This window comes from Paenarthrobacter sp. CCNWLY172 (assembly GCF_037402035.1).
Lineage (GTDB): Bacteria > Actinomycetota > Actinomycetes > Actinomycetales > Micrococcaceae > Arthrobacter.
The window spans coordinates 17,897-229,665 of the sequence record NZ_JBBEGB010000009.1 but is presented as its reverse complement, the minus strand read 5'-3'; the positions used below and the strand labels follow the sequence as shown (position 1 = coordinate 229,665).

The window sequence follows — 211,769 nt, the reverse complement described above, 5'->3', positions numbered from 1 at the left end:
ACACCGCCGGACAACCATTAAGGCAAGAGCCCCGACCACAGGTCGGGGCTCTTCCCCTTTAACCACCCAACCCCTAACCACCCACACACCCCAGCACCGCATCCACCACATGGCTCCGCTGCTTGTCCCGTCGAAATACCAGGTACTCCGTTATCGGGGGTATCGAATCAACGAAGTCAAGCAGCACCAACCGGGGATCGTCGTTGAATTCATCCTCTGCGATGACCCCAACGCCCAGGCCGGCGATCACTGCCGCGTGAACTGCCTCCCGGCTATCGGTCTCGAGTACTTCCGCTGGTTGCAGCTGGGCTGCGGAGAGCGCTGTTTCGATGGACCTACGGGTGACGGAACCGATCTCCCTGATGATCAGCGGGTGGTCTACGAGGTCCCGGAGCCGGATCACCTTGCTGCCGGCCAACAGGTGGTCCTGCCGAACAAAGGCCACAAGGTCCTGCGTACCGAGGCGGCGCGCCATCAAGTCCGGATGTGGCGTTTCATCGGCGATGATGCCGACATCAACAGTCCCGGCCAGGACTCTTCTGCGTACCTCAGCGGAGTTTCCGCTGACGAGTTGGATACTGACTCCCGGGTTCAGCCGACGGAAGGTGCTGAGCACGCCCACGGCGTTGATGGGAGCGTCGGTGCCGAAGCGGAGCTCTCCTTGCATGGCGTTGCGAGCCCTGGCCAGGACGGTCTCGGCTTCGAGCTCGGCGGCGAACAACCTGGCTGTGACTGCCAGGAGCTCTCTTCCCAAAGGCGTCAGCTCCACGGACCGTCCAGCCCGCTGCAGGAGCTGGACCTCATGGAGCCGTTCCAAAAGGCGGACCTGCTCGGACAGGGTTGGTTGGCTCACTTTCGCCGCTGCAGCCGCAGCGACGTAACTGCCGTGGGTAGCTACGAGGTGGAACGCCCGCAGGTGCGTGAGATTCATAGGCATGGCCTAAGTCTCCTATAGGCGCGAGTGGCGTCCCCTATGTGTCGCCTCAGAAGCCACGTACCGTCATTGCTGTGAAGAATGATCCCCACGTCCTGGTAGTAGGAATCGACGGTGTCCGTTACGACCGCCTCCTGTCCGCGGTGACACCCGCCCTGGACCAGATTGCCCGGAACGGCTTCCTGCTCCCCGTCAGCGTGCACGGGAAGAATGCCACTATTTCCGGGCCAGTGTGGGCCACGGTGGCCACCGGGGTTTATGCGGACCGGCACAAGGTCACCGGGAACAGTGACCATCCACCGGAGCTCGATGCCTACCAGGACTTCACCGCGGTGCTGCGTGGGGCCCGGCCGGAATTGCACACGATGGTTGCCGCGAGCTGGTTTCCTGTGGCGGCACCCACAGCGTGCGGGCCTCTCTTCTCTTCCCGTGGTTGGGTGCCGGAGGAGGACCCTGAAGAAGCGAACGACGCGGGCAGCTGGGCCGCTGCCGACAACGCCGTCGCAGATTATGCAGCCGGACGGTTGGAACACGAGGACCTTGCGGCATCCTTTGTGTACTTTGGCGAGGCTGACGTCGAAGCCCATAACAACGGCACGGGTATCGGCTACCTTTCAGCCATTCAACGCTGCGACTCCCGCGTCAATAGCCTGTTGGAAGCTATTGAGTCGAGGCCTCGTCGTGGTGACGAACACTGGACCGTCATAGTGGTGACTGACCACGGACACGTCGATGCCGGTGGTCACGGGGGAGAGACCGAGGACGAGCGTACAGCCTGGATCGCTGCCTGCGGCGCAAGCGTGCCCCGGAACGTCATGGCCGTGGACCATGCCGACATCTTCGCCCAAGTACTGGCAACCTTTGGTGTTGCAACAGGGGACACTGAAGGGCTCGCCTTCGGTGCCAGGACTGACCCGCAGGAGCGACCCGCAACAACGGCAGCTTCCCGTTGACCCTTACGGTGACAGCGGCAGTTCTCCTGGCGGCGGTCCTCCACAGCGCGTGGAATGCGTTGGCCAAGGCGATTCCGGACCGGCTTGCCTCGTCCACCATGATTGCCTTGGCCTATCTCGTGTCCGGCCTGGTGGGGGCAGCGGTTTTCGGAGTTCCCCCACAGCAGTCGTGGCCCTATGTCGTGGCGTCGGCGGCCTTGCAGACCTGCTATCTCATCCTGCTGACCACGTCCTACAAGCACGGCGAATTCTCCCAGGTTTATCCGCTGGCCCGCGGCCTTGCCGTCCTGTTGGTCACGGGGGTCGCCACCACTTTCCTGGCAGAGAAACTGAGTTTCTGGCAACTGGCGGGGGTCGCGGTCGTCGCTGGTTCCTTGCTGAGCCTGGCCCTCACAAAACACAGTGCAACGGCCCGCGCCGGCAGGAACCGTCAGGGCACCTTCTTTGCTGTGCTCACGGGGGCAGCCATCGCGGCTTATACCGTGGTGGACGGTGTGGGAGTCCGGGTTTCCGGGCAACCGATGGCCTATGTCTCGTGGCTCTTCCTGCTGCAGGGCATGGTGATTCCCTTGATCTGCTGGCGCATGGCCGCCGAACGCCGTTCTTTCCCACGACGAGTGGCGCGGTACTGGAAGCCGGGATTCATCGGAGGGCTGGTGTCCATGCTGGCCTACGGAATTGTGGTCTGGGCACAGAGCCTGGCGCCGCTCGCCTTGGTGTCGGCGCTGCGCGAGACCAGTGTCCTGTTGGCTGGCGTCATCGGCGCGGTGTTCTTCAACGAAAAGTTCAGCCGGCTCCGCTTGGTCTTGACGGCCATCGCGGTGGCCGGCATCGCCGCCATCCAGCTCGGCTAGCCAGAGAAGAACTCCGACAACTCCGAGATCAGCTTCTCCGGAGCCTTGATGGGACCGTCGTGTCCCGAGCCAGGGAGGATGCTGTAGCTGGATCCGGAGAGGACGTCATGGATTTGGCCGCACGCAACACCGAAGTAGGCGGGGCTCTTTTCGCCCACGACGATCAGCGTCTCCAGTGGAAGGGCAAGGAAGGGCTCGGCCGGCATGTCGGCAGCGATGACGGCCTTAATTTCCCGGACACCGCAGGTCATCAGTTCGCGCATCTGCTTGCCCAAAGGCGTACCGGCGGCCAGCTTGTTGGCCAGGGTCAGCATGGACAATGGCATGCGTGCGAAGGCGCCGCCGGTCTCCACGCCCTTGATCAGGACGGCGAGGGCGCGGTCATAGTCTCCCGCCGCCGTCGCGCGTTCATAATCCGGCGTCCAGTCGGCCTTGACGCTGTGGTTGACCGACACGGCAGGATCGTAGACGGCAAGCCGCTCCACGGGCAGGGTCCGCGCAGCGTGCAGCGCTACTGCGCCGCCAAAGCTGTGCCCAAAGACATCGGTGCTGGAGGTGTGTTTCATGACGGCGTCCAGGTCCCGGATGTCCGCCTCAAGCGTGTAATCCTCAGCCTGCGGGGATGAATCGCCGCGTCCACGTCGGTTGAAAGTATGAACGGGCCGTCCCAGGGCTTCGCTGAGTTTCTGCGCAAAACGCGAGTAATCGGCAGCCGTCACCATTGAGGCAGGAACGACGACGACGCCGGAGCCCGCCGCTTCCAGCCCACCGCCCGTGGTGAGTACTTCGAGGTGTCCGCCGTCGTGGGTCATGATGATGTCGCGCGTCATGACTTGAGCCTAACCGAGCCACCTGAATGCAGGCAGCATGCCGCCCCATATGTGGAAAAGCAGTCAGTGTGGAGAAGCAGTCAGCGTTTGAAGTAGTCCGAGATATCCGAGACGAGTTCGTTCACTGCGGCAGGAATGGACCCATGGAATCCCTTGGGCGAAACCTCCAACGTGCTGCCGGGAACGGCCCTGTTCAGCCGAGCAGCGGTGACCTTGTAGAACTGGGGGCTCTTCTTGCCCACCATGAAGTGCGTGCTGGGAGGCAGGACGGAGAAGTCGCGCGGAGAATCAGCGGCTTCGAAGGCAGCCTTGAGTTCACCAACACCTGAGGGCATGAGCTCGCGGAAAAGCTTGTTCACTTTGGTCCGCGAAACCACAGCCATGAGTCCCGCCAGAATCGGCTCGGGTACCCGGGCAAGGGCAGTTCCGGGGTGCATGCCCCTTTTCATCCGGGCCATCGCGCGGTTGAGGTCGCCTTTGTCCACCGAATCCGCGAAGCCGGCCAGCCAATCTGTGTCCATGCTGCCGTCGATGTTCACCGCGGCGTCGTAGACAGCGAGCTTGTCCGGCTCGTGGTGCGTGCCCGCAAAGGCCTGGGCTGCATTCAAGGCCACGGACCCACCCAGGCTGTGGCCAAAGATGTTCCGGGCACCGGTGGCATCCATGATGGTGCGGACATCGGCGATCTCCGTAGCCATGGAGTAGCAGTGCGGCTGCTCGGTGGATTTGCCCCGGCCCCGGCGGTCGTACACGTCCACAGCCCAGCCATCACCGAGGCCCTTGGCCAAAGCGACGGAAAAGGGCCGATAAATGAGTGCCGTGAGGAACGCGCCACCGATGAGGACCACCCGGCGCTCCCCGGGCGCGTCTTCGGTGCCGTAACTGTACAAGGCGAGCCGTCCGCCGTCGTGCGTCTGAATATCGCGTTCCCTCACCGGAACATCCTAGGTGGCATTGGGAAGTTCGCCGTGGAACCGGGTCCCGGAGAGGAACCGCGCTATGCGGGCGGCGAGCCGCTTGCCCGGCCGTAACGGCCCTTCGTGGAACTGCAGCGGCACCACAGCAAAGTCGATCACCGGCACGGCCCCGGCAAGGGTGCGGCCGGTCTCTGCGAAATACGACGGACTCCAACCGCCGCTGAGCATCAACGTGGGCGTAGAGAGTTCCATGAAGTCGTGAAGGTGGGCATCGGCGTCCAGGACTGCGCGCATTTCGGTGACTGCCGTGGGCAGCAAGGAGCGCATCTCCAAGCCCAGGCGGGTCCGGGCCGACAGGACACTGAGCGTGCGCAGCGCACCCATGGGCAGATAGGAAATCGGCCCGGCAGTCCCCAGGCCCTGCACCAGATGCGCCCACGCGTGATCCAGCTGACCGGCAGTGACCGCTTCTTCAAGCTCGGGCCGCCACCGGCTGCTGAGATTGCCTGACAGCGACACTGCAGCGTCGTAAGTGACCAGTTTGTTGATCCTGGCCCGCCTCGCGGCTTGCAGCGCCACGAAGCCGCCATAACTGTGCGCCACAACGTCAGAGGAGCCGGTCTTCTCCATCACCACGAGGAGGTCCGCGATCTCGGTTTCCACCGAATAGCCCGACGGCTGCGGCGCAGACCGCCCCCGGCCGCGCCGGTTATAGCTGTGAACCGGGCGCCCCAGCATGACGCTGAGCGTCCGCGCGAACGGCCAGTACAGCGAGTCCGTCACCAAAGTGCCATGAACAAGCACGACGCCGGCCGGTTCAGCGGATTCCTTTGAGCCGGGAATTGACGCTGCTGACGCGGGCCGGAAGGTGTGCACCTCGAGCTGCCCGCCGCCGTCGACCGTTTCAACTGTCCATGTCTCCACAGCTCCGAGTCTATGCGTTTGCTTGATCCTGGGGCCCGGAAGTGAAGGTCCGCAATGACCGGTAAACTTAAGGACTGTGACTTCCGCAAACACCCCAGCCCTGAACACCTCCGCAGAGCCCATCGATGCCAGCGAGCAGATGCGCATCCGTATGGAAAAGCGCGCCAAGCTGATCGAGCGAGGCACGGAGGCTTATCCCGTGGGTGTTGAACGGACCCATTCCCTCGGCGAGATCCGCGAGAAGTACGCACACTTGGAAGCAGATGAAACCACCGGCGACACCGTTGGTGTCACCGGGCGTGTCGTGTTCGTGCGCAACACCGGCAAGCTGTGCTTCGCCACCCTCCAGGAGGGCGGCGTGGACGGCAAGGGCGTCCGGCTGCAGGCCATGCTGAGCCTTGCCAACGTCGGCGAGGAAGCGCTCGCTGAATGGAAGGCCCTGGTTGACCTGGGCGACCACGTGTTCATCAAGGGCGAGGTCATCTCCTCCCGCCGCGGTGAGTTGTCCGTCATGGCCGACTCCTGGTCCATGGCGTCAAAGGCGCTGCGCCCCCTCCCGGTACTGCACGCAGAACTGAACGAGGAAACCCGCGTACGCCAGCGCTACGTGGACCTCATGGTCCGCGATGAAGCCCGTGAGATGGTCTACAAGCGCGCAGCAATCACCCGCTCGGTGCGCGACACCCTGGACCGCCATGGCTACGTGGAGGTGGAAACCCCCATCCTGCAGCTGGTCCACGGCGGCGCTACCGCGCGCCCGTTTGAAACGCACATGAATGCGTTCGACCAGAAGATGACACTGCGTATCGCTACCGAGCTCTTCCTCAAGCGCGCCGTTGTGGGTGGCATCGATCGCGTTTACGACATGGGCCGTGTTTTCCGCAATGAAGGCGTGGACTCCACGCACAGCCCCGAATTCACCACCCTGGAATGCTACGAAGCCTGGGCGGACCAGTTCGTTATGGCCGAGCGCATGAAGGAAATCATCCTTAATGTGGCTGACGTTGTAGGGACGCGCACCATCCAGACGGATGCCGGCGAAATCAACCTCGACGGCGAATGGGCCTGGGTTTCGGTTTACCCGGGTATTTCCGAAGCCGTGGGTGTGGAAATTACTCCGGACACCACGGTGGAGGAACTGCTGGCAATTGCGGCCAAGCACGAAGTCAAGGTGGACCCCAAGTGGGACGCCGAGAAGATTGTGGTTGAGCTGTTTGGCGAGATCGTGGAACCCACCCTGCTGAACCCGACCTTTGTTTATGACTACCCGCCGTCGGCACAGCCGCTGGCCCGACCACACCGTGAAGACGGGCGCCTCATCGAGGCCTGGGACCTGATCATCGGCGGCATGGAGCGCGGCACGGCCTTTTCCGAACTCATTGACCCCGTCATCCAGCGCGAACGCCTGACGGAGCAGTCCCGCCGCTCCGCCGCCGGTGATGAGGAAGCCATGCAACTGGACGAGGACTTCCTCCGTGCCCTCGAATACGGCGCGCCGCCCATGGGCGGCATCGGGCTCGGCATTGACCGTTTGGTCATGCTCTTCACCGGGGCCGGCATTCGCGAAACCATTCTGTTCCCCTTGCTGAAGCCTGAAGGACACTGACCATGGAGTACATCGCAGTTCTTGCGCCGTCCATAGTTGTAGGTTTGATCTTCTGGTTTGCCATGAAGTCGATCTTCAATGCAGACAAATCCGAGCGTCAGGCAGAAGCCCGCGCCCAGGCCGAAGCGAATTCAAAAAATGCCGGCCCGGCGCCCGAAGGTCCAGCCGCTAAATAGGCTCCTAAATGGGTTCCACTTTCACGTGAATCCATTTGTGCTTTGACGTGTGTGCTTGCCGTGAACGATAATCGAGAAAGGAACCCGGGGAATTTCTGATTATCCATCCCTCCAAAAGAGAGGCAACTCATGGCACAGAAAGTAAAAATCATCCTCGTCGATGACCTGGATGAAGGGGCTGCGGACGAAACTGTCCGCTTCGGCCTGGACGGTGTGAGCTACGAAATGGACCTGTCCACAGCAAACGCAGCGTCGCTGCGGAAGGCCCTGGAACCGTTTGTCGCGAAGGCCCGGAAGACCTCTTCCGGCCGCGGGACGCGGGGTCGCGCTACTCCGGCCCGCAACCAGGATTCCGCACAGATCCGTCAGTGGGCCCGGGATAACGGTTACACGGTCAACAGCCGCGGACGTATTCAGGCTGAAATTCAGGAAGCCTACCAAAAGGCCAATTCCTGATTCACCACTTCAATGCCCCGGCAGTCACTGCCGGGGCATTGGTTGCTTAAGGAGCTGGGTTTCTTGGGTTCCGCCGGGGCCCGTCGGCGGAATAATCCGTGAATCTGCCCGTGCTGGACGGCCCGTTTACCGGTGCTATTGGGGGAGTGGCAAACCGTCCCGATTACTCCTCTGTGGAATACTCCCGGGGTGGCCCGGCGGCAGGTTGCCCGGGCCGGCTGGCAGGATGTCACCGTCGCCTGCCCCGGTCAAGGGGAAGTGCCCGTTTTATTCCTCCACGGCGTCATGTTTCCCCTGTGGCGAACACGCCCCAAAAGTGTTGCTCCGGCACGTAGCATCAAAGTACGTCGTAGCTAGGAGTGTGGCGAAATGTTTGAGAGATTTACGGACCGTGCCCGTCGCGTGGTCGTCCTTGCCCAAGAAGAGGCACGGATGCTCAACCACAATTACATCGGTACCGAGCACATCCTCTTGGGTCTGATCCACGAGGGTGAAGGCGTTGCTGCCAAGGCGCTCGAGTCCCTGAGCATTTCGCTCGATGGCGTTCGCGAGCAAGTACAGGAGATCATCGGCCAGGGCCAGCAAGCCCCGTCCGGTCACATCCCCTTTACGCCGCGCGCCAAGAAGGTGCTTGAGCTTTCCCTTCGTGAAGCACTGCAGCTCGGCCACAACTACATCGGTACTGAGCACATCCTGCTCGGCCTCATTCGCGAAGGCGAAGGCGTGGCCGCACAGGTGCTGGTGAAGCTTGGCGCAGACCTGAACCGGGTCCGCCAGCAAGTCATCCAGCTGCTCTCCGGGTACCAGGGCAAGGAGACCGCAGGCAGCGGCTCCGGCCAGGGTCAGCCGGAAGGTACCCCTGCCGGCTCGGTGGTGCTTGACCAGTTCGGACGCAACCTCACCCAGGCTGCCCGCGAAAACAAGCTCGATCCTGTGATCGGCCGCGAGCAGGAGATGGAACGCGTCATGCAGGTCCTCTCCCGCCGTACCAAGAACAACCCGGTGCTGATCGGTGAGCCCGGCGTTGGTAAGACTGCCGTCGTCGAAGGCCTCGCCCAGGCGATTGTCCGCGGCGATGTCCCGGAGACCATCAAGGACAAGCAGCTGTATACGCTTGACCTCGGATCCCTGGTTGCCGGCTCCCGTTACCGCGGTGACTTCGAAGAGCGCCTGAAGAAGGTCCTCAAGGAAATCCGCACCCGCGGCGACATCATCCTCTTCATTGACGAGATCCACACCCTCGTCGGTGCAGGTGCTGCCGAAGGCGCCATTGATGCTGCGTCCATCCTGAAGCCGATGCTCGCCCGTGGGGAACTCCAGACCATCGGGGCCACCACTCTTGACGAGTACCGCAAGCACATCGAAAAGGACGCCGCGCTTGAGCGCCGCTTCCAGCCGATCCAGGTCAAGGAACCCTCGGTTGCGCACGCGATCGAGATCCTCAAGGGACTGCGCGATCGTTACGAGGCACACCACCGCGTGACGATTACCGACGGCGCCCTCGCCTCGGCTGCGCAACTGGCCGAACGCTACATCTCGGACCGCTTCCTGCCGGACAAGGCGATCGACCTCATCGATGAAGCCGGCGCACGCCTGCGCATCCGCCGCATGACCGCTCCGCCGGAGCTCAAGGCCATGGACGAGCGCATTGCCGACGTGAAGATGGAGAAGGAATCTGCCATCGACGCCCAGGACTTTGAGGGTGCTGCCTCGCTGCGCGACAAGGAGCAGAAGCTCATTGCCGAACGCGCGGAGAAGGAGCGCACCTGGAAGTCCGGCGGCATGGACGACATCTCCGAGGTTGACGAGGACCTGATCGCTGAAGTTCTCGCGAACTCCACAGGTATCCCGGTCTTCAAGCTCACCGAGGAAGAATCTTCCCGCCTGCTCAAGATGGAAGACGAACTGCACAAGCGCGTCGTCGGCCAGGACGAAGCCATCAAGGCACTGTCCCAGGCCATCCGCCGCACCCGTGCAGGCCTGAAGGACCCCAAGCGTCCCGGTGGCTCGTTCATCTTTGCCGGCCCCACGGGCGTCGGTAAGACCGAGCTTGCCAAGGCACTTGCCGAGTTCCTGTTCGGTGAAGAGGACGCCCTCATCACGCTGGACATGTCCGAGTACTCCGAGAAGCACACGGTTTCGCGTCTCTTCGGTGCACCTCCGGGCTACGTCGGCTACGAAGAAGGCGGCCAGCTGACGGAGAAGGTCCGTCGTCGTCCGTTCTCCGTGGTTCTGTTCGATGAAGTGGAGAAGGCCCACGCCGATCTCTTCAACTCGCTGCTGCAGATTTTGGAAGACGGCCGCCTGACCGACTCCCAGGGCCGCGTGGTGGACTTCAAGAACACCGTGATCATCATGACCACCAACCTTGGTACCCGCGATATTTCCAAGAGCGTGGCTACGGGCTTCCAGTCCGGCACGGACACCCAGACCGGCTACAACCGGATGCGGGCCCGGGTTACCGAAGAGCTCAAGCAGCACTTCCGCCCCGAGTTCCTCAACCGCGTTGACGACGTCGTGGTATTCCCGCAGCTGACGCAGGACGAGATCATCGAGATTGTGGACCTGTTCGTGAACCGTCTGGAGCGCCGCCTCAAGGACAAGGACATGGGCATCGAACTCACCCCCGCTGCCAAGGTTCTCCTGGCCACGCGTGGTTACGATCCCGCCATGGGTGCCCGGCCGTTGCGCCGCACCATCCAGCGCGAGATCGAGGACCAGCTGTCCGAGAAGATCCTGTTCGGCGAGATCCACTCCGGTGACATCGTCGTGGTGGACGTTGACGGCGAAGGTGACGACGCCAAGTTCACGTTCGAAGGCAACGCCAAACCGCGTATTCCGGAGATCGCTCCGACCGCGTAAGGCCAACGCTTTATCCCGGAAGCCCCACCCGCTCCGCAAGGAGCAGGTGGGGCTTCTGCGTTGGGCGGCCCGGAGTTTTTGTCCAGGCAGAGACTTTAAGGTGGCTTCTGGAGGGCGTTATCTGTACAAAACTTCACGAACCGGATCGGGGATCAAATGCGAGTACTTATGGTGGCTCCGGGGACGCGCGGGGATGTGGCGCCCATGGCCGGTCTGGGAGGTCGCCTGCAAGGGCTGGGGTACGAGGTTGCCGTTGCCGCGAACCCTCCCTATGCCCCTCTGGTTGTTGAGTCGGGATGCGAGTTCAGGCCGCTGCCGGGGAACCTGACGGAACTCATCAAGCAGCCGGCCCCGGGTGCGAAAGCCTCAGCTGACAGCGTGTTGACGTTCTGGCGGAAGCTTGGCGAGTACATGGACAACGCAGCCAAGGGAACCCTGGCTGCCGCCGAGGCCGGGGCCGATGTCATCATGGCCAACTCGGTGGCACCCTATGCCTATGACATTGCCGAGGCTTTCGGCGTCCCGGCCATAGGCGCACACTTGCAGCCGACCGAACCGAGTGCGGCCTACCCGCCTGTGCTGATGAATTCGGCTCGAAGCCTGGGTGCGCTGGGGAACAGGATCATTGGCGAGCGGGCAGCAGCGGGGCCGGCCCCCTACGATGCTCCCAGCGCCCGCTTGCGCAAGCAGCTCGGCCTGCGCAAGGAGAGTCGAGCAGCGGGCGAACGTCGTCGGAGGAAGGCTCGGGCGACCATTCTTCATGGCATCAGTCCTACCGTCCTGCCGCGTCCGGCCGATTGGCACGCGGGATTGGTGATGGCCGGATATTGGTGGCCCCCGGAACACAGCGGCTGGGAGCCATCCGCCGACCTTGTGGACTTTCTCGCCGACGGTCCAGCGCCCGTCTTCGTTGGTTTCGGCAGCAGTGCACACATTGACCCCGGCTTCATCCTCGAGGCCACGCGTCGTGCCGGAGTTCGGGCTGTTGTGCAGGGTGCCGAGGGGGTGTTGGGCGATGATGCCATGGGTGTTGGAAGTGTCCCGCACAAATGGCTGTTCCCCCGCATGGCTGCCGTTGTCCACCATTCCGGCGCTGGAACCACTGCCGCCGGCTTGCGCGCCGGCGTGCCGTCGGTAGGTGTTCCCGTGTATACGGACCAGCCACTCTGGGCCTCGCGGATCGCGGCGCTGGGCGCCGGTCCCCAACCGCTTCCGTACAAGAAGCTGTCCCCGGAGCGCCTTGGTGACGCGATCGCGGAAGCCGTAAGAACGCCGTCGTATGCGCAGCAAGCGCAGGTCCTGGCGGCCGCCATAGGCAAGGAAGACGGGACTGTGCCCGTGGTCGAGACCTTGCGGAAACTTCCCTCCAAGTAGCAGCAGGGCGCGTTGGGAGCACGCATGACGGGCCGCGCTGGGAATCAAGGCGGAACGGGATATGTGAAAGTACTGTTTCACTGTGAGTGAACCACCCTGTGATCGGGGGCACAATGCATGTTGAATCGGATCATGGACTCTGCAGACACTCTGACTCCGGGCGAGCAGCCCGAAACTCCCTTCCACCATATGGACCACTACCTCGCCATCCCGCGGATCAACGGCCTCACCCTCAGCCCCGATGGCAAGCGTTTGGTCACCACCGTGTCAACGCTGAACGGGAAGGGAACCGAGTTCGCTTCGGCCCTCTGGGAGATCGACCCCACCGGCGGGAAGCGCGCACGCCGAATCACCCGCAGTTCCAAGGGTGAGGCCGGGGCGGCGTTCGCGGCATCCGGCGACCTCTACTTCACCTCGGCGCGCCCGGACCCGGACAGTCCGGACGCTGACCCCGTAAACGCCCTGTGGCTCCTCCCCGCCGACGGTGGAGAAGCCCGCGTGGTGCATTCGCGCCCAGGCGGCATCGGTTCCGTCATGACCGCGAAGGACGTAGACGCCACGTTCGTCATCGCAGAGGTCCTGGCAGGATCCGCCGACGAGGATAACGACGAGGAGCGCCGAAAGGCCCGCAAAGACAACAAGGTTTCGGCCATCCTGCACAGCGGCTACCCGGTCCGCTATTGGGACGCCGACCTCGGCCCCGCAGAGCCGCGGATCTTTGCCGTTGAGCAGGGTGACGAGCAGGAACCCGGCAAGCCGTCAACGGTGGACGCCTCGGCGCCGCTCAAGCTCCGCAACCTGACAGCCGGCGTCGGCGGCTCGCTGCGTGAGTCAAAAACAGTGGTGAGCCCGGACGGGAAGACCATTTACACCAGCATGTCCAAGGCGCTCGCCAAGGCCGACAGCCGCGAGGTGCTGGCCGCCATCGACGTCGCCACCGGGAACGTCAAGGTGCTGCTGGACCACGAGGGCATGAGCTATTTCCCTGGACCCGTCAGTCCGGACAACGGCACGCTCGTTGTGGAAAGCGAAAGCGACACCACACCCACGCAGGCGCCCCAGGTGAAGCTGCACCTGCTCAACGTCGCCGGCGGCGAAACCACGGACCTCGAGCCGCTGGCACACCACTGGGATCGCTGGGCCACTGTCCTCGCCTGGCTTCCGGATGGCAGCGCCGTCCTGGCCAAAGCGGACGACGACGGCGCGTCGCCGGTTTTCCGGATCAACGTCGCTGACGGTGAAGTCACCCGGGTGACGCAGGACGCTTCCGCCTATTCCGACGTCGTGCTTTCTCCCGACGGGGCCGCGGCGTATGCCCTGCGGAGCTCGTACGAATTCCCGGCCGAAGCTGTTCGGATAAACCTCGCCACCGGAGAAGTGACCAGGCTGCAGGCACCCGCTGAGCGGCCTGTGTACAAGGGTCGCCTGGAGCGCGTTGAAACGACAGCGGACGACGGTTCACGAGTCCCCGCCTACCTCGCCCTCCCTGAAGGGGCATCGGCCGGGAAGCCTGCGCCGCTCCTGCTGTGGATCCACGGCGGCCCGCTGGGTTCGTGGAACGCCTGGACGTGGCGCTGGAACCCCTGGCTGCTCGTCGCCAAGGGCTACGCCGTGCTGCTGCCCGATCCGGCGCTCTCCACAGGCTACGGCCAGGAATTCATCCAGCGTGGCTGGGGCGAGTGGGGCAAGAAGCCCTTCACGGACCTCATGGCCATCACCGACGCGGTGGTGGGGCGCCCGGACATTGATGAGTCGCGGACAGCTGCGATGGGGGGATCGTTCGGCGGCTACATGGCCAACTGGGTGGCCGGCCAAACCGACCGGTTCAAGGCGATTGTTACCCACGCGAGTTTGTGGGCGCTGGACCAGTTCGGTCCCACCACGGATGCCGCCCAGTACTGGCTGAAGGAAATGACCGTGGAAATGGCCATGGAGAACTCTCCGCACCTGAACGTGGGAAACATCAAGACACCCATGCTGGTGATCCATGGCGACAAGGACTACCGGGTTCCGATCGGCGAGGGACTGCGTCTCTGGTACGAACTCCTGTCCTCTTCGCAATTGCCCGCCGACGACAACGGCCAGAGCCCACACCGCTTCCTCTACTTCCCTGACGAAAACCACTGGGTGCTCCAGCCGCAGCACGCGAAGATCTGGTACGGAGTGGTGGAGCACTTCCTGGCCAAGCAGGTGCTGGGCGAGGACGTTGCTTTGCCGGAGGAGCTGGGGGTCTAGGCGATTCGTTCGGCCCAGCCCCGCATTCAGTCATGCGCGGGGCTGGGGCGTCCGGCACCTGTTTGCCTCGCTAGGATGGGGGAGTGAATTCGACCTTCAGCCTCCGCCCTGCCCGCACCAGTGATGTGGCTGCGATCAAGAGGCTGGTGGCGCCCTTGGCCGAGGAGCGGATCCTCATGGCCAAGGAGACTGTGGCTTATTACGAGAGCCTGCAGGAATTCCGGATCGCCGAGTCTGAGGACGGGGAAGTCATTGGCTGCGGCGCTCTCCATGTGATGTGGGAGGACCTGGCCGAGATCCGCACTCTTGCGGCTGCCGATTCCTGGCGGGGGCGGGGCGTGGGGCACGTCCTGGTGGAGAATCTCCTTGAGGAAGCGCGCGCCCTTGGCGTGAGCCGTGTATTCTGCCTGACGTTCGAAGTGGACTTCTTTAAGCGCCACGGATTTGAAGTCATGGCTGACCAGTCGGCCGTCGATCCCCAGGTGTACTCCGAGCTGCTGCGCTCACATGACGAAGGCGTGGCGGAGTTCCTGGACCTGGCCCGGGTGAAGCCGAACACCTTGGGCAATACCCGCATGATCAAGCAGCTCTAGGCCTGCCAATCCTTACTTCCGCGTCGAGATCCTGAAGAAAAAAGACGCGTCTTTCAAGAGTGCCCGATTATGAGTGATTTAATACTCTTTTCTTATCTAAAATTGATGGATAAACTGATCAAGGCTTGCTGGGGAAGCTTCCACCACATCGGTCAATTGAGAGAAGATCATGCAGTCCCACGCGTCCCTTTCAGATGTTTCAGAACTCCAACTCAGCGTGCGCGGTCCAGTGTTCACGCCTGCCGATCCCGGCTTCGCCGCTGAAGTAGCGGCCTTCAATTTATCCACACAGCACCAGCCCGATCTCGCCTTCGGAGCCCTCGACGCAGAGGATGTCTCGGCGGCGATACGCTGGGCAGCGGAACGCGGCGTGCCCGTGTCTGTCCAGTCAACCGGGCACGGCGCCACGAACGCGATCGAGGGTGGCCTGCTGATCAGCACCCGACGAATGCTCGAGCTCAGTATTGATCCCCTGGAGAAGACAGCCCGCGTGGGTGCGGGCGTCCGCTGGAAGGCCGTGGTGGATCTCGCCGGGACCTTCGGCCTCATGGGGCTCTGCGGTTCAACCACTGATGTAGGCGTGGTGGGTTACACGCTGGGTGGTGGGCTGCCGATCCTGGGCCGCAAATACGGATTCGCTTCCGACCACGTGATTGCGTTTGAAATAGTCACGGCAGACGGAACCCTGCGCAGGGTAACCAAGGACGAGGATTCGGAGTTGTTCTTCCTCCTGCGCGGCGGCAAGGGCAACTTGGGAATCGTCACGGCCATGGAGTTCCACCTCTTCCCCGGCTCGGACCTCTACGCCGGCGGAATCTACTTTGATGGTGAGCAAGCTCCTGAAGTATTGCAGGCGTTCAGGGAATGGGCGCCTGCCCTGCCGGTAGAGGCCTCGGCGTCACTGGCCTTCCTGCGGCTGCCGGACATGGAAATGGTGCCGGAACCTCTGCGCGGAAAGTTCGTGATCCACCTCCGTTATGCCTACCAAGGTGACCTGGCGGCGGCGGCAGAACTCCTGGAGCCGATGCGCCGGAGTGCACCGTTCATGATGGATGCCACCGGCCCCCTTGACGCTACTGCCTTCGACTCCATCCACCAGGACCCGGACCAACCGGTTCCCGTGATGGAACACGGGTTCCTCTTGGACAGGCTGGATGCGCCTGAAACCGAAACACTTCTGCGGCACTTTGGCCCCGGCGTCGAAAGTCCCGTGCTGTTGGCCGAGCTCCGGTTGCTCGGCGGTGCTTTGGCGAAGAGCGCAGACGGCGATGACATTGTGGGTGGCCGCGATGCTGCGTTCAGCTTCTTCATGGGTGCCATTGCCGTCCCGCCGGTGGTTGCGATGTTGCCCGCGGTTTTCAATGCTGTCCATGAAGACCTTCGGCCCGCCGCCAATGCCGGAACCTTCGTGAACCTGCACGGCCACTTTGTGGATGCCGAAGACAGGGAGCGGCCTTGGCGGGCAACTGCATTGGAACGGCTCCGCAAGGCAAAGGCTGAGTTGGACCCGCAAAACATGTTCAGCTTCGGGCATGTAGTGGGGCTCCCGGTCATTGACCAGACAGTGCTGCTTGAAGACGTTGTGACTGCCGGCGGCGACGCCGTGCTGAACAACTAGGGGCTGAGGGCGATGAACAACCGCGTCACATTCCCCGACTTCTCCGCCTTCCAGATCGACATTCCGCACGGATCATGGCCGCACGAAGCGTCATGGTCCGGGGACAGGCACTCCGACCCGGATCTGTACTCTGCCTTCTGGCCCGAGTTTCACGCCAGGCAGGAATCCGAGGCGGTGACGGCACCGCAGGCTGAGGAATAGCAGGCACAGAACCGGCCCGCGGAGGCGGGCAGGGCGGAAGGGGCAGTTCGGCAGTGGCCAGGGCCTCGCGCTGAAAAGCCCCGAGCGGGATAACTCCGCACCAAGGGCGCCCAAGGCCTACCGTGGGCCGGGCCGCCGGTAGTAGGGTCAGAGCACCAGCCGCAGCACGCCCAGGAGCATCCCATGAAAAAGCTCATAAATGATCCACGCGCAGTGGTGGACGAGTCCGTCGAAGGGTTCGGCATGGCCCATGCCGACATTGTGGACGTCCATCCCGAGCCCAAGTACGTCATCCGAAAGGGTGCTCCAGTGGAGGGCAAGGTTGCCTTGGTCTCCGGTGGAGGGAGCGGTCACGAGCCCCTGCACGCAGGTTTCGTGGGGCTCGGTATGCTCGATGCCGCTGTGCCCGGCGCCGTCTTCACCTCGCCAACCCCTGACCAGATCATTCCAGCCACGGTCGCCGTCGACTCAGGAGCCGGCGTCGTTCATATCGTGAAGAACTACACCGGCGACGTCCTGAACTTTGAAACCGCCGCCGAGATGGCGCAGGCCGAAGGCGTGCACGTGCGTTCGGTCCTGGTGAACGACGACGTCGCGGTGGAAGATTCGCTGTACACGGCAGGCCGGCGCGGGGTAGGCGGTACGGTCCTGGTGGAAAAGATCGCAGGGGCATCAGCTCAGCGTGGTGACGATCTTGACACCGTCACGGCCATCGCCGAACGGGTGGTGGCCAACGTTCGGACGATGGGTGTGGCACTGTCCGGCTGCACAGTGCCACACGCAGGCACGCCGAGCTTCGAGCTGGAAGACAACGAGATCGAGATCGGTATAGGCATTCACGGCGAACCGGGCCGGCACAAGATCGCCATGGAAAGCGCTGACGCGATCACGGACCGCCTGCTGGAGCCTGTGCTGGAGGATCTTGCCCTGGCATCCGGGGACAAGGTGCTGCTGTTCGTGAACGGCATGGGTGGAACCCCGCAAAGCGAGCTCTACATCGTCTACCGGCGTGCCGCCCAGGTCCTGGCCGAACGTGGTGCCACCGTGGAGCGTTCGCTGGTGGGCAACTACGTGACCTCCCTGGAGATGCAGGGCTGTTCGGTCTCGGTCCTGCGCCTTGATGACGAGATGACCCGGCTCTGGGATGCCCCTGTCCACACTGCAGCACTGCGCTGGGGAGCCTGAATATGGGGTTGACTGTTGACTGGGCCACGGACTGGTTGAAACTTTCCGCCAAGGCCATGGAAGAGCACCGCGTGGAACTGATCGAACTGGACCGGGCGATCGGCGACTCGGACCACGGCGAAAACATGGACCGCGGGTTCCAGGCCGTCCTCCAGAAACTCGACGAGGCGCCATCCCCAACTCCCGGAGCCGCGCTCAAAGCCGCCGCGATGGCCCTCATGTCCAAGGTGGGTGGCGCTGCCGGACCGTTATACGGGACGGCCTATCTGCGGGCAGCTACCTCGCTGGGCGATGCCGCCGAGATCGACGCTGAAACCCTGGCGGCCGCTCTCACCGCCGCACGTGATGGCGTGGTGGCGCGCGGCAAAGCCGAGCTTGGGGACAAGACCATGATCGACGCGTGGACACCCGCCGTGGAAGCGGCCCAAAAAGCAGCAGCGGGCGGCGCGGATCCGGTGGGCGTCCTGGAGGCAGCTGCCGAAGCAGCTGAGACCGGGGCGATGGCAACGGATCCGTTGGTGGCGCGTAAAGGGCGGGCCAGCTATTTGGGGGAGCGCAGCGCAGGGCACCGCGACCCCGGGGCGGCCTCAACGGCGCTGCTCCTCCGTGCGGCCGCCGCGGCTGCTGCCGGTTCCACGGCTGAGACAGGGGCCGACGCCGTATGACGGTTGGGATCGTGGTGGTTTCACACAGCAGCAAGATAGCCGAGGGAGCGGTGGAGCTCGCCGCGCAGATGGCGCCCGACGTCGAATTGGTCGCCGCCGGGGGCACTGACGACGATCGGATCGGAACCAGCCTGGAGAAGGTGCTGGCCGCCGTCGAGCAGTCCCTGGTTGATTCCGGTGGTGACGGCGTGGTGGTACTGACCGACCTGGGCTCGGCGGTGATGACGGCCGAGTCGGCCATGGAGTTTGCCAGCGACCCTGATGCCGTGCTCCTCGCGGATGCGCCGTTGGTTGAGGGGCTGGTGGCGGCCGCCGTCGCGGCCCAAGGAGGTTCCGGCGTCGCGGATGTCCGCAAGGCCGCGGAAGCCGCGGGGTACCGGCCTGCGGAGCCTGTGGAGCCTGCTGAAGCGGCCGGCGCCATTGCGCCGGACGCCAGCGGCGACTTCGAGCTCATCAACCCTTTGGGCATGCACGCCCGGCCTGCCGCGAAGATCGCAGGTGGCCTGTCCGGGTTGGACGCCGAGGTGACCGTGAACGGCGTCGATGGCATGTCCATCATGGCGCTCATGGCGCTCGCCGCCGGCCAGGGTTCCACGCTTCGTGTCGAAGCCCGCGGCAAGGACGCGCAGAGAGCTGTTGACTATGTTCGCCGGTTGGTGGAGGAGGGGTTCGGGGAGCTCTAGTTCGGACGGATTTGCTGACAAATATTGCTAAGTATGCTGATTAGTGATGTTGTAGAGGTACAGGTTCACTACAAGGAAGAGGTGCGAATCATGGGTGCTGACGACAAGATGGAGAACGCTGGCGAGAAGCTTGGTGGCAAGGCCAAGGAAGCTGCCGGAAAGCTGACGGACAACGAGCGTCTTGAAGCGGAAGGCAAGGGCGACCAGACGAAGGCCGACCTCAAGGGTGCCGGCGAGAAGCTGAAGGACGCCTTCAAGAAAGACTAGGTATCCGGACAGGGCCGCTGCGGTTGCAGCGGCCCTGCCTTGTTTTGTGAGGCGATTGTTGTGGCGTCGTCCGCTGGCGCCAAACTTGATGGAGGATCTACGTGAACATACTGGTGAAAATTTTCGGCCTGGCAATCGGTCTTGGCGCCGGTGCGCTGGCCAACAAGACGCTGGAGGGCCTCTGGGAGAAGCAGACCGGCAAACCTGCCCCGAAGGACAGCACAGACCTCAATGATTCACTTCCGGGCGTGCTGGTCTTCGCGGTTGTCTCGGCCGCCGTCGCCGCCGTGGTTCACGTCCTCACCCAGCGGGGCACCAAGAGCGCCCTGGTCCGCATGAAGAAATCGGCTGACGAGGTCTAACACCATGGCTATTGCTAAGTTCCCAAGTGTCGTCATCGATTGTCCCGACGCGGCTGTCTTGGCTGCCTTCTATGGCGAGCTTTTCGGCTGGGACGTCGAGGACAAGGGCGACTGGTTCGATATCCGCCCAAGCGACGGCAGTAACTGCATCTCCTTCCAGCAGGTGGAGGTGTACCAAGCGCCGGTGTGGCCCGGGCAGACCATTCCGCAGCAAATGCATTTGGACATGGTGGTGGAAGACCTGGACAAGGGCGAAGAAGTTGCGCTCTCGCTGGGAGCCACCAAGGCCGACCATCAGCCCGGTGAGACGTTCCGGGTATTCCTTGATCCGGCCGGGCACCCGTTTTGTCTCTGTCTTAGCTAGGGCTTGGCCGCCGCAGGGCCTGAACCCTGTGGCGGCTCCCGGTCCTTAGCCCTGCTGTGCCGCCCATTCCTCGACGCGGCGGTTGCTCTCTTCCTCGGAGAGGTCCTCGACCCGCGTCATGATGGACCAACGGACGCCGAACGGATCGCGGATGCTCGAGTAGCGGTCACCTGAGACGAAGGTGGTCAACGGCTCCCGGATGGCGGCGCCGGCTTGCTCCGCTTTGTGGACCAGGCTGTCCGCGTCGGAGCAGTAGAGGCCCAGGGAGTAGCAGTCATCTTCGCCGGACGGTGCTTGGACCAAGTGATATTCGGGGTTGGGCTCACCCAGCTGGAGGCGGCCGTTGCCGAAGTCGAGTTCGGCGTGGACAACCACCCCGCCCATCTCAGTTTCGCCCACCACGCGGGCCCCGAACACATCACGGTAGAAAGCAATGGCTTCCTTGGCGTTCGGCACCGAGAGGAACGGCGTGAGGCTGGTGAGACCGTTGGGAATGCCGTGGGTGGTGTGCTCCCCGTGGGCGGCCGTGGTTGATTCTGTGCTTGTAGTATCTGTCATGGATACGACGCTACGTGCCTCCGGGTGCCAGGCGCTTGGAGATTCGCGACAGGTTCACGCCGACCCGGGAAGGGCTTATGGAGGGTTACTTCAAAGGCATCCTGTACCCCGCGCGACTACCCACCTTCAACCGCGTTCCCGCGCCGGCATCGGTAGCCGGGCTGGTGCAGTGGTTCTGGATCCCCGAGTGGGACATCGAACCCGGGCGGACCTCCCGGCAACACCTCATCGCCTACCCTGCGTCCAACCTGGTGGTGCAGCCTGCGGATGTCATCTTTTCCGGACCTACCACCCGTGCCGCACACCGCGACCTGACCGGCTCTGGCTGGGCCGTGGGTGCGCTGCTCCGCCCGGCGGCCGTGCCGTTGTTTACCGACGACCCCGGCGCCTTGCGGGACAGGGAACTGGCTCTGGAAATGATGGAGCTGCACACTGCGGTTTCGGCCGCGATGGCCCCGCCTCGCAGCGCCATGCAGCCCCGCAGTGCCACAACGCGCGACGACGGCACTCACCGCAAGCGGGCAGTAGAGGCCTTTGTTGCGTGGCTGGTTTCACTCGACGCAGTGCTCTCGGAGGAAGCCCTGCTCGCGAACCGGATGATGGATGTGATCGCTTCCGACCCAGAGGTGCTTTTGCTCGAGGACGCTGCCGCCCGGCTGGCGGTTTCACCGCGAACGCTGCAGAGGTTGGCCAGGAAGTACATAGGACTCAGCCCCGCAGCACTCATACGTCGCCGGAGGCTTCAGGATGCCGCCGAGCGTACCCGGTCCGATCCAACAGCGGACCTTGCGGCGATCGCCGTCGAACTCGGCTATGCCGATCATGCGCATCTGACGAACGACTTCCAGAAGTACTTGGGCTTTACCCCGAGTACGTACCGGAGGTCAGCTGGGGAGTTTTGAGTGCCGGCGCCGAAGGCTCGGTTGCTGCGTCGGTGTCCTCTTGCATCGTGTCCTCCCCGCGGAAAGCTGCCAGCATTGCCTCGCGGTCGAATTGACCTTCCCATTTGGACACCACGAACGTGGCGACGCAGTTGCCCAGCAAGTTGACCACAACCCGCATGGAGTCCATCAAACGGTCCGCTCCAAGCAGGAGTGCAACTCCTGCCACCGGGAAGATTCCCAGCGCCCCGGCCGTCGCGGAGAGGGCGAGGAAGGCGGAACCGGGAACGCCGGCCATGCCCTTGGAGGTGAGCATCAGGATGCCGAGCGCTGCCAGTTGCTGACCCAGATCCAGGTTGTGGCCAAAGGCCTGGGCAAGGAAAAGAAGGGAGATGGAAAGGTAAAGCGCGGCTCCGTCCAGATTGAAGGAGTATCCCGTGGGCACCACCAGGCCTGTGGTTGCCCGGGAACAACCGGCGTTGGTCAGCTTGGTCATGATGCGGGGGAGGACGGATTCAGTGGAGGCCGTGCCCAGGGCAAGCATAAATTCTTCGCGGGAGTACTTGATGAACTGCCACAGGGGAACGCGCGGGTAGACCCAGGCCACCACAAACAGGAGGCCAATGAAGACCAGCGCTGAGCCGTAGCATGCAGCAACCAAGAGGGCGTAGGTGCTCAACGAGCTCAGTCCATACTGGCCGATGATGAAGGCCATGGCGCCGAAGGCTCCAATGGGGGCGACCCGCATGACCCACGCCATGATTTTGAAGAAAAGCTCCAGTGTCGTTTCCATGAGGTCGATCACGGGCTTGCACTTCTCGCGGCCCACCACCACGATGGCTGCGCCAAAGAAGATGGCGAAGCACAGGACCTGGAGCAGCGAGTTGGACGCGAAGGCTCCTATGACGCTGGTGGGGATGATGCCCAGCAGGAACTGACCCGCATCTTTGGGTGGAGCGGTGGTGGTCTTGGCGTTCACTGCATCCTCGGACAAGGACGCCGGGTCAATGTTCAGGCCTGCGCCCGGCTGCACAAGATTGGCAACCACCAGCCCAAATGCCAGGGCGAAGAGTGTGGCGCCGGTGAAATAGATCAATGCCTTAACACCTACGCGGCCTACGGACTTGACGTCCCCCACGGCAGAGATCCCCGTGACGATGACCAGGAAAATCAGTGGAGCGATGATCATTTTAATGAGCTGAATGAAGCCGTCGCCCAGTGGGCGAAGGGCAGCCCCTATGTTTGGCCATAGGTACCCTATGGCGATGCCCAGCACCACGGCCACCAGAATCTGGAAGAACAAGGATTTGTACAGTGGCTTCTTCGCTGCTGGAGTCACGGAAGCCGTGGGTGTGGGACTTTTCAAGGGGGGTGCCTGTCTGTGCGGGGGCCGCGCTGCGGTCGCGGCTGGGATCACACAAGACGCTATGAGGGCCTTGTTTCCGAATTGCTAATTCCTGAAGCCTGTTGTGTTTAATATCGGAACAAGATTTTCACGATGTGGAAAGTCTAGGTCTGCCTTAGCCCGTCTTCATCCAAGCTCACCGCGGCCGAAATGACGCGGCCGCATTGCTCGCCGTACGGATAATCGCCCTTGGGCGTGAAGGTCAATGTTCGCGTGGGCAGCGCTGTGCCGGAGGGAGAGGTGCCGCTGACACTCGCTTCAAGGGGGCTTTCGCTGAGGGTCGGAAGCTCGATGGAACCCAGAAGAGTCCCGTCAGGAGATGACGTCGCCGAGCACACGCCGTCCGGCGTGCAGCCTTGGTCCACGGCTACGGCACCAGGGTGCAGGTCCAGGTCCTTTTCGGTGCAGGTACCATCCTGGCAGGCCTTGAGCCGCAGCGTCCCCACCTGGTCTGCGTAACCCGCTGCAACACTCAGGGACACCCCTGCAATGTGCCCAATGGCCGGGCAGGCTACGGCTTCGGGATAGCAGCCCGGAAGCAACGCCGCCGTTCCGGCAAGGGTCAACGCCACTCCGATTTTGCCCATGCTTCAGGGTAGGACCGCGTGGGGCCGACGTCTCCAGTGCGTCCCAAAGAGGCACCTGCATTGTTACGGCTCACCCGGTCCCGTTGCCGAACCGATACCGCGCCTGCCAAACGCTAGGCCGGAAGCCGCAGCCCGCCGTCGTGCATCTCTGCCAAGCCGTCCACCAACAGGCCATCCAGTGCGCGCTCAAGTTGCTCCGGCGCCGAGTTGAGCCGGCGCAACGCAGCGAGGGGGATCCCGATGCCCGACGGCGCGAATCCGAGATCCGCCGGCGCCTGCTCGAACATCTGGCGCGGGACGGGGGTGGCGGCCTCGCGGAGGACGGCCATCACGGCACCGCGGACCTGGCGGTCGGTGCCGTGCCAGGACTGGCCCTTGGGCGTGTACGACGGCGGCGGCTCACCCGCGGCGAGCCAGGCGCAGCTTGAGCGGACAGGACAGTCCGCGCACTTGGGGCTGCGGGCCGTGCACACCATGGCTCCCAGTTCCATGACGGACGCGTTCCAGCGCACGGACAGTTCCTGTTCGACGGGAAGGAGGGCCTCAGCCAACCGCATTTCGCCTGCGGTCAGCGCCGGCGCAGGAAGTGCGTTCCCGGAAATAAGGCGTGCGTGGACCCGCCTGATGTTGGTGTCCACCACGGTTTCGCGTCGACCAAAAGCGAAGGCGGCGACGGCGGCAGCCGTGTAACTCCCCACGCCAGGCAAACCCAAAAGTTCTGCGTACGTGTCAGGAACGTTGCCGCCGTGCTGCTCACGGATGGCGACGGCGGCCGCGTGCAGTCGCAGGGCGCGGCGTGGGTATCCGAGTCGGCCCCAATGGCGGACGGCTTCGCCCGACGGCTCGTCGGCAAGGTGGCCCGGGGTAGGCCAGCGGTCCATCCAGTCCCGCCACACGGGCAGAACCCGAACCACAGGAGTCTGCTGGAGCATGACTTCGCTGACCAGGATTCCCCATGCGCTGCAGTCCGGCTCGCGCCACGGAAGATCCCGGGCGGCATCGGCAAACCACTGATCCAAGGCGCTGTGGAGCGCGGTGAGTTGGTGGGCATCGGGAAGTGTCATACTGCCCTCAACTGTAGTGGATTCCCGGCTCATGGCCGACGTCACACAGTCCCGGATTAGGGCCCTGCGGCGTGTAGGTTAGGGCCCCGAGGGACACGAGCCTAGCCTAGAACCATGGCCACCAACGGTAAGCAGCAGTCGACCGCGCGCTCTTCAGCGCCGGCGAAGGGTGCTGCCCGTGGCTCATCCCGGAGCGGGACAACAGGCCGCGGTACCCCGACGAAAAAGCGGCGACCAAGCCCTGCCGTGTACCGCCGTCGTCGTCAGGTTGTTTTTGGCGCCCTGCTGCTGGTGATCGCCTTGCTGGTGGGAGGCGCGGTGGCCCTTACGGGTGCGCTCGCCGGAAAGAATGAGCCCCAGGCCGTCAGCACCCCGGAAGCCTCGCAGGCGCCGACGCAGGGAAGTGCGCCGTCAGGGACACCGTCGCCGTCTGCTTCGCCGACGCCTGTGTGCGACTTCAACCTCATGACTGTCGCGGCCAAGACCGACAAGCCAGCCTACGGTGCGGAAGAAAAGCCGCTGCTCACCATGACCATCACCAACGGAGGCAACGCTCCGTGCGAGGTCAACGTGGGAACCTCCCAAATGGAGTATCTGGTGATGAGCGGCGCGGACCGCATCTTCTCGTCCAAGGACTGCCAGACCGGCGGCGAAGACCTCATCAAAACCATCCAGCCCGGCAAGAGCGAAACCGCGAACTTCCCGTGGCAGCGCAACAGGACACTGGAAGGCTGTGGCGCGATCAACGCGAAGCCGGGTGGCGGCGGCGCGTACTACACCTTCGAGGCGCGGCTGGGAAACAAAGCAAGCCCCAAGGCTGTCTTCCAGCTGAACTAAGTTCCGGCTGAGCCGGCGTTCGACGGCGGCAGGCGGCTTAGAGGAACCGGTCCAGCAGGCTGGCCTCGGCCATGCGGCTCAGGCCCTCGCGCACTGTGCGGGCGCGCTGATCGCCGATGCCGTCCACGGTCATCAGGTCATCAATGGTGGCTGCCATCAGGTTCTGGAGCCCGCCGAAGTAGTCCACCAAGCGGTCGGCCACGGCCTTAGGCACTGACTTGAGGCCCGAAAGGAGCCGGTAGCCGCGCGGCTGGACCACTGCGTCCAACTGCTCAACACCGCCGGCGAAACCGATGATGTGCGCGATGCGGCTGAGATCGATCAGCTCGGTGGGGCCCAGGTTCAGGAGTGCCTGGACGGCTTCCTCGATCTCCTCAGGCGTGGCGTCGGGATCCGAGTAGTCGCGGATGATGACGTCGCTGCCCGGCCCGCGGCCCATGGTCAGTTCCTCCACCTGGAGGGATAGGAGACGGCCGTCTTCGCCCAGTTCCAGGACGTACTGGGCGATTTCCTCCGAGATGCGACGGACCATTTCCTGCCGCTGCAAGGTGACGGCAACGTCCCTGACAGTGACCAGGGCCTCGATTTCCAGGGCGGAGAGGGAACTGGTGACCTGGTCCAGCCTGGCACTGTACCGTTCCAGCGTTGCCAGGGCCTGGTTGGCGCGGGCGAGGACCTTTTCGGAACCCTCCAGCACGTGGCGCAAACCGTTCACGTACAGCGCGATGATCTGCATCGACTGGCTGACGGAGATCACGGGAACGCCGGTCTGGATGGCCACGCGCTCAGCGGTGCGGTGCCTGGTGCCCGATTCCTGGGTTTCAATGCTTGAATCCGGGACCAGTTGGACTGCGGCGCGGACAATGTTGCTGGCGTCCTTGTCGCAGATAATGGCGCCGTCCATTTTGGCCAGCTCACGCAGGCGCGTGGGGGAGAAATCGATGCCGATATCGAACCCGCCGGAACAGATGGAGTCGATGGTGCGGTCGTAGCCCAAGACAATCAGGGCTCCGGTCCGTCCGCGGAGGATGCGTTCCAGGCCATCTCGCAACGGGGTTCCGGGTGCGACTCTGGCCAGGGTCGCCTTAAGCGACTCTTCCGGGCTCCGGGCCATAGGTTTTCCCTTCGAAGGTGCAAGCCTCGGCTCACAGACAAGCTGAATCCGGCGTCAGTGGGCACTCACAAAAAATGCCCCAATGACGACAAGCACAATGATAGGGCTTCCGGGGACCGTTAACCGCACCAGCAAGCCCCAAAGTGGGTCATTTCGTGATGTTCGGCGGTGCCCGCAAAGTGGTTTGGCGGCTGATTGGCGGAAACCCTATTTCCCCCAACCAGCCGCCTGCCAGCTAGTGCTGGCCCCGCCCAAGCCCGGTCAGCAAAGCGCCACCGGCCTCGCGCCACAAGCCGTTGCTTCCTGCTGCAGCAGCGTTTTCCTCCAGGTATTTAATCCAATCGTGGTACTCGGTAATGTCCCGTCCCTCTGCCGCGGCCACAGCGTCGCAGGCAAAACCCACCGCTCTGCTGCCATCGTCCAGCGTGATGCACCCCAGCAACATGGGTTCGGGCAGCTCGGCCAGGAAGGACCCGAGCGCAGCCTCTGAGAGCAGCCATCTCTCAGCAACCAGCCCGGCTCCGCGCGCCGAACGAACCACTCCGGGCTTGGGCGGAGTGGTCTCCAAAGCCACCATCCGGTACTGCGCCGCGGTGGTCACCGGGCCGTCCCAGAAGGCTCCACGCCCTTCGAGCTCCGCCGCCAGCGGCTGCCCCTTCCGATGCGCCCCCACCACTACGAGGGGAACGACGACGGCTCCCGCAGCAACGGGCCACGGGACCTTGGGAGCCGAGGACTGGGCGGCTGCGGGCCCTGCCGCGGCACCCGCGGCGAACAGTTCCGGCAGCTCCGGGGTGAGCTCGATCCGACGCGCGATATCCGCAGCCACCCCGTCCTCGAAGGTCCGGGCAACCACCGTCAGGCCGAACTGGGAGGTACTGCCTGTTTCAACGCCGTCTGTTTCGGTGACGGTGCCCGCCGGTACGGCAACAGCGCTGAGATCGAAGAGGTTGCAGAAATTGGTATAGGTGCCCATTCGGGAGTTGACCCCCACCGGATCGGCCGACACCTCTGCCAACGTCGGATGGAACGGTGCCGTGGGGACAACCAAGGCGTCGAATCCGTCCAGGCGCTCCATGGCTTGGCGCTTGAGTTGCTCCAACGCCGCGGTGTCCGCGACGTACCGGTGTGCGGGAACCTGGCCTGCGGCGCTGATGATGCCGGCGACTGTGGGGTCCAGTGCTGCGGGCACGCCGCCGGACTGGCCTGCCCCGTCCGAAGCACCTACCCCGCCCAACGTCGCCGAATCAATGAAGCTGCCGACGGCGGCGTAGCGTTCGGCAACCAATCCGCCGTCGTACAGCAGCCGGGCTGCCTGGAGGAAGACGTCCAGGTCGATGGGTTCCGCTACCACTCCTGTGGACCGCAGCCGCTCAACCTGCGCCTGGAATTCCGACGCCCACGCTGCCGGGAGCGCCGGTAGAGCAGCGGGATAGGCCACCCGAGGGGTGGACGGTGCCGCAACTTTCACGTCGGTGGGCCAAGTGCGGCCCTGCCCGGCCATGATGCCCATGGCGAGCTCGGCAGTGGCGAGATCGCGGGCGAAGATCGTGGCGGTATCCCACGAACGGCATGCCGGGACCACACCTTCGGTGGACACAACGCCCAAGGTCGGTTTGATCCCCACGATTCCCTGCAGCGCGGCGGGAATCCTGCCCGAACCCGCGGTGTCCGTGCCGATGGCAAGGTCCACAAGGCCCAACGCCACCGCCACAGCAGATCCCGAACTGGAGCCTCCCGAGATCCTCGCGGGACGCCTCGAATCACGGACAGCACCATACGGGCTGCGGGTACCCACCAGGCCCGTGGCGAACTGGTCCAGATTGGTGGCCCCGAGCACCAGAGCGCCCGCAGCGCGCAGCCGGGCGACCGGCACCGCATCCCGGGCGGGTACGTCACCAAAGCCGGGGCAGGCCGCCGTCGTGGTTATACCGGCAACATCCACGTTGTTCTTCACGGCGAGCAGGAGACCGGCAAGCGGCAGGTCCCCACCGGCCGCCACGGCGGCATCAATTCCGGCCGCCTCCGCGAGCAGTTCGTCCCGCCCGCGCAGGTGGATCCAGATTTCGGGACGGTCGACGGCGTCAATCGCCTCGAGCGCCGAAAGTACCCGAGCAACTGTGGTTCCGGTGGGACTGGTCATGATGCGCTTCCCTCCAAGACGAGTGCGGGTGCCCGGACCTCCACTGGTTCCAGGACCACCAGCGCCTCACCAGCCACCACTTGAGCACCGGCAGCGGGCAGGACCTGTTGGACCAGGCCATCCACCGGAGCCTGGATGACCGTCTCCATCTTCATCGCCTCAAGGGAAACCAGCGATTGGCCGGCCACCACCAGGTCTCCGGGTTCCACGTCCACTTTCCAGACGCTTGCCGCGAACGGCGACGTCACCAAGGTGCCGCCGTCGGGAACAACAACGTCGTCGGCCGGCGGGGCCAGCGAAACGGCCTGCTCGGCACGATCGAACTCGCCGGCGTCTTCCCAGGCCTGGCGCTCCACGGCGAAAGCCGCCGACTGGGTCTCGCGGAATTCCGCGATGGAGACGCTGTTGCGTTCCAGGAATTCCTCATGTTCTGCAAGTGAGAACGTGCCGTCCTGGATCTCCACACCACGGCCACGGCCAGCAGCCATGTCGGCGCGGAGGTCCAACAGTTCCTCGGGACTGACCGGGTACCAGGAAATACGGTCGAAGAACCGGAGCAGCCAAGGCGAACCCGGCTCAAACGGCGCCGAATCCGCGTAGCGCGACCAAACCTGGGTGGTACGTCCCACGAACTGGTATCCACCGGGACCTTCCATGCCGTAAATGCACATGTAGGCTCCGCCGATGCCCACGGCGTTCTCCGGCGTCCAAGTGCGGGCAGGGTTGTACTTGGTGGTCACCAGCCTGTGCCGCGGATCCAACGGTGTTGCCACCGGTGCTCCTAGGTACACATCACCCAGTCCCAGGACGAGGTACTCCGCGTTGAACACCGTATCGAAGACATCGTTGACGGAGTCCAAACCGTTGATGCGCCGGATGAACTCGATGTTCCACGGGCACCACGGGGCGTCGTCGCGGACACCGGCCATGTAGCGCTCGATTGCCTCACGGGTAGCGGGATCGTCCCAGGACAAGGGCAGGCGAACGCTGCGGCTGGGCACCACCAGCTCCGAGCTTGCAGGGAGTGCGGCCTCTATTTCCTGCACCAGGCCCAACAGCTTTGACGTGGGAAGGACGGAGGGATCGGCTTTGATCTGCAGGGAACGGATACCAGGCGTCAGATCCACGATGCCCCGGGCTCCGAGACGCTCGAGTTCCTGGTGCAGGGCGTGGACACGGGCGCGGAGGCCAAGATCCAGCACCATGTCTCCGTACTCCACCAAAAGGTTGTCGTCACCGGAGCGGCGGTAGGTGACAGCAGGCCGTCCGTCGCCTTCGGGCACCCGGCCCAGCACGCCGTCGTCGCCGTCTCCGCGGAGCAACTCGGCCGTGCCTGATGCCATGCCTGATGCGGCGCCGGAAGCCGTGCCGGTGCCCGTGGTGAAACCGGTGCTACCTGGCAGAATCAGCTGCCTCGCAGCACCGAGTTCTTTGACGGAAGGCGCCTCAACCGAGCGGATGGGCACAAAGCGGACCTTATCGCCTGGACGGAGTTGGCCCAGCTTCCAGCGCTCGCCGGTTACTACGGTGACGGGGCAGACGAAACCGCCCAGGCTGGGACCATCAGGGCCCAGGAGAATGGGGGTGTCGCCGGTGAAGTCCAAGGCACCTACCGAATAGGCGGTGTCGTGGATGTTGGAGGGGTGAAGTCCGGCCTCTCCGCCGTCATTGCGTGCCCAGCGCGGTTTGGGGCCGACCAGGCGGACGCCGGTTCGGGCGGAGTTGAAGTGGACCTCGTATTCGGCGGCGTACAGCTCCTCGATGTCTTCGCGTTGGAAGAATTCCGGTGCACCGTGTGGCCCCTCCACTACCTTCAGCTCCCATTCCGTGGTGAGGGCCGGGCGGCTCTCCACGGGAACCGGGCCGGGAACGGTCTCGGGGAGGTGCCCGGTGACGGTGCGGAGCACATCGCCGGCCCGCAGGACGCGGCCGCCATGGCCGCCGAACTGGCCCAAAGTGAAGGTTGATGCGCTGCCCAGATACCGGGGAACATCAAGCCCACCTTCGAACAGGATGTATCCCCTCAGCCCGGATCCGTCGGCTGATCCGACGTCCAGGAGGCCGTTCTCCGGGACAGTGATGGGCTCCCACGCAGCGGCTGGCTTGCCGTCGACTGTTACCGTGACGTCCGCGCCGGTGACGCACACCGTGGTGGCGTGAGTGAAACGGAGCGCAGGGCCGGCCATGGTGAATTCCAGGCCAGGTGCGCCCTCCGGATTGCCCAGCGCGGTGTTGCCCAGCCGGAACGACAAATCATCCATGGGTCCACTCGGCGGCACTCCGATCTGCCAGAGCCCGGTCCTGCCCGGCCAATCCTGCACGCTGGTCTGGAGGCCCGGCCGTTCAACGGTGATCCGCGGTTCCGGATCGCCCACGGTGTTCAGGGTTCCGGTGGAATGCTGCGCGGCACGGACCACATCCATCCCGGCCACGGCACGCAGCATGCCCAGGTTGGTCTCGATGCCATCAATGCGGGTTTCCGCCAACGCGGCAGCCAGGGCGTCGAAGGCAGCGTCGCGGGTTGAACCGGACGTGATGACCTTGCCCAGCAGGGGATCGTAACTGGTGGAGACTTCGCTGCCGGTCTCCACCCAGGCGTCAATGCGCACGACGTCGGAGGCCGGGTACTGCGCGTTGGTGACCGTTCCGGCGCTGGGCTGGAAGTTGCGGGCCGGGTCTTCTGCGTAGATACGGGCTTCCACGGCATGACCTGCAACGGGCACACTGTCCGGCACGCCATCAAGCACCGGCTCATTCCGGGCAAGGTTCAGCATCCACTCCACCAAGTCCACGCCGGTGATGGCTTCGGTGACGGGGTGCTCTACTTGCAGCCGCGCGTTGACTTCCAGAAAAGATGCCTCCTGGCGGACGGGGTCGTAGACGAACTCCACTGTCCCCGCAGAGCGGTAGCCCACGGAGGCGCAGAGCGCGCGGGAGCTTCGGTGCAGTTCCTCCCGCAAAGCCTCGGGGAGATCAGGTGCGGGTGCCTCCTCAAGTACTTTCTGGTGTCGGCGCTGCAGCGAGCAGTCACGGTCTCCAAGGCTCACCACGCGGCCCGCACCGTCGCCGAACACCTGGACTTCCACGTGGCGGGCGTGTTCGATGTAGCGTTCAGCGAAGACGCCCGCCGTTCCAAAGCTGGAGCTGGCCAGACGCGCAACCCGGGAATAGTTGTCGCGGAGTTCGGCTTCGTCGCGGCAGACGGCCATGCCGATGCCACCGCCACCCCCGGTTGCCTTGAGCATGAGTGGGTAGCCGATGATCTCCGCTGCTGCGACGGCTTCGTCCAGGTCCTCCAAGAGGCCGGATCCCGCGATCATGGGAACGCCGGCGCGTTGGGCGGCATCACGGGCGGTGTGCTTGGTGCCGAAGATCCGGAGCTGTTCCGGGGTGGGCCCCACAAAGACCAAACCGGCTGCCTCCACGGCTTCGGCGAAGGCCGCGTCCTCGGACAGGAATCCGTAGCCGGGATGAATGGCGCCGGCCCCGGTGGCAGCCGCCGCCTTGAGGATGGCGTCAACCTTAAGATACGACTCCTTGGCGGGTGCAGGTCCCAGCAGGACTGCCTCGTCAGCGAGCTTCACATGCTTGGCGCCGCGGTCAGCTTCGGAGAAGACGGCCACCGTGCGCAGCCCGGCCTTGCGGGCGGATTCGATGATCCGGCAGGCGATCTCGCCACGGTTGGCAATGAGCAGGGTGTCGAAGCGGTTCATGAGCGGTCCTCCGGACGTGTGACGATCATGCGCACCGGCGTGGGGTTGAAGCCGTTGCAGGGGTTATTGATTTGGGGGCAGTTGGACACCAGCACCAGTGTGTCCACCTCGGCGCGGAGGGCCACACGCTTTCCGGGTGCGGACAGCCCGTCCACGATGCCCAGGGCGCCGTCGGGATCCACCGGCACGTTCATGAACCAGTTGATGTTGGACACGAGGTCCTTCTTGCCGAGGTCCCACTTGGCACCTTCAATGAGGAAGTTCTCCACGCACGCATGCTGTTCATGGGTGTGTTGGCCGTAGCGGAGTGTGTTGGATTCCTGGGAGCAGGCGCCGCCGATGGTGTCGTGGACGCCAACCTCGTCCGCCACCACCGTCATGAGTTCCTGGCCGCTGTCGGCGCGGAGAACTGAGCCAGTGGTGAGGAAGATCGAGCCCTGGCCCGCGATGGTCACGGCGGCGGAGTAACGCGTACTCGTGTCCTGGGCCGCGTAGAGAATGCAGTCAACGGCTTGGTTGCCGTCGAGGTCCACAATGGTGAGCACGTCGCCGGCAGCAATCACGGCGGACCACGGACCACGGGCTTCCACCAGCTCGTCCACTACGACCCGGCCAGCGACCAGTGCGGGGCTCATTTCTGCGATGGCGTTCATGCGGAGGTCCTTGCGTTGTAGTCGAGTTCGGTGTTGTGGAGGGCCAGACGTCCCTCTGGGCCCAGGTCTACGTTGAGGGTTCCGCTTTTGAGGGCTTCAAGGTCCTGCGGAGCCTGCCAGGCCACGATGTCCACGGCGCTTCCCGTGAATTCCGGACGCGGGTCCAGCGGGTGGGCGGTATTGGCCAGTACCAGCACTGCATCCATGTGGAGGAGAAGTTCGACGGCGGCTCCGGCACCGGCGCTGCCGGCGAACGTGATGCTGCCGTCCCGCTCCACGGTGACGCCCTTGAAGAACGACACCGACGGAGGGAGTTCTTTCTGGCTGATGCCATGCTTCATGCCGCCCAGGGTCAGCAATTCACGCCCGGCCGGCGACAGGCTGTGAGCTGATCCGGCACCGTACTTGGCGGTGTTTCCGGCCAGATGGGTGGTGCCAGTGAGGGCATCATGCTGACCTGAGGAATCGGCCACCACGGTGGCCATGAGACGGCCGGCGTCGGAGAGAAGCGGGTGGCCTGTGGTCATGTAGGCCTGCCAGGGGACTTTGACCGTATCCGCGACGTTGAGCCGCTCGTGCTGGGCACCACTCCGGATGAGGACAGCGTGAACGCAGGCATCGCCGTTGGGGTCTGTGATCCTGAGGCGCGTCCCGCGGGCCAGTTCCAGATGGGTGTAGCGGCCGAAGGAAAGTGTCTCCGCCCACGTCAGGGAGTCCTTTGCCTCCGCCGGGAGGCCCTCGATCAAACGTGTCGGGGCCGTAGCCGGCGGGACATGGATCATGGTCTCGGCCGTGCGCCCGTGCTGGGCCCGTGCGTGCAGTTTGGCGCCGGCAGTTGTGGCTGTGCCGTTTTCAGAGGTGTGTGTTTCAAGAGTCTGGGTCATGGCAGTCATTTCTGTACTGGTGCTGGTTCTGGACGGTCTGGTGCTGGCGGGGTCAGGCGGCGTTGGTGGATTCCGCGGCGATTGCGGCCTTGTTCTCCCGAACCCGGATGTTCCTGCGGACCCAGAGGCCCAGGAGCAGGACGGCGCCCACCATGATGGGAGCGGAGAAGAGCAGGATCCCGTGTTCGCCGGAGGGGTCGTAAACCTCGGGGCGGGGCCAGGAGAGGTTGATGACCATCAGGGCGCCGTAGAGCACGGCCAGGATGTTGACTGGCAAGCCCCACCGGCCCAGTGAGAAGAGTCCGGCCGGCATGGTCTGGCCCACCCGGTCCCAGTCGCCACGGAAGCGGCTGAGCAGTTGCGGGACAGTGACCATCAGGTACGCCAGGTACACCATCACGATGCACACGCTGCAGAGGGTGGTGAAGAGCGCGGAGTTGCCGATGTTGGTGGCGAGGATGCCCACAGCCAGGGCGCCGATCGCGATGGAAGGCCACATGGGGGTCCCGCGCTTGGGGTGGACCTTCGAGAGCCGGGCCGAGGCTGGCAGCTTGCCGTCGCGGGCCATGGAGAACACCAGGCGTGAACCGGCCGTTTGGATGGCCAGGGTGCAGACAAAGATGGCGATTGCCACGTCCACCAGCAGCACCTTGCCCCAGAACGTACCCAACACGGCTGTCAGCACGTAGGGGAGTCCCTCGGTGGCGAGCCTGCCGTCGTCGAGGCTTGGCGCTGCCATCAGTGCCGCGATAATCATGAGTCCGCCGCCAACGCCTGAGATGATCAGCGCCGAGAGGATGGTGCGCGGTGCGGTCTTGCGGGGGTTCTTGGTTTCCTCCGAGAGTTCGCCGGCGGAGTTGAAGCCGACCATCACATACGCGGCCATCAAACCGGAGACCAGGAAGGCACCCACGGCACCAAGGTCCGAGGTAGTGACCACACTGACGTCGGCTACCACACCCGGGCCACGCTGCGCCGCTGAGAACAGGGCAAGGATTACTGCGGCGACGCCCACAATCTCACAGGTGACGCCGATGGAGTTCACATGGGACATGAGCTTCACGCCAAGGCAGTTGATCACGGTGGTGATCACCAGGAGGACGGCACCGAGGATTACTGCATTGGCTGCGCCCGTGGGAGATGTCAGTGTGGGGTCGCCTCCCACCAGCTGGAATCCGACCCACAGCTGGGGGAGTACCACTTGGAGCGCAATGGCTGCTGCGGCAGCAGTGATGACCTGGGCGATGGACATGAACCAGCCGGCGAACCAGCCCACCACTTCGCCGCCCATACGGCGCGACCACTGGTAGACAGCACCGGACAACGGGTATCTGGCGGCGAGCTCAGCGAAGTTCAGGGCTACCAGAAGTTGGCCGACCAAGACCACGGGCCACGTCCAAAAGAAGGCCGGGCCGGCAAAGGAGTAGCCGAAGGCGAAGAGCTGGAAGATGGTGGTGAGGATGGAGACGAACGAAAAACCTGCGGCGAACGACGCGTAGCGGCCCAGCTTGCGGTGCAGCGTGGGCTCGTAGCCAAGTGCTGTCAGGTCTGCATCGTCGGTGCGGTGGGTCGCCGTCGAAAGGGTTGAAGTCATCGGGTTTCTCCGTGTCTGGAACGGGATGTGGAACCAGCCCGGAGAGGTTTTGACTGCCTGTCCGGAATATCGGTCACTTGATAGTTTTCCAGCGGGGTGTCCCCATGGCGTTTCGGCAATGTAAAGCCTTGGTTACCGCTCGTTTCAAGTGTGTAAAGGAAATCTCACCACCCCGGCAGTACGCCGTGAACAGGCTCTTTGGTGTTGCGGCGATGCAAGAATGAGGTGTGACTACAACCGGACCGGGACGCCCCCGCAAGCAGCAAGCTGTACGCCCGGGAGCCACTGCACGCGACGAAATCCTGGATGCCGCAGCCGAACTCTTTACCAGCCAAGGATTCGCCAATACGTCCACACGGGCCATCGCCGACGCCGTCGGAATCCGGCAATCGTCGCTGTATCACCACTTCTCCACCAAGGACGAGATCCTGGGCGAACTACTCGGAGGGACAGTGTCCACCAGCCTGGCGTTCGCCCGCGCTGTGAAAGACGGTTCCGAAGAAACCGGGCAGGAGTTGGATCCCGCGGCACGACTGCACGCAGTGGTCCTGTTCGACGGCTTGCAGCTCTGCACTTCCCGTTGGAACCTCGGGGTGCTCTACCACCTGCCGGAGGCCAGGGCGGAAGTTTTCCAACCATTCATGGCAGCACGGCAGGAACTCCGGACCATTTACGGAGACTTGGGACGGGAGCTGACGGCGCTCTCCGACGCAGACCCGGGCCTGGGCGACACCGCCTTTCGGCTGGTCGAGTCACTGATCAACCTCCGCGCGGACGGGCTGATCGCAACGGACTCGGCGTCCACTACGGCCGATACGGTGATGATCCTGGCCGGCCTCAGGCAAAAGATTCAGGCGGTGAGGGATGCCAGCAGCGAACTCATCAGCCGGTATGGCGAGGCAAACCGTCGTGGAGAAGCCTCTGCGCCGGCGCTCGCAGCGGAAAGTGCCTAGTAATCCACCTGGCGCTTGAGTTTGTTACCCAGCCATAGCATCGCCAGGCTCACCACCAGGAAGCCAACGGAGATGGCGAGTGCGAACACCACCACACCGCCCCAACCGCCGGCTCGGGCCGGGTCGATGAACCAGTAGGGGTACCAGTTCACCAGGGCGCCACGGACCAGGCTGTAGACCAGGTAGCCAACGGGGTAGAGCAGCCAGTACCAAACGTGTTTGAGCTGCAGAGTTGCCCGGGGCGGTTGGAAGAGCCAATCAGCCACCATCACCACGGGGATCAAGTAATGGACCACAAAGTTGACCCACGGCAACAGCGAGCCGAGGTCCTCGCCGGCCAGCAAAGCACCAAAAACCAGGCCCACCACGGCCATGGCGATGGTGGCAGTGCCGCGAGTGACATCGTCAGCTTCTGTAGGCCGCTTCCGGATCAGCACCCGGTATCCGCTGATCAGCAGCACCAGTGCGGCGAAGATGTTGGACAGGTTGGTGAAATAGCTGAAGAAGTTCCAGAGGTCATAGCCCATGCCCAAATGGACCGTCAGCTGGGTTCCCACCGCCACCAACGTCAAAAGCCCAAAGAAAAAGCGTCCCCCAATAAGCACATTCCGTTTGGTCATGCTTCCCATCCTTGCCGACCGTATGCCCCGAACGGCCCCGACACCCCGGAATGGCTACGTGATCAGCAATTCCAGTGCCTCGGCAAGATGGCCAACCTCCCGCACCGAGAAGCCGTCCGGAATCACACCGGCACCCGCAGGGCTGGCCGGAACAATAGCGTGCGTGAACCCGAGCCGGTGTGCTTCCTGGATGCGCTGGTTGATACCGGGAACAGGGCGGACTTCACCAGCCAGGCCCACCTCGCCGAAGGCAATCAGACGCTGGGGGAGAGCCTTCCGGGCCTTGGCCGACGCTACGGCCAGGGCAACAGCGAGGTCCGTCGCCGGTTCCGTGAGCTTCACACCGCCCACCGTTGCCACGTAGGAATCGTCCTTGTGCAGCATGCAGCCAGCGCGCTGCTGCAGGACCGCCAGAAGCATGGCAACGCGTGAGCTCTCCAGGCCGCTGGTGGCACGGCGTGGTTGCGAATTGGCGCTCTCGGCAAGAAGGGATTGAACCTCTGCCAGCAGCGGCCTGCGACCCTCCATGGTCACCGTAATACAGGTGCCTGAAACGGGCTCACGGGTCCGCGAAACGAACAGCCCGCTGGGATCAGCCAATCCCTCGATGCCGGCCTCGTTCAGGTCAAAGCAGCCGACGTCGTCCGTGGCGCCATAGCGGTTCTTCACAGCCCGGAGCAGGCGCAGGCGCGAATGGCGCTCGCCTTCGAATTGGCACACGACGTCCACCAGGTGTTCCAGCAGCCGCGGCCCGGCGATGGTCCCTTCCTTGGTCACATGCCCCACCAAGAGCGTGGTCATGTTGCGCCGCTTGGCTGCGGCAATGATCGACGCAGCAACTTCACGCACCTGCGAAACTCCGCCGGCGCTGCCCTCCACGTCGGCACTGCTCAAGGTCTGCACGGAGTCCACGATCAGCAGCTTGGGCTCAAGCTTCTCCACCTGTCCCAGTGCCTGCCCAAGATCAGTTTCGGCAGAAAGATAAAGGGTGTGCGCTACAGCGTCGATCCGCTCCGCGCGGAGCTTGACCTGCGCCGCAGACTCTTCTCCGGTGATGTAGAGGACGTCCTGGCCGGTGCGCGCGAACTTCGCCGCGACGTCCAACAGCAGCGTGGACTTCCCGACGCCGGGTTCCCCAGCGAGCAGAATGACGGCACCCGGCACGAGCCCTCCTCCGAGGACACGGTCCAGCTCATCCACGCCCGTGGGCAGGAAGGCTGCGGTGGTGCCATCCACCTCAGCGATACGGCGGGCCGGCGCCAAAACTGTAGCGGCCGCCGTCGTGCGCGCTACCGTGGCGCCGTACTCCTCAACGGTTCCCCACGCCTGGCACTCGCCGCAGCGGCCCACCCATTTGATGGCGGTCCAGCCGCATTCGGCACACTTGTAGGCGGGTGTTTTTGATGCGCGGGACGTCTTGGAAGCCATGGGTTCAAGCGTAGTGGCGGGGACTGACAGTATTAGCCGCGCCGGCCGCCGTGACGGGCCGCGTCCACAAACACCGCAATGCCCGTCACCCCAAGCGCAAGCCCAAGGGAAGCGACCACGTCCGTGAGCCAGTGGTAGCCAAGGTAGATCCGGCTGCAGGCAACCAACAGCGTCAAGAGAGCGGCACCGCAGAAGGCGAGGACCGCCGTCGCACGTGAGCCGGAACGCGAGACGAGCAGGTAAGTGAGGACAAGCGCGAAGATCCCGGCGCCGAGCGTGTGGCCGGAGGGGAATGACAGTGCGTCGTCGGGGCCCAGGAGAACATCGGACGACGGCGGACCGGAGCGCCCCACATCCTGTTTCACTACCGCGGACAGGATGGCGGCAAACGCCATGGCGCCCAACAGGACAGCCGGCCGCCAGAGTTCCTTCTTCCATACCGTCCATACTGCGGCCACCGCCACACCAATGATGGTGATCCACAAGGGTGAGGTCACGGTGGTGACTGCCGTAAGGAGGGCGGTGAGCAAGGGGTTGCGCGAATCAACCATGAAGCTGTGGACCGCGCCGTCTACAGTGGCGAGCCCGGTCTCGGACAGCACGGCGGCGAACATGAGCCAGAAGATGGCGTCCCCGGCCACCAGCAAAATGCCTGCCCACAGGAACAAGGGCCGCTGCCGGAGCTTGAGCGCCGGTGCAGCCCGGAAGTGCACGGAATTGGCAGGGGTCATCGGTTCATTCTTCCTCGGCGGAGGCTACAGTGCCGGAAGCACCGCGCGGGCTTCTTCCGGTTCCATGCCGCTCGCTTCCAGCAGGTCCACCATGAGGGGACGGAACAGCATGACCACGGTTTCGCCTTCGAGCCTTTGGACATCCAGCATCTTGGGGTGCAAGCGCGCGGCGATATCCGAGAGGTCGTTCCGGGCGCGGCGCAGATGAACCCGCCGCGTCCCTTCGCTTTGCTCCGACAATCCGATGGTCATCTCGTCGATCGCGGCGGCGGTTTCCTGCAGGACTTCGGAGATACTGTCGATCGCTTCATCGGACAGCGCGGCATGGTTGATGGCGCTGGTGAGCCGCCGCGCAAACACCCGGCTGTTGCGCAGAGCCAGATCGATGTACTCCAGGGAGTGCTCCAGGCCGGCCAGTTCGTCGCGGTGCCGCCGGTGCGCGGGAGCCAGGGTTGCCACTTCGCCCGAGGCGCGAAGCGTCTGCCGCATCCGGTCCACCAAAGGCTGGCAGTTGCGGCCGCGGATCAGGGCATGCCAGGCGATGGTGGAATCGCTTTCGGTCAGGGCCTTGCCGCATTCGCGCAGCACTTCGGCGAGTTCATGCAGGATCTTCTGGACATCCTTGCGGGGCTCCCGCCGCGGGTCTTTCGGTACCAGGATGGTCACCAGCAGCGCAAAAACGCCACCGATTACAGCGTCCAGACTGCGCGTAAAGGGCCCACCGGCCGGTGCCGGCAGCAGCACCACCAGCAAGGACTGCAGGCCCAGTTGAGTGGTGAAAATGGTTCCACTGTCCAGGAACCTGGCAAGGAGGATGGAGAAAAGAAGCACGACGGCGGCCTGCCAGATCCCGGCGCCCAGCCAGTGGAGCAGCAGGTCACCAACAACGATGCCCAGGGTGCAGCCGAGGCCCACCTCGATCACCCGGCGCAGGCGTGGATCACGGGAAAAGCCAAGGGCAATCAACGAGGAAGTAGCCGCGAACAGTGGGCCTTGGTGGCCCAGCACATATTCGGCGAAAGCGTAGGCACCCACGGCGCACACGGTCATCTGGATGGCCGGCGTCAACGAATTCCGGCTGCGGACCAAACCCGTCCGGACTCTGGCACGCAGGAACCTCTTGCTTGCAGAAAATCCTTTCGCGGCAGCCATGTCGTCCAGTCTATTTGCCCGGCCCGGGTTCCGACGAAGGCGCAAACCGCATCCCGGTGCCGCTCAAGGTGGCGCGCGCCACATAACCCAATGGTCCGCCGTCGTTCACCTTCTGTTCACCTTTCACTGCAGATCCCGTTACCTGCGCTCCTTACCTTCAGTAAAGGAACAAAAGGTCCTCAGCTCGCGCACGCCGAAATCTCCGTTCGGCCCGCATCGAAGAATCCCTGGAAGGGGCACATCCAAGTGAAGGCAACTCACTTCGGCCGCAACGCGGCAATCGCGGTCATCGCAGCCGGCGCTCTCGCGCTCACTGCTTGCGGTTCAGACAACGCAACGAACACGCCTGCTGGTACCCAGTCGGCAGCGTCCGGCCCCAAGGTCACCGGCACCCTGACCGGCATTGGCGCTTCCTCCACCGGCGCAGCCATGGACGCATGGAAGGCCGGCTTCTCTGCCGCCAACTCCGGTGCCACTGTGCAGTACTCCCCGGACGGTTCCGGCGCAGGCCGCAAGGCCATCATCGACGGCTCGGCACAGTTCGCCGGCTCGGACGCGTACCTGAAGGACGAGGAGCTTGAGAGCTCCAAGGCCAAGTGCGGCCCCGACGGCGCCATCAACATCCCGGTGTACATCTCCCCGATCGCTGTTGCCTTCAACATTCCGGACGTCAAGGAACTGAAGCTCGACGCCGCCACGGTTGCCAAGATCTTCCGCGGCGAAATCGCCAACTGGAACGATCCCGCCATCGCCGCCCTCAACGAAGGCGTCACGCTGCCGGACCTCAAGGTCACCCCCGTCAACCGCTCTGACGACTCCGGCACCACCACCAACTTCACCGACTACCTCGCAGCTGCTGCTCCCGAGGTTTGGACGGACAAGGCTGCCGGCATCTGGCCCGCAACCCTGGCCGGCGAAAACGCCAAGGGCACCTCCGGCGTCGTCAAGACCGTCACCGACACCCCGGGTGCCGTGACCTACGCTGATGACTCCGCCGTTTCCGGCAAGCTGGGCACCGCCTCCATCAAGGTGGGCGAGGAATTCGTCAAGATCTCCGCCGAAGCTGCTGCCAAGGCTGTCGAAGCCGGCAAGCCCGTTGACGGCCGCGCCGCAAACGACGTCGCCATCAAGCTGGACCGCAAGACCACCGAATCGGGCGCCTACCCCGTAGTCCTCGTTTCGTACCACGTAGTTTGCACCACCTACGAGACCAAGGAAGTTGCTGACCTGGTCAAGGCCTTCGAAAGCTACGTCGTTTCCGACGAAGGACAGAAGACCGCTGCTGACGCCGCCAAGTCCGCGCCGCTGTCCAAGACGCTGCAGGAAAAGGCCACGGCCGCTATCGAAACCATCAAGGCCAAGTCCTAAGGTTTCCCGGCGGGTTTGCTGACCCGGCTGAACACTGAAGTTCCCTGTCCCGCGCGACGTGGCCGCAGAGCCGCTGGCGCGGGACAGGGAACTTAGCCATGTAAGACCAGTTCACTCCAGACTGAAGGAACGTGAAGTGACCACCAACTCCCTGACAACCTCCCAGGGCGCAGGACGCGCCGGGGACAAGGTTTTCTCCGGGGCCGCCATGGCCGCAGGGTGCCTGATTCTCGCGGTTCTCTTCGGAGTCGCGTTGTTCCTCGTGGTGCAGGCAATCCCCGCGCTCACCGCCCCTGCTGAAGACATCCAGGGCGGGAACGGCTTCTTCGCCTACATCGCCCCAATCGTGGTGGGCACCCTCATTGCCGCGATCATCGCACTCGTCATCGCCACCCCCGTGGCCATTGGTGTGGCACTGTTCATCTCGCACTACGCCCCCCGCCGGCTCGCATCGGGCCTCGGCTACGTAGTGGACCTGCTCGCTGCCATCCCCTCCGTTGTCTACGGCGCCTGGGGTGCTGCCTTCCTGGCCAAGGAAATCTCCCCGGCCTACGACTGGCTGGCCACCTACCTCGGATGGATCCCCATCTTCGAAGGCCCGGCCTCCGCTACCGGCAAGACCATCCTGACCGCCGGCATTGTCCTGTCCGTCATGGTCCTGCCCATCATCACCTCCCTGTCCCGTGAAATCTTCCTGCAGACCCCCAAGCTGCACGAGGAAGCAGCGCTTGCGCTGGGAGCCACCCGCTGGGAAATGATCAAGATGGCTGTTCTGCCCTTCGGCCGCCCTGGCATTATCAGCGCCATCATGCTGGGCCTCGGCCGGGCCCTCGGCGAGACCATGGCCGTTGCCCTGGTGCTCTCCTCCGGTGTCCTGACGGCCAGCCTCATCCAGTCCGGCAACCAGACCATCGCTGCGGAAATTGCCTTGAACTTCCCAGAAGCCAGCGGCCTCAAGGTCAACACGTTGATCGCGGCCGGCCTGGTGCTGTTCGTCATCACCCTGGGCGTGAACATGATCGCCCGCTGGATCATCACCCGGCACAAAGAATTCTCGGGAGCCAACTAAATGTCCGCCACAGTAGTACGCAAGCGCTCAGCGCTCACCAAGGGCCAGCTGCCCAAGTTCGCGCCCTACATTGTCTTGGCCGTCGCACTCGTTGTGGGCGCGGCCATCATGGCGCTCATCGGCTTCAACGCCTTGGGCTGGGGCATCATCTCCGCCATTCTGTTCGCCGTGGGCCTGGTCTCATGGAGCGGCGCCGTTGAAGGTGCCCGCAAAGCCAAGGACAAGCTCGCCACGTGCTTGGTGGTCGGCGCCTTCCTGATTGCGCTGCTGCCGCTGATCTCGGTCATCGTCACGGTGCTGGTCAACGGCATCCCCGGGCTCATTACCCCCGGCTTCCTGGGCACGTCCATGAATGGCGTAACCGGCGCCTTCGACAACAAGGCAGTAGAGGAGGGCGCGCCGGTCCTCGGCGGCATCTACCACGCACTGCTGGGCACCCTCCAGATCACGCTCCTTGCCACAGTGATCTCCGTTCCCGTGGGTCTCCTCACCTCCATCTACCTGGTGGAATACGGCAACGACCGTCCGCTGGCCCGCGCCATCACGTTCTTCGTGGATGTCATGACCGGCATCCCCTCGATCGTGGCCGGCCTCTTCGCGGCAGCGTTCTTCTTCGCCATTGTTGGCCCCGGCACCAAGACCGGTGCGGTAGCCGCCGTCGCGCTTTCCGTCCTGATGATCCCTGTTGTGGTTCGCTCCAGCGAGGAAATGCTGAAGATCGTCCCGAACGAGCTCCGCGAGGCTTCCTATGCGCTGGGCGTCCGTAAGTGGCGCACCATCACCAAAGTGGTCATCCCGACGGCGATCTCCGGCATCGCGTCCGGCGTTACCTTGGCGATCGCCCGCGTTATCGGTGAAACCGCACCCATCCTGGTGACCGCAGGTTTCGCCACCACCATCAACAACAACGTGTTCGGTGGCTGGATGGCCTCGCTGCCCACGTTCATTTACACGCAGATCCTCAACCCGACGTCGCCGTCCAACCCTGAACCTTCAGATCAGAGGGCCTGGGGCGCCGCGTTGGTGCTGATCATCCTGGTGATGCTCCTGAACCTCGGAGCCCGCCTCATCGCCCGTCTGTTCGCTCCCAAGACGGGGCGGTAGGCTGCCCTTCTGCGGCCTCATCCAAAACTTCCACACCCCCAAGGAACAAAGGAACACCATGTCCAAGCGCATCGACGTCAAAGACCTCAATGTCTACTACGGCAACTTCCTGGCCGTCGAGGACGTCAACATCAACATCCAGGCCAAATCCGTTACAGCCTTCATCGGCCCGTCCGGCTGCGGCAAGTCCACCTTCCTCCGCACGCTGAACCGCATGCACGAGGTCCTTCCCGGCGCCCGCGTCGAGGGCGAGGTCCTCCTGGACGGCGACAACCTCTACGGCCCCGGCGTGGACCCCGTAACCGTCCGCACCCAGGTGGGCATGGTCTTCCAGCGCCCCAACCCGTTCCCCACGATGTCCATCCGCGACAACGTGCTGGCCGGCGTGAAGCTGAACAACAAGAAGATCTCCAAGGGCGCTGCAGATGCCCTGGTGGAGAAGTCCTTGGTGGGCGCCAACCTGTGGAACGAGGTCAAGGACCGCCTGGACAAGCCCGGCTCCGGCCTTTCCGGTGGTCAGCAGCAGCGTCTGTGCATCGCCCGCGCCATCGCGGTTGAGCCCCAGGTGATCCTCATGGATGAGCCCTGCTCCGCCCTTGACCCCATCTCCACCTTGGCCGTTGAGGACCTCATCAACGAGCTCAAGGACCAGTACACCGTGGTGATCGTGACCCACAACATGCAGCAGGCGGCGCGTGTGTCGGACAAGACCGCGTTCTTCAACATCGCAGGCACCGGCAAGCCCGGCAAACTGATCGAGTTCGCCGACACCACCAGCATCTTCAACAACCCTGGCCAGAAGGCCACGGAAGACTACGTCTCCGGCCGCTTCGGATAAGGGTTCTTGCAGGTTCCGGCTTCTTGGGGGGAGTCGGCACAGAACGACGGCGACCGTCGCCTTGGGGGTACGGTCGCCGTCGTTTTTTCTTACCCAACTAAGTAACAGCAAACGTCGCAATGAGCGCTCATTGCGACGTTTGCTGTTACTTAGTTGGGTTTACAGGTCCGCGAGGGGCGAGAACGCCAGCTCCAGGACGAAGGCAGCTGCGGCTGTGACCAGCGGCGTGGCCACCCAGAACAGCAGGATCCTCCGCACCAAGCGCCTGTTGACGGTGTGGAAGCGCTGATTGACCCCCGCACCCAGCACGGACGCCGTCAGTGTATGGGTGGTGGAGAGCGGCAGGTGGAAGGCGATGGCGCCGATGAACAGCATCACGGAAGTCAGTGTTTGCGAAACAAACCCTCGCAGCGGATCCACCCTGATGAGCTTGTGGCCAAGAGTGTGGGAGATCCGCCAGCCGCCGAACATGGTGCCCGCGGTAAGCATGATGGCTGTAACCAACAGGATCCAGAGTGGCACATCGTTGCCGCCGGACAATCCCGCAGCCACCATGGCCAGCAGAATGACCGCAGCTGTGCGCTGGCCGTCCTGGAGCCCGTGGCCGAAAGCCACGGCGGCGGCGGAGATGGCCTGCGCCCGGCGGAACCGCCGGTTGACCACGTTCGGCTGCGTGTAGCGGGCAGCCCATGTCACCGGCCACACCAGCAGGTACGCCGCCACGAACGCGATGACAGGCGACAAGACCAACGGCAGCGCCACTTGGGTGAGCAGGACGTTGTCCATTCCCCCTACCGCGTTGCCGCCCACCAGGACGCTCGCTGCACCTGCGCCAATCAGGCCGCCCACCAGTGAGTTGGTGGAGGACAACGGGATGCCGCGCCACCACGCGTACACACCCCATAGGATGGCTGCCGTAAGGGCCGAAGCGAGGATGGTCAGGCCGCTGGTGCCGCTCGGCAGTGTGATCCAGGACTGGGTGAAGGCCAGGATGAAGGTGCCGCTGAGCATGGCGCCCACAAAGTTGAAGATGGCGGCCAGGAGCACCGCAATTGAGGGAGTAAGTGCGCGGGTCCGCGTGGAAAGCGCGACGGCGTTGGAGACGTCGCGGAAGCCGTTCAGGAATGCGAAACCGGAAGCCAGGCCAACTACCAGGACCAGGATGGCGATGGTCACGTCATGATTCCTTGACGATGATGCTGCCTACTTGGGTGGCGACCTTCCGCATGTCCTTGGTAACTTCCACCAACTGGTTGGCGATGTCCCGGTGCCGCGCGTATTGCGTGGATTTCATGTCCTTGAGCATCTCGGCCACCCAGATCCGGTGGGTCCGTTCTGCGCGCTTGGCCAGCCGGAGGATCTCGATCCAGTAGTCCTCAAGCTCGTCCAGGTCTTCGAGTTTCCGCATGGCGTCCACGGTGAGCTCGGCCTGCCGGCTGATGATCTCCAGTTGGTCGGCGGCCCGTTTGGGAAGTCGGTCCAGCTTGTAGATGGCTACAAGGTCACCGGCGGCGTCGAGTTTCTCCATGGCCTCGGTGAGGTGGCGGGACAGCGTGTACATGTCCTCGCGGGGGAGCGGGTTCACAAAGCTGGTGCGCATGTGGGTCAGCAGGGCGAAGTGCAGGTCCAAGGACTTGGACTCGTGCTCGTGCAGTTCTTCGGCGAGGCGCTCGTGCTCGCTGGCGGGGGCTCCAAGAATTTCGGAGAGCGTCCCGGTGCCGGCCACGATCACACTGGCCATCTGCGCGAGGAGGACGAGCCCGGCAGGTTCCTGGGGGAAAAGGCGCAGCTTCATATCGCTTTCCGGGCTGGGGACGGATGGGCGTGGGCAGCTTGACTTGACGCCGCCCATTTCGATCCCAACTTTACCGGTCCGTTGGGTGCGTCCGCTCAGTACACGGGACGCCCCGGGGAGAAGTCCCCATCGCTTCGCCTCCCGCACTGTGAAAGACTGGGCAAGCTCCGGATTAATCCACTCAATGGGGGAATTATGCGACTCAATAATGTTGTGAAAGTCACCAGCCTCGCGGCAGCTGGAATGCTCGCGCTCAGTGCCTGCGGCACCACCACGGCGGGCTCGACGACGGGTGGTTCCGAATCGTCGTCGTCCTCGTCTCCTTCTTCGTCCACCTCGGCGTCAACGTCGGCCTCGCCGTCCGCTTCCTCCTCCGAAGGAGCCGGGACTTCGTCCGGTGCTTACACCGCGGCGGCCTGGGCGCTTCCCATTTCAGATGCAGGTGACAAGCTCGGCACTCTCAAGGGCGATAGCTTCAGTGTGGACATCTATCAGGTGGCCACCGACGCGGCTTCCAAGGACAGCATGTTCGTGGACAAGGAAACCAAGGAGAACCTGCTGAAGAAGGGGGCGCCGGTGGTTTACCTGAACTACGTAGTCACCAACACCTCGTCGGCGGATATTCCCCTGAGCCACTCCCTGGTTACCCCTTCGGCCAAGTACACGGACTGGAAGTACCTCGGCGGGATGCCTTCGGACTCCAGCAGCGATGGCTATAAGAAACATGGGCTGAGCAGCTCCGGCGTGAAGCTGAAGGAAAAGGACCCGTTCATCCTGAAGCCCGGAGAGTCGTTCAATATTGCGGAGAACTTCGCCTACACGGCCGGTAAGGAAACGGAGATCAAGGCGACCTTGACGCCTCAGGACGCTTCCGGCGACCTCGATCACGACAAAAAGGAAACGGCGGACACCACGGTCACGCTGAAGTAATTCCGACGGTATTTGCCCGGGTCCGCCTCAACGCGGACCCGGGCATTCTGCATCCGGGCATAAAAATGGTGCCGAACCGGATACGCCTCTCGGCGGTAGGCCGCTCGAAGCGGCTATAAGTTGAAGCCCGGGGGTTTCGCGGTTCGACACTAGTTTTAGTTTTCACCGTCCGGCGGGCTAAGTCAACATTGACAGTCCGGGGCCGACGTGGGTACGTTTCGCCCTGTTTGCTGGCTAGTCCAGCTCGCCCAGGCGCCATGCATTGGCGGCGTGCTCAAGGTCCTCGGCCGTTTTGACGAGCTGGTGCGAGTTGCGGGTCAGCTTGCTCGCATGGCTTTCATTGCTGTGCTCTGCGCCGTCGGCAAGAGTGGCTTGGCCGAGTGCCACCACGCGGCAGAAAGCGGCGGAACGTTCCAGCGCGACGTCGAACTCGCCGTCGAAAGCGCCGGACAAAATGGCGTCAGCCATGGTCTTCATTTCATCGGCTCCGGGCGGCTCCGCAGCGCCGGCCACCACGTTGGAAACCTGCGCGGTATCGCGTCCGGCCCGGAAGTAGACGGAGATCTTCTCGGGGTTCTGGATTGTGGCGGCGCGGAGGGCATAGAGCCGCCACAGGGCGCCGGGGAGGCTTCGGGCGGGGCTTTCGGCCCACATCTCGGCTATGGCTTCCAAGCCTTGCTCATCGGCCAGTTTCACCAAGCGGCGGGTGACTTTGGGGTCGTCGCTGTCGCGGCCACGCCTGACCAAGGCCTGCGCAGCAAGGTGGGCGGCCTCGGAAACCCGCGCGGGGTCTGCCCCGCCGGCGAACGGTTCGAAATCGATCGGGGCAAAAGGCTTGGGCTTGTGGTGCCTGTTTGCTCCGCCGTACGCGCGTGGTCCTGGCTGTTCGCTCATGAGTTCACCGTACTCCTGTGCTCTGGCGGGGTCGAGTAACGGTTGCCGGGGCTGCGCCGTTGCCGGGGGCGTGCCTTCACCACCTAGTTTGGCGCCGCCCCGTGCCCGACACGCCGCTGCCGCCGCGCGCCGTCGTCGAGCGTTCGCCCAAAGAAGGTGACGACGGCGCACGTCACCTTGAGTTCCTCGTCTGCCGTGACGTTGGGGTACAGTATTCATGGCTGTTTCTACAGCTGGAGGGGCCTTTAGCTCAGTTGGTAGAGCATCGGACTTTTAATCCGTGGGTCGTGGGTTCGATCCCCACAGGGCCCACCCTCCAAGACAGGCCGGAGACCTTAAGTCTCCGGCCTGTTTTTTATTTCCCGGTCACGTCCCACACTCTGGTTCCTTAAGTTATGCTATTCGATGGATTAACTATTCACGTGAGGGGGGCTCGGCGTGGGAATCTTTGATGCGGCGGTGGAGATTGCGTTCGACGATGGCGCCGCCGACGCTCTGATCAGCGCTGCTGATTCCGCGGATCAGACCCTGCGCTCCGAAGGTAGCTTCCTGGGTGTCGCCACGGGTTATGCGATGGAGGACTTTAAGGGCGGCTATGCGACCTTGTTCAACCACGCTTTGGCTGTCCGGGCCGATGACCGGGGCCGGCTTGCCGGTGTCCTCGCGGCGTTGGCGGAGGACGTCAGGCAAGCAAAGCTCAAGGCACGGGAAGAGAAGTCCCGGCTGAAGGAACTTGCTGCCTGGCAGCAACGCGCCGACTTCCGTGAACAACACTTTCAGACTTTCCAGAGCGTGGCGAGCGATCCGATGCCAGCGGAATGGCCGGTCGCTGCTCCGACGATTTCAGCGGTGTTCTCGGCGAGGGCCCGGGTCCGGTTAGCCGGTGGATCGGGGGGCGCTACCAGCTCGGCTGATCCTGGAAAGCTGCGCGAATTTGTGTCCCAATCCCGCGCCTTTACCAACATCCTGGACGCGGAGCTGGGGAGAATCCGGAACGCGTGGAGCGGTTTCACCTCAGCGTGTTCGTGGGTGAATAGCGGCAGTGTCACGTTTGTGTCGGGGTTCGAGGAACTGCTGACTGAGAACGCCGCTGACGCGACGTGGCTTGAGCAGATCGCCGCGGCATTCGAAGCAGCCGGCAGCGGGCCCATGGCCGACACCATGCTCAATAGCGCTCTCATAATGTACGCACCACCGGGGCAAGTCGGTTTGAACGATTTCGGGGCCCTGAACGCCGCACAACTGAAAGCCTGGCTCGCCGTACCTGGCAACAAGGACCGACTTCAGGGGCTGCTCGAACAACCAGGGCTGGACTCCGTCGTGATAGCCGAGTGGTGGGGCGGTCTCGGCCACACGATCGTCGACGGGGCAATTGAACCCGGCGAGGCCCAGTTGCTCCTGATCGAGGCCATCCCCGGAGTCATCGGGAACCTGAACGGAATCACCGCGACCGCCCGGAACCTCGCCAACCGCAAGCGCTTCTTCACCGAGCAGGACCGCATCAACGCTGAACTGGCCAGGACGCCTCACCTACTGCCCGCCAGCCAAGGCATGTCCATGACCAACCCGGCTTGGACACGGCTGCAAACGCAGCAGAAAGCGCTGGATGGCATCCGTGGGGCTCTTGTCAACGCCGGAGTGTCGGGCGATGGTGTCCTGCTCGGATTCGACCTCACCCACGGCTCTCCCAAGGCACAGGTCTCCGCGGGTAATCCCGACACGGCTGACAACGTTACCTACGCTGTGTCGGGTATGAACATTACACCGCAAAGCGGCTTCAATGACTGGGCAACAAACGCCGCGAACCTCAAGTTGCGGCAAAGCCTGAACGACGCGGGCGAGTCCTTCGCGGTGGTGGCGTGGATCAACTACGAGCCGCCCACGGTTCCGACGGTGAACAGCGGTGATGCCGCTCGTGCCGGTGCCGAACGGTTCGTCACAGACCTTCAGGCGTTCAACGCCGTCAGAGAGAGCTTGGGCAACAGGACCCCGGAGACCCTGCACGTCTTGGCCCATTCCTACGGCACCACCGTGACGTCCAACGCCCTTGCCGCCGCGGCATTGAATGTCGCCTCCTTCACGATGCTCGGCTCCGCCGGCATCGAAAAAGAGATCCGAAACACCGGAGACCTCCACGTGCCCGCGGGGCACGTCTACGCCTCCGAAGCCAGCGGTGACGGGCTGGCTGACCTGGGTCGCTTCCAACGCCAAGATCCGCGGCTGGAATCCTTCGGTGCGAAAGTGTTCTCCTCAGAAGAAGCGACGATCGACGGGACCCAGTACCAAGGCACTACCGAACACAACACCTTGGTACACAGGACAGCCAGTGACGGCTACGGCTACCTGGATAAAGAAACCACGGCTCTGTATGAAGCTGCCCTCACAACAACCGGCAACGGAGACCGTATCCTGCCAAACGGACGGCCTGTTTCGCCTCCCCTTGGATTTGCTGGCCGTTGAACAACACAGGAAGAGTGAACTACATGCCCCATAAACCCAAGTCCCGGATAAAGGCCAGCCGCATACTCGCCGGACTGTTCTGCGCGGCCCTTGCGCTGAGCGCCTGCACACCCACCACGGAGATCCCCATGACCGGCTCAAGCGACCCCAGCGACCCCGCAACCGTCAAAGCCCAGGTAGAAGAGCTCAAACAAGCCCTCGCGGATCTCCACGCGTTCAAAACCGAAACCCAGAAAGCCATCGGACCCCAGAAATGGGTCGATAAAGGCACCCGAAACAGCGCCTGCAATGCAGGTGATGGCAGGGAGGGCGTGAACTACAGCGTCATGAGCCAAACCATGGAAACCCTCGACTTGGAAGCTTCAACGGACGTGGTCAAAACGTTCTGGGAATCGAAGGGTTATAACACCCGCGTCGAAACCAACCCGTTGGACCCTGGCCTCGTCCGCCTCTACGCCAATCAGAACGGCGGAAACCTCATATCCTTCACCGCGAATGTCAAAGGCTCCGGCCTGGAAATGGACACTGTCTGCGTCGCCGGAGACCAGCACGAAATCTACAAGGAGCTGTATCCCGAAATTTACGGGACCCCTTCTAGCCCCGGCTCCTCTCCGCCTGCTAATTAGGCTGTCTGGTTCGCCAAAGGAGCTGCCTATGTCGCCTCGTGCTGGCTTGTGGCCTGTGGAACGGCTTCAGGAAGAGTGAACCACATGCCCTTTGAACCCAAAGCCCGGCTCGCGGGCCGCCGCCTACTCGCGACGTTGGTCGGCGCGGCCCTTGCACTGAGCGCCTGCACACCCACCACGGAGATCCCCATGACCGGCTCAAGCGACCCCAGCGACCCCGCAACCGTCAAAGCCCAGGTCGAACAACTCAAACAAGCCGTCACGGACCTCCACGCCTTCAAAGTCGAAACCCAAAAAGCCATCGGACCCCAGAAATGGGTCGATAAAGGCACCCGAAACAGCGCCTGCAATGCAGGTGATGGAAGGGAGGGCGTGAACTACAGCGTCATGAGCCAAACCATGGAAACCCTGGACTTGGAAGCTTCAACGGACGTGGTCAAAACGTTCTGGGAATCGAAGGGTTATAACACCCGCGTCGAAACCAACCCGTTGGACCCTGGCCTCGTCCGCCTCTACGCCAATCAGAACGGCGGAAACCTCATATCCTTCACCGCGAAGGTCAAAGGCTCCGGCCTGGAAATGGATACTGTCTGCGTCGCCGGAGACCAGACCGCAATCTACAAGGAGCTGGACAGGCAGGAAGCAAGCGACTGCCCCTCACCAATCACGAAGTAGAGCTGAAGAGCCTCGGCCCCTTGTTGACTCTGGGCTGGTGCACAGTTATCAATGCGCGTAGGTGCATTCAGCCAACGCGACCGGGAGTGAGCAGCCGTTGCGCGACGATGGCCCCGTGGGGACGCACTCCGGGGTCGGCGCGGGAGTGTGTGCCAATCACGCTGAAACCGGCTTCCTGCAACCGTCCCGACATCTCCTCCAGAGACCAGAAATAGGCGGGAGTCACTGCATGCGGGAATGACTCGCCCGCCGGGCCAGCGAAGAAGCCGAGCAGGAGGCTCCCGCCAGGTTTGAGGCATCGGGCAAACTCGTTCAGAACCCGGGTGATCCCAGCCGGGGGAGTGTGAATCAGTGAGTACCAGGCGAATATTCCCGCCAATGAGTGATCCGGGGTGGGCAGCCGTTCAAGTGACCCGACAGAGAACTGAGCATCCGGGCAGAATTGCTTGGCTGTCTCAATAAACTCCGGTACCAAGTCCACGCCTTGGACGTCCACCCCGTCGGAGTGCAGAAAGGCTGTCCATTGCCCAGGCCCGCAGCCGGCATCGAGGACTTTCCCGGACAATCCCTGGGCCCATGACAACACGAGCTCCCTGTCGGCCGGATGGGTACTGCTGATGGCTCCGAACAACGAGGTGTACTCGGCTGCACGGGCCGAATAGGCGGCTCTCACAACTCCCGACGTCATGGAACTCAGCCTAAGAGCCGGAACGCCCGGCAAGAAATCTCTTGACTCCCACACCAAGGCCACGTCAGCATAGTTTCTATAACGTTGTAAATCGGCAAGCAGAACCAGCAAAACCAGCAGACAAGGACCCACCCTTTGGGAAACCCAGATAACCCCACGGCCAAAATCACCATCGACCCCGCGTTCGTCGTAGGCCCCGTCAGGAGGAAGACATTCGGCGCCTTCGTTGAGCACCTCGGCCGCTGCGTCTACACGGGCATTTTCGAGCCTGAGCACCCGAAAGCCGACGACGACGGTTTCCGCACCGATGTCCTCGACCTCACCAAGGAACTCGGCGTCTCCACGGTCAGGTACCCGGGCGGAAACTTCGTCTCGGGGTACCGCTGGGAAGACGGAGTGGGGCCCAAAGAAGACCGCCCAACAAGGCTGGACCTCGCCTGGCACTCCAGCGATCCCAACCTGGTGGGCGTGGACGAGTTCGCAAAGTGGTCGGAGAAGGCCGGCGTGGAACCCATGATGGCGGTCAACCTGGGTACCAGGGGCCCGCAGGAAGCCCTGGACCTGCTGGAGTACTCCAACATCAAGGGTGGAACGGCCTTGTCCGAACAGCGCAAGGCGAATGGCGCCGTCGAGCCTCACAACATCACGATGTGGTGCCTCGGGAACGAGATGGACGGCTTCTGGCAGATCGGCCACAAGAAGGCGGACGAGTACGCGCGGGTTGCCGCCGAGACGGCGCGGGCGATGCGCATGGTCAACCCGGACCTGGAACTGGTGGCTTGTGGAAGTTCGGGACCAACCATGCCCACGTTCGGCGAATGGGAGCGCGTGGTCCTCAATGAGACGTACGAGTTGGTGGACCTGATCTCGGCGCACCAGTACTTTGAGGACTTCGGCGATCTGCAGGAGCACCTGTCAGCCGGACACCGGATGGAGGCGTTCATCAAGGACCTGGTCTCGCACATCGACCATGTGAAGTCGGCCAACAAGTCCGGGAAGCAGGTCAATATTTCGTTCGATGAGTGGAACGTCTGGCACATGTCCCGCGACGAGTCCAAGGTGCCCACCGGAGACGACTGGCCCGTGGCGCCAGTGCTCCTCGAGGACCGGTACACGGTTGCCGACGCCGTGGTGGTGGGAGACCTTCTCATCACGCTGCTGCGCAACACGGACCGCGTCCACTCCGCGAGCCTGGCTCAGCTGGTCAACGTGATCGCACCCATCATGACTGAGCCGGGCGGCCGGGCCTGGAGGCAGACCACGTTCCACCCGTTTGCGCTCACTTCGCAGAATGCCTCGGGCACGGTGTTGAACCTCGCCGTCGAATCCCCGCTGCTGGAGACCGAAGAGACGTCGGGCTTCACCGCCCTGTCAGCCGTGGCGACCTTTGATGCAGAAGCCAAGGAGGCCGTGGTGTTCGCAGTAAACCGCTCGGCGGCGGACGCGCTGACGCTGGATGCCGCCGTCGGAAGCCTCAACGCAAGCAAAGTCATTGAGGCCGTCACCTACTCGAATAAGGACCCGTACTGGCAGGCCACTGCCGACGATTCGACGTCGGTCCTGCCGTCCGAGAACGTCAGTGTGAAGCTCGACGGCGGTCGCCTCACCGCCGCGCTTCCGGCCGTGAGCTGGACCATGATCCGGCTGTCGCTGGAGGACCAGGTCAACTGAAAGCTAGGCGATCTGCTGCGTGCCGTCGTGGAACATGGGGTACGCGGAGATCGGCGTGACCGTAGCTGACGGAGTTGGGTCCGGTGCCTGCGATGCGGGTGCCGGAGCCGGCTCGTCAACGGTGACGATTTCCATGGACTCCATGTCCAGGAGCCGGCGGCTTCCGGTATCGTCCGTTAGCCAGAAAAGGTCGGTGCCCGCAACGGTTTTGACCACGGTGCCCCGGTGATAGAGTCGGCCGTTATGCCAGGCCTCGATGTAGTCGCCAGGGCTCAGCGGATGCGGTTCTTCCTTGCTGCCCGGCATGCTGCCGAACGCCTGCGCGAGGCTGGCCTGCGTCTTAAGGGCTTGGAAAAGATCCCTGTTTGCAATGCTCATGTCTGCTCCCCTCACTCTTCGCCGTCCATGTGACCCCAGCATTCCGCATGTTTGTTGCGGGCGCGTTGCAAGGGGATGAGCGATGTGTGACGGCTCAAGGGGAGAAACTAAAAGGTCATTCTTCGAAGTTCGCTGTGATCCTTTGGTCCCCGCCAACTTTGGCGATGATGCCGGCTGCCACGGTCCTGAGCTTGACGTTCCGATGGCTCGAGGCCTTGGCGAGGATTTGGAAAGCTGCGTCGCGGCAACACCTGTTCTGGGCCATGATGATACCGACGGCGGTATCGATGGTCGCGCGGGACTCCAACGCGGCCGTAAGGTTGTCGCGTGCGTCCCGCAGTTGTGCCATTTTCACTGCGAGGTGAAGCGCCTTGGCCCCAGTAGCCGTAACCCGCTCAGCGGCCATGATGTCTTCTTCCGAGAAGCCGTGCTGGCGTGTGGAGTAGAGGTTCACCACGGCCTCCGCAGTCCTGTTCAGTTCCATGGGCAGGGCCAAAATCGAGCCGACGTTGGTTGCGGCGGCCGCTGTCATGTAATCCGGCCAACGCTGCTCACTATGAACGTCCGGGACATGGGCAATGGTCCGGGTCCGGAGGGCCGTGAGGCACGGTCCATCGTCAAAACTATTCTGAATTTGGTCAAGTCTCCGGGCGAGGGTATCGCTTTCCGCCACGGCCACCGGCTTTTTCTGCCGAATGACCGTTACGCCGCAAGCTATGGTATTCCCGTTTTTGGTCAGCTTGGTTGCGGTCATGCAAGCGAAGTCTTCAAGAAACGCGCGCATATCCGCGTTATCCACCAAAAGATCCTGAAGTCGCACCAGAAAATCTGTCAGGTCCCCATCGGCCTGTTTTTGTGCTGATGGGGCTGTGTTGTGCTGGGCCACGGGGCCTCGCTTCATGCAATGCCGGAGTCAAAGCAACTCCAACTGGGCGGCAGAGCGCTCGTAATCGCGCAAAGCCCGAATATCAACCCCGGTCCCGTCAGCACCCGAAATCTCTTACTTGTGACACTACGCCGTTGCCCATCAACATGACAGGGCAAAGGACCGTGATGGGATGGACTCACATGGAACCAACCCGACAAACTAAGGAATCCCATGCCTAATGCAGTCACCCTCATTCGCTCCGACCGGCTCACGTCAGCAGCTCAGTACGCGTATGCGGCGACCGCCCCGGCTGAAGCCCGGCTTGTCTTCCTGGCGGGATCCTGCCCGCTGAACGAGGACGGGACCACGGCAGGTATTGGGGACTACAAAGCCCAAGCGGAAAAGTCGGTCGAAAACATGCTGCTGGCTTTGGACGCCGCCGGAGCGGGAATCGGGGACGTCATTTCCACCCGGGTCCTGGTTGCCTCGACCCAGCAGGCCGATCTCGTCACCGCTTGGAACGTGGTCCGTGCCGCCTTCGCCGACCATGACGTCCCGAGCACCCTCATGGGCGTCACCGTCCTTGGCTACGACCATCAGTTGGTGGAGATCGAAGCCATCGCTGCAGTCATGGACTGACTCCATGCCGGTCTGATCTGCAACGATGTATGCCAACAGTACAAAAGGAGCACTTTGATGGCCGTCACCATGAACGACGTTGCGCGCGTTGCCGGGGTCTCGTTGAAGACGGTTTCCAACGTGATCAACAACTACGAGTTCATCCGCCCCGCCACCAAACAGCGCGTCCTGGACGCGATCGATGAGCTGGGTTACGAGACCAACCTGACGGCCCGCAGCCTCCGCTCGGGCAAGACCAGCATGCTCGGATTGGTCCTCGCCGACCTTTCCATCCCGTATTACGCCGAGTTGGCGTCGGACATCATGAAGGCGGCCTGGGCGCGGGGCTACCGTGTCCTCGTGGAGCAGTCCGGAAATGAGCCTGAGCACGAAAAGGCGGCGCTCCAGGGCCAGTTCCGCACTCTCACTGATGGCCTCCTCTTTATTCCACTCGCCCTGGACGCTGAACAGATCATCGCTGCCGCGGGCAAGAAGCCGTTGGTCCTGCTGGGTGAATTCGTGCAGGATCCGCGGCTGGACATGGTCCTCATTCAAAATCATCAAGCCGCCGCTGCAGTCACCACGCACCTGCTGGCTGGCGGCCGCCGTCGTATAGCCGTTTTAGGGGCGCGCGACGGCGACACCACCGGCAGTAACGGCCTGCGCCTTGAGGGGTACAAGGCTGCGCTCGCTGACGCCGGGGTGCCTTACGATCCTGCCTTGGTGGTGCCGTGCGATTGGCGGCGGGATGGCGGCGCTGCCGCCACGGCCAGGCTCCTGGACAGCGGAGTGGAGTTCGACGCTGTCTTCGGACTCAACGATGCCCTCGCTTTGGGGGCACTGCATGAGCTTCTGGTCCGTGGCAGGAGAGTCCCGGAGGAGATCGCCGTTGCTGGTTTTGATGATATTGACGAGGCGCGGTTCGCGTCGCCGTCTTTGACCACAGTGGCGCCGGGGCGTACGGAAATTGCGGAGCGCGCCGTCGAACTTCTCATCGAGCGGATTGAAGCCAAGAACGCGGCGCCCACTGTCCAGCAGCCGGAAGCGAAGTTCGAATTGCGGGTCAGGCAGTCCGCGCCGTAGGACGTTAGTGTTTGTGGAATGAACGTGATCCCCGCTGAAGTTGTTACCCCTGCTGTCATGATCGACCTCGATGTCCTTGACCGAAACATCGAACGCATGGCGGCAAGCATGCTCAGCAGGGGACTCAAGCTCCGGCCGCACGTCAAGACGCACAAGACCCTGGAGATCGCGCGAAAGCAGCTGTCAGCCGGGGCCGTAGGGATCACCGTTGCCACGATCGGCGAGGCCGAAGTCTTCGCAGCGGACGGCGTGAAGGACATCTTCATCGCGTACCCACTCTGGGTTGAAGCCACGCACGCTGATCGCCTGCGGGCTTTGACAGCAACGTGCCGCCTGGCTGTTGGCGTCGATTCGGCGGACAGCGCGACGGCGATGGGTCGCCAACTCGGAGCCGAGGCAGCCAGTGTTGAGGTGCTGATCGAAGTGGACAGCGGACACCATCGCAGCGGCGTGCTGCCGGATGAAGTGGTGGCCGTTGCCGACGCGGCGGCTGCTGCAGGACTGAGCGTGCAGGGCGTCTTCACGTTCCCCGGTCACAGCTACAAGCCCGGCATGCCGACTGGTGCGGCAAGCAACGAGAATGAGGCACTTGGCTTGGCGGCGACGTCACTGTCCGAGGCCGGCTTCGAGGTGACCACCATCAGCGGAGGGTCCACGCCTACCGCCTTGCTTGACGGCGAAACGGTGGCCACGGAGCTCCGTCCGGGAGTCTACGTGTTCGGCGATGCCCAGCAACTGGAGCTTGAACGGTGCACGTGGGACGACATTGCACTGACTGTCGCTGCCACCGTTGTCAGCAGGCACGAAGCCGCAGGCGGAAACGTGCGCCGGGTGGTGGTGGACGCTGGCAGTAAGATCCTGGGCAGCGACCGCCCGGATTGGGCCACCGGATACGCACGGCTTCCCGAATACCCCGAAGCAAGGGTCACTGCGCTGTCTGAGCACCACGCCACGGTTGTCTGGCCGGACTCGTCCGAACTTCCGGCGCTTGGCACCCGGCTCCGGGTGATCCCCAACCACGTGTGCCTGACCATGAATCTGGTGGACGAAGTTACTGTGGTGCGGGATGGGGCTGTGGTGGAGCAGTGGGCCGTGGCCGCCAGGGGCCGGAACAACTAGGTACCGTTTTAGTACCACCGAAACATGGCTATGAATCTGCGCGTCCCCGAGGACCTTGATCGACGACTGGAGAAATTGGCTGCAGAGGAGCACACCTCAAAGTCCGCGCTCCTGTTGCAGGGCGCAGAGTTGGTTCTGCAGCGTCATGCGCGACGACGTGAAATCAGCGAGGGACTGGATTTCGTGATGAGTCATGATGCGGAGCTGCTGACGCGCCTTGAGGACGCGTGACGGCGTACCTGGACATCGAAGATGCCCTTCAACACCTCCGACGAGGGCTTTGAGCTTGTGGTCGGAGTTGCCGCGGGTGCCATCGAATTGCGGGATTCCGCCGCCAAGATTTCCCGGCACCTTGTGACCCGCTAGCCCAAGGGCGCGGTCAGCCAACCGCCTGCTCGCTGCGGAAAAGGGTGTGGAACTCCCGGTTGTGGTAGACCAGCGGGGCCGAATCGGCGGGGCTGAATCGGATATCCACAACGGTTGCGGCCAACAGCACGGAGCCACCCAGTGGTGCCCGATGAACGATTTCGCACCGCAGCGCCCATGGAGCTTCCCTGAGCAGGGGCTCGCCTGTGGGCAGCAGTTCCCAGTCCATGTCGCTGGTGAAGCGCGGGGCTAGTGGGTCCGCGAAAGTGCGAACGAGGTCCACTTGGTCCGCGCCCAAAAGGTGCACGACGATCGTTTGCGCGGCAGCGATATGCGAAGCTGATCGGCCGCCTGTGACGGAGAATGCCAGCGTCGGCGGATCCACCGCCACCGATGCCACCGAGGACGCCGTGAGCCCTACGGCTCCTTCCGGTCCTGACGCGGTGATGATGGCAACTCCTGCTGGATGAGAGCGGAAGGCGGACTTGAAGAGCTCGCCGACCGGCTCTGCCGGCAAGGGGGTGTGATGGGACATTCATGAACCTTCGTGGGACTGGGAGGGGTTGGCGCCGCTTTGCGGAAGCGCACCTGAACGATGCTATGACCTCAACTTAAGTTGAGGTCAATTCGGGAAAAATTCGACCCCCCGTTGAGACGATTTGGAAACGTAGCTGAAACTTCCGGTCCCTACGCTGGTCACAACTGTCACGGTCGTGCCCACGTACAAGGAGATTCGATGCATCTTTTGCCCCGCGAGCAGGAGAAACTCATGATCGTGGTGGCTGCCGACCTGGCGCGCCGCCGCCAAGCGCGGGGGCTGAAATTGAACTACCCCGAGGCTGTGGCAATCATCAGCTACGAACTCATCGAAGGTGCCCGTGACGGCAGGACCGTTGCTGATCTCATGAGCTATGGAACCACCCTGCTCCGCCGCGAAGACGTGATGGAAGGCGTGCCGGAGATGATCCACGACGTCCAGATCGAAGCCACCTTCCCTGACGGCACCAAGCTCGTCACAGTCCACCACCCCATCCGCTAGGAGCCCCCCATGATTCCCGGTGAATACAGACTCCAGCCCGGTTCCATCGCGTGCAACAGTGGCCGTGAGGCAATCGCTGTCGAGGTGGTGAACCGCGGCGACCGCCCCGTCCAGATCGGTTCGCACTACCACTTTGCCGAGACGAACGGCGCCCTGGAGTTCGACCGCGACGTTGCCTACGGCCGCCGCCTGGATATCCCGGCCGGAACGGCTGCCCGCTTCGAACCCGGTGATCGGAAAACCATCCAGTTGATCGAGATTGCCGGGGCGCGTGAGGTTTATGGGCTCAGTAACGCTGTGAACGGAACGCTCGACGGCGGCCCCCGCTTGAGTGCGTCGGATCCAGAAGGAGTCGCCAAGTGAGCTTCGAGATTTCCCGCAAGCAATACTCCGAGCTGTACGGCCCGACGACGGGCGACGCCATCCGCCTGGCCGACACCGAACTGTTCCTGGAGATCGAGAAGGACTACACGGTTTACGGCGAGGAAGTAGTGTTCGGCGGCGGAAAAGTGATCCGCGACGGCATGGGCCAGAACGGCCAGTTGACCCGCTCGGAGGACATCCCTGACACCGTGATCACCAATGTGATCGTGCTGGACTACACCGGTATCTACAAGGCGGACGTTGCCCTCAAGGACGGGCACATCTTCAAAATCGGCAAAGCCGGCAACCCGCAGATTGCCGACGGCGTGGACATCGTGATCGGGGCCAGCACGGAGATCATCGCCGGCGAGCGGAAGATCCTCACCGCCGGCGGCATCGACACCCACATCCACTTCATCTCCCCCGAACAGGTTCCGGCAGCCCTGTGCAACGGCATCACCACCATGGTGGGCGGCGGCACAGGACCGGCTGAAGGCACCAAAGCCACCACCATCACGCCCGGCGCCTGGCACATCTCGCGAATGCTGCAGGCCGCCGAGGGACTCCCCGTTAACATCGGCCTGTTCGGGAAGGGCCACGCATCCGCCGTCGAGCCACTCGCCGAGCAGATCCGCGCCGGTGCGGTCGGGCTTAAAGTGCACGAGGACTGGGGCTCAACCACCTCGTCCATCGACATGTCCCTGCGCGTTGCCGACGAATACGACGTCCAAGTGGCCATCCACACCGACACCCTCAACGAGTGCGGCTTCGTGGAAGACACCATCCGGGCAATCGACGGCCGCGTGATCCACACCTTCCACACCGAAGGAGCCGGCGGTGGGCACGCCCCGGACATCATTAAGATCGCCGGACTTCCCAACGTGCTCCCGGCCTCCACCAACCCCACGCTGCCGTACACGCGAAACACCATCGAAGAGCACCTGGACATGCTCATGGTCTGCCACCACCTCAACCCGGACATCCCGGAAGACGTGGCTTTTGCAGACTCCCGTATCCGGGCCGAAACCATCGCCGCTGAGGATGTCCTGCACGACCTCGGCATCTTCGCGATCACGTCGTCGGACTCCCAGGCGATGGGACGCGTTGGCGAAGTGGTCACTCGGACGTGGCAGGTAGCGGACGCCATGAAGCGGCAGCGCGGCGTGCTGAAGGACCCGTCCGGGACAGCTCACGGTTCTGCCGACGCGGACAATTTCCGACTCAAGCGCTACGTCGCCAAATACACCATCAACGCGGCCATCGCGCAGGGAATGGCAGATGTGATCGGCTCCGTGGAAGAAGGCAAATTCGCGGACCTCGTCCTCTGGGACCCCGCCTTCTTTGGCGTGAAACCCGAGCTCGTCATCAAAGGGGGCCAGATCGCCTACGCACTCATGGGCGACGCCAACGCCTCCATCCCCACGCCCCAACCCCGCACCATGCGGCCCATGTTCGCAACGTACGGCAAGGCATTGCAGCAGACGTCCATCACCTTCCTGTCCAAAGCAGCGATCGACGCCGGGGTCCCCGCCGAACTCGGCCTTGAACGCATCATCAAACCCGTCACCGGCATCCGCAACCTCACCAAAGCGGATCTCAAATACAACGGCGAAACCCCGGACATCGCCGTCGACCCCGAAACCTACAAAGTGAGCGTCGACGGCGTCGAAGTCACCTCCCAGCCCTCCGACGTGCTGCCCATGGCGCAGCGCTACTTCCTCTTCTAAGCCGTTTAGGAAACCACATGATCATCGAAAAAATCCTGGGCAACCTCCACGAACAGCCCAACGCCTACGCCGGGCATCACAAAGAAAAGGTAGTCCTCCCCAGCGCACTGCTGGTTAAACGCATCCAACGCGTCACCACCGACCACGGCAAAGAACTCGGCATCCGCCTCCCCACCGGAACCGGCGACCTCCGCGACGGCGACATCCTCGCCATCAGCGACGCCAACCTCATCGTCATCTCCGTACTGCCCACCGACGTCCTGGTGATCGCGCCCCGAAGCATCCACGAAATGGGGGTGGTGGCGCACTCGCTCGGCAACCGGCATCTGCAGGCACAATTCTTCGACTCTGCGTCTGAGTACGGGGCCGAGGTCATGGTTTGTCAGTATGACCACACGGTCGAAGACTTTCTGAAGAGCGTCGGCGTCCCCTACGACAGGCAAGAGCGGGTCATGCCGGTGCCGTTCCGCCATGCTGAGCACTCGCACTAAAGCTGTGCGCCGGGTCAGGTTGGGTGCGCACGCTTGCGCTCCGCTGGGAAGGGGGCCGTGCCCGCTTCGCGATGCCCGCCACGCCGCGGCCCCCTTCCCAGCTCCGCTCAAGCGCGCCGTCCACACCTCGGGCGACGGGCTGTGAGTGCTACCTATCAGCTGGCTCTTCAACAGTTGACTGACTCGGCTTTGCCTACGGGGGCATTTGCTCATTCTTTGGGGTTTGAGAGCTACATCCACCGTGGGCTCGTGGGCGATGAGGGGTCTTTTGGGGGTTGGTTGAGCGCTTTTGTGGGGCAGCAGTTGGTCTATTCAGATGGGTTGGCTCTGCGCTTCCTTTATGAGGGCGTGGACGTGGGCCTGTTGGATTCTGTTCTTTCCGGGCAGTTGTTGGCTCGGGAGGTGAGGGAGGCGTCTTTGAAGATGGGGGGACGGCTGTTGGAGATCGGTGGGGAGGTGTTCCCGTCGGAGGAGTTGGAAGCGTATCGGGAGTTGGTTCGTGGGGGTGGGGCCGGGGGGCATCAGCCCTTGGCTTTTGGTGTCATCGCGCGGTCATTGGGTGTTCCTTTTGAGGCGGCGCTTTCCGCCTACTTGTTCGCCACGGTGACTTCGCTGACGCAGAATGCCGTGCGCGCCATACCGCTCGGACAGAACGCGGGGCAGCGGGTGCTCCGCCACGCGCACGACGCCGTTGCTGCCGCCGTCAAGGATGTAGCACAGCTGTGCTGGGACGACTTTGGGGCCGTCAGCCCCGGACTTGAAATTTCACAAATGCGGCACGAACGGCAACGCGCCCGCATGTTCATGAGCTAGCTAGTGCAAAGGACAGAAAACATGAAAGAACCCATCAAAATCGGTGTCGGCGGACCCGTCGGAGCAGGCAAAACCCAGCTCGTGGAACGCATCACCCGGCACATGAGCGGCGACATCTCCATGGCTGCCATCACCAACGACATCTACACCATCGAAGACGCCAAAATCCTCGCCGCCAACGGCATCCTTCCCGAGGACCGCATCATCGGCGTCGAAACCGGCGGCTGCCCCCACACTGCCATCCGTGAAGACACCTCCATGAACACCGCAGCCATCGAAGAACTTAAGGCCCGGCACCCCGACCTGCAGGTCATCTTTGTCGAATCCGGCGGCGACAACCTCTCTGCCACCTTCAGCCCCGAACTCGTCGACTTCTCCATCTACATCATCGACGTCGCCCAAGGCGAAAAAATCCCCCGCAAAGCCGGGCAAGGCATGATCAAGTCCGACCTCTTCATCATCAACAAAACGGACCTGGCACCCCATGTCGGAGCCGACCTGGCCATCATGGAGAGGGATTCCAAGGAATTCCGGGGCAACAAGCCGTTCTGCTTCACCAATCTCAAGACCGATGAAGGGCTGGAGGAGGTCCTCAACTGGATTCGCCGCGACGTCCTGATGCTTGATCTGGCATCGTGATCGGCGGGGCTGCGGCGGCTACGCCGGATTTTGGGCCGCGCCCGTCCCCAGCCGCTCCCAACTCTCGCAAGCTCGAGTCGGGTCCCTCGCGGCAGTGGGCCCCCCACGATGCCCACCACGCCGCGGCCCAAAAATCCGGCTCCGCCGCCGCAGCGGTCGGCTCACGTCGCGGCAGCGAGCAGCGGACGTTGCAGGCCGCACCGAGCCCTGCGGGAAAGCTGGGGCCGCACGCTGGGTTGGCTTTCCCGGAGCGCCCCGTGCGGGGGCGGTTGGAGTTGGGCATCAGTGTGCGGGGTGGGCGGTCCGTTGCTTCGCGGCAGTTTCATGAGGGCGCTTTGAGGGTGCTTAGGCCGCATTATCTCGATAGGTCCGGGCAGGTTTGTTATGTCATGGTCAATCCTGGCGGGGCGTACCTGGGGGCCGATCTGTTTGTTGTTGAAGTGGAGGTTGATGCGGGGGCGGAGCTATTGCTGACCACGCAGTCTGCCACGAAGATTTATCGGACTCCGGGGTCGTTTGCTGAGCAACGGATGACTGTCCGGCTGGGGGAAAGCTCGCGGTTGGAGCTGATGCCCGATCAGTTGATTGCGTACCGGGAGGCAAGCTATCGGCAGAATTCGCACCTCAGTCTCCACTCGACGTCGAGCCTTGTCATGGCAGAGGTCATCACGCCGGGGTGGTCGCCCGACGGCGCATCCTTCAGATACGAAGAGGTCCGACTGCGGAATGAGATCTGGATCGAAGACGAAAACGGGTCGAAGCTGTTGGCCCTCGATAACCTGCTGATCAGGCCACCGTTGGGGGACGTGACGGGGATGGGGTTCATGGAGGGCTTCAGCCATCTGGGGTCGTTGGTGGTGGTGGACCCGCGGGTTGATCAGGGGCTTGCTGATGACCTGGACCGCCTATCCTGTGATTTTGCGGCGTACACGGGCGTTTCCTTGACGGCGACTATTGCCGGGACTACTGGGCTTGTGCTGCGATCGTTGTCCAACAGCACTGAGGAACTCAACACATTGCTGGGTGTTTGCTCCGGCGTCCTGCGGGAACGTTGGTACGGGCAGGGACCCTTGAACCTGAGGAAGTATTAATGACTGCGCTGACCGAGTTCGCCACCATGTACCGGGAGCGGGAGACGTTGTCCCTGCGGACCAGACTGCTGTTCACGTTTGGTGCCGTCGCCGCGTTGCACGTTGCCGCCGTCGTGCTGTTGCTAGCGGGTACGGCAGGAGGTGCGCAGCCGCTGGCGCTGGGACTGGTGGTCACCGCGTATGTGGCCGGCATCAAGCACAGCTACGACTGGGACCACATCGCCGCGATCGACAACTCCACGCGCAAATTCGTGGCGCAGCACAAGGATCCAGTGAGCGTGGGGTTTGCGTTCAGCCTGGGCCACAGCTCTGTGGTGATCCTGGCGGGCTTGCTGGTGGTGGCCGGTGCGACACTGATCGGGCAGTTCATGCAGGACGGCACTACGGGTAACAAAGTGCTGGGCCTGATCGGCAGCGGCGTTTCCGGGCTGTTCCTGTTGGCGATGGGTCTGTTCAACGGTTCCGCATTCGTCCGCGCAACGCAGGTTTACCGGAACGTTCAGGCCGGCGGCGAGGTGCGGTCCGACGACCTTGAGGCCAAGGGTTTTGTGGCCCGCTTCCTCGCCAAGCCCCTGTCCAAGGTCGAGCGGCCACGGAACATCTATGTCATCGGTTTCCTGTTCGGGCTCGGGTTCGACACCGCCACAACCATCGGGCTGCTGGTGATCACCACGACGGCGTCGCTCGCCGGGGTTTCGCCGCTCGCCTTAATGGCGCTCCCGCTCGCGTTCACCGCCGCTATGACCCTGTGCGATTCAGTCAATGGCGTGGCCATGATGAAGATGTACAAGTCGGCCATCCACAACCCGCAGCGCAAGCTCGGCTTCAACGCCGTGATCACTGGCATCTCGGCCGTCTCGGCATTGTTCATCGCCGTGATCACGCTCGGAGGATTCATCAACGCCGCCTTCGAGTTGGAGGACCCGTTGACAACCTGGCTTGGTGAGGTAGACCTTGGCGACGCAGGCCTGATCCTGGTGGGCCTGTTCGTGCTGGTGTGGGCCGTGTCCTCAACTGCGCGACCTACTTGGGTCAGGAAGCTGCCACCGCGTTGAACAGCTCGGTAGTGTCCACGCCGAGGTCCGGAGTGTCCAGGACGTTGGTCAGGAACACCACGCAGCGGTCCTGTTCGGGGAGCATCCACCATTCTGTTCCCGCCCAGCCGGGGTGGCCATAGATTCCCTGCGCCAGCAGCTCAGACTGGTTGGCGGGCAGCTGGAACCCAAGTCCGGTATGGCGCAGGGGCTTTGGCCGGGTGGTGATGTGGGAAACCTCGGTGGTGCGGGGTCGACGCATGGCAGCAAGGGTTGCCGGTTGCACAGCCGTACCGGAATCCCTCAGCAATTCCGAGCCCAGGTTGAGCAGGTCCGTGGCTGTGCCGAACAGTCCAGCACCGGGATGCTTTTTCCGATACATTCCCTCCACGTCAAGACCTGGTCCCTCGGTGCCGTGGACCGTGTGCGGATTGCAGGTGGTGTCGAAGGTGAGGCCTTGAGCTCCTGTGTCCGCTGCCAAGGTCAGGAGCTGTTCCTCGAACGGGCGCCCGTCAGCCCACTCTGCCATCGCGGCGGCCCCTTCGAAAGCGATGTTGCAGTACTGGACCAGTGAACCCGCATAGAAGGCCTGCTCCGCGGAGGTGAGGTCCTCACGAAGGGGAGTGCCGCCGTCGAGCGCCGGGTCCGCAATACCGGAACGGTGGCTGAGTAGCTGCTCCAAGGTCACCGTGTCCGTGCGCCGGGTACCGAATCCGGGCACGGCCGCGTCAAGGGTGGAGCCCAGCGACAACTTGCCCTGCTCCACCTGGCGCATCACGGTCAAGGCGCTGATGGGTTTGGAAACAGAGAACAGTGCAAAGTGGTCGTCGGCCGCGGCCTGCCTGCCGCCATCGGTACCGAACGCCACAACGTCCTCGATGCCGTGGCTGGATGCGATCCCCAGCACGGCAACCGGCACTCGGCCAAGGTCTACCTGCTTGCGGGCCCAGTCTGCGGAGGGTCCTGTGTCCACCATGGTTGTTCCACGCTCTCGTTGGGGGTCTGTGAGTCGAATCTATCGCGGGTGGCTGAAGAAACTTGCCAGCGCCTGTAACCGTGGCGGCCCGGCCGGAAACTATACAAGTATCCTGCAGTTCAGGGCTCTATATCAGGGGGAAACAATCGTGCTTTCCGAGCGCGAATTGGCGTTCATCGCCATTCACAAAGACAGCTACCCATCCGTCTTCAAATTCGTCTGCCGACGTGTTGAATCCGCCGAGGCCGCGGAAGAGATCGCAGCAGACGTGTTCCGCGTCGTCTGGCAAAAGTGGACCGACGACTCACGCCCCGAGCTCCCGTATTTATTGACGGTTGCGCGGAACCTGGTGGGGAACGCGTACAGGAGCCGTGACCGGCGGCTGGCACTCCAGGAAAAGCTGCGGACGACGGCGGTGGAGCGGTTTGGCGATGAGTCCGGAAACGTCGCGGTACAGGATGCCATGATGCGGCTGCGTGAACAGGACCGGGACATCCTGCAGCTGGCCTACTGGGACGGCTTGAGCGCCGCAGAAATAGCAGGGGTGCTGCAGTGCAGTGAATCTGCGGCCAAAGTCCGCCTCCACCGGGCCCGAACGGCGTTCCGGAAACAGATGCCTGCAGGGGCCGAAACCACCACACACAAGATGGGGGTCTGAAGACGATGGATCCGATCAAGAACCAGATTTCAGCGATTGACCCGCTCACTGTTGATCCAGTTGCCGAGCCCAACGGAGAAGAAGCGCTGCACAGGATACTCTCGGGCTCAACGGTGTTCAGCGACGGCCACCCGGTGGCGGCTGTGGCGTCCCTGGAACAGCGCAGGCGACGTAAGGCACAAATTGCGGGCGGGCTGTTGCTCGCAGCTGCGGCCGTCACGGCGGGAGTGCTGGTAGCCGCGAACCTAGGCTCCGTGAACACCGCGCCGGCGCCTGCCGTCACGGTCACGACGACAGAAGCGAGCCCGTCACCGAGCGCATCGGCGTCAGCAACGCCGACACCCACGGCCACGCCCTCGGCGACGCCCACGGCGGCTGCACCGGTAACCACCCCGCCCGCTTCTCCGCCGGCTCCAACCGTTCCCGTGGTGGCACCTACACCCGTTTCCACCACGACATTGCCGCACGCTTCCCTTTCGCAGACCTTTACCTTCCCCGACGGGCACCTCTCCTTCACGCTTCCGGTTGGTTGGAGCGCATATACAGAGCAGGGGCCGTATCTTTCCGAGGAAACGAAGGCTGCATCCCAAGGGGCCACCATCCTGGACAGTGCAGGCACCAAGGTAGCAATGGTGGCCAGCGGGTTCTACGGAGACGGCACTGCGGGCGAGGTAACCCGGACTGTCTATGACCGGGCTGCCGTCCCAGGGCTTAGGGATATTGCCGGCAATCCTGTGGAGTTTGGTTTCGCGGCCAACCAGTCCAGGTACGTTCCGTACGGAGCGCCGGAGGGCAGCGCCAAAGTCCTGGGGGATATGAACTATTTCATGGACGTTCGCCTGGCCTCGGAGCTCCAGGCCGGGGAGACGGACTCGGGAACCAACCTGATCAGGATGCCCAACGGATTCATGAACGCCTACGTGCTGTTCGACTTCGACAAGCAGCCAACCTTCGCAACCCCTGAAGCTGCCAAGGCCTATATGGCCACCAAGCAGTACGCCCAGCTGAAGTCCATGCTCCTCAGCCTGAGCTACAAGTAACCCATCTGAGTAACAGCAAACGTCGCTCTGACAGTCCAGAGCGACGTTTGCTGTTACCTAGTTGGGCTAGCGGGTGGTGACCAGGTGGCTGGCGGGGTCGTACCGGAAGGTGACCGGTCCGCCGTCGTGCTTCACCGCGATGTTGCTGCCGTTCGGGGCTCCGCCGAGGCCATAATTCTCAGCCCAGGAGTTGTTGATGGCGGCCTTGAACTCGTAGCTCCCGGCGGCGAGGTTGGGCACGGAGAGCTTCCAGAGCCCATCAACGGTGTCCAGGGACAGCTGGGCCTGGACGCAATCCGGCATCCAATCGCCGGCGCAACCGAGCTCGGAATTCAGGCTTCCCGGCACCGACACGGCGGCGGGTTGCTGGCCGGCAACCGCTGCGCTGATCACGTTGGTTGCGTGGTCGTACAGAAAAGTGACGGCTCCGCCTGAATGCTGGAAGACCACGTTGGCACCGTCCAACTCTCCGCCGGCACCGTAATTTTCGTCCCAGGTGCCATTGAGCGCGGCCTTGAATTCATAGCTTCCGGCCGGGAGGTTGGGGACGTTGAGGTTCCACAGCCGATGCGTCGGCTCATAGGTCATCAATGCCTGCTCACAGGACGGCTGCCAGTCCTCGGCGCAGCCCAGTTCGGTGTTGAGGCTGCCGGCCACGGTAACGGACTCGGGCTGGGTCGGTTCACCCACCACACCGCTGCGCGGCTCACTGGCCGATGTCTGCCCCCGGTTGTCCAGCACCACGGCGCGGTACTCCACCGACGTTCCCGCCTCCAGCGAGGACACGTCATGGAACACCTGGTACGGCGCGTTGTCGTCCGTGCCGATCGCTTGCCAATCGCCGCCAGCCGTACGCGACTGGAAGGTGACCTCATAGAATGAGCTGCCGTCGACGTCGGCCGTCACCTTCACACGGGACGCATCACCGGCCGCGGTGACAGGCTTCTTAAGCACGACGCCGGGAGCCGCCTTGGACTTCGCGAGTCGCCCCGCTGCTTCGTACACCACGGCGGAAAGCGGCGGCACGGTGACGTTCAGCTTTGCCTGCGGATCGGTTTTCACGTCCGCTTCGGCGTCACCGTAGACCAGCTTGAACGGTTGCTTGGCTTCATACGTGGGAATTGCGGCTGTTTGGGCAGTCTCACTGTTGTTCACTGCCACGACGTATTCGCGCTGGTCCTTGGCGTCGATACGTGAGAAGGCGTAGATCCCGGCACCATCGGCGGCGTAACGGTTTTGCTGGGCCCCGGTGCGGAGCGTGGGGTGCTCAGCGGTGAGCCCGGCGAGTTCGCTGATCTTCCGGTACAGCGGGTGGCCGGTGTCAAAGTTGTCCGTGGCGTGGGTGGAGTTGGTGCCCAAGAGGTCGTCATCCAGGTACTCCTGGACCTTGCTCGCGAACAGTGTCTGCCGTGAATCCTGATCCCCGCCTGCGCCCGTGAAGCCTTGTTCGTCTCCGTAGTAGATCACTGGGTTGCCGCGCGAGAAGTACATCAGCTCGTGGGCGAGCTCGTCGCGTTCCAGCAGTTCGGCGTCGGACGCTCCTGCGTTGTCCTGGGCGATGAAGGTGCCGATGCGGCCCATGTCGTGATTTCCCAGGAACGTGGGCAGTTGGTAGACGTTGGAGTCGGCGTCCGTGTACCAGTCGTCCCCGTTGAAGAAGTCGGCCAGTCCGGTGGCTTTGCTGCCTTGGGATGCGAAGCTGCGGGCCGCGCCTTGGAAGCCGAAGTCCAGCACGGCCTGCATCTTGTTCCTGGTGGTGAACGTGGAGGTGATGCTCTTTGAGGTGTCGAAGACCTCCCCGAACATGAAGAACTCGTCTTTGCCCTGTTCCTTGGCATAGCTCAGAACTTGGGGTCCGAACTGCTGCCAGAATTCGTCGTTGACGTGTTTCATGGTGTCGATGCGGAATCCGTCGATGCCGAAGTCGCGGATCCAGGTTTTGTAAACGTCCATCATCCCGTTGACCACCGTGGGGTTTTCGGTGAAGAGGTCATCCAGTCCGAAGAAGTCGCCGTACAGGGAGTCCTCACCGGCAAAGTTGGTGTTGCCGCGGTTGTGATAGAGCGTGGGGTCGTTCAGCCAGGACGGAACCTTGACGTCCTTCTCGGCGGCCGGCACCACGGGCGTGTACGGGAACGACGTCGCCGGGTCCAAGGCCGGGAAGTCCTGCGTTCCGGCGTAATCGCGGTCGTCGAAAACCTCGCCCGCAGCTGTCCGGTAGGGCTCGGTTTCCTTGGAGATATAGGGCGCGGACTGCGTCTCCTGGTACTGGATGACATCCGCCGTGTGGTTGGTAATGATGTCGAAGTACACCTTCATGCCCCGCGCGTGGGCGGCATCAATGAGGGTCTTCAACTCGGCATTGGTGCCTAAGTGGGGGTCGATCTGCGTGAAGTCCGTGACCCAGTAACCGTGGTATCCGGCGGAACTGTTCGCCAGGGTTCCGTCACCCTGGACTGCTTTGTTCTTAAAGCTCGGCGTGAGCCAGAGGGCGTTGGTTCCCAACCCTTGGATGTAGTCCAGCTGGTCTTGGAGACCCTTCAGGTCCCCGCCGTTGAAGAACCCCTTGCGGGTGGGGTCATAGCCGGACACCATCGGATCGGCACCGAGCCCGCCGTCGTCGTTGGCCTTGGTGCCGTTGTTGAAGCGGTCCGCCATGACGAAGTAGAAATTCTGATCGCTGACTCCTCCCCGGATGGAGTGCTGGGCTGCGGGATCCGGTGTCTTGGTGACCGGAGCGGCGCCCGCGGGGAGGACAGCTGTGGCAGTGAGGGCCGCCGTCGTCAGGACGACGGCGGCGAGGCGGCCCAAGGGGCGGCGTTGTTGGGGGAGGTCGGGTCTATGGCTGCGAGCTAACAAGTGATGAAACCTTCCGCTAAGCGACAGTGCTGTGGGACACGTCACAACTGTAAGCGCTTGCTTACCCTTAATCCAGAGAATTTCAGAGTTACGGGATGTGAAGAAAAGTGGGTTGCGCCAATTTATGGAAGCGTTTGCAGCCGATATAGCTTGATCTCCGCTGAATCGGCACTGTGCACCTGCATTAGCGTCGGCTGGAATGCTATGCATTTGGCCATAACAGAGCACGTGTGACTTGCATAGGGTTGAAGAGATCTGCTTCACACTACGCAGTGCCCCGATCTATCCCCAAGGATGAGTTTCAACGATGAAGAGCATCGCCCTCCTGCGCGAACGAGCCACCCGCACCATGCCTACCGGTTCCCATTGCCCGGCGTCGGGCCTGTGGAGCCCGGACTCCGATCCGGACGCCGTCCAGGTGTTCCCCGAGGGCCACGTGCTTCCTGCCCACAACGGAGTGGCGACTGTCTGGCGGCGCCGCACTGCTGCTGAAGTGTCAGCGTGACCAGCTCCATCCTGAACCGGCCCGCAGGCTACCGGCACGTTCCTGCCGCGGAGTGGTCCGAGCTTAGTTCCGGCGATCCTGTGTGGATTTACGACGTCGCATGGGGCGCCGGTACGGGCCGCGTTGACGATGTCTCCAAGCACCAGGAACTGCTCTGGGTGGTGCTTGAGCCGACGGGCCGCAAGCTGCTCTGCGGCACGGACGACGTCCAGGTCTGGTCCCGTCTAGAAAGACTCGCCGAGGTGGCATTTAATACCAATGTCTGAGCGGATCATACGTATTGGGTGCCACCTCGGCGGTAGTTAGACGGCGGCTATCAGCATGCTGGGTGAGCCGGTCTCCACGCGGCTGACGGGGCCGTCCGGCAAACCGGTGGCTGGGTCCAGCCTGAAACTCACGACGTCATCCGAGCCTTCGTTGGCGACGTACAGCCAGCCTTCGCGGACCAAGTGATGGCGGGGCCAGTCGCCGCCACAGGGAACGTCGGCGAGGGGCTCAAGTTCTTTGCCGTCGTGGGTTACCTTCAGGACGCAGATACGGTTGGATCCCCGAACACCCACATACGCGAACCGGCCATCCGGTGACAGCGCGATCTCTGCCCCGGAGTCGCCGTCGAATGGCTTGTTGATGCTGGCCGGAACAACTCCGGTGAGCTCGTACGTGCCGTCCGGTTCCATCCTGACAATGGCCACCTCCACCGAATACTCGGTGTCCACGAACACGGATCCACTGTGATGCCGTGCCATATGCCGCGGCCCCGAGCCCTTGGGCAGCACCACCTCGTGGTCGGGCTGCAGGCCTTCGCCAGGAGCGTACGTCCACACGCGGACCAGGTCATGCCCAAGATCGGTGGTCATCACCCGGCCGTCGGGGAGCATCAGGCTCGAATGCGCGCGACTGGGACGTCCGCCGGCACTGGCTGCCGCGAAGTGTGGATCGACGGCGGCTGCCGCGCTGGTGCGCGAGGTGATGGCGCCGTCGTGGTCCAGTTCGTAAAGGATGACCTGGCCATCGCCCCAACAGGTGGCCACTATGAAACGGCCGTGGGGATCCACCGCAACGTGGCAGGTGGCGTCTCCGGCCGGCCACGGCTCACCGAAAGCTTCCAGCTCTGCCGCGCCCGTCCGGCGGTAGGCCCGGACCGTTCTACCTTCCTCGGCGACTGCGTAAACCAGCGGAAGCGTGGGGTGCAGCGCAAGGAACGACGGCGAATTGGCGGCGACCGCCAGGCCAGTGAACGTTAGGTGCCCGTGGTCGTCTGCCGAGAGCACGGAGATGCCCTTGCCGTTGCCGCTCCGGTCTGCCGTGTAGGACCCTGCCCAGATCAGCGTTTCAGTGCTTTTCGGTTCCATTCTTAGTGCCCCTGTACGTCCGAGTCGACGCCTGCGTCAGGTCCGGCGTCGAGGGTTTGCAGTTTGGAAAGGTCCTCCTGGTCCAGTTCGAAATCGAACACGTCCAGGTTCTCCTGCATGCGTTCCGGATTGGCGGTCTTGGGAATGGCAACCAGCCCTTGCTGGACATGCCAGCGCAGCACCACCTGGCCCGGAGTCTTCGCGTACTTTCCACCAATGGCGGCCAGCACCGGGGCGTTGAGCAGATCGCTGCTGGCGCCCAACGGGCTGTAGGACTCGGTGATGATGCCATGCCGATCGTTGTAGGCCCGGGCGGCCAGACGGGGAATGGAAGGGCTGACCTGGATCTGGTTCACCGCCGGTACCACCTCCGTTTCCCGGAACAACTGGTCAAGGTGCGCCGGCTTGAAGTTGGAGACGCCGATGGAACGGACTTTGCCGGAGGCCTGCAGTTCCTCGAAGGTCTTCCACGTGGAGACGAACTCCCCACGACGGGGGAGCGGCCAGTGGATCAGGAGCAGGTCGACATACTCCAGGCCGAGGCGCTCCAACGATCCCTCAAGCCCGTCGAGGGCCTTGCCGGAGCCTTGGAATTCGCCATCCAGCTTGGTGGTGATGAACAGTTCTTCACGACCCACTCCGCAGGCGCGGATGCCGTTGCCCACACCCGTCTCGTTCCCGTACTTCTTTGCCGTGTCCACATGCCGGTAGCCATGTGACACCGCCTCCACTACGGCGTCGGCAACCTGGGCATCATTCAAAGGCCACGTGCCGAGTCCCAGCTGCGGGATCTTGAAACCGTCGTTCAGTTCGATCAGTGGGGCAAGTGCCATGGGCTGGGTCTCCTCTGGGTTTCTCTGTTTCTACGCTGGCCGCTGGCTGCTTGGCAACAGTGATCGTCGTGACCAGTCATGGAGCCGGTCGCTCAACTCCATGAAATCTTCCTTCACAACCTGCAGCTCCGGGTGGGCATCGTGCCACTCCACGATCTCCCGGGCGCCGTCCGCGAACGGAATAGTGGCCCGGTAATCAGGAACCAGCGCCTTGATCTTCGAATTATCGAAGACCACCGAGTGCGAGCGGTCGCCCAGCAAGTTGGGGCCCAGCTCCGGGCTTTGGGCGGCGATGGTTTCTGAGGAAACGTGGAATAGTTCGGGTTCCACGACGCCGGCTGCCCTTGCGAAAAGACGATAGACCTGGTTCCACGGCAGGAACTCGTCCGAGGTAATGGTGTAGCTCTCGCCAATGGCCTGCGGCCTGCCCAGCAGCCCGACGAAGGCCTTGGCGAAATCCCTGCTGTGGGTCAAAGTCCAGAGCGAGGTTCCATCTCCGTGAACCAGGATGGGCATCCCCGCGCGCATGCGGTGAATGTCGGTCCACCCGCCCACCATGGCGATCTTGGTGCGGTCGTAGGTGTGGGATGGCCGCACCACCGTCACCGGAAAGTCCTGCTCGCGGTAGGCCTCGAACAGCAGTTCCTCACAGGCGATTTTGTCCCGGGAGTACTGCCAGAACGGGTTCTTCAGCGGGGTGGATTCCCGGATAGGCAGTGTTGTTGGCGGTTTTTGGTACGCCGAAGCAGAACTGATGAACACGTACTGACCCGTCCGCCCACGGAACAATTCGATCCCGGCCAGCGCCTGGTCCGGGGTGAAGGAGATGAAGTCCGCAACGGCGTCGAACTCTCTTCTCCCCAGTACTTCCTGCACAGCGAGCGGGTCGCGGATGTCCGCATGGAGGACCTCCGCACCGTCGGGAACCGGTCGCCCGGCTGACCGTCCCCTGTTGAGGATGGTCAGCCGGTGGCCCAGTGCGACGGCGCGTTCAGCCGCCGCCGCACTGATGACGCCGGTTCCGCCGATGAACAGGATGTTCCGCGGCGAAACGGTGTCCGCCGCCGCTCCGAGGACGTCGGGGAAGCGGTGGGCGCGGAGGCTGCTCACCAGGCGTAGTCTTCGGGGGCAGGGCGATGGCCCGGGAAGATGTCATCCAGCCGCTTAAGGGCGTCTTCGTTCAGCGTGACGTCCAGCGCCCGAATGGCTGCATCCAGTTGTTCCTGCGTGCGTGGACCCACGATCGGTGCTGTGACGGCCGGTTGGTGAAGCAGCCAAGCCAAGGCTACGTCGCCGGGCGCGTGGCCCAGCTCGTCCGCGAAATCCTCGTACTGGCGGATCTGGTCCTCGTGCTGCTTGAGGGTTTCCAAGGCCCGGCCCTCAGCGCGGCGAACTCCCTGCTCCTCCTTCTTGAGAACGCCACCCAGCAGCCCGCCCTGCAGCGGCGACCACGGAATCAGGCCCAGGCCGTACTGTTGGGCCGCCGGAATGACCTCAAGCTCCAGCTCGCGCCGGAAGAGGTTGTAAATGGACTGCTCGCTGACCAAGCCGGTGTAGTTCCGCCTCCTGGCCGCTTCCTGCGCCTGGGCAATGTGCCAACCCGCAAAGTTGCTGCTGCCCGAGTAGATGATCTTGCCCTGCTGAACGGCGACGTCAATGGCCTGCCAGATCTCGTCCCAGGGAGTATCGCGGTCAATGTGGTGGAACTGGTAGATATCGATGTAGTCCGTCTGCAAACGCTTCAGGCTCGCGTCCAGGGCCCGCCGGATGTTCAGTGCCGACAACTTGGACTCGTTGGGCCGGTCCGTCATGGTGCCGTACAGCTTGGTGGCCAGAACGGTCCGTTCGCGGCGCTCGCCGCCCTTCGCGAACCAGCGGCCAATGATTTCCTCGGTCCAGCCGCGGTGCCCGGCTCCGCCGTATACGTTGGCGGTGTCAAAGAAGTTGATGCCGGAATTCAGTGCGGAGTCCATGATCGAGTGGGCCGTTGCTTCGTCGGTCTGGGGACCGAAGTTCATGGTGCCCAGGCAGAGGCGGGAGACTTTCAGGCCGGAGCGGCCAAGGTGGGTGTACTGCATGGTTGGTGAGGTCCTTTGCTTTGTACAGTCAGGGCTTAGAGCTGGGTGAAAGCTGCGACGGCGGGATCGGAGCCGATGCGTGCGCCCGCCTCCAGTGCCGTAATGGCTGCCAGCTCGGATTCAGTGAGGGAGAGGTCGGCTGCTCCGAAGTTCTCCCGCATTCTGGTGGAGTCCGCTGACTTGGGGATGACGATGGTTCCCTGCGCCAGGTGCCAGGCCAGGATTACCTGTGCAGGAGTAGTGCCGTGTGCTGCTGCGACGAGGGCCACCTGCTCGGCGTTCAGGTCCTTGCCCTGGCCCAGCGGGCTGTAGGCCTCAACGGCAATGACCAGGTCGCGGCACTTGTTGGCCAGTTCGCCCTGCTGGAACGTCGGGTGGACTTCGATCTGGTTCACGGCCGGAACCACTTCTGCTTCCTTGAGCAGTGTGTCCACGTGGTCGGAGAGGAAGTTGGAGATGCCGATGGCCCGGATCTGCTTGTCTTGGTACAGCTTTTCCATGTCCTTCCACGCCTGCGTGAAGAGGCCCTGCGATGGGACTGGCCAGTGGATCAAGTAGAGATCGATGACTTCCAGGCCCAGGGCATCGCGGCTTCGCTGGAAGGCGTCATAAGCCTCGCCCTGCTCCCCATTGCGAAGCTTGGTGGTGATGAAAAGTTCTTCCCGGGGGATTCCCGATGCAGCGACAGCGGCACCAACGCCGGCTTCGTTGCGGTAGGCGGCTGCTGTGTCGATGTGACGGTAGCCGGCGTCCAGGGCATCTTCCACGACCTTCTGGGTTTCGTCCGCAGGTACTTGGAAGACACCAAATCCGAGCTGGGGGATGGTGACGCCGTTATTCAATGTCAGCTCTGGCATGACGGTCTCCTTCGACGGATGGTTATGGCGGTGACGCTCCGGCATTCTGGTTCCGTAATTTCCCGGGTTCCAGAAAGCGTTTTCGGAGGCTCTGTACTGAGCCTATGCAGTTTTGCCGGCAGAGTCAGCAGTCCAACCTGATCCTGTTTTTCCTAGGTCTGTCAGTCCTACCCACAATGGTGGTGTTTCACACGTCCGCAACGGCAGAATGGACGGATGGGTCAAAGCGCCGAGTTCGGTAAATTCCTCAAAGTCATGCGTGCCCGCCTCTCACCCGACGACGCCGGGGCGCAGGAGTCCGGCGGTGCCCGACGGGTGCCCGGACTCCGCCGCGAGGAGGTTGCACGCCTTTCCGGTGTGAGCACTGACTACTACACACGCCTGGAACAGGGCCGGAACATCCACCCCTCCAAGGCGGTCCTCGATTCCGTGGCCCGCGCACTCCGCCTGGACGCGGGGGAGCAGGCACACATGATGGACCTGCTGGAGCACTGTGCCAGCTCTGCAGGAAGTCCCGGCCCCGTGCAAAAGGTGCGGCCGGCCCTTCGGCAGCTGCTGGACGCCGTCGGAGATGTTCCCGCCCTGGTGCTGGGCAGGCGCGCGGATGTGCTGGCCGGAAACCGGCTGGCCCACCTGCTGTTCGCCGATTTCGCGGCTTTGCCTGCAGCCGAGCGGAACCTGACGCGCTGGATCATCCTGGATCCAGCGGCCGGAGCGTTGTTCAGGGATTGGAAGACCGTGGCCGCTGAGGCTGTCGGGGCGCTGCGCATGGACGTGGGCCGGCACCCCAACGATCCCCAAACCAACCATTTGGTGGGCGAACTTGCTGTCCACAGCGAGCATTTCCGTCAGTGGTGGGCCGGCCACAGGGTTGCCACGCGCTCCGCGGGAACGGTCCGGTTGCACCACCCGGTTGTAGGCGACCTGGAACTGAACTTTGAAACCCTGAGTCTCCCGGACGACCCCGACCAGCTCCTGCGGGTCTATTCGGCGAAGGCAGGTTCGCCGTCGTCGGACGCTCTGACGCTCTTGAACTTTGGCGACATGGGCACCCAAGCTGAAGTCTCGACACCCGAACCCGCCCGCCGAGAAGGCAGTTAATGACAATCCGGAGCTCCGGAACTGTCATCAACTGCCATCTCGTGTGGGTAGAGGGGGAGTCAGCGCTCCAGGCGGAAACCGAGCTTGATGGTGACCTGCCAGTCGGCCACTGCGCCGTCCTCGAGGTGGCCGCGGATTTCCTTGACCTCAAACCAGTCCAGGTTCCGCAGCGTCTGGGAGGCTGTTGCGATGCCGTTTTTGATCGCGTCGTCAACGCCTTCGGTGGAAGTTCCTACAATTTCGGAAACGCTATATGTGTGGCCAGCCATGGTGCTCCTCATCAACGTCTTACGAATCTCTGGAAAATCCGACCCGCCAGGCAGGCCGTCCAAGCAGACTAGCCCACGGATCTCCGTGCGGCCAGAGCCTGCGCTGGCTTAGCTTTCGCGCCAATCATTGCTGGTGATGTGCGAACCGGCCTGCGGTCCCATCTGCAGCATTCCGCCGTCCACGGGCCAGGACGCTCCATTGACGTAGCTCGACGCCGGGGATGCGAGGAAGGCGATGACGGCGGCGATTTCACGTGCGTCACCGGGGCGTCCCAACGGAACCCCGGGCCTTTCCTTCTGCGTGGGATCCTCGTCTTCCTGGCCGGTCATGGGCGTCGCAATCTCGCCCGGTGCCACGTTGTTGGCGGTGATTCCGTACTCGGCGAGTTCCAAGGCCATGGTTTTGATGAGGCCGCCCAATCCGTGTTTGGAAGCATCGTAGGCGGAGGCCCCTACCCGCGGCTGGAATTCGTGCACGCTGGTGACGGCGATGATGCGCCCGCCGTGGCCTGCCCTCACCATGCGCTTGGCCGCTGTTTGCATGGCTACGAACGCACCGTTGAGGTTGGTGTCCAAGGTGGACATCCAGGTTTGGTAGTCGAGGTCCAGGAACTTGGTGCCGTCGCCGGTTCCGGAGTTGTTGACGAAGACGTCCACGCCACCGAGTTCCTCAGCGAGTTTGTCGATTGCGTCCACCGTGCCTTGGACGTCTGTGGTGTCGAGTTGATGGACTACGGCTTTACGGCCGAGGCCACGGACTTCTTCCGCGGTTTCCTCGGCGCCCTTCTGGTCCGTGTGCCAGGTGATGCCTACGTCCATGCCCGCCTTGGCCAGAGCCACCGCCGTGGCCCGTCCGATGCCTGAATCCGACCCCGTGACAATGGCTGTCTGCGGGGAAAATGATGCGTCGCTCATGGTCCTGCCTTTCGCTCGGGTGATCATTTCGATAGATGTACCCCTACCCAGTGATACTGGGCATAAACACTCCCGGCGCAAAGGGTCATCCCGGCAGATGATGATGGAGTGTAGATTTTCTTGCAGCAGCACCCAGTGATCCCCACAACCAGGAGTCCTCATGTCAGAAGTTATTGTGGTCGGCGTCGACAACAGTGAGACCGCCAAGCGCGCAGCAGTGGCAGCAGCGAAGTTCGCCACCGCTCTCGGCGCCGAACTGCACGTGATCAGCGGCTTCTCCGATGACCGCATCGAAGAATTCGGCAGCGGCAGCGACCGCATCACCGTCTCCTCCGCCGACTCAGCGGAATACGTTGCCCGCAAGGTCTCCGAAGAACTGGACGTTCCTGCCGGAAACATCAAGTACTTCGCGGCGCGCGGTACTCCGGCCAACGCCCTCATCAATTACGCCGAAACCAACAACGCCTCGCTGATCGTGGTCGGCAACAAGCGCATGAAGGGCCTGGGCCGCGTCCTGGGCAGCATCGCCAACAGCGTTGCCCACGGTGCGCCGTGCGACGTGTACATCGTCAACACGGACGTCGACGCGTAACCACCCAAGTAAGTAACAGCAAACGTCGCTATGACCGCTCATAGCGACGTTTGCTGTTACCCAGTTGGGCGCCCCGGCGCTTAGTGTCCCTGGAACGCTTCCGCCAGCCACCACGAACCACCGTCGGACGCGATCTTGGCGTCGATCACCAGGGGCCGGTCTTGTGTCCCGGCTTGGTAGTCCGCGATCCACGGGCGCGCAGCATCGAGGTCGCCCACGGTCCGCACGGTCACCCCTTCGGCACCGAACCCACGGGCTATGGCGGCGATGTCCGTTTCCGGGAACACGACGCTGGAGAGCTCGGCCTCCGAGTGCTCCGACGCGAAGTGGTGGACCTCGGCCCCGTAGGCAGCGTCGTTGTAAACGATGCACACCAGGGGTAGTTTCAGCCTCGCGGCGGTCTCCAACTCGCTGATGCCCATGAGGAACCCACCGTCGCCCGCGCCCAGCACCGGCAGGCGCTGAGGCTGGGCAAGCGCGGCGCCAATAGCTGTGTAAAGCCCCAGCCCGATCGCCTGAAATGCCTGCGTGAAGCAGAACCCGAACTCGTCCGGAACAGCGAGGTACTGGCTGGGGTAGCCCATGAAGTTGCCGGAATCCACGGCCACGATGCGCACGGATGGGAGCATCGAATCGAGTTCCCGGGTGAGGACGCGGGGATCGATGGAGGTCGCCGTGGACAGGTCCGCCGTGGAAACGTCCCGCCACCGCGAGCCCCGCTTGATGGCCAGGGCGTTGGTTTCGGTGCGGTACTTCCCAGCGGGCTCGGATTGCACGGTCCGCAGCGCCGTCAGGGTGTCCGCAGCAGTCAGCGCCGAATCACCCAGCAGCCCCAGGGTGATGGGTCGGTTGGCGCCGAGCGCGGAGTCTTCGACGTCGATCTGCACCACGTTGGTGCCGGTGGAAATGAGTCGCCCGTGCCGCATGGTCCACATGTTCAGCGCGCAACCCCACCCCACAATCAGATCCGCACCGCTGATGAGTTCCGCCGTGGTGGGCGACGAAAAACCACCCGAGATGCCCAGGTTGTGCGAGTCGCCGTTGAACAGTCCGCTCGCCACTGCCGACGTTGCCACCAGCGCACCGGCATGCCGTGCCAATTCCAGGATCTCGTCCCGGGCGCCCCGTCCGCCGCGTCCCGCGACGAACACGGGCCGTTCCGCGGCGGAAATCAGGGCCACCAACTGCTCCACTGCGGCAGCGTCCGGGCGGGTCTTTAGCGGCTCAGGCACGACGACGGCACTCACCTCATCCGCGGCGCTGGCACTTTGGACGTCCAACGGCAAGCTCAGGACCACCGTTCGGCGCTCGTTCACCGCGGTCCGGAAGGCCCGGACAGTGTCTGCCACAGCTGTGGCGGGGGAGTGGATCCGTTCGGCCACGGCGCCGACGCTTCGGGCCAACGCGTCCTGGTCGATCTTGAAGTTGGACCGGATCGCTGCAGCCTGGGTGTCGGCGGTCAGCACGATCATGGGAGTGCGGCTCTTCGCGGCTTCACCGATTCCCGTAATGGCATTGCTGAGCCCACAGCCCTGGTGGGTGGTGACCACTCCCACCTTGCCGGACATCCGCGAGTAGGCGTCGGCCATGGTCGCAGCACCGCCTTCGTGCCGGGTGGCGGTGAAAGGGATTCCTTCGGCCATGAGGGTGCCGGTGACATCGAAGTTGCCGCTGCCCACCACTCCGAAAACATGCCCGACGCCGAGCTTCGCCAGTGTCCTGCCCACCAGGGTGGAAACCCGTACCTGCTCACTCATGCTGTTACCCCGGCGTCTTTTTCAATCAGCGCATACACGCGGCTCGGGCTGCCGGTGCCGCCCACGATCGGCAGGGGTGCCACCACCAGGGTTGCCCCTACTACCGGGAGCCGGTCCACGTTCCGCAGCGAGGTCACGCCATACTTATCCGCGCCCAGCAGGAACGAATGCACGGGGAACATCGGATCCAGCCCGCCGGCCTGCCCGGCATCGATCCCCACGGTTTCAACACCGAAACCGCTGATCGAGGCGTTACCGGCAAGCCACTTGGCACCTGCCGCAGAGACACCGGGAGTGTGGGGTCCGGCGTCGTCCGCGTTGACGAAAGCCGCAGCGTCAGCGCCACGCGCCGCCCAACCCGTCCGGAAGATGATCCAGCAGTTCTCCGGAAAAGCGCCGTGCTGTTCCTGCCATTGCTCAAAGTGCTCAGGTTCCAGCAGGAAGTCAGGGTCCGCGGAGACCTCTGCGGTCTTGTCGATCACCGCGATGGGCCCCACCAGGCGGTGGGGTTCGATCTGGTCCACGGATTTGCCATCCTTGCCGGTGATCCAGTGGACGGGCGCGTCCAGGTGCGTCCCGGCGTGCTCACCCACGGTGACGTCGTTCCACGCCCAAGCCGGTCCGGCGTCGTCGAAATTGCTCACCGGCGAGACGGACAATCCCACCGTGTTCGCAAAGGGCTGCGGCAGGTTCAGGATGGGGGTTTCGGAGCTGAGGGGCGTCGTGAGGTCGATGATCTCCACCGAGCCATTCGAAAGGGCTGCAGTGAGCCCGGCCAGAACAGACATTGTTCTCCTATCGCTTTCTTGGTTTAAGTGCTGCTTGAAGACGCGAAAATCGTGAAGTTTTGGTCGTTAGTTTTTGGGCCACCAAATGTCCCGAGCCACCGGAGAGGCCGGGACCAGGGTGGGTTGACGCGCCGATATGCCACAGGCCTTCGACGGCGGTTTGGTGGCCTGCCGCCTCGGGGAACGGCCGCCAGAGCAAATTTTGAAAGAGCTCAGCGGACCCTCCATAGGGGTCACCGTTGACGGCATTGGGATTAGCGCCGGCCAGGTCCGTGGGGGCGATGATGTCTGAAGCGAGAACCGTGGCCTGGGTTCCCGGTGCGAACTGCTCCAGCCGGGCAAGGGCCCGCTCCAGATAGCCCTGTTTCAGCTCCTCGGTCCAGCCTTCCTCCACTGACAGTTCGCCGGCCGCATCATCTACGGGAGAGAACGGAACCTCCTGCAGTTGCAGCCACAGCGTGGCTTTGCCCTCTGGAGCGCGGGACGGATCCAGCACGCACTGCTGCCCGACCACCACCGTGGGTTCGCTGGGCAGCAGGCCGGCTTCGGCCTCGGCGCAGGCGATTCCCGTGCTGTCCGAGCCGTTGCTGATGTGCACCAGCGGAACTTCGTTGAGTCGCGGATCGAGCCACTCCACGGGCTTGTCCAGGGCGAGGTGGATCTGCAGGGCGCCGCGGCCATTCTGGTAGCGTTCGGCCGCCGCCGCGGTCGCGGCCGGTGGCTGGCTGAGCAGCCGGGTATACAGTGCCTGCGGCGAGACGTTGGCCAACACGGTGCTGGCAGCGACCACGCCCTGCGCAGTGCGAACACCGGTGACTCTGCCTGAACCGCTGTCCACCAGGACCTCTTCCGCCTCAGCGCCCAGCACGATCTGAACCCCGTTGTCCCGCAGCAACGACTCAAACGCCGCCACGAACCTCGACGCCCCACCTTTCACCACCGGGAGCCCAAAGCCGTGCATGGTCATGGCCATCACCGGCAACATCACCCCACCTGTTGCCTGGTCCGGGCCAAGCCCTGCGTGCAGGAGCCACGGTGACCACAGCTGGTCCGTTTCCCACCCATCAAAGCGGCTGCGGGTGTAGTTCCGGCCGCTCATCACCGCGTCCCGGACGAAAGACTCTGTCCCGGAGAAACGTCCACGCCGGACGGCTCCGAAGGCAATCTTCGCAACCTCCCTGAATGATCGAAGCTCCGCCCCGAACGCCCCAAAAACCGTGCCGGCATTCCGCTCAAGGTCATTCAACATGGCCAGGTAGGCGGACTGGTCGCCGGTGACCTTGAAAGCGGCAGCCGTCTCGCCCGGATCCCGCTGCGCAATGACAACGCGGTGGGCGCCCGTGGCCGGATCTGCGGCGACGCTCGCGGTCACCGGGCCGGTGGTGTTGCAGTACTCCAGACCCCTGGCATGCAGTTCCTTGCCCAAAGCCGCGTACGCACCACCTGACACGAACAACGGGTGCCAGGAAGAGAAGGAGTCGTGCACGAAGCCCGGCAGGGTCCGCTCGGAGGAATGAATGAAACCTCCCAGCCGGTCCGAACGCTCGATGATGCAGACGCGCTTCCCGTCCATGGCGAGCTCAGCTGCCGCGACCAGGGAATTGATACCCGAGCCAATGATCGCGACGTCAACGGAATCGACCATCTCCGCTCCTTTCAGAAGTGCTCAGAATGTGGCTAGAAGTCCGGGTGGCTGGCGGTTGCGTGGTATTTGCCGCCGTGGAACACCAAGGGAGCGCCGCCCTCGTAGTCGTATCTCTCCACTTCCCCCACATAGATGACATGGTCGCCGGCGTCGTGCCGTGAGACCGTGCGGCATTGGAAGGAGGCCACCGCGCCGTCCAGCAGCGGAACACCGGCGATGCCCTCGGTGGTGTCCGTGCCGGCGAACTTGTCGATGGCGGGGGTTGCGAACTGGCGGGACAGGACATGCTGGTCGCTGGCCAGGATATTGATGGCGAAATGCGTGGCGTTCTCAAAGTCACCCAGGCTGGGCGACCGTTTGCTGGGACACCACAGCACCAAAGGCGGTTCCATGGAAACTGACGTGAATGAATTCGCGGTCATCCCCACCTTCCGGCCGTCGGCAGCAACAGTGGTCACCACGGTAACGCCTGTGGCGAATTGCCCCAACGCGCCCCTGAAATCCCGGACATCAAAAACCGAGGAGTCTTCCTCTTTGCGGGCCTGCATGAAATCGGCTGCGGCAGTGGGATCGAACCACCACGGGTAGGACGTCCGGGGATCATCGAACCCGGCCACGATGCCCGCTGCCAGGGCCGGGTGTTCAGCGGCTTCGCTGAGGAGGGTTTTCTGGTGGTCCCTGCGGGGCTTAAGGAGGTCGTTGGTCCATTCAACCGCCCACTGGCCCCATCCACGCCAGAACTCATCGAACGTCCGCTCCATCCAGTGGCGGTCGAACGGCTGCCGGCCCCTGCGAACTATCGCATCGAGGTAGTATTTGGCCGCCAGCGTCGCATTGTTTGAGCCCTGCCCGGTGAGGGGATCGTTGAGGACCACAGCGTCGCCGAGCCCGAACACCAGCTTTCCGTTGGCCAACTCCCCGACGGCGGACCTCACCGTTGGCGTGATGCGCCCCAGAAGCGTGGCGCCGCTGTCGGTCAGTTCCGCGGTGGCAAAGTTCTCTGCCTCGTGCGGAAAGTGCTCCCTCAGGATCTCCAGCGATCGCGCAAGCTGCTCTTGCGGGGTCCCGACGTCGGTCCACCGGTCCATGGGGCCGCCCACCACGCCTTCGAACACCATCATGCGGCACGGCCCGGAGACGGTCAGGCCCGGGAACGTAAAGAACTCGCCGACGCCGGGGACCATGGACATGCGGATGGCGGCGCCGCTGCTGGAGGTGCTGTCCGGTGACGCGTCGCCCGCAACAGCACAGCTGTCGGCCGTGACGTAGGTGAGCGCCAGGACCCGCTGCGGCCGGTCGAAGGGCGACTTTGCCTTGTCGCGCGGGAAAATCTGGCCGATCTCGCCCTTGCCGGTGCTGACAATCACCAGCTCGTACTCGCGGGCGAGCTCTTCGAGCATGCGCGGAGTGACCTTCTCAATGCGGAAGTCGCCCCCGGCGGCCACGAACGTCTCGATCCAGAGTGCGCTCTTGATCCGTTGGTCGATGGAGCGGGCCGGCCCATCCAAGGGGGCCTCCCATTCGACGGGGTCATCAGCTTCCACGCGCAACCGGATGGAGGTGATGCCCGGGACGGAGCCTGACTCGTAGAACTCCGTGAGCGCTGTACCCATCTGGGCTTCGGCGTCGAGCGCGGTGGAGAACATGCACTGGCTGGACATGACTTTGCCGGTGCGGATCTGGGCCGCGGAGCGGTCGGACAGGAGCGTCACGGCGTAGCCATCCCGTTGCAGGCCCAAAGCCAGTTGGGCACCGGATTCCCCGGCCCCGACGATTGCAATTTTTCGCATGGTTAAGTCCTTGCTGGCACGGGTGTGCTATTAAACCTTGGCGGCGGAGAGGCCGGCCAGGTAGTCGGCAGCTTTGTCCGGGTACATGAACCAGTCCTGGAATTCCGGAGGGTGGTTGAAGCCGTTGGCGAAGCGGTGGGCAATGGCCGGCTCGTTGTTCGCGGCGCCCAGGAGTTCAAGGACGTGGGGCGGCGGTGGGGCCAGGAGGGCATTTGTCCAGTGTGCAACGTGCTGGGCGTAATCCCAGTAGCGCTCGAAGGTGGCCTGCATGAACGGAGCGTCAAACGGCTGCGCCTCGTGTTCAATAATGCTGGCCAGGTACGACGCCGCGCACTTGCTTGCGTTGTTGGACCCCTGGCCGGTGATGGGATCGTTCAAGACCACGACGTCGGCCAGCCCCAGTACCTGCCTGCCGCTGGGCAACGTGGCGATGGGGTGGCGGACGGTGGGCGCGAACCGGCCTTGGAGGACGCCGTTGGGATCGGTCAGCTCGACGTCCGTGGCCCGCTCTGCTTCCCACGGCAGGAAGGTGCGCAGGATGTTCTTGGAGTTCTCCAGATGTTCCTCCGGCGTGAGGCCCTTCCAGGTGTCCATAGGCCCGCCCGGCACTCCTTCGAAGACCATGATTTCGCAAGGGCCGGTGGTGGTGAGGGCTGGGAAGACGAAGTACTCGCCAACTCCGGGGATGAGGTTGAACGAGACCGCCGAGTACTCTTCGCGGGGCTTCAGGCCCTTCACGTAGGTCAAGGCAAGGGCGCGCTGCGGGGCGTCGTAGGTGCTGCGTTCGGCGTCGCGGGTGAAGAGTTGAGCGATCTCGCCTTTACCAGCCGCCACGATCACCAAGTCCGAGTTCTGCGTGTATTTCTCCAGCTGGTCCATCCCGGCGTCGTCAAAGATCAGCTCACCACCGCGCGCAACAAACTCCTCCATGAACCGCGGAAATTTCACCCGCTGATCGATGGACTTGGCGTGGTTATCCAGGCGGGATGCCCAGCTGATGGCCTTCTGACCTGGCAGTTCAGGGTGGGGGATGGTGAAGGAGATGCCGTCCACCGTGGGGGCGTCGGGCCAGAAGTCCAGCCCTAATGCGCGTTCGTGCTCCAGCGCGTTATGGAAGATGCACTGGCTTGAGGCCACTTTGCCTTCCTGGATTTCCTGCGGGGTGCGGTTGGAAATGGTGGTCACATGAAAGCCCGCGTCCAAAAGCCCGATGCCGAGCTGCAGCCCGGACTGTCCTGCTCCGACGATGGTGATGTGGCGTTGCGTCATGGTGTTTGTCCTTGTCTGTCGAGTTGCTGTGAGGCCGTGTCAGTTGGCGGCGAGCAAGGGAATGGTTTCTTCGGCCCGCTCCGGGCCCAAAGCGGAGTAGCCGCCGTCGACAGCCCAATCGGCGCCGGTCACGAAGCTGGCTTGGTCGCTGGCGAGGAACGCGACGACGTCACCCACCTCGTGCGGGCGGCCGACGCGCTTGAGTGCGTGGAACGGTGCCGCCACGGAGTCCGTCTTCTCCAGGTTCCCGTTGCTGAGGGAGTCCATGATGTTGCTCCACACCCAGCCCGGGCTGACCGAGTTGACCCGGATCCCATCCGATGCGAAGTCCACTGCCATGCTGCGGGTCACCTGCACCAAAGCAGCCTTGCTGGCGGGGTACAACCATCGGCCTGTCTGGGCAACGGAGCTGGAAATGGAGGTGAAGTTGATGATGGCGCCGCGCCCCGAAGCCTTGAGGTACGGGCGGGCCGCGTTGCTTGCCACGACGGCGCTCACGAGGTTGACGTTGAGCGCCTCGAGCCAGTCGGCACGACCGGAAGCCGCGCCGTCGTCCTTGTAGGTACAGGCAAGGTTCACCAGGATGTCGAGCCCGCCGTAGAGGGCCACGGTTTCCTCAACGAGTTCGCTGACTGCGGCGTCGTCGGTGATGTCCGAGTGGGAATAGTGGACCCCTTCCCCGAGTGCTTTGGTGAGCCTGTCGCCGTCGGGAGCTATATCGGCCACCACCACTGTGGCCCCGGCCTCCCGCAAAGCCGTGACCACGCCCTGGCCCACCTTGGTGGCTCCACCGGTGACGATCGCTGTCCTGCCCTTGAGTGCTGACATGTGCCGAACCCTTTCCCGCGATGATGATGTTACGCAAATATGACGTGCGTCATATTTGTCCTGTAAGCGACTCTAGGCAGCCGCCGTCGTCCGAAATATCCACGTGGCGCGAGGATTATCCGAATTACGCAGGGTCTTCCTCTTCTTCATGCCAGCCGACCCAAGCCGCGGAAATGAGGCGGGGTTCCCCGGCCCGAAGCTCTGCCGTCCAGAGTTCGAAGTGACTCCGGTCCCATTCGTCCCGGCGGTCATGAACAGCCTTGATGTTCTTCACTTGTGCTCACCTCGCTTCCGTCACTGTTGTGGTTCTGTGAGCTGCGTCATACTTGTCCTGAAAGCGACTCTAGGCAGTAGCTGCACTCCGGAATATCCGCTCGGCGCGGGGATCATCCGAAAAGCGAAAAGACCCTGTGTAGTGGAAAACGGTGAAGTAGGTGGCGGATGGTGAGGATTCTTCCTCGTGACGTTCTGCGGGGGCGGCCCACCTTGGCCACCACCGACGTGGACCAAGCGCACGCCAAAATTGCTGAGCTTTTTTGCAGTCACGAGCTGTCGCCGCGGACGCGCCAGTCCTCGGTGGACATGAAGTTGCGTTCCCTCCACCGCGGCGATGTGGGAATCGAGTTCCTGGACTACGGCGCGGACGTTCGGATTGAGCCGGAGGGTCTCCAGGACTTCCATCTAGTGCAGATCCCGTTGGCGGGGCACGCATCCATGAAGGTGGGCGCGAGCACTGTGGAATCGAGTCCGGCGATGGCCACCGTTCCCCCGCTCGACAGGCCCTTCTCCATGAGCTGGGACAGCGGCAGCCCGCACCTCATTGTGTACGTGCGGCGGGCAGCGCTGGAGCGGGTGGCGTGGCATCTCAACGGCGCGGCACTTGGTGGGCTGGGCTACGGCATGGACCTTTCAGGTGGCGCCGGGCGCGCGTTCTTGAGGGCCGTCGTCGAACTTCATGACGACATGATCAGCCAGCCGCAGTCCGCGGCTCCCGCCTTTGTTCAGGGGTTGTTGGCGGACAGCATGATCTCGCGCTTGCTGATGGCGATGGAGCCGCCAGGCGTGGAGGCCCGGGACGCGGCCTCGGAGGGCCGGCTGGTCCGCGAATGTCGCGAGTTGTTGGAGCGTCACGCGGCCGAAGAACTCACTGTCCCTGACATCGCCGAGTGCCTGGGAGTTTCGGTCCGGACCCTACAGACCGCGCTCAGGGCGGAAACGGGCGCGACGCCGTCCGAGTTGCTGCGCAGTATCCGGCTGGACCGGGCCCGGGAGATGCTGCTGGAAGCGAGCCCGCGGGAGCAGAGTGTCACGGCGGTGGCGGAGTTGTGTGGTTTCACTCACCAAGGGCGCTTCTCTGCGCTCTACTTGAAGGCCTTCGGCGAATTACCAAGCGAGAGCTTGCGCCGCTAGGCAGGAGGCGAAGACTATTCTGAATCGCGCAGAATGCGGGGCAGGAATCCCAATTGATCCAATTCCCGAACCAGAAGTGGCGTTAGTTCACTCGGGGCCAGCCGAAGCCGGTAGGATCTCTTCCCCTTGGCGATCGGTTCAATGACGCCGCGGTCCAGGAGCTTTCGAATGTCTTGACTTCGTGTCGCAGCTGAACCTGTGAATGCTGAACTAAGGTCTGCGGCCTTCACGTCAACTTTCCGCGCGATGATGGTCAAAGCCAGGGCTTCGTCCGCCGTGAAGCGCGACGAGGCGAGGCCTCTTGCGATTGCGGGAACCAACAGGCCTTCCGTAACGAAGTCCTTGTCACCGAGTTTCGCCAACCTACTGAGGTCTGTCAGTAGTCCTTCGAGGACATACGTCGACCAGCGAATCAGGGACTCGGGTTCGAGGGAATCGGCGTCTTCGAGTCGTTCGTAGTAGAGGGCGCGGTTCTCCCCAAATACGGCCGTTGGGTTCAGCGCCCAGTATCCGGCGGTGTCGGAGAACCCTTGCCGCCGCATGGCGGCGTAAGTCATGAGTCTCCCGACGCGACCATTGCCATTGCCGAAAGGATGAATCCAGACGAACCGATGGTGGGCGAGCGCAATCTTGAGGAGCTCGTAGTTTTGAACTACGTCCGCATTGATGAAGTCGAGGAGTGCAGTCATGTCTCCGTGCACGCTCCCTGGCGAGGGTGGTCGGTGCGATGAGCCGCTGATGGTGACATCGGCGAGCCTGTAGGCACCAGGTGTGTGGTCCCCTTCACGTTCCAAACCGGCCACGGAGATGCGGTGCAGCTCCCGGACAAACCCGTGCGTCAGTATCGTCCCCCGGCCGACGGCGGAGTCGACGAGAGCCGTTGCTTCTTGGAGCTGGTTCGCAACTGTGTGAAGACCTCGGGAGCGGTGGTTCCTTCACCTAAATCTGCGCGAACCCGTTCAAGGTCGATGATGGCTTTCGCCAGTGGAGAGCTAAAGGGGAACTCGGGAAAATCGAGTGGGTTCACGGGGAGAATGGTCCAGAGAGGTTTCCAACAATTAAGAGCATGGCCGGATTATTCCCTAGAAATCAGTGATTTCGCTAGACCCGGCCCGTGCAGGAATTAAATTATCCGAGTCCAACAATTAAGGCGCCTGTGCCAGTTACGCCTCCAGCACGTACGTCTTCAGGTCGTCCAGCGTCTGCTGCATGTGCGCGTCCATCGCGAGTCGGGCCTCGTTGGGGTTGCGGGATTCCAGCGCCGAGGCAATCTTCCGATGGTGGCCAATAGCGTGTTCCTGAATCTCCGGGAAAGCCGATGTTTCGGTGCGGCGCGCTTCGAGGACCCGGTGCAGCGGCTCAAAGAGCACAGCCACAAACACGTTGCCGGAGGCGTGAAGAATCACGTCGTGGAAGGCGAGGTCGGCTTCCACGAAGGCCGCCAGATCGTTGACTTCGTGGGCGGCCTGCATCTTGTCGACGTGTTCGCTGAGTGCCGTGAGTTCCTCGTCGGAGATACGTTCGGCGGCGAGTTCGCAGGCGCCGGTTTCCAGCATGCGGCGGAGCTCAATGAGCTGGATCGCGGCGGCCGCGTCCTTGGTGCCCTCAGATGCCGCCCGCAGCACGGCTTCCAGCGATGCCCACTGATTCAGGGGGTTGACGAACGTGCCGCGGCCGCGCTCTACGCTGAGAATCCGTTGCGCTTCGAGGGTCTTCATGGCCTCACGCACGGTCATGCGGCTCACCTCGTGCTTGGCGCTGAGCTCAAGCTCACCGGGGACCACCGTTCCGGGCGGAAATTCACCCGCGATGATGCGGTCCAGCAACTCATCAGCGACGACGCCGACCAGCGACTTGCGTGCCATGTATCCCCATTTCCTGTACTCCGACCACCCTTTGTCCCGCGTCTTCCCGGGGTGGGATGGTTGTCAGACATCTTACGCTGGCGGTGGCCAGCTTGTTTCCCAAAATTCATGCAGCGCCTCGGCACATTCCTGCGGCTTCTCCCAGTGGACACTGTGGCCCGCGCCGGGAATGGCCTTCAGTCGACGCTGGGGGCTTTCGGCCACGAACGCGCGCAGGTGCTCTATGGGCCGAACCCGGTCTTCAGTTCCGGCGAGCACCAGCAACGGCGCGTGGACGCGCCCGGGTACTGAAGGTTCGACGCCGGTCATGGCCGCCAAGGCGCTGGCGGACAGAACGGGGAAGGGGACATTGAATCCGGTGCTGAGCCGCACCATGTCTGCTGCCGGCAACACCCCGTACCAGGCGTTCATGAGCTTCGCGATGGTTCCGGAATCGAAGAAGCCTTGGTCCAGCTGTGACCTGAGCACATCCTTGAACCCCTGATTTTGCGGCACCGGCGCCATGCCCACCAGGGTCAGTGAAGCCACCAGCTCCGGGCGGGCCGCCGCCAGCGTCAGTGAAACACTGCCACCCATCGAATGCCCCACGATGTGCACGGGACCTTGGGCCCGTGCTTCAAGGATTGCCCCCACCGAAGCCGCTGCCGAGTCCAGGTTCCATTCGAAATCCGACGGCAGGAAATCTCCCGAATGGTAGCCGGGGAGGTCGAGAATCCAGACTTCGCGGCCGGCGTCGAGCAGCTTCCTGGCGAGAGGCTCCCAGTACACCGAGCCGGATGCCCAGCCGTGGATCAGCACTGCGGGCAACGGCTGACCTGCGGGAATGGCAGGGGTGAGGACGTTCACGTGCGGGAGCGGAACCACGCTGTCAGCCATGACCCCAGCCTAGTGACGTGGAGCATCTTGCGCGGTGAGGAGCCGTGTGTCACACTAATTCAAATGTTAGATGTCTGACATCTTACATTCACTAAACCGCTACACAGATTTCCCACGATGGAGTGCACAGTGACCCTTGAAGCAGACGTTCTGGCCGCTTTCCCGCCGGAAGTCCGGATTCCCGCTCAGCTGGTAGCCGACGCCGTTGCCGCGTCCGCCGCCACCACCCCGCGCGTTTTGGTTGTCCTCGACGACGACCCCACAGGCACGCAGTCCGTTGCGGATCTCGCTGTGCTCACCCGCTGGGAGATTGAGGACTTCACCTGGGCCTTCACCCACATCCGTGAGAACCAGACCCAGGCCGCCGTTTACGTCCTCACCAACACCCGCAGCCTGGACCCCGCCGAAGCCGCTGCCCGCAACGAGGAGATTGTCCGCAACGCCCTCGCTGCGGCGTCGGGCAACGGTGGTGGTCCTCGGCTGCGCCTCGGCTTCGTCAGCCGCAGCGACTCCACCCTCCGTGGTCACTACCCCCTGGAGCCGGACGTCATCGCCGCTACCGTCGCCGCGGAAACCGGCGAACCCACCGACGGCGTCGTGATCGTTCCGGCGTTCCCCGACGCCGGCCGCGTCACTATCGGCGGTGTCCACTTCATGCGCGGCACGGGAGAAAACCTCGGCACACTTACCCCTGTGGCCGAGACGGAATTCGCCAAGGATGCGAGCTTCGGCTTCAAGAACTCTGAGATGGCCAAATATGTGGAGGAGAAGTCGCAGGGCCGCTTCCCTGCCAGCGACGTGATCGTCCTTGACCTGAACATCATCCGCGCCGGCGCGTCTGCCCAGGACCCCACCATCTCCGCCAAGGCCATCGCCGACGCTCTGGAGTCCGCCACCAACTCCACTCCGATCGTGGCCGATATCGTCACCGAGAACGACTTCCGCGCCCTTGCCCTGGGCCTCGAAGAAGCCGAACGGCGCGGCAAGAGACTCCTTTACCGCGTGGGCCCGCCGTTTGTCCGCGGCCGGATCGGCCAGGAAATCCGTACCGCTCTGACCTCCGAAGAGGCGTTCGCGGGCAATACTCCCTCTGCAGCCGGCGGCTTGATCGTGGTCGGCTCCCACGTTGGTGTCACGACCCGCCAGCTCAACGACCTCACAGCCGAGCACAGCTCGGCCAAGACTATTGAGATCGACGTCGAGAAACTCATCGCCGGTACCGAAACCGCGGGTGAAGCAGAGGCCGACGCCTACATCGGAACCGTGGTGTCCGACGTCGTGGACGCTCTCCACTCCGGTGACGTCATCGTCCACACCAGCCGCCTGCTCATCAAGACCGACGACGCCGCCGCGAGCCTGAAGATCGCCCGCACCGTCTCTGCCGCCGTCGTCGCTGTGGTGAACCGGACCCTGAAGACCTTCCCGCCGCGCTTCGTCATCGCCAAGGGCGGTATCACCTCCTCCGATGTGGCAGCGCATGGTCTGGAAATCCGCCACGCGATCGTCCGCGGGCCCATGCTGCCAGGCATCGTCTCGCTGTGGGAGCCGGTAGACGGTCCCGCAAAGGGCATCCCGTACGTCGTGTTTGCCGGCAACGTCGGAGACGACCAGTCCCTGACCCAGGTCACCCGCAAGCTCAGCAACACATTCTAGAATCCCGAACTTCAATGGAGAACACCATGACCAGCAGCAACTACACCATCACCGTCCTGGGTCTCGGGGCCATGGGCCTGCCCATGGCTACCCGCCTCGCATCCGAGCTCACGGTTCACGGCTTCGACATTGCCGAGCCGCGCCTTGAACTCGCCGCAGAAGCCGGCATCAAGACCTTCGCCTCAGCCCGCGAGGCTTCCCAGGACGCGGACGCGTTGCTCCTGGCCGTGCGCAACGGCGAGCAGCTCAACGATGTCCTGTTCGGTGAGAATGGAGTTGCCTCGGTATTGAAGCCGGGCGCCGTCGTGATCCTCGGCAGCACCGTTGGCACCGAAGCCATCCCCGCCACGGTCGCCAAACTCGCTGAGTACGGCGTCGCACTGGTGGATGCTCCGCTGTCCGGCGGTCCGAAGCGTGCCGGTGAAGGCGACCTGCTGATCGTCGTCGGTGCCGAGCCGGAGGCCCTTGAAAAGGCGCGCCCCGCACTCGAGCTGCTGGCCTCCACCCTGAGCATCGTGGGCGACAAGCCCGGCGACGGCCAAGCCCTCAAGACCGTCAACCAGCTCCTCTGCGGCGTCCACATCGCCGCCGCTGCAGAGGCCATGGCCCTTGCCGACGCCCTCGGCTTGGACCAGGCGAAGACCCTTGCCGCCCTCGAAGCCGGAGCCGCCGGTTCCTTCATGCTGTCCAACCGTGGTCCGCGCATCCTCGAGGCCTACTCCGAAGACGGCGCCGAAGTCCTCAGCCGCCTCGATATCTTCGTCAAGGACATGGGCATCGTGGGTAAAGCGACGCGCGCCGCCGGCCTCGCAGCACCCGTTGCCGCCGCAGCTGAACAGCTTTACCTTCTCGGCCAGGCCCAAGGCCTCGCCGCTGCCGACGACTCCGCCGTCATCAAGGTTGTCGCGCCCGCAAAGCGCACCGCCTAACCACCCCCATAAGAACCCGCGACGACGGCGATCCCCCCTTCGCCGTCGCCGCCACCTCCCGCCGGTCTTGCCTAGACTGGTATGTCAAAGGAGACACCCCCCATGAATCCCCTCGTTAACTCGTTGATGGTTCAGGCGGCCGACGCCCCCGCCATCAAACCCGCAGTGGAACTGGGAACACCCCTTCTGCTGACCATCGCCGCAGCCGGAATCGCTTTGCTGCTGGTGCTGATCATCCGCTTCAAGATCCAGGCTTTCGTTGCGCTGCTGGCAGTCAGCATCGTGGTGGGTGTTGCCGCCCAGATTCCGCTCAAGGACATCTTCACCGTGGTGACCACGGGCGTTGGCAGCACCATGGGCAAGGTCGCCTTGTTGATTGCCCTCGGCGCCATCCTCGGCCGCATGATCGAGGTTTCCGGGGGCGTGCAGTCCCTGGCTACCCACTTCACTGAGAAGCTTGGCGCGAAACGCGTCGCTATCGCACTGACCGCCGTGGGTTTCCTTGTGGCGATCCCCGTGTTCTTCGAGGTGGGCGTGATCGTCCTGGTCCCGATCGTCTATGCCTTCGCCAAAATCGCGAACGTCCACCCCATCAAGTTCGGCCTGCCCATGGCCGGCATCATGCTGTCCATCCACGTCGCCGTACCGCCGCACCCGGGCATCGTCGCCGGCGCCGGTGTCTTCGGCGCCGACATTGGGCTGATTACCCTCATCTCCCTGATCATCTGTGTTCCGCTCGGTTTCCTGTCCTACTGGGTTGCGAGCATCATGAACCGCAAGGAGTACGAGCTGCTCCCCGGCGTCAAGCAGCAGGTGGACGAGTTCGGTTCTGAATCCCTGGTCCACGTCGGCCACGACGGTCCGGGTGCCCGCGCCATCGCTCCTCCGCGTCCCGGCCTGATCATGTTCCTGATCGCCGCTCCGATCGTCCAGATCCTCCTTGGCACGGTCGGCACGCTGACCATCCCCAAGGACAACTACTGGTACGGCGTGGCCGCGTTCATTGGCAACCCGTTCTTCGCCCTGCTCGTCGCCGTTGCGCTGTCCTTCTTCCTGCTCGCTGTCCGCCGTCATTGGTCCCTCAAGGAAACCGGCGAGATATTCGAAGGCGCACTCCCTCCCATTGCTTCCATCCTCATGGTGGTCGCAGCCGGCGGCGTGTTCGGTGAAGTGCTCCGCACGTCCGGCATCGGCGCAGCCCTGTCGCATACCCTGGACAGCCTTGGCCTGCCGGTCATCGTGCTCGGCTTCATCATCTCGCTCGCCCTCCGCGCCGCGCAGGGTTCTGCAACCGTCGCCATCGTGACCACCACCGGCCTGCTGACCTCCGCCGTGATGGAAGGCGGCTACACCCCTGCGCAGATCGCCGTGATCGTGATCGCCATCGGATTTGGCTCGCTCGGCCTCTCACACGTCACCGACGCAGGCTTCTGGACCGTGGTCCGTTACTACGGCCTCACCGTGTCCGACGGCCTCAAGACCTGGACCGTCCTCACCACGATCCTTGGCCTGGCCGGCTTCGCGCTGACGTACGTCGCCTGGATCCTGGTAGGGGGCTTGGCCCACTGATGCGCACCACACTCGATGACCTGGTCACCTCTGCGCTGGCCGATGGCTCCGCAGTTCCGGCATTCACCTGCTACGACTTCACTACAGCCCTTGCCGTGGTTGCGGCCGCTGAGGATGCCCGTCTTGGCGTGATCCTGCTGGTCGCTCCGAAGACTGCGTCCACTGCCAACGGCCTGAGGCTCATCACGGCCCTGCGTGGCCTGGCTGACTCCGCGAGTGTTCCCGTCTCTGTCCAGCTTGACCACGCGTCGGATCTGCAGGTCATTCGTGATTCCGTGGCTGCCGGTGCTGACGCGGTGCTCGCCGATGGTTCGTCCTTGCCCTACGAGGACAACATCGCCCTGGTCTGCGAAGTCCGAGCCGCGCTGGACGCGCTAGGTGCTGCCGACGTCGTGATCGAAGCAGAACTCGGCGGCCTTGCCGGCGACGAGGACAGGGCGTTCGGTACTGACGATTCAGCGCACGACGCCGCAACGTCAGTTGCGGGGCTCACTGACCCGGCGCAGGTGGCTGACTTCGTTGAACGAACAGGGGCGCAGCTCCTGGCCGTTGCAGTGGGCAACGTGCACGGCAAGTACAAGGGCGAGCCCACCATCCGCTGGGACGTGCTGCAGGACGTCGCAGCACGGACCGACGTTCCGCTGGTGCTCCACGGTGCTTCCGGCATCCCCGCCGATGAGCTCGCGAAAGCCCCTTCGTTGCGGGTTGGCAAGGTGAACTTCAACACTGAACTGCGCACCGGAATCCTGTCCACGCTGGAATCTGAAACCGCAGCGCACAGGGCCGATGGCGAGAATCTGCAAGGCCTGCTGTCCAAGTGGAACGTCTCTGCGGCGACCTTCGCCGGTGCCACACTGGAGTTGCTCAGCGCCTGACGGGCAGCGCGGCACCCGATACCGGCATGACAGGGAGGCTAGGATCAAACCATGATCCTGGCCTCCCTGATTTTTGCGTCGATAGCTGCCCTGCTCCACGTCTACATCTTCACCATGGAGTCCATTACCTGGACCAAGCCCAAGACCTGGAAAACGTTCAGCATCACCTCCCAGGCTGACGCGGAAACCACCAAACCGCTCGCCTACAACCAGGGCTTCTACAATCTCTTCCTGGCCATCGGAGCCTTGATCGGAATCGTCGCAGTGGCCATGGGCGCCCCGCAGGTGGGCTGGACCCTCGTCTTCAGCAGTTGCGGTTCCATGCTTCTGGCAGCTTTGGTCCTCGCCGCAAGCGGCAAGAAGTACCTCCGCGCAGCGACCCTCCAAGGAACCACGCCGCTGCTCGCCGTCGTGCTTGGTGTCCTGGCGCTGACTCTTGGCTAGGACCCAAGCTCCCGGCTAGGACTCCGGCGGTCCGTCCTGGGCTGCGGCTTCGTCCATCCACACCACTTCCCAGTGGTGCCCATCCAAGTCACGGAACGCCCGGCTGTACATGAATCCCATGTCCATGGGGTCGTAGGTTTCGGAACCTCCGGCGTCAAGGGCCTTGGTGGCCAAGGCGTCCACCTCTTCACGGCTGTCGGCCGAAATAGCGACTATTGCCGCCGTCGAGTTTTGGGTGTCCGCGATGGGCTGCTTGGTGAACTCGGCAAACTTGGCGTGGGTCAGGAGCATGGCGAAAATGGTGTCGCTGAAGACCACACAAGCGGCGGTTTCATCGGTGAAGTTTGGATTGATGGAGTAGCCAAGGGCCGTATAGAAGGCCTTGGACGCCTCGAGGTCGCTGACGGGGAGGTTCACGAATATGGACGTAGTCATGGCTTCGATCCTGCCGGTGTTTCGCCGTCCCGTCCAGACCCAAAAACCAGTGGTGGATGACCCGCCGATACCCAGCCATATCCAGCCTGCTGGCTCCGCCCCTTCGACGGGCGGACAATGGAGTCAACACGCAGGTGCGTGGGTTCCAAGGGAGAGCCATGGAGCGGGAATCGGAAGCGAACCACCGCGCAGGCCGGGACGCGGTGGCGCAGAGGGATCCGGCGATCGACCTTGTCCGGTTCACCTGCCTGCTCCTGGTGGTTGCTGCGCATTGCATGATGGCCAACCCTGTTCTGCAGAAGGACGGGACGGTCACCACGGAGAACGTACTCATGGAGCAAAGCTGGTTCACACCTGTGGCCTGGGCCCTCATGATCGTTCCACTGTTCTTCGTGCTGGGTGGTGTGACGGGCTTGCAGTCGTGGCGGCGCCTGAGAGCCCGCGGCGGTACCGGACTCGACTTCGCCCAACTCCGGCTCCTCCGACTGGTCCGCCCCGCCATGGCATTGCTCGCCGTCATGTGGGGAGGGCTGTGGGTCGCGCTGCTGCTGGGTGTCCACCCCCAGGTCATCCAGCTCATGGCCACCGGCGCCGCCATGCCGCTGTGGTTCCTGGCCGCCTATCTCACGGCGCAGCTCAGCGTTCCACTCCTGGCCAGGTTCCACGAACGCGCACCACTGCTGACCCTCGCCATGTTGGTGGCGCTGATCATCACGGTTGACTCCCTTCGAGGAGCGCTGCCCGTGCTCGCGTTCACCAACCTGATCTTTGTGTGGTGTGCGGTCCAGCAGTTGGGTTTCCTCATAGCGGATGGATTCTTGGAACAGCGCAGCCGTACCTGGTTGGTGGGTGTCATTGTCTCCAGCAACCTGTTGTTGGGGCTGGTCACAGGAGTGGCTGTTTATCCGGGCAACATGGTGGTCAATATCAACCCGCCCAACCTGTGCTTGCTGCTGTTGGGCATCTCACAGGCCGCAACGCTTCAGCTCCTCCGCAACGGAATTGAATGGCTCGCGGGAGTCCGCTGGATCCAGGCAGTCATTGCCGTAGCCGGCCGCAGGTCCATGACGGTTTATCTGTGGCATCTTCCGCTGCTGGTGGGCATGTCAGGGTTGTTGTTGCTCACCGATGTGCCCAAGCCCGCAGGTGGCACGCCCGAATGGTGGTGGGCCCGGATCCCTGTTTTCCTTGCCGTGGTCGCCTTGCTGGTGCCGGTGGTGTGGCTTTGTGGCTGGTTGGAGGACCGTCCGACGGCGGCAAGCCACGCGCGGGGTCCCTCGCGTACCGCTGTGGTGACGGCCGCCGTCGTCGTTTTGATTCCGCTTGCGGACGCCGCGTTAAACGGCCTGACGCTTGCCTTGTTGGGTGGGGGAGCGGCGTGCTTTGCCCTTTCAGTCCTGTTGCTGGGGAGGGTTCCGACGCCGGTGCTGCCGCTATCGCCCGTCGTTGGGATCCATGAGCGGCGCGGCTATCAGGTCCCCACGTTGCGGGAGCCGGGTTTAAGTGCCAATCTCGAACCATGACCGAGTACACGGATTCACTGGCAGAGTCGTTCCGCCCTGGCGTCACTACGGTGCGCAACGACAAATTCCACCGCTATGAGCTGCACGTAGACGGCGATTTGGCCGTGATTTCCCAGTTCCTTGATCGGCCCGGTCACATTGATTTCATCCATACGGAAACCAAGCCCGGGTTCAACGGCCAGGGCCTGGCTAAAGTCCTGGCGCACTTTGCTCTGGACGATGTTGTGGCGTCCGGCAAGCGCATCATCCCGCATTGCCCGTATATCGCCGCGTACCTGAAAAAGCACGAAGGCTATGAGCAGGATGTTGACTGGCCCGCCGAGAAGCCCGTGGGCGAACCGGGCAACGAATAAGGCCTAAGCGGGCACTGGCTGCTCTGAGTTCTTCCTTCTCTTCAGTGGCAGGCCTGCCCTGTCCGCAGGGAAGGGCCAGTCTTTCCGTGCGCCGCTGAGGGAGACGATTGCGTCATTTTCATCGAAAACGACTTGGCCGCGGCAGCTGGCATGGACCTGCATGGCGCTGACCAGGCTGCCCCCGTGGATATGATCGGCGTCGGTCACTAAATAGGTAAAACTCCGCATCACGGACTCCCCAGGGGCCAGCAGCCGGATCCGGAGGTCGCGCTCAACCGGTTCCGAGGTATAGCGCAGCACTTCCATGCCCTCGTTGGTGAAGGACCGGGGTACCAGCGTCACGTCCCGCAAATGGCTTGCGGAGCGGTTGATGATCCATGCCGTAAAGATGACGGTATCTCCTGGAATGGCCACCGGCCGGTCCGCTCCGTAGACCAAGGTGGCGCGGCCCGCATTCTTCTTGCGGGTGAGTGGACCTGATCTGTGCGGCGGCAATCCACGGACAATGGCGCTCGGTTGCTGCGTTCCGTCCTTATGGACAGCACGCATCAGTTTTAGGAAGGGGCGGGGGCGGCGGACGTCCATGGTTCCTCGATTCGCGCCAGGGTTCAGGAGGGTCATGTTTATTAGTGCGGCCAAGGTTGGGATCGTGACGCGAAAGTTGGAGTTCTCTACAGGCCCGCGACGCCCGGTTCAAGTCACACGGTTTCTGGTGTCACACTATTATTTATGGATCAAGTAGTTGCGGTCGGCGCCGATGGGGCGTCACCACTTTCGGTGACGGCCTCTGCCAGCGATCCGCAGATCATTGCTTTGGTGCGTGAAGGCGCCACGGAGGCCTTCGACGTTCTCTATCAGCGGCACATGAAAGTGGCACAGTTCGTTGCCCGGTCCCAAACGGACAACCCGAGCGACGCGGATGACGTGGTGGCCGAGTCTTTCGCCACGATTTTTCAGCTGCTGACGGAGGGCAAGGGACCCAAGGAGTTTTTCCGGTCCTACCTCCTCACCGTGGTGAGGCGTACCGCACACGATCGAAACCGCAAAGCCCGCCGGATGCCCACGGCGGAGAATGACGCCATCCTCGATGCTCCGGTCCTGGACAACGATCAAGTAGTCAGCGAACTTGAGTCGAGCATGATGGCCAAGGCTTTCAAGTCCCTGCCGGAGCGCTGGCAGGCTGTTCTGTGGCACCTTGATATCGAGGGTCTGAAGCCTGCAGCAGCCGCTCCCTTCGTGGGCCTGACCCCCAATGGTGTCTCGGCGTTGGCGCTCAGGGCCAGGGAAGGTCTACGCCAGGCTTATCTTCAGCAGCACATCAGCCGGACAGTGGATCAGGCCTGTGACGAATATGCCAGCCAGCTGGGTAAGTACGCCCGCAATGCGTTGAAGCGCACTTCCGCCGAGAAGGTAGGCGCACATCTGGAAGGCTGCGCGAAATGTACGGCCTTGCTGATTGAACTCAATGACATCCAGGGCGGCATGCGCTCCATCCTCTTCCCCCTGCTGACAGGGATCACCTTCACTCCGGCGGCAGCAGGGGCGATCGGCTTCGGTGGCACGTCTACGGGTGCAGCCAACGGTGTCGCCGGGAGTACCGCTGCACCCGGAAATGTCGCTGCCCAGGGTATCCGTGGCCTCAGCAACGTGTGGAAGTTGACGGCCGCCGTGATAGTGGGCGTCATGGCATTGGCAGGGACCCTCATATGGTTCCTTCAGCCCAGCCCGGCGTCGCAGTCCACTGCGTCCGAGGCCGTCTCCAACCTCCCGCCAGCCCAGGAGACTTCGTTGGCCACGGCGACCCCACTCCCGGCCGCGTCCTTGCCCGAAGTGGTGGAACCTCCGGCCGTCGAGGCTCCACGGGCAAATCCCTCTCCCGACAGTCCGGTGGCACTGCTGCCGGAACCACCCGCCGTCGTGATTCCACCAGCCCCGGCCCCGCAGCGGAAGGCTGTTGTAGTGGACTCCGGTACGGTGACGTCGACGCCGGCACCCGGCGGTGTGCCTCCTGCGGCACCCGCTACCCAAACGGTTGACGCCAAGTTCGCGGCTACGCAAGGGGCGAACCCGACGGAACGGACCCTCAAAGTGGACTTCTCGCTTCAGGGACAAGGCAGCCCGACTGCCGGCCAAGTGGACTTCACCCTGCCGGATGGGGCAACGTTCCTGGCTGGAAGAACTGTCGCTCCCGCGGGGTGGACCTGCGTCGGTGTCTCTGGGGGAGAACGCCAGATCCGGTGCAGCACCGACTCCGTGGATGGTACCGACCTCGCATTCACCGTGGGAGTTGCCCTGCCAGCTGCCGCCGTGTCTGGAACGTTGGATTACCGGTTTGCCGCGCAGGGTGTCATCACCAAGAACTTCACCAATACGTTCAGCTAGGCACTCGGACCCAGCCCCATGGCCTGCAGCCAGGGCTAGCCCGGGCGGCTCTGTCTTTCGGCGCGCCGGCTGCCTTCTTTGCCCTGTCTTTCCGGGGCCTTTAAAGATTTCTGGATTCTCTACCTTTTTTCGCGTCACGAAGAGATGCCTCCATCCACTGGAGTACTGGCGAGTAGCCTAGCTCGACGCCGATTCGCTTCTGTGGGTCGGCCTCGTGCGTGACAACGAAAAGCGAGAGAGAACCGTGAAACACACACGTCCACAAAAGCTGTTGGCGGCCGTCGTCGCCACAGCGATCATGTCGCTGGGGGTGGGTGGCGCCTTAGCGCCACCGGCCTTGGCGACAGTCCCGGGGTCCCCGGGTGTTGCCCAACCAGGAACGCCGGTCTACACCGAGGACTTCTCCAACCAAAATGCCACCAGCGGTGCCATCAGCATCCTCAACTACACCGGCGGCGCCGAGGCTGCCAATGAAACATACTTTGCAGACACCCCTTACACTCCGGCCGGCGGACAGTGCGATGGCTGGATACTGAATTCCTCCACGCCGTTGCCAACCTCTGACGCCGGGTGTACCAACAACCAGCCTGATGGTTGGAACCAAATCCGGCAAATGGCTGCCGCCCTTGGATTGGCCCAAGGCCAGACAGCTGCGGAATCCTCCACCAACCAGGTGCTGTCCGAATACACGAACAGCCCCACCGGGCGCATCACACCCGGAGTCCAGTTCCGGACTGAAGACAACACTATTCCTGCGACCGAGGGCCACTACTACGCAGTATCGGCCTACTTCGCACAGGTGAACTGCCACTCGACCCACGCAAAGGAGACCTTCAGCCTGCTGATCAACGGCACGCGCCAGGTCCTCAGCACCGGGCTTGATCCTTGTGGATCAAACACCACCAACGGCGCCGCCATAGAGATCCAGAAGCTCCAGTCTGCTGCCTACCAGGTGCCGATGGGCACCTCCCCTTCACTCGGTCTTGAGCTGAGGAACGAAGCCACCAGCGGTGCCGGTAACGATGTCGCTTTTGACCTTCCGCAGATCGTGGACGTTACCCCCCAGGTGGATAAGTCCTTCACCCCGTCCCTCATCGGCCCCGGCGGAACGTCCAAAGTTACCTTGACGGTGACCAACACAGACGATTTGATGGCCAAGAATGACTGGTTCATCACGGATACCCTCCCTGCCGGCGTAGTTGTTGCCGGTACCCCCAATATTGGTGGCACCTGTGTACAAGCCGCCGGAACCAATCCCCTGGTGCGCACGGCCGTTGCCGGCAGCAACTCCATCGCGGTGACCGGCGGGGACCTCGCCCTGGGCATGACCTCCTGCACCATCGAAGTGGACGTCACGGCAGCAGCCGAGGGCACCTATGTCAACGGTCCGGCCAACATTGCCACCAACCTGAACCCGCCGGCTGACGCAACCTTGGTAGTCAAGGCCCCTCGCCTCGAACTGAGCAAGGCACTGGATGCCACTCGCCTGATGGATTCGGATCAGTTCACCACGGAGATCCGCACCGGCTCGGCTACGGGACCTGTTGTCAGCAACACTGCCAACGCCACCACCACCGGTACGGGTTCCACCGTCACTGCGGGTACAGGTGTCACTGGCGAATACATCGCTGACGCCGGGGCAACGTACTACCTGACGGAGTCGGGTACCAACCTGTCCGGCTACAGCAAGGTAATCACCTGTGTTGATGCCAACGGTCTTCAGGCTGGACTGCCCGTCGGAGCGGTAGTAGATGCTGCTTACTCCTTGGTGCCTGTTGCCGGCGCCGATATCAGCTGTGTTCTCACCAACACGGCCGTTCCGGCACCGGAATTGGAATTCACCAAGTCCGCTGACTCTTCAGACATCCAGGATCCGTCTGTTGTGGGTGACCAGATCACCTACACGTTCACGTCCACCAACACGGGCAACGTACCCCTGACGGGTGTCACCATCAACGACCCCTTGGATGGTTTGTCTGCCCTCACCTACACCTGGCCAGGGACTCCGGGCACCTTGCTCCCCGGTGAAACTGTGACGGCTATGGCCACCTACGCCATCACCCAGGCTGACATTGATGCAGGACACGTGGCCAACCTTGCCACCACCACGGGTAATCCTCCGACAGGTCCTCCTGTCACCCCGCCTCCGGCTGGTACGGATACCCCGCTGACTCCGGCTCCGGCCATGGAGTTCAGCAAGTCCGCTGATGCCTCGGCAATCCAGGATCCGTCGGTTGTGGGTGACCAGATCACTTACACGTTCACTTCCACGAACACGGGCAATGTCTCCCTGACCAACGTGTCCATCAACGATCCGCTGGCTGGCCTGTCAGCCCTGACCTACACCTGGCCCGGTGTTGCAGGAACGCTCCTGCCCGGCCAGACGGTCACCGCTACGGCAACGTACGCCATTACGCAGGCCGACATCAACGCCGGCCACGTCGCCAACACGGCGACTACCACTGGCACTCCGCCCACCGGTCCTGCGGTAACGCCGCCTCCGGCTGGTACGGATACCCCGCTGACTCCGGCTCCGGCCATGGAGTTCAGCAAATCCGCGGATGCTTCGGGCATTCAGGATCCGTCGGTTGTTGGTGACCAGATCACCTACACGTTCACTTCCACGAACACCGGCAACGTTCCGCTGACCAACGTGTCCATCAACGATCCGCTGGCTGGCCTGTCTGCCCTGACTTACACCTGGCCGGGAACTCCGGGCGAGCTGCTTCCGGGCCAGACGGTGACGGCTACGGCAACGTACGCCATCACGCAGGCTGATATCACGGCCGGTCATGTGGCAAACTCGGCAACCACGACGGGCACCCCGCCTGTTGGTCCTCCGGTGACGCCTCCTCCGGGCACCACCGACACTCCGCTGACGTCAACTCCGGCCATGGAGTTCACCAAGTCCGCTGACGCGTCCGCCATTCAGGATCCGTCCGTTGTGGGTGACCAGATCACCTACACGTTCACATCCAAAAACACCGGCAACGTTCCGCTGACCAACGTGTCCATCAATGATCCCTTGGTTGGTCTCTCGGCTCTGGTTTACACCTGGCCGGGCACTCCTGGTGAACTGCTTCCGGGCCAGACCGTGACGGCTACGGCAACGTACGCCATTACCCAGGCTGATATCGACGCCGGTCACGTCGCCAATGCAGCGACCACCACGGGCACCCCGCCTGTTGGCCCGCCGGTAAACCCTCCTCCGGGAACCACAGATACTCCGCTGACCAGGGCTCCAGCCATGGAGTTCACCAAGTCGGCTGATGCTTCGGACATCCAGGATCCGTCCGTCGTGGGTGACCAGATCACCTACACGTTCACGTCCAAGAACACGGGCAACGTGAAGCTCACCGGCGTGGTCATTGATGACCCGCTGGCGGGTCTGTCGCCGTTGGTTTACACGTGGCCGGGCACTCCTGGTGAACTGCTCCCGGGTCAATCGGTGACGGCTACGGCGACGTATGCCATTACGCAGGCTGATATCGACGCCGGTCACGTTGCGAACGTTGCGACCACTACGGGTACTCCGCCCACCGGTCCTGCGGTGACGCCGCCTCCGGCTGGTACGGACACTCCGTTGACGGCTGGTCCGGCCATGGAGTTGACCAAGACAGCTGATGCTTCCGGTGTTCAGGATCCGTCGGTCGTGGGTGACCAGATCACCTACACGTTCACGTCCACCAACACAGGCAACGTAAAGCTGACTGGTGTGGTCATCAATGATCCGCTCGCGGGTCTTTCGGCTCTGACCTACACCTGGCCGGGTACCCCGGGCGAGTTGCTTCCGGGTCAGTCTGTAACGGCTACGGCAACGTACGCCATTACGCAGGCTGATATCGACGCCGGTCACGTTGCGAACGTTGCGACCACTACGGGTACTCCGCCCACCGGTCCTGCGGTCACGCCGCCTCCGGCTGGTACGGATACCCCGCTGACTCCTGGCCCCGCCTTGGAGTTCAGCAAGTCCGCTGATGCTTCGGCAATTCAGGATCCGTCGGTTGTGGGTGACCAGATCACTTACACGTTCACGTCCAAGAACACTGGCAATGTGAAGCTCACCAACGTGTCCATCAAGGATCCGCTGGCTGGCCTCTCGGCTCTGACCTACACCTGGCCGGGTACCCCGGGCGAGTTGCTGCCAGGTCAGACGGTGACCGCTACGGCGACGTACGCCATCACGCAGGCTGATATCGATGCAGGTCATGTCGCCAACTCGGCAACCACTACCGGCACCCCGCCTGTTGGACCCCCTGTTACGCCTCCGCCGGGAACGACGGATACTCCGTTGACCCCGGCTCCGGCAATGGAGTTCAGCAAGTCGGCGGATGCCTCGGCAATCCAGGATCCTTCACAGGTTGGTGACGTTATGACGTACACCTTTACCTCGAAGAACACGGGCAACGTGAAGCTCACCAACGTGTCCATCACGGATCCGCTGGCTGGTCTTTCGGCCCTGGACTACACCTGGCCCGGTACTCCGGGCGAGTTGCTTCCGGGTCAGACGGTGACGGCTACGGCAACGTACGCCATTACCCAGGCTGATATCGACGCCGGTCATGTCGCCAATGCGGCGACCACCACGGGCACCCCGCCTGTTGGTCCTCCGGTGACGCCTCCTCCGGGAACGACGGATACTCCGCTGACTACGGCTCCGGCCATGGAGTTCACCAAGTCGGCTGATGCTTCAGCAATCCAGGATCCGTCGGTTGTGGGCGATCAGATCACCTACACGTTCACCTCGAAGAACACGGGCAACGTCAAGCTCACTGGTGTGGTCATCAATGACCCGCTGCCGGGTCTCTCGGCGCTGGAATACACCTGGCCTGGTACTCCGGGCGAGTTGCTTCCGGGTCAGACCGTGACGGCTACGGCAACGTATGCCATCACTCAGGCTGACATCAATGCAGGCCACGTCGCGAACACGGCAACCACCGTGGGCACTCCGCCCACCGGTCCCGCTGTGACGCCTCCTCCGGCCGGTACTGATACCCCGTTGACCCCGGCTCCGGCCATGGAGTTCACCAAGACGGCAGACGCTTCCGGTGTCCAGGATCCGTCTGTTGTGGGCGATCGCATCGTCTACACGTTCACGGCGAAGAACAGCGGCAACGTGACCCTGACCAACGTTTCCATTACGGATCCGCTGGCCGGTCTCTCGGCTCTGACGTACACGTGGCCCGGCGCGGCAGGAACCCTCCTGCCCGGCCAGACGGTGACGGCTACGGCAACGTACGCCATCACGCAGGCTGATATCGACGCCGGTCATGTCGCGAACAGCGCCACGACCACTGGTACTCCGCCGGTTGGTCCTCCTGTCACGCCTCCTCCGGGAACGACGGATACTCCGTTGACCCCGGGCCCGGCCATGGAGTTCACCAAGTCCTCGGATGCCTCCGCTATTCAGAACCCGGCAGTTGTAGGTGACGTGATCACCTACACGTTCACGGCGAAGAACAGCGGCAACGTGACCCTGACCAACGTTTCCATTACGGATCCGCTGGCTGGCCTCTCGGCTCTGACGTACACGTGGCCCGGCGCGGCAGGAACCCTCCTGCCCGGCCAGACGGTGACGGCTACGGCAACGTACGCCATCACGCAGGCTGATATCGACGCCGGTCATGTCGCGAACAGCGCCACGACCACTGGTACTCCGCCGGTTGGTCCTCCTGTCACGCCTCCTCCGGGAACGACGGATACTCCGTTGACCCCGGCTCCGGCGATGCAGTTCACCAAGTCGGCCGACGCCTCCGCTATCCAGAACCCGTCCGTTGCAGGTGACCTGATCACCTACACGTTCACGGCGAAGAACAGCGGCAACGTCAAGCTGACCGGTGTGGTCATCAATGATCCCCTGGCTGGCCTGTCTGCCCTTGAGTACGTCTGGCCGGGTACCCCCGGCGAACTGCTTCCGGGCCAGTCCGTGACGGCTACGGCAACGTACGCCATCACCCAGGCTGACATCGACGCCGGTCATGTTGCGAACAGCGCCACGACCACCGGCACTCCGCCCACCGGTCCGCCGGTGACGCCTCCTCCGGGAACGACGGATACTCCGTTGACCCCGGCTCCGGCGATGGAGTTCAGCAAGTCGGCGGATGCTTCGGCAATCCAGGATCCTTCGGTTGTGGGTGACGTCATTACCTACACCTTCACCTCGAAGAACACGGGCAACGTGAAGCTCACTGGTGTGGTCATTAATGACCCGCTGGCTGGCCTCTCCGCGCTCAGCTACACCTGGCCGGGAACCCCCGGCGAGCTGCTTCCGGGTCAGACCGTGACGGCTACGGCAACGTACGCCATCACGCAGGCTGATATCGACGCCGGTCATGTCGCGAACAGCGCCACGACCACTGGTACTCCGCCCACCGGTCCTCCGGTGACGCCTCCTCCGGGAACAACGGATACTCCGTTGACCCCGGCACCGGCGATGGAGTTCAGCAAGTCCGCTGACGCCTCGGCAATCCAGGATCCGTCTGATGTGGGCGACCAGATCACCTACACGTTCACGTCCAAGAACACCGGAAACGTGACGCTGAAGAACGTATCCATCACGGATCCGCTCGCCGGCTTGTCTGCCCTTGAGTACACCTGGCCGGGTACCCCGGGCGAGTTGCTTCCGGGTCAGTCCGTGACGGCTACGGCGACGTATGCGATCACCCAGGCTGATATCGACGCCGGTCATGTTGCGAACAGCGCCACGACCACCGGCACCCCGCCTGTTGGTCCGCCGGTGACGCCTCCTCCGGGAACAACGGATACTCCGTTGACCCCGGCTCCGGCCATGGAGTTCACCAAGACGGCAGACGCTTCGGCTGTCCAGGACCCTTCGAAGGTGGGTGACGTTATGACGTACACCTTTACCTCGAAGAACACGGGCAATGTGAAGCTCACTGGTGTGGTCATCAATGACCCGCTGGCCGGCTTGTCTGCCCTTGAGTACGTCTGGCCGGGTACCCCCGGCGAGCTGCTTCCGGGTCAGACCGTGACGGCTACGGCGACGTACGCCATCACGCAGGCTGATATCGATGCGGGTCATGTCGCCAACTCGGCAACCACTACCGGCACCCCGCCGGTTGGACCCCCGGTTACGCCTCCTCCGGGAACCACGGATACCCCGTTGACCCCGGCTCCGGCCATGGAGTTCACCAAGTCGGCTGATGCCTCGGCGATCCAGGATCCTTCACAGGTTGGTGACGTTATGACGTACACCTTCTCTGCGAAGAACACCGGCAATGTGAAGCTCACTGGTGTGGTCATTAATGACCCGCTGGCTGGCCTCTCCGCGCTCAGCTACACCTGGCCGGGAACCCCCGGCGAGCTGCTTCCGGGTCAGACCGTGACGGCTACGGCGACGTACGCCATCACGCAGGCTGATATCGATGCGGGTCATGTCGCCAACTCGGCAACCACTACCGGCACCCCGCCGGTTGGGCCGCCGGTGACGCCTCCTCCCGGAACGACGGATACCCCGTTGACCCCGGCTCCGGCCATGGAGTTCACCAAGACGGCAGACGCTTCCGGTGTTCAGGACCCATCGGTTGTGGGCGATCGCATCGTCTACACCTTCACGGCCAAGAACACCGGCAACGTCACGCTGACCAACGTGTCCATTACGGATCCGCTGGCTGGTCTCTCGGCACTGGCTTACACCTGGCCGGGTACTCCGGGCGAGTTGCTTCCGGGCCAGACGGTGACGGCTTCGGCATCGTATGGCATTACACAGGCAGATATCGATGCCGGTCATGTCGCGAACAGCGCCACGACTACGGGCACTCCGCCTGTTGGTCCTCCTGTTACGCCTCCTCCGGGAACGACGGATACTCCGTTGACCCCGGCTCCGGCGATGGAGTTCACCAAGAGTTCGGATGCCTCCGCCATTCAGAAACCTGCAGTTGTTGGTGACCAGATCACTTACACCTTCAAGGCGAAGAACTCCGGCAACGTCACGCTGAAGAACGTCACTATTGACGATCCTTTGGCTGGTCTCTCGGCACTGGAATACACCTGGCCGGGTACTCCCGGCGAGTTGCTTCCGGGCCAGACGGTGACCGCTACGGCAACGTATGCGATTACCCAAGCTGACATCAATGCAGGCCATGTAGTGAACGCGGCGACCACTACGGGCACTCCGCCCGTTGGTCCTCCGGTGACGCCTCCTCCGGGAACGACGGATACTCCGTTGACTCCGGCTCCGGCGATGCAGTTCACAAAGACGGCTGACGCTTCCGCTGTTCAGGACCCGTCCGTTGCAGGTGACAAGATCACCTACACGTTCACGGCGAAGAACACCGGCAACGTCAACCTCACCAACGTGTCCATTACGGATCCGCTGGCTGGCCTGTCCGCCCTCGAGTACACCTGGCCGGGCACCCCCGGTGAGCTGCTTCCGGGTCAGACGGTGACGGCTACGGCAACGTACGCCATCACCCAGGCTGATATCGACGCCGGACATGTCGCCAACAGCGCCACGACCACTGGCACTCCGCCCACCGGTCCGCCGGTAACGCCTCCTCCGGGAACCACGGACACCCCGTTGACCCCGAAGCCGGCAATGGAGTTCAGCAAGTCTGCGGATGACTCGGCCGTACAGGATCCTTCCAAGGTTGGCGACGTCATTACGTATGCCTTCTCTGCGAAGAACACGGGCAACGTCACGCTGAACAACGTCACGATCACCGACCCTCTGGCTGGTCTTTCGGCTCTGACGTACACGTGGCCGGGCACTCCGGGTGAGCTGCTTCCGGGTCAGGCGGTGACGGCTACGGCGACGTACGCCATCACGCAGGCTGATATCGATGCGGGCCATGTTGCTAACAGCGCCACGACCACTGGTACTCCGCCCACCGGTCCTCCGGTGACGCCTCCTCCGGGAACGACGGATACTCCGTTGACCCCGGCTCCGGCGATGGAGTTCAGTAAGTCCGCTGACGCCTCGGCTGTCCAGGATCCTTCCAAGGCCGGTGACGTCATCACGTACACCTTCGCTGCGAAGAACACGGGCAACGTCACGCTGAAGAACGTTTCCATCAGCGATCCACTGGCAGGCTTGTCTGCCCTTGAGTACACCTGGCCGGGCACCCCCGGCGAGTTGCTGCCCGGTCAGACGGTGACGGCTACGGCAACGTATGCCATCACCCAGGCAGATATCGACGCCGGTCATGTCGCGAACAGCGCCACGACCACCGGCACCCCGCCTGTTGGTCCTCCTGTCACGCCTCCTCCGGGAACCACGGATACTCCGTTGGTCCCGAAGCCGGCGATGGAGTTCACTAAGTCGGCTGATGCCTCGGCAGTTCAGGATCCGTCCGTTGCAGGTGACCTGATCACCTACACGTTCACGGCGAAGAACACCGGCAACGTGACGCTGAAGAACGTGTCCATCAGCGATCCACTGGCAGGCCTGTCTGCCCTGGCATACACCTGGCCGGGCACCCCCGGCGAGCTGCTGCCCGGTCAGACCGTGACGGCTACGGCAACGTACGCCATCACCGTGGCTGATATCGACGCCGGTCACGTCGCCAACTCGGCGACCACTACCGGTACCCCGCCTGTTGGTCCTCCTGTCACGCCTCCTCCGGGAACGACGGATACTCCGTTGACCCCGGCTCCGGCCATGGAGTTCACCAAGTCCGCGGACGTCTCGGCTGTTCAGGACCCCACAGTTGCAGGGGACAAGATCACCTACAACTTCACGGCCAAGAACACCGGCAACGTGACCCTGACCAACGTGTCCATCACGGATCCGCTGGCTGGCCTCTCGGCACTGACATACACCTGGCCCGGAGCTGCAGGAACACTGCTGCCCGGTGAGACAGTGACGGCGACGGCAACGTATGCGATCACCCAGGCTGATATCGACGCCGGTCACGTGGCAAACTCGGCAACCACGACGGGTACCCCGCCTGTTGGTCCGCCGGTAACGCCTCCTCCGGGTGAAACGGACACTCCGTTGACTCCGGCTCCGGCCATGGAATTCAGCAAGACCGCCGTGGCTCCGGCAACGGATGGTCCATCGAAGGTGGGCGACGTGATCACCTACAACTTCACGGCCAAGAACACCGGCAACGTGAAGCTCACCGACGTGTCCATTACGGATCCGCTGGCTGGCCTGTCTGCCCTCGAGTACACCTGGCCGGGCACCCCCGGTGAGTTGCTGCCCGGCCAGACGGTGACGGCTACGGCAACGTACGCCATCACGCAGGCTGACATCAACGCCGGTCACGTCGCCAACTCGGCGACCACCACCGGCACTCCGCCCACCGGTACTCCGGTGACGCCTCCTCCGGGTGAAACGGACACACCGTTGACCCCAGCGGCAGGTTTGGAGTTCACCAAGACGGCCGATGCCTCGGCCGTGGGAGACCCCACCCAGGTGGGTGACGTGATCACGTACACGTTCACCGCGAAGAACACCGGGAACGTGCCGTTGACGGACGTCTCCATCAACGATCCGATGCCGGGCCTCTCGGCTCTGGCTTACACCTGGCCCGGCGTTGCAGGAACCCTGCTGCCCGGTGAGACCGTGACCGCGACAGCAACGTATGCGATCACCCAGGCGGATATCAATGCCGGTGAGGTCGCAAATACTGCGACTGCAACGGGCACACCTCCGACGGGACCGCCGGTCACCACACCACCTGCAAGTGCTGTTGTGACCTTCCCGCCGGTAGTTCCGAGCCAGCCTTCAGGTCCGTTGGCCAACACGGGAGCTGTGCTCACTGTGTTGCCCATCAGCCTGCTGGTAGTTGGCGCGGGGCTGTTCCTGTTCCTCGTTGGACGCCGCAAGCGTTCCGAGGCATAGGACAAAAAGTGCGCGGCAATCGGGGCCCCAACCCCGGTTGCCGCGCATTTTCAACAAACGTACAACCCAGAAAGAACCAGGTAGCCACACCATGAAGAAGACTGTTGCGTGCATTGCGGGAGTGCTGGTTTCGGCAGCCGCACTGGCCGGTTGTTCATCGTCCCCGAGCAACGAGGCGGGGACATCGCCGTCGTCAACTACAACCCAGGCCGCCACCACCGGTGAGGCAAAACCTGCCAACCCGGGCACCGGCATCATCGAGGCCACCAAAATGACGTCCTGCGATACTGCGCAGGGAAAGGTGACGGCAAAGGGGACCGTGACTCCTCCCGAGGGAACCAAGGGCACGGTCAAGATCACCGTCAGTTGGGTGGATTCGAAGACCTCGGCCGTCCTCGCCCGCGGAGAGCAAACCTTCAAGGACGCCGCAGCGGGCAAAGCCCTTGACTGGGTAGCCAACGCAGAGGTGACCAAGCCTGCCACGGAGATCAAGTGCGTCCTGGGGGCCACGGTTTTGTAACCAGTCAGCTCAAGCAAATACCACGCTGAAGCGGTCGGTCAGGTATCCACTACTTGGTCGGCCGCTTTTTTTGCCACTGAACCGCGTGCCAGAACAGCAGGCCCGCAGTGATCAGCAAGGCGGCCAGCAGTACGTAGGGCGCGTTGGAAAGCAGGATGAACTTCATTTGGGCTGCTTCGGCGGATTCGGCGGGCTGGACGAATTGCGGAGAGCTCACTAACGCACCGACTGACGTAGCCAGCGCCCAGACTCCAAGCCAGGCCAAGCCGGCGTCCATGACCCACAACGCAATGATGAACGGGTTGAATGGAGTCCGCTTGCGTTCCCGGTCCGCAGGCTCCGGCACATGGGGGCTGACGGCCTGCACAGCGTTGCCATGCTCGTCGATTTCGCGGAAGCCGATGCGCTCGTGGACGTGGTCCTTCATAGGTCCCCCAACCGTTGACTGCGGATAGTCCTTGCACTCTACTCCTGTAGTCGCGAAGCCCGACAAGGAAGAGCGACGCCCAGGCATGGCCCATTGCCGACACTCCATGGCCGAAAAGAGTGCCACATTTTGCACCCAATGCAGTCTGAAAGAAAGTCAATGACGCGCAACTGGGCGGTACACAGGCGAGAAAGCGCCTTCTGAGCGAAATAGGTCACAAAAGTTTGACGGAAAGGCTTACCTAAGTAAGGCTTACCTTGCTAACAAGCGCCCCAACGCAATGGAAGGAAGCTGACGTGACGTCACCCAGTGTCGAAGAGCGGATCGCTCAGGAGCAGGATTTTGGCTCCAAAGTGGAACTGGCCCTCGCTGCCACCAACCAGCTGTTCAACGCACGAAATTCGCCCAGCTACGTCGCGCAGGTTCTCCAGGGAGTCAACGCTGTCTCCACCAAGGTCCAGCGGACCACCCAGCCGTTTACCGGCGTCGGGCACGCTGAACTGAAAGCCAAGGTTGGCGCTGTGGACCTTGAACGTCCGCTGCCGGACACGGCTGCGGCCCTGGAAGAGCTCGATGAGCTCTACCTTAAGGACGCCATCTACTTCCATGATTCCCGCTACGCTGCGCACCTCAACTGCCCGGTGGTTATCCCTGCGCTGGTTGGAGAAGCCGTGCTTTCGGCCGTGAATTCCTCCATGGACACCTGGGACCAGAGCGCGGGAGCCACCATGATCGAGCGCCGCCTCATTGACTGGACCGCCGAGCGCATCGGGTTCAGCGCCGAAGCTGATGGCGTGTTCACGTCCGGCGGCAGCCAGTCCAACTTCCAGGCGCTGCTGATTGCCCGCAACCACGCTGTCGCCAAACTGCGTGTGACGAATGGGGACGCGCGCCTGCCCCACCTTCTTGACCGCCTCCGGATCTTTACGTCCGCGGACAGTCACTTCAGCATCCAAAAGTCCGCTTCCATGCTGGGCCTGGGCTTCGACGCCGTCATCGCGGTCCCCACCACCGAAGACCACCGCATGGACCCCACCGCTCTGGCGGCTGCTTTGGCGGAAGCGCACGACGCCGGCCTGGTGCCGATGGCTGTCGTGGCCACTGCCGGGACCACCGACTTCGGTTCGGTTGACCCCTTGTCCGAAATGGCCGCGTTGGTTCGCGCCTATGATTCCTGGCTGCACGTGGACGGCGCCTACGGTGGCGGGCTCATCGTGTCCGGCCGCCACCGGCACCTCCTGGACGGTATCCACCTGGCGGATTCCGTCACTGTGGACTTCCACAAGACGTTCTTCCAGCCCGTCAGCTCCAGCGCAGTCCTGGTTCGCAACGGCTCCATGATGGGACACGTGACCTACTACGCGGACTATCTGAACCCGGAAAGCGCCGCAAAGGCCGAGATCCCCAACCAGGTGGACAAGAGCATCCAGACAACGCGCCGCTTCGATGCCCTGAAGCTATGGCTGACCCTCCGCATCATGGGTGCCGACGCCATTGGTGCGCTCTTCGACGAAGCGATCGACCTCGCCGCCCGGGTGGGCACCCTGCTGGCTGATGACGCCGAGTTCGAGCTCGCTGCCGCACCGCAGCTGAGCACCTTGGTGTTCCGCTACCGCCCAATGGTTGATGGTGCACCCCTCGATGACGACACTGCAGATGTACTCAACCCCGCCATCCGCGCAGCCATCTTCGCTTCAGGCGAGGCCGTGGTTGCCGGCACCAAAGTTGCTGGCCGCCATTACCTCAAATTCACCCTCCTCAACGCCGAGGCGAGCCTGAGGGACATCCAGGAAATCATCGAACTTATCCGCCGGACGGGCGACAGCCTGCTGGCGAACACCACGGAGGCTGCAGCGTGAGCACCCAAGACAACGGCAAGATCTACGACGTCGCAGGCATCGGCGTCGGGCCTTTCAACCTGGGCCTGGCCGCGCTGAGTGAGCCGGTCGACAACCTGGACTGTGTTTTTCTGGACCGTCGCGAGTCCTTCGACTGGCACCCGGGCATGATGCTCGAGCCGGCCCACCTGCAGGTGCCGTTCATGGCGGACCTCGTAACGCTGGCTGATCCGACATCGCCGTTCTCGTTCCTGAACTTCCTAAAACAGACGGGGCGCCTCTACCGCTTCTATATCCGCGAGAACTTCTACCCGCTGCGTGCCGAGTACAACCAGTACTGCCAGTGGGTGGCCGGGCAGCTGGATTCCGTCCGTTTTAGCACGGATGTGCTGGATGTGACGTACGACGACGGCGTGTACCGCCTTTCAGTGCAGGGTCCGGATGGCGTTGAGGTGCTTCGCGCCCGCAAGCTGGTTCTGGGCACGGGCACATCCCCGTATATCCCGGACTCCTGTGCAGGCATAGTGGAGGCTGGCGGACTTGTCCTCCACAACGCCGACTACCTGTCGAGGAAGAGTGAGCTGCAGTCCAAGCGCAGCATCACCATCGTGGGCAGTGGCCAGAGCGCTGCGGAGTTGTACTACGAATTGCTTCAGGAAATCGACGTCTATGGCTACCAGCTCAATTGGGTGACGCGCTCGGGCCGTTTCTTCCCGCTGGAGTACACCAAGCTCACGCTGGAGATGACGTCGCCGGAGTACGTTGACTACTTCCACTCGCTTCCCGGAGAGCAGCGCGATTCCCTGATCAAGAGCCAGAAGAACCTGTACAAGGGCATCAACTCGGACCTGATCGACGACATCTACGATCTCCTCTATACCAAGAGCCTCTCCGGCATGGTGGACACCCAACTGCACACGCATTCCTCGCTCACTGCCGCAGAGTGGGATGCCACCACCGGCACGCACACACTCCAGTTGCACCACGAGGAACACGGCCAGGGCTACTCGTTGGAATCCGAAGCCGTGGTTCTGGCCACCGGCTACACCTACAAGGAGCCCACCTTCCTGGCGGGCATCCAAAACCGGATCCGCCGCGACGCCAAAGGCCGGTTCGACGTCGAGCGCAACTACGGCACCGGGGTGGAACCCGGCGAGATCTTCGTCCAGAACGCCGAGCTGCATACGCACGGATTTGTGACGCCTGACCTTGGCATGGCCGCCTACCGCAACTCATGCATCCTGAGGGAAATCACCGGCCGTGAGGTCTACCCGATCGAGCGCAGCATCGCGTTCCAGCAGTTCGGTGCACCCGCTGCGGCGGCTGCCGCAGAACCTGCCGCCGTCCCCGAAACCGCTGGGGCCACCGTATGAGCTTCACGTTCCGTCCCGTCGACCCGGTAACGGACGCACCTGTCCTCCACAGCTGGGTCAGCAAAGAATACGCCCGGTTCTGGGGCATGGTTTCGGCCACCGAGCAGGACGTGGTGGAGGAGTACTCGAAGATCGCTGAGTCCGGCCACCACCAGGCGTTCCTGGGGCTCGACGACGGCGCCCCTGCCTTCCTGATGGAACGGTACCGGCCGGAGTCTTCGCCGTTGGCGGACGTCTACGAGGTCCGTCAAGGCGATGTCGGCATGCACCTCCTGGTGTCACCTCCCACCGGCGAGCCCCAGCCAGGTTTCACCACCGCCGTCATGCAGTCCGTCATGGCCGAACTGTTCGCGGACCCCGCAACCCGGCGGGTCGTCGTCGAACCTGACGCCCGCAACCACAAGATCCATGTTCTCAACGAGAAGGTGGGGTTCCGGCCGCACGGTGTGGTGACCCTTCCCGCCGTCGATCCTGCCGAAGACCATAAGCAGGGCCTGCTGAGCTTCTGCACGCGCGAGGATTTCCTCGCCACCCTCACCCCGATTCTGGCCGCGCCTGCCGCGGCGACCAGAGGAGAATCCCTATGACCACCACAGCCGATACCGTGACCACTGCGGTTGATTCCGTATCCCACCTGACCCCTGAACGGTGGGCGATTGCCAACCGGCACCTGGTCCGGAAGGCCATCGCCGAGTTCTCGCATGAACGCATCCTGGTTCCGGAGCTGATCCGGGAGGAGGGCAACGGCGTCGGGCTTTACAAGGTAGTGAGCGATGACGACGCTACGGAATATCGCTTCCGTGCCCGGGTGCTCCAACTGGAGCACTGGTCCGTTTCCGGAGACTCCATCTCGCGGCTGCGGGACGGTGAAGAGCTTCCGGTGGACGCCTTGGACTTCATTGCCGAATTCCACGAGGCGTTGGCCATCCGCCAGGAAATGCTGCCCGTGTACTTGGAGGAGATCAGCAGCACGTTGGCCAGCCACGCCTACAAGCAGGGCAAGCCGTTCAGTGCCGCGCAGTTGGCTGCCGGCGTCACCGGCGGTACTGACCGGGCCGCGGATTTCCAAGCCATTGAACACAGCATGACTGAGGGCCACCCGTGCTTTGTGGCCAACAACGGCCGTTTAGGCTTCGGGATTACCGACTACCACGCGTTCGCGCCGGAAACGGGTGCCACGGTGAAACTGCAGTGGATCGCGGTGCATCGCAGCAAAGCAGTGTTTACGTCCAGCGCAGGGTTGGATTACCGGACGCATTTTGAGGCCGAACTCGGGCCCGCGACGCTTGCGTGGTTCAACGCGGAACTGTCCGCTTCCGGCGTGAATCCCGAGGACTACCTCCTCATGCCGGTCCACCCGTGGCAGTGGGACAACAAGCTCACGGTGACGTTCGCGGCAGAAATCGCCCAGCGCCACATCGTGAACCTGGGCACCGGTGAAGACTCGTACCAGGCCCAGCAGTCCATCCGTACGTTCTTCAACACCGACTACCCGGAGAAGGCCTATGTGAAGACGGCCATGTCCGTGTTGAACATGGGCTTCATGCGGGGACTGTCCCCGCAGTACATGAAGGCAACGCCGGCCATCAATGACTGGCTGCAGGAACTGATCGGCAATGACCAGGAGCTCCAGAACCGGGGCCTGGCCATGATCCGTGAAACCGCGGCCATCGGCTACCACAACCACTACTACGAGGCTGCTTCGGCCAAGGGTTCGCCCTACCGGAAGATGCTCTCGGCCCTGTGGAGGGAAAGTCCGCTGCCGTTGCTCAAGGATGGGCAGCAGCTGGCCACCATGGCTTCCCTGCTGCATGTGGATGCCGCAGGGGAATCTGTGGTTTCATCGCTGATTCAACGCTCCGGCCTGGCTCCCACGGAGTGGCTTCGCCGCTACTTTGAGGCTTATCTCGTGCCGCTGGTCCATTGCCTCTTCGAGTACGAGCTCGCGTTCATGCCGCATGGCGAGAATGTGATCCTGATCCTCGAGGACGGTGTGCCCGTCCGTGCGATCATGAAGGACATCGCCGAGGAAATCGTGGTGATGGGGGAGCGGCTGGAACTGCCGGAGGAAGTCTCGCGCATCAAGGCCGAGATCCCCGCAGAGGAAATGGTCCTGGCCATCTTCACGGACGTGTTCGACTGCATCTTCCGTTTCCTCGGAGCAATCCTTGTGGAGGACGGGACACTGCGCGAGGACGAGTTCTGGGGGACTGCCGCCGCCGTCCTGCGGGAGTACCAGCAGCGTCACCCGGAACTTGCAGACCAGTTCGCCATGCATGATCTGTTTGCCCCGGACTTCGAGCTCTCCTGCCTCAACAGGTTGCAGCTCCGTAATAACCAGCAGATGCTCGACATCTCTGATCCCTCCGGTGGGCTCCAGATGGCAGGCCGCCTGGCGAACCCGCTGGCGAAGTTCGCCTAATCAGGTCCCGCGAGGGGTTGGCTTTCGGCACTTTCAAGTGTTGAGAGAGTCGAGAACTAACCCCTCGGCGAGGAAATTAGCGCCATGATCTCCGTTTGGTAAGCCTGCGAGGATGTCATCGATCCCCGGAACCAGCACAGTGCGTGAACTGACGGATCGCCCGGGACCACCATGGGCCTGAGATTATCCACCGTGGATCCCTCCGTGATGGCTTCCCACGTCCAACTCGCACCGGAATCGGCCGTGGTGCCCCGGTAGATCTCGTAGTGCGGTGTGGTTGCACCCGTTCCAGGATCCACGGGCGTCGAGATGTAGACGCGGTCCAGGTTGTTGGGGTCCACCGCGCCCAGTCCCGTGTAGTCCTGTTCGTGCGGTAGCAGGCCGGGGCCAGCGATGGCGAGGGGGTGCAGCTCCCAGCCCGCGCCATCGAAGCGCGCGTACAGCAGGCGGTGATCGTCGACGTCGAGCATTTGCTCCCGGTGCAGCGGACCGTTCACGTCGTTGGCCCGGCAGGTGACGATCGCGGCAAGTTGGTTGCCTTGCCGGCGAAGGTCAGTAGTCCAGCCGTGGGTGAGGACGTCGCCGTCGAGCGTTGTTCCGGCTTCGAAAACTGTGGTGAGGACTGACTGGTTGATGCCCGCCGAGCCGGTCAACGGCCTGCTGACCACGTTCCCCGCGGCGTCGTGGAGAGCGTCGTTCTGGAGATAGCCGTGGTAGATGCTGTTGTTGAAATCGCGTGGATGGTGGTCCGTGGTGATGAGGTCGATACGGTCCGTTCCGTTGCTGACATACCGGGTATACCCGTTGACGTAGCCGATTTTCGGGCGCGTGAAGAGCTTGCCCCCGTAGCTCCAGGTGCTGCCGTGGTCGTCCGAGATCATCAGCGTGGGATCGTCGTTGATGGCCCGGACAAAGTTGTAGACCCGGTCCTCCTCGCGCAGATGATGCAGGTTGGAGTAGGTGGCGCCACGGCCGTCGGCCAGTTCGGTCCAATCAAAGTGCTGCTCCGGCTCCCATTCAGAGGCGTCGTGAGGGCGTGTAGAAATCCGCCACCGTGAGTAATTGTCCGTCTTGTGCTTGGCGTACATCGCCACGTAGCGACCATCCGGCCGGATCAGGATGGCCGGGGCATTGTGGTCATCGGACTCCAGCCGCCCATGGAGCACATGGACGCGGCTCCGGCCGGTGGCGAGGTCCAAGACCGCCACCTCGATGTTCCCGCCACGTTCGGCACCCCCTGGACCTTCCGGAGCGGCGACCGAACCCACCAGCATGGTGTTGTTCGCGGGGTCTATCAGTGCACGTTCGTCCTGGAACCAGCACCAAGCGCCGTTGTTGTTGAGGAGTAGTGGCACGTGCAGTGATGGGACGGTGTTGACCATGGGAATCCTTTGCAGCTTTGCATCGTTTCAATTCCAGTGTGGGTACTAGTCTAGGCGCATGAGGACTCGAGCCAACGAACTCACTGCCCTGGTGACAGGTGCCACCGCCGGGCTCGGTGCGGAATTCGCCCGACAACTTGCTGAAGCCGGACACCACCTGGTCCTGGTGGCCCGCGACGAACAGCGCCTGAAAGAAACGGCCGAAGCGCTCGAACGCGACTTCAGTATCTCCGCGGAGGTCCTTTCCGCTGACCTGACCACCGACGTCGGAGTAACAGCGGTGGCGGACCGCTTGCGGGATGCTGCGCGGCCCGTGGATGTCCTGATCAACAACGCCGGCATCGGGCTGTTGAAGTCGTTCGAAAGGAATGACCTGGACGAAGAAAAGCGCCATCTGCGGCTCCACGTCCAGACGCCCATGGAACTGTGCCACGCGGCGTTGGAAGTCATGCTCGCCCGCGGCAAGGGCCGAATCATCAACGTCGCCAGCGTGGCGGCGTTTGCCAACAGGGGCACCTACTCGGCGGCCAAGGCATGGCAGGTGACATTCAGCCGGTGGGCGAACATCACCTACGCCAAGTCCGGCGTTCAGATCACTGCCGTATGCCCGGGTTTCACGCATACCGAATTCCACGATCGTATGGGAATGGACAAGTCAGTGGCTCCCCGTTTCCTGTGGCTCACAGCCGAGCGCGTGGTGCGTGAAGGGCTGGAGGACAACGCCAAAGGCAAAGGTGTTTCCATTCCGACGCGCAGGTACAAAGTGGTCAGCTTCTTCGCACGTGTCCTGCCGGCAAAACTGACGTCGGGCCCGCCACGGCGTCCGCTGGAGCCGTAAGGCTGCCAAAGTGTTCACTTGGGGGGGCTTCCGGATTTAGGCTGGGGCTGGAGTGTGGCACCGGGCGCGGCTGCCGCACGGGGGCTACAGCAGCGTGGCCCCGCAAACAGGGCCTTACGAAGGTCTCGTTGATCCGTGTACGAATGCCGTGTCCGAAACGGGCAGCAGCATGGGCGGAACAGCACCGGCGGACAGCAACGGGCGCCACGGAACAGGCTTCGGCGGAGACGGCAATGGTGCCGTGGCTGACAGCGACATGGATTTGGTCCTTCAGGTTCGCGCAGGCCAACGGACTGCGTTCGAGGTGCTCTTCGAGCGGCACCAAGGGGTGGCGCGGAAGGTAGCAGCGGCGCAGGTGAACAACTATGCAGACGTTGACGACGTCGTGGCAGACGCTTTCACGTCCGTTTACCAAAGCATCACCGCAGGGAAGGGGCCCGACACTTTCTTCCGCGCCTACCTGCTGACAGCCGTGCGGCGTTTTGCCTATCAAACCAATCGGGGGGCGTCGCGTACCCGCCCTACTGCTGAGTCGTTCGTGTTGGATTCAGCGGTGTTCCATGATGATCCTGCCGTGGCCCACTTCGAATCCAAGGCCGTTACCCAAGCGTTTCGTTCCCTCCCTGAACGGTGGCAGGAAGTCCTTTGGTATGTAGACATTGAGGGGCTGAAACCCGCTGCGGTTTCGCCGCTGATTGGCTTGACCCCCAATGGGGTTTCCGCCTTGGCGCTCCGTGCGAGGGAACGCCTGCGCCAGGTGTACCTGCAGAACCACATCACGTCATCCACTGGAGATAGCTGCGAACAATACTCAACACAGTTGGGTGCGTACTCCCGCGATGGGCTGAGGAGGCGCAGCCAGGACAGGGTGCGGGCACATCTTGAGGGCTGTCCCAAGTGCACTGCCTTGCTGCTTGACCTCAACGATGTGCAATCGGCCATGCGGGCTGTGGTCTTCCCGTTGGTAGCAGGAGCAGCGTTTACCTCCGTCTTCCCTGCGCTTGCGGCCGTGGGCGCCGGAACAGGGGTGGGCGCCGGCTTGGTGCATGGCATGCCGCACAGGGAGATGGCCTTCTTCTTGAAGGTAGGCGCTGGAGTGATGGCCGTGGCAGCAGTGTCGGTGGGCGCAGCCGTAGCGTTGAGTGGCGCAGGGTCAAACACAGCTGAGGTACCAGTGGCGGAGGTATCTCCTACTCCTCGAGGGCAAGTTTCTTACGGTCCTGATCCAGCCGTCCCGGGAGCCGGGGAGCAGGATCAGCCTCAATTTCCGGCCCCCAATGAGCCTTCGAGCGGAGCGGTAGAGAAGCCTGCCGTGTTTCCGTTTCCCGTACCAACGAAACCAGCGCCCAGGGGGTTTCCAGCCCCCTCGCTGTCCTGGAAGAACCCACTGTTTCCGACGTTCGCACCGACGGGGCCGCCAACCCTCCCGGCACTGGTTCCGCTCCCGGGCGCAACCCCGACCCCAAGCCCAACTTCGACACAAACGCCCACGGCCACGCCAAGTCCAACTTCCACGGCCACGCCCAGCCCTAGTTCCACCGCCACGCCATCACCGGCGCCCAATGTGACAGCCACGTTCCGTGCTGTACCAGGGACCACGGCCTCGGACACCAACATCACCATCACCTTCACACTTCAGCCCGGGCCGGTGCCCTCCAATGCGGAAGTTGTGTTCGCAATTTCTGCCGGCGCGGACATGATCCCGGGAAAACTGATCGAACCGGCAGGCTGGAACTGTTCGTCGGATGACGCTGCCACCAGGCAATTCCGGTGCAGCAGCAATGCTGTTGACCCTGATGCGTTGGAATTCTTGCTGGGCGTCTCCAAACAGGACGAAGGGGAAACAACCACCCTTGATTACCAATTCAGCGGCACCGGTATTGAGACGGCCACATTCTCCAACACCTTCTAGGGAACATTGACTGGACTCCAGTGCCGGGGACCGGGTGAGGATGACACTTCAACCTGGTCGTCCAGAACTGACAGCTACTGCAGCACGCGACTCCGTGGAGCCCGCACCAGCACCGCCACCGCGATGCCCACCACCGCTCCCACGAAAGTCTCGATGGCACGCTCCATCACCAGTACGCCCGGATCCATGGGGGCCGCGAGTTGGGCGATCAGCAGGATCACGGGAGTGAAGAACACCATGGCCCACCCGTAGTGCCGCGCCATGAAGAGCTCGGTAGGGAACTGGCACAGGACCACCAGCACTGCCAACACCACGGCGGTGTGGCCCGGGAAGTACTGGAGCGGCGACAGCGGGCTGGGAAAAAGTACGACGGCGACCACCGCCAACCCGAGAAACGTCCCCACGATGCGGTGGATGCCCCGGTGGACGCGGCTGGGGAGATCGGCGCCAGCGAGGGGTACGGCCGCGGCGGCCATGGCCCAGTGCGGATGGCCGCTGCCGCTGAGGATTCCGATGGCCCCGGCCACGCTGACAGCGAGGGCATACCGCGCAGCATGAACCATGGCCGCCTGGACCAATGGTCCCTGCCGGAGGGGGCCGCGGAGAACGGGAACGTCGCGGACGGCGCCGGACTCCCACCCACGGTGCCGGAACCACCCGGCGAAGCCAACCAGCAGCGACAAGGCGGCGGACGCAGCCCCGATGAGCACCGCCGTCGTGAGTGGGACGTTGGTTGGCACCGAAGCGCAGGCGCCCAGCGCGAGGATGCCAAAGAACGGGCCGATGGGCTTGAGGCGGACGGCATCCGCATACAGGGATCCAGCTCCGGCGAACAGGGTGGCCACCAGCACCAGCCACCACGAGTGGATGTGGTGGACGGAAAGGAACACCCCGATGGTCAGCCCACCCACCAGGAACAGGGCGGCCTGAGCTTGGTGCTTGAGCCTGAGCTGATGCGTTTCGTTGCGTCCGTACATCCCTGTCAGCGCACCGAACACGGCGTACATCATGAGGTCCGGGCGGCCGATGAGAATGAGGAACAGTCCCGGGACTGCGACGCTCAGGGCAACACGGACGGCGGAGAGGCGATCGTTGTTGGCCGGGCCCAGCCGATGGAGTTCACGGGCATGGGCGATGATTGCGGGCACGGGGGAACACCACCAATCATCGAGGGACTCCCTTGAAAATTATCAGGATGGCCAACTGTGCCGCCATAAGCCCGGTCACAAGCCGTAGCGAGATGGGGCACACGGAGCCGGGAAGGTCTGGGAAGATCAAGGTATGCCCGTCGCTTTCGTCTGCCGCACCCGCTCCTCCATGCCGCCGCAGGAGTTGTTCGATCTCTCCCGCAACATCGATGCCCATGTGGGATCGATGACCAAGAGCCGCGAGAAGGCAGTGGACGGGGTCACCACTGGTTTGATCTCCGAAGGCGAGACCGTCACCTGGCAGGCCTGGCACCTCGGAGTCCGGTTCCGCATGACCAGCCGCATCACGCAGATGGAGGCGCCGGCGTCGTTCTCGGATGAACAGGTGAAGGGCCCCTTCAAGTACCTCCGCCACACGCATGAGTTTCGGCCGGACGGCAGCGGGACGCTCATGGTGGACACCATCGAATTCGCTGCCCCCTTCGGACCGTTGGGCCGCTTGGTGGAGAAGCTGGTCCTGGGCCGCTACATGCAAAACCTGATCGAGAAGCGCAACGAATTCCTGGTGGCCCAGGCACCCCCGGCACTGGACGCCCGGCAATGATCAGGCTCGCGCATGCGGACGATCTCCTGATTCTGCAGGACATCGAGCGTGCCGCGGGCCAGGCGTTCCGGGCGTTGGGAATGGATTCAGTCGCGGACGACGAGCCACTCTCCACCAATGAGCTGCAGGGTTACGCCGCAGCGGGCCGGGCCTGGGTTTCCGTCGACGGACTCGACTACCCGGTGGCGTACCTCTTGGCGGATGTCGTTGACGAGGCCGGGCATGTGGAACAGGTCAGCGTCCATCCGGACTACGCGCACCAAGGCCTGGGCCGCGAGCTCCTGCATGCCGCCCGCGTATGGACCCGCGGCCATGGAATGCAGCGCCAAACCCTGAGCACCTTCCGGGATGTGCCATGGAACGCCCCGTACTACCGCCGCCTTGGCTTCGAGGTGCTCGACACCGGCAGCTGGGGTCCGCAGTTGACCCGCCTGATGGAGCACGAGGCTGGACTGGGCCTGACCCGTTGGCCGCGGGTAGCGATGTGGCGTCCAGCTGTCCCGCCCAGGTAGCCCCGGCACCGTCAGTCCGCTACCAGCTCCACCTCATAGCTGTCCGTGTTGAGCAGGTAGGCAGCGTAGTGGTCCGGGCCGCCGGCGTGCGGGTATTTGGACTCGAACATTTCGTACCAGCCTGCATCCGCGCCGAGCGCCCTGATCCGGTCCACATTTTCGCGTGTGCCTGCGTGGAAGGCCACATGATTGACCCCCGGATCAGTGCGGCGGTGGGTTGTTGCAGTGGCGGCATCCGTCTGCTCCACCACAACGTAGGTGCCGCCAAGCTTCCAACTGCACCCCGTGGGCCACTCCTGGAAGGGCTCGTAGCCGAGCTCGCCCAGCAACCAGCCCCACTCTTCCCTTGCCCTCTCAAGGAACGGCACCCAGATCTCCAGGTGGTGGATGGACCCCTTGGGTTTTGGGGATTCCGAAGCAACCTCACGCATGCGCCGAGTCTACGAGGTCCGCGCGCGTTCCACATCGGCTGCGCTCGCCGAGTCGCCACGGGCCCGGAGTCCCGCGATGACTCCGTCAACATCAGCCGGAGTACGGTTCTGGCTGAGTTTCGTCTTCGCTTCCACCCGGGTGATGACGAGTTCGACGCCGACAATCGCCTTTAGCTGACCGGCAACGAACCGTTCGGGTGCTTCGTCAACGGTCCAGGGTTTGGGCATGCCGGCCTCATGCTGGTTCGACAGGCGCCGCACGTGCCGGCCCAACCATTCGGCGTCGTCGTGGATCACCAGTTCACCGTAGACGTGGGCCGTGGAGTAGTTCCAGGTGGGCACCACCCGTCCGTGCGCCGCTTTGGAGGCGTACCAGGACGGAGAAATGTAGGCATCGTTGCCTTGCACGATCATGAGAGCCTCACCGACAGCAGCTGAAGACCACTGGGTGTTGTTGCGGGCCATGTGCGCGTGCAGTGCACCGTGCTCACCGATCGAGGGTTCGTAGACGAACGGCAGGAGGGTGGCGACCAACCCGTCCTCCGTCATGGTCACGAGGTTGGCTGCTCCGGCGTGCCGGAGCAGCGACTCGACGGTGTCGGGGGAGGGGGCAAAGTGTGCTGGTGTGTACATGGTTTTCCTACTTCCTTAGCCTGACGCGGACAGCGGCTCCGGCGCAAAGGATCACTGCGAGGCCACCCACCACGGTGGTCCACGTCAGCGGTTCGCCCAGGAGAAGGCCGGCCCACGCGATGGTCATCACGGGTTGGACGAGTTGGATCTGGCTGACCTGCGCCATGGGCCCGATGGCCAGGCCGCGGTACCAGGCGAAGAAGCCGAGGAACATGCTCACCACACCGAGGTAGGCGAAGGACAACCACTGGAGCGGTGTGGCTTGTGGCATGCCGGAGCCCAGGGAAACGAGGGTCAACAGGATCATGGCGGGAGCAGCCACCACCAGCGCCCACGAGATGGTTTGCCAGGAGCCGAGCTCCCGGGCCAGCAATCCACCTTCCGCATAGCCAATGGCTGCAGCAACCACGGCTCCGAGCAGCAGGAGGTCGGCCCAATGAAGCGAGCCAAAACCACCGGATTGAACCAAGGCAAACACGAGGGCAGCAACGACGCCCACGGCCGTGAGGATCCAGAAGAGGAGCCGTGGACGCTCGCGCCCGCGCAGTACCGCCACGGTGGCCGTGGCCGCAGGCAGCAGGGCGATGACGATTGCCCCGTGGCTCGCGGAGGTACTGGTCAGAGCGAAGGTAGTCAGCAGGGGGAACCCCGCCACAATTCCGCCGGCAACCACCGCCAGGCGGATCCACTGCGTGCCGCGCGGAAACCGTTGCCGGGTGAAGGCCAGGGCGAGTGCGGCAAGAAGGGCGGCAACCACGGCCCGGCCCGCTCCGATGAACAGGGGGGACATGCCTTCCACAGCTACCCGGGTGAGCGGAACGGTGAAAGAGAAGGCGACGACGCCGAGGAGGCCCCACCAGATTCCGGTCGAAGTCCGGGTGGATACCACTGGCCGCGAAAGTGTAGTAGCGCTACTATTAGGACTCATGAACAACGATAGCAGTTCTCGGATTGTCTCGCGAGTAAAAGAATGGATCGCAAGCGCTGCCCCGGGGGCCAAACTGCCATCAACGCGCCAACTCGTGGCCGAGTATCAGGCCAGTCCGGTCACTGTGCAGAAAGCGCTGCGGACACTCACGGCGCAGGGTCTGATTGAAAGCCGTCCCGGGGTCGGAACTTTCGTGCGGGCCTACCGCACTGCGAGGCCCTCCGACTACGGCTGGCAAACAGCTGCCTTGCGGTCAGCCCAGGCCGCGCGGCCCCTGAACTCTGCCGCGATGCGGAGCGCTACCAATGACGTCATCGCGTTCCACTCCGGTTACCCTTCCCGCGAACTGTTGCCCGAGAGGCTTGTTCGAGCCGCGCTGACAAGGGCCGCCAGGGGAGATGCCGCCCTGTCCCGGCCGCCGGCGCAGGGCTTGCCCGAACTCCAGACCTGGTTCGCGCAGGAACTCAGTACCTCAACCCCGGTGGGCGTGACTCCGCCCCAGCCGAGCGACGTCGTGATTCTGCCCGGGAGCCAAAGCGGGCTCAGCTCCATTTTCCGGGGACTGGTGGGACACGGACAGCCGCTGCTGGTGGAGTCGCCCAGTTACTGGGGCGCGCTGCTGGCAGCGGGCCAGGCAGGCGTCAATGTCATCCCTGTCCCCAGCGGCCCGGAGGGGCCTGACCCGGATGAGCTGGAGAGGGCCTTTGAAGAATCCGGAGCGCGGATGTTCTACGCGCAACCCAACTTCGCGAATCCCACGGGAGCGCAATGGTCGGCGGAACGGGGCGAGGAAGTCCTGCGGATCGTCCAGCGGCACGGAGCTTTCCTCGTGGAGGATGACTGGGCGCACGACTTCGGCATCACCGCACCGTCGGTCCCGCTCGCTGCCAAGGACGACTCCGGCCACGTGGTCTACATCCGTTCCCTGACCAAGAGCGTTTCCCCGTCCATCCGCGTCGCAGCGATCATCGCCCGGGGACCGGCGCGCGAACGAATCATGGGCGCGCAGGCCGCCGAATCCATGTACGTCAGTGGGGTGCTTCAGGCGGCAGCGCTCGACGTCGTCACCCAGCCCGGGTGGCAAACGCACCTTCGCGGACTCAGCCATCAACTGCAGTCACGCCGCGACCTCTTGGTCACCAGCCTCCGCGAGCACGTCCCGCAAGCGCACCTCAGCCACCTGCCCAAGGGTGGCTTGAATCTGTGGCTGCGAATGCCGGACGGGTTCGACGTCGAACGTCTCACCAAGGATTGTGAGGCATCCGGGGTGCTCATTGCCGCCGGCACGGAGTGGTTCCCCGCGGAACCGGAGGGACCCTACATTCGGCTCAACTACGCCGGCCCCAACCCGGGTGGTTTCCCTGAAGGTGCCAGGATCATCGGCGAGGCCGTCAAAGGCTTGCTGCAATCCTGAGGCGGGCACCGCCGTCGTGCCCTCTTAACAGCCGTAGCCACCAACCTCAAGGAGAGCGCCTTGGGGGTGGTGGCTACGGTGGGCGGCAAGCTGCCGCGAACTATCTGAATCGCTTGCAGTAGTCGTCACTGCGCAGAAGTTGCAGGCAAAGAATTCCTAAGCGGGGGTCAGGTCCTTGTTGCCTTTGCCGAACACTGCGTCATCAATGGGCTGGCCGTCGAACGGCATCTCGTCCAGGTTGATGAGCGGGTTGGTGTCCTGGGTTGCTACAAGCTCGCGTGCTTCAGCCTGGGTGTCCACGCTGGGCATGGAGCCCGGCAGGGGACGCTGGGCGGATTCACGGAGGAAGTAGATGGCGATGGCACCCACGATGGATGTGGCCATCAGGTAGTACGCCGGCATCATGTCATCGCCGGTGCCCTCGATCAGGCCCTGGACGATGAACGGCGTGGTTCCGCCGAAGATCGCCACCGAGAAGTTGTACGCGATGCCCATTCCGCCATAGCGGCTGGACGTCGGGAACAGTGCCGGCAGGGCCGAGGCCAGGTTGGCGATGTAGAACGTCACAGGGAAAGCGATCAGGGCAAGGCCGGCCAGCGTGGACCAGATCTCGCCAATGCCGATCAGCATGAACGCAGGTACCGAGAAGACGATGGTGCTGCCTGCGCCTACCCACAGCACCGGACGGCGTCCGATGCGGTCAGAGAGCTTGCCGGTCAGTGGAATACAAACAGCCATGATCACCAGGACCGGGATGGTCAGCAGGGTGCCGTGGACGGGGTCGTAGCCCTTGGAATCCGTGAGGTACGTGGGCATGTAGGAGGTCAGTGCGTAGCCAACAGTGTTGGCAGCTGCGGCCAGGATCATGGCCAGCACGATCTGGCGCCAGTAGGCCTTGACGATTCCGATGGGTCCCTTGGCGACTGCAGCGTCCTGTGACGCTGCATCCTTGGCAGAGGCCTCCTGGGCGTCCAAGGTGGCCTGGAACTGGGGGGATTCCTCGATCTTGCTACGGAAGTACACCGCGATGAGGCCCAGCGGACCAGCGATCAGGAACGGAATCCTCCAGCCCCACTCCTCCATGGCGGCCTGTCCCAGCGTGAGCTGCAGGACCGAAACCAGGGCGGCGCCGAGGGCGAAGCCAATGTAGCTGCCCATATCAAGGAAGCTGGCAAAGTAGCCGCGGCGCTTGTCCGGGGCGTACTCGCTGACAAAGGTGGTGGCACCGGCGTACTCGCCACCGGTGGAGAAGCCCTGGATGAGCTTCAGGATGACCAGCAACGCGGCGGCCCAGATGCCGATCTGCGCATAGCCGGGAAGGAGGCCGACGGCGAACGTACTTGCCGCCATCAGCATCAGTGTTGCTGCGAGCACCTTCTGTCGGCCAACCTTGTCGCCAAGCCAACCGAACACCACGCCACCGAGGGGGCGTGCGATGAAGGTTGCGGCGAAGGTGCCCAGAAGGAAGAGTGTTTGGACGGACTTGTCTGCTTCCGGCAGGAAGACAGGGCCCATGGTGGTGATGAGGTAGCCGAACACGCCGACGTCGTACCATTCCATGGTGTTGCCGACGATCGTGCCGCCGAGTGCTTTGCGCAGCATCGGCTTGTTCACCACGTTGACGTCGGACTCTTTGAGCCGGCGCTTCGGGCGAAGCTTCGTTTTCTTCGTTGCGTTCTTTACTGCATCTGTGGCGGCCGGGGTTGGGCCTGCCAATACCTGGTTCCCGGTGGCGTTCCTTGCGCCATCCGGAGAGACGGTGTTGCTTTGGTCTGTGGGCATTTGGGCTTCTCCTAGGGAGGTCATTTGCTTGCGACTTCTGCTGCCCCGCTCTGGGCAGGCCTTCAATTTTACGGGGTTTCGGCGGAAAACCCGAGTTGAGATCGGATTTTTGGGCCGTTTGAGGGTGCAATTTGCCTAGGTGTGTTGCATCTCATTGCCCGTTCTTGCCCCGTAATCATGCGGATCCCGGCCTGTTTTTGCCCTCCGGAGCACCTTGTTACCAAATTGTTTAGCTGAGCCCACTTAACGGGCCCGATTCGGGCCTAAAAGCTGATGGATCAGGTGATCCGAGGACCAGCGCAGCGTCGAGATCCTCGTCTGAAACCACCCTCGGAAGCAGGCCGGCCCCCGCCATAATCCCGGCCGTCCCGGACGCCTGTGTTTCCGACGTTTCCACCAACAGCGACCCACCCGGCGCCAGCCACTCAGCCGCCCCCTCGGCAACCCGACGCTGGACAGCCAAACCGTCAGCGCCGCCGTCGAGCGCCACCAGCGGCTCGTGAAGCCGCGCCTCCGGCGGCATCATGCTGATGGAGTCCGTGGGAACATACGGCGCGTTCGCGAGCAGCACGTCCACACGCCCCAGTAGTTCACGGGGGAGTGCGGCATAAAGATCGCCCTGATGGACCATTCCGCCACGGGGCTCAACGTTGCGGCGTGCGCAGTGGACTGCAGCGGGGTCGATGTCCGCCGCGTGCAGCTCGCAGCTCCCCAGAAGGTCGCTCACGGCCGCACCTATTGCCCCCGAACCGCAGCAGAGATCGACGACGACGGCACCTGGCTTGGCGATCAGGGCCGCCCGGCGCACCAGGAACTCCGTCCGGCGCCGCGGAACGAACACGCCGGGCTGCACAGCCATGCGCGTCCCGCAAAACTCTGTCCAGCCCACAATGTGCTCAAGAGGCTGTCCACTGACTCTCTGTTCCACCATGCGGTTGAGCTCGTCCGGATGGTTGGCGGCCTCCAGGAGGAGGCGGGCCTCGTCCTCCGCGAAAACGCAGCCCGCTGCACGAAGTGTGGTGGCGATGGATGCTCTCCGGGTCACGTTTGCCATGCTAGCCGAGGAAGACTGGTGGGCCGGAAGGTGGATTGGACGTCGGGTTGGAAGTCGCTGCAGGTGAGGGGTTCACAAATCTGCCGGGACTTGGTTAGGGTATGAAGCATGGGAACACTGATTTTTGAGTAGACCGGCCTCTGCCCGTAACGGCACAGCCGCGTTTCATCTGACAAAAATCCACGCCTGTTGAGGCCCAGCCTCCATGCCGTTCCCGTTCTCGACGCCTTTTTCCCGAACCGCAACGACATGGGATACGTGTCTCTTCAGGACTCAGACTTAAGGAGTCCACGAATGACTGCCAACCCTTCCGAAAACAACACCCCCGAGACCCCATCACCGGGAAGCTCAGCCAAAACTCCGGTATCCGGCGGCATCAAGTCCAAGCTGACCGATGCCCAGAAGGCCATGCTGGCCAGCAAATCCAGGGGCGGTGCACCGGCCGGCTGGCAGAGCACCGGCAAGGGGCACAAGCCCACCTCGGCCAGCGGCAAGCAGGCTAAGACCGAGAAGAAGGTCCGCTGGTAAAACCTGCGGACAGGCACACTGGAAAGGAAGAACCATGACTGCGAACTACGATTCCGAACGCATCAATCCTGAGGTTGCAAGCCACTTGGTGGAGTCCATGGACATGGCCCCGATGCCCGAGCCGACCACCATCGCCGTTGCACTTGGCGGTGACCAGGGCAGGCAGTGGCCGGACGGTAACGGTAAACGCCGCCACCCGAAGGAGCGCGACCAAGCCCACGGCCGCATGGGCCAAGGGGCAGCTGTGACGGCCATCCACAGGACCAGCCGCCCGCAAATGCCGCACTCCTCCTAGCGTTACCCGCACGGCACCACCCCTGCGTAGCCAGCCCAACTGAGTAACAGCAAACGTCCTACTGAACCTTCAATAGAGCGTTATCTGCGACTCAGTTGGGCTGGCTGACGTCTGAAGGGGACTTGTCCGGGCGCCAGCCGCGCCACACGGGGTGCCGTAGCCGGCCGGGTCCCGTCCATTCTCCGAAGGTCACCTCAGCCACCAGCCCAGGGCTGACCCATGTGGCACCTGCCGCGTCCTCACGGGGGATGTCGGCAAAGGGAGAGGCGCTCACCACGTGGGGCTCCAGCTTCTCCATAATGTCCCGCAGCTGCCAATCCTTGAACCCGCTTCCAACCCTGCCCACATAGTGCAGCTTGTCGCCGTCCGGGATGCCCAACAAGAGGGAACCGAACGTTCCGCTTCGGGCACCTGCGCCGGGACGCCAGCCACCGACCACCACCTCTTGGCTCTGCTCCAGCTTGAGCTTGAGCCAGGACCTGCTGCGGCGCCCAATGACGTAGCGGCTGTCGGCCTTCTTCGCCATCACACCTTCCAGGCCAAGCTCAGCGGCGCTGGCCATGAGGTCGTCCACGTCGTGATCCAGGACGGCAGACAAATGCAGCGGGCAGCCTTTGCGCAGGCGCGCCGCAAACCCCGAAAGCCTCTCGCGGCGATCACGGAACGGCAGCCCGCTCAGGTCCGTGCCGCCGTCGTAAAGAAGGTCGAACAGCATGAGCTGAACCGGCACAGCTGCCCGTGCCCGCTCAATGTCTGCGGTTTTGACCAGGTTCATCCGCTGCTGCAGCCGCCCGAAATCCGGCCTGTTCCCTTTGCCGAGCGCCACGATTTCGCCGTCAGCCACGAAATTTCCGTCGGGCCAACAGCCGCGGTCAGTAAGCTCCGGGTAAGTTGCTGTGAGGTTATTTCCGTTGCGGCTCATAAGCCGGATTTCCCCCTCGGTGCCCGTGATGATGGCACGGATCCCGTCCCATTTCAGCTCATACAGCCAACCGTCGCCGCGGAGATCGTCCGTGGTCCCCGAGGTGGCCAGCATGGGGGCGTAGTTCGGTACGGGTTGGGGTGCGGCCGGCCCGGCAGGCGGTTGGGCCGGTGAGGGCTTCGCATGGCTGGCCGGTACGCCCTTCCGTGCTCCAGGCTGCTCCTTCATCAGGTGAATCAGCCAGTTCTGACCCGTGTTGATCAGCGCGAACCGTTTGGTACCGCCGAGGCCGCCGCCAGGCTCGCCAGTCAGTGTGGCAATGACTTCCTTGCCGTCACGCCATTTCTCGCACGTATACTCGCCGCGGTCCCAAATGGTCATGGTCCCTGCCCCGTACTCGCCCTTGGGGATGACGCCGGAGAAGGTCGCGTACTCCATGGGGTGGTCTTCCGTATGCACGGCCAGATTGTTCCGGTCGGGCGTTTCCGGCACGCCGCGGGGCAGGGCCCACGACGCCAGGACGCCGTTGTGCTCCAACCGCAGGTCCAGATGATAGCGGCGCGCGTGGTGCTCCTGGATCACGAAGATACCGCCGGGTGGCGGCGGGTCGCCTGGTTTTGGCTGGTCAGATGACGAGGTGCCGGTTTGCTGGGAGGCGTTGGCAGCCGACGACGAGGGAAACGGCTCCGGGGTCCTGCCCGGATCGCGCATCCCAACGTACTTGGCGAGACGGCTCTCCACTGTCACCACGCGTTCCCTGGCGGCGCCGCTGCCCGAACCGCCTGCGGCAGCACCGTCGTCGTCCTTCTCATCCTCGCCGTGGGGCGGAAGGTGCCGCCCGGAAATCGGTGCGAAGTGGTCTTTGCCCGTCTTGACGCGCTTCATCACGGCCAGAAAGTCCAAGTGCTCCAGCGACGCGGAGGTGAGTTCACGCCACGTACGCGGTGCTGCCACGGTAGGGCGCGCCTTGCCGCGGAGTGAGTAGGGAACGATGGTGGTTTTGTTCCCGCTGTTCTGGCTCCAGTCCACCAGCACCTTGCCGTGGCGGAGGGACTTTTTCATGTCGCTGACCACCAGTTCGGGGTGGTCGGACTCCAGTGCGCGGGCAAGCTCTTTGGCGAAGGCGGACACCTGCTCGGACTTCAGGGTCCCATCGAGGCCAGTGTAGAGGTGGATGCCTTTACTGCCGCTGGTGACGGGGACAGGGTCCATGCCCATGTCCTGCAGGATGGAACGGGCCAGCTTGGCCACCTCAACGCACTCGGGCAGTCCCGCCCCGGGACCGGGGTCAAGGTCCAGGACCAAGCGGTCGGGGCGGAGCGGTTTCCCTGAAGGATCCACTTGCCACTGCGGAACGTGGATTTCCAGCGAGGCGATCTGGGCCATCCACGTCAGCGTGGCCAGGTTGTTGACCATGGGGTAAACGTTGGCGTGGTCCGAATGCTGAATGGCGGCACGGGGAATCCACCGGGGTGCGGAGTCCTCAAGGTTTTTCTGGAAGAACACCTGCCCGGGATCCTCAGCAGTGCCCACTCCGTTGACCCACCGCTTCCGGGTCACCGGCCTGTTGGCCGCCGCGGGAATGAGGAAAGGAGCGACGGCGGCGTAGTACTCCAGCACTTCGGCCTTGGTGGTCCCGGTTTCCGGGTAGATGATTTTCCCCAGGTTGGTGAGGGTGAGTTCGTGGCCTTCCACGTTCACGCGCTCCTGTTGTTTGCCTGCCACCTCTTCTCCTCTGCTGTGTTGTGCTGTTGACTGGGTGCATGAGGGCCATCTGGAAGGGATCTATCGCGTTCGGTCTGGTCAACGTACCAGTGAAGCTCTACAGTGCCACGGAGGATCACGATATTAGCCTGCACCAAGTCCACAACAAGGACGGCGGGCGTATTCGGTACCAGCGCAAATGCGAAATTTGTGGCGACGTTGTGGCGTACGAGGACATTGACAAGGCCTACGAAGAAGAGGGCCGCACCGTTGTCCTGACGTCCGCGGAATTGAAGTCGTTGCCGGAGGAGAACAGCCGCGAAATTGAGGTGGTGGAGTTCATCCCCGCAGAGCAACTGGACCCCATCATGTATGAACGCAGCTATTTCCTGGAGCCGGATTCCAAATCGCCCAAGGCTTACATGTTGCTGAGGCAGACGTTGGAGGACACGGACAGGATTGCCATTGTCCAGTACGCGCTGCGGCAGAAGACCCGTTTGGGTGCGCTGCGGGTTCGGGGTGATGTGCTGCTGCTGCAGGCATTGCTGTGGGGCGACGAAGTCCGTGAAGCCAAATTCCCCTCCCTTGAGAGCGACATCAAGATTTCGGACAAGGAACTGGAGATGTCTTCCGCCCTGGTGGAATCCATGGCTCATGACTTTGATCCCGATGAGTACACCGATGACTACCAGGTGCAGTTGAAGACGTTGATCGAGGCCAAGCTGGACAAGGGTGAGGCGCTGGACACTGAGGCCACATTCGGCGTTGTTGAGGGCGAAGGAGAAGGCGGCGACGTCATCGACCTCATGGAGGCCCTCAAGCGCAGCCTGGACAAGAAGCGCGGCAAGGAAAAAGCGGACGACGACGGCGCTGCCGCCGCCAAAACTGCCAGCAAGCCAAAGGCGCGGGCCAAGAAAAAGGCCTGAACCGGCGTCGTCATCTGTTTTCTCTTGCCTTTAGTGATTCCGCAACGTGGAAATGGGCTTTGTTTTCTTCTGGTGTGAACAGCGTTTGGGGAAAAGTTCCTCGGCGGGCTTTCAACCGCTGGAATTCTTCTTTCCTGGCATGGTTCCTTTGTCCTTATCGGCTAGGTGCCCGTCTCGTAGTGCGGCTCTGCCACGGGCTTTGATTCCGGCGAGCCCCTCTCTCGAAGGTACACAGAAGCGCCCACCAAAACGGCTACGGCCAGGAACTCGCTTTGCCAGTTTTGGAAGGACTCAAACCAGAATTGGCTGGAACCGATGTACTCCCAAGCGGAGACCTCCGGGAGACCATGGCTGAGCTGTTCGTCGTTGTAAGCGGCCGCACCGCCTACGGCGTGCAGGGTGAAGGAGAGCAGGAAAAGAAGGCCCAGCAGGCCAGACAACGAGTGCTCGTAGACCTTCAGAACCCAACCGCCCCGCCTGACCGGCCATGGGGTCTTGGCGGACATTTTGGCATCGCGGGGATCCTCGTCCTGGGGTGCGTCCTTATCCACAGGCTTGGATTCCGAAGAGCCGCGCTGGAACAGGAAAACCGTCAGGACCACATACATGGCCATCTGAAGGAACTCCGATTCCCAGTTCTCAAAAATCGCTTCCCAGAAGCTGCCTGATGTCAGAAAATCCGATACACCGGTTGCCGGCCCACCGTGTGCTTGCTGTTCCTCGCTGTGATTGGCAGCTCCTGAGAGGATCATTCCTCCGAGGAAGACGACGAACAGGCCTGCATTGACCAGCAGCAAGCCGTGATCCTTGACCCAGTGACGCGGGGGCTTGGTGTCGTTGCCGGAACTGTGGTTGTGCCTAGCGGGTCGCAGCATCCCACTCACTCTTCCTTTGCCGTCCCGTTGTTGCCACTGCCGTTCCGGACGGCCCGGCGGTGCAGCCACAGCGGCGTTCCCACCACCAGGAGCAGCAGCACCAGGACGATGAATCCGGCTGCAACAAGCCCGGCGGTCCGTCCAGCGGTAAAGTCGAAAACCAGAGTGGCGGAGCCAACAATCAACAAGGCCACGCCGGCCAGCGCCCACTTGGTCACAACGTCGGCGCTGGAGACCAAGGTGGCCTTGAGCCCCCTGCGGAACAGGCGGCGATGAACACTGACGGGCAGCACAATCAGGACGGTGGTCAGCGCTGCCACCATCACGTTGAACAGGTACAGGCTCCGCTGCCAGTCGTCCAGGAGTTCGAATCGTTCCTGAAAGGGGAGCGTGAGCAGGAAGCCGCCAAGGATTTGCACCCCCGTTTGGAGAACCCGTAACTCCTGGATCAATTCCATCCAGTTGCGGTCCATCCGTTCCTCGGTGGACTCGTTCCTGCCGATTCTGGGAGCCTGCTCCGGCTCAACCATCTAGGCACCTCCGTGGTGGTTTCTGTGGACGCCGACCAAGCACCGGGCTACGGTCGGAACTGTCAGCATTCCTCGATTTCTTTATCGGGGCCTCGCCGGATTTTCAAGGAGGAACAATGAGTCAGGACGATCACCGGGTAGACCCGGACAACGAACCCGGGGGTTACGGAACGCCTACCCCCGAACAGGAAGTGCCTGGCCAGGGAGATCAACGCGAGACTCCGGAGCGGCCCGCTCAGGGGGTGCCTGACGCTCCCGGCGACGAGTTCCCGACGCCAAAGGACCCTGATGCTGCCCCGCCGCCCCCGGCCACCGGTGATGGCCCGGTCCGGGAGTAGTTCAGGGCGGGCGTTGCTGCGGCGTGGGACCGGCTCGGCGCTGGAAATGGTTCGGCGTGGAGAGCAGGAACGCCGGAGGCACTGCCTCCGGCGTTCGACCCTGTCCCGTCTAGACCGTATGTCCCCTGCGGCCCGACATAAAGCTCAGCAGCCAGCCAATGGCTGCGACGACGAGGAGGACGACGCCTACCCACAGAAGCCAGCTCAGTGCTTCGGTAAAGCCGCCTACCAAGAGAAGAACAATTGCTACTACACCAGCAATGATCAGAAGTGTATTCATGGTCAGCACATTCCTTTCTGGGGGAATCTTTGACTAATGTCGCCGGTTCCCAACTATGCATTCCGATTACTTCGATTGAGTTATGCCGGTACTTGGAGGCGTTCCGCCGCCTCAAAGTGCCTTTGCCGTTATTGCCTGCCGGCGGTCCTCCGGAGTGCGGGTTCGCCAGTCGTGAACACTAACTGTTCCCATTGTACTACTAAGCTTCCTTATGAAAGGCTTATTGGAGTCGTCACCTGATGATTGGGCAGTTGCCACAGATAACTTTGTGGCACGTTTTAGGCTCACATGAACGTCTATGAGAGGAACACATGAAAGCGTCACAGCAGCTTGCAGACAACCTTCAGATCGTCCTGACAGACCTTATTGAGCTACAGCTTCAAGGCAAGCAGGCGCACTGGAACATAGTGGGGCCAAACTTCCGCGACCTTCACCTCCAGCTGGACGAGCTGGTAGTTGCCACGCGCGAATTCGCTGACGACACCGCCGAGCGTATGAGGGCCCTCCACGCCCTGCCTGATGGCCGTAGTGCGACCATCGCCAAGGGCACGCGTCTGGAGGAGTTCCCGGCAGGCCTGGTCAACACCAAGAATGCGGTCAAGCTGGTCACTGACCGCGTGGAGCGTGCTGTCCAGACAATGCGCGATGTCCATGACGAAGTGGATGAGGAAGACCCCACTACGGCGGACCTGCTGCACGCATTCATCTCCCGCCTTGAGCAGCTGGTGTGGATGATCAACGCGGAAATCATGAACGCCGGCGCTGCAGTGACGGATCCGGACGAGGCCTAGAACTCAACGGGCCGGGCCGATCACGAGTAGGGCGGAAGAACTGTGCCACGACTTAAGCGCACTGACCTGTCCAAGCCCGGCATCGTCCGCCGTAAGGTGGGAAAAGGGTTCAGCTACCGGCACCCCGACGGGAGCCTGGTCAGCAAAGAGGATCGCCAGCGCATCAATGCGCTGGCGATCCCGCCTGCATGGACCGATGTGTGGATCAGTCCTTTCGAGAATGGGCACATCCTTGCCACGGGCGTCGATGATGCAGGGCGCAGCCAGTACATTTACCACCCCACGTGGCGGGAGCGGAAGGACACCGAGAAGTTCATTCGGGCCGCCAATCTGGGACTGGTCCTGCCGGCGATCCGGCGCAACGTCACCGTCCACCTTCAGAACACCGAAGATCCGCGGCAACAGACCCTCGCCGCGGCAGTGCGGCTGATGGACCTCGGCGCCCTTCGGGTTGGCTCCGAGGTCTACATGAAGCAAAACGGCTCCTATGGGCTCACCACGCTTCGATGCCGTCATGCCCGGGTGGAAGGGCATGATGTCTTCCTGAAGTTTCCGGGCAAAAGCGGACAACTGTGGGACAAGTCAATCCGCGACCCCGCCTTGGCCGCCTTTTTGGAACCGCTGGCCGAGCGCCCCGGCAAGGAACGCCTGCTGGCTTACCTCTCGGAGGGAACGTGGGTCTCCGTGGACGCGTCCATGATCAATGAGTATCTCCGGGGTATCTCAGGGGAGGCGTACACCTCCAAGGATTTCAGGACATGGAAGGGCACTGCTGCCGCTGCCCTCTGCCTCATCAAGTCCGGACACAAGGGAACCCCCAGGCAAGCCATTGTGCGGGCCATCAAGGAGGCCTCGGAACTCCTGGGCAACACCCCCTCGGTGGCGCGCTCATCCTATGTGGATCCGCGGATTATCGAGGCCTACCTCTCCGGAGAACTGAAGGACGTGAAGCCCACGGAAGCATCGATCGCGGCCTACCTGAATGGCGAAACGCCGAAGATGCAGCCAGAGGTGGCCGCCAAGTCCTGACGTCGGCCGCTCGAGCGCATTTTATGAGTACACTCGTACTAATAAAGCTCGGCCGGAAAAACGTTGAGGAGCGGTAAATGATCCTGATCGCGATCGTGGTGTGCGAAGTTGCGTTCTGGGTGGCGATCATCGCCGGGCTCGCAGCGCGGTATCTGCTGCGGAAACCCCGCCTTGGCAGCGCTCTCCTGATCCTTGCTCCGGTGATCGATGCTGTCCTGCTTGCCCTGGTGGCAGTCGATCTCCTGGGCGGGGGAACAGCCTCATGGCAGCACGGACTGGCGGCGATCTACATTGGCGTTTCCATCGCGTACGGCAAACGCATGGTGGCATGGGCCGATGCGCACTTCCAACACCGGTTCTCCGGCGGCCCCGCGCCGGAAAAACTCACAGGAACCCGCTACACGGCCAAATGCTGGCGGGATGTCATCCTTACGGCGTTGGCAGTGGTCATCGCCGCGGCCACCCTGGGAGCGATCATTCTGCTGGTCAACGACGCGGAACGAACCTCAGCGCTCTCGGAATTCTTTCGCATTCTGGGAATCATCTTCGCCATCGACTTCCTTTGGGCAGTGAGTTACACGATCTGGCCGAAGAAGGCCGCCCGAGCCGTGCCCGCTGCTGCTTCTTCTTCGCGGTGAAACGCCATGCCCCGGAGAATCGACGCAGAGGCACGCACCGCAGCGATTGCGGAGGCTTCATTACGTGTCCTTGAACGTGATGGACTCCAGGGCCTGTCTGTGCGCGGGGTTGCGGCGGAAGCGGGCATTGCCGCCGCTTCGTTGCGGCGGGCCTTTGCCACGCAGCATGCCCTCAGGGAGTACTGCCTGCAACTCATTGAGGACCGGGTCACCGCCAGGGTCTCCGCGCTGGAGCTGACCGGCCGCGCGCTGGTTGATGGGTTGCTGCTGCAGTTGCTCCCTCTCGACCAAGAGCGACGCTTGGAACTGGTTGCGCAAGTCCAACTCGGCGTTCTCTCCCTTACCGACAGCGAGCTTCGTCCTGCTGCGACCAGGCTAAGCGACGCAGTAGGGCGCGCATGCCACGCAGCGGTACAAATACTGGCTGAAGCGGGTCAGTTCAACAGCGAGCGTGATCCAGAGTATGAAGCGCAGCGGCTACGTGCCCTTCTTGACGGAATCGCGATGCATGGGCTGTGGAGCGGGGAACTGCCGGAGTCGAGTCAGATGCCCGGCGTGCTCGCTCGCCATCTCGATGAGCTCGCCGATCCATAACCCGTTGTGGCTGCGGACGCCGACAGCCACAAAAAGAGCCTGGCGACACCCGAATCCGGGTGTCGCCAGGCTCTTTGCGCAGCGCTGAGGGTTGCGTGTCCCTACTCGGCGTCGTGGTCCGTTTCCAGGATCTTCACCAGGCTGTCTAGTGCGGCGTCCGCACCTTCACCTTCGGCGCGCAGCACCACCACGTCACCGTGGGAGGCGCCCAGGCTCATCAGGGACAGGATGCTGGCCGCGTCCATGGCGTCATCTGCGGGTTCACCCTGGCGGGCGATGGTGACATCGAGGTCCAGGTCCCCTGCTGCCTCGGCAAAGATGGCTGCAGGGCGGGCGTGGAGGCCGACGCGGCTTGCGATGGTGGCTGTACGTTCTGGCATTGGTGCTCCTTTTGTGAAGGCTGGCGGTTGTGGGAGGTGGCGTTGTGGGAAGTCTAGACCGCTGATGGGTTGAGACGCTTGGGTTTTGGACGCCGGAGTTTTAGACGCTGGCGGTTGCCGGGGTGGCTTCCACTTCCACCGGCTTTTTGACGGCAAAGCGCTTGAGGGCGATGACGGCCAACGCGCTGACCACCATTCCAGCCACGATGGCGATGATGAACATCGGCAGGTTGCCAATGGCGAAGAAGACGAAGAAACCGCCGTGGGGAGCCTGGGAAGTTACTCCCGTGGCCATGCAGAGTGCACCGGTCAGGGCGCCGCCCACCATGCTGGCGGGAATGACCCGCAGGGGGTCTGCTGCAGCGAAGGGAATGGCACCTTCGGAGATGAAGGATGCGCCCAGCAGCCAGGCCGCCTTGCCGTTTTCACGCTCGTTGAGGGTGAAGAGCTTCTTGTTCAGGACCGTGGCAAGGGCCATGGCCAGCGGCGGAACCATGCCGGCCGCCATCACTGTGCCCATGATCAGCCACGGAGCCTGGTTGTCTGCGCTGCCCGCGCTCAGGCCGGCAACTGCGAAGGCGTAGGCAACCTTGTTGACCGGACCGCCGAGGTCGAAGCACATCATGAGTCCAAGGATGATGCCGAGAACTACAGCGGAGGCGCCACTCATGCCGGTGAGCCAGTTGTTGAGAGCCACCGTAAGGCCGGCAATGGGACCACCGAGGACCAGGAACATCAATCCGGACGCGACGATGGAAGCAAGCAGCGGGATGATGACGACGGGCATGAGGCCACGGAGCCAGCGGGGTACCTGCCAGGTTCCGATCAGATGCGCGACGTAGCCGGCCAGGAGGCCGCCGACGATGCCGCCGAGGAACCCTGCGCCCATGAAGCCTGATACAGCACCGGCGACGAAGCCGGGTGCAATACCGGGCCGGTCGGCGATGGCGTAGGCGATGTATCCAGCCAATGCCGGGACCAGGAAGCCCATGGACAGGGCGCCGATCTTGAACAGGACCGCACCAAGGTAGATGGCGAGTCCGCCTTCCGGCAGATTGCCGAAGTTGTTCTCCAGCACCACCTTGTCCGCTACCTCAGTGATGTCGTAGCCGCCCAGCAGGAAGCCGAGGGCAATCAGCAAACCACCGCCGGCCACGAACGGAATCATGTAGCTGACGCCGGTGAGAAGTGCTCGCTTCAGCTTCTGGCCAATGTGTTCACCCTTCTCCTCCTCGGCACGCTCAGCCTGCTCTTCGGCCCCGGCATGGGGAACGCGGCGTGCGCGGGGGTCCTCGGCAGCTGCAAGTGCTTCCTGGACCATCTTGGTGGGTTCGTCGATGCCACGTTTGACGGGAGCGTTGATGACCGGCTTGCCAGCGAAGCGCTCCTTGCCGCGAACATCAACGTCGACGGCGAAGATCACCGCGTCGGCTGCTGCAATCACGGCCGGGTCCAGCGGCTTGGCGCCTGAGGAACCCTGGGTCTCCACCTGCAGGTCCACGCCCATTTCCTTGGCCGCGGCAACCAGCGAGTCAGCAGCCATGTACGTGTGTGCAATACCCGTGGGGCAAGCGGTCACCGCCACAATGCGCTTGGGTGCGGCAGTCGTCGTCGAGCTTTCTGTGGGAGCAGCGGCAGCGGCTGGTGCAGCAGCCGGCTTGTCTGCCAAGGCGCCATCAACCAGTTCAACGATCTCTTCAGGGGAAGACGCCGCACGCAGTGCTGCCGTGAAGTCTTTTTTGATGAGGGACCGGGCCAGCTTGGACAGCAGCTTCAAGTGTTCCTGGTCTGCGCCGTCCGGGGCTGCGATGAAGAAGATCAGGTCTGCCGGGCCGTCCTTGGCGCCGAAGTCCACCTTGTGGGACAGCCGGGCCATGGCCAAAGCAGGTTCCTGGACCGCAGCAGAGCGGCAGTGCGGGATGGCGATGCCGCCGGGGACGCCGGTTGCGGTCTTCTGCTCGCGGGCGAAGGCGTCGGCAAAGAGCCCTTCAACCTCGGAAGCACGGCCGGTGGCGGCAACTTTGCCGGCCAGGACGCGGATGACGTCGGCAGGGGAGTCGCCCAGGTTTTGGTCGAGGGTGACCAATTGGGTTGTGATCAGCTGGGTCACTGTGAGTCCTTCTGGAGGGCCGTGATGGTTACGGCATTGGGGGTTGTCTGGTGGACTGCCGGGACAGTGGAGCCCGGCAGGGAGGCAGCAGCGGCACCATGTGCCACGGCTTGACGAAGGCAGTCCTGCGCGGAGCCGCCTTGGGTTGCAGCCAGCAAGTAGCCGGCCAGTGCAGAGTCCCCGGCGCCTACCGTGCTGACGGCTTTAATGGGCGGATGCGTGGCCAACCACGCTCCGTCCGCCGTCACCAGGATTGCTCCTTTGGACCCGAGTGTTGCGAGAACGGCGGCTACACCGCTGGCGACGACGGCGGCTGCAGCTTCAGCGGCTTTGGCCGGATCCGCTTCCAGTTCGTCAGCAGTGGAGACGCTGGTGAAACCGGCGGCGGCGGCAAGCTCTGCGAGCTCTTCCGCGTTCGGCTTCAGGAGGTCCGGCTTCCCGGAGGCATCGCCCACCAAAGCCGCCGCAAGCGGCGCCCCGGAGGAGTCAATGGCGATGCTTGGGGAGGCCGTTCCATCCGGGATCGACCGGAGCCGACGGGCGATGGTGGCGTAAAAATCCGCGGGAACTCCTGGTGGGAGCGAACCTGCGAGTACCACCCAGCTGGCGCCGCGGGAGCGTTCCAGCAGCAGCCCGATCAGGGCTTCCTGCTGTTCCTCGCTCAGCTCCGGGCCGGGTTCGTTGATCTTGGTGGTGACGCCGTCCGGTTCGGTGAGGGTGACGTTGCTGCGCAGCGCCTGGCCGATGGGCAGCGCCGCGAATGGCACACCGCCGTCGTGCAGTCCGGAAAGGACCGGGTCCGATTCCGCGCCTGGAAGGACTGCCACGGTGTCGAGGCCGGAGGCCACGAGGGCCCGTGAAACGTTGACGCCCTTTCCGCCCGATTCCTGATGGACGGCCACGGCGCGCTGCACCTCGCCGCGGGCCAGGGCGCCGGGGAGTTCCACCGTGCGGTCCAGGCTGGGGTTGGCGGTCAAGGTGACGATCATGCGATCACCACGTCTACGCCGGCGTCGGCCAAGGCCGCGGCGAGTTCTGCGGATGGTTGGCTGTCTGTAATCAAGGTGTCGACATCCTTCAAGGTGGCGAACTGGACCAGCGTTTCGGAGTCCAGCTTGGAAGAATCGGCCAGGGCCACCACGCGGCGGGCTGAGGTGACGAAGGCGGCTTTTACCGCTGCTTCCTCAGGATCGGGGGTGCTGAGGCCGAAGGTTGCGTGGATGCCGTTGGCGCCCACAAAAGCGATGTCCGGGCGAAGTTTGTACGCGGCTTCCACCGTGGACTGCCCGACGGCGGCTTGCGTCAACCCGCGGACCCGGCCGCCAAGGATCTGCAGTGCTATACCCGGGGTGGAGGAGAGTTTTCCTGCGATCGGAATGGCGTGGGTAATCACCACGAGTTCATCGTTTCCGTTGGCCGCGGGTGTCCGCTGCGCCAGCAGATCTGCAAGGGTTTCCGTGGTGGAACCTGCGTCCAGCAGGATGCTGCCTGTTGTGAGTTCCGGGATCAGAGCGAGGGCGGCGTTTGCGATGCGGAGTTTTTCCACCTGCCGCTGTACCGCCCGTTCAAGGATGCTTTCCTCGCGGGTGCTCAGGCGGTCGGAAGGTACCGCGCCACCATGGACGCGGCGCAGGTTCCCGGAGACTTCGAGGGCCGCGAGGTCGCGGCGGATTGTCTCAGTGGTGATGCTGAAACGGTCGGCAAGGTCTGTGACGCTCACCCGTCCGCGCTCTGCGACGAGTGCGGAGATCAGTTGCTGGCGTTCTTCGGCGAACACTTACCCTCCATTGCGGTCAAGCCAGGTCTTCAGGACGGCCACTTCAGTGACTGCTGTCACAACGATGTGGAATTGCTTGACTCTATCTTTGTTTATGTTGGTTAGTCAAGAGAAATCAACATAAACAAAGATGGCTGGAGGTATCCGTTTCGTCCCCGGGCACGGCAAAGGGCATGCCGTGCTCCCTGTAGCGCGGCATGCCCTCGTGCGGATACTGACTGGGGGATTTTGCCAGGATCCGGTCTGTGGACGTGACCGGTTGTTGCCTGCGCGTGAGGAGGTGTGTCCAGCTCCCCTTACGTCAGGGGAGCGGGCGGTTCCCCGTGCCCGGGCGGGGATGGCACCGCGGGTCCCGGTGTGGGGTCAGGAACCGGCGGTGGTCCAGGCTCCGGCAAGGGAACAGGCTCGGGTGTAGGTCCGGGTTCGCGGGTGGGGTCCGGGTGCGAAGGGTCCGGTGGGAATTCGCTCATGGTCAGGAGCTCCTTTGACGCGACGAGCGATGCGGTCTGCGGCTTTCCGGGACGGACGAGGGGTACCAGGTGGTGTCCCATCCGGAATTCCGGTAGTCGATGGGCAAATTATCTGGATCCGGCGGGTCGGGAAGCTTCCGCCTGCTGGCCGGCCTGAGCTGCGAGCCGGTTGTCGAAGTGTCTTTCCTCTGTGGTTCTGTGTGCATGCTGTCCCTCCCGGTAGCTCCAGAACTGGTGTTGCGGCCGCGGATCCTCATTCCGGGATCTCCATGCGGAAGCCGCAGTGGCATCCGAGGATGCGGGTGTTGATCAGGATCTCGTACATCCTCAACTGGCCGCCGGGCCTCAGGACCAAGGGGGCTTGGATCCGGCGAAGCTCGCAGCTCTTGGTCTTCATGGGCTCGCCGCAATGCAGATACTGGCCGCCGAACTGCAGCACACCTTGGGAGACGCCTGGACGGTTCAGTACCAGCGCAACCCTTTGGACAGACGCAACCTGTTGATAGGCGTACCTGCAGGCGTGGCACTCGTAGGCGACATCAACCATGTTGGGCGCGGGTGGATAGTGCGACTGGATGGAGTTCACCAGAAGGTGCTTGTCTGTATTGCAGCGCTTGCACCAAAGGGGCTCGTCAGGCGGTTGATGGGCTTCGTCAGGGATTCTGGACGCTGGCTGGGCCGGCATGGTCTGCACCTCTGCATGGAAAAATGCGGGACGCCCGTCTGCATGAGCTGGGAAAGCCTGGTCCTCGTGGGGACTGTAGCTAGATTGTGCACATAGCTGCACCGTAGATGCAAGGATTCTGCCACCATTCCTGACGGGGGTGACAAGCCCGGCCCGGACGATCGTAAACTAAGGCATGAGCGAAATGAACGTTGACTTGGTGCTGCCTGATGCCGCCTCAGCGTCTGACGACGATTCGGTACCTGACCGTCTCCAGGACCTTGTCATCGACAGCGAGGACGTGGGCGGATTCCTGGAAGAACTAGCGGTCTTTTCGGCAGCGGCTGTGTCCCAGGCCGTTGGCATGCCTGTGCACTGCGGCATCACCCTTAGCCGGCGACGCCGTACGGCAACGGTGGCCGGGAGTACCCCCGAAGCCAGGTTGATCGACGAAATTCAGCAGGCGTACGGCGATGGGCCGTGTCTGGAGGCGATGCGAAGCCGTACCACCGTGCACGTTCCGGACACTTCCACCGAAGTGCGGTGGTCGGAATACTGTGCTGTCATCGCCGCGCGAGGCCATCTTTCAGCCCTCTGCGTCCCTCTGGAGCTGGACGAAGGAGCCACTGCTGCACTGAACTTCTTCGCTCCCCATGCCGGAGTCTACGACGAAGCCACCATCCGAAACTGTGAGCTGTACGCAAGCCAGGCCGAACGCTCGCTGCGGTTGGCCGTGCGCATAGGAGTAAAGCAGCAGCACGCTGACGATCTCCAGGATGCCATGCAATCCCGGACCGTCATTGACCTCGCCAGCGGGATCATCATGGGGCAGAACCGCTGCACCCAGGAAGAGGCATTCCAGATTCTGAAGAAGGCCTCCAGCACCCGGAACCAGAAGCTGCGGGAGGTCGCAGAGTCACTGGTCCAGAGTGTGTCCAAGCAGGCTCCCGTGGCCCATTTCGAGCCCTGAGCCAGGCAGGCGGACTCCCGGCCGCAAGGCCGTGACTTGTGACGCGCACCACTGGTGAACTACATTTTAGGTGGGTTAAGCAGATAGCCCTTGGAACCTCATGTCACCTGGTGCCATCACGGATGGTCCAAGAACTGCACTCTTAGCCGTGGCCGCTTTCGGCCGGCTCTCCGTGCATGCATGCGGCTCCTTGGAGAAGTAAAAGGAGAATGGCAATGACGCTTGGATCCCTGCCCGTCCCGAAGCCTGCCAGAGGGACGGATCCCGCAACCGGTGAGACCGGAGCGCGGCCCTGGTGCACAGTATGCGGCACTGATTCGTACATTTTTGTTGAAACCGTGGTTGAAGCCCAGCCGAATCAGTCCGAGGTAGTAGAAGTCAGCTACACCTGCAGTGAGTGCGATACGTTCTACGCCCACGCTGTCCGGCTGGAGGCCTTGGTGCCTGAGATCCAACGGGAATTCCTCTCCACTTCCGCAGCGGGACTCTGGTTCAGTTGCACCCATTGCGGCGATCCCATGACCTTGGGACGTCCCACCGAGCGGGTGATTGAGGCGCCCCGGACCACGGATGATCCGGAAAGCCCCAGCCTCCTGGAGGTGTACTTGCAGACGCAGGTGCTGCATTGCCGTTGCGGTTTCCAAATGGAGGTTCCACGCCACGTTGGGTGACCGCCGTCTCTGAACAACCAACAGCGGGAGGGTGGCTATGCGCACGTTTGGTGTTGAAGAGGAACTGTTGATCGCGGATCCCGCGGACGGCACGCCATTGGCGTTGGCCGCAGACATCCTGGACGTTGCGGCTCCCCTCTACGGAGGAAGAACCGTAGAAACAACCGGCGGGAAGGCCGGCGCCGAGGAAGCCGGTGCCGGGAGCGCGACGTTGAAGTCCGAGTTCAAGCAGGAGCAGGTGGAGGTCAACTCGCGTCCTTGCCGGACTGCGGCCGAACTCAGGGCCGAGATCCGTGCCGGTCGGGCGTTGTCTGACAAAGCCGCACGAGCCGTGGGTGCGCGCGTCGCGGCGTTGGCAACCCCGCCGGTCTTCCACGCCACACCAACTCTGGGCAACCAGCGGTACGCGGCGATGGGGACGGAGTTCGGCTTGATTTCCCGTGAGCAGCTCACCTGCGGTTTCCATGTCCACGTGTCCATCGAATCACCGGAAGAAGGGGTCGCAGTCCTTGACCGGATGCGGCACTGGCTGCCGGTCCTGCTGGCCTTGAGCGCCAATTCTCCTTTCTGGATGGGAGCCGACACAGGCTTTGCCAGCTACCGCACGCAGATCTGGAACAGGTGGCCCACGGCCGGCCCCATGGACGTTTTCGGTTCAACGGAGGGCTACCAGGCGATGCTCTCCGAGCTGTTGGGGACGGGCGTTCCGTTGGATGAGGGAATGATCTACTTCGATGCCCGCCTCTCCAGGGGGCACCCCACCGTTGAACTGCGGATCGCCGACGTTTGCCTGTACGCCGAAGACGCCCTCACCATTGCCGTCATTGCCCGTGCCCTGGTGGAGACATCTGCGGCTGGGTGGCGGCAGGGTAAGCCGGCGTCAAGCACGTTGACGCCGGTCATCCGCATGGCGAACTGGAAGGCCAGCCGCTTTGGCATCAACCAGCAGTTGTTGCACCCGCTGGAGCAGCGGCCCTACCCCGCCGCGGACGTTGTGGGCGCCCTGCTCCGGCACGTTCGAGTGGCTTTAACAAGGGCCGGCGATCTCGCGCTCGCACGGGCAGGTGTGGCCAACATCCTCCGCCGGGGCACCGGCGAACGGCTGCAACGCCAGGCGTACAGCCAGCGGCGCCGGTTGTCCGACGTCGTGTCCGCCGCCATCGCGTCGACCCATCAGGATGACGAAAGGTCCGACGCCGGACTGCTGAGTCTGTGACAACCGGCCCGCTGGGCCTGTGACAACCGGCCCGCTGGGCCTGTGGCAACCGAGCTGGACAGCAGCGGCCTGCCGGTGGGCCGCCGTCAGCCCTGATTGATGCGAATCATGTTGCCGGAGGGATCGCGGAAGGCGCAGTCGCGCGGACCCCATGGTTGGTCGATCGGTTCCTGGAGTACCTCGGCTCCGGACGCGCGGAGTTTCTCGAACGTGCCGTCCAGATCATCTGTGGTGAATACCAGCATGGGCATGACGCCCTTGGTCAGCAGTTCCTGGATGGCGTCGCCGTCGGCCTGGGAGCGGCCGGCGTGCGGCGGGGAAAGGACCAATTCAAGATCCGGCTGGGCATCGCTGCCGATGGTGACCCAACGCTGGCCGTCCGAGCCGACGTCGTTCCGGACGTCGAAACCCAGGGCGTCGCGGTAGAAGGCGAGCGACTCATCCACGTCGTTGACAGTGACATGTGCGTACTTCAATGAAATGTTCATGAACCACACGCTATTGCAGCTGTGACGTGGGCGCTTCTTCAATCCTGCTCAGTGTTTCAGGAGCGGGAGTCCTGCCTTTGCTGGTTCTTTCAGGGCGGGTGTGTTGTTTCGCGATGCAGTTGGGCATGGCCTTGACGGCGTGGTGTTCGCGGGAGCGGTATTCGCTGGGGTTGATACCTACGATTTCCGTGAAACGCGTGCTGAAGGATCCCAGCGACGTACAGCCCACTTCCATGCAGGCGTCCGTGACGCTGGTCCCCGCCCGGAGCAGGGCCATGGCCCGCTCGATCCGCCGGGTCATGAGGTAGTTGTAGGGCGATTCCCCGTAAGCGGCCTTGAACTGGCGGGAGAAATGCGCGGGGGACATGAGGGCGCCGGCGGCCATGGTGGGCACGTCCAATGGACGCGCATACTCGCGGTCAATGAAGTCGCGGGCGCGCCGCAGATGGGCCAGATTGGCCAGTTCCTGCGGAGTCATGGCGCCAGTCTACTAGGCTCATGCCCATGGAATCAGTGGTGTGGTCAAAGCCCGAAAACCAGCGCGAGGGCACTCCGCTGCTGGTGATGATGCACGGGTATGGAACCAGCGAACAGCGCATGGTGGACCTCTTCCCGCATCTGCCCGGCGAGTTCACGTGCGCTGCGCTTCGCGGTCCCAAAGTGATCGGCGACCATTACGGTTGGTTCCTGCTGGACTACTTCCTGACCAACGACTTTGCTGATGTCATCGCGTCCACCAACTCGGTGTTCAACTGGATCAACTCCGTCAAGGACAACCACAGCAGCGTCAGCTTGCTGGGGTATTCGCAGGGCATGGCCATGGCCAGCACGCTCCTGCGCTTGCGGCCCCACGCCTTCAAGGCCACGGTGGGCCTGTCCGGTTTTGTGCTGGACAACGACCTCCTTGCCCTGAGCGAGTCCTTCGACACCCCGCCACCGTTCTTCTGGGGCCGGGACAAGGCCGATCCCGTGATCAATGAGGACGCGATTGCCCACACTGCCGAGTGGCTGGAAGCCAACGTGGCCCTGACCGCACGGACCTATCCGGGCATGGGCCACAGGATCGAGCCGCCCGAGCTGGTGGATGTCAGCGCCTTCTTGAAGTTCTACGTGCTGGGGTAAAGCTCTGGGTGGGAGCCCGGATTAGAAGGCATCCGGGCTCCGGAATCAACCTCGTGGTGCGATTCTCGTCACAATTTCGCATTCGACTGCACCCTATTGAATGACAAAATTGTAAGCGCTTACACTTTTGGCTGGTGATCCGGTTCGGGTCTCGTGAAGGTGCCAGGCGAACAGGGAAAGGGTTGAGGCTGTGGTGCATTGCAGGGCCTCGACCGCCTCAGCCTGGTTCTTCGCCCTGGAGGCATCCGGGCTGGCTACAGGCAGCGTGGGCATGGTAAATGTTCCGTGGGACAATGAAGGTATCGATGACGAACACGCAGCCCGGCAGGCACCCCAACACCTGCTGGGGCTGGGCCATGGGGCCTTGGCCGTTCTCTCAAGCTATCAACACCCCGTTGTGACTGAGCGGGCACTGCCGGAACCCATTGCCCGTGGCGCGAGGCCCACGGCGGCTTTATCCCATGGCGATGAATCCGCGTTCGGTGCGTTGACGGCGTTTCCGGAAACGCGGTTTATCTGCCCGGGAACGTGCCAGTGAATACTGAAACCCCGCCCACCACCTGCTCGATACCAAGCTCATCGAACGCAAAACCACGCGCCGCAAGCGCTGAACGGAATACTGCACATGACTGATCTTCGTAATGCCTGGACGGGTGCTTCGGCCCTGTTGTTCGACCTCGACGGCGTGCTGACGCCTACTGCCGTGGTGCACGAGCAGGCGTGGCAGGAGCTGTTCGACGGTTACCTGGCCGAAACGGGACACCCGCAGGGGTATCAGGAGAGCGACTACTTCGACCACATTGACGGTAAGCCGCGCTTCGACGGTGTCCGGGATTTCCTGGCATCCCGCGGCATCACTTTGCCCGAAGGCCCGGTCCACGACCACCCGGACAACGTCACGGTGCAGGGCCTGGGCAACCGCAAGAATGCCATCTTCAACGAGATCGTGAACTCCCGCGGCGTGGAGCCGTTTGAAGGCTCGGTCAAGTTCATCAATGCCGCGGTGGAACTGGGTCTCAAGGTAGCTGTCGTGTCCTCCTCACGCAACGCCCCTGCCGTCCTGAAGGCCGCCGGCCTGGACCACCACTTCGAGGTGGTGGTGGACGGCCAGGTGGCTGCCGGCGTCGGGCTTCCCGGCAAGCCTGACCCGGCCACCTATGTCTATGGAGCAGGCCTGCTGGGCGTCCCCGTGGAGGAATGCATCGTGGTGGAGGATGCGGTGTCCGGGGTGCAGGCCGGCGCAGGCGCCAACTTTTACGCCGTGATCGGCGTGGACCGCGGGGCGGGCCGCCAAACCCTGCTCGACGCCGGTGCCACGTTGGTGGTAGACGACCTCAACGATCTTCTCTGACCCTACTTTTTCGAAGGATTTCAACCGCCCATGGCACTCATCAGCTCCGATCGGCTGCGCTTCCCCTGTGAGCCCTGGAAGCTCGTGGAGAATATCCACGTCCCTGGTGACGAGGGAACGCTGGAAACGCTGTTCGCACTTGGCAACGGCCACCTTGGTATCCGCGGCTCGCACTCAACAGCGGGCGACGGCGAACTGCCCGGCACGTTCATCAATGGCTTCCACGAGATCTGGGACATCAAGCACGCCGAGAATGCTTATGGTTTCGCCAGAACCGGCCAACGGATTGTGTACGTTCCGGATGCCAACAACTTCACCGTGTCCATCGATGGCGAGGCCCTGAGCCTGGCTGAGTCCACGGTGACTGACTACAGCCGCAGCGTGGACTTTTCCACCGGCGTCTACGAAGAGAGCATCACGTGGGCCTGCCGTTCGGGTGCGACCGTCACCACGGTGGAGCGCCGGGCGGTGGGGTTCGATTCCCGCGGATGTCTTGGCCTGGAGCTGTCCCTGACTGCTGACCGGGACGTGTCCGCGGACATCACTTCCGGCGTCGTGAACCGTCAGGACCAGCCTGTGGAGGACCAGTCGGCCCACGACCCCCGCCGTTCGGGCCGGCATGCCGGCCGGGTCCTGCTGCCGTTGCATTTGCAGGGTGCTGACGGCTCCCTGCGCCTCGCATGGGAAACCGCCGAATCACGCCAGCGCGTGGCCATGGCCGTGGATCACTGGATCTCCGCGGAAGGCCAGCCATTCGAGACGTTGGTGGGCGAGGACGACTCATCCGTCCGCTACGTTCTGGCAATCCACCACGGCGACACATTCCGTTTGGAGAAAACGGTCAGTTACCTGGTGGCAGGTTCCACGGACGCCGAAGACCGCGGAGAAAGCCTGGCGGCGGAAGCCGAAGCGAAGCTGGTACCGTTCGCCGACATCCTGGCCCAGAGCAAAGCGCACTACGACGAATACTGGACCACGGCCGACATCCTGATCGGTGGCCAGCCGGAGATGCAGCAGGCGGTCCGGTGGGGACTGTTCCAGCTGGCGCAGGCAACCGCGCGTGCCGGTGTTGCCGGAATCCCCGCCAAGGGTGTGAGCGGTTCCGGCTACGAGGGCCACTACTTCTGGGACCAGGAAATCTACCTCCTGCCGTACCTGACGTACACCAATCCTTGCGGAGCCCGGAAGGTCCTGGAATCGCGGCACGCCATGCTGCCCGACGCGCGGGTGCGGGCCAAGGAGCTCAGCGTGGACGGAGCGCTGTTCCCATGGCGGACCATCAACGGGCTTGAAGCCAGCGCCTACTATGCCGCCGGTACGGCCCAGTTCCACATCGCCGCGGCCATTGCATTCGCCGCCAACCGCTATGAATGGGCCAGTGCAGATCCCACCTTCCGCGCGGAATTGGGTGCCGACCTGCTGATCGAGACAGCACGCATGTGGGCTTCGCTGGGCTTCTTCGGCAAGGACGGAATGTTCCACATCCACGGTGTCACCGGCCCGGATGAGTACACTGCCGTGGTTAATGACAACCTGTACACCAACGTCATGGCGCGCTTTAACCTCCGTGCCGCCGCGGCGTTGGAGCACGAGGGCATCGCCGGCACCGAGCGTTTGGTGTGGCGTCAGGCAGCCGAGCGGATGTTCCTTCCGTACGATCCACACCTCCAGCTCCACAGCCAGGACAACGACTTCATGACACTTGAGCCGTGGGACTGGAACACACCCAAGTCCAAGTACCCGCTGCTGCTGAACTTCCACCCGTTGGTGATCTACCGGCACCAAGTCCTCAAACAGGCCGATACCGTGCTGGCAATGTTCCTTCAATGGCAGGACTTCTCGGCCGAGGAGAAGCAGCGCGCTTTCGACTTCTACGATCCCATCACCACAGGTGATTCCACCTTGTCCGCCTGCGTGCAGGGCATCATGGCCGCCGAGGTGGGGTACGGCGACGTCGCGCTCCAGCACTTCACCGAGGCGCTGTTCATCGACCTCGACAACTCGCATGGCAACACGATCGACGGGGTCCACATCGCCTCCACCGGTGGGATCTGGAGCTCCTTGGTCTGTGGTTTCGCCGGCATGCGGGACCAGGGTGAGGTGCTGCGCTTCGATCCACGCCTCCCCTTGGAATGGGAAGGCCTGTCCTTCCGCCTCAAGGTCCAGGGACGCCTGCTTGCAGTGGACCTGGCGCAGGGTTCCATCGAGCTCACACTCATCCCCGGGCCGGACTACAGCGTCGAACCGTTGCACGTGAACGTGCGGGAGCAGGTGGTCACTGTCGGTGCGGATACCGTCTTGGTTCCGCTGGAAACGGTGCCGGTGCCACCGCCGTCGATCTTCCCCAGCGTCTTCCCGACGGCGGGACTTCCGGTCATCCGGTAGCCTTCAGGCTTCGCGGGGTCAAAATCGGCGGGAGTTACGTGGAGGCAAGGTCCATGGTGGTCAGGCGCAGCCACAACCACAACCGTTTCTGCGGATCCGCCAGGTCAAGGTTGAAGTCCTCGGCCAGGCGGGTCACGCGGTAGCGGACTGTGTTGTTGTGGACATGGAGTTGGGCGGCCATGGCCGAGATATTACCGTTGCTCGCAAGGTAGGCGCGGAGGGTGTCCAAGTAGTCCGTTTGCTGCTCGGCGTCCCGGGCCTGGATCCTGGCGATTTCGTCTGTTCCGCCCAGTCCGTTCTCCTCAATGAATGCCCCGATCTTCAGCAGGTTCAACGGGATCTGGAAGTCCTCATAGAGGGCTACTCCCGGTGCCTTCCCGGCGCCGGCCGTCTTTCCGCCGCGCGCCTGCAGGTTCATCAGATGGTTCAAGGTCTGGATGGCCTCGGACCGGGACCGGGGAAGGTCCTCGATTCCTTGGGCTATGCCCCCTACGGTAGCGATGACCGGGAACGGGCTGATGGTGTGTGAGTACGCCTCAATTTCCTGGATGATCCGCCCATGCACGGCCCGGGGCGGGTTCCCCTTGCAGGGCAGGAGCGCGTAGACCACCGAGCCGAGCAGAGCGCTGTGCCCGGTGCCGAACTGCACGTTGCAGACCGTGGTCACCAGGTGCAGCAGCCGATGGATGTCGCGCACCGATTCCAGGCTTCCGGTCTCCGGGCGGACGATCGAGAAGGCGGCCACGGCCAAGCCGTTGGCGGCGTCCAAGCCCAGTTGGGCGGCGGCAAACGAGGCATGCGGAGCGTCGTCCATGACCGTACGGATGAGGTCCGCATTGCGGCGCTCCCCGAAGTCCGAGGCGGAGCGGGCATGCAGCATGTGCAAACCGGCCAACGGCGCCATTCGGTCCAGTGCATTCAGGGCCGCAGCCCGGTTTTCCTCGCCGGGATCGATGATCCAGATGGAACCGAGCAGCTCGCCCCCGGCCCGGACGGCCAGCGCAAGGCGGGCCATGCCGTCGTCGGGCGCTGGCACCAGCACCGCTCCCGGGGCGGCGTAGACAATCTTGAAATCCTGGTCGAAAGCCGGTGGTGTGGTTTCCTCGAGGGTGAGTGTGGTGATGCGCCGGAGCTCATCGATGGGTTGGCCAGGCAAGGTGGAATAGCCGAGGATCCGGCCAAGCGGATCCACGATGCTCGCGGCGCCGTTGGTGATGGAGGCCGCTGCGTTGGCAAAAGCGTAGAGGTCTCCCAGTCGGACCCCGGCCACCGAGTCGGCCGCTGCACCCATGACTGAGGCCCTGGCCAGTGCCACCAGCTTTGTCCAGTCTGCGTCGTCCGGCGCCACCAGCACGGACATGCTGTATCCCACCGCTGCCGATCGCAGCTGCTCCATCTTTGCGCCATGCGCTTTCACGATCACCGCGGCGGCGTTGCTGTTTGCTGCCCTGTGGAGGAGTTGATCGAAATCCGGTGAGCCGTAGGTGCATCCGACGGCCAGAATGATGCGGTCATCCACGCTGGACCAGTGGTCCAGGGGGTCGTACATCAGCACGTCCGAGACAGGGTGCCCCAGGTTCTCGGGCGTGGGGTTGGCATGTACCAGGTCCGCTTGCATCAAGTGGATGCAATCGGACAAACGAACCGCGGATTGCTGGATTCCTGATTGAGGGCCCGTCTCCATATGTGGACGTTATCACAAGGCCAATCGGCATCTTATAGAGGAATTCACATATGGCGCGGGGGAGATCTACGTCACTATTGGGAAAGGAGCTGGGCGGCTAACCCAGCAGGAACGCAGAGGATCAACCCATGAAACTCAAGGACATCAAGGCGCTCGCCTCGGTGCAGGGACCAGCCCGATCCATCGCGGAACGACTGTCCCGGAAGTGCTACAGCGTGGAAGACATGCGCAAGCTGGCTGCCAGGCGCCTGCCCAAGAGCATCTTCGAGTACATCGAAGGTGGAGGCGAGGACGAGGTCTCACTGCGCCGCAACCAGTCCTCGTTCCAAGACTGGTCCTTCCTCCCCAAGTGGGGATCGGTGGAGAACTTCGACCTTAGTTCAACCCTCCTGGGCGGACCGGTTTCCATGCCGGTGACCCTCTCGCCCACAGGCGGTACCCGGCTGTTCCACCCGGAGGGAGAGTCCGCGGTGGCCCGGGCTGCGCTCGCTGAAGGAATTCCCTACGGACTGGCCCACCTCAGCACCACCACCATGGAAGATGTCAGCGCTGCGGCGCCGGGACTCCGCCGGTGGTTCAACCTGGAACCCACCCAGGACAGGGGACTGCTGCAAGCCGTCCTGGACCGCGTGTCCAACGCCGGTTACGAAGCCCTGCTGGTCAACGTTGATTGCCGGGCCATCGGCCACCGCGAGCGCGACTACCGCAACGGGTTCACGGCACCCCCGTCCATCAAGCCGAAGACGGTGGTGGAGGGCATGTTGCACCCCGCCTGGGCCCTGGGATTCCTGGCCAACGACGCCATTGCTTTCCCCAACCTGGATGCCGACGTTCCGGAAGGACCGCTGGCCAGTTCCCCGGACATGTGGCGCACGCTGCTGGCCGGGTCCTATGAGCCCACGGATTGGGACGACATCCAGGATCTGCGGGCCCGCTGGAACGGACCGATCATCCTCAAGGGTGTCGTCAACCCGAACGACGTCGCGCTGGCCGTTGCGCTGGGCATCGACGCCATCCAGGTCAGCAACCATGGCGGACGGCAACTGGATCACATGGCCGCTCCCCTGGATGTCCTTCCGGACATCGTAGAAAGGGCCGCCGGCCAGGTGGAAATCATCGTCGACGGCGGAATCCGCCGCGGTTCCGACGTGGTCAAGGCGCTGGCGCTGGGCGCGGATGCCTGCTCCATTGGACGACCCTACCTTTACGGACTGGCCGCAGCCGGCGAAGCCGGCGTGGCGCACGTCCTGCAAATGTTCCGCTCCGAAATGACCCGCACCATGATGCTCCTCGGAGTGTCAACCATCGAAGAACTGCGGACGGAAGGCCGGGACTTGATCCGGCACCGCAACGAAGCGTTCGCCCGCGCCCAACCCACCCGTATTCACAAGGCCGCCCCCATGGGCCTTGCACAAATGAGGACTCCCTAATGAACAATGTCCCAGCCACCCGGCCAACCAAACGTGGCTTGCCTGCCGTAGTCCTGTCGGCAGCGCTCATGCTGGCGGTAACGGCTTGCAGCCCCACCGGCAACGCCTCGACGTCGGGTCCATCCGGCGGTTCCGCAGCAGGAGGCACGGGCGTGCCTGCGCTGGAAGTCAACCAGGCCGCCGTCGACCTCCTGCCGGAGTCCATCAAGGCGTCCAAGGTGCTGCGCGTGGCCATACCCACCAACGAGCAGCCGACGCAGTTTTACCGTGAAGGCACGCAGGAAATGACCGGAACCAACCCGGACGTGGCCCGTCTCATCGGTGAGGCGCTGGGTGTCAAAGTCGATATCCAGGTGGCCAACTTCGACTCCATCATTCCCGGCCTGGCGGCCAACCGTTACGACATGACCGTGTCCTCCATGACCCCCACGGAGAAGCGCATGGAAGTCCTGGACTTTGTTGACTACATGCAGATTGGCAACGCGATCGCCGTACCCAAGGGCAACCCGGCAGGCATCAAGGATGAAACCGCGCTCTGCGGCAAGAAGGTAGGGCTGCTCACTGGTTCGTACCAGCTGACCGTGAACGTTCCTGACTACGATGCTGCCTGTGCTGCCGCCGGGAAGGACGCAATCCAGAAGAGCGAATTCCAGGACACCCGGCAGGCGATCTCCGCGCTGACCAGCGGACGCCTGGACACGGTGCTGGCCGATTCTCCCATCCTGAACTTCGCTGCCACCCAAAACCCGCAGATCGAGATTGCGCGGACGTACGAGTTCGCTCCTGTAGGGGTGGGCGTGCCCAAGGAGTCCGGCCTGGTGAAATCCGTCTCCGCCGCCCTGGACGCCGTGATCAAGAGTGAGTCCTACATCAAGGTCCTCGGGAAGTACGGGCTGGAGACCAGCGCCATCACCGAAGCCCGCGTCAACTTCGCCCAGTAAGTATTCGCCCAGTCAAAGGTGACAACCATGCAAAAGCAACCCTCAGTTCCTGATACCAAGGAGCCTGTTACAGCGGCTTCGAGTGATTCGATTCCCGTGGTGCCGCTGAAGCATCCGGTCCGTTTGGTCCTGGCAGTGGTCCTCATCCTGGTGGCGCTCAGCGCCGCGTGGGACGTCGCAGTGAACGAACGGTACCGGTGGGACGTGGTGGTGTCCTACCTGTTCGCCCCGCAGATCCTGGCCGGGGCCGGGCTGACCATCCTGCTGACTGTGGTGTCCATGACCGTCGGCATAGCCCTGGGGACGTTGCTTGCCATCATGAGGCTCTCCGACAACCCCATCCTTAGCACCATCAGCCGCGGCTACATCTGGTTCTTCCGGGGCACACCCCTGCTGGTCCAGTTGATCTTTTGGTACAACATAGCGGCCCTCTACCCGGTCATTGCCTTCGGGCTTCCGTTCGGTGGACCGTCCATGGTCCTGGGCTCCGCGAACGTCCTGATTTCCCCGTTGGGGGCAGCCCTGCTGGGGTTGTCCTTGAATGAGGCCGCTTACATGGCGGAGATCATCCGCGGCGGCATCGGTTCCGTGGACAAGGGCCAGTACGACGCCGCCCGCGCTTTGGGGATGAGCGGCGGGAAGCTCATGAACCGGGTGATCCTCCCGCAGGCCATGAGGGTGGTGCTGCCGCCCACCGGCAACCAGGTCATCTCCATGCTGAAGGGCACGTCCCTGGTGAGCGTCCTGGCGATCTCGGACCTGCTCTACTCGGCGCAGATCATCTATGCGAACAACTACCAGACCATTCCGCTGCTGATTGTTGCCAGCGTCTGGTACCTGCTCATGACCACCGTCCTGAGCTTCTTCCAAAACAAACTCGAACGCAGGTACGGCCGCGGTTTCGATTCGGCACCGCGACGGACCCGCAAGCCCAAGACAAGGACAGCATGATGACTACCGCCATGGTGGAAGCCCGGGGAGTCCGGAAGAACTTCGGTGTTATCGAAATCCTGAAAGGGATTGACCTCAGGGTTGAAAAGGGATCCGTGACCTGCCTGATTGGCCCGTCCGGTTCCGGCAAGACCACGTTCCTGCGGTGCATCAACCACCTTGAAAAAGTTGATGCCGGCAGGCTCTACGTCGACGAGCACCTGGTGGGCTACACCGAGCGCAACGGGAAGCTTTACGAGATGAAGGAACGCCAAACCGCCCGCTCACGGCTCAACGCGGGCATGGTGTTCCAGCGGTTCAACCTCTTCCCACATATGACCGTGCTGGAGAACATCATCGAAGCGCCGGTGCACGTTCTGGGGCGGCCCCGCCGTGAGGTGGTGGTGGAAGCGCAGGCCCTGTTGGACCGTGTTGGCCTGGGCAACCGCGGAGACTCCTATCCGCAGGAGCTCTCCGGCGGGCAGCAGCAGCGGATCGCGATTGCCAGGGCGCTGGCCATGAAGCCCAAACTGATGCTCTTCGACGAGCCCACATCCGCTCTTGACCCCGAACTGGTGGGCGAAGTCCTGGACGTCATGAAGTCCCTGGCCGAGGCCGGGATGACCATGGTGGTGGTCACGCACGAGCTTGGGTTCGCCCGACAGGTAGCCGATCAAGTGGTGTTCATGGACGGCGGCGTGGTGGTGGAAAGCGGCCCGCCCGAGCAAGTGTTGGGCAGCCCCCGGCATGAACGGACCAGGGCGTTCCTCTCCAAGGTTTTGTAAGCAGCAGGGTTCCTTCAGCACCACGAAAGGCATCACCATCATGACCCGTCTCCACGTCGCAACAGACCTGGCACCAAGCCCGGCCGGCCCTTACTCCCAGGCAATTGTGGCCAACGGGCTCCTGTACACCGCCGGCCAGACGCCGCATGATCCCATCACGGACGAGCGCGTGGGGATCACCATCGAGGAACAGACCGTTCAAGCCATGGAGAACCTGGGGCACGTCCTGGGTGCGCACGGCCTGGACTTCTCCCACGTGATCAAAGCCACCATCCACCTGCACCACCCGCGTCGCGACTTTGACGGCTTCAATGCCGTCTACGAAAAGTACGTCGTGGCCCCTTACCCGGCGCGGACCACCGTTGGTTCATTCCTGGGTGACTTCCTGGTGGAGATCGACGTCGTGGCCGCCATCCCGTAACAACCGCCCCCGCAGGAACGTCACAAGAACTTTCCCGCGGCCCCGCCCGATGCATGTCAGAGCGCATTGGGCGGGGCCTTCCTTGACTGCGCCCTCAACACGGCCGCATCACGTCAATCCCTGCAGATCCGTCCAGGCGTGTCCATCTCTTGAAAGGCCCGTTATGTCAGTCCAAACAATGCCATGCCCAAACCGCGGTGACCCCGCTGCCACAGAACCACTGAGCGACCAACAACTGCTGGCGATGGTGCGGGGAGGTGATGTTGCCGCCTTTGGCGAGCTGTTCATTCGGTACCGGCGGGTGGGAGGTTTCGTGGCCCGCGCGGAATCAGACAACCCAAGTGACGCCGCAGACATAGTGGGTGAAGCGTTTGCCGCCGTCTTCCAAGCGATCATCGAGGGCAGGGGTCCCGTGGAGTCGTTCCGGCCCTATCTCCTGACCACCATACGCAGGATGGCCCACCGAAAGAACCAGTTGTCCGCCCGGTTGGTCCTCGCTGACTCCAGCACGGTGGCCGCCCGGGCCTTTGCCGGTGACGATCACGTGCTGGGGACCCACGAGAGCATCATTTTGGTGCGGGCCTTCCGTGAACTTCCCCGGCGCTGGCAGGATGTGCTCTGGTATGTGGACGTTGAGGGCCTCAAGCCGGCACAAGCCGGCCCGTTGCTGGGGCTGACCCCGAACGCCCTGTCCGCCTTGGCCATGCGTGCACGCGAGGGGCTCCGGCAGATGTACCTGCAGAAGCATGTGGGCGAGCCCACCATTCGGTCCTGCGCACCTTATCTGAGGCATTTCGGCAGGTACGTCCGCAACGGGTTGAGCGGAAATGCGCAGGCCAAGATAAGGCGGCACACGGATCAATGCACCCACTGTTCAGATGTCCTGGCGGAACTCCGGGATCTTCAGGCTCCCATGGGCGCCAACGCCATGGGCCAGCCGGCGTTAGGCGACGTCCTTGTCCGGGGCGACTGATGTCTGGCCTGCCACCACTGCGTCGCCTGCCGGCGGCTTTCCCGTTGCTTGTTTCGCCAGCAGACGTCGACGCTCCAGCTCGCAGTTGATCAAATCCAGCAGGGCCTGCGCTGGTTCGGATAAGTGATGAGTGTCGGGTGATCCGAGTTGGTCGCAATGGACCAGTACGTGGCGGATGCGTTCCAGCTCCCGCGACGGCACCAACGGCCAGCGGTGAAACAACTGCCGAACGGCTATTGCTCCGAGGAGGGCGTCGGGTTTGTTGGCCACGCCATGGTTGCCGTGTTGAGCGGCTGCCCGTCGCCTGGCGATGGTGGCCGCCGAGAGCGCGACGCCATGGGCCATGAGATTCTCGGCCTTGAGTGAATTCGGGGCCATGGGGGACCTCCCCGGGTAGGGCGAAGGAAGCCGTATGCCTGACTTTGAAATTAGCTTACAGAATGTGACTTATGTCATGTCAATAATGACGCGGGATATCCGCCGTCGTGATCTGAAATTCCGTTCTGCGGCTGCGGCCGGCGGACCTCGTCACGGGATGCGCCGGACCGCCATTTTGTTTTGATCGAAGTGATGGCGCGCCCGGCGGAGAAAGCTGCCGAGCGCCTCTGTTTCCGACTCGGTGCGAAGTATTGAGAAGTCCATGATCCCAGCGCGCTCGTCAGTGTCCCACACGCGCCAGCCCGTGCCGTCACGGTCGATCCAAGCCGAAAGTTCGGCGCGGCCGGTCCGACCGAACCAGTTTGCGGTTGCCACGCGAACTGTGGCGAGATATTCCGCTACCCTCGCCATGGTCAGGGATTCGGGGTCCGCCAGCAACTCGTCCAAGCCGTGCAGATAGTGCAGCTCTTGATTGTGCATGGTCCCAGTATCTATCGGAACTGTCCTGGAGACGGCGCCGCCACCCAGGCAGGTGGCGGCGCCGGTTGTTCAGCCCAGGTGGACGTGCGGGGTATCGCTTGTTCCGCTGAAGCTTTTGCGGTCGATCCTGATCAGGAGAAGCGCGAGTGGGGTTATCAAGACCGCCACCCCGGCTGCCCAAAGGAACACCATCGAATAGCCCGAGGTCAGCGCCGCAAGGGGCCCGCCACCGGCGGCTGTAGTGGTCGCTGCCGCGGTGGCAGCCGCTGCGATGGCACTGAAGAGTGCGATGCCCAGCGATCCGCCGATCTGCTGCGAAGCGTTGACCAGGGCGCTCGCAACGCCGGCGTCGTCCTTGTCCACGCCGAAGAGGGCCAGGTTCTGCATGGGGACGAAGACCAGGCCCAGCCCAATGCCCATGAGGATCAATGCGGGCAGCATGTTCACCGGATAGGTCCCATCCGCCGTGACCTGGGTGAGCCACAGCATGGCTGCGGCCATGAAGACCGGACCAAGTGCGCTGGGGACCTTGGCGCCCAGCCGGGGCAGGTTCTTCGCCACAACGCCCGCCGTGATGATCAGAACCACCGTCATGGGCAGGGACGCGACTCCGGCCGCGAACGGGGCGAAGCCCAGGACGATCTGGAGGTAGAAATTGATGAACAGGATGCCGCCGATCAGCACTGCTCCGGCGAGGAAGGACGCCAGGAACGCTGCGGCGCGGTTGCGCTCGGTGGCGACGCGCAGCGGAAGCAGCGGGTTCTTGACCTTGCGTTCGACGGCGACGAAAAGTACCAGCAACAACGCACCTGCCGCAATGAAGCCCCAGGATTCCACCGCACCCCAGCCGTGCTCGGCGTTGGCGAAGCCGTAAACCAGCGAGCCCAGACCCAAGGCGGCGAGAACGACGCCGTGCCAGTCGTATTTGGTGGAGCCTCCCGCTTTGCTTTCTCCCACCAAAATCCACACACCGATCAGCGCGATGATTGCGATGGGTACGTTGACGAAGAAGCACCACCGCCATGAGACGAATTCGGTGAGGAATCCGCCCAGCAGAACTCCTGCCGCTGCACCGACCCCGCTGATGGAGCCGAAGATGGCGAAGGCGGTGCCGCGATCCTTGCCGCCGGGGAAGGCCACTGTCAGGAGTGCCAAGGCCGCCGGTGCGAGGAGGGCGGCGAAGATGCCCTGGAGCGCGCGGGCTCCGATGAGTTCCCAAGGCTGCTGGGCCAAGCCGCCGATGAGTGATGCCGCCGCGAAGCCTGCCGAGGCCGTGATGAAGGTCCGCTTCCGTCCCCAGAAATCGGAGATGCGTCCGCCCAGTAAGAGGAAGGCGCCGAAGACCAAAGCGTAAGCAGTGACCACCCAGGAGCGGGTGGAGTCACTGATGCCCATTTCCAGCTGGAGGCGGGGGAGCGCCAGGTTCACGATGGTGCCGTCCAGGACCACCATGAATTGGGCCAGGGCCAGGAAGGGCAAAGCCCGCCAGCCGATGTTGCCCTTACCGTCCGGTGGGACTGGTGTGTTTGCTTGGGCTTGTCCGCCCGATGTCTCCAGTAGTTGCGATGCCACGCGTCACCCATTCTTCAAAGTAATAATACTTATAGAAGTATAAGTATATTGATGGGCGTGCATAAGCCTCTCGGGCGTGACGTTCGTCCCAGTGGTGTCGTTCGGGGGATACGTACCTAGGATGGAACGAAACTGCAGGTCGGAGAGGGTTGGTGGCTGTTGTGGGGGAACAACCCGAAGAGAGCGGCGATGCCCGCAAGGCCAACCGGACGGAGCTCAGGCGGGCCTTCACGCTCCCTGCCGTGATTGGCCTGGCCGTGATCGGCATCGCGGGAGTGAACTTTGCCAACGGTCTCGCGGAACAAAAAGCGCAATCGGGTTCCAGCGTGAAAACCTGTGAAGTCCTCCCCCGGGCAGCCCTCGCCCCTGACACCGGTGCCCTGTTCGGTGTGAACCTGGACTGGCATTCCAAACCGCTGGCCGCCTTCGCCAACGACCTTGGCCACAAGCCCGCAGTCAGTGTCTCCTTCACGGGGTTTCCCCTCACAGCCAAGGACGAAGACCATCTCCGGCGGGCAGTGGAGCAGATTCGAGCCGACGGGCACATGATGCTGCTGACCCTGGAACCTCACGACGGACTATCCACTGTGACTGAAGAAACGGCTACGGCCCTGGCGAAAGACCTCGCCGAATTCAACGACGACGGCGTACCCGTGGTTGTCAGGTTCGCCCACGAAATGAACGGCTCCTGGTACGCCTGGTCCCAGCAGCCACAAAAGTACAAAGAAGCTTTCCAAACGCTGGCTAATGCGGTGCACTCCACCGCGCCGGGTTCCGCCATGATGTGGGCTCCCAATTACGGGGGCGGATATCCTTTCGCGGGCGGAGAGTTCGAAGCCAAACCAGGCACACCCGAATTTCTGGCGCTGGATACCAGCGGCGACGGCGCCTTGGCCATGGACGACGACGCTTACGCCCCCTACTACCCGGGAGACGAGGCTGTGGACTGGGTTGGCATGTCCCTCTATCACTGGGGCAGCACCTACCCGTGGGGTGAAAATGAACTCCCTGAGCCCAACAAGTTCGCGGATCAGCTCACCGGCGACTACAAGGGTGCCAACGGCGACGACAGTCTGCTTCCGGATTTCTACGGCATGTACGGCACGCAGCATGGCAAGCCGGTAGCCATCCCCGAAACGGCCGCACTGTTCGCTCCAGGAGCAGGCGGCGAGCCGGAGAGGGCTATCAAAGAAGCCTGGTGGAACCAACTCTTCAGCCCCACAACACACCAGGAATTCCCGCAGCTGAAGATGATCAACTGGTTCGAATGGGACAAAGACGAGGTGGAAGTCAAAGGCCGGGTGGACTGGACCGTGACCAACACCCCCGAACTGCGCGAGGCCTTTACCGCGGCGCTGCCGGACTGGTTCCGCTACGGCCCGGAGGAGTCGTGTCGGCCGCCGCAGTAATGGTGGGCCCGGATACGTGTTCAGGTTCCGAAAGGAACGAAGCCAACCGCTGCAGCGCCGGGAGGCTGGCTGCAATTTGTTCGCGTTCCTCCGGGAGCAGCCGGGCGCTCGCCGCGATGATCGCGTCAGCCCATCCATCCTCCAGGAGCGCCTTGATCCGTCTGGATTCGTCCGTGGGGTGGAGGGAAACGTAGCGCTTGTCCGAGGCATCCTTGACACGCGTGACCAAGCCGGCAGCTACGAGCTCGCGCAATTGGGAGCTGACGTTGCTCAGCTGCCGCCCGAGCCTGCCCGCCACCTCGGCAACGGTGACACCGGGGTGGCCTTCAACAACGCGAAGGATTTCCAGCACACCATTCGAGATGGGGCGGAGGCCTGTCTCGTTGAGTGACTTGCGGCGAATGTCGGACGAGATATCAATCATGCAGACGGCCAAGGCCTTGTGGTCCACAGTCTCTTCTCCCATCCCCCTAGCATAGGTGGGGCCTCGCCTCTTCAACTCCCTGGCCGTCGGCTGCAATAGTGGCAGGATGATCAACCAGCAACAGCTTTGGGACCACGACGCAGCGGAGCAGTACGACACTCCCGGGGAGGGAATGTTCTCACCCGATGTTCTTGGCCCCACCGTGGAGCTCTTGTCGGAACTGGCATCGGGAGGTCCCGCCGTCGAATTTGCCATCGGTACCGGACGCGTGGCCATCCCGCTCCTTGAGGCCGGCGTGCCAGTCAGTGGCATTGAGCTGTCCCACGCCATGATCGCCCGCCTGCGTGACAAGGTGGGGGAGGACCGGATTCCCGTGGTCCAGGGCGATATGTCCCAGGTTTCAATAGGGTCCCATTACACGCTGGCGTTTCTGGTCTTCAACACCATCGCCAACCTTCTAACGCAGGAGGAACAAATCCGGTGCTTCCAGAACGCGGCCCGGCACTTGGCTCCCGGCGGCCGCTTCGTCGTCGAGCTCTGGGTGCCGCAACTGCGTTCACTGCCGCCCGGGCACGGCGGAACAGTGGAGGTGAGCCAGCCCGGATACCTCTTGGTGGACACCTATGACGTGCTCCGCCAACACGTCATCTCGCACCATGTGCGGTTCGGCCCCGACGTTTCGGATGGGCGCGAAGCGCGGATCGGGCGGACACCCCACCGATACATCTGGCCGAGTGAACTCGACCTCATGGCACGCATTGCTGGATTCGAGCTGGAACACAGGTGGGCCGACTGGGACCGCAGCGAATTCACCGCGGAGTCCCGCAGCCACGTGTCGGTATATCGGCTCACCGATCACCGGATGACCTGAGTCTGCCGGGCGGTAGTCCTTCCTGCGGGCTTGTTGGCCTGTACGCATCAGGAAGCTTCACCCGGCCCGACCACTTCGGCGTCCGCCGTCGTCGTGCCTTCTGCATCGGCGACGCCTGGTTCCGACGCCGGCAAACGGCCCCTTAAGGGGCATTCGGTGGGGCCTGTGCCTTCGCGGCGGACAGAGGTAGAGTCGGCCCATGCTCTCCATGCGTCGATTTACTTGCCCCCGACCGGTATCCGGTCGCGAGGGCACTAAGGCGCGCGCCTAGGTCCTGGCGCCGGAGTGAGTCGGGGGAGGAACCCAATCACTCCGAAACTTAAGGACCAGAAATGCCTGTCTATTTAAGCCCTGCCGAGCTTCACCATGCTTTGACCATCAGGGACCTCGCCAACCCCGACCATGGTCCGCATGCCATGCAGAAACTCCTGCGTGACGTGGTGGACGCCCTTCGGACGCAGTGGAGCGTGCCCGGCAGAACCATACGTCACAGCCCCTTGGTCAGCGTTGCGGATAACTATGACCGTTTGGGTTTCAGCGGGGCGGACATTACCCGCGACCAGCGATACTCCCGCTATGTCAGCCCCACCGTCATGCTGCGCAGCCATACCTCGGCGTCCATCCCCACGCTCTTGCGGGCGATTGATCCAGCCGAGGTTGTGGACGAGCTCTGGGCGATCCCCGGCCTCGTCTACCGGCGGGACTCCATTGATCGCACCCATGTGGGCACGCCCCACCAGGTGGACTTGTGGCGTGTGAGTTCCACCGGAAAGCTGCACGGCGGGCACCTTCAGGAAATGGTCAGTGCCTTGGTGGCTGCCGTACTCCCGGGCGCTGAGTGGCGTGCCGTTCCGGCAGCCCACCCCTACACGGCGGAGGGCTTGCAGCTTGACGTTCTGATGGGTGGCGAGTGGCTGGAACTCGCGGAGTGTGGGCTCATGGCACCGCAGCTTTTCCTGGACGCGGGCCTTGATCCCGGAAAATGGTGCGGTCTTGCTCTGGGGATGGGTTTGGACCGCGCCCTGATGCTTCGCAAGGGCATTCCCGACATCAGGCTGCTGCGGTCTGCGGACCCGAGGATTCAACGGCAAATGCTGGACCTGTCGCCGTGGAAAGCTGTCTCCCGGATGCCTACCATCAGCAGGGACATCTCAATAGTGGTTGCAGAGGACATGGACGATGAGTTGCTTGGCGATACGGTTCGTTCGGCTCTGGGGGAGCAGGCTGAGGATCTGGAAAGCGTGGAGCTGTTGGCGCTGACTCCCTGCCGACAGCTTCCGGCCGCGGCGCGGGACCGGCTCCGCATTAGACGCGGGCAGGCCAACGCCCTGATACGGGTGGTGATGCGTCCGCTTGGCCGGACAATGACCGATCCAGAGGCGAACCAGATCCGGGACGACGTTTACCTTGCCCTGCACGAAGGCCCGGTCAATGAACTGATTGCAGGCTAGGTCTGCTGCGCTGTGTCGGTGGTTGCGTCAGGCACTGCCGGCACAGCGGAGCCACGCCGCGGCAGGCTCTGCTGCAGGATTGCTAGGCTGGACCCATGACCCGTCGACTTGCAGCCCTGTCCGCCGTTCCCGTTCTGCTGCTGCTCGTGGGTTGCGGAGCCGTTGAGGAAGCAGCCGGAAACGCTGCCAGTGAGGCCGCATCAAAGGTTGCCACCGCCGCTGCCGACGAAGTGACCAAACAGATCTGCGCCGTTGTCCAAGACGGCTTGGTGGGCGCCGAGGACAAGCAGGTACTTGCCGGCTTGGTGACAGCCGCCGATGCCGCAGGCGTCCCCTCCGATATCACCACGCCCCTCCGTCAGATCGCCGACGCCGGCGACCAAGTACCGGCAGAGTCCGTTCAGGCATTGAAGGATGCCTGCCCGGCATAGCAGCTGTTGCGACGCGGCTGTGTATGACTTTGTCGTGGATTACGTCTGCCGGGCATGCTGCAGTTGTGGCTCCCAGTGTCGTTCCGACGCGGGTGGCATGTCCGGCGGAGCAGGTGGCGACGCATCCTCGCGCCCAGGCAGAGGTGGCGCCTTCGATTGATAGATGTGCCCGGTAGGGGTGCGGACTTCCAAGGTGTGCGTTTGGCCGTGCGGCACACTGGCGCTCCAGCCGGGGTTTTCCTTGGTGTGATTGCATGCCTCGCATAGACCCGCGCCATTTTTCAGGGTGGTGGTCCCGCCGTTGTGCCAAGGGACCACGTGGTCCATATGCCTAATAGGCGCATCGCAGTACGGGGTTCGGCAGGTGGCGTCCCGGACCTCGATGAAGCGCCGTAATCGTTGGGGGAAGACCCTCGCTTTGGAGTCCATGGCCAGGAGTTCGCCGCTTCCCGGAGCAGTGTAAAGTCGCCGGATCATCACTCGGAATTCTTGGCGCTGTCCCTCTGGCTCGGTGGGCCCGTCGGCCAGCAGAACTCTAGCCCATTCAGCGGGGACGATTCCGTAACCCTGGAGGCGGGCCGGTTCGCTGTCGCCTTGGAAGAGCGTGCGGTCAGTCATGACGAGTTGGCGGTCGATCCCTGCGACCCCGCCAGGTGTTCCGGTGACCCGTTCTACCAAGGTGTCGGCCATGATCTGTCCACGGTTTCGGCCGTCGCCGGACGAGCGGGCTGAATCTGCGTGTCGGCTAAGGGCAGCGTAGGCGGCGACGCCTTGAGCCACTGGTAGCAGAGCGGTGAGGATTGTCATGGTGTCCGGAGCCGGGCGAAGGCTGACCCGGCGTTCTGCGGCGGCGTGACTGGCCCGCTGGGTGACCGAGCGGGGGTCGCGCCGGTAGGCTGCGGCCTTGGCTGCGGCGATGATGGACCGGTCCCCGGACCCGTTGAACGTGCCCGTGTCCGGCGCCAGTTCTTCATCCACAGCGGCACGGTCTTCAATGCTGAGGCACGCAGTTTCCTTGACCAACAGTGTGGCACGCCATTCGTTGAGCTGACCTGTTTCGAGGGCGGCCATGGTGTGCGGCATCTCGATGACAAGCGCCCGCGCAAGTCCGAGCAGCCGGGATCCACGGTTCGGCGATTCGCGTCGGGCGAGGGCCACCTGGGCGGCGACACCGCGGCCTTGCTCTGCCGTGGGAACGCCTGCTTCGGCCTGCTCCCGGCGCTGAGCCAGATCCAAAGCGACAGCGGCCCTGGCCTGACGCGCAGTGATCGCGGATTTCAGGTCCTCCAGGGCACGAATCTCATTGACCAGCCCACCGCTGCTGGTGCTCGCGGGCAAGGAACCAATAACGGCCGCGAGGCCCGCCAACGTAGCACCGGGCTGGGCAGACTCCCAGGGCGTCGAGGCATCGGCCGGTAAGGGCATCGCGTTGTTGCCCGCCTGACTGGTCCGAATCCGCTCCATGTCCCAACTCTTCCAGTCGGGAGAATCGGATATCAGGCCTGACTTCGCCTATGTGGAAAACCGCGCAAGTATCCGGCATCGCCTGCCCTGCCGCCTGCTGGCGCGAAGCAAGGCAGGGTTTACCGGCTACCGGAAACCCCGGCCCCAGCCAGCACCACCCGGGCCCTCACCGTGATCGCTGCACCGAGAACCAGCGCAGCAGCGACAGCCGCCGCGACCGCCGTCGGGAATGACTCGGGTGAATCGGCGCTGCGGCCGACTGTGATCCAGGCCAGGCCCCACGCAATGGCGGCTGCGAGAGCGAGGCGGCCGTGTCCCTTGATGGCCAGAGCGATGCCCACAACGGCCACCACTACCAACACAGCCACTGACCAGACCTCGGGCCGCAACCCGAAGCCTGAGAAGCCGGAAGCCTTCAAAGCGGCGGCAATGTTGGCGCACACGGCCACGCTGGTCCAGCCGAGGTACAACCCCAGAGTCCCGTCCACCGCTACAGCCTCAAACCACGAAGTGGCGCGGCTCTGGCTGTACCGAAGGAACGCCAGGACAAGTGTCACCAGCAGGGCCAGGATCACCAGCACGCTGACAAAGAGCCAGCCAGCCTGGACAGACAGGATCCACGCGGCGTTCAGGACCATGGACAAGGCCACGATCCAGCCGAGGGAGCGCTGCCGCGGATTGGCCCGTTGGGACGGCAACCACTGCCATACCGTGTAGGCAACCAGGCCGGTGTACACCACGGACCAGATGGAGAAGGCGGGGGTTGCGGGGGCGAGGAGCGTGGAGTCGGCGGACAAAGCACCGCCCGCTGCCTGGGCGATCGGGGTTCCGCCGAAGACTCCGACGCCGATCATCGAGCCAACGATGCAGATCACCAAGCTCACAGTGACCGTGATCTGCCGGGCGAGGTCCGGGCTTACTGTTGCCATGTGCAAAGCCTCTTTCCTAGGGGACGTGCGTGGGACGTGCTGTGGACGAGCGGGGCGGCGGATGTGCGGCGTCATGCATTCGCGGGGTACGTGACTTACTATCAAATTGCTAGCAAGACAAGCTTTACGTTTATCAAAGGACCGTCGGATGGACTCGGAAGGCCACGCAAAGGGCTATTGGTACGGCAAAGACCCAGGTCAGAAGGCCATTGCCATTGACGTGCTGAATGCCCTGCGCGATTACCGTGCTTCCGAGCAAGCGATGCGCCGCAGGACCCGTTCCTCCATGGGGATGGGTGAGAAGGACCTGCTGGCCCTGCGCTACCTGTTCGAAGCTGAAGCCGCGGGCAAGGTGATGAAGCCGAAGGATCTGGGCGACAAGCTAGGCATAACGTCGGCGTCCATGACCACGCTGATCGACCGCCTGGTGGAGTCCGGCCATATTCGCCGCGAACCCCATCCCACCGATCGTCGCGCGCTGATACTGAAGGCAACGCCGGGGTCGGACCAGGAAGTGCGGCACACGCTCGGTGGAATGCACCGACGGATGCTCGACGCTGCCTGCGCGTTGAGCCCGGACGAGTCGCAGATTGTGGTGAACTTCCTGCAGCACATGCGCGAAGCACTGGACACCATCGACGAAGAGCCTGTGGGCCCTGATGCCGGGAAACCAGCCCAGTCATGACGTGAGGCTCCACTGCAGGATCACGATGAGCGTCACCAGGAATCCTGACCCGTAGTTGAGCCAGATGAACCGTCGCCACGCCACGTTGGTGCGCGCCGCCGTCGTATCCGTCACGTTCCAGTACGGCGCGCAATTGGCGATGTACGGGACAGCGATGATCGCCGCGAGCGGTCCGGGCCACGGCGTGGCCAGCATCGCCAGGCCGGCAACAAACCAGAGCACGACGGCGAGCCGCACCGTCCGGCGGGCACCGATGACTGTTGCTATGGAGCCGATGCCGGCCTGCCGGTCAGGCTCAATGTCCTGGACGGCGCCGAAGGCATGGGCGGCCATGCCCCACAGGAAGAACGCGAGCAGCAGGATGAGGAGACCAGGCGTCACCTCGGCACCGGCCAGCGTCAAGCCGACGACGGCGGGACTGACGAAGTGCGTACTGGACGTCAGCGAATCCAAGACCGGGCGTTCCTTGAAGCGAAGCCCGGCCACGGAGTAGGCCACAACCGCGAAGGCACTGACGGCAAGGCTCAGCCACGCGGCAGGACCGCCCGCGACGGCGAGGAACACCAGGAACGGCACGTTGGTGATCGCTGCGAGCCACAGCATGGGGCGGTGAAGATGGGGTTGGAGGAGTGCGCCCTCCATGCCGCCCTTGCGGGGGTTTTTCAAGTCGGATTCGTAGTCGAAGACGTCGTTGATCCCGTACATGGCCAGGTTGTAGGGGATGAGGAAATAGAAGGTGCCCACGACCAGGACCCAGTCGATCTCGCGGGTGGTCAGGAGCATGGCCGCGGCAAACGGGTAAGCGGTGTTGATCCAGCTGACCGGGCGGGAGGCGAGCAAGGCCTGCGGGACGAGGCCCTTGCGCCCCGGTTCCGTGCGGCTCTGGCTGGATTGCGTGCGCTTTCGCGTCAGCCACATCCACAGCCCGGGAAGCGCCACGACGCCGGCCAGCGGGTACGCAAAGTCCTCGATCGGCGCGAGCCCTACTTTGACGCCGAGGATGTGCGAAGCGTCGTAGTGGAAGAGTTCCATCCCGATCATGACGGAGTCGAACACCGCGGTCAGGACGGCCAAGGCCGTGAAGGCCAGGCCTACGGCTTTCCAATGCCTGCCGGCCTCGCCGGGATACGCGCCCCGGCGGGCAAAGATCACGCCGGCTGCTCCTGCCGCGACGATGAAGGCGAGCGCGAGCCATAAGTACGTCATACGTGCTCCCGCTGTTTCGCACTGCGTGTGGCCGGTGCCCGGTCAAGCAGCCGCCGGGCGCCTGTGTAGAGGACCATGGTGCACAGCACCAGGAAAAGCAGGAAGACGGGTTCCTCGATGGGCAGCTCCGGGGCGATCAACAGTCCCGTGGCGATGGTGCCTTCACCTCGCAGGAAGATTCCCAAACCGATCCCGGCCAGGTCCCAGGCGAGAAGGAACGAGACCCCGACGGCGGTGACGATCGCCGCTGCTTTAGGATCCCGCCAGAAGTACAGACGGAAGCGGTGGTCGAGCAGGAGCATGCAGGTGATACCCAGCAGCAACGACACCAAGTAGAGAACACCCATCAGCCAATCCTGCTAGCTACGGGCCTCACAGTGGTAGGGCCGGCACTGTGGTCGCCGCGGATCCGTTTCAAGACCAGCTCGGCACTGATGAGGCACATGGGCACGCCAACCCCGGGGGCTGTGGTGGCACCGGCGTAGTAGAGGCCCTGCACACGCTTCGAGGCGTTCTGCGCCCTGAACATGGCGCTCTGTCCCAGCGTGTGCGCTGGTCCCAGCATGCCGCCGCGCCAGGAGTTGTACTCATCAGCGAAGTCAGCGGGTCCGATGGTGTGCCTGACCACCACACGGTCGCGGAGGTCCGGGATGTTGGCCCACTGGGCGATCTGGTCGATGGCGGCGTCCGCGGTTCGTTCGATGAGGACATCGCCGCTGCCGTCGGGGCCGCCTGCCCCCAGCTGCGGATCGGCCGGGACGGGGACGAGGACAAAGAGGTTCTCGTGCCCTTGTGGCGCGACCCCGGCGTCGGTGGCGCTGGGTTTGCAGACATAGATGGAAGCAGGATCCGGGATCTTGGTCTCCTCGCCAAAGATGGCTGCGAAATTCGCCTCCCAATCGCGGGTGAAGAATAAGGAGTGGTGGGGAAGTTCCGGCAGGGAACCCTTGATGCCCAGCATCACCAGGACGGCGCCGGGTCCGCTGGTGCGGCTCTGCCAGTACTTGCTGTTGTAGCTCCGGTCCCTGACGCCCAGCAGTTGGGTTTCGGTGTGGTGCAGGTCGGCGCCGGAGACCACCAGGTCCGCAACGCTGTAGTGCTCCGTGCCCGAGTTGTCGCGCCACTTGACCCCGGTGACTTCACGGCCATCCTTCCCGGACAGGGCAGGCGGGAGCTTCACGCCATCGAAGCGGCCCACCTTCCTGGTCCGGGGGGCCTCGCGGGTGGTGATCTTCAAAGCTTCGGCACCGGTATGGATCCTGACACCGGCATCCACCGCCAACGACTCCAGTCGCCTCACGAGCTCCCAGAATCCGCCGATCGGATACTGCACGCCGTCGCCCAGGTCCAGGGCACTCATCAAGTGGTACATGGCGGGAGCATCGGAAGGATTGGTGCCAAGGAACACCGCCGGGTATCCCAGGACCTGCCGGAGCACGGGGTGCTGGAACCGTTGGGATACGTACTTATCCAACGGTGTCAGGAGCAGTTGCGCGAGTTTGGGCAGGCTCCGCAGCACTTCCGGATGAAGCAGCCCTTGCAGCCTGGTGAACGGGTTGTAGAGGAAGAACCGTTCAGCCATTTCAGTGGTGTGGCGCGCGGACGCGAGGTAGGAGGTCAGTTCCCTGGCGCTGCCGGGCTCCACACTCTCGAAGGTTTCCAGAACCTGATCGCTGCCCAGCGGCACTGTCAGCGGGACCGGCCGTCCGCCGTCGTGGTCCGGCTCGCTGAAGATGCGGTACGCGGGACTGAGCGTCCGCAAGTCCAGCTGTTCCGCCGCGCTGGTGCCGAGCAGCTTGAAGAAGTGGTCGAAGACGCCGGGCATCAGGTACCAGGAGGGACCGGTATCGAAGCGGAAACCGTCCCGTTCAAGGCTTCCGGCGCGTCCGCCTACCTGGTCGCGCTGCTCCAGGAGCTGGACCTCGTGGCCCTCGTGGGCAAGGAGTGCAGCGGTGGCGAGCCCAGCGATGCCACCGCCGATCACTACAGTCCGCGTCATCGGTGCAGCTCCATCCAGGTTGAGGCGACGGCCCGGGCGGCAAGCCCCGCTTTAACGGCATCCGGCACCCGGACCCTTGAGCGATACAGCTCGTCCACCGTGGTCTGTTCAATCCGGTCCGTGAGGGCCTGGAACAGCGCCAACGCGCTCCGGACAGCGGCCCTGGCATCGCGTGGCAGCATCGGAATGACGGCGTTGGCGTCGGCCAGCTGGGCCCGGACTGTCTTGACCCACTCCACCCGGTCGTGCTCCTCGAGGTGGTCCGCAGTGCTGAGGTAGTTGCGGCCCAACCGGGAGGTATCGTCCGCCAGATCCCGGAGGAAGTTGATGTTCTGGAACGCAGCGCCCAACCTGCTGGCGCCATACTGCAAAGCTGCGGCGTCGCCGTCGTCGATGTTTTCATCCCGCATGAAGACACGCAGGCACATCAGCCCCACCACCTCAGCGGAGCCGTGCACGTAGCCATCATGGGCATCGGCGTCGAAACGGAGTGGTGCCGGCTGTTGCGCAGAAGTGCCCGCTGACGTGCGCTCGCCGAGGTCCGTTCGCATGGAAGCGAAGAAGGGATCGATGAGGGTCTCATCAATGCCGGCCGTCCGGGCGGTCTGGGCAAAGGCGTGGATGATGAGATCGCTGCTGTAGCCAAGCTTGACCGCGCGGTGGGTCTCATCGATGAAGTGGGCCAAGGCGTCGCACTGTTCCTGATAGCTGAGCCCGGCTTCCGCGGTGACGCCGTCCACGAGCTCGTCCGCCACCCGCACCAGGGCGTAGATGTTGCGGACGTGCTGGCGGTGCCGGGGCCCCAGCAACCTGCATGCCAGGCCGAAGGACGTGGAATAGGCGGCGATGACCTGGTTGGCGGCCCGCTCGGCCGTCCGGGTGAAATGGGTGAAAGAGGTATCGGCGGCGACGCTCATGATTGCCGTCCTTCCAACTGCCCCGCAAGGTCAAGCAGGACATTCCGTGCGTCCTGCGGAATGGTGCTTGTGAGCTGATGATTAAACGCTGCCATTTGTTCCTCGATGAGGCCCTGGACAAATGCTTCTGCTCCGCAATCGGTGAGGTGGCGGCGGACGTGCTCGCCTTCCTCACCGTTGAGTCCGGGCCTGCCGAAGAGGGGCGCGATGTGCGGCCACGTGCTGGTGGTCCGCGCATGGGCGATGATGGCCGTTTCCTTGCCTTCCCGCAGGTCCGAAAAAGGATCCTTGCCATGGCGGCGCGGATCCCCGAAGGTGGACAGGAGGTCGTCCTGGAGCTGGAAGGCCAAGCCAAGATGCCGGCCGGCGGTTGCAAGCGCAGTCTCGACGGCGAAGTCCGCACCGGCCAGTGCGGCGGCGGCACGCAACGGCAGTTCGAAGGTGTACGTGGCGGTTTTGTATCCACACATCACCAGGATGGTCTCGAGGTCCGGGGCAATGACGCCGTCGCCCAGGCCCACGTCAAGTTGCTCGCCGGCTACGGTCTCGTTGATGGTGTGCTCCAGGAGATCCAGGAGGCGGAGCCGTAATTCGTGGGGGAGATCCGCGCGGGCGAAGGCTTGGTGGGTTGCGGCGAGCAGCATGTCGCCCATCAGGATTCCGCCTGTCTGGGCCCAGTGAAGGCCGCCATCGGGACGGGGGAGCTCGCCGGTTTCTGCGAGGAGGGAACCGATGAGGTTGGGGTGTCCGCGTCGGACGAGGTCTCCGTCGATTACGTCATCATGCAGGAGGAAGGCGTAGTGGAGGAGTTCGATGGCGGCGGCGATGCTGATGGCGGTTTCGCGTTGGCCGCGGCCTTCTTGTTCGGGCCGTGATGAGCCGCGCTGCAAGAGGGAGTCGTACGTTTCCATGAGCAGCAAGGGGCGGACGAACTTGCCCCCCAGCACGTTCTGGCCCGCCAGGCCCCACAGCCTGGCGAAGTTGGGGCCGTAGGCGGTTGCGGCGCTGGCCCTCTTGCCGATCAGTCCGGTCAGCTCGTTTTCGATCGCGCCGCAGAGGTCGGTGCGGCTTCGGAGGGATCCGGAGGTGACGGTCATGCTTTGACTCCCTCGTGTAAAGGCAATGCCCGCGCCTCCAGAAGTTGGGGGAACTGCAGACCAAGCCACGGGCTGAAAGCAGACGGCGTGTGTGCAAGGGCATCCTCGAGCAGGGCCGGGGAAATCCACGCCCAGTCAGCAACCTCGGCTGGATTCGGCTGCAGGGGGCCGCTGATCCGGGCCATGAACACCGGGCAGACCTCATTTTCGACGATTCCAGTGGGGTCAACGGCTCTGTAGCGGAAGTCCGGGAGAACCAGTTCGATCCTCTTGGCGTCCACCCCGAGTTCAAACTGGGCACGCCGCATCACAGCGTCCTCGAATTCCTCGCCTGGTGCCGGGTGGCCGCAGAAACTGTTGGTCCAAACGCCCGGCCAGGTCTTCTTTTCAGGTGAGCGGCGGGTCAGGAGGACCTCGCCGGCATCGTTCAGCAGGTAGCAGGAGAAGGCTAAATGAAGGGGTGTGTCCAGTGTGTGCACCCCCGCTTTTGCGGCCTCCCCGATGGGTGTTCCGGCGTCGTCCAGGAGGACCACCATCTCTGTCGCGTTCATCCTGCGCCTACCTCCTACACCCGGTGCCTTAGAGAGACTTGAATATTGCTAGACAAGCTAGAAGAAAGGCTACCATGTAGGAAGTTGGGTGTAACATACTCATCATGTCCAGTCCTGAAGAGATTCCTGAAGAAGCCGGGACCCCGGTTTCCTCCGGCGTTTATCATCTGGACGCCAACGATCCTCACGCGGAATTAGTGGACCGATCCGGTCTCTCCGACGAGGATGTCCAGCAGATCAGTGACCTCATGGCTGCCCTGGGGCGGCTGCGAGAGGCAGAACAGCGGCTGTCCGACGCCTCCCTGAGGTACATGAAGCTCAACCAATCAGACATGCGTGCACTGCACTATTTGATTGTCTGCGCGAACCATGGCGTGATTGCCACCCCCGGCGCAATAGCCTCCCGCCTCAGCATCTCGACGGCGTCAACCACCAAGTTGCTCGACCGGTTGGAACGCGCGGGACATGTCACCCGACGGGCCCACCCCTCCGATCGGAGGGCCCTCGCCATAGCCATCACCCCCGAAACGCACGAGGCTGCGATGCGGACGGTGGGACGGCAGCAAGCCAAGCGTTTTCTGGCGGCTGCCCGTCTCGCTCCGGAAGAACGGATGATCGTGATGCGCTTCCTGGATGACATGGCACAGGAAATCGAGGTTTCCGAAGAGGCGTGGGCAGGTGCTGCGGGCTCCCCGGTAGCGGACCATCTCTAGTACAGGAAGATCGGCAGCCAATCCCGGTTGTGGGCGTGTACCAGTGCCAGGAACAACACGAAGTCGAACAGCAGGTGCACTGACACCACGTAGGTGAACGACTTGGTCAGCTTGAAGGTGTACCCCTGCAGCAACGCGAACGGGAACGTCAGCAAGGGACCCCAGGACTGATATCCGATTTCCCACAGGAATGAGGAGAAAACCACAGCTTGCAGGAGGTTCGCCAGCCAGTCCGGGAAGTGTTGTCGCAGCAGGGTGAACGTGGTGCAGATGAAGAACAGTTCGTCCCAGATTCCTACGGCGTTAACGCCCAGGAAGAGCCGCCAGAAGATGTCGGGATCGGAGGCGTCGGGCCAGTTTTGGTACACGCCGGTGCTGATCAGGTAGACGGGCAGGATGAAATAGCCCAAGGCAACGACGCCCATCAAGTACAGCTTTGCTGCCAAGGGCCATTTCCTGCCGGTGTTGATGGGGAATTTGATGATGTCTTCCCGATACACAAAGCGGGACACCAGCCACGGCACCAGCACTGCCAGCGCGAGCGCTCCGCCCATCAGGGCCATGTGCTCCGTACTGAGGTCGGCATTGAGAGGCACCAGGCTGAAGATGGTCATGCCGGCCGCGATCAGCGCGAGGTGCCGCATCAGCCGGCTGTCAACGAAGGCGGCGGTGACAACACTGGCCAGCAGCAAGCCGTAGCCGAGCAGTTCATTTCCCATCGCAAAGAGGGGAATGCCGGACAGCGAAAGCAGCGCCGCCGGTAATAGTTTCCAGCTGAGCGCGGTGCGGGGTGCTTCCGTTGAAAGGGACGTCACCCCCTAAGCATCTCAGGCCTGCAGCCGCGCGACACTGTTTTGCGCGATTGGAAAAGCGCACCGGCACAACGGCGAAGTGTTCTTCTGTATTATTCGTGACAGGGCCCACAGATGGGCCGGTCAGGTAGTTTGTCTGGCTCTGCCAGCGGGGGATACACATAAAGGAATAGCTGATGGCTCAAGAAGAGGGCTCTCTTTCACAGGATGCCGCCAACGCGTCACCGCCTGCCGAAACGTCGCCGCCTGCTAAGGCGACCATGCGCGAGCAGGTGAACGACATCATCGAATCCATCCTTGCCGATACCGAACCGCGCAGCGAAGCCGCCAGAATCAGGCTGGGTGCGTTGTTGGAGGCACATCCCGAAGACCCTCAGCGTGCCTTGTTGGAGCATCTGCTGGAAACCCGCAAAGAGGCCGCGCCGGCAGCTACGGTGCCGGTTCACCTCGAATCCGCCAGCGTGCACCTTGAGTCTGTTGACGCAGCGCGGACCGTGTCGGTTCCCGTCAGCCACGAAGTCCGGGAAGGAATCCAGGCGGTCCTGGCGGACAAGCTTCTGCTGACCGCCTTCCAGCCTGTCCATGCACTCCCCAACGGCGACGTAGTGGGTGTTGAAGCACTCACCCGGTTCGTCGGTGAAGACGGCGCCGGCGCCGATGTCTGGTTCAGCGAGGCTGCTGCCGCGGGGCTGGGAACCGAGTTGGAGATCGCTGCCCTCCACTGCGCCCTCACCGCGGCGCACGACGTCCCGGAAACCATGTCCGTGGCCCTTAATCTCACGCCCGCTACCTCCAGCGACCCCAGGGTCCGGAACCTGCTGGCCGCTGCGGCACTCGCGCCGGACCGGATCATTGTCGAGCTCACCGGCAGCCTGGCCGACGTCGGAGGCCAAACCGGCCGCGACGGACTCGGGCCGCTGCGCGCCTTGGGTTTGCGCCTGGCCGTCAGCGCCTCCGGAGCAGCGTTGGTCGCATTGGAGCGGGTGGAGCAACTGCGTCCGGACATCATCAAGCTGGACCGCCACCTGATTGAAGGCATCGAAAGCAGCGAAGGCCAAAGGATCCGGGCCAAGGCGATCGTTGAGCTCGCCAGGGAGCTCGGGGCGGAAGTCATTGCTGTAGGCATCGAGACGGCCGAAGAACTCGAGGAAGTGACGGCGCTCAACATCACCGCAGCCCAGGGATATCTCTTGGGACGCCCCTCGGTTCACCCGCTGGACTGGTCGGCGTGGAGCATCCGGGCACAAACAGAATCCCAGCCTGCCGGCTGACAGTCTTCACAACAACGACGGCGACCCTCACCTCAACGGTGAGGGTCGCCGTCGTGGTTGACGGCTTTAAAAAAAGTCCCGCTTCGTGAAACCTTTCGTCCGCTCGCGGACAATACAGGGCATGGGGAACAGCGAAACCGACGACGGCGGACTGTGGGCGAGGAGCCTCGACGGCGAGGGAGAGGCTTTCGGGCTGCTGTACGACCGGCACCACGGCAGGGTTTACCGGCATGCGTATCGGCTCTCACCCGAACGGCACGACGCCGAAGACATCATGTCTGCCGCGTTCTTGGAACTGTGGCGATGCCGGGCCAAGGTGCGGCTGGTGGATGGCTCCATTCTTCCCTGGCTGCTGGTGACCACCACCAACGTGGCCCGCAACAACAGGCGGGCCGCCTTTCGCTACCGAAAGCTGCTTGCTTCCCTTCCCCGGACCCAAGACCTTGCCAGCGCCAATGAAGACCTTTTCCTGCAGGGCGAATTGGACACGGGCACAGCTCGAGCACTCGCCACGCTCAACGCTGTGGATCAGCAGCTCGTCAGCCTGGTGGTCTTCGAGGATTACACCATCGCCGCGGCGGCCACCGTACTCAACCTCTCTCCGGCAGCTGCCAAGTCACGCATGCACCGAGCCAGGGAGCGCATGAAAACAGCACTCGCGGGGACACCAGAGCTTGCTCCCGCTTTCGAAGGAGACCAGCGATGAACGAGCTCCGTGTCGACCCAAACTTCAGCCGGGCTTTGCGTGGGGAACTGGTGTCGAGGGTGGAACAAACCACGGCCGGGCGGACCCGTAAACGCGCCAGGCTCTGGATCGGCGCCGGCGTGTTTGCCGGCGTGGGACTTCTGGGTGGCGTCGGCGCCACGGCCGCAGGACTGTTCGTGGTGCCCGGGGCGGAAGTGGTTACGCAGCTGTCCACGCCGGTAGCTGACTCGTATCAAGGGACTGCCACGGTGGACCTTGGAGAGCCACCTGCGGGAACAACGGGCATCCAGATTGACTTCTGGTGTCTGACTGAGGGGCACTTCCAGTATCAGGACGGGTCCAGCATCGCCTGCTCAGCTGACGACGCCGGGACACCCCACGGCTGGAGCGGCTACTTGGCCAAGCTGGCTCCGGGTCAACACAGCGTCACCTACACCACGGCCCCGGAGAGCCGCTGGCGGCTGACGGCACGATACGTGAGCACGCAGTTGACCGAGTGGGCAACTAACGGCGATGGCACCACTTACGGCATGGAGAACGAGAATGGCTCACCCGACATGATCGCCGTCATGGCCACGAACGGGAAACGTGGATACGCCTACACGGCGGATTTGAACGAAGCGAACGGGCATACAGCCGCCATGAGCTTCAAGAGCCCTGAGGAGGCATTGGCCTGGCAGGAGAAGCGAAAAGGTCAAACCTTCCACGTGCCGGTCTATGAAGCTGACGGGAAGTCGGTCATTGGCGAGTTTGAGATCTCTGACGGGAGCGATCCTTCGGCTCCGTGAGTCAGTCGGTGATGTTCCGGGGGTCGTTGCCGACGAATGTACCGGGGGGCATCCCGGCGCCGAACACCGGGCCGGGTTCAGGTCGCTTGGGGTGCCGGCCGTCGTCGGCGTTCCGCTGCTTCAGGCGACGCACGACCCAAGGGAAGAGGTGCTCGCGGGCCCAGACGATGTCTCCGGCCCGGGCCTCGCGCCAGTTGCGCTCCGGCAATGGTTTGGGTGTCAACGGCTCCAGGGAGTGGGGAACGTTGAGGGTATTGAGCACCATGATGGCGATGGTGTGCTGGCCAAGCGGCGAGAAATGGAGTCGGTCCGGATCCCACATTCTGGGGTCGGTCAGCTCGCGCAACGCCCATAGATCGGCCACGACGGCATCATGGCGGGCAGCCACTACCCGAATGTTCTCGTTGTAGATGGCCACCTTGCCGCGGGCCAGGCCCAACACCGGGGTGGCGCCCCAGTCCGGACCAGTAAACAGCAGGATGGTGGCGCCGGTGGAGGCCAACGCTGCCACTCCTGCATCCAGCTCCATGGCGAGTTTGTCAGGATCGCTCCTATGGAAGAGAAGGTCGTTGCCGCCGGCGTTGAGGGTGATCAGATCTGGTTTGAGGTCCAGTGCCGGGCCAACCTGCTCCGCCATGATCTCGTGCAGCAAGCGTCCACTGATGGCCAGGTTGGCGTAAGCGAAATCCTCGTGGCCGGTGCTCAGTTCTTCCGCCACCCTGTCCGCCCAGCCGCGCAGGCCTCCGGGGCTTCGCGGCTCGGGGTCGCCCAACCCTTCGGTGAACGAGTCGCCCAACGCCACATAACGGCTCCACGGGTGCAGGCCAGGCCCGAAGCTACCGGAACCTCCCTGCACCCAATCATCGGCGCTGGAGGCGTTCATCTCCCCATAGTGCGCTTACTGGGCGCGCATCGCCATGGGTGGGCTGGCTAAATCCACTTCGGGGCGGCCAGAACGGCACTTTCGGCACTGGGTCCGGTGGCCGTGACACCGGAGGTGCCGCGGCCCGTGGCCCATTCGACGACGGCGGGCAGGGGGCCGGTGATGATCGTAGGGTTCGTGGCACTGGTGTCGCCGAACGTGAGTGCGGCGCCGTTTCCGGCGGTGTCATTGACGTTGATGAGGAGTCCGGTGTCTGTGCCGCGGGTTTTCCAAGCGCCGGTGATGTCTTTGAGCAGACGTTCGAGGACGGGGGCCGGGATGTCGTTGAACGTGGCTCCGTTGTCCAGGTCCACGGCGTGGACCCAGACTTCGCGGGTGCGCATCCACACGGTCTCGGACGCCGGGACGGTCCTGCCTTGGGCGGTGCGGACTTCGTGGGTCCAGTTCTCATCCGGGAGGTCTCGCCATTCGACGGACAGGTGCACGGCGGAATGGTCGTATAGGTTCCGCAACGCGATCGGGGACAGGGTCGCGCCGAAGCTGATCTCGTGATTCCGTGCCTCGGGAGAGGAATACATGGGCGTCTCCACCCCGGTGGCAGCCCATTCGAGCAGGCGTGCGATCGCACGGGCGTTGTATCCCACGTGCGCCACCACATGGCGGCGCGTCCAGTCCGGAAGGAGGCTGCCGCCGTCGAGCTCTGCATCGGAGAGTTCGTTCAGTTTGCGGGCGAAGAACGCGGTGCCCCGCCGGGCCTGCAGGAGGTCTGCCTGCAGGCCCGGATCGGTGGCGAGATCGTGGCGGGCGACCATCAGGCTTCCTTGACCACGCGGTTGTTCAGCTGGCCCAGGCCCTCGATGGTGGTGACCAGGAGCTGGCCTTCCTGCAGGTACCGCTTGGGGTCCTGGGCGTGGCCCACACCGCCCGGGGTGCCGGTCGCGATCACGTCGCCCGGGTTCAGGGTGATGATGGTGGAGATGTAGGAGACCAGGAACTCAGGGGTGAAGACCAGGTCGCCAGTGGGGGTGGACTGCTGAACTTCCCCGTCCACGGCCGAGGTCATGAGCGGCCCGGCGGTAAATTCGTCCTTGGTGACCAGGGCCGGCCCGAACGGGGTGGAGTTCTCCCACGTCTTGCCCTGCAGCCACTGGATGGTGCGGAACTGGTAGTCGCGCATGCTGATGTCGTTCAGGACCGCGTATCCGGCGATGTGGTCCGCGGCGTCAGCTTCGGCGATGCGGCGGCCCTTCTTGCCAATGATGACGGCGAGTTCGGCTTCCCAGTCCACCGTGTCCGATTCCTGCGGCAGGGCGAGGTCATCGTTCGGGCCGATGAGGGATTCGGTGTACTTCGCGAACAGGGTGGGGTGCTCCGGGATGTCCCGGCCCATTTCCTTGATGTGGTTGCGGTAGTTGTGGCCCACGCAGATGATCTTTCCCGGTGCGGGCACGACGGCGGCGAGGTCGGCGCCGTCGAGCGCATGCGTTGCGCCGTTGGCCGCCTTCGCCTTTTCCTCCCAGGCGGGGTCCGCGAGCAGCGCGCCGACGTCGGTGAAACCGGGGATCTCTGTGAGGGTGTCGCCGTCCTGGCGGACGGCTACGGTGCCGGTGCCGGTTTCGGTGCGGAGGGTGAGGAGTCTCATTTACTTGCGTCCTTCGGTGTAGCTGCGGTTGAAGTTCAGTCGTTCAAAGATGGGGGCGTCGCTGAAACGGAAAAGATCAAACTCTGTCTCGGACTGCAATGACCATTCCTGCCAGGACGGGACCACGAACAGGTCGCCCTTGGCCAGGGCCTTGGTCTCGCCGTTCAACACCACGGTGCCGGTGCCCTCGAAGACCTGCCAGACACTGGAACCAACCTCACGAAGCGGCTCGGTGGTGGCGCCGGCGCGCAGGCGGTGGAACTCGGCCCGGATGGTGGGCATAACGTCCCCACCGGTGGTCGGGTTCGAGTACCGGACAGCGGCATGGCCCTGGGACACCGTGGCCGGGTGGCCCTCGTCCTCCAGCAACAACTGCTCACGCAGAGCGGCGTCGGTGTGTTCCCAGCGGTACGCGGCGATGGGGGAGTTGGTGGTGTCATCGAGACCGGACAGGGGTCGCAGGCCCGGGTGGGCCCACAGCCGTTCGGAGCGGGAAATGTCCGGGGTGGCTTCGTCGGTGACACGTTCGGTGCCGAACTCGAAGAACCCAGCATCGGCATAATGCACGAACGGGATGTCCAGCCCGTCGATCCACGCCATCGGCTGGTCGGTGTCATTGTGGTGGCCGTGGAAGTTCCAGCCCGGGGTGAGCAGGAAATCACCCCGACGCATTGCCACCGGATCCCCGTTCACCACCGTCCACACACCCTCACCCTCCACCACAAAGCGGAACGCGTTCTGCGAATGGCGGTGCTCCGGAGCCGTCTCATGGGCGCCCAAGTACTGGATCGCGGCCCACAGCGTCGGAGTCGCGTACGGTGTGCTGGCCAGGCCGGGGTTCGCCAGGGCAATCGCGCGGCGTTCCCCGCCCCGGCCCACGGGAACCAGATCCCCGGCACGGGCAGCCAAGGGGTAGAGGTCGTTCCAGCGCCACACATGCGGGACGGCCTTCGGTGTGGGCACCATCGGCATCAGGTCACCGATCTCCGTCCACAACGGAATCAGGTTCTCTGCGTCGAAGTCCTTATACAACTGCTCCAACTGGGCAGCTTCCTCCGGAGTGGGCTCCGGCAAGGCGTGGCTGGCGGCCACAGATTCATGAGTCGTGTTCTTGGCGCTGATGGACACGTAGGCCTCCTGGATAGGGTCCGAACAGTTCGTTGGCGTAGTTCGACCCTAGGGATGCTTGAGCATCAGTCCGAGAATATTCTGCTGTACAGAATTAGTTCCTGCCTTGTGAGGCCTACTCTGCACCCTTCGCGGGATTCTTTTCGCGCAGAGCGGGCCTCGCAAGGCGTGGGTGGAGGCTGCTTGACCTGATGCGCTGCTCAGTCGGTGGGGTTCGCCGCTATGTCTACCTCCAACTGCCGGCAGGTCTCGCGCATCGCGGTGACCAGGCCGGCGTCGAACACCTTACGGAACCGTGTGGCAGGCGTGGCGACGCTGAGCGCCCCCACCACCGAGCCATGCCCGTTGTGCAGGGCCATGCCCAAGGCGCTGACACCCTCCTCGGTTCCCTCAAAATTGGCAGCAAACCCGTTGCTCCTGGTGGTTTCCAGTTCGCGGAGGAAGGCCGGGAATTCTTTGTCCGGGATGGTGTCTCCGCCGATCTCCGCGTTATGGCTTCGGAACAGTTGCTCGATCATCACGGGCTCCAGTTCTGCAAGCATCGCTTTTCCGCCGGAGGTCCTGTTTGCGGGCATGACGGTGCCTTGGCGGTCACCCACGCGCAGCACGTTGCTGCCCTCCACGGTGGACAGGAAACGGACCTTGGTCCCCACGCGGACCATGAGGTTGACGGTCTCCTTGAGTTGACCGGAAAGAAGTTCCATGTGCGGCTGGGCGAGGTCGCGGAGCAGCCGCGTCCAGCTCAGGCCAGCGGGGCCGACACCCATCGCAGGGCCCGGAACGTAGCGGCGGTTCTCGTCCTGAACGGCGAATCCACGGTAAACCAGCATTGCCAAAAGGCGGTGGGCCGTTGACGGGGCGACGCCCAACTCCGCGGCGGCGTCCTTGAGCCGGAGTGCGCCGCCATCCCGTAGCAACTGCAGGAGTTGGAGGGCGTTATCCACGGCCTCAATGGAGTAGGTAGGCCGTTTCTGAACCGGCTTACGGCTGGATGTGGAAGTCGGATTATTCTGCACAACAGAATTCTATGGTGCTCTATTGCCGATGGACAGGACAGTGGTGGGATGAATCACACACTTCCCGCTGCAGCGTCGCAACGGCCCACCGCCGGTATTGAGGGCCACACCCCGCGCTTTTCCAAAGGGTCGGCCCTGGCCGTCCTGGTCTGCTGGCTGCTGGTGGTCTTCGACGGCTATGACCTCATCGTCTACGGCACCGTGCAATCGTCCCTGATCTCCGACACCGGGTGGGGGCTCACCAAAGCAACGGCGGGCACCATCGGTTCCATGGCCTTCCTCGGAATGATGATCGGCGCCATCTTCGCCGGCCGCATGGCTGACTCCTGGGGCAGGCGTAAGACCATCCTTGGATGCGCGGTTCTGTTCTCCGTCTTCACCGTTCTCTGTGCCTTTGCTCCCAACGCCGCGATCTTCGGTGCCCTCCGGCTCCTGGCCGGAATTGGCCTGGGTGGTCTGGTGCCCTCAGCCAATGCACTGGTTGCCGAACTGGTCCCTGCAAAGTGGCGTTCCACCATTGCAACGTTAATGATGTCCGGGGTGCCGATCGGCGGGTCCATTGCTGCGCTGGTGGGGATTCCCATGATTCCAGCCTTCGGGTGGCAGGCAATGTTCCTGGTGGCCGTCCTGGCGCTGGTGATCGTCGTGCCACTGGGCATGAAGTACATCCCTGAGACACTGCCGCCGGGCAAGGCCTCGGGGACCCTCCAGTCCCAGGGCCCCAAACCCGGCTTTGGATCCCTCCTGCGCGCGCCTTTCCTCGGCGTCAGCGTACTGTTCGCCTTGGCCACCATCGCCACCCTTTTCGCCTGGTACGGCTTGGGAACCTGGCTGCCCAACCTCATGCAACTGGCCGGCTACAACCTCGGCTCGGCGCTGACGTTCGCACTGGCCCTGAATCTCGGAGCCGTTGCCGGATCGGTGATTACCGCGTGGGCCGGCACGCGCTTCGGCCCGATTCCGACGGCGATAGCGGCAGCCGCTGTGGCCGCCGTCGGGCTTCTGGTTCTCTTGACCGGGCCTTCAGTGGCCGTGGTGTACCTCGCCCTGGTGCTGGCCGGCGTCGGAACGCACGGCACGCAGTGCCTGATCATCGCCGCGGTGGCCAGCCACTATCCCGATCATCTGCGCGGAACCGCACTTGGCTGGGCGCTGGGCACCGGCCGCATTGGCGCCGTCATCGCACCCCAGGTGGGTGGGCTCCTGCTGGCAGCCGGGCTGGGCGTCAATTCCAACTTCCTCGCGTTCGCCGGCGCCGCCGCCCTCGCAGCGGTCCTTCTGGCCGCCGTCGGACTCAACATCAAAACAAAGATCTCCCAAGGAGCAAACAATGTCTGAGTACACCACGTCCACTGATGTCCTGGTTGTGGGAGGGGGAATGGCCGGGCTGGCCGGCGCATTGGCCCTCCGCGAAAACGGTGCGAACGTCACGCTGGTGGAACGTGCACCCGAATTCGGCGAGGTGGGAGCCGGCCTGCAGATGGCGCCGAACGCCTCGCGGGTCCTGAAACGCTGGGGCCTGCTGGAGAAGGCGCTTGAGGTTGGCGTGCAGCCCAAGCACCTGGTCTTCCGCGACGCGACCACCGGTGAAGAGCTCACGCGCCAGTCGCTGCGCGGCGAGTTTGAGGAGCGATACGGCGCCCCGTACGTGGTGATCCACCGCAGCGACCTGCACCGCGTGCTCCTGGAAGGATGCGAAGCGGCGGGCGTGAAACTGGTCAACGACGTCATGGTGGACAGCGTGGAAACCGTCAACGGCCGCGGCGTGGTGCACACAGCAGCCGGTGTGGACTATGAAGCAGATGTGGTGATCGGCGCCGACGGGCTGAAGTCCACGTTGCGGCCGCTGGTGGCATCCGATGAGCCTGTCTCCTCCGCCTACGTTGCGTACCGCGGCACCGTCCCCATTACCCCTGAGACCCCGGCAGCCGACCTCGAGGATGTGGTGGTCTACCTCGGCCCCGACTGCCACTTGGTGCAGTACCCCCTGCGCAAGGGCGAACTGCTGAACACCGTGGCCGTCTTCAAATCGCCGTCATTTGAGCGCGGTGAAGAGCAGTATGGGGGAGTGGACGAGCTCCAGGCCGCCTACAAGGATTGTGTTCCCGCCGTGCAGGCAGCCCTCGCGAACCTCGGCACGGGCATTCGCTGGCCCATGTACGATCGCGATCCGATCGAAAACTGGATTGCCGGCCGCATGGTCCTGATGGGCGACGCCGCCCACCCCATGCTGCAGTACCTCGCCCAAGGCGCCTGCCAGGCACTCGAGGACGCCGCCGTGCTGCAGGACGTCAGCGCCGGCACGGTCTTCACAGCTGACGGCGTCAATCCGGATGCGTGGGATGAGGCAATTGCCGCGTTCAACACTGTCCGCGCAGCCCGCACTGCCCGCGTCCAGCGCACCGCCCGTGTGTGGGGCGAATCCTGGCACGTCGCCGGACTGGCCCGGACGCTGCGAAACCTGCTCTTCAAGAGCCGCAAGGACAACGATTTCCAGTACAACGACTGGCTCTACGGTCAAACCGGTGAAGGCTTGCCGGCACCGGAGGCGCCACGGGTTGCCAGCCAGCTGCCAGCCTGACGCTTGGCGCTTGTGCATGCCCGCTTTCGATGTCTCTCCCGTCGCCTACGATGACAACACCGGCGAAGGAGGAAATGTATGGGCACCATGGATGAGCTGATTAATTCCAAGGTGGTGGCCGAGCTGCGGTCCCTCCTCATGAGCGCCGGTCCCGGCATTGAGCTGCCAACGCTGGAGCGCTCGCATGGCGCCCTCGACGGGCAACGGCTCCGGCAGCGGGTGGATGTAGTGAGGGATGCCCTCCTTCAGGACTTACCGGCGGGATACTCCGATGTTCAGAGGATCATGCTCGATGCTCTCGATGACCCCCGGTTTACGGGATGGATGGTCTGGCCGGCCACCGAAGTCGTGGCCGCCAGGGCGCTTCAATCGGGGTCGCTGACCGACTTTGACGCTGCGCTCACGGTCCTGTCCCGCCTTACTGGGAGGCTCACGGCAGAGTTCGCTATCCGCGACCTCATCGCTGCCCGGCCGGAACGTGCCCTGGCGACGATGCAAACCTGGACGAATCACCACGACGAACACGTCCGCCGCCTCGCAACGGAGGGCTCCCGCGCCTACCTGCCATGGGCTAGGCGGGTACCTTGGCTGGTGGCCAATCCCGCCGCGACGCAGGGAATCCTTGATGCCACCTACCAGGATCCCACCGACTATGTCCGACGCTCCGCAGCGAACCATCTCAACGACCTGAGCCGGATCGATCCGCAGCTGGTGCTGGCTACCGCGCTCCGTTGGTCAGGCAAGCCTGATGACACCACACCCAAGGTGATACGGCATGGACTCAGGACCTTGGTTAAGCGAGGCAATCCGGAGGCGCTCGCCCTCCTGGGCTACACCGGCGGCCAGCTCGTCGTCAGGGAGCCCCAGCTCAGCCACACGGCAGTGGCATGGGATGGAACCGTGGAATTTTCAGCCGAGGTAGTCAACCAAGGCCCCCAACCCGCCAACGCAGCCATTGACTATTCCATCGGGTTCCAACGGGCCAACGGCACGGTCAGCGCCAAGACCTTCAAGCTCACGTCCCGCCGCATTCCTCCCGGCGAGACTGTCACTGTCACAAAAACGCACTCGTTCCGCCCCATAACAACCCGTTCCTATTACCCGGGGCAGCACTACGTTGTGGTCCAGGCAAACGGCGTCGCGTCGACGCCTGCGCACTTCGTCCTGGACAAGCAGGAGCTCAGCTGAACCGGGTGCCCGCCACCGTGCTTCAGATCCCCATCAACCGCTGCATCTGCTCCCCGGCGTCGCTCCCGGGCGCGGGCGTGTAGACCACGATGTGCAGGTCCGGCCGGTCCGACGGCGAGACCTGGTGGTGTTCCAGATGCAACACGCCAACAGCAGGGTGGTGGAACTGGCGCTCACGGGATTCGAAGCCCAGGATGTCGTACCGGTCCCAGCTTTCCTGGAACTCTGGGCTGGCTTCCTTGAGTCGGCCTACCTGGTACTCCACATCGGGGTCACCCAACCGTTGGCCGGTTTCCGCCCTGAACTCGGCCAAAAAGCGCTTGCTGGTCACGTCCCAGTCGGGCAACAGGTCGCGGATGTAGGGATCGGTGAAGACGAGCCACAGGAGGTTCCGGTCCGAGGCATCGAACGTCCCGATGTTGGGGTAGAGCGCTTCGTACGCGCGATTCCATCCGGCGATTCCCCAGTCCGGGGACAAAGCGTAAGAAGGGTTCGGGTCCAAAGCGTCCAAGAGACGTTGCACATGTGCGGGAGCATCGGCGGCCACCGGACCCTTCGGTGGAGTGGATGAATATCCGCCCAGCGACAGTACATAGCCCAGCCCGGTGTCGGAGAGATGCAGCGCCCGTGCAATGGATTCCAGCACCTGGCGCGAGGGGCTGATGTCCCGCCCTTGCTCCAGCCAGGTGTACCAGGTGACACTGACGCCGGACAGGAAGGCGATCTCTTCCCGGCGCAGCCCGCGCTCGCGGGAACGTCCCACAGGCGGCAGGCCGTAGTCGGAACGAAGGGCTTGGTTGCGCCGCGTCCGGAGGAAGAGTCCCAGTTCCTTGCGTCTCTCATCTTTCACGGACCCAACACTATTACTCTGGTACTTTCACTACTAGTAGCGTCACCGTCTTCCACCCGCTGTAGAACAACAGCAGGATGGTTTCATGCCTGCACTACGCTCAAGAACAGTTACCCACGGCCGCAACATGGCCGGCGCCCGCGCACTGCTGCGCGCCTCCGGCGTCGCCAACACCGACATCGGCAAGCCGATCATCGCCGTGGCCAACTCCTTCACCGAATTCGTCCCCGGCCACACCCACCTTGCCCCCGTGGGCCGGATCGTCTCCGATGCGATCCTCGCCGCGGGCGCTGTGCCGCGCGAATTCAACACCATCGCCGTGGATGACGGCATCGCCATGGGCCACTCCGGCATGCTGTACTCCCTGCCGTCCCGCGACCTGATCGCCGACTCCGTGGAGTACATGGTCAACGCCCACTGCGCCGATGCCCTGGTCTGCATCTCCAACTGCGACAAGATCACCCCGGGCATGCTCATGGCCGCCCTGCGTTTGAACATCCCCGTAGTGTTCGTCTCCGGCGGCCCGATGGAAGCCGGCCGGGTTACGCTGACCGACGGTTCCGTGCGCTCCCTGGACCTGGTGAACGCGATTGCCGACGCCGTGGACGAATCCATCTCCGATGAAGACATCAACCTCATCGAAGAGAACGCCTGCCCCACCTGTGGTTCGTGCTCCGGCATGTTCACCGCCAACTCCATGAACTGCCTCGCCGAGGCGATCGGCCTGGCCCTGCCGGGCAACGGGTCCGTACTGGCGACCCACACCGCGCGCAAGGCGCTGTACGAGAAAGCCGGCGCCACCGTCGTCGAGCTCGTCAAGCGCTATTACGACGGCGACGACGACTCGGTGCTGCCGCGTTCCATCGCTACCGCCGAGGCCTTCGATAACGCCATGGCCCTGGACATCTCCATGGGCGGTTCCACCAACACCATCCTGCACCTGCTGGCTGCAGCCCAGGAAGCGGGCGTGGAGTACGGCCTGGCCGAGATGGACGCCAAGTCCCGCCAAGTGCCGTGCCTGGCCAAGGTGGCGCCGAACGTCGCTGGGGACAAGACGTATTACATGGAAGATGTCCACCGCGCCGGCGGCATCCCGGCCCTGCTGGGTGAGCTGAACCGCGGCGGCCTCCTGCACAAGAATGTCCACTCGGTGCACTCCAATGATCTGGATGGCTGGCTGGACGACTGGGACATCCGCGGCGGCAAGGCCACCGAGGAAGCGCAAGCACTGTGGCACGCAGCCCCCGGTGGCGTCCGTTCCTCCACCGCTTTCTCGCAGTCGAACCAGTGGACCTCCCTGGATACCGACGCTGAGGGTGGTTGCATCCGATCCGTCGAGCACGCGTTCTCCAAGGACGGTGGCCTGGCTGTGCTGCGCGGCAACGTCGCAGTGGACGGCGCTGTGGTGAAGACCGCAGGCGTGGACGAGTCCATCTGGATCTTCGAAGGCCCTGCAGTTGTGTGCGAGTCACAGGACGAAGCCGTGGAGAAAATCCTGAACAAGACCATCAAGGAAGGCGACGTGGTGGTCATCCGCTACGAAGGCCCCAGGGGCGGCCCGGGCATGCAGGAAATGCTCTACCCAACCTCGTTCCTCAAGGGCCGCGGCCTGGGCAAAAAGTGCGCCCTCATCACGGACGGCCGCTTCTCCGGTGGCACCTCCGGCCTGTCGATCGGCCACATCTCACCGGAGGCTGCCTCCGGTGGCGCCATCGCGCTGGTGGAGGATGGCGACATCATCAGCATCGACATCACGCAGCGCTCCCTCCAGTTGCAGGTCTCCGACGAGATCCTGGCCGAACGCCGCGAAAAGCTTGAAGTGAACGGGGGCTACAAGCCGAAGGACCGCGAACGGCACGTCTCACCTGCGCTGCGCGCTTATGCCGCCATGGCACTGTCCGCGGACAAGGGCGCCGTCCGCGACGTCTCCCTGGTGGAGAACCTCTAGAGGTCCCGTATCCAGCGAAAGCCGCCTGCCGCCGTCGTACTTCACTGCCGTACGACGGCGGTGCGGCGCCAGCACAAACGTCGACCTGCCCGGATGGGCAGGTCGACGTTTGCGGTAGAGGGCTGAACTAGTTGATGGCTGCCTTCAGTTCCTTGGCTGCCAGCTCGGGATCCGCGGCGCTGTAGATGGCGCTGCCTGCGACGGCGACGTCGGCACCTGCCAGCTGGACTGCTGCGATGGTTCCAGCGTTCACGCCGCCGGCAACTGAGAACGGGACGCGTGCTTCCTCGCCAGCGTTGAGCAGGCTTCGCAGGTTGTATCCGGGCTGTGCCTGCTCATCCAGGCCTGCGTGGAACTCGACGAACGTGGCACCCAGCGCGCGGGCTTCCTTGGCGCGGGAAGCCTTGTCTGCCACACCAATCAGGTCCACAACGATGCCTTTGTTGTGGGCCTTTGCAGCCTTTACCGCGCCGGCAATGGTGGAATCGTCGGCCGTGCCCAGGACGGAAACCAGGTCCGCTCCGGCGTTGAACGCGATGTCGGCTTCAAGCTCGCCGGCATCCATGGTCTTCATGTCGGCGAAGACGATCTTGGTGGGGTGCGCTTCCTTGATGGCAGTGACAGCCGAGAGCCCGGCGGCCTTGATCAGCGGCGTGCCGAGTTCGATGATGTCCACGTGCTCGGCCACTTTGCCGGCCAGTTCAAGGGCGTCCTCGACGGTGAGGAGATCCAGTGCTACCTGAAGTTTCATGGGTTTTTCTTTCTTTCGGAGGGTTTGTTTTGGAACGGGCGGTGCGGGCTTGGGTCGGGCTACTCGAGGTTGGCGTGGCGCAGCCAGAGTTGTTCGGCAGGCTCGTCCGTGTTCTCCCAAAGGGTTTGGAACACTGCCTCGGTTGCGAGGAAAAGGGATTGCTCGAACAGGCTGCCGGAGTACTGGCGGGAAAGGCTGGAGCCATGATCGGTCTTCTGGGCGGCGGGAATAATCACCAACGCATCGGCCAATCCCGCCAGGGGTGATCCCGGGTTGGTGGTCACGGCAGCGACGTTTGCACCGGCGGCGATGGCTGTTTCGGCTGCCTTGACCACTCCGGAGGTGGTCCCCGAGCCGGAGGCCACCACAAGGAGGTCGCCGGCGGCGATGGCAGGTGTTGTGGTGTCCCCAGCGACGTGGACCGTCAGGCCCAGATGCATGAGGCGCATGGCTGCCATGCGGAGCACCAGCCCGCTGCGTCCGGCCCCGGCGAGGAAGACCCGTTCCGCCCTGCGGATTCTTTCGGCGAGGACTGCCAACTGACCAACGTCGATCGCGTTGGTGGTGCTCACTATCTCGCCCTGGATCAGGGACAGGTTGAGGGCGGCCTGGGCTGGTGTTTGGCTCAGGACGTGCTTTTCTGCGACAGCGTCCACACTTTCTCCTTCAGTTGCCGTGAATGTCTTCCGTTCCAGCTTGGTGCAGTTGATGGGTGGGCGGAACGCTGTTTTGTGACAGCTTTTCCTACCCCTTTGGGTAGTCTCCGCTCTTGACTGGAACGTATGCTGGGCCGATGCAGAACTGGGACCTCCTTCACGCCGTCAGCGACCTCGCTGCCGCGCCGCTGAACCGTATTGCCGAAAGCCTCCGCGGGGCCACGCTCCCGTTCCTGGCGGGCAGCGCCCTGGTCATCTTCACTGAGGACTGCACTGGCCGGCCCCAGAAAAAGGCGGGCGATGAAGGCATCGTCAGCCGTGTTTCCATCACAGAATTGGACCGGCTGAGGGCAGCGATGCCGGGGGAGGATCCGTGGCGCACTTCTGCGGTCATCGCGGGTAGGGAGCGGGAGGTTCTCGCCTTGGGCTACGCGCCCAGCCAAGCGCTGTTGGTCCTGACAGACCCCTCCATGACTGCCGGACTGGAAGGGTCGGACGGTTCGGAAGCGGAAGAGGAGGCTCTCCGTCTTCTCACCTACCTATGGCGATTAACCGCCCGACGCATCCATGAAAAAGTGACCGACGCGCCGCCGTCGTACCTTTTGGAATCGCGGGCCGCATCCGCTGAGCGGATCCGGGTGACGGCCGAGTTGGTAGACCAGCACTCCACCACCCTCGAAACCCTGCTCGCTGCCCTGCGGTCGACGTCAATGAACGACGCCGCGGCGCGCGCCTCCGTGACTGACCTCGCCGTCAAAGCCCTGGTGGATCTGCGCACACTCAGCGACCGCACCAGCGACCTGGTGGAAGAACCGGTAGCGACGGCTTTCGAGCGGCTGCGCGAGGACCTCCGGCCCCTGATGCACTTCAGCAATATCGACATCCAGTTCATCGAGCCACCCGCCAACGGTCGTGCACTCCCTGGCGAAGTGGCCCATGCCGCGCGTGCCGTTGTCCGCGGGCTGGTCCTGGCCATTGCGGAGCAACCGGACGTCCGGAGGGTCCGCGCGCAGTGGGATTGCGATGGCGGGAACCTGTTGATCAACGTCCGCGACGACGGCCTGGGCGCACTCTCGCCGGATTCGCCCAGCATTGCCCGGCTGCAACAGCGGGTGCAGGCCGTTGACGGGCGGATGTCCCTTGAAGTGATGCAGGGCTGGGGCGCGGACATTTCCGTCGTGCTGCCGCTGGATCCACCGCCAGCCCCCGGCGGCGATGTAGCCGTCTGGGATCTGGCACCACGCGAGCTGGAGGTCCTGCAGTTGCTCACCGCTGGGCAGCGGAACAGGAGCATCGCCGGTGCCCTCCACATCAGTGAAAACACAGTGAAGTTCCACATCCGGAATCTCTTCCGGAAACTCGACGTGCGTTCCAGGGCGGAGGCAATTGCCTTGGCGCACTCGGCAGGGCTGCGGTAATTGAATGTAGTTCGAAAGCGCCGGCGAGCTGGTTGCGTTGTCCGGGAATACCGGCTGATGCGCAAGATTTTGCTGCAAGCGCTCGACGGACGGAGGTACCCGCCGTCGACCGTTTCACTTTGGACACCGTGCCACTCGGGACAGCACGTGACGGGAGGCCCAACACTTCCTACGATTAGGCCTATGGAAACCAACGGGAGTGCCGAACACATCCGAAGCTTGCATGAGTTGGTGGTTGGCAGCTCGGACATCCACGCGATCCTCAACGGTGTGACCGGCTTCGCGGCCGATGCGATGAGCAAAGTTGCCGGTGAAAATATCGACTGCGCACTCACGCTGCGCCGCCGCAAGCGCACCGCCACCGTTGCGGGCAGCAGTGCGAGGGCGGTGCATCTGGACAAGATCGAACAGTCCCTGGGGCAGGGCCCCTGCCTGGAAGCGCTGGACGCGGGCCGTCCGGTGCTGCTGGCAGACGTTGCCACCGACACCAGTTGGCCGGAGTACAGCCGGGCCTTGGCTGCTGAGGGTATTCACTCCGCCTTGGGCGTACCCATGGACCTGGGCGAAACATCCCAGGCGGTCATTAACTTCTTTGCTCCCAACGCCGGTACTTTCACGCAGGCTGTGATCGACGAAGCTGCCGCTTTTACGGAGGTTACCGGCAGTACGTTGCGTCTGGCCATCAGGATCGAAACCGTGGAGCAACTCAACGCGGACCTGAAGACAGCAATGTCTTCCAGGACTGTTATCGACCTGGCCTGTGGGGTCATCATGGCCCAGAGCCGATGCACCCAGGACGAAGCCTTCGAGTTCCTGACCAAAGCTTCCAGCCACAGGAACCAGAAACTGCATGCCGTCGCATCGGACATCATCGCCCACTTGAGTGGCACCACCGAAAACCACCTGCGGTTCGAGGACTGAACCGTGTTAGGTGAATGAAGCCAGCGGTACAACCCCATCAGCAGATCCACAATCTGCTCCCGCTCCCGCCGTCGGGCGTCTTGTCTTGGAAGGGGATGGGGCCAGGCGCAGCAGGCGCAGTGGTACTTTCGAGGATCTTTTTCGTCCGGGGCCGGGCCACCAGCAACGCGGCGAAAGGTGCCAACAAGAGCAGGAGGGTCACCGCGCCAACCCCGGCCACACCGGCCAGGAACACCAATCCCGCCATGAACAAGAGGTGGATATCCGGTGCGTCGGTAAACGCAGGGGAGGCCGTCATGGCCATTCCGTTGGGTGACTTCACATCATGCTCCTGGGCGCATCCGTTGGGTGTTTTTCTGTCTACTGATATGTGGGCGGGTCAACGGAAATGTGATGCCGTTCCTGGAAGCGTTGTTGTTCAGTGGTAAGGATCTTCGGGCTGGCGCTGAATGCGAGGCAGCCCTTGTCAAGAATTTCTCCAAACGCCGCGTCACGTTTCCGCAGGTCAACGCACATATTGAGTGCCCATGTCGTTGAACCGCGGACTGCGCCGTTGCCCTTTTCGGCTGCGTTGCGGTTCACCGACGGAGTTGGCAGCGATGGGTGTGGCGGGTTCTGGGGCCCGCCCGGGGCGCCGTCGCTGCGTAAACCGGGCTAGTGCGGTCGGTCGTCTGAGTCGCGACCGGCCGCACGATCCGGTTATCAGCAGCATTGTGAGCGCCACCGGAAGCCCACCGCCAGCGGGTCCGGACTATGGTGCATGGTCCTGCAGTGAACCTAGACTGACCGCATGGCGCAGACCCAGATCCGCATTGTCCGCGTTGTTTCCCTGGCATTCTTGGCTGCTGCTTTCCTGGCGGGCTGCGTGGGAAGCGGCACCAGCCCGTTCGTCGGAGTCTGGGGTGATACCAGTGACGCCAAGCAGCCCTCCCTTGACATGAAGTCAGACGGAAGTGCCACCGGAACGGATGGTTGCAACAGGCTTGTCGGCTCCTGGAAAGAGGACGGAAAAACCGTATCGTTCGGAGGTTTTTCGTCTACTCGGATGGCTTGCCAAGGCGTTGACACATGGCTCTCGAATGCTGCCACCGCCAAGATCCAGGAAGACGGAAAACTGGCTGTTTTCGGCCAAGGCGGGGATCAGATCGGCACGCTGGCTGCCGGCAAGTAGCACGGGCTGGGAGCAGGCGCCTGCAGACGGTGTTACCCGGCAGGGCGGTAGAGCAACGTGGTGGTGCCCACGCTACACAGCGTCTGGCTGGGTGTCTGCAGTCTCAGCATCGGAGCTACCCGACGTCAAGGGATGCTGGATCTCATCCGTCATCATGCGTGCCACGAAGAGGGCAACAAAGGCCATGATGGGGCACGCCAAACCACCGACGAAGAAGATCAGCCAGATCGGAACCACTTCCGCCATGGGGCCGGCGAGGGCCATGGAAACCGGCATCAGAGCCAGGGAAACAAAGAAGTCCAGGCTGGAAATCCGGCCCAGTAGATGCCGTGGCACGCGACGCTGCAGCAACGTTCCCCAGATGACGGTGCCGATCCCCTCTGTGACTCCGAAGATCAGCATGGCAGCGCCGAGCATCCAAAAGCTGTTCATGAACCCAATGGCCGCCACGGGCAGGCTGCCGAGGCCCCACGTCAGCACCATCACTGTCAGGTAGCGGCGGGGCAGACGAAAGGATGCGGTAGCCAGCGCGGCGATGGCGCTTCCTACGCCCATGATGGCCAGCAGGAACCCGAACATCCTCGAGTCGCCGCCCAATTGGTCCTGGACAACGAACGGCAGCAGGACCTCGATGGGTCCGATCAGGAACAGCACCGACAGGCAGGCCCAGATCAGGGTCCACAGCAGCCAAGGGGTGCGGATGGTGTAGCTGAACCCTTCCGCGAGGTCCTTGAAGAGGGACGACTTCGCTGGTGTCCCATCGGTACCAACCGCGTCCACCCCCAGAGTTTGCCGGCTCAGGAAGTTCACGATTCCGAACGCCAGCAAATGACATACGGCAACACCCGCTACAGCGTGTGCCGGTGACAGCGCTGCCACCAGGATTCCGGCAAGTGCCGGGCCCGCTGCCTGTTGCAGGACCGGCCGCACGGTGCCCTCCAAGCCATTGGCGGCCAAGAGATCGTCGGCGGGCAGGATACGCGGCAGGATCGCCGAGTACGCCGGAAAGAAGAACGCCTGCCCCACACCCAGGACAAAGGCGCCGATGGCCAGATGCCACAGCTCAAGCACGTCAAGCATGGCCAGCGCCGTGATGGTCGCGATGACTGCCAGGTTGGCGCCTTCTACTGCGATAATCAGGAGCCGTTGAGGGAGCCTGTCGGCCGCAATGCCTCCGGCCAGCACGAAACCCACCAGGCCCAGGCTGGCAGCAGTGGCCACCAGTGACAGTTCCAACGGACCGCCGCCGAGGTGAATCACCTCGTAGACCATCGCCACTGCCCACATGCCCGATCCAAAAATGGAAATGGACAGCGCGGAAATCAGCACACGGAATTCCCGGTGCGCAAACGGACGCAGCGCTCTTAACGCAGCCATTTCACCAGCCTAGACCTGGGCGTTGGCGCTGTGGAAGGCGCGCCTGCCAATGGCGCGTGCGGTAGGAACCCGGGTTATGAAGCGCCCGACGGCGGCACGTCGTCGTCGATATCCGGGCCTTCCGCCGGATCCTGGCTGTGGATGCCGGTATCGTGCGAAACCCAGCCTTCGGTTTCACCCTCCGCCGGGGCGTCGGTGTGGTGTCGGATAACGTGTTCGTTCTTTTCCGAGGCGTTCATAACGGATACTTCCTGTCCTGGGTGGACTGCTTCCGTGAGTGCCCCCAGTCTACGCCGCGGGAGCTCTGCTGGGACGTCCGCTGTGCGCGGAATAGTATCCACATAGCACCCCGTGGAGGTCTCGCAGGTCAGGGGCGTGGCATAGGCTGAATCCAGCAGTTCCCAGTATGACGACCCAGCTGCCAAGGAGAGGTGAAGATGCCCAAGCGACCCAACCCGGCGGTGAAAATCGCCCAAGAGACAGCCCATAACGCAGTCTTTGATCAGGAAGGCAACACCAAGCCCGGCGTCCATAATGTCCTGCTGAAGGCTGTCGAGGTCCAGCGCCCCTTGGTGCTGGCCAACCTGCGCAGGCTGCAGCGCAGACACCCCCATGACACCCCGGCCCAACTCGCAGCGAAACTGGAGCGCCACTACTTGCTCGCCATCTCCGGTGGAGGTGCAGCGGTGGGTGCAACGGCCGTCGTTCCCGGCATCGGAACTGCAGCGTCCCTGGGACTTTCCGCGCTCGCCACCGTGGGCTTCCTGGAGACTACCGCCCTCTATGCGTCGTCCTTGGCGGAGCTCCACGGAATCCGGCTTACTGATCCCGTACGTGCGCAAACCATGGTCATGGCCATCATGCTGGGCGAGGAAGGCACGTCCATGCTCGGGGCACTGAGTGGCCAATCGCTCGGCCGCGGAAAGGGCGTAACCAACGCTTGGGGCAGGACCCTCACCAAGAAGATTCCGGGAAGCGGCTTTGGCGTCATCCGCGACTCCATCCAGCGGGCCTTCCTCAAGAACCTTGTGAAGCGCCAGGGGACCGCGTTCCTGGGCCGTGCCCTGCCTTTCGGCGTGGGCGCTGTGGTGGGTGGTGCCGGCAACCTCATGATGGGCCGCGCCGTGGTCTCCACCGCCAAGGAAGCCTTCGGCCCCCTGCCGGATACCATCCCGGGTGAGTTGCTTCCCAATGCACCAAAGAATGGCGTCGCTCCCGAAGCGGCAGACACCCTCACGCTGGAAGGCGGTAACAGTGGACCTGAACGCTGACCTCGGGGAGTCCTTCGGCTCCTGGACCATGGGTGATGATGCCTCGATGTTCCGCATCGTGAGCAGTGCCAACGTGGCGTGTGGCTTCCACGCCGGTGATCCTCTCACCATGTTGGACAGCTGCCGGGCGGCGTTTGAACTGGATGTCCGTGTAGGAGCGCACGTGGGCTACCGGGACTTGGCGGGCTTCGGCCGGCGTTCCCTGGACATGACCTTCGACGAACTCTTCGGCGACGTTTTGTATCAACTCGGCGCCCTCGATGGAATGGCCCACGCTGTGGGAGCGTCGGTGGATTACGTGAAGCCGCATGGCGCGCTCTACAACCGGATTGTCCGTGATGCCGAGCAGGCCGAAGCCGTGGTCGCGGCCGTCCACGCTTACGATCCCGGGCTGCCCGTGCTTGGCTTGCCGGGCTCCGAATGGCTGAAGCTCGCAGAAGAATCCGGTCATCCAGTATTCCGCGAGGCGTTCGTGGACCGTGCCTATCTTCCGGACGGCACACTTGTACCCCGTAGCCAGGACGGCGCAGTGCTGCATGACCCCGCTGCGGTGGTGGCTCAGGCCGTAAGGCTGGCAACGCGCAAGGAAATCCTCGCCATCGACGGAACTGTTGTCCCAGTAGTGGCTGATTCCTTGTGCATTCACGGAGACACACCGGGGGCTGTCAATATGGCCGCTGCTGTCCGGGAAGGTCTTGAGCAGGCCGGTGTGCCGATTGAGGCGTTCGCTTAGGCCTGATGCTGTGTAGGCAAAGTTCTGCTGTTTCGTGAAGGAGGAGTCTGCCGGATGAGTGCAGTGGTGGTGGTCCCCGGAACGCTGACGCTTGCCCTCAAGCCCGATCAAGCCCTTGACCGGAGGTCCCTGCACCTGGCGAACGCCTTGCTGGGAAATCCTGAACATGAGGCCGGACTCGAAGTGCTGGTGGGCGGACTGAGGCTCAGGTTCGTGACGGGATCGGCTGTCGCAGTCACAGGCGCCGAGGGTGTGGTGACGCTCAACGGTTCAGAATTTCCGCTGAACAAAGCTGTCAGGGTAGCTCCCGGAGCGGTGTTGGATTTCGGGCCGGCGTTGTTTGGGATCCGTTATTACGTAGGGGTCCAAGGTGGTGTGTCGGCGCCCAGCCAGGCGCTGTCGGCCGGTGAGTACGTGACGTTCGGAAAGCCACACGGCCAGGGTTTCCCTGAGGCCAACCACCCCGCCCGGCGGGCACTGGACCCCGAGCGACCGGTAGTTGCCAGGGTTTCGCGTGTGCCAGAGGGGCCGGATTACCCGCAGGCTCCGAATATCGACGCCGGCACGTGGCTTCGATTGACCACGGAACCGTGGACTCTCTCGCCGAAATCGGACCGCGTGGGTGCGCGATTGATGGGTCGGCCCCTTGAGGTTGTGCAAACGGCTCCAGCTGCCGAAACCCAAGCAGCCCATCCTCAACCGTTGGCCTTGGGCGCAGTGGTGCTGCCGCCGTCGGGCCTTCCCGTCATTGCGTTGGCCGGCCGTCCGGCAGCGGCCAAATCGCCGGTGATTGCTGTGGTGCGCGACGAAGACCTGGACCTGGTGGGCCAAGCAAGGCCAGGGCAGATGGTGCACTTGCTCGGCTGAGAAAACGCGGTGTCGATTTTCTCAAGAACGGCATTTCATGAGAAATCTCTGCCCCGCCGTTTTTCGGCGAGCCGTTGCACCTGCCACCCATGCACGTCGGCCAGCCACTCCAAAGGCGCGGACGGGCCAACCCTCGGATCCTCGGGCTCACGGTCATCTTGCAGCGCCTGCACGTAGGCGCGATCCAGGGCAATGCGTTCCCGCAACTGCCCGGCCAGGCCCACCGAACCGTGGCCAGGGACGACGGCAACAACATCGCCGGCCACGGAATCGAAGAGCCGCAGCGCTTCAAGGTAGTCAGTGAGCGGATCCGCTGCCTCGAGGTCGAGGAACGGCATCAGGATGTCGGACAGCATGTCGCCGCCTACCAGGACGCCGGCCCCCTCGATCAGGAGCGCTGCGTGGCCAGGGGCGTGGGCTTGATGCTCCAGAATGCGGACGGTGGGTCCGTCCCATGGGACCTTGACAGTGTCGGCAGGCAGTCCGGAAATGAGGCCGAGCAGTTCCATGGGGATCTCATCGGCATGCTCCGGAGGCAGCCCCTCGGCTACCTGTTCTTTCCAGTCAGCAGCGGCCAGGACCGACTGGATGGAGGCCGCGCAGCGTGCCGTGCCGTAGCGGGGCGGGTTGCCGAAGTCAGGATGCCAGAGCACATGGTCCCAGTCGGGGTGTGTGGAGAAGCCGGCCAGGACAGGCTGGCCCAACCCGCGGAGGTCGTCCGCGATGGCGGCCATTTCGTTGACCGTAATGCCGGGATCGATCAGCAGGACACCGTCCCGGCCCTGCACCACCGTGCAGTTGCTCTGGATGAATTCGCTCTCGTGAACCAAAACGCCCTCGGCGACGTGCTTCAGCATGGAAGCGCCTTCCTCTAGAGCTTCTGTGCCAGCATGACCAGGATTCCGCTCGGCCCGCGGAGGTAGGTGAGCTTGTAGGCGTCACCGTACGTGGCAACGCCGCGCAGAGGATGGCATCCGTGCTTGGCAGCGATCTCCAGGGCATGATCGATGTCGTCCACCGAGAAAGCAACCCGGTGCATGCCGATCTCGTTGGGAAGGGTGGGGTTTGTTTCGATCGCGTCAGGGTGGAGGTACTCAAAAAGCTCCAGTTGGCCGTTGCCATCCGGAGTTTGGAGCACCGCTATTTTGGCGTGGTTGCCGTCCAGCCCTACGGCCGTATCGGCCCACTCGCCGCTGACCGTGTCACGGCCCAACACGGTGAGGCCGAGATCCGTGAAAAAGGCGATGGTTTCTTCAAGATCCCGGACCGCGATACCAACGTTTTCAAGTTTGATCGGCATGCGTTGAAGGTACCAAGGCCCACGGGATAGCTCCAGAGGGCTGTCGCCAACTAGCCGAACAGCAGGTGCGCCACCGTAAAGATCGCGAGCCCGGCCAGGGCGCCCACCACGGTGCCGTTGATGCGGATGTACTGGAGGTCCTTGCCCACCTGCAGTTCGATCTTCTGGGACGTTTCCTCGGCATCCCAACGCGCCACGGTGTCAGAGATGACGCCTGCGATGTCCGAGCGGTACGTGTTCACCAAGTAGCCCGCCGCGTCTCCGATCCAGGTGTTGACCTTGCCGGCCAGTTCGGCGTCGTTGACCAGCCGGGTACCGAAATCACGGACGGCGCCCTTGAAGCGCTGGCTCAGTTCACTGTTCGGATCGTCGACGGCGTTGAGCAAGGCAGTCTTTACGGTTCCCCATGTGCGGGACGCCAGTTCGCGGACCTCGGGGTCGCCGAGGATCTGGGCTTTGATGGACTCTGCGCGCTCGATCATGGCGGGATCATGCTGAAGGTCCTGGGCCAGGTCCTTCAGGTAGGCATCGATCGACTGGCGCACCTGGTGGTTCTGGTCCGACTGAACAGCGCGGACAAATTTGGAGAGCTCCACGTACACCCTGTCGCCCACCAGGCCGTCCACGAAGGTGGGCACCCAGAGGGGTGAGCGATCCGATACCAGCCGGTTGACCGTGGCGTGGTTGGCATCCACCCAGTCGGCGGCGCGGTCGACCAACAGGTCAACCAGGGTGTGGTGATGGCCGTCGGCAAAGATCCGTTCAGCCATTCGGCCCACGGGCGGCCCCCACGGCGGGGTGAGCAGGTGCTTACGGACCATTCCCTCGATGACTGCCTGTACGTCGTCGTCGTTCAGGACTGTGAAGGCGCCACGGATGATCGCGCCGCCTTCCTTGGCCACGCGTTCGGCTCCTCCCGGCGCCGACAACCAGGTGCCGGCCTTGCGGGCAATGTCGATGCTGGCCAACTTGTCCTGCACTACCTCTTGGGAGAGGAAGTTGCTCTCCACGAAGTCACTGAGTGATTCGCCGATCTGGTCCTTGCGCCGCGGAATGATGGCCGTGTGGGGAATTTTCAGGCCCATGGGGTACTTGAAGAGCGCGGTCACCGCGAACCAGTCGGCCAACGCGCCCACCATGCCGCCTTCGGCAGCCGCGCGGACGTATTCCAGCCACGGATACTGCTTCTGGAATGCGAAGGCCACGGTGAAGATCACCGCCATGGCGATCAGCAGCGCCAGCGCCAACCGTTTCATGCGGAGCAGCGCGGCGGCTTTTTCCATGTCACCTGCTGAAAGGTCGACGGCGGCGCCCCGCCGTGCGCGAGCGGAACCGGCGCGAGCGGAGCCTGCCCTTGCGGAACCTGCGGAACCCGGCTGATGGGGCAGCGGGTTGGGGTTGGTGACGTCTTCAGTTGGGATTTGTTCAGAGTTCACCTGCATGAGCCCAGCGTAGCCCCCGCAGATGCACGGAGGTGGGCTACCGTGTCTGCATGACTAGCGACGACTTCGCCCCAGGCCGGCCCAAGGTCTACGCCCATCGCGGCGCGAGTGCAGCCTACGCCGAGCACACCAGGGCGGCCTATCTGCAGGCAATCGCCGACGGCGCCGACGGTGTGGAGTGCGATGTCCACCTGACGCGGGACCAGCACGTGGTGTTGCTGCACGACGCCAACCTGGACCGGACGTCCACCGGCACGGGTCCGGTTGCGGAGCACACCTTGGAGGAGCTCCGCTCCCTGGACTTCTCGTCGTGGAAGGGCGCACGCATTCCCGAGGCTTACGGGGGAGTGGCAGACCAGTTCCTGACCTTGCCGGAATTGCTGGACATCCTGCGCGGAGCCGGTCGCGAGATCGGTTTGGCGATTGAGCTCAAGCATCCCAGTCCATACCGCCTCAAGCTGGAGGACAGGGTGTTGGCCTTGCTGGAAGAGGAAGGCTGGACGCCGGAGGAATCCCGGCTGGAGAACATCCGGATCTCCTTCATGAGCTTCGATACCGACTCCGTCCAGCGTTTGCTGCAGAGCGTGCCAAAAGAGCACGTGTGCCAACTGGTGGACGACTTCACGGTGAAGGAGCTTCGGCAGGAACTCGGGCTGGGCTTCCTGACCGGCGGTGCGGTAGCCAACGTCATGCGTGCCACGCAGTTGGAAGCGGAACGTGTCCTGGACGCAGGCGAAGCATCAATTGCCGGCCCGGGTATTGACTACATCAGGGAGCATGCGCGCAACGTGCAGCGCTGGTTGGAAGCCGGGCGAATATTCCGCGTGTGGACTGTGGATTCGGAAAAGGACGTGGCACTGTGCCAGGGACTTGGAATCCACGAGATCACCACCAACAAGCCGGCACAGGTCCTCAAGCAGTTGATGGTAACAAGCTGACTTTGGCGGCCACCCCGCTTGTGATTGAGTGGTCTCATGTCATTTCGCTGGTCAGCACAAGCAACCCGAACCACGTCCGCAGTAGCCTTGAGCGCACTGCTCCTGACCAGCGCCGCAAAGCACTTCCGCACGCCTAAGTTCTACTACCCGGTGGTGCCGGACTACCTATGCCGCAACGACGAGCCGGCCGGCCGCCCGAATGGACCGCTGGCAGTCATGTCCCGGGAGGAATGGGTTGCCTCGTCCGGACTGATCGAGGCGGCTGCCGCCGTCGGGCTTCTGATCCCAGCCACGCGAAAGGTTGCCGCGGACGCCACCACGGCGATGTTCGCTGCATTCCTTGCTGGGCATATAGATGCACTTCGCCGAGCCTATGGTCCCAACGGCACGGCAGCCGAGCGCCGCATCCATACTGTCCGCCTGCCCCTGCAGATTCCGCTGATCCTGTGGTCATGGAGCTTGCGGAAATGAGCGGCAGTGCTGCTCCCGTGAAGCTGAGGGAATCGCCGGCTTTCAAGGTCGCTGTGTCCCTGAGTATCGCCACGGGCCTCTATGGAGTGTCCTTTGGAGCCCTCTCCGTAGCGTCGGGTTTCGATTTCTGGCAGACCATGGTGTTGAGCCTTTTACTGTTCAGCGGCGGATCGCAGTTCGCCTTCATTGGTGTTGTGGCAGGCGGAGGCTCCGGGGTGGCGGCCATGACGGCCAGCGCCCTGTTGGGGTTACGCAACGGCATCTACGGCATGCAGATCAACGCGATGCTCCGTCCTGGCGGATGGAAACGTTATGCTTCGGCGCACATCACCATCGACGAATCGACGGCGACGGCGTCTGGCCAGTCCGATCCCGACGAGCAGCGCCGGGGGTTCTGGACTGCCGGAATCGGTATATTCATACTCTGGAATATCTTCACGGCCATCGGCGCCTTGGCAGGGGACGCAATGGGCGACCCCAAACAGTGGGGTTTGGACGGGGCCGCGGTCGCTGCTTTCCTGGCCCTCCTGTGGCCGCGGTTGAAAGGCCGTGAGCCCTGGGCCATCGCTGCTGCCTGCGCACTGGCGACCATCCTGGCCGTGCCCTTCGTTCCCTCGGGTGTTCCCATCCTGGTGGCGGCCGTAGTGGCAGGTGTCATCGGCTGGTTCAGCCACGCACGACTGGACGAGGGACTGGAGCCGGACGTGGATCCCTATGCGGAGAAACACCGGCACGGGAAGCCTGCGAACGGGGACACGCAGTGAACCTGTGGCTATGGATCCTGATCGCCTGTGCGCTGGCCTACCTCACCAAGCTGGTGGGCTACTTCGTCCCGGCCAAGCTGCTGGAGAGCCCCCGCATCATGCACGTGGCCGGCACCATGACCATTGGCCTGCTGGCCTCCTTGACGGTGGTCAACGCCGTTGCCTCCGGACAGGGACTGGTCCTTGATGCCCGCATCGGCGCCCTGGCAGCCGCCGCCGTCGCGCTGTGGCTTCGCGCACCGTTCCTGGTGGTGGTGATTTCGGGCGCCGCGGCCGCGGCACTCCTCAGGCTGCTCGGCTGGGGCTAGCGGTACTGCTGGCCATTGGGCTGCTGGACCGGCGGCTGCGGATAACCCTGCTGGACCGGCGGCTGCGGATAACCCTGCTGGAACGGCGGGGCATAGCCCTGCGGGTAGGCCACGAATTGCCGCCCGGCCGCCGGACCCAGGTAGGGAGCGGAGCCGTAGGAGAGCATCGGCACGAAGACCACAGGCAACAGGACCAATCCAACGGTGTAGCCGGCGTCCTTGCCGAATGACTTGGAGAGGTCGTGGAGGGCCACGATGCTGAAGTAGATTCCTGCGAACGGGATCAAGGTCAGCAAGAACCAGTACCAGGGGCGCCCGGCGATTTCCATGAGCTTGATGCTGTTGTAGATCGGGACGAAAGCTGCCCACGCAGGGCGGCCTGCCTTGGTGAACATTCCCATGTAGAGCACACCAACGATCGCAAAGACCACTGCGAAGTAAATGACCATAAGCAGCATGACCAGGCCGGCTGCCGCGGCGGATTCTGAACCGCTGGATGAGTATGAGCTCAGGGGAATATTCATACGTCCGAGCCTAGTGCCACGCGGGCTGTCCCGCGATGGGCAGGACTCACCATCAAGCCGGTATGTTGCCGTTGGACAGCCCGGCTAGGGGGCCTCGGTCAGGGTCACGCCTGGGATGCCGGACTGTTCCGGAAGCGGCCGGGACGGGCGCTCGGTCCGGATGGCGTCTTCGATCAAGGCCACCGGGCGCTTCCACGCCGCAGAGCCCGGTTCCATGGTGTCCACGGCGCCAATCAGCATGGCCACCAACCGGACCATGTCCTCGATGGTGATGTCGCGCCGCAGGGAACCCTGGCCTTGGCCCCGCTCAAGGAGTGTGGCCATGGAGCCGATGATGCCGCGGGTAATGCCTATCAGGAGTCCGCGCCGGCCTGCGACAGCGTCAAGGAGGTTCGCGTCTTCGCTGGCTACCTGCATCACGGCATCGATGACGTTGATGAGGCCCTCAGCGGCGTCCATGCCGTCCAGCGCCGCCGCGGCGACGGGGTCTACGTGCTGGCGCAGCTGGCGTGATAACGCGGCGAGGACCAGTTGCTCTTTGTCCGAGAAGTTGCGGAACAGTGTTGCGGGGCCAACTCCGGCGGTGGCGGCAATGGTCTGCAGTGGTACTTCGGGCCCGTGTTCCCGGAAGCATTGCCGGGCGGCGGTGATAATTTTGTCGACATTGCGTGCGGCGTCTGCCCTGAGGGGCTTGCGTTCAGAGGGCTGTTCCATGCTTGTCAGGGTAGCAACGGAGCGCCCGTGGCCCGTTGTTACGCGGGAGTAGCCCGTTATATGACAAACCAGTACGTGAAACACTGGATTTTATGTTGCTTGCTTTCTCAGTCGCCCCTTCGGGCCAGCCCGCATCCGCCGCCAACGGCGGACCCACCCCCGACGCTTCCGTGCACGACGCTGTCGCTGCCGCCGTCAAGATCGTCCGCGAATCCGGACTGCCCAACCAGACGGACTCCATGTTCACCACCATCGAAGGCGAATGGGACGAGGTCTTCGACGTCGTCAAGCGCGCCACCGAAGCTGTGGGCCGCTACGGCAGCCGCGTCTCCCTGGTGATCAAGGCCGACATCCGGCCCGGTTACAGCGGCGAACTGACCGGCAAGGTGGAGCGACTCGAAGAGGCGATCTCCGCCACGGACTAGATCCTTCCCCAGCGCGGCCACCGGTGCCAGACTGGGGCCCATGATTGAACATGTGGCCGAACCCGGTTGGGTCGACGTCGAACGTTACCTGACTGACGTCGTCGTGCGACCTGATCCTGCCCACCAGCGGGCCCTGGCGTCCGCCGTCGAAGCCGGCATGCCGGCGATTGAAGTAGCCCCCAACGCCGGCAAGTTGCTCCGGATGCTGGTTCAGATGTCGGGGGCCAGGCGGGTCCTTGAGATCGGAACCTTGGCAGGTTTCAGCAGTATGTGGATGGCACAGGGACTGCCCGACGACGGGCGGCTGGTGACGTGCGAATTCCTCCAAAAGCACGCGGACGTGGCGCGCGCCAACCTTGATGCTGCCGGGGTGGGGCACAAAGTGGACATCCGGGTGGGTGCTGCCCTGGATACCCTTCCCACCCTGGCGGGGCAGGAATCGTTCGATTTTGTTTTCATCGATGCGGACAAGGAAAACGACTCCCATTACCTCGATTGGGCTATCCGGCTGGGGCGCCCGGGCACGGTCATCGTGGTGGACAACGCCATCTGGGACGGTGCCATCCTTGAGCCGGAAAGGGACGAGGTCAACGCGCCTGGCATCGTCAGGATGCTGGAGATGATGGGCCAGGATCCGCGCCTGGACGCCACTGCCATCCAGACGGTGGGCAGCAAGGGCTGGGACGGTTTCGCGATAGCGCGGGTGCGCTAGTGGATTTCACGCTTCGCCCCGCTCTGGTGGACGACGCCGAAGCGATGGCCCTCATGCATGTCCAGTCGTGGCGCGAAAGCTACGGGCACCTGTTGCCCCCGGTGTTTTTCGAGAAACAGGAAGCGGCGCTGCCCGACCGCATCCAGCGCTACCGGGACTACATCGCTGCGGGTCATTCCAGGATGCTGGCCCACGATCCCGACGGTCTCCTGGTAGGCATCGGCGCCGCAGGGCCGGGCAGGGATGAGGACAGTCCCAGCGGGCGGGAGCTTTTTATGCTCTACACCTTGGAACGCGTTCATGGCCGGGGGGTTGGTCAGGCATTGGTGGATGCCTTGATTGGCGATGGCCCGGCGTACCTCTGGGTCCTGGACCACAACCCGCGCGCCCAGGCCTTCTATCGGCGGAACGGCTTTGTTCCGGACGGCAAACGGCAACTGTGCGATCCCTCCTGGTATTCGCTGCCGGAACATCGCATGGTTCGTCCGGGGCTCTACTAAGTTCCCACCGCGCGAGCTGTTCCCACGGCAGACTCCTGTGGATATGGTGATCACGGGCGGTATCGATGAAGACCGCCCGGTCCGATTCCCGGGAGGAAGCATGTCTATTCCAGAGCAGGATCCAAGCCAGCAGGAAGGCCCCGCTGACGGTGGCGCGGACGGCGTCCCCGGCACGCACGACGGCGGTGCTGACGGTGGTGCCGACGGCGGCGCGGACGGTGGTGCGGAAGGCCCCGCCGACGGTGGTGCGGACGGCGTCCCCGGCACGCACGACGGCGGTGCTGACGGTGGTGCCGACGGCGGCGCGGACGGTGGTGCGGAAGG

The 211,769-nt window shown here is 63.4% G+C and carries 212 protein-coding genes and 1 tRNA gene; 117 read left to right on the top strand and 96 right to left on the bottom strand.

What is annotated here, in order from left to right:
- Window positions 1-73 precede the first annotated feature (73 nt).
- Complete coding sequence (locus WBN73_RS15890; protein ID WP_242703474.1) at window positions 74-937, bottom strand: LysR substrate-binding domain-containing protein; 864 nt, start codon at window positions 935-937, stop codon at window positions 74-76.
- A 71-nt stretch (window positions 938-1,008) separates the two neighbouring features.
- On the opposite strand from WBN73_RS15890, the gene WBN73_RS15885 reads away from it, so the two are divergent.
- The gene (locus tag WBN73_RS15885; protein ID WP_337340657.1) at window positions 1,009-1,887 is read left to right on the top strand and encodes an alkaline phosphatase family protein; all 879 of its coding nucleotides are present in this window, start codon (window positions 1,009-1,011) and stop codon (window positions 1,885-1,887) included.
- An 8-nt stretch (window positions 1,888-1,895) separates the two neighbouring features.
- Window positions 1,896-2,741: an EamA family transporter gene (locus tag WBN73_RS15880; RefSeq protein WP_337340658.1), complete on the top strand. Its 846-nt coding sequence runs from the start codon at window positions 1,896-1,898 to the stop codon at window positions 2,739-2,741.
- Here the strand turns inward: WBN73_RS15880 and WBN73_RS15875 are convergent.
- From WBN73_RS15875 to WBN73_RS15865, 3 genes are all read right to left on the bottom strand, one after another.
- Entirely contained in the window at window positions 2,738-3,571 is an 834-nt protein-coding gene (locus tag WBN73_RS15875) for an alpha/beta fold hydrolase (RefSeq protein ID WP_207595744.1), read from the bottom strand. The two genes, WBN73_RS15880 and WBN73_RS15875, sit on opposite strands and share 4 nt — an antisense overlap.
- Window positions 3,572-3,651: 80 nt before the next feature.
- On the bottom strand, window positions 3,652-4,506 hold the full coding sequence (locus WBN73_RS15870) for an alpha/beta fold hydrolase (protein WP_207595745.1): 855 nt from the start codon (window positions 4,504-4,506) through the stop codon (window positions 3,652-3,654).
- A gap of 9 nt (window positions 4,507-4,515) precedes the next feature.
- Window positions 4,516-5,412, bottom strand: a complete 897-nt coding sequence (locus tag WBN73_RS15865) for an alpha/beta fold hydrolase (protein WP_337340659.1) — start codon at window positions 5,410-5,412, stop codon at window positions 4,516-4,518.
- 76 nt (window positions 5,413-5,488) lie between these two features.
- Between WBN73_RS15865 and lysS the strand changes: the two genes are divergently transcribed.
- From lysS to WBN73_RS15790, 15 genes are all read left to right on the top strand, one after another.
- Entirely contained in the window at window positions 5,489-7,018 is a 1,530-nt protein-coding gene (gene lysS, locus WBN73_RS15860) for a lysine--tRNA ligase (protein ID WP_089593211.1), read from the top strand.
- A gap of 2 nt (window positions 7,019-7,020) precedes the next feature.
- Window positions 7,021-7,194, top strand: coding sequence for a hypothetical protein (locus WBN73_RS15855; protein ID WP_207595747.1), 174 nt, complete (start codon window positions 7,021-7,023; stop codon window positions 7,192-7,194).
- 129 nt (window positions 7,195-7,323) lie between these two features.
- Entirely contained in the window at window positions 7,324-7,650 is a 327-nt protein-coding gene (locus WBN73_RS15850; protein ID WP_172326157.1) for a histone-like nucleoid-structuring protein Lsr2, read from the top strand.
- A 369-nt stretch (window positions 7,651-8,019) separates the two neighbouring features.
- On the top strand, window positions 8,020-10,512 hold the full coding sequence (locus tag WBN73_RS15845) for an ATP-dependent Clp protease ATP-binding subunit (protein WP_089593213.1): 2,493 nt from the start codon (window positions 8,020-8,022) through the stop codon (window positions 10,510-10,512).
- A 156-nt stretch (window positions 10,513-10,668) separates the two neighbouring features.
- Window positions 10,669-11,886, top strand: a complete 1,218-nt coding sequence (locus WBN73_RS15840) for a glycosyltransferase (RefSeq protein ID WP_337340660.1) — start codon at window positions 10,669-10,671, stop codon at window positions 11,884-11,886.
- A gap of 117 nt (window positions 11,887-12,003) precedes the next feature.
- Complete coding sequence (locus WBN73_RS15835; RefSeq protein ID WP_337340661.1) at window positions 12,004-14,121, top strand: S9 family peptidase; 2,118 nt, start codon at window positions 12,004-12,006, stop codon at window positions 14,119-14,121.
- Between the two features lie 83 nt (window positions 14,122-14,204).
- Window positions 14,205-14,714 carry an amino-acid N-acetyltransferase gene (locus tag WBN73_RS15830; RefSeq protein ID WP_337340662.1) on the top strand — a complete coding sequence of 170 codons (510 nt, stop codon included), beginning with the start codon at window positions 14,205-14,207 and terminating at the stop codon, window positions 14,712-14,714.
- A 169-nt stretch (window positions 14,715-14,883) separates the two neighbouring features.
- Window positions 14,884-16,332 (top strand): FAD-binding oxidoreductase, encoded by a 1,449-nt coding sequence (locus WBN73_RS15825; protein WP_337340663.1) that lies wholly within the window; start codon window positions 14,884-14,886, stop codon window positions 16,330-16,332.
- A 12-nt stretch (window positions 16,333-16,344) separates the two neighbouring features.
- The gene (locus WBN73_RS15820; RefSeq protein ID WP_207595752.1) at window positions 16,345-16,533 is read left to right on the top strand and encodes a hypothetical protein; all 189 of its coding nucleotides are present in this window, start codon (window positions 16,345-16,347) and stop codon (window positions 16,531-16,533) included.
- Between the two features lie 183 nt (window positions 16,534-16,716).
- Window positions 16,717-17,718, top strand: a complete 1,002-nt coding sequence (dhaK, locus tag WBN73_RS15815) for a dihydroxyacetone kinase subunit DhaK (protein WP_207595753.1) — start codon at window positions 16,717-16,719, stop codon at window positions 17,716-17,718.
- A 2-nt stretch (window positions 17,719-17,720) separates the two neighbouring features.
- Entirely contained in the window at window positions 17,721-18,383 is a 663-nt protein-coding gene (dhaL, locus tag WBN73_RS15810) for a dihydroxyacetone kinase subunit DhaL (protein ID WP_337340664.1), read from the top strand.
- Window positions 18,380-19,066 (top strand): dihydroxyacetone kinase phosphoryl donor subunit DhaM, encoded by a 687-nt coding sequence (gene dhaM / locus WBN73_RS15805; RefSeq protein ID WP_207595755.1) that lies wholly within the window; start codon window positions 18,380-18,382, stop codon window positions 19,064-19,066. The genes dhaL and dhaM overlap by 4 nt, the downstream gene beginning before the upstream one ends.
- A 90-nt stretch (window positions 19,067-19,156) precedes the next feature.
- On the top strand, window positions 19,157-19,333 hold the full coding sequence (locus tag WBN73_RS15800) for a CsbD family protein (protein ID WP_035760998.1): 177 nt from the start codon (window positions 19,157-19,159) through the stop codon (window positions 19,331-19,333).
- Window positions 19,334-19,434: 101 nt separating this feature from the next.
- Window positions 19,435-19,695: a DUF4235 domain-containing protein gene (locus WBN73_RS15795; protein ID WP_207595756.1), complete on the top strand. Its 261-nt coding sequence runs from the start codon at window positions 19,435-19,437 to the stop codon at window positions 19,693-19,695.
- A gap of 4 nt (window positions 19,696-19,699) precedes the next feature.
- Window positions 19,700-20,059, top strand: coding sequence for a VOC family protein (locus WBN73_RS15790; protein ID WP_089593224.1), 360 nt, complete (start codon window positions 19,700-19,702; stop codon window positions 20,057-20,059).
- Window positions 20,060-20,104: 45 nt separating this feature from the next.
- Here the strand turns inward: WBN73_RS15790 and WBN73_RS15785 are convergent, their stop codons facing one another.
- Complete coding sequence (locus tag WBN73_RS15785; protein ID WP_337340665.1) at window positions 20,105-20,617, bottom strand: VOC family protein; 513 nt, start codon at window positions 20,615-20,617, stop codon at window positions 20,105-20,107.
- A gap of 77 nt (window positions 20,618-20,694) precedes the next feature.
- Here WBN73_RS15785 and WBN73_RS15780 point away from each other — a divergent pair, with 77 nt between their 5' ends.
- On the top strand, window positions 20,695-21,519 hold the full coding sequence (locus WBN73_RS15780; RefSeq protein ID WP_337340666.1) for a helix-turn-helix domain-containing protein: 825 nt from the start codon (window positions 20,695-20,697) through the stop codon (window positions 21,517-21,519).
- Here WBN73_RS15780 and WBN73_RS15775 read toward each other — a convergent pair.
- The 3 genes from WBN73_RS15775 to WBN73_RS15765 form a co-directional block, all read right to left on the bottom strand.
- The gene (locus WBN73_RS15775; protein WP_337340667.1) at window positions 21,479-22,864 is read right to left on the bottom strand and encodes a cation:dicarboxylate symporter family transporter; all 1,386 of its coding nucleotides are present in this window, start codon (window positions 22,862-22,864) and stop codon (window positions 21,479-21,481) included. The genes WBN73_RS15780 and WBN73_RS15775 overlap by 41 nt on opposite strands.
- Before the next feature lie 143 nt (window positions 22,865-23,007).
- On the bottom strand, window positions 23,008-23,490 hold the full coding sequence (locus tag WBN73_RS15770) for a hypothetical protein (protein WP_337340668.1): 483 nt from the start codon (window positions 23,488-23,490) through the stop codon (window positions 23,008-23,010).
- A gap of 113 nt (window positions 23,491-23,603) precedes the next feature.
- A complete protein-coding gene (locus WBN73_RS15765; protein WP_337340669.1) occupies window positions 23,604-24,554 on the bottom strand; it encodes an A/G-specific adenine glycosylase in 951 nt (316 codons plus the stop codon).
- 114 nt (window positions 24,555-24,668) lie between these two features.
- Between WBN73_RS15765 and WBN73_RS15760 the strand changes: the two genes are divergently transcribed.
- Window positions 24,669-25,391: a hypothetical protein gene (locus tag WBN73_RS15760; protein WP_337340670.1), complete on the top strand. Its 723-nt coding sequence runs from the start codon at window positions 24,669-24,671 to the stop codon at window positions 25,389-25,391.
- 37 nt (window positions 25,392-25,428) lie between these two features.
- On the opposite strand, the gene disA is transcribed toward WBN73_RS15760, so the two are convergent.
- The 6 genes from disA to WBN73_RS15730 all read right to left on the bottom strand — a co-directional run bounded on the left by disA (window position 25,429) and on the right by WBN73_RS15730 (window position 35,492).
- Entirely contained in the window at window positions 25,429-26,505 is a 1,077-nt protein-coding gene (gene disA, locus WBN73_RS15755; protein ID WP_024819020.1) for a DNA integrity scanning diadenylate cyclase DisA, read from the bottom strand.
- A 235-nt stretch (window positions 26,506-26,740) separates the two neighbouring features.
- Window positions 26,741-28,648, bottom strand: a complete 1,908-nt coding sequence (atzF, locus tag WBN73_RS15750; RefSeq protein WP_337340671.1) for an allophanate hydrolase — start codon at window positions 28,646-28,648, stop codon at window positions 26,741-26,743.
- On the bottom strand, window positions 28,645-32,361 hold the full coding sequence (gene uca / locus WBN73_RS15745) for an urea carboxylase (RefSeq protein ID WP_337340672.1): 3,717 nt from the start codon (window positions 32,359-32,361) through the stop codon (window positions 28,645-28,647). Before uca ends, atzF begins: the two co-directional genes overlap by 4 nt.
- Window positions 32,358-33,014, bottom strand: a complete 657-nt coding sequence (locus tag WBN73_RS15740) for an urea amidolyase associated protein UAAP2 (protein WP_337340673.1) — start codon at window positions 33,012-33,014, stop codon at window positions 32,358-32,360. The genes uca and WBN73_RS15740 overlap by 4 nt, the downstream gene beginning before the upstream one ends.
- Entirely contained in the window at window positions 33,011-33,898 is an 888-nt protein-coding gene (locus WBN73_RS15735) for an urea amidolyase associated protein UAAP1 (RefSeq protein ID WP_337340674.1), read from the bottom strand. Before WBN73_RS15735 ends, WBN73_RS15740 begins: the two co-directional genes overlap by 4 nt.
- 52 nt (window positions 33,899-33,950) lie before the next feature.
- Entirely contained in the window at window positions 33,951-35,492 is a 1,542-nt protein-coding gene (locus WBN73_RS15730) for an amino acid permease (RefSeq protein WP_337340675.1), read from the bottom strand.
- Between the two features lie 227 nt (window positions 35,493-35,719).
- Here WBN73_RS15730 and WBN73_RS15725 point away from each other — a divergent pair, with 227 nt between their 5' ends.
- Window positions 35,720-36,445, top strand: a complete 726-nt coding sequence (locus WBN73_RS15725; RefSeq protein ID WP_337340676.1) for a TetR/AcrR family transcriptional regulator — start codon at window positions 35,720-35,722, stop codon at window positions 36,443-36,445.
- Here the strand turns inward: WBN73_RS15725 and WBN73_RS15720 are convergent.
- Genes WBN73_RS15720 through WBN73_RS15705 form a run of 4 tightly spaced genes read right to left on the bottom strand, consistent with a single transcriptional unit; the run spans window position 36,442 to window position 40,376 of the window.
- Window positions 36,442-37,065, bottom strand: coding sequence for a Pr6Pr family membrane protein (locus WBN73_RS15720; RefSeq protein WP_207595769.1), 624 nt, complete (start codon window positions 37,063-37,065; stop codon window positions 36,442-36,444). The two genes, WBN73_RS15725 and WBN73_RS15720, sit on opposite strands and share 4 nt — an antisense overlap.
- A gap of 54 nt (window positions 37,066-37,119) precedes the next feature.
- A complete protein-coding gene (gene radA, locus WBN73_RS15715) occupies window positions 37,120-38,493 on the bottom strand; it encodes a DNA repair protein RadA (RefSeq protein WP_207595770.1) in 1,374 nt (457 codons plus the stop codon).
- Between the two features lie 32 nt (window positions 38,494-38,525).
- Window positions 38,526-39,224: a phosphatase PAP2 family protein gene (locus tag WBN73_RS15710; RefSeq protein WP_337340677.1), complete on the bottom strand. Its 699-nt coding sequence runs from the start codon at window positions 39,222-39,224 to the stop codon at window positions 38,526-38,528.
- 24 nt (window positions 39,225-39,248) lie between these two features.
- The gene (locus WBN73_RS15705) at window positions 39,249-40,376 is read right to left on the bottom strand and encodes an FUSC family protein (protein WP_089593238.1); all 1,128 of its coding nucleotides are present in this window, start codon (window positions 40,374-40,376) and stop codon (window positions 39,249-39,251) included.
- 246 nt (window positions 40,377-40,622) lie between these two features.
- Between WBN73_RS15705 and pstS the strand changes: the two genes are divergently transcribed.
- The 4 genes from pstS (at window position 40,623) to pstB (ending at window position 44,755) form a co-directional block, all read left to right on the top strand.
- The gene (pstS, locus tag WBN73_RS15700) at window positions 40,623-41,744 is read left to right on the top strand and encodes a phosphate ABC transporter substrate-binding protein PstS (RefSeq protein ID WP_207595772.1); all 1,122 of its coding nucleotides are present in this window, start codon (window positions 40,623-40,625) and stop codon (window positions 41,742-41,744) included.
- A gap of 136 nt (window positions 41,745-41,880) precedes the next feature.
- Window positions 41,881-42,813 carry a phosphate ABC transporter permease subunit PstC gene (gene pstC, locus WBN73_RS15695; RefSeq protein WP_089593240.1) on the top strand — a complete coding sequence of 311 codons (933 nt, stop codon included), beginning with the start codon at window positions 41,881-41,883 and terminating at the stop codon, window positions 42,811-42,813.
- The gene (gene pstA / locus WBN73_RS15690) at window positions 42,814-43,917 is read left to right on the top strand and encodes a phosphate ABC transporter permease PstA (protein ID WP_207595773.1); all 1,104 of its coding nucleotides are present in this window, start codon (window positions 42,814-42,816) and stop codon (window positions 43,915-43,917) included. It abuts the gene before it with no gap.
- Between the two features lie 58 nt (window positions 43,918-43,975).
- The gene (pstB, locus tag WBN73_RS15685; protein ID WP_011772968.1) at window positions 43,976-44,755 is read left to right on the top strand and encodes a phosphate ABC transporter ATP-binding protein PstB; all 780 of its coding nucleotides are present in this window, start codon (window positions 43,976-43,978) and stop codon (window positions 44,753-44,755) included.
- A 159-nt stretch (window positions 44,756-44,914) separates the two neighbouring features.
- Here the strand turns inward: pstB and WBN73_RS15680 are convergent, their stop codons facing one another.
- Entirely contained in the window at window positions 44,915-45,931 is a 1,017-nt protein-coding gene (locus tag WBN73_RS15680) for an inorganic phosphate transporter (RefSeq protein WP_207595774.1), read from the bottom strand.
- A gap of 1 nt (window position 45,932) precedes the next feature.
- Window positions 45,933-46,550 carry a DUF47 domain-containing protein gene (locus WBN73_RS15675; protein WP_089593243.1) on the bottom strand — a complete coding sequence of 206 codons (618 nt, stop codon included), beginning with the start codon at window positions 46,548-46,550 and terminating at the stop codon, window positions 45,933-45,935.
- Window positions 46,551-46,745: 195 nt separating this feature from the next.
- Here WBN73_RS15675 and WBN73_RS15670 point away from each other — a divergent pair, with 195 nt between their 5' ends.
- Window positions 46,746-47,480 carry a hypothetical protein gene (locus WBN73_RS15670; RefSeq protein ID WP_337340678.1) on the top strand — a complete coding sequence of 245 codons (735 nt, stop codon included), beginning with the start codon at window positions 46,746-46,748 and terminating at the stop codon, window positions 47,478-47,480.
- A 234-nt stretch (window positions 47,481-47,714) separates the two neighbouring features.
- Here the strand turns inward: WBN73_RS15670 and WBN73_RS15665 are convergent, their stop codons facing one another.
- On the bottom strand, window positions 47,715-48,374 hold the full coding sequence (locus WBN73_RS15665; RefSeq protein ID WP_207595776.1) for a hypothetical protein: 660 nt from the start codon (window positions 48,372-48,374) through the stop codon (window positions 47,715-47,717).
- 239 nt (window positions 48,375-48,613) lie between these two features.
- Between WBN73_RS15665 and WBN73_RS15660 the strand changes: the two genes are divergently transcribed.
- The 4 genes from WBN73_RS15660 (at window position 48,614) to WBN73_RS15645 (ending at window position 52,135) form a co-directional block, all read left to right on the top strand.
- A tRNA-Lys gene (locus tag WBN73_RS15660) sits at window positions 48,614-48,686 on the top strand.
- A 126-nt stretch (window positions 48,687-48,812) separates the two neighbouring features.
- Entirely contained in the window at window positions 48,813-50,834 is a 2,022-nt protein-coding gene (locus WBN73_RS15655; protein ID WP_337340679.1) for an alpha/beta hydrolase, read from the top strand.
- A gap of 23 nt (window positions 50,835-50,857) precedes the next feature.
- Window positions 50,858-51,460: a hypothetical protein gene (locus WBN73_RS15650; RefSeq protein ID WP_337340680.1), complete on the top strand. Its 603-nt coding sequence runs from the start codon at window positions 50,858-50,860 to the stop codon at window positions 51,458-51,460.
- An 84-nt stretch (window positions 51,461-51,544) separates the two neighbouring features.
- A complete protein-coding gene (locus WBN73_RS15645; protein ID WP_337340681.1) occupies window positions 51,545-52,135 on the top strand; it encodes a hypothetical protein in 591 nt (196 codons plus the stop codon).
- Between the two features lie 67 nt (window positions 52,136-52,202).
- On the opposite strand, the gene WBN73_RS15640 is transcribed toward WBN73_RS15645, so the two are convergent.
- On the bottom strand, window positions 52,203-52,823 hold the full coding sequence (locus tag WBN73_RS15640; RefSeq protein ID WP_280625858.1) for a class I SAM-dependent methyltransferase: 621 nt from the start codon (window positions 52,821-52,823) through the stop codon (window positions 52,203-52,205).
- 135 nt (window positions 52,824-52,958) lie between these two features.
- On the opposite strand from WBN73_RS15640, the gene arfA reads away from it, so the two are divergent.
- On the top strand, window positions 52,959-54,494 hold the full coding sequence (gene arfA / locus WBN73_RS15635) for an arabinosylfuranosidase ArfA (RefSeq protein ID WP_337340682.1): 1,536 nt from the start codon (window positions 52,959-52,961) through the stop codon (window positions 54,492-54,494).
- Between the two features lie 3 nt (window positions 54,495-54,497).
- Here arfA and WBN73_RS15630 read toward each other — a convergent pair whose 3' ends face one another.
- Window positions 54,498-54,872 (bottom strand): hypothetical protein, encoded by a 375-nt coding sequence (locus tag WBN73_RS15630; RefSeq protein WP_207595830.1) that lies wholly within the window; start codon window positions 54,870-54,872, stop codon window positions 54,498-54,500.
- A 115-nt stretch (window positions 54,873-54,987) separates the two neighbouring features.
- Window positions 54,988-55,545 (bottom strand): GAF and ANTAR domain-containing protein, encoded by a 558-nt coding sequence (locus WBN73_RS15625; RefSeq protein ID WP_242703604.1) that lies wholly within the window; start codon window positions 55,543-55,545, stop codon window positions 54,988-54,990.
- Here WBN73_RS15625 and WBN73_RS15620 point away from each other — a divergent pair.
- The 5 genes from WBN73_RS15620 (at window position 55,429) to WBN73_RS15600 (ending at window position 58,791) form a co-directional block, all read left to right on the top strand.
- On the top strand, window positions 55,429-55,734 hold the full coding sequence (locus WBN73_RS15620) for a hypothetical protein (RefSeq protein WP_242703657.1): 306 nt from the start codon (window positions 55,429-55,431) through the stop codon (window positions 55,732-55,734). The genes WBN73_RS15625 and WBN73_RS15620 overlap by 117 nt on opposite strands.
- 237 nt (window positions 55,735-55,971) lie before the next feature.
- Window positions 55,972-56,379 carry a RidA family protein gene (locus tag WBN73_RS15615; protein ID WP_337340683.1) on the top strand — a complete coding sequence of 136 codons (408 nt, stop codon included), beginning with the start codon at window positions 55,972-55,974 and terminating at the stop codon, window positions 56,377-56,379.
- A gap of 57 nt (window positions 56,380-56,436) precedes the next feature.
- Window positions 56,437-57,441 (top strand): LacI family DNA-binding transcriptional regulator, encoded by a 1,005-nt coding sequence (locus tag WBN73_RS15610; protein WP_207595833.1) that lies wholly within the window; start codon window positions 56,437-56,439, stop codon window positions 57,439-57,441.
- A gap of 18 nt (window positions 57,442-57,459) precedes the next feature.
- Window positions 57,460-58,560: a D-TA family PLP-dependent enzyme gene (locus WBN73_RS15605; protein WP_207595834.1), complete on the top strand. Its 1,101-nt coding sequence runs from the start codon at window positions 57,460-57,462 to the stop codon at window positions 58,558-58,560.
- A 24-nt stretch (window positions 58,561-58,584) separates the two neighbouring features.
- Complete coding sequence (locus tag WBN73_RS15600) at window positions 58,585-58,791, top strand: ribbon-helix-helix protein, CopG family (RefSeq protein WP_223941739.1); 207 nt, start codon at window positions 58,585-58,587, stop codon at window positions 58,789-58,791.
- A 148-nt stretch (window positions 58,792-58,939) separates the two neighbouring features.
- Here the strand turns inward: WBN73_RS15600 and WBN73_RS15595 are convergent, their stop codons facing one another.
- On the bottom strand, window positions 58,940-59,461 hold the full coding sequence (locus WBN73_RS15595; RefSeq protein ID WP_207595836.1) for a flavin reductase family protein: 522 nt from the start codon (window positions 59,459-59,461) through the stop codon (window positions 58,940-58,942).
- Between the two features lie 201 nt (window positions 59,462-59,662).
- Here WBN73_RS15595 and WBN73_RS15590 point away from each other — a divergent pair, with 201 nt between their 5' ends.
- The 8 genes from WBN73_RS15590 to WBN73_RS15555 all read left to right on the top strand — a co-directional run bounded on the left by WBN73_RS15590 (window position 59,663) and on the right by WBN73_RS15555 (window position 66,144).
- Window positions 59,663-59,965, top strand: coding sequence for an urease subunit gamma (locus tag WBN73_RS15590; protein WP_089593256.1), 303 nt, complete (start codon window positions 59,663-59,665; stop codon window positions 59,963-59,965).
- 9 nt (window positions 59,966-59,974) lie between these two features.
- A complete protein-coding gene (locus tag WBN73_RS15585) occupies window positions 59,975-60,328 on the top strand; it encodes an urease subunit beta (RefSeq protein WP_337340684.1) in 354 nt (117 codons plus the stop codon).
- On the top strand, window positions 60,325-62,055 hold the full coding sequence (gene ureC, locus WBN73_RS15580) for an urease subunit alpha (protein ID WP_207595839.1): 1,731 nt from the start codon (window positions 60,325-60,327) through the stop codon (window positions 62,053-62,055). The genes WBN73_RS15585 and ureC overlap by 4 nt, the downstream gene beginning before the upstream one ends.
- 17 nt (window positions 62,056-62,072) lie before the next feature.
- Window positions 62,073-62,546 carry an urease accessory protein UreE gene (gene ureE / locus WBN73_RS15575; RefSeq protein ID WP_337340685.1) on the top strand — a complete coding sequence of 158 codons (474 nt, stop codon included), beginning with the start codon at window positions 62,073-62,075 and terminating at the stop codon, window positions 62,544-62,546.
- Window positions 62,547-62,687: 141 nt separating this feature from the next.
- The gene (locus tag WBN73_RS15570) at window positions 62,688-63,359 is read left to right on the top strand and encodes an urease accessory protein UreF (RefSeq protein WP_337340686.1); all 672 of its coding nucleotides are present in this window, start codon (window positions 62,688-62,690) and stop codon (window positions 63,357-63,359) included.
- A gap of 21 nt (window positions 63,360-63,380) precedes the next feature.
- The gene (gene ureG, locus WBN73_RS15565) at window positions 63,381-63,998 is read left to right on the top strand and encodes an urease accessory protein UreG (RefSeq protein ID WP_337340687.1); all 618 of its coding nucleotides are present in this window, start codon (window positions 63,381-63,383) and stop codon (window positions 63,996-63,998) included.
- Between the two features lie 188 nt (window positions 63,999-64,186).
- Window positions 64,187-65,089 (top strand): urease accessory protein UreD, encoded by a 903-nt coding sequence (locus WBN73_RS15560; RefSeq protein WP_443193266.1) that lies wholly within the window; start codon window positions 64,187-64,189, stop codon window positions 65,087-65,089.
- Complete coding sequence (locus tag WBN73_RS15555; protein ID WP_337340688.1) at window positions 65,089-66,144, top strand: HoxN/HupN/NixA family nickel/cobalt transporter; 1,056 nt, start codon at window positions 65,089-65,091, stop codon at window positions 66,142-66,144. The genes WBN73_RS15560 and WBN73_RS15555 overlap by 1 nt, the downstream gene beginning before the upstream one ends.
- Here the strand turns inward: WBN73_RS15555 and WBN73_RS15550 are convergent.
- Window positions 66,122-67,099 (bottom strand): serine hydrolase domain-containing protein, encoded by a 978-nt coding sequence (locus tag WBN73_RS15550; protein ID WP_337340689.1) that lies wholly within the window; start codon window positions 67,097-67,099, stop codon window positions 66,122-66,124. The genes WBN73_RS15555 and WBN73_RS15550 overlap by 23 nt on opposite strands.
- 148 nt (window positions 67,100-67,247) lie before the next feature.
- Here WBN73_RS15550 and WBN73_RS15545 point away from each other — a divergent pair, with 148 nt between their 5' ends.
- Window positions 67,248-67,757 carry an RNA polymerase sigma factor gene (locus tag WBN73_RS15545; protein WP_337340690.1) on the top strand — a complete coding sequence of 170 codons (510 nt, stop codon included), beginning with the start codon at window positions 67,248-67,250 and terminating at the stop codon, window positions 67,755-67,757.
- A 5-nt stretch (window positions 67,758-67,762) separates the two neighbouring features.
- Window positions 67,763-68,797 (top strand): hypothetical protein, encoded by a 1,035-nt coding sequence (locus tag WBN73_RS15540; RefSeq protein ID WP_337340691.1) that lies wholly within the window; start codon window positions 67,763-67,765, stop codon window positions 68,795-68,797.
- Window positions 68,798-68,863: 66 nt separating this feature from the next.
- Here WBN73_RS15540 and WBN73_RS15535 read toward each other — a convergent pair whose 3' ends face one another.
- Complete coding sequence (locus WBN73_RS15535; protein ID WP_337340692.1) at window positions 68,864-71,608, bottom strand: alpha-amylase family glycosyl hydrolase; 2,745 nt, start codon at window positions 71,606-71,608, stop codon at window positions 68,864-68,866.
- A 355-nt stretch (window positions 71,609-71,963) separates the two neighbouring features.
- Between WBN73_RS15535 and WBN73_RS15530 the strand changes: the two genes are divergently transcribed.
- Window positions 71,964-72,161, top strand: a complete 198-nt coding sequence (locus tag WBN73_RS15530) for a hypothetical protein (protein ID WP_207595847.1) — start codon at window positions 71,964-71,966, stop codon at window positions 72,159-72,161.
- Complete coding sequence (locus tag WBN73_RS15525; RefSeq protein ID WP_337340693.1) at window positions 72,158-72,427, top strand: hypothetical protein; 270 nt, start codon at window positions 72,158-72,160, stop codon at window positions 72,425-72,427. The genes WBN73_RS15530 and WBN73_RS15525 overlap by 4 nt, the downstream gene beginning before the upstream one ends.
- A gap of 36 nt (window positions 72,428-72,463) precedes the next feature.
- Here WBN73_RS15525 and WBN73_RS15520 read toward each other — a convergent pair whose 3' ends face one another.
- The 5 genes from WBN73_RS15520 to WBN73_RS15500 are packed head-to-tail and all read right to left on the bottom strand — an operon-like array spanning window position 72,464 to window position 77,281.
- Window positions 72,464-73,513, bottom strand: a complete 1,050-nt coding sequence (locus tag WBN73_RS15520) for a lactonase family protein (RefSeq protein ID WP_337340694.1) — start codon at window positions 73,511-73,513, stop codon at window positions 72,464-72,466.
- Between the two features lie 2 nt (window positions 73,514-73,515).
- A complete protein-coding gene (locus WBN73_RS15515) occupies window positions 73,516-74,346 on the bottom strand; it encodes an aldo/keto reductase (RefSeq protein WP_337340695.1) in 831 nt (276 codons plus the stop codon).
- 30 nt (window positions 74,347-74,376) lie between these two features.
- On the bottom strand, window positions 74,377-75,456 hold the full coding sequence (locus tag WBN73_RS15510; protein WP_337340696.1) for an NAD-dependent epimerase/dehydratase family protein: 1,080 nt from the start codon (window positions 75,454-75,456) through the stop codon (window positions 74,377-74,379).
- Window positions 75,453-76,424: an aldo/keto reductase gene (locus WBN73_RS15505; RefSeq protein WP_337340697.1), complete on the bottom strand. Its 972-nt coding sequence runs from the start codon at window positions 76,422-76,424 to the stop codon at window positions 75,453-75,455. Before WBN73_RS15505 ends, WBN73_RS15510 begins: the two co-directional genes overlap by 4 nt.
- A 35-nt stretch (window positions 76,425-76,459) precedes the next feature.
- On the bottom strand, window positions 76,460-77,281 hold the full coding sequence (locus WBN73_RS15500) for an aldo/keto reductase (protein WP_337340698.1): 822 nt from the start codon (window positions 77,279-77,281) through the stop codon (window positions 76,460-76,462).
- Between the two features lie 216 nt (window positions 77,282-77,497).
- Between WBN73_RS15500 and WBN73_RS15495 the strand changes: the two genes are divergently transcribed.
- Entirely contained in the window at window positions 77,498-78,382 is an 885-nt protein-coding gene (locus WBN73_RS15495; RefSeq protein ID WP_337340699.1) for a helix-turn-helix domain-containing protein, read from the top strand.
- A gap of 59 nt (window positions 78,383-78,441) precedes the next feature.
- Here the strand turns inward: WBN73_RS15495 and WBN73_RS15490 are convergent, their stop codons facing one another.
- Both WBN73_RS15490 and WBN73_RS15485 read right to left on the bottom strand, forming a co-directional pair.
- Window positions 78,442-78,651 (bottom strand): dodecin, encoded by a 210-nt coding sequence (locus WBN73_RS15490; protein WP_011773002.1) that lies wholly within the window; start codon window positions 78,649-78,651, stop codon window positions 78,442-78,444.
- A 108-nt stretch (window positions 78,652-78,759) separates the two neighbouring features.
- Window positions 78,760-79,566: an SDR family oxidoreductase gene (locus WBN73_RS15485; protein ID WP_337340700.1), complete on the bottom strand. Its 807-nt coding sequence runs from the start codon at window positions 79,564-79,566 to the stop codon at window positions 78,760-78,762.
- A gap of 160 nt (window positions 79,567-79,726) precedes the next feature.
- Here WBN73_RS15485 and WBN73_RS15480 point away from each other — a divergent pair, with 160 nt between their 5' ends.
- Window positions 79,727-80,158 (top strand): universal stress protein, encoded by a 432-nt coding sequence (locus WBN73_RS15480; protein WP_024819067.1) that lies wholly within the window; start codon window positions 79,727-79,729, stop codon window positions 80,156-80,158.
- 80 nt (window positions 80,159-80,238) lie between these two features.
- On the opposite strand, the gene WBN73_RS15475 is transcribed toward WBN73_RS15480, so the two are convergent.
- The 7 genes from WBN73_RS15475 to WBN73_RS15445 form a co-directional block, all read right to left on the bottom strand.
- The gene (locus WBN73_RS15475) at window positions 80,239-81,915 is read right to left on the bottom strand and encodes a thiamine pyrophosphate-binding protein (RefSeq protein WP_337340701.1); all 1,677 of its coding nucleotides are present in this window, start codon (window positions 81,913-81,915) and stop codon (window positions 80,239-80,241) included.
- Window positions 81,912-82,703, bottom strand: a complete 792-nt coding sequence (locus WBN73_RS15470) for a cyclase family protein (RefSeq protein ID WP_337340702.1) — start codon at window positions 82,701-82,703, stop codon at window positions 81,912-81,914. The genes WBN73_RS15475 and WBN73_RS15470 overlap by 4 nt, the downstream gene beginning before the upstream one ends.
- A 7-nt stretch (window positions 82,704-82,710) precedes the next feature.
- Window positions 82,711-84,348, bottom strand: coding sequence for a phytoene desaturase family protein (locus tag WBN73_RS15465; RefSeq protein ID WP_337340703.1), 1,638 nt, complete (start codon window positions 84,346-84,348; stop codon window positions 82,711-82,713).
- Between the two features lie 32 nt (window positions 84,349-84,380).
- On the bottom strand, window positions 84,381-86,138 hold the full coding sequence (locus tag WBN73_RS15460) for a flavin reductase (protein WP_337340704.1): 1,758 nt from the start codon (window positions 86,136-86,138) through the stop codon (window positions 84,381-84,383).
- A gap of 30 nt (window positions 86,139-86,168) precedes the next feature.
- Window positions 86,169-87,407, bottom strand: a complete 1,239-nt coding sequence (locus WBN73_RS15455) for a styrene monooxygenase/indole monooxygenase family protein (protein WP_207595860.1) — start codon at window positions 87,405-87,407, stop codon at window positions 86,169-86,171.
- 39 nt (window positions 87,408-87,446) lie between these two features.
- On the bottom strand, window positions 87,447-88,235 hold the full coding sequence (locus WBN73_RS15450; protein WP_337340705.1) for an SDR family oxidoreductase: 789 nt from the start codon (window positions 88,233-88,235) through the stop codon (window positions 87,447-87,449).
- A gap of 124 nt (window positions 88,236-88,359) precedes the next feature.
- Window positions 88,360-88,509, bottom strand: a complete 150-nt coding sequence (locus WBN73_RS15445; RefSeq protein WP_207595862.1) for a hypothetical protein — start codon at window positions 88,507-88,509, stop codon at window positions 88,360-88,362.
- Between the two features lie 167 nt (window positions 88,510-88,676).
- Here WBN73_RS15445 and WBN73_RS15440 point away from each other — a divergent pair, with 167 nt between their 5' ends.
- Window positions 88,677-89,645, top strand: a complete 969-nt coding sequence (locus WBN73_RS15440) for an AraC family transcriptional regulator (RefSeq protein ID WP_337340706.1) — start codon at window positions 88,677-88,679, stop codon at window positions 89,643-89,645.
- Window positions 89,646-89,659: 14 nt separating this feature from the next.
- Here WBN73_RS15440 and WBN73_RS15435 read toward each other — a convergent pair whose 3' ends face one another.
- The 3 genes from WBN73_RS15435 to WBN73_RS15425 all read right to left on the bottom strand — a co-directional run bounded on the left by WBN73_RS15435 (window position 89,660) and on the right by WBN73_RS15425 (window position 92,386).
- Window positions 89,660-90,487, bottom strand: a complete 828-nt coding sequence (locus tag WBN73_RS15435; protein WP_337681319.1) for a Fic family protein — start codon at window positions 90,485-90,487, stop codon at window positions 89,660-89,662.
- Window positions 90,488-90,808: 321 nt separating this feature from the next.
- Window positions 90,809-91,510, bottom strand: coding sequence for a FadR/GntR family transcriptional regulator (locus WBN73_RS15430; protein ID WP_207595865.1), 702 nt, complete (start codon window positions 91,508-91,510; stop codon window positions 90,809-90,811).
- A gap of 72 nt (window positions 91,511-91,582) precedes the next feature.
- Window positions 91,583-92,386 (bottom strand): alpha/beta fold hydrolase, encoded by an 804-nt coding sequence (locus WBN73_RS15425; protein WP_337340707.1) that lies wholly within the window; start codon window positions 92,384-92,386, stop codon window positions 91,583-91,585.
- 129 nt (window positions 92,387-92,515) lie between these two features.
- Between WBN73_RS15425 and WBN73_RS15420 the strand changes: the two genes are divergently transcribed.
- The 5 genes from WBN73_RS15420 (at window position 92,516) to WBN73_RS15400 (ending at window position 97,856) form a co-directional block, all read left to right on the top strand.
- Entirely contained in the window at window positions 92,516-94,039 is a 1,524-nt protein-coding gene (locus tag WBN73_RS15420) for a four-carbon acid sugar kinase family protein (RefSeq protein ID WP_337340708.1), read from the top strand.
- Between the two features lie 26 nt (window positions 94,040-94,065).
- The gene (locus tag WBN73_RS15415) at window positions 94,066-94,968 is read left to right on the top strand and encodes an NAD(P)-dependent oxidoreductase (RefSeq protein WP_207595868.1); all 903 of its coding nucleotides are present in this window, start codon (window positions 94,066-94,068) and stop codon (window positions 94,966-94,968) included.
- A gap of 102 nt (window positions 94,969-95,070) precedes the next feature.
- Complete coding sequence (locus WBN73_RS15410) at window positions 95,071-96,537, top strand: GntP family transporter (protein WP_280625941.1); 1,467 nt, start codon at window positions 95,071-95,073, stop codon at window positions 96,535-96,537.
- The gene (locus WBN73_RS15405) at window positions 96,537-97,412 is read left to right on the top strand and encodes a class II fructose-bisphosphate aldolase (RefSeq protein ID WP_207595870.1); all 876 of its coding nucleotides are present in this window, start codon (window positions 96,537-96,539) and stop codon (window positions 97,410-97,412) included. Before WBN73_RS15410 ends, WBN73_RS15405 begins: the two co-directional genes overlap by 1 nt.
- Before the next feature lie 51 nt (window positions 97,413-97,463).
- Complete coding sequence (locus WBN73_RS15400) at window positions 97,464-97,856, top strand: DUF1304 domain-containing protein (protein ID WP_207595871.1); 393 nt, start codon at window positions 97,464-97,466, stop codon at window positions 97,854-97,856.
- 15 nt (window positions 97,857-97,871) lie between these two features.
- On the opposite strand, the gene WBN73_RS15395 is transcribed toward WBN73_RS15400, so the two are convergent.
- Window positions 97,872-98,291: a VOC family protein gene (locus tag WBN73_RS15395; RefSeq protein ID WP_207595872.1), complete on the bottom strand. Its 420-nt coding sequence runs from the start codon at window positions 98,289-98,291 to the stop codon at window positions 97,872-97,874.
- Between the two features lie 158 nt (window positions 98,292-98,449).
- Between WBN73_RS15395 and WBN73_RS15390 the strand changes: the two genes are divergently transcribed.
- Together WBN73_RS15390 and WBN73_RS15385 are read left to right on the top strand one after the other, a co-directional pair.
- Complete coding sequence (locus WBN73_RS15390) at window positions 98,450-99,814, top strand: acyltransferase family protein (protein WP_337340709.1); 1,365 nt, start codon at window positions 98,450-98,452, stop codon at window positions 99,812-99,814.
- Window positions 99,811-100,167: a GNAT family N-acetyltransferase gene (locus tag WBN73_RS15385; protein ID WP_337340710.1), complete on the top strand. Its 357-nt coding sequence runs from the start codon at window positions 99,811-99,813 to the stop codon at window positions 100,165-100,167. Before WBN73_RS15390 ends, WBN73_RS15385 begins: the two co-directional genes overlap by 4 nt.
- Window positions 100,168-100,170: 3 nt before the next feature.
- Here the strand turns inward: WBN73_RS15385 and WBN73_RS15380 are convergent, their stop codons facing one another.
- Window positions 100,171-100,788, bottom strand: coding sequence for a hypothetical protein (locus WBN73_RS15380; RefSeq protein ID WP_337340711.1), 618 nt, complete (start codon window positions 100,786-100,788; stop codon window positions 100,171-100,173).
- 108 nt (window positions 100,789-100,896) lie between these two features.
- Here WBN73_RS15380 and WBN73_RS15375 point away from each other — a divergent pair, with 108 nt between their 5' ends.
- The 3 genes from WBN73_RS15375 (at window position 100,897) to WBN73_RS15365 (ending at window position 113,876) form a co-directional block, all read left to right on the top strand.
- A complete protein-coding gene (locus WBN73_RS15375; RefSeq protein ID WP_337340712.1) occupies window positions 100,897-102,549 on the top strand; it encodes a sigma-70 family RNA polymerase sigma factor in 1,653 nt (550 codons plus the stop codon).
- Between the two features lie 298 nt (window positions 102,550-102,847).
- Window positions 102,848-113,356, top strand: a complete 10,509-nt coding sequence (locus tag WBN73_RS15370) for a DUF7507 domain-containing protein (protein WP_443193285.1) — start codon at window positions 102,848-102,850, stop codon at window positions 113,354-113,356.
- A 91-nt stretch (window positions 113,357-113,447) separates the two neighbouring features.
- Window positions 113,448-113,876 (top strand): hypothetical protein, encoded by a 429-nt coding sequence (locus WBN73_RS15365; RefSeq protein ID WP_337340714.1) that lies wholly within the window; start codon window positions 113,448-113,450, stop codon window positions 113,874-113,876.
- A 49-nt stretch (window positions 113,877-113,925) separates the two neighbouring features.
- On the opposite strand, the gene WBN73_RS15360 is transcribed toward WBN73_RS15365, so the two are convergent.
- Entirely contained in the window at window positions 113,926-114,303 is a 378-nt protein-coding gene (locus WBN73_RS15360; RefSeq protein WP_337340715.1) for a hypothetical protein, read from the bottom strand.
- Window positions 114,304-114,599: 296 nt separating this feature from the next.
- Here WBN73_RS15360 and WBN73_RS15355 point away from each other — a divergent pair, with 296 nt between their 5' ends.
- Genes WBN73_RS15355 through WBN73_RS15340 form a run of 4 tightly spaced genes read left to right on the top strand, consistent with a single transcriptional unit; the run spans window position 114,600 to window position 119,936 of the window.
- Entirely contained in the window at window positions 114,600-116,162 is a 1,563-nt protein-coding gene (locus WBN73_RS15355; RefSeq protein ID WP_280625962.1) for a pyridoxal phosphate-dependent decarboxylase family protein, read from the top strand.
- Window positions 116,159-117,514, top strand: coding sequence for a lysine N(6)-hydroxylase/L-ornithine N(5)-oxygenase family protein (locus WBN73_RS15350; RefSeq protein ID WP_337340716.1), 1,356 nt, complete (start codon window positions 116,159-116,161; stop codon window positions 117,512-117,514). Before WBN73_RS15355 ends, WBN73_RS15350 begins: the two co-directional genes overlap by 4 nt.
- Window positions 117,511-118,101: a GNAT family N-acetyltransferase gene (locus WBN73_RS15345; protein WP_207595879.1), complete on the top strand. Its 591-nt coding sequence runs from the start codon at window positions 117,511-117,513 to the stop codon at window positions 118,099-118,101. The genes WBN73_RS15350 and WBN73_RS15345 overlap by 4 nt, the downstream gene beginning before the upstream one ends.
- Window positions 118,098-119,936: an IucA/IucC family protein gene (locus WBN73_RS15340; protein WP_337340717.1), complete on the top strand. Its 1,839-nt coding sequence runs from the start codon at window positions 118,098-118,100 to the stop codon at window positions 119,934-119,936. The genes WBN73_RS15345 and WBN73_RS15340 overlap by 4 nt, the downstream gene beginning before the upstream one ends.
- Window positions 119,937-119,992: 56 nt before the next feature.
- Here the strand turns inward: WBN73_RS15340 and WBN73_RS15335 are convergent, their stop codons facing one another.
- Window positions 119,993-121,318 carry a BNR-4 repeat-containing protein gene (locus WBN73_RS15335; protein WP_337340718.1) on the bottom strand — a complete coding sequence of 442 codons (1,326 nt, stop codon included), beginning with the start codon at window positions 121,316-121,318 and terminating at the stop codon, window positions 119,993-119,995.
- A gap of 58 nt (window positions 121,319-121,376) precedes the next feature.
- Here WBN73_RS15335 and WBN73_RS15330 point away from each other — a divergent pair, with 58 nt between their 5' ends.
- Window positions 121,377-122,156: an SDR family NAD(P)-dependent oxidoreductase gene (locus WBN73_RS15330; RefSeq protein ID WP_337340719.1), complete on the top strand. Its 780-nt coding sequence runs from the start codon at window positions 121,377-121,379 to the stop codon at window positions 122,154-122,156.
- Window positions 122,157-122,325: 169 nt separating this feature from the next.
- Window positions 122,326-124,068, top strand: a complete 1,743-nt coding sequence (locus WBN73_RS15325) for a sigma-70 family RNA polymerase sigma factor (RefSeq protein WP_337340720.1) — start codon at window positions 122,326-122,328, stop codon at window positions 124,066-124,068.
- Between the two features lie 74 nt (window positions 124,069-124,142).
- Here WBN73_RS15325 and WBN73_RS15320 read toward each other — a convergent pair whose 3' ends face one another.
- Entirely contained in the window at window positions 124,143-125,216 is a 1,074-nt protein-coding gene (locus WBN73_RS15320) for an FUSC family protein (RefSeq protein ID WP_337340721.1), read from the bottom strand.
- A gap of 133 nt (window positions 125,217-125,349) precedes the next feature.
- Between WBN73_RS15320 and WBN73_RS15315 the strand changes: the two genes are divergently transcribed.
- Both WBN73_RS15315 and WBN73_RS15310 read left to right on the top strand, forming a co-directional pair.
- Window positions 125,350-125,820 (top strand): SRPBCC family protein, encoded by a 471-nt coding sequence (locus WBN73_RS15315; RefSeq protein ID WP_207595884.1) that lies wholly within the window; start codon window positions 125,350-125,352, stop codon window positions 125,818-125,820.
- Entirely contained in the window at window positions 125,817-126,332 is a 516-nt protein-coding gene (locus WBN73_RS15310; RefSeq protein WP_337340722.1) for a GNAT family N-acetyltransferase, read from the top strand. The genes WBN73_RS15315 and WBN73_RS15310 overlap by 4 nt, the downstream gene beginning before the upstream one ends.
- 11 nt (window positions 126,333-126,343) lie before the next feature.
- On the opposite strand, the gene WBN73_RS15305 is transcribed toward WBN73_RS15310, so the two are convergent.
- From WBN73_RS15305 to WBN73_RS15295, 3 genes are read right to left on the bottom strand one after another with little or no spacing between them, the layout of a single operon-like run.
- Window positions 126,344-126,763 (bottom strand): VOC family protein, encoded by a 420-nt coding sequence (locus tag WBN73_RS15305; protein ID WP_337340723.1) that lies wholly within the window; start codon window positions 126,761-126,763, stop codon window positions 126,344-126,346.
- Between the two features lie 9 nt (window positions 126,764-126,772).
- Window positions 126,773-127,396 (bottom strand): FMN-binding negative transcriptional regulator, encoded by a 624-nt coding sequence (locus tag WBN73_RS15300; RefSeq protein WP_337340724.1) that lies wholly within the window; start codon window positions 127,394-127,396, stop codon window positions 126,773-126,775.
- Window positions 127,397-127,403: 7 nt separating this feature from the next.
- A complete protein-coding gene (locus WBN73_RS15295; RefSeq protein ID WP_207595888.1) occupies window positions 127,404-128,324 on the bottom strand; it encodes a DMT family transporter in 921 nt (306 codons plus the stop codon).
- On the opposite strand from WBN73_RS15295, the gene WBN73_RS15290 reads away from it, so the two are divergent.
- Window positions 128,323-129,738, top strand: coding sequence for an aminotransferase-like domain-containing protein (locus WBN73_RS15290; protein ID WP_207595889.1), 1,416 nt, complete (start codon window positions 128,323-128,325; stop codon window positions 129,736-129,738). The two genes, WBN73_RS15295 and WBN73_RS15290, sit on opposite strands and share 2 nt — an antisense overlap.
- A gap of 156 nt (window positions 129,739-129,894) precedes the next feature.
- Here the strand turns inward: WBN73_RS15290 and WBN73_RS15285 are convergent, their stop codons facing one another.
- A complete protein-coding gene (locus WBN73_RS15285) occupies window positions 129,895-131,520 on the bottom strand; it encodes an MFS transporter (RefSeq protein ID WP_207595890.1) in 1,626 nt (541 codons plus the stop codon).
- Between the two features lie 229 nt (window positions 131,521-131,749).
- Complete coding sequence (locus WBN73_RS15280; protein WP_207595893.1) at window positions 131,750-132,574, bottom strand: putative protein N(5)-glutamine methyltransferase; 825 nt, start codon at window positions 132,572-132,574, stop codon at window positions 131,750-131,752.
- A 294-nt stretch (window positions 132,575-132,868) separates the two neighbouring features.
- Between WBN73_RS15280 and WBN73_RS15275 the strand changes: the two genes are divergently transcribed.
- Window positions 132,869-133,102: a hypothetical protein gene (locus tag WBN73_RS15275; RefSeq protein ID WP_337340725.1), complete on the top strand. Its 234-nt coding sequence runs from the start codon at window positions 132,869-132,871 to the stop codon at window positions 133,100-133,102.
- A 34-nt stretch (window positions 133,103-133,136) separates the two neighbouring features.
- Window positions 133,137-133,397, top strand: a complete 261-nt coding sequence (locus WBN73_RS15270) for a hypothetical protein (RefSeq protein ID WP_207595896.1) — start codon at window positions 133,137-133,139, stop codon at window positions 133,395-133,397.
- 91 nt (window positions 133,398-133,488) lie between these two features.
- Here the strand turns inward: WBN73_RS15270 and WBN73_RS15265 are convergent, their stop codons facing one another.
- On the bottom strand, window positions 133,489-136,044 hold the full coding sequence (locus tag WBN73_RS15265; RefSeq protein ID WP_337340726.1) for an ATP-dependent DNA ligase: 2,556 nt from the start codon (window positions 136,042-136,044) through the stop codon (window positions 133,489-133,491).
- A gap of 38 nt (window positions 136,045-136,082) precedes the next feature.
- Between WBN73_RS15265 and ku the strand changes: the two genes are divergently transcribed.
- Window positions 136,083-136,949 carry a non-homologous end joining protein Ku gene (ku, locus tag WBN73_RS15260; RefSeq protein ID WP_207595905.1) on the top strand — a complete coding sequence of 289 codons (867 nt, stop codon included), beginning with the start codon at window positions 136,083-136,085 and terminating at the stop codon, window positions 136,947-136,949.
- 161 nt (window positions 136,950-137,110) lie between these two features.
- On the opposite strand, the gene WBN73_RS15255 is transcribed toward ku, so the two are convergent.
- Together WBN73_RS15255 and WBN73_RS15250 are read right to left on the bottom strand one after the other, a co-directional pair.
- A complete protein-coding gene (locus WBN73_RS15255) occupies window positions 137,111-137,824 on the bottom strand; it encodes a DUF6766 family protein (RefSeq protein ID WP_337340727.1) in 714 nt (237 codons plus the stop codon).
- Window positions 137,825-137,829: 5 nt separating this feature from the next.
- Window positions 137,830-138,354, bottom strand: coding sequence for a DUF6328 family protein (locus tag WBN73_RS15250; RefSeq protein WP_207595908.1), 525 nt, complete (start codon window positions 138,352-138,354; stop codon window positions 137,830-137,832).
- A gap of 116 nt (window positions 138,355-138,470) precedes the next feature.
- Here WBN73_RS15250 and WBN73_RS15245 point away from each other — a divergent pair, with 116 nt between their 5' ends.
- Window positions 138,471-138,692, top strand: a complete 222-nt coding sequence (locus WBN73_RS15245; protein ID WP_280626038.1) for a hypothetical protein — start codon at window positions 138,471-138,473, stop codon at window positions 138,690-138,692.
- A 109-nt stretch (window positions 138,693-138,801) separates the two neighbouring features.
- Here WBN73_RS15245 and WBN73_RS15240 read toward each other — a convergent pair whose 3' ends face one another.
- On the bottom strand, window positions 138,802-138,972 hold the full coding sequence (locus WBN73_RS15240) for a hypothetical protein (RefSeq protein WP_207595912.1): 171 nt from the start codon (window positions 138,970-138,972) through the stop codon (window positions 138,802-138,804).
- 311 nt (window positions 138,973-139,283) lie between these two features.
- Here WBN73_RS15240 and WBN73_RS15235 point away from each other — a divergent pair, with 311 nt between their 5' ends.
- The 4 genes from WBN73_RS15235 to WBN73_RS15220 all read left to right on the top strand — a co-directional run bounded on the left by WBN73_RS15235 (window position 139,284) and on the right by WBN73_RS15220 (window position 142,024).
- A complete protein-coding gene (locus tag WBN73_RS15235; protein WP_024819119.1) occupies window positions 139,284-139,763 on the top strand; it encodes a Dps family protein in 480 nt (159 codons plus the stop codon).
- A gap of 42 nt (window positions 139,764-139,805) precedes the next feature.
- Window positions 139,806-140,792, top strand: a complete 987-nt coding sequence (locus WBN73_RS15230; RefSeq protein ID WP_337340728.1) for a DNA topoisomerase IB — start codon at window positions 139,806-139,808, stop codon at window positions 140,790-140,792.
- Between the two features lie 77 nt (window positions 140,793-140,869).
- Window positions 140,870-141,430: a hypothetical protein gene (locus tag WBN73_RS15225; protein WP_207595915.1), complete on the top strand. Its 561-nt coding sequence runs from the start codon at window positions 140,870-140,872 to the stop codon at window positions 141,428-141,430.
- Window positions 141,431-141,436: 6 nt separating this feature from the next.
- Complete coding sequence (locus WBN73_RS15220; protein WP_207595917.1) at window positions 141,437-142,024, top strand: TetR/AcrR family transcriptional regulator; 588 nt, start codon at window positions 141,437-141,439, stop codon at window positions 142,022-142,024.
- Window positions 142,025-142,125: 101 nt separating this feature from the next.
- Here WBN73_RS15220 and WBN73_RS15215 read toward each other — a convergent pair whose 3' ends face one another.
- The 5 genes from WBN73_RS15215 to WBN73_RS15195 all read right to left on the bottom strand — a co-directional run bounded on the left by WBN73_RS15215 (window position 142,126) and on the right by WBN73_RS15195 (window position 147,446).
- The gene (locus WBN73_RS15215) at window positions 142,126-142,404 is read right to left on the bottom strand and encodes an HPr family phosphocarrier protein (RefSeq protein ID WP_017197107.1); all 279 of its coding nucleotides are present in this window, start codon (window positions 142,402-142,404) and stop codon (window positions 142,126-142,128) included.
- Between the two features lie 100 nt (window positions 142,405-142,504).
- On the bottom strand, window positions 142,505-144,514 hold the full coding sequence (locus WBN73_RS15210; RefSeq protein WP_280626052.1) for a PTS fructose transporter subunit IIABC: 2,010 nt from the start codon (window positions 144,512-144,514) through the stop codon (window positions 142,505-142,507).
- Window positions 144,511-145,503 carry a 1-phosphofructokinase family hexose kinase gene (locus tag WBN73_RS15205; protein WP_337340729.1) on the bottom strand — a complete coding sequence of 331 codons (993 nt, stop codon included), beginning with the start codon at window positions 145,501-145,503 and terminating at the stop codon, window positions 144,511-144,513. The genes WBN73_RS15210 and WBN73_RS15205 overlap by 4 nt, the downstream gene beginning before the upstream one ends.
- Complete coding sequence (locus WBN73_RS15200; RefSeq protein WP_280626056.1) at window positions 145,500-146,291, bottom strand: DeoR/GlpR family DNA-binding transcription regulator; 792 nt, start codon at window positions 146,289-146,291, stop codon at window positions 145,500-145,502. Before WBN73_RS15200 ends, WBN73_RS15205 begins: the two co-directional genes overlap by 4 nt.
- A gap of 723 nt (window positions 146,292-147,014) precedes the next feature.
- Window positions 147,015-147,446 (bottom strand): hypothetical protein, encoded by a 432-nt coding sequence (locus WBN73_RS15195; protein WP_337340730.1) that lies wholly within the window; start codon window positions 147,444-147,446, stop codon window positions 147,015-147,017.
- A gap of 175 nt (window positions 147,447-147,621) precedes the next feature.
- Between WBN73_RS15195 and WBN73_RS15190 the strand changes: the two genes are divergently transcribed.
- The 3 genes from WBN73_RS15190 to WBN73_RS15180 all read left to right on the top strand — a co-directional run bounded on the left by WBN73_RS15190 (window position 147,622) and on the right by WBN73_RS15180 (window position 150,282).
- Entirely contained in the window at window positions 147,622-148,395 is a 774-nt protein-coding gene (locus WBN73_RS15190; RefSeq protein ID WP_207595924.1) for a GAF and ANTAR domain-containing protein, read from the top strand.
- Between the two features lie 215 nt (window positions 148,396-148,610).
- Window positions 148,611-149,066: a hypothetical protein gene (locus WBN73_RS15185; RefSeq protein ID WP_207595925.1), complete on the top strand. Its 456-nt coding sequence runs from the start codon at window positions 148,611-148,613 to the stop codon at window positions 149,064-149,066.
- 37 nt (window positions 149,067-149,103) lie between these two features.
- Window positions 149,104-150,282, top strand: a complete 1,179-nt coding sequence (locus WBN73_RS15180; RefSeq protein WP_337340731.1) for a glutamate--cysteine ligase 2 — start codon at window positions 149,104-149,106, stop codon at window positions 150,280-150,282.
- Between the two features lie 86 nt (window positions 150,283-150,368).
- Here the strand turns inward: WBN73_RS15180 and WBN73_RS15175 are convergent, their stop codons facing one another.
- Window positions 150,369-150,770, bottom strand: coding sequence for a VOC family protein (locus tag WBN73_RS15175; RefSeq protein ID WP_207595927.1), 402 nt, complete (start codon window positions 150,768-150,770; stop codon window positions 150,369-150,371).
- A 10-nt stretch (window positions 150,771-150,780) separates the two neighbouring features.
- Complete coding sequence (locus tag WBN73_RS15170) at window positions 150,781-151,248, bottom strand: helix-turn-helix transcriptional regulator (protein ID WP_337340732.1); 468 nt, start codon at window positions 151,246-151,248, stop codon at window positions 150,781-150,783.
- A 26-nt stretch (window positions 151,249-151,274) separates the two neighbouring features.
- On the opposite strand from WBN73_RS15170, the gene WBN73_RS15165 reads away from it, so the two are divergent.
- The 4 genes from WBN73_RS15165 (at window position 151,275) to WBN73_RS15150 (ending at window position 155,628) form a co-directional block, all read left to right on the top strand.
- The gene (locus WBN73_RS15165; RefSeq protein WP_207597425.1) at window positions 151,275-151,892 is read left to right on the top strand and encodes an alpha/beta hydrolase; all 618 of its coding nucleotides are present in this window, start codon (window positions 151,275-151,277) and stop codon (window positions 151,890-151,892) included.
- 190 nt (window positions 151,893-152,082) lie between these two features.
- Window positions 152,083-152,430 carry a hypothetical protein gene (locus tag WBN73_RS15160; protein ID WP_337340733.1) on the top strand — a complete coding sequence of 116 codons (348 nt, stop codon included), beginning with the start codon at window positions 152,083-152,085 and terminating at the stop codon, window positions 152,428-152,430.
- Window positions 152,431-152,517: 87 nt separating this feature from the next.
- Window positions 152,518-153,243, top strand: a complete 726-nt coding sequence (locus tag WBN73_RS15155; RefSeq protein ID WP_207595930.1) for an HAD family hydrolase — start codon at window positions 152,518-152,520, stop codon at window positions 153,241-153,243.
- A gap of 30 nt (window positions 153,244-153,273) precedes the next feature.
- Entirely contained in the window at window positions 153,274-155,628 is a 2,355-nt protein-coding gene (locus WBN73_RS15150; RefSeq protein WP_337340734.1) for a glycoside hydrolase family 65 protein, read from the top strand.
- Between the two features lie 34 nt (window positions 155,629-155,662).
- Here WBN73_RS15150 and WBN73_RS15145 read toward each other — a convergent pair whose 3' ends face one another.
- Window positions 155,663-157,246 (bottom strand): PucR family transcriptional regulator, encoded by a 1,584-nt coding sequence (locus WBN73_RS15145; RefSeq protein WP_337340735.1) that lies wholly within the window; start codon window positions 157,244-157,246, stop codon window positions 155,663-155,665.
- A 194-nt stretch (window positions 157,247-157,440) separates the two neighbouring features.
- Between WBN73_RS15145 and WBN73_RS15140 the strand changes: the two genes are divergently transcribed.
- From WBN73_RS15140 to WBN73_RS15115, 6 genes are all read left to right on the top strand, one after another.
- Window positions 157,441-158,742, top strand: coding sequence for an alpha-hydroxy acid oxidase (locus tag WBN73_RS15140; protein WP_337340736.1), 1,302 nt, complete (start codon window positions 157,441-157,443; stop codon window positions 158,740-158,742).
- On the top strand, window positions 158,742-159,683 hold the full coding sequence (locus WBN73_RS15135; RefSeq protein ID WP_207595936.1) for an ABC transporter substrate-binding protein: 942 nt from the start codon (window positions 158,742-158,744) through the stop codon (window positions 159,681-159,683). Before WBN73_RS15140 ends, WBN73_RS15135 begins: the two co-directional genes overlap by 1 nt.
- Window positions 159,684-159,710: 27 nt before the next feature.
- On the top strand, window positions 159,711-160,634 hold the full coding sequence (locus WBN73_RS15130; RefSeq protein WP_242703485.1) for an amino acid ABC transporter permease: 924 nt from the start codon (window positions 159,711-159,713) through the stop codon (window positions 160,632-160,634).
- The gene (locus WBN73_RS15125) at window positions 160,634-161,398 is read left to right on the top strand and encodes an amino acid ABC transporter ATP-binding protein (protein WP_280626083.1); all 765 of its coding nucleotides are present in this window, start codon (window positions 160,634-160,636) and stop codon (window positions 161,396-161,398) included. The genes WBN73_RS15130 and WBN73_RS15125 overlap by 1 nt, the downstream gene beginning before the upstream one ends.
- 40 nt (window positions 161,399-161,438) lie before the next feature.
- Entirely contained in the window at window positions 161,439-161,819 is a 381-nt protein-coding gene (locus tag WBN73_RS15120) for a RidA family protein (protein WP_337340737.1), read from the top strand.
- Window positions 161,820-161,982: 163 nt separating this feature from the next.
- The gene (locus tag WBN73_RS15115; RefSeq protein ID WP_337340738.1) at window positions 161,983-162,792 is read left to right on the top strand and encodes an RNA polymerase sigma factor; all 810 of its coding nucleotides are present in this window, start codon (window positions 161,983-161,985) and stop codon (window positions 162,790-162,792) included.
- On the opposite strand, the gene WBN73_RS15110 is transcribed toward WBN73_RS15115, so the two are convergent.
- The 3 genes from WBN73_RS15110 to WBN73_RS15100 all read right to left on the bottom strand — a co-directional run bounded on the left by WBN73_RS15110 (window position 162,763) and on the right by WBN73_RS15100 (window position 165,222).
- Window positions 162,763-163,170, bottom strand: coding sequence for a hypothetical protein (locus tag WBN73_RS15110; RefSeq protein ID WP_242703486.1), 408 nt, complete (start codon window positions 163,168-163,170; stop codon window positions 162,763-162,765). The genes WBN73_RS15115 and WBN73_RS15110 overlap by 30 nt on opposite strands.
- A 150-nt stretch (window positions 163,171-163,320) precedes the next feature.
- The gene (locus WBN73_RS15105; RefSeq protein WP_207595940.1) at window positions 163,321-163,650 is read right to left on the bottom strand and encodes a hypothetical protein; all 330 of its coding nucleotides are present in this window, start codon (window positions 163,648-163,650) and stop codon (window positions 163,321-163,323) included.
- Window positions 163,651-163,719: 69 nt separating this feature from the next.
- The gene (locus WBN73_RS15100; RefSeq protein WP_337340739.1) at window positions 163,720-165,222 is read right to left on the bottom strand and encodes an MFS transporter; all 1,503 of its coding nucleotides are present in this window, start codon (window positions 165,220-165,222) and stop codon (window positions 163,720-163,722) included.
- A gap of 161 nt (window positions 165,223-165,383) precedes the next feature.
- Here WBN73_RS15100 and WBN73_RS15095 point away from each other — a divergent pair, with 161 nt between their 5' ends.
- Complete coding sequence (locus tag WBN73_RS15095; protein WP_337340740.1) at window positions 165,384-166,631, top strand: glycoside hydrolase family 26 protein; 1,248 nt, start codon at window positions 165,384-165,386, stop codon at window positions 166,629-166,631.
- Here the strand turns inward: WBN73_RS15095 and WBN73_RS15090 are convergent.
- Window positions 166,567-167,097: a MarR family winged helix-turn-helix transcriptional regulator gene (locus tag WBN73_RS15090; RefSeq protein WP_337340741.1), complete on the bottom strand. Its 531-nt coding sequence runs from the start codon at window positions 167,095-167,097 to the stop codon at window positions 166,567-166,569. The genes WBN73_RS15095 and WBN73_RS15090 overlap by 65 nt on opposite strands.
- Window positions 167,098-167,161: 64 nt before the next feature.
- On the opposite strand from WBN73_RS15090, the gene WBN73_RS15085 reads away from it, so the two are divergent.
- From WBN73_RS15085 to WBN73_RS15075, 3 genes are all read left to right on the top strand, one after another.
- Window positions 167,162-167,926 carry a class I SAM-dependent DNA methyltransferase gene (locus WBN73_RS15085; protein ID WP_280626119.1) on the top strand — a complete coding sequence of 255 codons (765 nt, stop codon included), beginning with the start codon at window positions 167,162-167,164 and terminating at the stop codon, window positions 167,924-167,926.
- Between the two features lie 332 nt (window positions 167,927-168,258).
- The gene (gene srmL, locus WBN73_RS15080; protein ID WP_337340742.1) at window positions 168,259-169,377 is read left to right on the top strand and encodes a PheS-related mystery ligase SrmL; all 1,119 of its coding nucleotides are present in this window, start codon (window positions 168,259-168,261) and stop codon (window positions 169,375-169,377) included.
- Between the two features lie 95 nt (window positions 169,378-169,472).
- The gene (locus WBN73_RS15075) at window positions 169,473-169,808 is read left to right on the top strand and encodes a hypothetical protein (protein ID WP_089593344.1); all 336 of its coding nucleotides are present in this window, start codon (window positions 169,473-169,475) and stop codon (window positions 169,806-169,808) included.
- Window positions 169,809-169,847: 39 nt separating this feature from the next.
- On the opposite strand, the gene WBN73_RS15070 is transcribed toward WBN73_RS15075, so the two are convergent.
- A complete protein-coding gene (locus tag WBN73_RS15070) occupies window positions 169,848-171,272 on the bottom strand; it encodes an HNH endonuclease (protein ID WP_443193265.1) in 1,425 nt (474 codons plus the stop codon).
- A gap of 119 nt (window positions 171,273-171,391) precedes the next feature.
- Window positions 171,392-172,201 (bottom strand): tryptophan-rich sensory protein, encoded by an 810-nt coding sequence (locus WBN73_RS15065; RefSeq protein WP_207595945.1) that lies wholly within the window; start codon window positions 172,199-172,201, stop codon window positions 171,392-171,394.
- A 148-nt stretch (window positions 172,202-172,349) separates the two neighbouring features.
- Between WBN73_RS15065 and WBN73_RS15060 the strand changes: the two genes are divergently transcribed.
- The gene (locus WBN73_RS15060) at window positions 172,350-172,886 is read left to right on the top strand and encodes a MarR family winged helix-turn-helix transcriptional regulator (RefSeq protein ID WP_337340743.1); all 537 of its coding nucleotides are present in this window, start codon (window positions 172,350-172,352) and stop codon (window positions 172,884-172,886) included.
- Here the strand turns inward: WBN73_RS15060 and WBN73_RS15055 are convergent.
- The 6 genes from WBN73_RS15055 to idi are packed head-to-tail and all read right to left on the bottom strand — an operon-like array spanning window position 172,881 to window position 178,656.
- Entirely contained in the window at window positions 172,881-174,092 is a 1,212-nt protein-coding gene (locus WBN73_RS15055; protein WP_337340744.1) for a prenyltransferase, read from the bottom strand. The two genes, WBN73_RS15060 and WBN73_RS15055, sit on opposite strands and share 6 nt — an antisense overlap.
- Window positions 174,089-174,439 carry a lycopene cyclase domain-containing protein gene (locus tag WBN73_RS15050; RefSeq protein WP_337340745.1) on the bottom strand — a complete coding sequence of 117 codons (351 nt, stop codon included), beginning with the start codon at window positions 174,437-174,439 and terminating at the stop codon, window positions 174,089-174,091. Before WBN73_RS15050 ends, WBN73_RS15055 begins: the two co-directional genes overlap by 4 nt.
- Entirely contained in the window at window positions 174,439-176,091 is a 1,653-nt protein-coding gene (crtI, locus tag WBN73_RS15045) for a phytoene desaturase family protein (RefSeq protein WP_337340746.1), read from the bottom strand. Before crtI ends, WBN73_RS15050 begins: the two co-directional genes overlap by 1 nt.
- Entirely contained in the window at window positions 176,088-177,008 is a 921-nt protein-coding gene (locus tag WBN73_RS15040; RefSeq protein WP_337340747.1) for a phytoene/squalene synthase family protein, read from the bottom strand. The genes crtI and WBN73_RS15040 overlap by 4 nt, the downstream gene beginning before the upstream one ends.
- Complete coding sequence (locus WBN73_RS15035; protein ID WP_280626139.1) at window positions 177,005-178,105, bottom strand: polyprenyl synthetase family protein; 1,101 nt, start codon at window positions 178,103-178,105, stop codon at window positions 177,005-177,007. The genes WBN73_RS15040 and WBN73_RS15035 overlap by 4 nt, the downstream gene beginning before the upstream one ends.
- Entirely contained in the window at window positions 178,102-178,656 is a 555-nt protein-coding gene (gene idi, locus WBN73_RS15030) for an isopentenyl-diphosphate Delta-isomerase (protein ID WP_089593353.1), read from the bottom strand. The genes WBN73_RS15035 and idi overlap by 4 nt, the downstream gene beginning before the upstream one ends.
- Window positions 178,657-178,760: 104 nt before the next feature.
- On the opposite strand from idi, the gene WBN73_RS15025 reads away from it, so the two are divergent.
- Complete coding sequence (locus WBN73_RS15025; protein ID WP_207595953.1) at window positions 178,761-179,369, top strand: MarR family winged helix-turn-helix transcriptional regulator; 609 nt, start codon at window positions 178,761-178,763, stop codon at window positions 179,367-179,369.
- Here WBN73_RS15025 and WBN73_RS15020 read toward each other — a convergent pair.
- On the bottom strand, window positions 179,366-180,184 hold the full coding sequence (locus WBN73_RS15020) for a CPBP family intramembrane glutamic endopeptidase (protein ID WP_337340748.1): 819 nt from the start codon (window positions 180,182-180,184) through the stop codon (window positions 179,366-179,368). The two genes, WBN73_RS15025 and WBN73_RS15020, sit on opposite strands and share 4 nt — an antisense overlap.
- A gap of 173 nt (window positions 180,185-180,357) precedes the next feature.
- Here WBN73_RS15020 and WBN73_RS15015 point away from each other — a divergent pair, with 173 nt between their 5' ends.
- From WBN73_RS15015 to WBN73_RS15005, 3 genes are all read left to right on the top strand, one after another.
- On the top strand, window positions 180,358-181,452 hold the full coding sequence (locus tag WBN73_RS15015; protein WP_280626162.1) for an EAL domain-containing protein: 1,095 nt from the start codon (window positions 180,358-180,360) through the stop codon (window positions 181,450-181,452).
- A gap of 121 nt (window positions 181,453-181,573) precedes the next feature.
- On the top strand, window positions 181,574-182,158 hold the full coding sequence (locus WBN73_RS15010; protein WP_337340749.1) for an RNA polymerase sigma factor: 585 nt from the start codon (window positions 181,574-181,576) through the stop codon (window positions 182,156-182,158).
- On the top strand, window positions 182,155-182,946 hold the full coding sequence (locus WBN73_RS15005; protein WP_337340750.1) for a peptidase M56 family protein: 792 nt from the start codon (window positions 182,155-182,157) through the stop codon (window positions 182,944-182,946). The genes WBN73_RS15010 and WBN73_RS15005 overlap by 4 nt, the downstream gene beginning before the upstream one ends.
- A gap of 1 nt (window position 182,947) precedes the next feature.
- Here the strand turns inward: WBN73_RS15005 and WBN73_RS15000 are convergent, their stop codons facing one another.
- From WBN73_RS15000 to WBN73_RS14980, 5 genes are all read right to left on the bottom strand, one after another.
- Entirely contained in the window at window positions 182,948-183,829 is an 882-nt protein-coding gene (locus WBN73_RS15000) for an SGNH/GDSL hydrolase family protein (protein WP_207595958.1), read from the bottom strand.
- Between the two features lie 47 nt (window positions 183,830-183,876).
- Window positions 183,877-184,641 carry a maleylpyruvate isomerase family mycothiol-dependent enzyme gene (locus WBN73_RS14995; RefSeq protein WP_337340751.1) on the bottom strand — a complete coding sequence of 255 codons (765 nt, stop codon included), beginning with the start codon at window positions 184,639-184,641 and terminating at the stop codon, window positions 183,877-183,879.
- Window positions 184,641-185,471, bottom strand: coding sequence for a fumarylacetoacetate hydrolase family protein (locus tag WBN73_RS14990; RefSeq protein ID WP_337340752.1), 831 nt, complete (start codon window positions 185,469-185,471; stop codon window positions 184,641-184,643). Before WBN73_RS14990 ends, WBN73_RS14995 begins: the two co-directional genes overlap by 1 nt.
- Window positions 185,472-186,599, bottom strand: coding sequence for a cupin domain-containing protein (locus WBN73_RS14985; protein WP_337340753.1), 1,128 nt, complete (start codon window positions 186,597-186,599; stop codon window positions 185,472-185,474).
- Window positions 186,600-186,799: 200 nt separating this feature from the next.
- Window positions 186,800-187,615, bottom strand: coding sequence for an IclR family transcriptional regulator (locus tag WBN73_RS14980; protein ID WP_337340754.1), 816 nt, complete (start codon window positions 187,613-187,615; stop codon window positions 186,800-186,802).
- Between the two features lie 48 nt (window positions 187,616-187,663).
- Between WBN73_RS14980 and WBN73_RS14975 the strand changes: the two genes are divergently transcribed.
- From WBN73_RS14975 to WBN73_RS14965, 3 genes are all read left to right on the top strand, one after another.
- Window positions 187,664-188,953 carry an MFS transporter gene (locus WBN73_RS14975; protein WP_337340755.1) on the top strand — a complete coding sequence of 430 codons (1,290 nt, stop codon included), beginning with the start codon at window positions 187,664-187,666 and terminating at the stop codon, window positions 188,951-188,953.
- On the top strand, window positions 188,946-190,196 hold the full coding sequence (locus tag WBN73_RS14970) for an FAD-dependent oxidoreductase (RefSeq protein WP_337340756.1): 1,251 nt from the start codon (window positions 188,946-188,948) through the stop codon (window positions 190,194-190,196). The genes WBN73_RS14975 and WBN73_RS14970 overlap by 8 nt, the downstream gene beginning before the upstream one ends.
- 78 nt (window positions 190,197-190,274) lie before the next feature.
- Window positions 190,275-191,384 carry a DNA alkylation repair protein gene (locus WBN73_RS14965; RefSeq protein ID WP_337340757.1) on the top strand — a complete coding sequence of 370 codons (1,110 nt, stop codon included), beginning with the start codon at window positions 190,275-190,277 and terminating at the stop codon, window positions 191,382-191,384.
- 22 nt (window positions 191,385-191,406) lie between these two features.
- Here WBN73_RS14965 and WBN73_RS14960 read toward each other — a convergent pair whose 3' ends face one another.
- The gene (locus WBN73_RS14960; protein WP_337340758.1) at window positions 191,407-192,234 is read right to left on the bottom strand and encodes a helix-turn-helix transcriptional regulator; all 828 of its coding nucleotides are present in this window, start codon (window positions 192,232-192,234) and stop codon (window positions 191,407-191,409) included.
- An 85-nt stretch (window positions 192,235-192,319) separates the two neighbouring features.
- Here WBN73_RS14960 and ilvD point away from each other — a divergent pair, with 85 nt between their 5' ends.
- Window positions 192,320-194,182 carry a dihydroxy-acid dehydratase gene (gene ilvD / locus WBN73_RS14955; RefSeq protein ID WP_207595965.1) on the top strand — a complete coding sequence of 621 codons (1,863 nt, stop codon included), beginning with the start codon at window positions 192,320-192,322 and terminating at the stop codon, window positions 194,180-194,182.
- 127 nt (window positions 194,183-194,309) lie between these two features.
- On the opposite strand, the gene hxlA is transcribed toward ilvD, so the two are convergent.
- Window positions 194,310-194,933 (bottom strand): 3-hexulose-6-phosphate synthase, encoded by a 624-nt coding sequence (hxlA, locus tag WBN73_RS14950; protein ID WP_207595966.1) that lies wholly within the window; start codon window positions 194,931-194,933, stop codon window positions 194,310-194,312.
- A 59-nt stretch (window positions 194,934-194,992) separates the two neighbouring features.
- Window positions 194,993-195,589 carry a 6-phospho-3-hexuloisomerase gene (gene hxlB / locus WBN73_RS14945; RefSeq protein ID WP_337340759.1) on the bottom strand — a complete coding sequence of 199 codons (597 nt, stop codon included), beginning with the start codon at window positions 195,587-195,589 and terminating at the stop codon, window positions 194,993-194,995.
- Between the two features lie 137 nt (window positions 195,590-195,726).
- Between hxlB and WBN73_RS14940 the strand changes: the two genes are divergently transcribed.
- Both WBN73_RS14940 and WBN73_RS14935 read left to right on the top strand, forming a co-directional pair.
- Window positions 195,727-197,007 carry a helix-turn-helix transcriptional regulator gene (locus WBN73_RS14940; RefSeq protein WP_280626196.1) on the top strand — a complete coding sequence of 427 codons (1,281 nt, stop codon included), beginning with the start codon at window positions 195,727-195,729 and terminating at the stop codon, window positions 197,005-197,007.
- Between the two features lie 183 nt (window positions 197,008-197,190).
- A complete protein-coding gene (locus WBN73_RS14935) occupies window positions 197,191-197,928 on the top strand; it encodes a GAF and ANTAR domain-containing protein (protein ID WP_337340760.1) in 738 nt (245 codons plus the stop codon).
- A 37-nt stretch (window positions 197,929-197,965) separates the two neighbouring features.
- Here the strand turns inward: WBN73_RS14935 and WBN73_RS14930 are convergent, their stop codons facing one another.
- Entirely contained in the window at window positions 197,966-198,250 is a 285-nt protein-coding gene (locus tag WBN73_RS14930; protein ID WP_207595969.1) for a hypothetical protein, read from the bottom strand.
- Between the two features lie 38 nt (window positions 198,251-198,288).
- Window positions 198,289-198,510 (bottom strand): hypothetical protein, encoded by a 222-nt coding sequence (locus tag WBN73_RS14925; protein ID WP_280626202.1) that lies wholly within the window; start codon window positions 198,508-198,510, stop codon window positions 198,289-198,291.
- A 208-nt stretch (window positions 198,511-198,718) separates the two neighbouring features.
- Between WBN73_RS14925 and WBN73_RS14920 the strand changes: the two genes are divergently transcribed.
- On the top strand, window positions 198,719-199,099 hold the full coding sequence (locus WBN73_RS14920) for an META domain-containing protein (RefSeq protein WP_337340761.1): 381 nt from the start codon (window positions 198,719-198,721) through the stop codon (window positions 199,097-199,099).
- 72 nt (window positions 199,100-199,171) lie between these two features.
- On the opposite strand, the gene WBN73_RS14915 is transcribed toward WBN73_RS14920, so the two are convergent.
- Together WBN73_RS14915 and WBN73_RS14910 are read right to left on the bottom strand one after the other, a co-directional pair.
- Complete coding sequence (locus tag WBN73_RS14915) at window positions 199,172-200,476, bottom strand: MFS transporter (RefSeq protein ID WP_337340762.1); 1,305 nt, start codon at window positions 200,474-200,476, stop codon at window positions 199,172-199,174.
- Window positions 200,477-200,550: 74 nt separating this feature from the next.
- Entirely contained in the window at window positions 200,551-200,715 is a 165-nt protein-coding gene (locus tag WBN73_RS14910; RefSeq protein WP_207595972.1) for a hypothetical protein, read from the bottom strand.
- A 198-nt stretch (window positions 200,716-200,913) separates the two neighbouring features.
- On the opposite strand from WBN73_RS14910, the gene WBN73_RS14905 reads away from it, so the two are divergent.
- Genes WBN73_RS14905 through WBN73_RS14895 form a run of 3 tightly spaced genes read left to right on the top strand, consistent with a single transcriptional unit; the run spans window position 200,914 to window position 203,347 of the window.
- Entirely contained in the window at window positions 200,914-201,747 is an 834-nt protein-coding gene (locus WBN73_RS14905; RefSeq protein ID WP_280626209.1) for a hypothetical protein, read from the top strand.
- Entirely contained in the window at window positions 201,731-202,480 is a 750-nt protein-coding gene (locus WBN73_RS14900; protein ID WP_280626210.1) for a LamB/YcsF family protein, read from the top strand. The genes WBN73_RS14905 and WBN73_RS14900 overlap by 17 nt, the downstream gene beginning before the upstream one ends.
- A 54-nt stretch (window positions 202,481-202,534) precedes the next feature.
- Window positions 202,535-203,347, top strand: coding sequence for a biotin-dependent carboxyltransferase family protein (locus tag WBN73_RS14895; protein WP_337340763.1), 813 nt, complete (start codon window positions 202,535-202,537; stop codon window positions 203,345-203,347).
- A 35-nt stretch (window positions 203,348-203,382) separates the two neighbouring features.
- On the opposite strand, the gene WBN73_RS14890 is transcribed toward WBN73_RS14895, so the two are convergent.
- Genes WBN73_RS14890 through WBN73_RS14880 form a run of 3 tightly spaced genes read right to left on the bottom strand, consistent with a single transcriptional unit; the run spans window position 203,383 to window position 206,089 of the window.
- Window positions 203,383-204,204: an MBL fold metallo-hydrolase gene (locus WBN73_RS14890; RefSeq protein ID WP_207595976.1), complete on the bottom strand. Its 822-nt coding sequence runs from the start codon at window positions 204,202-204,204 to the stop codon at window positions 203,383-203,385.
- Window positions 204,205-204,218: 14 nt separating this feature from the next.
- On the bottom strand, window positions 204,219-204,647 hold the full coding sequence (locus WBN73_RS14885; RefSeq protein ID WP_207595977.1) for a VOC family protein: 429 nt from the start codon (window positions 204,645-204,647) through the stop codon (window positions 204,219-204,221).
- Between the two features lie 50 nt (window positions 204,648-204,697).
- Entirely contained in the window at window positions 204,698-206,089 is a 1,392-nt protein-coding gene (locus WBN73_RS14880; protein ID WP_337340764.1) for a DUF445 domain-containing protein, read from the bottom strand.
- Window positions 206,090-206,139: 50 nt separating this feature from the next.
- On the opposite strand from WBN73_RS14880, the gene WBN73_RS14875 reads away from it, so the two are divergent.
- Genes WBN73_RS14875 through WBN73_RS14860 form a run of 4 tightly spaced genes read left to right on the top strand, consistent with a single transcriptional unit; the run spans window position 206,140 to window position 208,570 of the window.
- Window positions 206,140-207,027, top strand: a complete 888-nt coding sequence (locus tag WBN73_RS14875; protein ID WP_207595979.1) for a glycerophosphodiester phosphodiesterase — start codon at window positions 206,140-206,142, stop codon at window positions 207,025-207,027.
- A gap of 36 nt (window positions 207,028-207,063) precedes the next feature.
- Window positions 207,064-207,498: a DoxX family protein gene (locus tag WBN73_RS14870; RefSeq protein WP_207595980.1), complete on the top strand. Its 435-nt coding sequence runs from the start codon at window positions 207,064-207,066 to the stop codon at window positions 207,496-207,498.
- Window positions 207,495-208,262 (top strand): AzlC family ABC transporter permease, encoded by a 768-nt coding sequence (locus WBN73_RS14865; RefSeq protein WP_207595981.1) that lies wholly within the window; start codon window positions 207,495-207,497, stop codon window positions 208,260-208,262. Before WBN73_RS14870 ends, WBN73_RS14865 begins: the two co-directional genes overlap by 4 nt.
- A complete protein-coding gene (locus WBN73_RS14860) occupies window positions 208,259-208,570 on the top strand; it encodes an AzlD domain-containing protein (RefSeq protein WP_089593385.1) in 312 nt (103 codons plus the stop codon). Before WBN73_RS14865 ends, WBN73_RS14860 begins: the two co-directional genes overlap by 4 nt.
- Here WBN73_RS14860 and WBN73_RS14855 read toward each other — a convergent pair.
- Together WBN73_RS14855 and WBN73_RS14850 are read right to left on the bottom strand one after the other, a co-directional pair.
- Window positions 208,567-209,094, bottom strand: a complete 528-nt coding sequence (locus WBN73_RS14855) for a DUF5684 domain-containing protein (protein ID WP_337340765.1) — start codon at window positions 209,092-209,094, stop codon at window positions 208,567-208,569. The genes WBN73_RS14860 and WBN73_RS14855 overlap by 4 nt on opposite strands.
- An 84-nt stretch (window positions 209,095-209,178) precedes the next feature.
- Window positions 209,179-209,808, bottom strand: a complete 630-nt coding sequence (locus WBN73_RS14850) for a TetR/AcrR family transcriptional regulator (RefSeq protein WP_207595983.1) — start codon at window positions 209,806-209,808, stop codon at window positions 209,179-209,181.
- A gap of 92 nt (window positions 209,809-209,900) precedes the next feature.
- On the opposite strand from WBN73_RS14850, the gene WBN73_RS14845 reads away from it, so the two are divergent.
- The 4 genes from WBN73_RS14845 to WBN73_RS14830 form a co-directional block, all read left to right on the top strand.
- Window positions 209,901-210,233: a thiamine-binding protein gene (locus WBN73_RS14845; protein ID WP_089593387.1), complete on the top strand. Its 333-nt coding sequence runs from the start codon at window positions 209,901-209,903 to the stop codon at window positions 210,231-210,233.
- A gap of 40 nt (window positions 210,234-210,273) precedes the next feature.
- Window positions 210,274-210,945 carry an O-methyltransferase gene (locus tag WBN73_RS14840; RefSeq protein ID WP_337340766.1) on the top strand — a complete coding sequence of 224 codons (672 nt, stop codon included), beginning with the start codon at window positions 210,274-210,276 and terminating at the stop codon, window positions 210,943-210,945.
- Window positions 210,945-211,445 (top strand): GNAT family N-acetyltransferase, encoded by a 501-nt coding sequence (locus WBN73_RS14835; protein WP_207595986.1) that lies wholly within the window; start codon window positions 210,945-210,947, stop codon window positions 211,443-211,445. Before WBN73_RS14840 ends, WBN73_RS14835 begins: the two co-directional genes overlap by 1 nt.
- Window positions 211,446-211,545: 100 nt before the next feature.
- A partial coding sequence (locus WBN73_RS14830) for a BatC protein (RefSeq protein ID WP_337455597.1) occupies window positions 211,546-211,769 on the top strand: 224 nt, incomplete at its 3' end.

Bases quoted from the DNA above. Each gene is read 5' to 3' on its own strand.
- WBN73_RS15890 (WP_242703474.1), bottom strand. From the start codon at position 937: ATGCCTATGAATCTCACGCACCTGCGGGCGTTCCACCTCGTAGCTACC.
- WBN73_RS15875 (WP_207595744.1), bottom strand. From the start codon at position 3,571: ATGACGCGCGACATCATCATGACCCACGACGGCGGACACCTCGAAGTA.
- WBN73_RS15855 (WP_207595747.1), top strand. From the start codon at position 7,021: ATGGAGTACATCGCAGTTCTTGCGCCGTCCATAGTTGTAGGTTTGATC.
- WBN73_RS15850 (WP_172326157.1), top strand. From the start codon at position 7,324: ATGGCACAGAAAGTAAAAATCATCCTCGTCGATGACCTGGATGAAGGG.
- WBN73_RS15845 (WP_089593213.1), top strand. From the start codon at position 8,020: ATGTTTGAGAGATTTACGGACCGTGCCCGTCGCGTGGTCGTCCTTGCC.
- WBN73_RS15840 (WP_337340660.1), top strand. From the start codon at position 10,669: ATGCGAGTACTTATGGTGGCTCCGGGGACGCGCGGGGATGTGGCGCCC.
- WBN73_RS15835 (WP_337340661.1), top strand. From the start codon at position 12,004: ATGTTGAATCGGATCATGGACTCTGCAGACACTCTGACTCCGGGCGAG.
- WBN73_RS15825 (WP_337340663.1), top strand. From the start codon at position 14,884: ATGCAGTCCCACGCGTCCCTTTCAGATGTTTCAGAACTCCAACTCAGC.
- WBN73_RS15820 (WP_207595752.1), top strand. From the start codon at position 16,345: ATGAACAACCGCGTCACATTCCCCGACTTCTCCGCCTTCCAGATCGAC.
- dhaK (WP_207595753.1), top strand. From the start codon at position 16,717: ATGAAAAAGCTCATAAATGATCCACGCGCAGTGGTGGACGAGTCCGTC.
- dhaL (WP_337340664.1), top strand. From the start codon at position 17,721: ATGGGGTTGACTGTTGACTGGGCCACGGACTGGTTGAAACTTTCCGCC.
- dhaM (WP_207595755.1), top strand. From the start codon at position 18,380: ATGACGGTTGGGATCGTGGTGGTTTCACACAGCAGCAAGATAGCCGAG.
- WBN73_RS15800 (WP_035760998.1), top strand. From the start codon at position 19,157: ATGGGTGCTGACGACAAGATGGAGAACGCTGGCGAGAAGCTTGGTGGC.
- WBN73_RS15790 (WP_089593224.1), top strand. From the start codon at position 19,700: ATGGCTATTGCTAAGTTCCCAAGTGTCGTCATCGATTGTCCCGACGCG.
- WBN73_RS15785 (WP_337340665.1), bottom strand. From the start codon at position 20,617: ATGACAGATACTACAAGCACAGAATCAACCACGGCCGCCCACGGGGAG.
- WBN73_RS15780 (WP_337340666.1), top strand. From the start codon at position 20,695: ATGGAGGGTTACTTCAAAGGCATCCTGTACCCCGCGCGACTACCCACC.
- WBN73_RS15770 (WP_337340668.1), bottom strand. From the start codon at position 23,490: ATGGGCAAAATCGGAGTGGCGTTGACCCTTGCCGGAACGGCGGCGTTG.
- WBN73_RS15765 (WP_337340669.1), bottom strand. From the start codon at position 24,554: ATGACACTTCCCGATGCCCACCAACTCACCGCGCTCCACAGCGCCTTG.
- WBN73_RS15760 (WP_337340670.1), top strand. From the start codon at position 24,669: ATGGCCACCAACGGTAAGCAGCAGTCGACCGCGCGCTCTTCAGCGCCG.
- disA (WP_024819020.1), bottom strand. From the start codon at position 26,505: ATGGCCCGGAGCCCGGAAGAGTCGCTTAAGGCGACCCTGGCCAGAGTC.
- atzF (WP_337340671.1), bottom strand. From the start codon at position 28,648: ATGACCAGTCCCACCGGAACCACAGTTGCTCGGGTACTTTCGGCGCTC.
- uca (WP_337340672.1), bottom strand. From the start codon at position 32,361: ATGAACCGCTTCGACACCCTGCTCATTGCCAACCGTGGCGAGATCGCC.
- WBN73_RS15740 (WP_337340673.1), bottom strand. From the start codon at position 33,014: ATGAACGCCATCGCAGAAATGAGCCCCGCACTGGTCGCTGGCCGGGTC.
- WBN73_RS15735 (WP_337340674.1), bottom strand. From the start codon at position 33,898: ATGACCCAGACTCTTGAAACACACACCTCTGAAAACGGCACAGCCACA.
- WBN73_RS15730 (WP_337340675.1), bottom strand. From the start codon at position 35,492: ATGACTTCAACCCTTTCGACGGCGACCCACCGCACCGACGATGCAGAC.
- WBN73_RS15720 (WP_207595769.1), bottom strand. From the start codon at position 37,065: ATGACCAAACGGAATGTGCTTATTGGGGGACGCTTTTTCTTTGGGCTT.
- radA (WP_207595770.1), bottom strand. From the start codon at position 38,493: ATGGCTTCCAAGACGTCCCGCGCATCAAAAACACCCGCCTACAAGTGT.
- WBN73_RS15710 (WP_337340677.1), bottom strand. From the start codon at position 39,224: ATGACCCCTGCCAATTCCGTGCACTTCCGGGCTGCACCGGCGCTCAAG.
- WBN73_RS15705 (WP_089593238.1), bottom strand. From the start codon at position 40,376: ATGGCTGCCGCGAAAGGATTTTCTGCAAGCAAGAGGTTCCTGCGTGCC.
- pstA (WP_207595773.1), top strand. From the start codon at position 42,814: ATGTCCGCCACAGTAGTACGCAAGCGCTCAGCGCTCACCAAGGGCCAG.
- pstB (WP_011772968.1), top strand. From the start codon at position 43,976: ATGTCCAAGCGCATCGACGTCAAAGACCTCAATGTCTACTACGGCAAC.
- WBN73_RS15675 (WP_089593243.1), bottom strand. From the start codon at position 46,550: ATGAAGCTGCGCCTTTTCCCCCAGGAACCTGCCGGGCTCGTCCTCCTC.
- WBN73_RS15670 (WP_337340678.1), top strand. From the start codon at position 46,746: ATGCGACTCAATAATGTTGTGAAAGTCACCAGCCTCGCGGCAGCTGGA.
- WBN73_RS15665 (WP_207595776.1), bottom strand. From the start codon at position 48,374: ATGAGCGAACAGCCAGGACCACGCGCGTACGGCGGAGCAAACAGGCAC.
- WBN73_RS15650 (WP_337340680.1), top strand. From the start codon at position 50,858: ATGCCCCATAAACCCAAGTCCCGGATAAAGGCCAGCCGCATACTCGCC.
- WBN73_RS15645 (WP_337340681.1), top strand. From the start codon at position 51,545: ATGCCCTTTGAACCCAAAGCCCGGCTCGCGGGCCGCCGCCTACTCGCG.
- WBN73_RS15640 (WP_280625858.1), bottom strand. From the start codon at position 52,823: ATGACGTCGGGAGTTGTGAGAGCCGCCTATTCGGCCCGTGCAGCCGAG.
- WBN73_RS15630 (WP_207595830.1), bottom strand. From the start codon at position 54,872: ATGAGCATTGCAAACAGGGATCTTTTCCAAGCCCTTAAGACGCAGGCC.
- WBN73_RS15620 (WP_242703657.1), top strand. From the start codon at position 55,429: ATGAACGTCCGGGACATGGGCAATGGTCCGGGTCCGGAGGGCCGTGAG.
- WBN73_RS15615 (WP_337340683.1), top strand. From the start codon at position 55,972: ATGCCTAATGCAGTCACCCTCATTCGCTCCGACCGGCTCACGTCAGCA.
- WBN73_RS15610 (WP_207595833.1), top strand. From the start codon at position 56,437: ATGGCCGTCACCATGAACGACGTTGCGCGCGTTGCCGGGGTCTCGTTG.
- WBN73_RS15605 (WP_207595834.1), top strand. From the start codon at position 57,460: ATGAACGTGATCCCCGCTGAAGTTGTTACCCCTGCTGTCATGATCGAC.
- WBN73_RS15600 (WP_223941739.1), top strand. From the start codon at position 58,585: ATGGCTATGAATCTGCGCGTCCCCGAGGACCTTGATCGACGACTGGAG.
- WBN73_RS15595 (WP_207595836.1), bottom strand. From the start codon at position 59,461: ATGTCCCATCACACCCCCTTGCCGGCAGAGCCGGTCGGCGAGCTCTTC.
- WBN73_RS15590 (WP_089593256.1), top strand. From the start codon at position 59,663: ATGCATCTTTTGCCCCGCGAGCAGGAGAAACTCATGATCGTGGTGGCT.
- WBN73_RS15585 (WP_337340684.1), top strand. From the start codon at position 59,975: ATGATTCCCGGTGAATACAGACTCCAGCCCGGTTCCATCGCGTGCAAC.
- ureE (WP_337340685.1), top strand. From the start codon at position 62,073: ATGATCATCGAAAAAATCCTGGGCAACCTCCACGAACAGCCCAACGCC.
- ureG (WP_337340687.1), top strand. From the start codon at position 63,381: ATGAAAGAACCCATCAAAATCGGTGTCGGCGGACCCGTCGGAGCAGGC.
- WBN73_RS15555 (WP_337340688.1), top strand. From the start codon at position 65,089: ATGACTGCGCTGACCGAGTTCGCCACCATGTACCGGGAGCGGGAGACG.
- WBN73_RS15550 (WP_337340689.1), bottom strand. From the start codon at position 67,099: ATGGTGGACACAGGACCCTCCGCAGACTGGGCCCGCAAGCAGGTAGAC.
- WBN73_RS15540 (WP_337340691.1), top strand. From the start codon at position 67,763: ATGGATCCGATCAAGAACCAGATTTCAGCGATTGACCCGCTCACTGTT.
- WBN73_RS15530 (WP_207595847.1), top strand. From the start codon at position 71,964: ATGAAGAGCATCGCCCTCCTGCGCGAACGAGCCACCCGCACCATGCCT.
- WBN73_RS15520 (WP_337340694.1), bottom strand. From the start codon at position 73,513: ATGGAACCGAAAAGCACTGAAACGCTGATCTGGGCAGGGTCCTACACG.
- WBN73_RS15515 (WP_337340695.1), bottom strand. From the start codon at position 74,346: ATGGCACTTGCCCCACTGATCGAACTGAACGACGGTTTCAAGATCCCG.
- WBN73_RS15505 (WP_337340697.1), bottom strand. From the start codon at position 76,424: ATGCAGTACACCCACCTTGGCCGCTCCGGCCTGAAAGTCTCCCGCCTC.
- WBN73_RS15500 (WP_337340698.1), bottom strand. From the start codon at position 77,281: ATGCCAGAGCTGACATTGAATAACGGCGTCACCATCCCCCAGCTCGGA.
- WBN73_RS15495 (WP_337340699.1), top strand. From the start codon at position 77,498: ATGGGTCAAAGCGCCGAGTTCGGTAAATTCCTCAAAGTCATGCGTGCC.
- WBN73_RS15490 (WP_011773002.1), bottom strand. From the start codon at position 78,651: ATGGCTGGCCACACATATAGCGTTTCCGAAATTGTAGGAACTTCCACC.
- WBN73_RS15485 (WP_337340700.1), bottom strand. From the start codon at position 79,566: ATGAGCGACGCATCATTTTCCCCGCAGACAGCCATTGTCACGGGGTCG.
- WBN73_RS15480 (WP_024819067.1), top strand. From the start codon at position 79,727: ATGTCAGAAGTTATTGTGGTCGGCGTCGACAACAGTGAGACCGCCAAG.
- WBN73_RS15475 (WP_337340701.1), bottom strand. From the start codon at position 81,915: ATGAGTGAGCAGGTACGGGTTTCCACCCTGGTGGGCAGGACACTGGCG.
- WBN73_RS15470 (WP_337340702.1), bottom strand. From the start codon at position 82,703: ATGTCTGTTCTGGCCGGGCTCACTGCAGCCCTTTCGAATGGCTCGGTG.
- WBN73_RS15465 (WP_337340703.1), bottom strand. From the start codon at position 84,348: ATGGTCGATTCCGTTGACGTCGCGATCATTGGCTCGGGTATCAATTCC.
- WBN73_RS15460 (WP_337340704.1), bottom strand. From the start codon at position 86,138: ATGCGAAAAATTGCAATCGTCGGGGCCGGGGAATCCGGTGCCCAACTG.
- WBN73_RS15455 (WP_207595860.1), bottom strand. From the start codon at position 87,407: ATGACGCAACGCCACATCACCATCGTCGGAGCAGGACAGTCCGGGCTG.
- WBN73_RS15450 (WP_337340705.1), bottom strand. From the start codon at position 88,235: ATGTCAGCACTCAAGGGCAGGACAGCGATCGTCACCGGTGGAGCCACC.
- WBN73_RS15440 (WP_337340706.1), top strand. From the start codon at position 88,677: ATGGTGAGGATTCTTCCTCGTGACGTTCTGCGGGGGCGGCCCACCTTG.
- WBN73_RS15430 (WP_207595865.1), bottom strand. From the start codon at position 91,510: ATGGCACGCAAGTCGCTGGTCGGCGTCGTCGCTGATGAGTTGCTGGAC.
- WBN73_RS15425 (WP_337340707.1), bottom strand. From the start codon at position 92,386: ATGGCTGACAGCGTGGTTCCGCTCCCGCACGTGAACGTCCTCACCCCT.
- WBN73_RS15415 (WP_207595868.1), top strand. From the start codon at position 94,066: ATGACCAGCAGCAACTACACCATCACCGTCCTGGGTCTCGGGGCCATG.
- WBN73_RS15410 (WP_280625941.1), top strand. From the start codon at position 95,071: ATGAATCCCCTCGTTAACTCGTTGATGGTTCAGGCGGCCGACGCCCCC.
- WBN73_RS15405 (WP_207595870.1), top strand. From the start codon at position 96,537: ATGCGCACCACACTCGATGACCTGGTCACCTCTGCGCTGGCCGATGGC.
- WBN73_RS15400 (WP_207595871.1), top strand. From the start codon at position 97,464: ATGATCCTGGCCTCCCTGATTTTTGCGTCGATAGCTGCCCTGCTCCAC.
- WBN73_RS15395 (WP_207595872.1), bottom strand. From the start codon at position 98,291: ATGACTACGTCCATATTCGTGAACCTCCCCGTCAGCGACCTCGAGGCG.
- WBN73_RS15390 (WP_337340709.1), top strand. From the start codon at position 98,450: ATGGAGCGGGAATCGGAAGCGAACCACCGCGCAGGCCGGGACGCGGTG.
- WBN73_RS15385 (WP_337340710.1), top strand. From the start codon at position 99,811: ATGACCGAGTACACGGATTCACTGGCAGAGTCGTTCCGCCCTGGCGTC.
- WBN73_RS15380 (WP_337340711.1), bottom strand. From the start codon at position 100,788: ATGACCCTCCTGAACCCTGGCGCGAATCGAGGAACCATGGACGTCCGC.
- WBN73_RS15375 (WP_337340712.1), top strand. From the start codon at position 100,897: ATGGATCAAGTAGTTGCGGTCGGCGCCGATGGGGCGTCACCACTTTCG.
- WBN73_RS15370 (WP_443193285.1), top strand. From the start codon at position 102,848: ATGTCGCTGGGGGTGGGTGGCGCCTTAGCGCCACCGGCCTTGGCGACA.
- WBN73_RS15365 (WP_337340714.1), top strand. From the start codon at position 113,448: ATGAAGAAGACTGTTGCGTGCATTGCGGGAGTGCTGGTTTCGGCAGCC.
- WBN73_RS15360 (WP_337340715.1), bottom strand. From the start codon at position 114,303: ATGAAGGACCACGTCCACGAGCGCATCGGCTTCCGCGAAATCGACGAG.
- WBN73_RS15345 (WP_207595879.1), top strand. From the start codon at position 117,511: ATGAGCTTCACGTTCCGTCCCGTCGACCCGGTAACGGACGCACCTGTC.
- WBN73_RS15340 (WP_337340717.1), top strand. From the start codon at position 118,098: ATGACCACCACAGCCGATACCGTGACCACTGCGGTTGATTCCGTATCC.
- WBN73_RS15335 (WP_337340718.1), bottom strand. From the start codon at position 121,318: ATGGTCAACACCGTCCCATCACTGCACGTGCCACTACTCCTCAACAAC.
- WBN73_RS15330 (WP_337340719.1), top strand. From the start codon at position 121,377: ATGAGGACTCGAGCCAACGAACTCACTGCCCTGGTGACAGGTGCCACC.
- WBN73_RS15325 (WP_337340720.1), top strand. From the start codon at position 122,326: ATGGGCGGAACAGCACCGGCGGACAGCAACGGGCGCCACGGAACAGGC.
- WBN73_RS15315 (WP_207595884.1), top strand. From the start codon at position 125,350: ATGCCCGTCGCTTTCGTCTGCCGCACCCGCTCCTCCATGCCGCCGCAG.
- WBN73_RS15310 (WP_337340722.1), top strand. From the start codon at position 125,817: ATGATCAGGCTCGCGCATGCGGACGATCTCCTGATTCTGCAGGACATC.
- WBN73_RS15305 (WP_337340723.1), bottom strand. From the start codon at position 126,763: ATGCGTGAGGTTGCTTCGGAATCCCCAAAACCCAAGGGGTCCATCCAC.
- WBN73_RS15300 (WP_337340724.1), bottom strand. From the start codon at position 127,396: ATGTACACACCAGCACACTTTGCCCCCTCCCCCGACACCGTCGAGTCG.
- WBN73_RS15290 (WP_207595889.1), top strand. From the start codon at position 128,323: ATGAACAACGATAGCAGTTCTCGGATTGTCTCGCGAGTAAAAGAATGG.
- WBN73_RS15295 (WP_207595888.1), bottom strand. From the start codon at position 128,324: ATGAGTCCTAATAGTAGCGCTACTACACTTTCGCGGCCAGTGGTATCC.
- WBN73_RS15285 (WP_207595890.1), bottom strand. From the start codon at position 131,520: ATGCCCACAGACCAAAGCAACACCGTCTCTCCGGATGGCGCAAGGAAC.
- WBN73_RS15280 (WP_207595893.1), bottom strand. From the start codon at position 132,574: ATGGCAAACGTGACCCGGAGAGCATCCATCGCCACCACACTTCGTGCA.
- WBN73_RS15275 (WP_337340725.1), top strand. From the start codon at position 132,869: ATGACTGCCAACCCTTCCGAAAACAACACCCCCGAGACCCCATCACCG.
- WBN73_RS15270 (WP_207595896.1), top strand. From the start codon at position 133,137: ATGACTGCGAACTACGATTCCGAACGCATCAATCCTGAGGTTGCAAGC.
- ku (WP_207595905.1), top strand. From the start codon at position 136,083: ATGAGGGCCATCTGGAAGGGATCTATCGCGTTCGGTCTGGTCAACGTA.
- WBN73_RS15255 (WP_337340727.1), bottom strand. From the start codon at position 137,824: ATGCTGCGACCCGCTAGGCACAACCACAGTTCCGGCAACGACACCAAG.
- WBN73_RS15250 (WP_207595908.1), bottom strand. From the start codon at position 138,354: ATGGTTGAGCCGGAGCAGGCTCCCAGAATCGGCAGGAACGAGTCCACC.
- WBN73_RS15245 (WP_280626038.1), top strand. From the start codon at position 138,471: ATGAGTCAGGACGATCACCGGGTAGACCCGGACAACGAACCCGGGGGT.
- WBN73_RS15240 (WP_207595912.1), bottom strand. From the start codon at position 138,972: ATGAATACACTTCTGATCATTGCTGGTGTAGTAGCAATTGTTCTTCTC.
- WBN73_RS15235 (WP_024819119.1), top strand. From the start codon at position 139,284: ATGAAAGCGTCACAGCAGCTTGCAGACAACCTTCAGATCGTCCTGACA.
- WBN73_RS15225 (WP_207595915.1), top strand. From the start codon at position 140,870: ATGATCCTGATCGCGATCGTGGTGTGCGAAGTTGCGTTCTGGGTGGCG.
- WBN73_RS15220 (WP_207595917.1), top strand. From the start codon at position 141,437: ATGCCCCGGAGAATCGACGCAGAGGCACGCACCGCAGCGATTGCGGAG.
- WBN73_RS15215 (WP_017197107.1), bottom strand. From the start codon at position 142,404: ATGCCAGAACGTACAGCCACCATCGCAAGCCGCGTCGGCCTCCACGCC.
- WBN73_RS15205 (WP_337340729.1), bottom strand. From the start codon at position 145,503: ATGATCGTCACCTTGACCGCCAACCCCAGCCTGGACCGCACGGTGGAA.
- WBN73_RS15195 (WP_337340730.1), bottom strand. From the start codon at position 147,446: ATGCCGGCCCAGCCAGCGTCCAGAATCCCTGACGAAGCCCATCAACCG.
- WBN73_RS15190 (WP_207595924.1), top strand. From the start codon at position 147,622: ATGAGCGAAATGAACGTTGACTTGGTGCTGCCTGATGCCGCCTCAGCG.
- WBN73_RS15185 (WP_207595925.1), top strand. From the start codon at position 148,611: ATGACGCTTGGATCCCTGCCCGTCCCGAAGCCTGCCAGAGGGACGGAT.
- WBN73_RS15180 (WP_337340731.1), top strand. From the start codon at position 149,104: ATGCGCACGTTTGGTGTTGAAGAGGAACTGTTGATCGCGGATCCCGCG.
- WBN73_RS15175 (WP_207595927.1), bottom strand. From the start codon at position 150,770: ATGAACATTTCATTGAAGTACGCACATGTCACTGTCAACGACGTGGAT.
- WBN73_RS15170 (WP_337340732.1), bottom strand. From the start codon at position 151,248: ATGACTCCGCAGGAACTGGCCAATCTGGCCCATCTGCGGCGCGCCCGC.
- WBN73_RS15165 (WP_207597425.1), top strand. From the start codon at position 151,275: ATGGAATCAGTGGTGTGGTCAAAGCCCGAAAACCAGCGCGAGGGCACT.
- WBN73_RS15155 (WP_207595930.1), top strand. From the start codon at position 152,518: ATGACTGATCTTCGTAATGCCTGGACGGGTGCTTCGGCCCTGTTGTTC.
- WBN73_RS15150 (WP_337340734.1), top strand. From the start codon at position 153,274: ATGGCACTCATCAGCTCCGATCGGCTGCGCTTCCCCTGTGAGCCCTGG.
- WBN73_RS15145 (WP_337340735.1), bottom strand. From the start codon at position 157,246: ATGCAAGCGGACCTGGTACATGCCAACCCCACGCCCGAGAACCTGGGG.
- WBN73_RS15140 (WP_337340736.1), top strand. From the start codon at position 157,441: ATGAAACTCAAGGACATCAAGGCGCTCGCCTCGGTGCAGGGACCAGCC.
- WBN73_RS15135 (WP_207595936.1), top strand. From the start codon at position 158,742: ATGAACAATGTCCCAGCCACCCGGCCAACCAAACGTGGCTTGCCTGCC.
- WBN73_RS15130 (WP_242703485.1), top strand. From the start codon at position 159,711: ATGCAAAAGCAACCCTCAGTTCCTGATACCAAGGAGCCTGTTACAGCG.
- WBN73_RS15125 (WP_280626083.1), top strand. From the start codon at position 160,634: ATGACTACCGCCATGGTGGAAGCCCGGGGAGTCCGGAAGAACTTCGGT.
- WBN73_RS15120 (WP_337340737.1), top strand. From the start codon at position 161,439: ATGACCCGTCTCCACGTCGCAACAGACCTGGCACCAAGCCCGGCCGGC.
- WBN73_RS15115 (WP_337340738.1), top strand. From the start codon at position 161,983: ATGTCAGTCCAAACAATGCCATGCCCAAACCGCGGTGACCCCGCTGCC.
- WBN73_RS15110 (WP_242703486.1), bottom strand. From the start codon at position 163,170: ATGGCCCCGAATTCACTCAAGGCCGAGAATCTCATGGCCCATGGCGTC.
- WBN73_RS15105 (WP_207595940.1), bottom strand. From the start codon at position 163,650: ATGCACAATCAAGAGCTGCACTATCTGCACGGCTTGGACGAGTTGCTG.
- WBN73_RS15090 (WP_337340741.1), bottom strand. From the start codon at position 167,097: ATGGGAGAAGAGACTGTGGACCACAAGGCCTTGGCCGTCTGCATGATT.
- WBN73_RS15085 (WP_280626119.1), top strand. From the start codon at position 167,162: ATGATCAACCAGCAACAGCTTTGGGACCACGACGCAGCGGAGCAGTAC.
- srmL (WP_337340742.1), top strand. From the start codon at position 168,259: ATGCCTGTCTATTTAAGCCCTGCCGAGCTTCACCATGCTTTGACCATC.
- WBN73_RS15075 (WP_089593344.1), top strand. From the start codon at position 169,473: ATGACCCGTCGACTTGCAGCCCTGTCCGCCGTTCCCGTTCTGCTGCTG.
- WBN73_RS15070 (WP_443193265.1), bottom strand. From the start codon at position 171,272: ATGGAGCGGATTCGGACCAGTCAGGCGGGCAACAACGCGATGCCCTTA.
- WBN73_RS15065 (WP_207595945.1), bottom strand. From the start codon at position 172,201: ATGGCAACAGTAAGCCCGGACCTCGCCCGGCAGATCACGGTCACTGTG.
- WBN73_RS15060 (WP_337340743.1), top strand. From the start codon at position 172,350: ATGGACTCGGAAGGCCACGCAAAGGGCTATTGGTACGGCAAAGACCCA.
- WBN73_RS15055 (WP_337340744.1), bottom strand. From the start codon at position 174,092: ATGACGTACTTATGGCTCGCGCTCGCCTTCATCGTCGCGGCAGGAGCA.
- WBN73_RS15050 (WP_337340745.1), bottom strand. From the start codon at position 174,439: ATGGGTGTTCTCTACTTGGTGTCGTTGCTGCTGGGTATCACCTGCATG.
- crtI (WP_337340746.1), bottom strand. From the start codon at position 176,091: ATGACGCGGACTGTAGTGATCGGCGGTGGCATCGCTGGGCTCGCCACC.
- WBN73_RS15040 (WP_337340747.1), bottom strand. From the start codon at position 177,008: ATGAGCGTCGCCGCCGATACCTCTTTCACCCATTTCACCCGGACGGCC.
- WBN73_RS15035 (WP_280626139.1), bottom strand. From the start codon at position 178,105: ATGACCGTCACCTCCGGATCCCTCCGAAGCCGCACCGACCTCTGCGGC.
- idi (WP_089593353.1), bottom strand. From the start codon at position 178,656: ATGAACGCGACAGAGATGGTGGTCCTCCTGGACGACGCCGGAACACCC.
- WBN73_RS15025 (WP_207595953.1), top strand. From the start codon at position 178,761: ATGTCCAGTCCTGAAGAGATTCCTGAAGAAGCCGGGACCCCGGTTTCC.
- WBN73_RS15015 (WP_280626162.1), top strand. From the start codon at position 180,358: ATGGCTCAAGAAGAGGGCTCTCTTTCACAGGATGCCGCCAACGCGTCA.
- WBN73_RS15010 (WP_337340749.1), top strand. From the start codon at position 181,574: ATGGGGAACAGCGAAACCGACGACGGCGGACTGTGGGCGAGGAGCCTC.
- WBN73_RS15005 (WP_337340750.1), top strand. From the start codon at position 182,155: ATGAACGAGCTCCGTGTCGACCCAAACTTCAGCCGGGCTTTGCGTGGG.
- WBN73_RS15000 (WP_207595958.1), bottom strand. From the start codon at position 183,829: ATGAACGCCTCCAGCGCCGATGATTGGGTGCAGGGAGGTTCCGGTAGC.
- WBN73_RS14995 (WP_337340751.1), bottom strand. From the start codon at position 184,641: ATGGTCGCCCGCCACGATCTCGCCACCGATCCGGGCCTGCAGGCAGAC.
- WBN73_RS14990 (WP_337340752.1), bottom strand. From the start codon at position 185,471: ATGAGACTCCTCACCCTCCGCACCGAAACCGGCACCGGCACCGTAGCC.
- WBN73_RS14975 (WP_337340755.1), top strand. From the start codon at position 187,664: ATGAATCACACACTTCCCGCTGCAGCGTCGCAACGGCCCACCGCCGGT.
- WBN73_RS14970 (WP_337340756.1), top strand. From the start codon at position 188,946: ATGTCTGAGTACACCACGTCCACTGATGTCCTGGTTGTGGGAGGGGGA.
- WBN73_RS14965 (WP_337340757.1), top strand. From the start codon at position 190,275: ATGGGCACCATGGATGAGCTGATTAATTCCAAGGTGGTGGCCGAGCTG.
- ilvD (WP_207595965.1), top strand. From the start codon at position 192,320: ATGCCTGCACTACGCTCAAGAACAGTTACCCACGGCCGCAACATGGCC.
- hxlA (WP_207595966.1), bottom strand. From the start codon at position 194,933: ATGAAACTTCAGGTAGCACTGGATCTCCTCACCGTCGAGGACGCCCTT.
- WBN73_RS14940 (WP_280626196.1), top strand. From the start codon at position 195,727: ATGCAGAACTGGGACCTCCTTCACGCCGTCAGCGACCTCGCTGCCGCG.
- WBN73_RS14935 (WP_337340760.1), top strand. From the start codon at position 197,191: ATGGAAACCAACGGGAGTGCCGAACACATCCGAAGCTTGCATGAGTTG.
- WBN73_RS14920 (WP_337340761.1), top strand. From the start codon at position 198,719: ATGGCGCAGACCCAGATCCGCATTGTCCGCGTTGTTTCCCTGGCATTC.
- WBN73_RS14915 (WP_337340762.1), bottom strand. From the start codon at position 200,476: ATGGCTGCGTTAAGAGCGCTGCGTCCGTTTGCGCACCGGGAATTCCGT.
- WBN73_RS14910 (WP_207595972.1), bottom strand. From the start codon at position 200,715: ATGAACGCCTCGGAAAAGAACGAACACGTTATCCGACACCACACCGAC.
- WBN73_RS14905 (WP_280626209.1), top strand. From the start codon at position 200,914: ATGCCCAAGCGACCCAACCCGGCGGTGAAAATCGCCCAAGAGACAGCC.
- WBN73_RS14895 (WP_337340763.1), top strand. From the start codon at position 202,535: ATGAGTGCAGTGGTGGTGGTCCCCGGAACGCTGACGCTTGCCCTCAAG.
- WBN73_RS14890 (WP_207595976.1), bottom strand. From the start codon at position 204,204: ATGCTGAAGCACGTCGCCGAGGGCGTTTTGGTTCACGAGAGCGAATTC.
- WBN73_RS14885 (WP_207595977.1), bottom strand. From the start codon at position 204,647: ATGCCGATCAAACTTGAAAACGTTGGTATCGCGGTCCGGGATCTTGAA.
- WBN73_RS14880 (WP_337340764.1), bottom strand. From the start codon at position 206,089: ATGCAGGTGAACTCTGAACAAATCCCAACTGAAGACGTCACCAACCCC.
- WBN73_RS14875 (WP_207595979.1), top strand. From the start codon at position 206,140: ATGACTAGCGACGACTTCGCCCCAGGCCGGCCCAAGGTCTACGCCCAT.
- WBN73_RS14870 (WP_207595980.1), top strand. From the start codon at position 207,064: ATGTCATTTCGCTGGTCAGCACAAGCAACCCGAACCACGTCCGCAGTA.
- WBN73_RS14865 (WP_207595981.1), top strand. From the start codon at position 207,495: ATGAGCGGCAGTGCTGCTCCCGTGAAGCTGAGGGAATCGCCGGCTTTC.
- WBN73_RS14855 (WP_337340765.1), bottom strand. From the start codon at position 209,094: ATGAATATTCCCCTGAGCTCATACTCATCCAGCGGTTCAGAATCCGCC.
- WBN73_RS14850 (WP_207595983.1), bottom strand. From the start codon at position 209,808: ATGGAACAGCCCTCTGAACGCAAGCCCCTCAGGGCAGACGCCGCACGC.
- WBN73_RS14845 (WP_089593387.1), top strand. From the start codon at position 209,901: ATGTTGCTTGCTTTCTCAGTCGCCCCTTCGGGCCAGCCCGCATCCGCC.
- WBN73_RS14840 (WP_337340766.1), top strand. From the start codon at position 210,274: ATGATTGAACATGTGGCCGAACCCGGTTGGGTCGACGTCGAACGTTAC.